This is a genomic window from Pseudomonas sp., from assembly GCF_030150285.1.
In the GTDB taxonomy this organism is placed as follows: Bacteria; Pseudomonadota; Gammaproteobacteria; order Pseudomonadales; family Pseudomonadaceae; genus Aquipseudomonas.
In genome coordinates, this window is sequence record NZ_JASLGE010000027.1 from 55,880 (window position 1) to 225,691 (window position 169,812).

Below are 169,812 nucleotides of genomic sequence, written 5' to 3' on the forward strand. Positions count from 1 at the left end.
GACGATGACTTCGCGTGTGAAATGGTCGCGATCTTTATTGAAGAAGCCGTGGATATTCTGGAAAGCGCAAGCCAGGCCCTGCAGCGCTGGTTGAGTGACCCTGACAATCAGGCCCCGCTATCGTCTTTACAGCGCGATTTGCACACCCTCAAGGGGGGGGCACGCATGGCCAATATTGGGCCGATCGGTGATCTGGCCCATGAGCTTGAACATGTGTATGAGGGGCTGCTGGACCGCCGGCTGAGTGAAACACCGGCGCTGGCCAGCTTGCTGGAACAAGGCCATGCGCAGTTGGCGATGCAGCTCGAACACCTGCAACATCAAGCGCCTCTGGTTGAACCGCTGGAACTGTTGGATGCCCTTCGGCGGTTTCGTCTTTACAGCAACCCGCCGGGCGATCAGAACGCTGTAGCCGCTGAAGTGACCCCAGGCAGTGACCCGGAGTTGCTGGACATCTTCCTTGACGAGGCTTTCGATATCCTGGAAAGCTCGGGCGCGGCGCTGGCGCGCTGGCAGGCGGATGCGCAAAACCTGCTTGAAGTCGAAAACCTGTTGCGTGACTTGCACACCCTCAAAGGGGGCGCGCGGATGGTCGAAGTGACGGCTATTGGCGACTTTGCCCACGAACTGGAGACCCTGTTCGAGGATATTTCGGCGGGCTTTCTGGTACCTGGTCCCGAGCTGTTCACGTTGCTGCAACGCTGCCAAGACCAATTGGCGCAGATGCTGGATGCCCTGCGCGGTGCACAACCGGTGCCGTCGCCGCACGTGTTGATCGAGCGTATTCGCCAGACTGAACGCAGCACCTTGCAAGCGGCTCCGGCCAAGGCGGAACAGGCGTTCGGCCCATTGCCCGAGGGGGAACGCACCGGGTTGGATACCCTCAAGGTTCCCGCCGAGTCGCTGGAAGACTGGGTCAACCTGGCGGGCGAAGCCTCAATGCTTCGCGGGCGCCTCGAACAGCAAGTCAACGAGGGCCAGGTTGCCCTGAATGAAATGCAAACGACGCTGGAGCGCATGCATGACCAGTTGCGCCGTCTGGACGGTGAAACACAGGGCCGACTTCACCGCCGCTCCCACAGTGAGGCCGACGGTGCGGCTTATGATGAGTTTGATCCGCTGGAAATGGATCGCCATTCCCTGTTGCAACAGTTATCTCGTGGGCTTTTTGAGTCGGCCTCGGACTTGCTCGACCTAAAAGCGACGCTGGCGGCCCGCAATCAGGATGCTTACAGCCTGTTGCTCAAGCAGGCACGGGTGAACACCCAGTTGCAAGAAGGCCTGATGGACTCGCGCATGGTGCCGTTCGAACGGGTGTTGCCGCGCCTCAAGCGGATTGTGCGGCAAGTGGCCAGTGAGCTGGGCAAGCAGGTTGAGTTCAGCGTGATCAATGCCGAAGCTGAAATTGACCGCAACGTCCTGGAGCGCATGGTCGCCCCTCTCGAACATATGTTGCGCAACGCCGTGGATCATGGTCTTGAGCCTGCCAGCGTGCGTCACGCCAGCGGCAAGCCGGAGCAGGGCCTGATTACGCTGGAGCTGTCCAATGAGGGCGGCGACGTGGTGTTCGACATGCGCGATGACGGTGCCGGCGTGCCGCTTGAAGCGGTGCGACGCAAGGCCATCCTGCGCGGGTTGCTCAACCCGCAAGTGTCCATCAGTGACCGCGACGTACTGCAGTTCATCTTGCAACCCGGCTTCTCCACCGCTGAAAAAATCACCCAGATTTCCGGGCGCGGTGTCGGCATGGACGTCGTGCACGAAGAAGTCCGCTTGCTGGGCGGCAGCATGACCATCGACTCGGTGGCGGGGCAGGGCGTGCATTTTCAGATCCGCTTGCCATTCAGCGTGTCGCTCAACCGGGCCTTGATGGTGCAGTGTGCCGACGAGCAATACGCAATTGCGCTGAACAGCATCGAAAGTATCGTGCGGGTCATGCCCAACGAACTGGAAGCCTTTTACCAGCTCAACCCGCCGGCCTATCACTATGGCGGGCAAACGTACGAACTGCGTTACTTGGGCGAACTGTTGCAGACGGTGGGCCGGCCCAACCGACTTAGCGAAAACCAATCGTTGCCCGTGCTGCTGGTGCATTGCCAAGACCAGCGGGTAGCGCTGCAAGTGGATGCACTGGCGGGGTCGCGGGAGATTGTGGTCAAAAACCTTGGCCCTCAATTTACCGGGGTGCAGGGTGTGTCGGGTGCGACCATTTTGGGCGACGGCCGGGTGGTATTGATTCTTGACCTGCTCGCATATATCCGCGCGCACCAGGCGCGCCTGCCGTTGCAGCAGGCCGGTCATGAAGCGGGCGGCGTGTTGGAGTTCAGCCCGTCAGTGCGCCCACCGTTGGTGCTGGTGGTCGATGACTCGGTCACGGTGCGCAAAGTCACCAGTCGCCTGCTGGAGCGCAATGGCATGAATGTCATCACCGCCAAGGACGGGCTGGATGCCATGAGTGTGCTTGAAGAACACCTGCCGGACCTGATGCTGCTGGACATCGAAATGCCGCGCATGGACGGGTTTGAAGTCGCGACCCAGGTGCGTAACGACCCGCGTCTCAAAGGCCTGCCGATTATCATGATCACCTCGCGCACGGGGCAAAAGCACCAGAGCCGGGCCATGGCCATTGGCGTCAACGACTACCTGGGTAAGCCGTATCAGGAGTCAGTGTTGCTGGAGCGCATCGCCTATTGGAGCACCTTCCATGCTTGATCACCGCGTCGGTAGCCTGACTGGCCTGTTATTGCCCTTGGCCGACCGTTACCTGCTGCTACCCAATGTGGCGATTGCTCAACTGATCGATTGGCAGGACGGTGAACCCAGCCATGACTCACCGCCTTGGCTCCTGCGCCAGATCACCTGGCGCGATCATGTGCTGCCCCTCATCAGCTTTGAAGCCGCTTGCGGCTGCCCGCGGGTGATTGGTGCACGGGCTCGCATCGTCATTTTGAACACCTTGGGCGGTGACCCTCGCCTTAAGTTTATTGCGATGGTCGTGCAAGGCATTCCGCGCTCTTACAAGGTCGACAGCCAGCTGAGTTTCGTCGACGTACCGCTCAGCCCGTTGGAGCGTGCTGCAGTGCAAGTGGGCGAGTATGTGGCCAAAATTCCGGACTTGCTGGCACTGGAGCGGTGGGTGCTGGGGGTGGTGGGCACCACAGCGGGTGAATGACTCAGCATGCGGCAAGCCCACGCATCAGCCCCGCCATCACGCCCGTCAGAATCAGCCAAATAGGGTTGAGCTTGCTGAACATCACCACTAGTGCGCTGCCTAGAATGAGCGCAAGGCTTAAATAGTCTGGCCGCAGGCTGCGAATCAGGATGTAACTGGCGGCTAGAATCAGTCCGATGGACACAGGCAGCAGCGCTCGCCGGGTGAGTTGCACCCACGGTGTAGCCGTGTGTTTTTCCAGCCAGCCGGCTGCGAACCAGGTCAACGCGGAGCACGGTAATAGCTTGGCGATGAGGGCTACGAACGCGCCTGGAACTCCCGCGACCTGTTGACCTATAAAGACCAAAAACATGCCGTTAGGCCCCGGTAGTGCTTGGGACAGCGCAAAAAAAGCCACGAACTGCGTGTCGCTGACCCAGCGCATCTCAGTAACGACGTAGCGATGGATATCGCCTAAGGCGACGGTATTGCCACCGATAGCCATCAACGACCATAGCGCGCATTGAAGCATCAGGTGAAACAGCACTGTTTGCATGCGTCCCCTTATGCTTTTTGTTCAACAAAACGAAGCATGACCGAAGCGCTGATACTGACCAGTAATACATACCCTAGCGGCAACGCCAGGAGACCCATGAGAACGAAGGTCAACACAAAAGCGCTGGCATTCACGACCGTGCGCGGCATTGCTGCCAGTAAGCGTAATGCCGCGCCCAACATCAGGCCGGTAGCAATGGGCATCACGATGCCAAAAACGTGTTGGACCATTGGGTGCTGCCACCCAGTGGCATAAGCAAACCCTGCTAAAACAGTGATGAGGGTAGGGAACAAGTACAACCCCGAGACAGCAAGGCATGCGCCTGCGAACCCTTGCTGTTTGCGCGCATAAATAATCGCCACGTTGCACACATTGGGCCCTGGAAAAAACTGTCCCACGGCGAGCAGTTCATTAAAGGCCTGCTCACTGACCCAGTGTCGACGATCCACCATCATGCTCCGAGCCCACGGCAATACCCCGCCAAAACCGAGCAACCCTACCCACGCGAAGTTGTAAAAAATAGCCCACCGGGTTGGCTGGCAGAAAGGAGGGTTGCTCATGGGTGATTACCAGCTGGTAGCGGCTGATGGTTAAGTCGATTAGCTCTTGCCAAACTTGCTTGGAATGACTCGATTTCCGGGATAACTGCCCACCCCTGATATCCTCCGCGCAAGGTACCAGCCTCTATAGATCCGTAAGCTGGCCCAAGGTCTACGGGCAAGGGCCGGCTACATGCGGTGGCAAACCATTGGCGCAATAAGTGTCTTTGCTGATCAGGGGTATCCCCATCTTGAAATTGAGTACGTGCGTGACAGACAACATGGTTGTTCAGGAACTGTAGATCGCCCGGCTTTAGATCAATTTCTATATAGGATTCAGGCATGCATGCTTTTTCGTGAAATTTTTCAAGAGCCTGCAACGCAGAGGGTGAAAGCCTTGGCGCGTCAATCAAATTCTGGCTCGCCAATATGCGTTTACGGTAGAAGCGGCAAGTAAAGGCTCCTTGTGAATGAGCGAACACAGGACACATGAAAAAACCGGATGATAATGGGGTGGCGCTAACATTCAGAAAAGGCAGAGATGTGCTGAGGATTTCAATCGCACTCGGGCAGTGAGTTGCGAGCCAGTGATAGATATTTAAGCTGCTTGCGACTTTAGAACACCCTCCTTTGGCTGCTTTAGATAGGCACAATAGTGTGACTAAATCGCAAGAATCGACATGGAATTCCATTTCGCAGTTATTTCTATGATCCCGCATTGGTTGTGATTGCTGTTGTTTCTTGTCTAGCACATCGACCAATAACTCTCCTTTCTGGTTCTGCGCAAGTGGTACACCTAAATGTAAGCCAATCCCCCATCCTAACCAGCGGGCTTGCCGTTTTGTCTTGTTGTGTACTGGAAGTCCCCGGAGCAGAAATACGCCACTGTGGAACTCGCACTCTGTAAGTGCTCGTTTCAGAATCTTGTCTAAATATGGCAAGGGGAAGTCATCTGGATGGCATTGCAGAGGTGGCTTGTGGAGGCTCATCAAGTAATTTAGTGCGTCTTCCACTTCATTGATTTCGATGGGGCCGAGTTCGTAGCACCAAGATGTTTTGGCCTGCATGAGGCTGTCACGTACCCAAGTAGAGTTTCTGTGTGAGGGGAATTCGCTCATGGGTAATCTCCGGGGTCGATCCTATGGGCTTTGGGTCCGTTGCAGATTTTGGGGGAACAGTCAGGTTTAATTTTTTGATTTGGGAGGCGCAATGCGAGCACTCCTATGCTCTCGGAGGACTTTTCTGATGATCGAGAGGGAGATTTCTTTATTGAGTCGACGATCGCCGCATTGCCCTTTAAGTTCGCAGCCCTGACCCTTATCTCGTAACAGAGTGAAACAGTCGCGCTATCGGTATTTGAGGGGCATATCCATGTATCACGGTGAAAAGCTCAATGCCTGGACCCACTTGGTGGGGGCAGTGGCAGCGGCGGTGGGCAGTGTGTGGCTGTTGGTGATGGCGTGCCTGGATGGCAGCCCGCAAAAGATCGTGAGTGTGGCGATTTATGGCGTCACGCTGGTGGTGCTGTACAGCGTGTCGACGGTGTACCACAGCGTGCGCGGGCGGGCGAAACCGATCATGCAGAAGGTCGATCATCTGTCGATTTATCTGTTGATTGCCGGCAGTTACACACCGTTTTGCCTGGTGACGCTGCACGGGCCGTGGGGTTGGTCGTTGTTCGGCATCGTGTGGGGCATGGCGGTGGTGGGCATGCTGCAAGAGATCAAACCGCGCTCCGAAGCCCGTATTTTGTCGATTGTGATTTACGCGGTGATGGGCTGGATTGTGCTGGTCGCGGTCAAGCCGTTACTGGCAGCGCTGGGCACCGCCGGGTTTATCTGGCTGGCAGCGGGCGGCGTGATGTACACCGTGGGGATTATCTTTTTTGCCCTTGACCATCGTCTGCGCCATGCCCACGGCATTTGGCATCTGTTTGTGATCGCCGGCAGCCTGCTGCATTTTGTGGCCATCGCGCATTATGTGATTTAAAGCGTCCGGCTCATGCGCCGCTACCGGCGGCGTTGAACCGGGTGCAATCAGGTGATTCGCCAGGCCTTGGCCATCTCTACGGTGGTGGCGTTGGTGAACGCCGTCCAGGGTTTCTGGCGCGCCACGTAGTGAGTGGCGATGTCATCCAGCGAGCGATTGAAGTCGTCGGCCGATTGAGCGTTGGCCAGGTCGCTTTCGGCGCGCCGTAACAGGGCCACATTGCTATCCGGTTGCCCTGGGCGGAATAACGAGGGGTAGATGACTTCGCGCGTGAAGTTCTCGGCAATCACCGCGATATCACGTTTTGTCATCTGTTCGACGGCGCTGGTCAAGACCTTCGAGACCGCGGTGGGTGCCTTGCTCATGGCTTGCAGCAGCTGTTGGTAATTGGGTTGATTGGGGTTATTGAGCTGTCGGCCCAGCCACTCGACCTCCTGAGGGCGCGTAGCGAGCGCGTCGAGATTGCGCAGCGCAGCGCCCAACTGAGGGGTCAACTTCAAGGCGGGGGCTGAATTGGCAGCGGTGATGGCGTTGTCCAGAGCCTGCAAGGCTTGCCGGGCCTCTTCGCGAAACCGCAGCGCGCCGGTGCTGGCTGAGTCCTTTTGCAGTGAGGGGGTCACACTGGCGATCATCTCGTCATCCATGGCCAGCACGGCGTCGTCTATCGAATCAAATTGATGGTGTTCACGCACCGCACTTCGGGTGCGCAGGTGCTCATTGACCACCTGCTGAGCTTGGGCTTGCAGGTGGTTCTTGATGTCCATGGGCATGGTGAAGTTGACTGTGCCGTTCATCTTGCTGCGAAAATCCCCCTGCTCTGTTTTCAAGGGTAGCGTGACGGTTTGTTCGCTCAATGCATTGAGTTTTGCGTGGGTGAGTTCGTGGCTAGCCGTGTGTGGCACACCAGTAAAACGGTCGACCAGCGCGCTGCCAAACGTTCCGCGATCAACGGGCTTTTTGGGCGGCTCGGATTCAAATTTGACAATCAGTTGTTCGGATGTGCCCAAGGCATGCGGATTGAATGGACGCTCGTACAGTGCCGAGACTGGGGTGTTGAGCAGCAAACCGCCATCCTGAAAGGCCGTTTTCTCGGCGTGCTGCTGATACGCCATGCCCTCTTCTACAGGTGGTTGAAACAGGAGCGGCAGTGCGCCAGAAATATGCGCTGCGCGTGCGATATCCATCTCAGGCGTCAGGCTGGCGTTGAAAACCACCAGCTGCGCACGGCCGTCGAACATGCCGGTGCCCGTGATATTGAGCTGCTTGATCGCCGGGAGCTGCTGGCTGAGCACGTCCAGGTCGCGAAAGGTGGCCGGGCGGCCATTGCTTAAATCGTCAGCAATGTTCATGACCTCGGCCGAACGTTTCTCTCTGGGCATGTCAGCGATATGCGCCAGGATCGATTGACGTGATTCCTTTCGCAGCAGCTCCTCCAGAGGCTCTGCCTTGGTTTGCAAACGTGGCAGCAGCGTCAGTAGCAGTTGTGAGACGTTACCGACTTTTCCCGGAATTTTACCGACGACTTCCCCCGCCGCGGTGCTGGCATTTTGTAACCATGCACCGATGGTGTTTTTGCTGTTCAGCAATTCGGGGAGCTTGATGCCATCAGACAGCGTGTCAAACTTTTTGGCGCTCATACCGCTGGCGATCAGCACGGCGGATATCCCGCCAGCGGAAGAGCCAGAGACGACCTCAAGCCCGTCTAGCAGCGTGTTCTGCTCCAGCGCGTGGACTAAACCAGGGAACGCAATGCCTTTGGCTCCGCCGCCACTCAACACCAGTTGGGTGACGGGCGGGCGCGACAATTCAACCTCTACCGTTCCATTGCTGTGACGGCTAAGGGTTAACTTGCGCGCACCGACACCTTCGACCAGCGGTGCTGTGGCGCATTGGGATGTTGACGTGCCAGCCTGTGCCGTGTGCACGGCCGGTGGCGTAACGGTGGTTAACGCAGGGGCAGATACTTTCATGGGGTGGGCTCTCTGTGCACGGGGGTATTCCCCGAAAGAGAGCGCAGCCTAGGGAAAGGGGGCGGCCCGTGTCTGCGGACGGAACGATGCTGAAAAACAAATCAGGGCCCGCTTTTTTACCGCCGATAAAAAACCTGAAAGGCCCTATTGATGAGCCTTTCAGGTGGTGTCTGACAGGATGGGAAGACCCACTGATTGAGAGTCTTACGCCGCTCGCTGTCATGGCTTACCGTGGCCTGTCAGTTTTCGATGCGGGTGTCATCCTGAAACTGATCTTTGACGTATTTGATCTCGCTACGTCCGTGCGCAGCGGGCAGGCCGTCTTCGCCCAGGTTGACGAAGACCATTTTGTCGACGGTCAGGATGCTCTTGCGGGTAATTTTGTTGCGCACTTCGCAGGTCAGGGTGATCGAGGTGCGGCCGAATTCAGTGGCGGTGATGCCCAACTCGATAATGTCGCCCTGGCGCGAGGCGCTGACAAAGTTGATTTCGGAGATGTACTTGGTCACGACGCGCTGGTTGCCCAGTTGAACGATCGCGTAAATCGCGGCTTCTTCGTCGATCCAGCGCAGCAGGCTGCCACCAAACAGGGTGCCGTTAGGGTTTAGGTCTTCGGGTTTTACCCATTTGCGGGTGTGAAAATTCATATTCTCTCCTGACCGTTTTGCCTTAGATGCCGGCCATGATGGCAGACCATGGCAGTCAGCTCTATTAAGCTTCGACTATGGTCGCGATTAAGCAAATGAAAAAGGCTTGGATAAACCCTTGGGAACCCAGGCGCGGATCGCTATAATCTCACCCGCTTCAAAACGGTCATTTTCACCCAGTACCGTTCCCGCCACCTGTCCGAGGGGCGCTGCAGCAGGTATTACCTGTCAGGCTCGGATGGGGCGTTGTTTGATCAGGGCTCCCTGTTCAGGCACTAAACGCACAACGGCGCCCATTCGCGATTAAACGAATGGAGGCTCTTGATGAGCGCTGTAAACACGCCTGCAGGTTTTACCGACTACAAAGTCGCTGATATGTCCCTCGCCCCATGGGGCCGTCGCGAAACCTTTATCGCTGAATCCGAAATGCCAGCGTTGATGGGGCTGCGCCGCCGTTATGCCGCAGAACAACCGCTCAAGGGCGCGAAGATTCTGGGTTGCATCCACATGACCATCCAGACTGCCGTATTGATCGAAACCCTGGTTGCCCTGGGTGCCGAAGTGCGTTGGTCGTCGTGCAACATCTTCTCGACTCAAGACCAGGCCGCTGCCGCTATCGCTGCTGCCGGTATCCCGGTATTTGCCTGGAAAGGCGAGACCGAAGAAGAGTACGAGTGGTGCCTGGAGCAAACCATCCTGAAGGACGGCGCGCCTTGGGATGCCAACATGATCCTGGACGACGGCGGCGACCTGACCGAGCTGCTGCACAAGAAATACCCGGACATGCTGAAAAAGATCCACGGCGTGACCGAAGAAACCACCACCGGCGTACACCGTCTGTTGGACATGCTGGCCAAAGGCGAGCTGATGATCCCGGCGATCAACGTGAACGACTCGGTGACCAAAAGCAAAAACGACAACAAGTACGGCTGCCGTCATAGCCTGAACGATGCGATCAAGCGCGGTACTGACCACCTGCTGTCCGGCAAGCAAGCGCTGGTGATCGGCTACGGTGACGTGGGCAAGGGCTCGGCTCAGTCCCTGCGTCAGGAAGGCATGATCGTTAAAGTGTCCGAAGTTGACCCGATCTGCGCCATGCAAGCGTGCATGGACGGCTTTGAAGTGGTTTCGCCGTTCATCAACGGTCAGAACGACGGCACTGCCGCCAGCATCGACGCTGCGCTGCTGGGCAAGATCGACCTGATCGTAACCACCACCGGCAACGTCAATGTGTGCGACAAACACATGCTGGCTGCGCTGAAAAAACGCGCAGTGGTGTGCAACATCGGTCACTTTGACAACGAAATCGACACGGCTTTCATGCGCAAAAACTGGGCATGGGAAGAAGTGAAGCCGCAAGTGCACAAAGTACACCGTACCGGTGCTGGCGAGTTCGACCCACAGAACGATGACTACCTGATCCTGCTGGCCGAAGGTCGTCTGGTTAACCTGGGCAACGCCACCGGTCACCCAAGCCGCATCATGGACGGCTCGTTCGCCAACCAGGTACTGGCCCAGATCTTCCTGTTCGCCCAGAAGTACGCTGACCTGCCTGCTGAACTGCAAGCTGAGCGTCTGACCGTAGAAGTGCTGCCCAAGAAGCTGGACGAAGAAGTGGCCCTGGAAATGGTCCGTGGTTTCGGCGGTGTGGTCACTCAACTGACCCAGCAACAGGCTGACTACATCGGCGTGACCGTTGAAGGTCCGTTCAAGCCTGAAGCGTATCGTTACTGACGGTAGCTGAAAGCTCTAAGCTTCAAGCGGCAAGTAAGAGCAATTTGTTTGCTTGCGGTTTGAGTCTTGGAGCTGGCTTCTTTTTTTTACTTTTGCAGCTTTGAGCTTCGAGCTTTGAGCGCGAGAATTTGGCGCACCGCCCTCTTGTCGCTTGATGCTTGCAGCTTGTAGCTGGGAGCATTCCCAATGCCTACCGACCGTCGTTTCAGCTTCGAGTTCTTCCCGACCAAGACCGATGCTGGGCATGAAAAACTGATGACCACGGCCCGCCAACTGGCGGCCTATAACCCCGATTTTTTCTCCTGCACCTACGGTGCCGGTGGCTCGACCCGTGACCGCACGATCAACACCGTGCTGCAACTGGAGAGCGAAGCCAAGATCCCCGCGGCACCCCACCTGTCGTGTGTAGGCGACAGCAAGGAAGACCTGCGTGGTCTGTTGACGCAATACAAAACGGCTGGCATCAAGCGCATTGTGGCGCTGCGGGGCGACTTGCCGTCCGGTATGGGCATGGCCAGCGGTGAACTTCGTTACGCCAATGATCTGGTGAGCTTCATTCGTGAAGAAACCGGTGACCACTTTCATATCGACGTGGCGGCTTACCCGGAGATGCATCCGCAAGCCCGTAACTTCGAAGACGATATCGCCAATTTCGTGCGCAAAGCTCAGGCCGGCGCGGACAGTGCCATCACCCAGTATTTCTTTAATGCCGACAGCTACTTCCGTTTTGTCGAGCGCGTAGAAGCTGCGGGTGTCACGACGCCCATCGTGCCGGGCATCATGCCCATCACCAACTACAGCAAGCTGGCGCGTTTCTCTGACGCCTGTGGTGCCGAAATCCCGCGCTGGATCCGCAAGCAGCTCGAAGCCTATGGCGACGACGTGCAGAGCATTCAAGCGTTTGGCGAGCAGGTGATTAGCGAGATGTGCGAACGCCTGCTGGAGGGTGGCGCACCGGGGCTGCACTTTTACACCTTGAACCAGTCTGAGCCGAGCCTGGCGATCTGGAACAACCTGAAGCTGTCGCAGTAAAACCGTGTAGCCGCTGTCGCAGCCTGCGCAGCGGCCCCGGTGTTGATGCACAGAGCGAAAGCCCTTCGGTTCTTATCGCCGCCAGCGCCGGCGGCGACAGGTTTTCGGCGTGTGTGCCGTACGGCGTTACAAAGCCGTTGAGCAGCATGAAATCGGCGCGCCGTGTTAGCTCTGTTATACTCCGGGTTTCCGCTAGGCTTACGCCCGGCCGCTCGTCCTTGTACACGTCATTCAACCTCCGTTACGGCGCAGCTTTGAGCCAGCGCGAGCGGCCTGAATGGGGCTTCAGGACTGGAGCAGGACCGGACGGGATTGCGTCACCTTAAACGCGATTCACGCCAGGCAAGACTATCCCTTTGGGCCAAGCCCTAACTAAAACAGGATTTCTCATGTCCTTTGCTTCCCTCGGTCTCTCCGAGGCTTTAGTCCGCGCTATTGAAGCGGCGGGCTACACCGAGCCTACTCCGGTGCAACAGCGGGCCATTCCCGCCGTGTTGCAAGGTCGCGATTTGATGGTTGCGGCTCAGACAGGTACTGGTAAAACCGGCGGCTTCGCGCTTCCGATCCTGGAAAAGCTGTTTCCCAATGGCCATCCGGACAAATCCCAGCGCCACGGCCCACGCCAACCTCGCGTGCTGGTGCTGACACCAACCCGCGAACTTGCTGCTCAGGTGCACGAGAGCTTCAAGCTCTATGCCCGTGACTTGAAGTTTGTCAGTGCCTGCATTTTCGGCGGCGTTGGCATGAACCCACAGGTTCAGGCCATGTCCCGTGGTGTCGACGTCTTGGTTGCGTGCCCGGGTCGTTTGCTCGACCTCGCCGGCCAGGGCAGCGTTGACCTGTCCCACGTTGAAATTCTGGTGCTGGATGAAGCGGACCGCATGCTCGACATGGGCTTTGTCCATGACGTGAAAAAAGTGTTGGCTCGCTTGCCTGCCAAGCGTCAGAACCTGCTGTTTTCGGCGACGTTCTCCAAGGACATCACCGACCTGGCCGGCAAGCTGCTGCGTAACCCGGAGCGCATCGAAGTCACGCCACCGAACACCACGGTCGAGCGTATCGAACAGCGTGTATTCCGCTTGCCCGCCAGCCACAAGCGCGCGTTGCTGGCTCACTTGATTACCGCAGGGGCCTGGGAGCAAGTGCTGGTGTTCACCCGCACCAAGCACGGTGCCAACCGGTTGGCCGAGTACCTGGACAAGCACGGCCTCAGCGCTGTGGCCATCCACGGTAACAAGAGCCAGAACGCGCGGACCAAAGCCCTGGCGGATTTCAAAGCCGGCACGGTGCGCATTCTGGTGGCTACCGACATCGCCGCACGCGGTCTGGACATCGACCAACTGCCGCACGTGGTCAACTTCGAGCTGCCAAACGTCGATGAAGATTACGTTCACCGTATCGGCCGTACTGGCCGTGCCGGTCGTTCGGGCGAAGCGATTTCGCTGGTCGCTCCCGACGAAGAAAAACTGCTGAAAAGCATCGAGCGCATGACTCGTCAGAAAATCGCTGATGGCGACCTGATGGGGTTTGACGCCAGCACCGTTGAAGCCGAGAAGCCGGAAGTGCGCGAGCGGCCCGATGTGCGCAACCCGCGCAACTCGCCGCGTGGCCCGCGTGGCGACGGCCCGGGCAATGGTGGTGGTGGCGGTCGTAAAGACAAAGGCAAGGACAAAGGCAAAGAAAAGCCGGCGTCAGCGCGTGGTGAGCGTCCGGCCCGCGAGCAAAAACCTCGCGAAGCCCAGCCTGCCCGTGAGCAGCGTCAGCCAACGCCGCGTTCGGATGCCAACCGTGCGCCGGATGAATTCCGCGATGACGATGTGGATAACTTTGGTAACCGCGCCGATTACGTCAGCCCGTACCAGAACAAAAACAACCAGAGCCGTGGCCGCCGTCCGGGTGCTCCGGCACAAGGTTCCAGCGTGAGTTCAGGGGCACCGGCCCGTAGCGGCGGGCGTCAAAATACCCCGCGCACAGGCGGTGCCAGCACGGGCACTCCGCCTGCCAAGCGCAATGGCCCTCGCAGCGGTTCGCCACGTGACGGCCAGGCCCGTCGCCGTGATGATCGCCAAGAGCCTGCGGTTGTCAGCCCGCGCGAGAATCAGCCGAAGATCATGCACAAAGAGTCCAAGACGGATCGCGTCCTGACTCCAGAGCAGTTGGATCAGTTGCCGAACCGCCCTCGGGGTGAGAAACCGGCCTTGCTGACCCGCAACCGCTGAGTTAAGCCCTGCCTGAAAACGCCCTGCCTCTTATGACGCAGGGCGTTTTTTATGGAAGATCAAAAGATCGCGAGCAAGCTCGCCTCTACGGATGGCAGCGTTTGTGGGAACGAGCTTGCTCGTGATCTTTTGATCTGGCTTTTGATCTAAAGGGCCCTCAGTTCTTTGCGCGACAGCGCGACACCGAAGACGGGGCGGCCCCTCCTACGGGCGTGATGGGCATGCGCGCATAAAAAAATGCCCAGGCTGGTGAGCCGGGGCATTTTTTATACGCCGCGTAAACGTGTGTTTACTTGGTTTTCACGCCTTCCAGCGAGATGTTCAGCACCAGGGTCTGAGAGCTAGGGCCCGGGCCTTTGATACCGAAGTCGTTCAGGTTCAGCGTGGTGGTGGCGTCGAAACCGGCACGCTCTTTACCCCACGGGTCATTGCCTTCGCCGTTGAACGTTGCTTTGAACGTCACTGGCTTGGTCACGCCGTGCAACGTCAGGTCGCCGGTGACATCAGCGGTGTCTTTGCCCGTAGGTTTAACGGAGGTAGAGACGAACTTCGCTTCCGGGTACTTGCTCACGTCCAGGAAGTCTTTGCTGGCAATGTGCTTGTCACGTTCTGCGTGGTTGGAGAACAGGCTGGCGGTTTTCAGCGTGACGTCGATTTTGCTGTCTTCAGGCTTGGCAGCGTCCCACGAGAACGTGCCGTCCCAGTCCCGGAACGTGCCGTGAATGAAGCTGTAGCCAAGGTGGCTGATTTTCCAGTCGATGAAGGCGTGTTGGCCTTCTTTGTCGATCTTGTAATCAGCGGCCATGGCTTGACCAGCGGTCAACAGTGCAGCACCGATAGCCAAAGCGGCGAGGGTCTTTTTCAACATGCGTTCTATTCCTTGTGAGTTGAGGTTGAGCATCACGCTTTGCGCCCCAGCATACGAGTCAGGGTGGCATCACGGTCGATAAAGTGGTGTTTAAAGGCAGCCAGACCATGCAACGTCGCGAAAATCACCACGGTCCAGGCCAGCCACAGGTGCACAACGCCAGCAACATCAGCCTGATCGGGCAAGCTGGATATCAGTGCTGGCACTTCAAACAGCCCAAAGACAGGAATACCAACGCCTTCGGCTGTAGAGATCAAATACCCCGCGATCATCAGGGCGAACAAGCTGAGGTACAAAAACGCGTGCCCAAATTTGGCACCGATTCGCGTGGCACGGCTATAACTGTCAAGCGCCGGCGGTGCCGGGCTGATCCAGCGCCACACAACCCGCACGATCATCACTGCCAACAGCGTAAGGCCAATGCTTTTGTGCAGGTCTGGGGCATCTTTGCGCCAAGGGTCGTAATAGTCGAGACCGACCATCCACAAGCCCAATGCGAACAACCCAAACACCGCCAGTGCCACCGACCAGTGCAGGAATATGCTCACGGCACCATAGCGAGAAGAAGAGTTACGTAGTTGCATTGCCGACATCCTGTGGGAACGTGGGACTAAGACTAGCGCTTTACCTATCGAATGAAAGCGCATTTTTTCGCTGCAAGGTATCGATAAATACGATCTGTAGCCTGAGATGACCTTATTAAGAAAACATTAACGCGTGTTAATGACAGGTTGCGCCTGACGCTCGTTCTCCACACACGGCCCGTAACCGCTTGTTACGCGCCCGCGCATTGCATAGGCTTGCGCCCTTGTTTACCCGCACACGCCGGGAGCCAGCGCCAGGAGAGTGGAAATGGGCCTGAATAATCAATGGATGCAGCGCGACCTTGCCGTGTTATGGCACCCCTGCACCCAAATGAAAGATCACGAGCAACTGCCGCTGATTCCCATCAAGCGCGGTGAAGGCGTGTGGTTGGAGGACTTCGAAGGTAAGCGCTACCTGGATGCGGTGAGCTCTTGGTGGGTGAATGTGTTTGGGCATGCCAACCCGCGTATTAACCAGCGCATCAAGGATCAGGTGGATCAACTGGAGCATGTGATCCTCGCCGGCTTCAGCCATCAGCCGGTGATCGAATTGTCCGAGCGCCTGGTGAACATGACGCCTGAAGGCCTGACGCGCTGTTTCTATGCCGACAACGGTTCGTCGTGCATCGAAGTGGCACTGAAAATGAGCTTTCACTATTGGCTCAATCGCGGCCAGGCCGCGAAAAAACGCTTTGTCACCCTGACCAACAGCTACCACGGCGAAACCATGGCCGCGATGTCGGTAGGGGATGTGCCGCTGTTCACCGAGACCTACAAAGCCTTGCTGCTCGACACGATCAAAGTGCCAAGCCCCGACTGCTACCTGCGCCCTGAAGGCGTGAGCTGGGAAGCGCATTCGCGCACGATGTTTGTGGCCATGGAGCAGACGCTGGCCGAACATCACGACAGCGTCGCGGCAGTCATCGTCGAACCGCTGATTCAGGGTGCCGGCGGCATGCGCATGTACCACCCGGTGTACCTCACGCTGCTGCGCGAAGCCTGCGACCGATACGGTGTGCATTTGATCCTCGATGAAATCGCGGTGGGTTTTGGTCGCACCGGGACGATGTTTGCCTGTGAGCAGGCCGGTATTACGCCGGACTTTCTGTGCCTGTCAAAGGCGCTGACCGGCGGTTACCTGCCGTTGGCGGCTTGCGTCACCACCGACGAGGTGTACAGCGCGTTCTACGACGACTACCCGACCTTGCGTGCCTTCTTGCATTCACACAGCTATACGGGCAACCCGTTGGCCTGTGCTGCCGCCTTGGCCACGCTGGATATTTTCGAAGAAGACAACGTCATCGAGCACAACAAGGCCCTGGCCCAACGCATGGCCAGCGCGACGGCGCATTTGGCCGATCACCCGCACGTGGCTGAAGTACGTCAGACGGGGATGGTGCTGGCGATAGAAATGGTTCAGGACAAAGCCAGCAAAACGGCTTACCCGTGGCAGGAACGACGCGGTCTGAAAGTATTCCAGCACGCGCTGGAGCGGGGTGCGTTGTTGCGCCCGCTGGGCAGTGTGGTGTATTTCTTGCCGCCTTACGTGATTACCCCCGAGCAGATCGACTTCCTGGCTGAAGTAGCCAGCGAAGGGATCGATATCGCGACGCGTACGGATGTCAGCGTGGCCGTGCCTGCGAGCTTTCATCCAGACTTTCGCGATCCGGGTTAATTTTAATCCTCTGTCGGTGCGAGCAAGCCCGCGGCGACAGGGGCTTTTTCAGAGAGTTTAAATGAGACTGTCCCGTTTCTTTATCGATGCGCCCTTGAGCCTTGGTGAGCATGAGCTGCCTGAAGCCCAGGCGCATTACATTGGCCGCGTGCTGCGCATGGCCGAGGGCGATGCCCTGCAAGTGTTCGACGGCTCGGGTCAGGAGTTTCTGGGGCGTTTGCTGGAAGTCGGTAAAAAGCGTGTGCGAGTGCTAATCGATGAAACGTTCGTCGGGCAAGTGGAGTCGCCATTAGCCATTCACTTGGGCCAGGGTTTGTCCCGGGGTGAGCGCATGGACTGGGCGATTCAAAAGGCCACCGAACTGGGTGTCACCGAAATCACGCCGCTCATGAGCGAGCGCTGCGAAGTGCGGCTCAAGGATGAGCGGGCCGACAAGCGCCTGGCGCATTGGCGGCAAGTGGCGATCAGCGCCTGTGAGCAGTGCGGCCGTTCGCGGGTACCGGTGATTCACCCGCCCGTGCTGCTGAGCGACTGGATCAAAGCCACCGAAGCCGATCTCAAGTTGGTACTGCACCCGGTGGCCGAGCCCCTGATTAGCCATGCCAAGCCGGCGCGTCTGGCCTTTTTGATCGGCCCCGAAGGCGGCCTGACTGACCGCGAAGTTGAACACGCCCAAGCGGCAGGCTTCCAACCGGCTCGGCTTGGCCCGCGTGTGCTGCGCACCGAAACGGCCCCAGTGGTCGCATTGGCCGTGGCTCAGCAACTGTGGGGCGATTTCTAACCCAGGTCCCTTTGGGACTTCTACACAGGCATGTAGGCCGCTACACCATCGCGGCAAAACGTGTGCGGAACTGCTGCGGCGACACGCCCAAGCGCCGCACAAACACGGTCCGCAGGTGGTGCGCATCGCGAAAACCGCATGCATACGCCACGGTCTTGAGCGCCAGCGCCGGGTTTTCCAGTAAGGCGCGGGCGGCGTCCACCCGTGCCCCTTCTACAAATTGCGCCGGTGTGATACCGGTGTCACGAGCAAACACTCGGGAGAAGTTACGTGGGCTCATGTTGGCCGCGTGCGCCAGTTCGCCGATGGTTAGGTCAGCGCGCAGGTTGGCCTGTACCAGCCGTTGCACCGCCGCCACCGGCGAATCGTCAGGGGTGACGGGTGTCAAAAACGGACTGAATTGAGACTGCCCGCCCGAGCGCTGGGTGACCACCACCAGCCGCTTGGCCACCTTCAGGGCGACCTGCGGGCCGTGGTCCTGGCTCAGCACATAGAGCGCCAGGTCGATCCCGGCCGTGACCCCCGCCGAGGTATACAGATTGCCGTCCTGCACATACAAACGGTCGGCCTCCAACTGTGCACTCGGGCACAGGCGGGCGAGGGCGGCGACATCACTCCAGTGCGTGGTGACGTGCCGACCTTCCAGCAACCCGGCCCGGGCGAGCAGAAGCGCGCCATTGCAGATCGACCCGAAGCGCCGGGACTGACGGCATACGGTACGCAACCAAGCCGTAAACGCCGGGCCAAAATCCTGCTCGGGCAACAGGGGCCCGCCCGCGCACAGCACCAGGTCGTAACCGTGCCGTGCCTCGGAAAAATGCCGGTGAGCCTGAATCGAGAGCCCGTTCGAACAACTCAGCAAACCCGCTTCAAGCCCAATCACCTCCAGCGTATAACGCTCATCCGGGGGCAGGAAGGCATTGGCCTCGGCAAACACGTCCAGTGGGCCGGTGACATCCAGCGCCTGTACGCCGGGGAAAACAATTAACGCAACATGGAGGGTCATCAGGGGCCACCGTCAGAGAAGTAAGCGATGAAATACCCCACTCATTGGAGGTCGGCAAGCAGACTCGGGCCATTGGCCGTGACTGTCACCTGATTGGCACGAATCGCACCTTTATGTCGATTGTTGCCATCGGTGACGCGGCCCACACTGGGCCTGACGGTGCTGCTGCGGCACCGAATCGAGGAGTTCGCCATGAGTCAGACCATTGCAGGCATCGCCATCCCGGACAGTGCCTTGGCCAACGCAACGACAGAGTACATCCGCGATGTTGAAACCGATCTGCTGTATCATCACTCGCGGCGGGTGTTCTTGTTTGGTGCCCTGAGCGGTCAGCGCAAGCAATTGGCCTATAACCCTGAATTGCTTTACGTGGGGGCGATGTTCCACGACCTGGGTCTGATGGAAGGCCATCGCACGGACCTTGAGCGTTTTGAAGTGGACAGCGCCAACAGCGCCAAGGCCTTTATGAAGCCGTTCGGCCTGAGCGACGACGACATCGAGCAGGTCTGGCTGGCCATTGCGCTGCATACCACGCCGGGGGTACCGCAGCATTTGCGGCCGAACGTGGCATTGGTGACAGCGGGTGTTGAGATGGACGTGCTGGGGATTGATTACGCCGCCTTTCCAGCGGATCAGCGCGAGGCCGTGGTGCATGCGCACCCGCGCGGCGAAGGCTTCAAGGCGTGCATCCTCTGCGCGTTCGCCAACGGTTTTAAACACCGGCCTGAAACCACGTTCGGCACTGTCAACGCCGATGTGCTGGTGGACATCGATCCCACCTTCAAGCCCATGAACTTTGTCGACATCATCCGCCAGTCGCCGTGGGCGTCCTGATCCGGTTGGCTCTGTAGCCGCCGTTCGCAGGCGGCTACAGAGAGACCGTCAGGTTTACTCCACCGGGTCGCTCGTCGGCTTGGCGATGATCTGTTTCAGTTCGGCGGTCATAGGGAACTCCAGGTTCAGGCCATTCGGTGGAATAGGCTGCTCAAACCAGCGCTGGTAAACGGTGTTGATCTCACCTGACTGATACAGGTCCGCCAGCGCCTGGTTGACCACTGCGAGCAACTGCGGGTCATCTTTGCGCACCATGCAACTGTAGATTTCGCGGGATTGCTCGTTGCCGACCACGACCCACTTGTGCGGATCGCGGGCTTTGGCGCGTTCGCCATACAGCAGTGCGTCATCCATGTAAAAGGCCACCGCGCGGCCGGTTTCGAGCATCTTGAACGCTTCGCCGTGATCTTTGGCGCTGATCACGTTCATGTTCATTTTGTGGTCAGCGTTGTAGCTTTTCAGGAAACGCTCGTTGGTGGTGCCCGCCGTGGTCACGACGTTTTTGTCGCGCAGGTCGTCAAAGCCGTTGATCCCGCTGTCTTTCGCCGTCAGCAATTGGCCTTTGACGTAGATAAACCCGTACGAAAACGCTACCTGCTTTTGCCGTTCGGCCGTCACCCCTGTTGACCCGCATTCCAGGTCCACCGTGCCGTTTTGCACCAGCGGGATGCGGGTTTGCGAGGTCACCAGGTTGTACTTGACCTTCAGCGGCGTGCCGCCGGTTTGTTGTTGGATGCGCTCGACAATTTTGTTGGCCAGGTCCACCGAGTAGCCCATCGGCTTGCCACTGTTATCGCCCACATACGAGAAAGGCACCGAGGCATCGCGATAACCCAGGGTTATGGTCCCCGAATCCGCGACTTTTTTGAGGGTGCCTTGCAGCGACGCTTCGCTGGCGTGCAGTGAGTGGCTGAGCAAAAGGCCCAACGTGCAACTGATCAAGGTAAGTTTTTTCATCTTCTTATTCTCCGGTTTCAAGCTGATTAACGACGTGCAGCAATCACGCTGATTTCCACCAGCACTTGCGGCCGTGCCAGTTGTGCTTGCAGCGTGGTGCGCGTAGGCGCTTTACCGGCTGACAGCCAGGCGGCCCATACCGCGTTCATGGGCGCAAAATCGCGCTCGATGTTTTGCAGGTAAATCGTGGCGTTGAGGATGTGGTCCTTGTCGCTGCCGGTTTCGGCCAGCAAGGCGTCGATCTTGTGCAGGACTTCCTGGGTCTGCGCGGTAATGTCTTCGCTCTGGGTCGGTACCTGCCCGGACAGAAACACCAACGCCTCAAAGGTCGCCGCGGCGCTCAAACGGTCATTGCTGTGAATGCGGTGAATCGTCATCGGGCATTTCCTTGTGATGTGGGTGGGTGTTCAGGCGGCCTGTAAGGCCAGGCCTTGAAGGTCAATGGAGGTTTTACGCTGCGCAATCAGTTCGCTCAGCAAGCGCCCGCTGCCGCAGGCCAGGGTAAAGCCCAGTGCGCCGTGGCCCAGGTTGAGCCACAGGTTGCGATAGCCGCTGGCCCCCAGAATCGGCACGCCACTGGGGGTGGCCGGGCGCATGCCCGCCCACTCAATGGCGTGTGCGTAGTCGCCAGCCTCCGGGAAGGTGCTTTGGGCCAACTGACGCATTTGTGCGAGCCGTTTGGGGTCGAGCGACGTATCGAAACCGACGATGTCGACCATCGCTGCAATACGCAATTGCTGGCCAATGCGGGCGTACACAATCTTGCGGTCGTAATCGGTAATGCTTACATCGGGGGCTTTGGCCGGGTCGGTCAGGGGCAAGGTAAGGCTGTAACCCTTGAGCGGGTACAGCGGCAGGTTAAGCCCCGGCAGGCTCAGCGCCGGGCTGTTGTGCCCCGCCGCGAGCACCAGTTGATCGACCGGCAGCACCTCGTCGCCCATGTGCACGGCCTTGACCTCACCGTGCTCGTGATGAAGGCGGGTGACGGTTCTACCCAATAAAAATGTGCAGCGCCCTGACGCCTGCAAACGGGCGAACAGGTGTTGGCAAAACGCGTGGCAATCGCCAACTTCTTCATCGGGGGTGTAAATGCCGCCGACAAACGCTGAGCCCTGCAAACCGGGTTCCAGAGCCGCACATTCGTGGGCTGAAAGCGCTTGCTGAAAGGAACTGTTGGCCACTTTTTGACGGGCCTTGGCGAAGTTCGACGCCTCGCGAAACGCCACCAGTTTGCCGTTGCGCCGCCAGGCAAACCCGTCCAGGTGATCTTCATCGCGCCATTGTTGCAAGGTGGCCTGGCTCAGCAGCGCCAGGCGCAACAGGTGTGCCCCGTTGCGCTGGTTGACCGACCCGCGGCACGCGGCCACAAAAGAGGCCAGCCAGCGCCATTGCGCCGGGTCCATGCGCGGGCGCAATTTCAGGGGCGAATCACCGCGCAGCATCCAGCCCAGCGCCTGCCACGGCACACCGGCATCGGCCAACGGTGCCACATAGCGGTACGACAACTGGCCGCCATTGGCAAAACTGGTCTGGCTGGCAAGCGTGGGGCGGGCTTCTATCACGCTGACTTCAAAGCCATCGCGCACCAGCGCATATGCTGTTGCCAGCCCGATAACCCCACCGCCGATGATGCAAACGCGCTGTCCCATGTTAATCCTTAGCCCACTGTTGTGCGGGTTTCAGATTAGGGGCAGGTGACACGCCGCGAACAATGATTAAAGATACTTGCCCCATAAACAAAGGTTATGGATGGCCGCCATGCGCTTGCGACATATTGAAATTTTCCAGGCGATTCGCCAGACCGGCTCCATCAGTGCTGCCGCGCAGTTGTTGCACGTGTCGCAACCGGCGGTGAGCAAAGTGCTGCAGCATGCCGAAATGCAACTGGGGTTCCCGTTGTTTTTGCGCGTGCGCGGCAAACTGCAACCCACGCCTGAAGCGTTGTTGCTGGAGCGTGAGGTCGAAAAAGTCAGCGAGAGTGTGCAAGGCGTGCAGCGTTTGGCTGAAAGCTTGCGGCGTACACCGGGGCATCGCTTGCGTGTTGGCAGCACACCGGCGCTGGCGCTGTCGTTACTGCCGCCGGTGATAGGCGAGTGGACGCGGCGTTACCCTGATATCCGTTGCGAACTGGCGAGCGCGCACAGCCGTGAATTGGTGCAAAACCTGCTGATGCGGGAACTGGACGTGGCGTTGACGTTTAAACGCCCTGACCACCCAGGGCTCAAAGCCCAGGCGCTGGCCCACGGTGTGCTGGTGGCGCTGGCCCCACGAGGTTTGTGGCCGGATGACCGCGAGGGCGTGCCGTTGGCGTTGCAGGACCTGGCGGACGCACCGCTGATTGGCCTGAGCAACACTGACCCATTGTTTGCGCAACTGGACAGTTACCTCAAAGCGATTGAGCCGCCACCGCGCATCAACATTGCGGTGCAGACCTATTCGCTGGCGCGGGCGATGGTGGAGTCTGGCGCGGGGTTGGCCGTGATCGACCCGTTCACGGCGTTGGGTGCTTCGCGGGCAAGCACCGTGATTCGTCCGTTGACCCCGGCGTTACCGATCACGCTGTATGCGCTGACCCGAGCCGACGAGGCCCCGGTGCATCAATTGGAGGGGTTGCTGCAACTGTTTGCCGAGCGCGCGAGTGAACAACTACAGCGCATAGAGGGGGGAGATAAGGGCCGTAGCCGTTGACGCGGTGCAACAGCCTACAGCGTTGCTCTCACAGGGCCTGGCAGGCCCTGTGAGATTTACACGGCTTACTTCGGCAGTGCGTACACCACCACTTGGTCGCCCACTTGATCCTTCATGATCGAGTTGCCGCCGGCCACAAACGCCACGTACTGCCGGCCTTTGTATTCGTACACGGCCGGGTTGGCCACAGCGGGTGCCATCACGATGTCAGACCACAACTCCTTGCCGTCCTCAAGGGAGTAGGCGCGGACTTTGGCGTCCATGGAGGCCCCGATAAACACGACCCCCCCTGCGGTGATGGCCGGGCCGCCAATGGTCGGTGAGCCCATGTCTTCAGGCATGTACCAGCCCCACTGTTGAACAGCGCCCATTGGGCGGCGCCATTTCACATCGCCGGTGTTCATGTCGATGGCAACGATCTCACCGAAAGGCGGTGCCCAGCACGGCATGCCTGCCCAGTTTTGAGCGTTAAGCAGCGACAGGCCAAACGGTGCGCCGATCTGTGGGTAGAAGCCGTTTTCGTTACCGGACTCCTTCGGTTGTTTGTCGTAAGACGCGCGGTCCCACAGTTTGATCATTTGCACGATATGCGAGGTGTTGACCACGGCCACCTGGCTGACCGGGTCGAACGCTACGCCCCCCCATTGCACGCCACCGGCGCTGTCCGGGTAGGCCAAAGCGCCTGCGCCCTTGGTGCTGGGCGGCGTGTACATGCCGTCGTACACCAGGTCATCCCACATTTTCGAGCACTGACCAAAGCCAACAATGTCTGCCGGTTTCCAGATGGCCGGTTTTTTGGACTGGTCCAGTAACGGCGCGGGTTTGGTCGGGAACGGTTGGGTGGGTGAGTAGACTTCACCGGCCACGTCGCCCTGCGGTACCGGGCGTTCCTCAATCGGCCAGATGTCTTCGCCCGTGCGCCGGTCAACGGTGAACAGGAAGCCCATTTTAGTCGCCTGAACCAGCGCCGCTACTGGCTTGCCATCGACGGTGATGTCCATCAGGGTCGGGGCCGAGTTGATGTCGTAGTCCCAGATATCGTGGTGAACCCACTGACGCGACCACACGACTTTGCCGGTGTTGATGTCCAGCGCCGTGGTTGAGGTGCCCAACGGAATGGCGTTGGTCCGGTTGCCGCCCCAGTAGTTGGGTGACGGCGATGAAACCGGGATGTACAGCAGGCCCAGGGACGGGTCATAGGACATCGCGGTCCAGATGTTGGCGGTACCCGTTTTGCCTGCTTCCTCTTCCGGAATAGGCTTGAATTCCCACTCCAGTTCGCCGGTGCGGGCGTTGAGTGCAAACAGCGAGCCTGGGGACTCGACTTCGTACTCCCAGTCTTTACCGGCCCAGCCAACGATGAGCTTGTCACCGATCACGGTAGGCGGCTGCAGCACCGACAACGGCCATTTGGGGTTCTGGGTGTTCCATTGGTTAACGTCAACCACACCGTTTTTGCCGAAGCCTTCGCACGGCTTGCCGGTGTCGGCATCAACGGCAAACAGTTGCGCGGTCATGGTGCCCAGGTAGACCACCTTTTGGCAGGCCTCGCCCGCCTTGGGGTTCTGCTCCTGCCAGTAGGCCACGCCCCGGGATTTCAGCGCAGGCTGGGTTTCGGCCACCAGCGGTGATTTGGTATCGAAGGTCCACTTCTCTTTGCCGGTCTCGGGTTCGAGGGCAATGATGCGGTAGAACGGGGTGCCGACGTACAAGGTGTCGTTGGCAAAGATCGGCGTGGCCGACCAGACCGATGGGGGAAGCTTGCCGGTGCCGGTGGACATGTCGCCCGTGAAGTATTGCCACACCTTGGTCAGGTTGCCGACGTTGTCTTTATTGATCTGGGTAAGCGGCGAGTATTTTTGCGCGCTCAACTGGCCGTGGAACGTGTCCCACTCCTTGCCGTTGGGCAGCGGCAGCTTGGCCTCTTCGGCTGACAGGGTGGCCGTGGCCAGTAACGGTGGTGGCACGGTATAGGTGTCGGCGTGTGCGCCAGACATACTGGCCAACATGCACAGCGCGGGGGTGGCCAACAGATGTTTTTTCATTCCATTCATCTCACAGGCTCCTGGTTGGCGTGTGGCTAAAGGTTTCGATGACGACACCCAGCGCGGCCACGGCAATCACGGCGGCGGTCCACCACCCGTGCAGGAAGAGTGCGGCAATGAATGTCCCGATAACACCCACCCACCCCAGGAACAGGATGAAACGTCTAAACCCGCCGGTGTGGGACTTGAGCAACAAAAGGCCGAGGATGATCAACACAACCTCGGCCAGCATCGCGACCATCGCCCCTCCGGAGTCTGTGACCCCGGACAGCGGCGTAAAGAAACGCCAGGCAGTGATGCACAGGGCGATCACGGCGGCGACGATCAGAATATTGGCACCGAGACGGTGCCCGCTTGACGCAGAGGGTGATGACATCCGTTTCTCCTTTTCCGCTTTAGGTTGTCTGGTCATGCCAAGGGAAAATCGATCCAGCGAACGCTGAGTGTAGTCAACGTGCCGGGAAGCGCAGGAGGTATGCAGCAATATGCTGAAATAACTGTGACAGTTGTCGGGGAATCCGGCGGCGACAGGGTCACAGCCGGTGTTCTGGCGGCTCAAGCGCCGCCAGAGAAGGGCTTAATGCGCGCGGTCTGCTTCGGCCGGCGCGGGGCTGTCCTTTGTGACGTGACTCACCAGTTTGCCGATGGTCAGGCCCTGGAACAGGATCGATGACAGCACGACGATATAGGTGATGCTCAGGATCAAGTCGCGCTCCGGGCCGAGCGGCAAGGCCAGCGCCAGGGCCACTGAAACACCGCCCCGCAGGCCGCCCCAGGTCAGGATACGGATAGTGCCGCGCGGCACGTTGCGCCAGCGGCGCAGCAACACAATGGCCGGTGCCACGGTCAGCAGGCGCGAGAGCAAGATCGCCACGGCCAATACGCTGGCGGCCAGCAGGTGCAGCCACGAGAACGGCAGCAGCAACAGTTCCATGCCGATCAGTGCAAACAGCAAGGCGTTGAGCATGTCGTCGAGCAGTTCCCAGAAACCGTCCATATAGCGGCGGGTCATGTCGTTCATGGCCTTGTTGCGGCCCAGGTTGCCGATGATCAACCCGGCCACCACCATCGCAATCGGCGCGGACACATGCAGCTCACTGGCCATGGCCGAGCCGCCAATCACCAGCGCAAGGGTCAGCATCACTTCGATCTGATACTGCTCGATGCTTTTGATCATTCGGTACACCAAATAACCAATCAACCCGCCGAACACCACACCGCCGATGGCTTCATGCGCGAACAGCATCGCCGTGGCCCCCAGGCTCGGGGTTTCGCCCAGTTGCACAATGCCCAGCAACACGGTGAACACCACAACCGCGGTGCCATCATTGAACAGTGACTCGCCCACGATTGTGGTTTTCAACGGTTTGGAGGCATTGGCGGTCCGCAGCACGCCCAGCACTGCAATCGGGTCTGTGGGGGAAATCAGCGCGCCAAACAGCAGGCAGTACAAAAAGCTGATGTGCCAGCCGAACAGGCCGAAAATCCAGTAGGCCAGGCTACCGATTACCGTTGTTGCGATCAGCACGCCGACGGTGGCGAGCAGGCCGATAGGCCAGCGGTAGCTGCGCACATCGTTGAAGTTAACGTGCAAGGCCCCGGCAAACAGCAGGAAGCCCAGCATCCAGTTCATCAATAGATCGCCGAAGTCGATCTGGCCGATCAGTTCTTGCACGCGGTCTTCGAGGCCCGGATAGCCGAGCACGCTCAGGCCCTGCAAAATCAGTGAGAACAGCAGGGCGGTGACCATGACGCCAATGGTGGGCGGCAGGCCGATAAATCGGAAATTCACATAAGTCAGTAAAGAGGTCAGGCAAATAAACGCAGCGACAAGCTCAAGCATCCGGGATCCTGTGGTGGCGTGAGTGAAGGAAGGCCCGAGCGATTCGGAGCCAAGTGAGGGGCGATGGTTGTAAAAGAACATCCCCGTATGGACCACGATACGACGCCGGTGTGTCAGCTGTGCGAAAGCCTCAATAATGAGCCTGGCGCTGACGGTTTTGGGTATGGGTGTGGGTGGAACCGGGTGCAGAGTGGTCGGCAGGTATTATAAACCGCTGCTGACATATGCAGAATTAATTCCTCCAACATTAAAGGCGTCTACAGTGCTGGCAACCCTGCGAGTGCTGAACATTTAGAAAAGGAAAATCTTATGACGGTAGCTTTCTGGTGTGTACTGGTAGCCTTCTGCCTGACCTATGTGTGTACCGCGTTTGCCAAGTTCAGCGACGGTAAGTTCGGGCCTAAACAGAACCATGACCCGCGTGCGTTTCTCGATGGGCTGCAGGGGTTTGCCAAGCGGGCGCACAGTGCCCAGCTCAACAGCTTTGAAGTGACCCCGGCGTTCGCGGCAGCGGTGATCATTGCCGATATCGTGGGCAATGCGCCGCAGGAGACAATCGACGTACTGGCGGTGCTGTTTATCACCAGCCGCATGCTGTACATCATTTTCTATCTGGCCGACTGGGCAATCCTTCGCTCAATCGTCTGGTTTATCGGTATGGGGATGGTGGTGAGCCTGTTTTGCGTATCGGCCTGATGCCACTCGCGGGAGGGGCCGCCCCGTCGCGCAGCAAACGCCGGCTTGCCCGCTGCGCAAAAACCGGCGTTCGTCCAGCGTGGTTTAAGGGGGCCCTTCGATCAAAAACCAGGCGGACTCATGGCCGTCGGTCCAACTGAGAACACGATTTCGGCGTTTTTTACTGCGGCAATGCCATACCCTTTGGCCACAGCAACCAGATATTGCCTTTTTGTTTCATGTCGCCGGCCAGTTGCCCTGCAGCCGGGCCAGTGCCGACGAAGAAGTCGGCGCGCACTTCACCGGCAATCGCACCGCCGGTGTCCTGGGCCGCCACCGGGCGCACGATCGGGTGGCCGTTGGGTTCGGTGGTGGACAGCCATAACAGGCTGCCCAGCGGAATCACTTTGCGATCCACCGCTACGCTGTAGCCGGGCGTGAGTGGCACGTTCAGCGAACCACGCGGGCCTTCGTTGCTGTCGGGGTTCTGGGTGAAAAATACGTAACTGGGGTTGCTGGCGAGCAATTCAGGCACGCGCTGCGGGTGTGCTGCCGCCCAGGCGTGAATCGTGGCCATGGTCACGTCTTCTTTCTTCAGCTCACCTTGCTCCACCAGCCAACGGCCAATGGGCTTGTACGGGTGGCCGTTCTGGTCCGCGTAACCGATGCGCAACTGGCGGCCATTATCGAGTTGCACCCGGCCGGAGCCCTGGATTTGCAAGAACTGCAGGTCCATGGGGTCGGTCAACCACGCGAGTACGGGCGCATCCAGGCCTTTGTTGTTAATGGTTTCAGCCGTGTCGTAGGGCTTGATCACGCGCCCTTCAAGGCGGCCACGCAGGCGTTTGCCCTTGAGTTCGGGGTAGACGCTGTCCAGGTTCACCACGATCAAATCCGGCGGCACACCGTAAATCGGTACGTTGGCCGTGGCGGTAGGTTTCAGGCTGCCGGGGTAGACCGGCTCGTAATAGCCTGTGATCAACCCGCCGTTGCTGCCTTCGGCCGAGCGCAGGCTGTACACGTCGAGGTGGGTCTGCAGGAAGCTGCTGATTTCAGCCACGCTGGGGCTGGCCGGCAGGCGGGCGGCTTCGCTGCACAGGTTGCCCCAGTTCGGGTCGGCCTTGAGCCGGGTACAGGCGCTGCGCCAGGACGTGAAACCGCCTTGCAGGTCGGCCCCGGTCACTTCCGGCAGGGCGCTCCAGTCAGCTTTGCTGTAGGTGGTGTGAGGCTCGGGTTTTGCGGTGTCCTTGTCGGTGCCATTGCAACCGGCCAACAACATGACAGCGGGGAAGGCCCAGGCCAGCGGCTTGAAAAAGCTATTCATCAACGATGTTCCTTCGTGGGTTGCCGAGGCTGGAAAGCCTTCAAGGCAACCCTCTATTCAATAAGGGTATTGGTCTTTGTGGATGACACGGGGATACTGGCGGCCGATTTGTGTGATGTGAAGCCACCCTGATGTTTAAACGACTGACAGTTGTATTCCTGGCCTGCCTGACACTGGCGGCGTGTGGCGGGGTCGATCCTGATTCGCCGCTGGGCCAGCGTAAAGCTATTTTCAAGCAAATGCTCAAGACCAGTGAAGACCTGGGCGGCATGCTGCGCGGGCGTATTGCGTTCGACGGCCCACGTTTTACCGAGGGGGCGGTCAAACTCGATGCGCTGTCTCATGAACCCTGGAAGCACTTCCCGCAGGTCAAAGAGTCTGATCAGACCAACGCCACCGATGAGGTGTGGCAAAAGCAGGCGCATTTTCAGGAACTGGCCCGTCAGCTTGAAGCGGCGACCGGCGAGCTGGTGAACGTCAGCCAGCTACAGCCCTACAAAGCCAGCAACCTCATGCCAGCGGTGCAGAAAGTCGAAGACACGTGCAGTGCGTGCCACAAAGCATTCAGAAATCACTGAGGCCGAGGGCTTTGCGGGAGCAATCGGGCATCGACCGGCCGCTCCTGCCGTTAATGCGTTATTGGTCTAACTGGTCCAGCGCTTCTTGCAGTTCTTTGCGCGACTCGGCCAGTTTTTCCTTACGTTTGTTGATTTTGTCGGGATCGCCTTTCTTCATGGCCTTGTCCAGGTCGGCCTGGCGTTTGCTGACATCGTGCTTGGCATCCAGCACCTTGTTTTCGCGCTCTTTCTTCAGGCCAGCGTCTGTGCAGTGCTCAGTCACTTCGCTCAGGGCTTTCTCCAGGCCCGCGACCTGGTTGCTGTTGCCGTGGGCGCGAGCTTGCTCAAGCTGCAGGCTGATGGCCTGCTTTTTGGCAGCGCAGCCTGTGAGTTCTGGCGTTTTGTCCGCTGCCATCAGCGGGGCGGCCAGCAGGCCGCAGACAGTGAAAAGGGCGAGCGGTGAAAAAAGTTTCATAAAAGGCTCCATGACAAAAGATGAAAATGATCACGCTTTAAAAAGGCAATGCTGCGGGCTTCGCGGCGTCTAGTCAAAGCCGTCTATGTTGGCCGCGCGTAATGAATCACTTAAAGCTTGTACGTTTGGATCATGCAAAAAAGCGGTTAATTGCGCCGCTCGCTGTGTGCCTATGCCTGGGTACGCTTGCCAGGCCAGGGTGTCACGGGCGACCAGCGCTTGCCATGACTGCCCCAATGGCGCGTCACCGGTGGGTGGCAGGCCGATGGCCTTGACCCAGCGTTCGAACGGTTGTTGCCGTACGCCTTGAAAACTCTTGAGCAAACGGCCGATGCTGCGTTCGCCCAAGCCGTTAATGTTAGCAAGCTGCGCGGCGTCCAGGGTTAACCAATCGACCAGGTTGTGAAGTCGTCCGCTCTGAACCAGCGTGCGCCAAGTGCCGGGGCCCACAAATGGCATAGCGAGGCCTTTCTTGGCGCTCAGCCAGTTCAAACGCGCCAGGAACTGGCTCTCGCACCCGGCCGTCGGTTGCCAGCAACTCAGGGCATGGAAGTTATCGGGGTTGGGCACCGTCACTTCAATGCGCGCTGAGGTGCGCTGCACCACGTGGTCGAGCCGGGGAATGGTCATGCCGGCCAGGCTGATGGCAACGTGATCGCCCGGGCGAATGTCCAAGGCTTGCCAGCGTCGCAGCGAGCCCACGCTGATATGTTTGATCTGACGGTCATCCAGGCGCACGGGTTTTAGCGTGAGCATAGGCGTGATGCGCCCGGTGCGCCCGATAGCGAACGTGACCTTGCGTACTTCACTCCGCGCCTGGGCGTGCGGGTATTTCCATGCGGCTGCCCAGTGGGGTGGCTTTGCCTGCCAGCGCCGCGCGTCAGGCCGCTGGCTTTGGCGCAGCACTACCCCGTCACTGGCGAACGGCAGCGGGTTGTTAAACCATTGTTCGCGCCAATGCCTGGCGTGGTCAAAGTGCTCGATAGGCTGGCTGTACAGCAGGCTGTCAGTGAACCCCAGCGCGGCCAACTGTTGCAGGCGCTCGGCCTGGGAGGGTGGCCCGTCGGGCCAGTCCCATACAAACAGGCCGATGCCGGTGCCCTGCTCGGGGTTCAACGCGTGGCGTGCCATCAATCCGGCGACGGTACTGCGTGCATTCAAGCTGCCCGCCGTGGCTTGTATATGGCCGGGCAGGCGTTCATACAATTCGCCCTGCAACACCGCATCGACAGGCTGCGCCAGTTGCCGGGGAATGGCACTGACGCTGCGCGCCGCATGGCTCCAGTCCTGCCCGGTTTGCCCGTCGCCCCGGCTGATGACCTGTTGCAACTGCCCTTGCCGGTAGACCAGCGTGACCGCCACGCCGTCCACTTTGGGCTGTACCCAGACACCCAGGCGACCTTTGAGCCAGGCGTTCACGGCGTGTTCATCAGGCAGCTTGTCCAGCCCGGTCTGGGCGATGGGGTGGGCGAGAGGGCCGCTTGCCGTGTGCAACGGGTTATCCACAGGCGCTTCGGGAAAGCAGCGGTGCCACTGTTCAAAGCGTGCGCGCGCTTGGTCGTAGGTGGCGTCGCTGACCAGTGAAAGGCCCTGCCGGTGATAGTGGTCGTCCCAGGTATTTAGCTGGTGTTGCAACGCCGAGTATTCCGCGAAAGGGGGGCAGGCGGCGTGACTGTGGAAGGTCAGCGAGACGAGCCATAGCCCGCACAGCATTCGTATTTTGGCCAGCATCGTGAGCGTCCTTGCTCGGGGTGGATGCTTAAGGCTAGCGGGGGATTTTTAGCGCGGGAGGGCAGAGGGTTGCCGGGTATTTCGGGTACACAGGCTTCGCGATGTTTTGATGTTTAAAAGATCGCGAGCAATCGAGCGTCGACCGGCTATTCCTACGGATGGCAGAGTTTGTGGGAACGAGCTTGCTCGTGATCTTTTGATCTGGCTTTTGATCCAAGGGCCCCTCCTACACAAAACGCAGCCACAAAAAAGCCCCGGACAGTCGCCTGTCCGGGGCTTGGGGCTTACTTACAAGCCGGCAGCAGCGCGCAGTTCTTCAGCGCGGTCGGTACGCTCCCACGTGAACGTGGTGAAGGTATCGTCGCCCACTGTCTTGGTCTGCGGCGTGCGGCCGAAGTGACCGTAAGCGGCGGTTTCCTGGTACATCGGGTGCAGCAGGTCAAGCATGGTGGTGATGGCGTACGGACGCAGGTCGAACACGTCACGTACCAGCTTGATGATTTTCTCGTCAGAGATTTTGCCAGTGCCAAAGGTGTTCAACGAAATCGAAGTCGGTTGAGCGACGCCGATAGCGTAGGAAACCTGGATCTCGCAACGCTCGGCCAAGCCGGCGGCGACGATGTTTTTGGCCACATAACGACCGGCATAAGCGGCCGAACGGTCCACTTTGGACGGGTCTTTACCCGAGAACGCGCCGCCGCCGTGACGGGCCATGCCGCCGTAGGTGTCGACGATGATCTTACGGCCGGTCAGGCCGCAGTCACCCACCGGGCCGCCAATGATGAATTGGCCGGTCGGGTTGATGTGGAACTGGGTGTCTTTGTGCAGCAGATCAGCCGGCAGCACGTGCTTGACGATCAGTTCCATCACGCCTTCGCGCAGGTCTTTGTAGGACACTTCTGGATTGTGCTGGGTCGACAGCACGATGGCGTCGATTGCGACCACTTTGCCGCCTTCGTAACGGCACGTCACCTGAGACTTGGCATCTGGACGCAGCCAAGGCAGCAGGCCGGATTTACGGGCTTCGGCCTGGCGCTGAACCAGTTGGTGGGAGAAGGTGATCGGTGCAGGCATCAGCACGTCGGTTTCGTTGCTGGCATAGCCGAACATCAGGCCCTGGTCGCCGGCACCCTGATCTTCTGGCTTGGCGCGGTCTACACCCTGGTTGATGTCCGGGGACTGCTTGCCGATGATGTTCATCACGCCGCAGGTTGCGCCATCGAAGCCTACGTCGGAGCTGGTGTAGCCGATGTCGGTGATCACGTCACGAACGATCTGCTCCAGGTCAACCCAGGCCGAAGTGGTCACTTCGCCTGCGATGATTGCTACGCCGGTTTTCACCAGAGTTTCGCACGCCACGCGGGCGAACTTGTCTTCAGCAATGATGGCGTCCAGCACCGCGTCAGAAATCTGGTCGGCGATTTTGTCCGGATGCCCTTCAGACACGGACTCGGAGGTGAAAAGGGAGTATTCGCTCATCTCGACGGTTTCCTAATATTTACCGATGGTGAGTGTCGCCAGCCGGCCGCTGAAAGTGGCGGACCTGAATCTGGAAACCATTACGTAAGCCTACATAGAGGCTTTCCCCGGGAACGAGTCCCGCAGCGGTGGCCCAACGGGCCAGATCATCTTGTTCAAAACCAAGCCACAGGTCGCCGCACGCTTCGCGTGCCCACGCCTGGTTATGGCTACACAACTCTGTTACCAGCAGGCTACCGCCAGGTTGCAGCAAGGTGGCCAGTTGCCTGAGTGCTTCAGCCGGCGCGGCGAAATGGTGCAACACCATGTTGACCACCACGCAATCGGCCTGGATCGGTGCATCCTGTAACGCGTCAGCCAGGATCAGGTTGACGTTGTCCAGTGACCCGCGTTCACACAGCTGGCGGGCCAGTTCAAGCATGACCGGGCTGTTGTCCAGCGCCGTGACATGATGAAAGCGACGGGCCAGCTCTGGCAGAAAGCTGCCGTCCCCGGGGCCGACTTCCACGGCCGTGGCCGTTGGCTCGAAACTCAGTTTGTCGAGCAGCGCCAAAACGCTGTCCCGGTATTGCGGCAAGCCTGCAATCAGGTCTTGCTGTGCTCGAAACTTCTCGGCAATGCGCAGGAAAAAGTCCTGGCTAGCCGCCGCGCGTTGTACATGTACGGTGCTGATGCGGTCTTGCACTTCGGCGGGCAAGGTCAGGTTATCCACCTCGTCCAGCATCGCGGCGTGCAATTTGCCGCCCCGTAGTTCGGTATGGGGCAGGGCCCGGCGATAAAAAATCGCATTGCCTTCGCGTCGCGTTGCCACCAGGCCGGCTTGCGACAACACCTTGAGGTGATGGCTCATGCCTGACTGGCCGGTGGCGAAAATCTGCGTCAGTTCCAGTACACCAAATGAATCGTTGGCTAACGCGCGCAGCACATTGAGTCGCAGCGGATCCCCCCCAGCCTTGCACAAGGCGGAGAGCTCATCGCAATCGTCATGGCGGATTGAAGGCACGCGTAAGTTCATGGGGGCGCAGTCTAGTTACCCGTTCCGCTGCTCGCAAGATCAATATCAAAACATTTTGATATTGATCGATAACCGGCACTGCTGTGGAAGCTGCCCTCTCTATAGACGGACTTGTGAGGTATTTCCTCAGCCGATTGAACGGTTAAGCACAGGAAAAACGGCTCAACTGACTATCTGTCATTGCCCCGAGGGGTTGCCTGAGGGAAAATGCTCGCCTTTTTTCCGTTTCGTTTTATTTATTCAATACCCAGGAGAACAGCGATGCCCAGCCGTCGTGAGCGTGCCAACGCCATTCGTGCACTCAGCATGGATGCCGTGCAAAAAGCCAACAGCGGCCATCCCGGTGCCCCTATGGGTATGGCGGATATCGCCGAAGTACTGTGGCGCGATTACCTGAAGCACAACCCGAGCAACCCTTCGTTTGCTGACCGTGACCGCTTCGTGCTGTCCAATGGTCATGGTTCGATGCTGATCTATTCGTTGCTGCACCTGACCGGCTATGACCTGTCGATCGACGACCTGAAAAACTTCCGTCAATTGCACAGCCGCACCCCGGGTCACCCTGAACTGGGTTACACGCCGGGCGTTGAAACCACCACGGGCCCGCTGGGTCAGGGGCTCGCCAACGCGGTCGGTTTTGCCTTGGCTGAAAAAGTCATGGGCGCGCAATTCAACCGCCCTGGCCACTCCATTGTTGATCACCACACCTACGTGTTCCTGGGTGATGGCTGCATGATGGAAGGCATTTCCCATGAAGTTGGCTCGTTGGCCGGCACATTGGGCTTGAACAAGCTGATCGCGCTCTACGACGACAACGGCATCTCGATTGATGGTGAAGTTGAAGGCTGGTTCACCGATGACACGCCGAAGCGTTTCGAAGCTTACAACTGGCAAGTGATCCGTAATGTTGACGGTCACGACCCGGAAGAAATCAAGATCGCCATCGAAACTGCGCGCAAAAGCGACAAACCAACGCTGATTTGCTGCAAAACCACGATCGGTTTCGGTTCGCCGAACAAGCAGGGCAAAGAAGATTGCCACGGTGCTCCGCTGGGCAACGACGAAATCGCTCTGACCCGCACGGCGCTGAACTGGACCCACGGCCCGTTTGAAATCCCGGCAGATATCTACGCCGAATGGGATGCCAAGCAAGCCGGTGCTGCGGTTGAGTCCGAGTGGGACAAGCGCTTCGCGGCCTACGCGGCCGAGTTCCCGGAACTGGCGGCTGAGCTGACCCGTCGCCTGAGCGGCAAACTGCCTGCTGACTTCGATGCCAAGGCCACCGCCTACATCAATGAAGTGGCGGCCAAAGGCGAAACCATCGCCAGCCGTAAAGCCAGCCAGAACACCCTGAACGCCTTTGGCCCGTTGCTGCCTGAGCTGTTGGGCGGTTCGGCCGACCTGGCCGGCTCCAACCTGACCCTGTGGAAAGGCTGCAAAGGCGTTTCAGCTGAAGATGCCAGCGGCAACTACGTGTACTACGGTGTGCGTGAGTTCGGCATGAGCGCCATCATGAACGGCGTTGCCCTGCACGGCGGTCTGGCTCCGTACGGCGCAACGTTCCTGATGTTCATGGAATACGCCCGCAACGCCATCCGCATGTCGGCCCTGATGAAGCAGCGTGTGATCTATGTGTTCACTCACGACTCCATCGGTCTGGGCGAAGACGGCCCGACGCACCAGCCGGTTGAGCAATTGACCAGCCTGCGCACCACGCCGAACCTGGACACCTGGCGCCCGGCTGACGCGGTGGAATCCGCAGCGGCCTGGAAATTCGCCCTGGAGCGCAATGACGGCCCGTCCGCGTTGATCTTCTCGCGTCAGAACCTGAACCACCAAACCCGTGATGCCGCGCAAATTGCCGACATCAACCGCGGTGGTTACGTGCTCAAGGACTGTGCAGGCGAGCCTGAACTGATCCTGATCTCGGCCGGTTCCGAAGTGGGCCTGACCGTTCAGGCTTGGGAAAAGCTGACCGAGCAAGGTCGCAAGGTGCGTGTTGTCTCCATGCCTTGCACCAGCGTTTATGAAGCTCAGGACGCCGGCTACAAGCAATCGGTTCTGCCGCTGCAAGTCAGCGCCCGTATTGCCATCGAAGCTTCCCATGCCGACTACTGGTACAAGTACGTGGGCCTGGAAGGCCGCGTTATCGGCATGACCACCTACGGCGAGTCGGCCCCTGCGCCGGCCTTGTTCGAAGAGTTCGGTTTCACCCTGGAAAACATCCTGGGTCAGGCTGAAGAACTGCTGGAAGACTAAGACCGCCAATTTGCGAGCAAGCGCGCCCCTACAGGCTCTGTAGGCGCGTGCTTGCTCGCGATGGTATTAGCGTCACCCAACAATAAGAGCACCCCATGCCTCAACCGCGTCCTTACAAAGTTGCACTCAACGGCTACGGCCGCATTGGTCGTTGCGTCTTGCGTGCGTTGTTTGAGCGAGGGGCGGCAGCCGGGTTTGAAATTGTTGCACTGAATGATTTGGCCGATATGGCCAGCCTCGAATATTTGACGCGCTTCGACTCCACTCACGGCCGGTTTCCGGGCGAGATTCGAATCGAAGGCGACTGCCTGCATATTAATGGCGACTGCGTGAAAGTGTTCCGCAGTGCCACCCCTGAAGGCATTGACTGGGCCGCGCTGGGCATTGACCTGGTGCTGGAATGCTCCGGGGCTTACAACACTCGCATTGATGGCCAGCGCTTTCTCAACGCCGGTGCCCCGGCCGTGCTGTTTTCGCAGCCGATGGCCAGCGAGGCCGATGTCGACGCCACCATCGTGTATGGCGTGAACCAGCACAGCCTGACCGGTGCCGAGCGCTTGGTGTCCAATGCCTCGTGCACCACCAACTGCGGCGTACCCTTGCTGCGTTTGCTGGATCAGGCCTTTGGCCTGGAGTATGTGTCGATCACCACGATCCACTCAGCGATGAACGATCAGCCGGTGATTGATGCCTACCATGACGAAGACCTTCGTCGTACACGCTCGGCGTTCCAGTCGGTTATCCCGGTGTCCACCGGGCTGGCGAAAGGCATTGAGCGTTTGCTGCCGGAACTGGCGGGCCGAATTCAGGCCAAAGCGGTACGGGTGCCGACGCTGAACGTGTCATGCCTGGACATCACCCTGGTGACTGCGCGCGACACCGACGCGGTGGAAGTCAACCGCGTGTTGCGCGAGGCCGCCACCCACGGCCCGCTCAAAGGCTTGCTGGCTTACACCGAGCTGCCCCATGCGAGCTGTGATTTCAACCATGACCCGCATTCGGCCATTGTCGATGCCAGCCAGACCCGCGTTTCCGGCCCACGGCTGGTGAACCTGCTGGCGTGGTTCGATAACGAATGGGGTTTTGCCAATCGAATGATCGATGTGGCAGAGCACTATTTGCACGTTACTCACCCTAAAACCGCTCTCTAACATTAGACACTCAGGAACTGCGACTCATGACCGTGTTGAAGATGACCGACCTCGATCTGCAAGGTAAGCGCGTGCTGATCCGCGAAGACCTCAACGTCCCCGTCAAGGACGGTGCAGTCACCAGCGATGCGCGCATCCTGGCTTCGCTGCCGACCATCAAGCTGGCCTTGGAAAAAGGCGCGGCGGTCATGGTCTGTTCGCACCTGGGCCGTCCGACTGAAGGCGAGTTCTCGGCTGAAAACAGCCTCAAGCCAGTGGCCGATTACCTGAGCAAGGCGCTGGGCCGTGAAGTGCCGTTGGTCAGCGACTACCTCAATGGCGTCGACGTGAAAGCCGGCGACATCGTGTTGTTTGAAAACGTGCGCTTCAACAAAGGCGAAAAGAAAAACGCCGACGAACTGGCCAAGCAGTACGCCGCCTTGTGCGACGTGTTTGTGATGGATGCGTTCGGCACAGCTCACCGCGCTGAAGGCTCGACCCACGGCGTAGCCAAGTTCGCCAAGGTCGCTGCGGCTGGCCCGTTGCTGGCGGCTGAACTCGACGCATTGGGCAAGGCCCTGGGTGCTCCGGCCAAGCCAATGGCAGCCATCGTGGCGGGCTCCAAGGTGTCGACCAAGCTCGACGTGTTGAACAGCCTGAGCCAGATCTGCGACCTGTTGATCGTGGGCGGCGGCATTGCCAACACGTTCCTGGCCGCTGCCGGTCACCCGGTGGGCAAGTCGCTGTACGAGCCGGACCTGCTGGACACTGCGCGTGCCATCGCCGCCAAGGTCAATGTGCCTTTGCCAACGGATGTAGTCGTGGCCAAGGCGTTCGCTGAAGACGCGGTGGCGACCGTCAAGCGGATTGCCGACGTGGCCGACGACGACATGATCCTGGACATCGGTCCAGACACGGCTGCCCATTTCGCCGAATTGTTGAAATCTTCCAAGACTATCCTGTGGAACGGCCCGGTGGGCGTGTTTGAGTTCGATCAGTTTGGTAACGGCACTCAAGTGTTGGCCCAGGCCATCGCGGACAGTGCTGCGTTCTCGATTGCCGGGGGTGGCGACACACTGGCAGCGATCGATAAATACGGTGTGGCAGACAAAATCTCCTACATCTCGACCGGTGGTGGTGCCTTCCTGGAATTCGTCGAAGGTAAGGTATTGCCTGCCGTTGAAGTACTGGAAAGCCGCGCCAAAGCCTGACTCTGATGCGGGCCCTGAAAGGAAGCATGGACATGGTCAAGTTGTTACCGCTGTTGATGATTGCGGGCTTTTTGGCCGGTTGCGCCGGTTCGAATACGCCAGTGCCTGAAGCCGCAACCCCTGAAGAGAGTGGTTGCTATCAGGCCGACTGGCAGGCGCAAAGCGTGCCGCTGGTCAATAAACGATCAGGGCCTGAAGCGTTGGAAAAGTACGAATCACCCGAGGCTTCCAAAGAGCGCGGGTGCCCATAGCGTTTGCAATACCTGTAGGAGCGAGCTTGCTCGCGAGCTTTTAAAAAATCGCGAGCAAGCTCGCTCCTACAGACAGCGGTAAAGCTAGAGCTGGAGCTGTAACGTTTCAGCTTTATCGAATTCCTAGCATCGGGGCAAACCCCCGATCTGCAAAAACTTGAATAGCAGCCGCCGCTCCGGCAGGCTTGCACGATTAACGACCCTCGTCCGGGAGAGACACATACAATGGCACTTATCAGCATGCGCCAGATGCTGGACCACGCCGCCGAATTCGGCTACGGCGTTCCAGCTTTCAACGTCAACAACCTTGAGCAGATGCGCGCCATCATGGAAGCCGCTGACAAGACTGACTCCCCGGTGATCGTTCAGGCGTCGGCCGGTGCGCGCAAGTACGCAGGGGCACCTTTCCTGCGTCACCTGATTCTGGCGGCCATCGAAGAGTTCCCGCATATCCCGGTGTGTATGCACCAGGACCACGGCACCAGCCCTGACGTCTGCCAGCGCTCCATCCAACTGGGTTTCAGCTCGGTGATGATGGACGGCTCCCTGGGCGAAGACGGCAAAACCCCTACCGACTACGACTACAACGTTCGTGTCACTCAGCAAACCGTTGCTTTGGCGCACGCTTGCGGTGTGTCGGTTGAAGGCGAGCTGGGCTGCCTGGGTTCCCTGGAAACCGGTATGGCTGGCGAAGAAGACGGCATCGGCGCTGAAGGCGTTCTGGATCACAGTCAAATGCTGACCGACCCGGAAGAAGCGGCTGACTTCGTCAAGCGCACTCAAGTGGATGCCCTGGCAATTGCCATCGGTACTTCCCACGGCGCGTACAAGTTCACCAAGCCGCCTACCGGCGACGTGTTGGCGATCGACCGTATCAAAGAGATCCACAAGCGCATCCCGAACACGCATTTGGTCATGCACGGTTCGTCGTCGGTGCCTCAAGAGTGGCTGGCGATCATCAACGAGTTCGGCGGTGACATCAAAGAAACCTACGGTGTGCCGGTTGAAGAAATTGTTGAAGGCATCAAGCACGGCGTGCGCAAGGTCAACATCGACACTGACCTGCGTCTGGCTTCCACCGGTGCCATGCGTCGCTTGATGGCCACCCACCCAAGCGAGTTTGATCCGCGCAAATTCTTCGGTGCCACCGTGACTGCCATGCGTGACGTGTGCATCGCGCGTTACGAAGCCTTTGGTACTGCCGGCAATGCTTCGAAGATCAAGCCGATCTCTCTGGAAGCCATGTACCAGCGTTACCTCAAAGGTGAGCTGAACGCCAAGGTCAACTAAGACTGGAAAATAGCGGCAAGCGGCAAGCTAAACGCGACTCTTCGGCTTGCCGCTAAGCCTGCGGTTCAATTCCGTTGCCCTCGAGCAGCGCATCCACCAGTGATCGGGCCATTTCGACCGAGTGCACCAGTGACCACACCAGCCCGCGTTCTATGCCGCTGGCCTGCTCTGTAATTTCGTCTGATACCTCTTCGGCACTCTTGAGCATCATCGAGATGTGTAGCAGCGCGTCCAGCGCACGAACATCGGGCTGCACGGCGAACGGCGAGTGTGGGCCAACGGCATGGCCGCAGGTTGGCTTGAGGGTGTTGAGGTCAGGTGGAGCCGAGGCGTGCAGTTCATCGAGCAGGCGTCGGGTGGTTTCATCGTATTGGTGGTCGTCACGTTGGGTTCGGGCTGGCCGAGGATCGTCGGGCGTCGTCTTTTTCATGTGTTTTCCACGCAGATCATCATGAGAGCCAGGCCTCGCGGCGACTGATGAAGATAGCCCCGTCACTTTAAACGTCGCAAGGTTTGCGGGGGGCTATCCCACTTTCTCGGAGGCGTCCTGCATTTACGAATGGAAAAATCTGACTTTTCCGCGGCTAATCATTGCTCGACCGGCCGTCCGCTGAATTCGCTACACTGACGCCTTTTGCGCGGTGCGTTAACGGCCCATGACTGCTCTCAAATACCTTCAGGCTTATCCCCAGACGTTGCAGGATCAGGTGCGTCACTTGATCGAGCGCGATCAGTTGGGGGCCTACCTGAGCGACCGTTACCCACAGCGTCACGCGGTGCAAAGTGACAAGGCCTTGTATGCCTACGCGTTGGAGCTCAAGCAGGAATACCTGCGCAATGCGCCGTCGTTCGACAAAGTGCTGTTTGATAACCGACTTGACCTGACCCACCGTGCGCTGGGCCTGCACACCACGATTTCGCGGGTGCAAGGCAGCAAACTCAAGGCCAAGAAAGAGCTGCGTGTGGCATCACTGTTCAAAGACGCGGCCCCTGAGTTTTTGCAGATGATCGTGGTACACGAGCTGGCGCATCTCAAAGAGTCCGACCACAACAAGGCATTTTATAAACTGTGCGAACACATGCTGCCGGGTTATCACCAGCTGGAGTTTGACCTGCGGGTATACCTGACCTGGCGTGATCTTAATGCCCGCACTTCATTGGCGCACGACGTAAAGGGAGTTCTGGATGGAAGTCAGTAAAACCAAAAGCAGTTTTTACCGGCGCTTGTATGTGGCCTGGTTGATCGACAGCCAGGTTGCCAGCAGCGTACCGGCGCTGACCGAAGTGACGGGTATGCCGCGCCGCACGGCCCAGGACACCCTCGCGGCGTTGGCGGACCTGGACATTGTGTGTGAGTTCGAGCAGCAGGAGGGTGCCCGCAACCACGCCGGGCACTACCGAATCCACAGTTGGGGCCCGGTGGATAAAACCTGGGTGGGCCAGCACCTGGCGCAGATCAAGCAGGTGCTGGGTTACCCTTGAGGGGGCGTGTTACGGCGTTTTGATCAAGTGCGCGGCCAAGGTGCGTAGCGGCCCCAGTTGGCGGCAAATCAGCGCCAGTTGGGTTTGCACCAGGCGCTGGCTCTCGTCGATTTCATCGGGCATGTGTTCAAGTTCGATCGCCAGCGCTTCTTCCTCGTCGCTTTGCACGGCGACGGGCTGTTTGCTGGCCAGCCCTTGGGCAATCTGATCGATGCTGTTGGCGATACGCTGCCCCGCCCCTTCGATCAACTGTTCGCGTACGTCGTTGGGTAATTGCGTGTCCCGATGCGCGCCCAGCCCGGATAAATAGTTGAGCAAGGTGTGCGACAGCACCAAAAAGCGGAAGCCCATGTCGGCATCCTTACGGAAGTGCCCCGGTTCCATCAGCATATTGGCCAAGGTGGTCGACAGGGCCGCGTCGGCGTTGTGGGCGTTGCGTCGGGCCAGCCGGTAAGCCAGGTCGTCGCTTTTGCCTTGTGCGTATTGCTGCATGATTTTGCGCAGGTATTGGCTGTTACAGCTCAGGGTGTTGGCCAGTACCTGGTTCAAACGGCGGCCTTGCCAGTCTGGCAAGAACAGGAATACGGCTGCCGCCGCAATCACACTGCCCACCAGCGTATCGAACAGCCGTGGCAGAAACAGCCCGTAACCATCGCCCACCTGATTGAAGCAGAACAGGATCATCAGCGTGATGGCCGCCGTGCTCAGGGTGTAGCGCGTGGTGCGGTTGATAAAGAACACCACGCCCGCCACGACCGCAAAAAGGGACTGCACCAACGCGTTGGGGAACAGGTCGAACAGCGCCCAGCCCACGGCCAGGCCAATGGCCGTGCCGATGATTCGCTGGCTGAACTTGCGTCGCGTGGCCCCGTAGCTCGGCTGGCAGACGAACAGGGTGGTGAGAATGATCCAGTAGCCCTGGCTGGGGTGAATCCAGTGCACCATGCCGAAACCGATGCTCAGGGCCAGCGGCAAGCGCAAGGCATGTCGGAAGATCAGCGACGTTGGCGTGAGATGCTGGCGCAAGCGCGACCATACATCTTTGAGGTTGCGCGGCGAGCGGTCCAATAGGCTGCTGTCGGTGGCATCAGCCAGGCTGTCGGGGTTGCTGGCATCGCTGAGCAAGCGGTCGAGCGTGCCGAGGTTGGCGGCCAATGCCCGCAGCGACCGCAGCAGCCCGCGCCAGGCCGGGTTGCTCTGGATGCGCAAGTGTTCGAGCGAGGCGTGCAGGTCGTTTAATGCTTCGGCAAAACCGTCGTCGTAGACGAACGGCTGGCGCAGTTTGATCGAGTCCGATAACCGCTGGCAGGCCACGCCCTGCTGACGCAGCAAGCGTTGGCAGCGAAACATCACATCGCTGTGGAAAAACGCCTCGGCCAGCGCGTTATAGGGGTAGTGCGAAGAACTGGCGCGCTCGTGGATGTCCTGCGCCAGAAAGTACAGTTTCAAGTAGCGGCTGAGCTTGGAGCCCGGTCGCGAGTTGCCGACCCGGTGCAGGATGATCTCTTTGGCACTGTTCAGGGCCGCTACCACCTTGCCGTTTTGCTGCGCCAGTTCGAGGCGGCCGGCTTCCACATCCAGTTTGCGGATGGGTTCAAACAGCGAGGATTTGATCTTGAGGTACAGGCCCAATTCCCAAAACAGGCGCGCCAGGCTTTGTTGCACCGGTTGATTGGAAAACAGGGCTTGCCACAACACCGACAACAGCCCATACCAGGCCGCGCCCGCGACCAATAACAGGGGTTCATGCCAGAAATCGAGGATCTCGCCCCCCCGTTGATCGACCCCGATCATGGTGTACACGGCCACAATCAGCGTGGCGGAAGCGATTGCCCCGTAACGTTCGCCCAGCGCCCCGAGCATGGTCAGGCCGAAGCTGGCCAGCGCTAGCGCGCACACCATTAACAGCGGGTAGGGGAAGAGCAATTCGACACTGAACGCCGAAGCGCTGAAGCACACCAGCGTCACCAGCAGCGCGTTGAGGCGGCCCTGCCAACTGTCATCGGTTTCAGCCAGGGCGCTGGCGATAATCCCCAGAAACAGCGGAATCAGCAGCGACATTTCGTCCTGGTACAAGCAAAAAGCCATGCTGCCGGTCAGTGCGATAAACACACGAACGCTGTAACTGAACTTGTCCCGTGCCCACAAACGGCGCAGTGATTGGCTGAAGCTTTTCGATGACATGAAGTGACGGTGCCTGGCTCGTGATTCGCTAAATTGAGCCAGATAAGACGCTAGTGCAATGGCACTGTTCACATCGAACAGAAAATATTTTTAGTGCAGGCTCTGTAGTCGCTGCCGCAGGCTGCGATAAGGGCCGAAGGCCCTTCGTTTTTGCAAAAGCGCGACCGCTGCGCGCTCGATCGCAGCCTGCGGCAGCGACTACAGGGGCGTGTCAAACAAACTGCGCTGCCGCATACCCCGACGCCCATGCCCACTGGAAGTTGAAACCGCCCAAATGGCCGCTGACATCCAGCACTTCGCCGATGAAGTACAGCCCAGGGCTTTTCAGTGATTCCAGGGTTTTGGACGACACTTCACGTGTGTCCACGCCGCCCAGGGTGACTTCGGCGGTGCGGTAGCCTTCCGTGCCGGCGGGCACCAGTGTCCAGCTGGCCAGTTTGTTGGCCACGTCGGTCAGTTCGCCCGGCGTGTACTGCTTCATGGGCTTGGACACAAACCAGTGTTCGGCCAGCAGGTTGGCCATTTTTTTGGTGAAAATTTCACCGAGCAAGGTTTTCAGCTCGCTGTTCGGGCGCTCGGCCTGTTGGGTCTGCAACCAGCTCAACGCATCGAGGTCGGGCAGCAGGTTGATTTCAACCGGATCGCCGGGGTGCCAGAACGACGAAATCTGCAAAATCGCCGGGCCGCTCAGGCCGCGGTGAGTGAACAGTATGTTTTCGCGAAAGCTCTGGTCGTTGCAGCTCACCAGGCAATCCACCGAGGTGCCCGACAGCTCGGTGCAGATCGCTTTAAGCTGGTCGGTGATGGTGAATGGCACCAGGCCCGCACGGGTTGGCAACACGGTATGGCCGAACTGTTTGGCGACTTGATAACCAAAACCTGTGGCTCCCAGCGTTGGAATCGACAGCCCGCCCGTGGCAATGACCAGCGACTGGCAGTTCAGTTGATCCAGGGTGGTATTGAGGCTGTAGCCGGTGTCCGTTTTCTCGATCTGCTCAATCGAGGTGTCCAGGTGCAGGCTCACGCCCGCCTGTTTGCACTCATCGAGGAGCATTTCCAGAATGTCGCTGGATTTGTTATCGCAAAACAATTGGCCGAGTTTCTTCTCGTGATACGGCACGCCATGCTTGGCGACCATCGCGATAAAGTCCCACTGGGTGTAGCGCGCCAGTGCCGATTTGCAGAAATGCGGGTTTTGCGACAGGAAATGATTGGGTTCGGTGTACATATTGGTGAAGTTGCAGCGGCCGCCGCCCGACATCAGGATTTTCTTGCCCGCCTTGTTGGCGTGGTCAATCAGCATCACCTTGCGCCCGCGAGCGGCGGCGGTCAGCGCGCACATTAAACCTGCGGCGCCAGCGCCAATAATCACAACGTCGGTGGTACGCAAAGCGGTGTCCTCAAAAACGGCGGGGAACTCTGTAGGAGCAGCCGGTCTATGCTCGATTGCTCGCGATCTTTTGATTGTTTAAAAGCAAAGATCGCGAGCAAGCTCGCTCCTACAGGGGGGGGAATTACAGCACTCGAACGCGCAGCGAACGGCCTTTGATTTTGCCTTCGCTCAAGCGCTGAGCGGCTTGTTTGGCGATGGTGCGGTCAACAGCCACGTAAGCCTGGAAGTCAAAGATTGCGATCTTGCCAACCTGTGCCCCCGGGATGCCCGCGTCGCCGGTCAGGGCACCCAGAATGTCGCCCGGGCGCACTTTGTCTTTGCGGCCTGCGCCGATGACCAGGGTGCTCATGGACGGCAGCAAAGGTGCGCCGCCCTGGGAGGTCAGGGTGTCGAGGTTTTCCCAGTTCAGCGGGGCCTTTTGCAACTGCTCGATGGCCTGGGCGCGGTGCGCTTCAGACGGAGCCACCAGGCTGATGGCGATGCCTTTTTCACCGGCACGGCCGGTACGGCCCACGCGGTGAATGTGAATTTCGGAGTCACGGGCCAACTCGACGTTGATCACCATGTCCAGCGCGTCGATGTCCAGGCCCCGAGCGGCGACGTCGGTGGCGACCAGCACGGAGGTCGAACGGTTGGCAAACATCGCCAGCACCTGATCACGGTCGCGCTGTTCCAGGTCGCCATGCAGGCCGACGGCCGAAATGCCTTTGGAGGTCAGGTGATCGACGGTTTCCTGAACTTGCTGCTTGGTGAAGCAGAACGCCACGCACGATTGTGGGCGGAAGTGGCCCAGCACCTTGGTCACGGCGCTCATGCGTTCTTCAGGCGAGATCTCGTAGAAGCGCTGCTCAATCTGGCTGTCCGTGTGCAGGGCTTCAGCCTTGACCTGCTGCGGGTCGCGCATGAACTTGGACGACAGCTGCTTGATGCCCGCCGGGTAAGTGGCCGAGAACAGCAGGGTTTGGCGGCGTGCCGGGGTTTGCACAATGATGTCTTCGATGGCGTCGTAAAAGCCCATGTCCAACATGCGGTCAGCTTCGTCCAGCACCAGGGTGTTCAGGCCGTCGAGTACCAGCGAGCCTTTGCGCAAGTGCTGTTGGATACGCCCCGGCGTGCCCACGATGATGTGCGCGCCGTGTTCCAGCGAACCGATTTGCGGGCCGAACGACACGCCGCCGCACAGGGTCAGCACTTTGATGTTGTCTTCGGCGCGGGCCAGGCGGCGAATTTCCTTGGCCACCTGGTCAGCCAGTTCACGGGTTGGGCAAATGACCAAGGCCTGGCAGCCGAAATAGCGCGGGTTGATCGGGTTCAGCAGGCCGATGCCGAAGGCGGCGGTTTTGCCGCTGCCGGTCTTGGCCTGAGCGATCAGGTCCATGCCTTTGAGGATCACCGGCAAGCTCTGCGCCTGAATCGGCGTCATCTGGGCATAACCGAGAGAGTCGAGGTTAGCCAGCATGGCGGCGGACAGGGGCAGAGTATTAAAAGCGGTGGCAATGGTGGTCACGGGACGGGCCTGCAAAACAAAATGTTGCGCAGTGTACCAGCCCCGTGCCACTTGCCTGAAGATTCTGGACGAGAAGTCACTTGAAGCCTCCACTTCACTGACCTGCAGGGGCGAGCTTGCTCGCGATCTTTTGATCTTTAAACGCTCGCTCCAACAAAGGCTGGTCAGTGATCCAGTTCATGCTCTGAGTTGGCTTTGGGTTTGCGGCCGTCCTGGGGCGACAGTTGCAGGAAAATCGCCGCCGCCAGCATGGCCAGAATGCCCACCGTCAAGAACGTCAACTGGAACGCCCCTAACACGGAGTCAACGCCCTCGCTGCCGCCGTCACCCGTAAAGCCGCCCAACAGGGCTCCGGCACAGGCCACGCCAAGGCTCAGTGACAACTGCGCCACCACTGACAACAGGCTGTTGCCGCTGCTGGCGCTGGCGTCGTCCAGGTCGATCAGGGTGACGGTGTTCATCGCCGTAAATTGCAGCGAGTTGATTGCGCCGAGTATGGCCAGCATCCCGAGCAGCAGCGGGTAAGGTGTGTGCTCGGTCACCAGCCCCATGCTGGCCAGCATCAGGCCCAGCGCGAAGGTGTTGGTCGTGAGGACGGTGCGATAGCCCAGGCGCTCGATCAGCGGCCGTGCGCCCCACTTGGCCAGCATGGCAGCGGCGGCCAGTGGCAGCATGCTCATCCCGGCCTGTGAGGGCGAATACCCCAGCGCTACTTGCAGCAGCAAGGGCACCAGAAACGGCAAGGCCCCGCTGCCGAGGCGGGCAAACAGGTTGCCCAGAATGCCCACGGCAAAGGTCTTGGTCTTGAACAATGTCGGTGAAAACAGCGGGTTGGCGATATTCCCCGCCCGTAACCAATACGCCGCCAGGCACGCCATGCCGGCAAACAGCAACAGCATCACGCGCAGGTGCGGCATGTGCATTTCACCCAGGCCTTCCATCGCAATGGTGATAAACACCATGGCCGCGCCAAACAGCACAAAACCCAGGCCGTCAAAGCGTGTGCGTTCGTTGCCCCGCAGGTCGGGAATAAAGTGCCACACCGCCCAGCAGCCGAGCATGCCCACCGGCAGGTTGATCAAAAAGATCCAGTGCCAACTCAGGTACTGCACCATCCAGCCGCCCATGGTGGGGCCGATCAGCGGGCCAAGCAGGCCGGGGATCGTGATGAAGCCCATGATGCGCACCAGTTCCGAGCGCGGGTAGGCCTTGAGCACCACCAACCGCCCGACCGGCAGCATCAGGGCACCGCCCAGGCCCTGAATGACGCGCGCACCGATCAACTGGTTCAAGGTGCCGGACAGCGCGCACAGCAGCGAGCCGAAGCTGAACAGCAAAATGGCGCTGAAAAAGATTTTCTTGGTGCCGAAGCGGTCCGCGATCCAGCCTGAGGCCGGTATCAGCAAGGCCACGGTGAGCATGTAGGCGACGATGACGCCCTGCATGCGCAGCGGGTTTTCATCCAGGTCGCGCGCCATGTCAGGCAAGGCCGTGTTGAGAATCGTGCCATCGAGTGACTGCATGAAAAACGCGATGGCCACGACCCAAGGCAACCACTTGAGGGTTTCAGGACTGAGAACCGGGCGTACGGGCATAAGACCTCTTTCTAATTGTTCATCCCACCCTGTAGGAGCGAGCTTGCTCGCGATCTTTTGATCTTTGGAAGCTCGCGCCTACAGCGTATTCACAAGGTGAGCGTAAGTTTATTGACCAGCGCTCCAGGTAACAGATTGGACGCGGTCTGGCGCTGGTCGTAGGTGCTGGCCGACAGCAACAGTTCGCGTTCTACCGTCAGGGCTTCCAGTTGCGAACCCAGCAAACTATAGACGCTGTCATCAAAGCGCATGGTGTTCACCGGTGCCTTGATTTCACCGTCTTCCACCCAGAACGTGGCGAAGCGGGTCATGCCGGTCAGGCGTGCGGCGGGCTGGTCCGAGTAGTTCAAGTACCACAGGTTGCTGATGTACAACCCGGTGCCTAGCTGTTTGAGAATATCGGCCTGCGCCAGCGTACCCGGAGCCATCGCCAATGCGCTGGGCGATTCGCCCCACGGCGCGCCGTTCACGAGCAGGCCGTATTCGGCGGCGCTACGCGAGCCGACCAATTGTTGGTCGGCCTGGCCGTGCTTCACCAGCGGCACGTCCTGACGCGGGTAGCCTTCCCCGGAAAACGCCGGGCTCAGGGACTGGCTGACCTGTTCCTCCAGCGACACCAACGGGCTCAGGTGGGCGTCTCCGGCATACAGTTTTTGCAGCGGACTGGATTTGCTGGCCAGCGCTTGCGCCGAGAAACCGCCCCAACACAGCATGCTCATGACTTCTTCCAGCGCGGCCGGGGCCAGGTAGGCGCGGTATTCGCCAGGTGCCAGGGCCTTTAACGGGCGGTCCAGAAAGGCCAATTGTTCGCGGGCCTGTTGCATGCGTTGGGCGAACCGCTCGCTGTCCCAGTGCGCGCCGGCAAAGCTGGCTTTAACGGCCTGCCCGTTGGGGTGGAACAGGCTCCAGTCGAAGTTGAAACTGTTGGCCTGGTGCCAGCCCGATGCGCCCGCTGAGCTGGCATAACCATAGCTGATCGGCCCGCTGGCGTAGAAGCCCACCAGATCCACGCCTTGGGCGGCGCGGTGGATCTCGTCCAGCACCTGAGCGGTGCCCGGCAGCGGCGACGCCTGCACGGTATGGTTGTGCCACGGCTCGGGGTTGAGCAGCAAATAGGGGTCGGCCGGTAGCAGCGGCAAGGTATCGCGCAGTTGTTGCAGGGCATTGGCCAAACGCTGTTGATCGACCGCCGGCTCGCCGGCCAGGGTCATGCGCACATCCCCATGGCGGCCGTTGTCGATCAGCTTCAGGCTCAGGCTGGCCTGCTGCACACCGCCCGCCTGGCGTACTTTGCCTTTATTGAAGCGAATAAATTCCGACGCTTCAGCGTTGTAGCCCAGCGTGAATTGCTCCGAAGCCGTGACCGCCTGGCGCAGCCATTGCACCAGTGCTTCAAACTGCTCGGCCTGACTCAATGCAGTCGCCATCAGGCATCGCCTCCAAACACGTCAATTTGACTGAATACGCACGCAGGCGACGCATGGCCTACGCGGATCACTTGATTGGGTTCGCCCTTGCCGCAGTTCGGCGTGCCCAGGACTTTGAACGTACTCGCATCGCCCACGGCGCTGAGGCTGCGCCAGAACTGCTCGGAGATGCCTCGGTAGTTGGGGTTTTTCACCACGCCCTTCAGCTCACCGTTTTCAATCAACTGGCCCCATTCGCAACCGAACTGGAACTTGTTGCGCGCATCGTCAATGGACCACGAACGGTTGGTGGCCATCAGCACGCCGTGCTCAATACCGCCAATCAGTTGCGCCATCGATTGGTCGCCCGGCTCAATATTGAGGTTGGCCATGCGGTCAATCGGCGGGCGGTTCCAGCTGCAGGCGCGGCTGTTGGCCACGCCTTCAAGGCCTGAGCGGAACTGCGACAACGCCCCGCCCAGCGGGCGCAACAGCAGGCCTTCGCGGATCAAAAAGGCCTTGTGCGCCGGGGTGCCGTCGTCGTCATGGCGGTAACTGGCCAATTGCTCGGGAATGCTGGGGTCGAAGGTCACGTTGAGCAGATTCGAGCCGTATTGCAAATGGCCGAAATCATGGGTTTTGACGAAGCTGGTGCCCGCGTAGTTGCGCTCGTCGCCCAGAATGCGGTCCAGCTCCAGCGGGTGGCCGATGGATTCGTGAATTTGCAAAATCATCTGGTCGGGCATCAGCAGCAGGTCGCGCTTGCCCTGCGGCGTGTTGGGGGCCAGCAGCAGTTGCAGCGCTTGGTCGGCAACGGTGGGGGCCGCGCCGATCAAGCCACAACGGCCGATCACATCGGCACCGCCCTGCTGGCCAAAATTCTCGCGGCCCAGGCTGCGGGTCTGGCTGTCCTGGCCGTCATAGGCGGTCACGCTCATGCCCGGGTAAACAAAGCGCTGGGCCTGACGCAACTCGGCCCCGGCACTGTTGAGGTAAATCTGCTCAACGTGCGTGAGGCCCAGCGACACGTCCCAGCTCACCAACCGCTCGTCTTTGGGGACGGCGGCGGATTCTGCACCCAGCTGTTCAAAACACGCGCTGAGCGAGGGGAAGGCCTGGTCGAGGTCGGGTGAGCAGTAATCGTCCCGGGCGCTGGACACCGGCTCATGGCTCAGGTCCAGCAGGGCATGGGCCGCGATGAGCCGGGCTTGGGCTTCGGCGCGTTCCAGCGCGGCCTGCAAACCGCTTTGCGACAGGTCGTTAGTGGCGGCGTAGGCTTCCACGCCCCTGACCCGCACGGTCAGCATGGCCCCCTGGTCGTGATTGAAATACGGAGGCTCTGCGACGTTCTTGCGCACCGACAGGTACTGGCCGGACTCGCGCACATAGCGCAGGGAAAAGAACTCAGCCTGTGTGCGCAACGCGGCAAAGCGCTGTTTGAGCTGAGGGTAAAAATCGAACATGCACAGACCTCCGAAAAATAGAGAGCCGGTAGGTGCAGTCGGTTGACGCTCTATGGCTCGCGATCTTTAAAAAAGATTAAAAGATCGCGAGCGAGCTTGCTCCTACAGGTCAGGCGGCGGGTTAAACCGGGCAGCCCTTGGCGCGCAGAATGGCGTCAAAACGGTCCGGGTCCAGCGTGCCTTCTTCGATAGCCTTGAGGGTCGCTTGTTCGCGGGCCAGCAGGTCGTGGCAGCGCTTGAGCAACTCGGGCAGTTCCGTGCGTGAAGCGGCCACGACGCCGTCGCCGTCGCCAATCATCAGGTCGCCGGGCATCACCAGCATGCCAGCGCACGAGATGGGGACGTTGATTTCACCGCCGCCGTCGGTGCTCGGCCCACGATGAACGCCACCGATGGCGTAGGCCGGCAGCTCACCGGTTTGCCATTCGTCCAGGTCGCGCAGGGCACCGTTGATGACGACACCGACAATCCCGGCCTTGAGGGCCATGGCACGCATGATGCCGCCGAACACGGCGCGGGTCAGGTCGGCGCTGCCGTCGATGACCAGCACATCGCCAGGGCGGGCCATTTGCATGGCTTTGAGGATCATCAGGTTGTCGCCCGGGCGTACCCGCACGGTCAAGGCGCTGCCCAGCATCGGGCGGTTGCCGTGGAAGGGTTTGAGGCCCAGGCCGCCGACGTTACGGCCCAGGCAGTCGCTGACGGCGGCAGCGGGGATCTTGCTGAACTCGGTCAGCCATTTTGGATCGAGAGGTTCGGCGTTTGGGTTTATCAGAAAGCCGGTAGGCCATTTGCTCGAAGAGACGACATCAAACATGAAAACCTCTTGGCCAGGCAGGTGCTGGCATGTCGGGTGGGGCGGGGGGGTGTGGCATAAAGCGAGGCACTAGAGTAGGCCTGCGTTGAGGCCGGGGCAAGCGGGAGCAGATGAAACCAGGAGCCGGCAGGCCTGGCCACTGCCACAGGCTGCGATTGAGCCCGAAGGAGGCGTCCTGTTGCAGAACGAGTTTCCTTGGGCCCTTATCGCAGCCTGCGTCAGCGACGACAGGTTATGGCTGCACCTCACGCATCGGCTTGCCACGCACCGGTGCATCACCGGCCACGTAGTAGTCAGCCGTGCTGCGCGGCAGCGGCTGACGGCCGCGAATCTTGTCGGCGATTTTCTCGGCAATCATGATGGTCGGCGCGTTCAGGTTGCCGGTGGTGATCAGCGGCATGATCGACGCATCCACCACGCGCAGCCCTTGCAGGCCATGCACCCGGCCTTCGCCGTCAACCACGGCCATGGCGTCGGTGCCCATCTTGCACGAGCAGGAGGGGTGGAACGCGGTCTCGGCGTGTTCACGAATGAAGGTGTCCAGCTCTGCATCGGTCTGCTTGTCGATGCCTGGGCTGATTTCGCGACCACGGTACGGGTCCAGCGCGGGTTGCTGCATGATTTCGCGGGTCAGGCGGATGCCGTCGCGAAACTCCTGCCAGTCCTGCTCGTCCGACATGTAGTTGAACAAAATGCTGGGGTACACGCGGGGGTCTCTGGACGTCACATTGACCCGGCCCCGGCTGTGGGAACGCATGGAGCCCATGTGCGCCTGGAAGCCATGCTCTTTGACGCCATTGCTGCCGTTGTAGTTAATCGCGACCGGCAGGAAGTGGTATTGAATGTTCGGCCATTCGAAGTGTTCGCGGGTACGGATAAAGCCCCCGGCTTCGAACTGGTTGCTGGCCCCGATGCCTTTGCCCAGGAACAGCCACTCGGCACCAATGGCCGGCTGGTTCCACCACAGCAGCGAGGGGTACAGCGACACGGGCTGGGTGCACGCGTATTGCAGGTACAGTTCCAGATGGTCCTGCAGGTTCTGGCCAACGCCCGGCAGGTCATGCACCACGGGAATTTCGAGGCTGTTCAGCAACTCGGCGGGACCTACGCCGGAGCGTTGCAGCACGCCAGGCGAGCCGATGGCACCGCTGCACAGCAACACTTCCTTACGCGCCTTGGCCTCAATGCGCACATGGTTGTCGCCGGTCATGTAATGCACGCCGACCGCACGTTTGCCTTCGAACACAATCTTGTCGGTCAGGGCGTGGGTGACGATGGTCAGGGTCGAGCGCTGCTTGGCCGTGTCCAGGTAACCGCGTGCGGTGCTGGCGCGACGGCCGTTCGGCGTCACGGTGCGGTCCATCGGGCCGAAGCCTTCCTGCTGGTAGCCGTTCAAGTCGTCGGTGCGCGGGTAACCCGCCTGTACACCGGCTTCAACCATGGCGTGGAACAGCACGTTATTGCCCGCTTTGGGCGTGGTCACACTGACCGGGCCATCGCCACCGTGGTAATCGTTGGGGCCGATGTCGCGGGTTTCGGCCTTGCGGAAATACGGCAGGCAATCCAGGTACGACCAGTCTTCCAGCCCCGGATTTTTCGCCCAGCCGTCATAGTCCATTGCGTTGCCGCGGATGTAGCACATGCCGTTGATCAGCGACGAACCGCCCAGGCCCTTGCCCCGGCCACATTCCATGCGACGGTTGTCCATGTGCGGCTCAGGGTCGGTCTCGAAGGCCCAGTTGTAACGGCGGCCTTGCAGCGGGAACGCCAGCGCCGCAGGCATCTGGGTACGGAAATCGAACCGATAATCCGGGCCGCCGGCTTCAAGCAGCAGCACGGTGACGCCTGGGTCTTCAGTCAGACGGGCCGCCAGGGTGTTACCGGCAGAACCGGCCCCTATGATGATGTAGTCGAATTCTTGGGACATAAAATGCACCCTCTTTATCAATGGGTCAGAGCACTTGAACCCTGTAGGAGCGAGCTGGCTCGCGATCTGTTGAGCTTTAAATAGCTCGCTCCTACAGGTCTTACGTATCGGATTTAGAACACCGAAACGTATTCGCCCAGCTCGACCTGCACGGATTTGATCCGGGTGTACTGCGCCAGGGAACTGATGCCGTTTTCACGGCCAATACCCGACTGCTTGTAGCCACCCACCGGCATTTTTGCGTCGGACTCGCCCCAGGCGTTGATCCAGCAGATACCCGCTTCCAGTTGATGAATCACGCGGTGGGCGCGGTTCAGGTCTTGGGTGACCACACCGGCGGCCAGGCCGAATTCGGTGTCGTTGGCGCGGCGGATCACTTCCTCTTCGCTGTCGTACGTCAGGATGCTCATCACCGGGCCAAAGATTTCTTCTTTGACGATGGTCATCTCGTCGGTGCAGTCAGTGAATACCGTGGGTGCCACGTAGGCCCCTTTGGCCAGCGCGCCTTCGGTCAGGCGTTTGCCGCCGCACAGCAGGCGGGCACCTTCTTCTTTGCCTTTGGCAATGTAGTTCAGCACGCTTTCCATGTGGTCAAAGCTGACCAACGGGCCGAAATTGGTGTTTTCGTCTTCGGGGTTACCGATGCGGATGCGCGCCACGCGCTCCAGGATCTTGGCTTCAAACGCCGCCTTGAGTGCGGTTGGCACGAACACGCGGGTGCCGTTGGTGCACACCTGGCCCGAACTGTAGAAGTTGGCCATCATCGCGGTGTCGGCGGCGCGGTCGAGGTCGGCATCGTCGAAAATGATCAGCGGCGACTTGCCGCCCAGCTCCATGGTCACTTCTTTGAGGGACGAGCTGGTGGCGCTGGCCGTGACTTTTTTACCGGTGTCGGTGCCGCCGGTGAACGAGATTTTCTCGATGCGCGGGTGTTCGGTCAGCCAGGTGCCGACCTCACGGCCGCTGCCGGTCAATACGTTGAACACGCCGTCGGGCAGGCCGGCTTCGGTGAAGATTTCAGCCAGCTTCAAGGTGGTCAGCGAGGTCACTTCGCTGGGCTTGAAGATCATCGCGTTGCCGGCGGCCAGGGCCGGTGCGCATTTCCACAGGGCGATCTGGATCGGGTAGTTCCACGCACCGATACCGGCCACAACGCCCAACGGTTCGCGACGGGTGTACACGAACGAGGTGGTGCGAAGCGGGATTTGCTCGCCTTCAATGGCAGGTGCCAGGCCCGCGTAGTACTCCAGCACGTCGGCACCGGTGACGATATCGACGTAGCGGGTTTCGGAGTACGACTTGCCGGTGTCCAGGGTTTCCAGGGCGGCCAGTTCATCGTTGCGCTCACGCAGGATGTCAACGGCACGGCGCAGGATGCGCGAACGCTCCATGGAGGTCATCGCGGCCCAGATTTTCTGGCCTTTTTCAGCGCTGACCACGGCGCGCTCAACGTCTTCTTGGGTGGCACGTTGCACTTGCGCCAGGATGTCCCCGTTAGCCGGGTTGATGGCATCGAAAGTAGCGGCGCTACCGGCGTCGGTGTAGCCACCGTCGATGTAGAGTTTTTGCAGTTCGAAACGGGCCATAAGTCCTCGCAAGTGCAGAGTGGGGTGGGCGTTGGTCGAGCGTCAGGTGCCTTTTAACTGGGGCAACTCAGACGCTGAACAGTTCAAGGGTTAAGCGCATTGGGGCTTAACACGCTTGTTTCTTCGCCAGTTGAAGGTCCATGTACTCGTAGCAGATCCGGTGCGCCTGTTGCGTGTCGAACGCATCGCCCGACAAGGCACCCCGCAACCATAGACCATCAATCAGCGCTGCCAGGCCGCGTGCGGCATGACGGGCATCTTTCAGCGGCAGAGACCGGCGGAATTGGCAGCACAGATTGGAATACAAACGGTGGTCGTTGATGCGCTGCAACCGGTGCAGCGACGGTTGATGCATGCTGGCAGACCAAAAGGCCAGCCAGGTTTTCATCGCCGGGCCATTCACCTGGCTGGCGTCGAAGTTGCCTTCGACAATCACCATCAGGTGGGCGCGTGGGCTGTCATCGGCCAGCGCTTTGCGGCGTTCGGCGACGTTTTCGATCAAGACGTTCATCAGGTACCGCATGGTGGCGGCAATCAGACCGTTTTTGTCCTGAAAGTAGTGGCTGATGATGCCGTTCGACACACCGGCCAAACGGGCAATCAGCGCAATGCTGGCATCCGCCATGCCCACCTGATCGACGGCCGTCAATGTGGCTTCGATCAACTGTTGGCGACGAATGGGTTGCATACCGACCTTAGGCATTGGGGGCTTTCTCCTGGGCCGGCGAACAGTGCAAGAAATGATCACGGAACGGCAGCCAGTCTATTTTAAATTGATTGAACGTTCAATCAATAAAAATAAGCACTGCGACAGGGCGTCGCGAAAAATGCCGCTTCCTCACACATAAATGGCGTAAAACGACACGGTTGATAGGCCGTAACCCGTATTTCCCTGGGGTGGGGCTGATATCCGGGTTTTCAGCGGTGCCTTTATATCACCCGACCGTTGCTCCCTGGCGGCTACCGCGCCTAAATGTGAAAGGCCAACACGTCCAGACGGCCTCAAAGCGACAGGGGAGGCTGGTCGGGATAGGGACATAACCTCTCCATGAAAGGGTGCCTGTAATATAGTGCGATACCTTCGGCAGGTTTATTCAATGAGATTGGATGATCGCCATTTACAGAAAAAATATACTTTTTGGATGTAGAGGGACTGTCACAAAAAGAAAAGTTTTCATTTCGCTTAAATAGTAAAAGCCAACCACTAACGCATCAGGTATTTAAATCCGTTAACCAGAATCTGTAGATGGCCGATTTCAGGGCGTGACATATGAATTGTTTATCACATCGTAACTTAAGAACATTAACCTGCGCGTCGAGCCCGCGCATGTCTTACCCTTCGCCACTCATTCAATTGCAAGGCTATTTGTCTGAGCATTACGATATTTACACAACACTGGAAAATAACACATTACTGTTGGAAACACGCGACGGAGACACCTGCTCCATTCAGTATAAAAATTATTTTGTGATCATTCGGCATTGTCAGAACCTTAAAAAACCACCACCGTCTACTTTAGATACTTTTGCGCTTTCTTTGTGTCTTCATTTTATAATAGTCGATACGAATGACCTGGAACTTAAAATCATGGGGTTTATGGCCTCTCATAAAAATCAAAAATGCACGCTTCAATACATTGAACATTTCCTGGATGTAACCTCCGCCTTCAAGAAGGCTCTGGACAATACCGCCTATGACGCGACTAGACACCCGCCGTCTTATACAGCAAGCGCAAAACGCTCTGCCTTCACAGATTTCACATGCGTTCGCACTTAACCTATCCAGTCATCCCGTGTTTACAATTGAGTACAGTAACAAGCAACTGCTGATATTGCTTCAGGATGTCTCCAGTGTTCAGTGTCACAGGGGCACCCAAGAGCATGATTTTTTCTTCGACAGCCCACTTTACTCATCCGCCATGGCGTTTAAATTACATCAGAATGATCAAGCATTCAGAGCCATGATATCGACGCTGAAGCACCCTACCAGAAATAATATTATTCTTTTGGTAGATGAGTTTTTAAGCGTTCACACTCGCTAATCAATGACCGAAAAACCTCTTATGCGCGTCGAAACCAAAACCAATACTCCCGCTCCCGTTGTCACTCCTTTATCGGCCATCGGCACGGTACCGATGCGTTCAGAAAACCAGCTGGTTAACGCTGCTGCCACGCTCAATATCGAGACCAAACCGTTAACCGAACATTTAAGGTTAACGAACGCCGGCGCATCGCAACCAAGTTTTACCACGCTGACCAGCACTCAACAGATTGCTGATACGCTTATGAGGGAAATCAAATCACACTCACCTGCTGGCGATACGCTCCAGCGATTTGAACGCCTTCATGAAAAAATCATGGCGGGGCAGCCTTCCGGAAAGCTGGACAAGGCAACGTTGATCAACGCTTATAATTTCACTCGGCAAGCGGAGCATTTTTTTGATAAAGACGAGGCGCTGAAGGGGCGAAGGTCCCCGGAGAGTCACGTATTGGCCCGTGCTTTGAAATGGCAGTTTCGCGCGGCAATAGGCCTCGATCTAAAAAACCATCTTGATGCAAAACTCCAGGGTATGCAGCGCTATATAGAGGACGGTGGGTCACTCTTAAAGGCCAGTAAAGTGGGCCTGAAAGTTCCTCTAGACCCGCTGAAAACTGTTTCGACGGATGTATATTACGCCACCGATACAACGCTCACCTCAACGCCTGCGAAATACATCATCAAAACGACAACCGACGGTATTGGTGTCAACCTGAAGGCCTCTCTCTCAGAGTTGTTGAAAGTGGAAGGCCATCTTGAGTTGAAAAAATTCGAGAGCCAGAAATATGAAACGCTGAGCGATTACGTCAATGCCAACAGCACACTGATATCCAGTTGGCTCGATCAGAGCAAGTCTGCCACCCTGCTTAATATGCGCGATCTCCTTGAGATAGCAACGCATTTTGAGAGTGATTTGTTTATGGCCAATATGAGTCAGCCGTTCATTCGTGATAAATTGGTATCGCTTGATACACCCGACATTACCCTTAACGCCTTCCAGGCCTTGGCCGTCCCGCTCGAAACCGAAACTGGAACTATTATAAATAAAGGGGCGTCCCTGTCGTTGAATGCTTTCGAAGCGATAAAGGCAAGTGCCAGCGTGGACGTCGAAATCAAGTCATCAAAAAAGTATAAAGTACTGGACGCTATAGAAGTGGCGGATGCTCATCCTGCTGCCGCCAAGTCCATTCTTGCACTGGGGCCTCAAACAATGGATGCCAAGGCATTAATCAGTGCCCTAAAGCAGCATGTTCAGAGCAGCAGCGACGCTTATACGCGTCAGGTTTGCGCAAATACTGCGCCGCCGGTTATGCGAGAAACACTGGCAAAAATTAAAATGACCTCCAAGGGCTTGCAAGCACAATACGCCGCACTAAAGTTAAATAATCAGATTGATGGGGCGTCGGATAAGGAGATTCGAAAGCTATTGGCAGAGCATGCATTTATATTGCGCCCCCACGAGCTTAAAACCTATAAAGTTAAAGCTGATAAACACATCACAACCGCTGCGCCACAAAAACGGCTCGAACTCAATCACATCGCGAAAGCGGATGCAGGGGTAACCGCGAAGTTTATTAAAGTCAAGGATGATGATCCACATCTCAGCGGTGATTATTTGGAGTTGACGACTCATGGGCAACTAAAAACGATGGAGACGCTGGAGTCTGCGATCCAAACAGCACTGAGCGGTTTGGCGACGCCGCTGGTCACGTTTTCTCTTGCCTCTGTGACATCGACATTGGGGGGGATTATGTTCCGTCAAGCTCACGGCCTCTCCAATACCTGCTTGATGAAGTTAAACGATCACGGCCCCACCGTGCTGTTGAATCAGCAGTTTGTTACCAAGGAAAATCGTTTAGAGGCGTCTTTACCTGTCAGTGTCGCAGGTCAAATCAGTCTTGAGGACACCTTGTCTGAACAAACACTGCTCAGTGAGCAATTGGGTACTGAGTCGCTTGAGTTTATTTTGCCGACGGCACGCAAGCGATTGAGTCTGGATGACAGCACGTGGTGGGATAGCTACGTAAAAGACCATGAAAAGGATTTCGGCTCGCTGATTAAAAACATTGCCTCGTCGCCGGAAAACTCACTGCTGATGCGAGAGCTCAACACAATGCGGGGGCTTAATGACACCCTCCAAGGCTCCGTTAATCGCCTGACAAGCCAAGCTAAAAATTATGAGAAAGAGCCGAGCCCGGAAAACTTCAACCATGCTAACGAGGCATTGAAAGTACTGCTCAATGATTACGTTACGACGCACTACAGCAAGGAAGTTGCCAAAGCCTGGTCATTCTCTTGATCACGTGGCGTTCAAGCATGACGGTGACACGCTGGGCATCGGCAAAGCTGCCGCCACTTTGATTAACCCCTCACGCCTGCTAGCCCTCTCTTGGGAGAGGGTCAGGGAGAGGCCGCGTTTACCCCAGATTCTTGCCCAGTAACGCGTGATACAGCTCGGTATCACCGAGGATGCCCACCACTTTTTGATTGTCGTGCAGCACCAGTTTATTGCCGGTCTGGTAGCGAATTTGCAGTGCGTCGCGCATGCCAATGCTGCTGTCCACCAGCGTGGGGCGACGGCCCAGGCTTTCGACGGCCTGCCCGCTGTGCCAATGCTGCAAGTCCAGTTCGCCTGTGCCCTGACGCACGCCTTTGATGGTGTTGCCTTCCGCCAGGTCAATCCAGGAGTCATCGCCCGGGTCAATGCACACTGACCCGTTGATGCGTTTGCAACTGTCCAGCGGGCGCATCAGGCTGCGCCCGCACAGTACGTTGAGGGGGTTGGTGTGGGCGACGAAGGTGCGCACATAGTCGTCAGCCGGGTTGAGCACGATTTCTTCAGGCTTGCTGTACTGAATGATCTTGCCGTCTTTCATGATGGCAATGCGGCTGCCCAGTTTCAGTGCTTCGTCCAGGTCATGGCTGACAAACACGATGGTCTTGCTGAGTTTGCGTTGCAGTTCCAGCAGTTCGTCCTGCAGGCCCTGGCGGATCAACGGGTCGAGGGCGGAGAACGGTTCGTCCATCAACAAAATATCGGCGTCCATCGCCAGCGCACGGGCCAGGCCTACGCGCTGCTGCATGCCGCCGCTGAGCTCATCCGGTTTTTTATTGCGCCATTGAGTCAGGCCCACCAGTTCCAGCTTTTCGTCCACCAGCTTACGCCGCTCCTTTTCGGGGCGGCCCTGCATTTCGAGGCCAAAGCTGATGTTTTCGCGCACCGTCAGCCACGGCATCAGGGCAAACTTTTGGAACACCATGGCGATGCGCTGGGTGCGCATCATTTTCAGTTCGGCCGGGGTGCACGAGGCGATATCGATCTGCCGGCCTTCATGCTCCACAAAGAGCTGGCCGCGGCTAACGGTATTGAGGCCGTTGATACAGCGCAGCAGGCTGGATTTGCCCGAACCGGACAAGCCCATCAGCACGCAGATTTCGCCTTTGTCGATGTCCAGGCTGGCTTTTTCGACACCGACGATTTGCCCGGTTTTCTTCAGGATCTGATCCCGCGACAGGCCTTGGTCCAACAGGCCCAGCGCCTCGCGCGGGTCTCTGGCAAAAATCACATCCACGTTATCGAAGCGAATAATACTCATGCGTCGGCTCCTTTTTTTGCGTCCGGCTGCTTGCAGATCCGGTCGAGCATGATGGCCAGCAATACAATCGCCAGCCCGGCTTCAAAGCCCAGGGCAATGTCGGCCGTGTTAAGTGCGTTGACCACCGGTTTGCCCAAACCATCAGCCCCTACCAGCGCGGCGATCACCACCATCGACAACGACAGCATGATGCATTGGGTGATGCCCGCGGCGATGCTCGGCATGGCGTGGGGCAGTTCAATACGGGTGAGTAATTGGCGTCGTGAACAGCCGAATGCTTTGCCGGCATCGAGCAGCTCGTGCGGTACGTCGCGGATGCCCAGGTAGGTCAGGCGGATCGGCGCGGCAATGGCGAACACCACGGTTGAGATCAGCCCCGGCACCACGCCCAGCCCGAACAGGGTGAGGGTCGGGATCAGGTACACGAACGTCGGCACGGTTTGCATCAGGTCGAGCACGGGTCGCATGCAGGTGTAAACCGCCGGTTTGTGTGCGGCGAGAATGCCCATTGGCACGCCGATGATCACGCACACAATCGTGGCGAACAGCACCTGCGCCAGGGTTTCCATCGTCTCTTGCCAATACCCCAGGTTGAAGATCAGCAGAAAGGACAGGGCGACAAAGACCGTCAGCCCCCATTTACGTTGAATCATGTGTGCAAACAGGGCGATGAGCCCGATAAACACAAACGGGTTGAACCAGGTCAGGGTAAACGTCAGACCGTGAATCATCGCTTCAAGCGTACTGGCGATGGCGTCGAAGGTGGATGCGCCGTTTTTGGTCAGCCAGTCCACGAAGCCTGCGATGTACTCGCCCAGTGGCAATTTTTGATCGATCAGCATGGTAGTGAACGTCCGCATGCAGGAGGAGTGAAAGGGCACCGGGAGGCTGTGCCGCCCGATACCGGCGATTACTGCGCGAGGCTGGCCTTGACGGCGGCAAGCCCGGGCTTGCCGTCAAGGGTGGTTACGCCCGCCAGCCAGGTGTCGAGCACCTGAGGGTTCTGTTTGAGCCAGGCCCTGGCGGCCACCTCTGGCTTGATCTTGTCATCCAGCACCTTGCCCATCAGGGTGCTTTCCATGTCCAGGGTGAACACCAGGTTGCTCAGCAACGCGCCGACGTTCGGGCATTCCTGGCTGTAGCCTTTGCGGGTGTTGGTGTAGATGGTGGCCTGGCCGTAATTGGGGCCAAAGAAGTCATCGCCGCCGGTCAGGTATTTCAGTTTGAAGCGGGTGTTCATCGGGTGCGGTTCCCAGCCCAGGAACACCACATCGGTGCCTCGGCGTTGCGCGCGATCCACCTGCGACAACATGCCGGCTTCGCTGGACTCCACCATTTTGAAACCCGCGTCCTTAAGGCCGAAGGCGTTCTTGTCGATCATGGTTTGAATCATGCGGTTGCCGTCATTGCCCGGCTCAATGCCATAAATCCGGGCACCCAGTTCCTTCTTGAACTTGGGCAGGTCGGCGAAGTCTTTCAGGCCCTTGTTGTACAGCGCTTCGGGCACGGCGAGGGTGTACTTGGCGTTCTCCAGGTTGGCGCGCACGGTTTCGACGGTGCCGGCATCGCGGTACTGCTTGATGTCGTTTTCCATGGTCGGCATCCAATTGCCGAGGAAGATGTCCATGTTCTTGCCGTCGGCCAGGGATTTGTAGGTGACGGGTACCGAAATCATGGTGGTTTTGGGGGTGTAGCCGAGTGCCTTGAGCACCTCGCTGGTCACTGCCGTCGTGACGGTGATGTCGGTCCAGCCGACATCGGAGAAGTGAACGGTGCTGCACTGCGCGGGTTCGGCGGCCTGGACAATCACGGGCAGACTCAATAGCGCAGCCAACAACAACGATGGGGACTGTTTCATGGAGCGACTCCTGTGTTCTGGGTAGCGGTTCTCGAATCGAAAACCACACGTATCAGTTGCGGTTGGGGCGATGCCCGGCTGGCGGTTTGCCAACACTTCTTGCAATCGAGTCGAGACGGATCATGTAACAGTGAAATTCAAACGCCTACTGGGGGCGTCGTATCCAGTACAGGGGAAGTCGTATCTGGTACTCGGGAGGTCGTATATGGATTTTCTTACACGCAAAATCGCTTTTTCAGCCCGTCTGATCCGTATAAAACGGCAAGGGCGCTGGCAGGTAATGGCGCGTCGTTGCTGGACGTTTTAGCCCGCCCGAAACAGCCCATGCTGCGCGTACCCACTTAAAAGGTTCGTGTTCATGGCTATCAGCGTGTTTGATCTTTTCAAGATTGGTATCGGCCCTTCCAGCTCGCACACCGTGGGCCCGATGCGGGCGGCAGCGCTGTTTGTGCAGGGCTTGCGTGAGCGCGACCAACTGCGGCAGGTTCAGCGCATTGAAGTGCAGTTGTATGGATCGCTGTCGGCCACCGGCATCGGGCATGGCAGCGACAATGCCGTGATCATGGGCCTGATGGGTGAATGGCCGGATGCTATCGACCCATCGCAAATCGCCCCGCGCATTTCAGACGTGCACGAACACCAGACGTTGCAGCTCGACGGCAACTGGGCGATTCCCTTCGTGTGGTCGCGCGACATGCGCCTGATCGACGAAAACCTGCCGTTTCACCCCAACGCCATGACGCTGGTGGCGGAATCCGCACAAGGCGAGTTGCATCGCGACACGTACTACTCGGTGGGCGGCGGGTTTGTGGTGGACGCCGCGCAAGCGGCCAGCGGTGTGCTGGACACGGACCTCACCGCGTTACCGTATGACTTCAGTAGCGCTGCGCAATTGTTGGAGTTGTGCCGCACGCACCACCTGAGCGTGGCCGACTTGATGATGGCCAATGAGCGCACGTGGCGCAGTGAAGATGACATTCGCACGGGCTTGATGACGCTCTGGCGCGCCATGCAAGATTGCGTGGAACAAGGGCTTCAGCACGAAGGCATCCTGCCTGGCGGCCTGCACGTACGGCGACGCGCGGCGCGCCTGCACCGCAGTTTGCTGGAGTTGGGCAAACCCAACGTGATCGGCTCAACACTGAGCGCAATGGAATGGGTCAACCTGTTTGCCTTGGCGGTCAACGAAGAAAACGCCGCGGGCGGGCGCATGGTCACGGCTCCGACCAACGGCGCGGCGGGCATCATCCCGGCGGTGCTGCATTACTTTGTGAAATTCAGCGATGAGGTCAATGAAGCCCATGTGGTCGACTACTTGCTGAGCGCAGCGGCCATTGGCATTTTGTGCAAAAAGAACGCCTCCATTTCGGGCGCTGAAGTGGGGTGCCAGGGGGAGGTCGGCTCGGCGTGTGCCATGGCGGCAGCGGGACTGGCGCAAATCCTTGGTGCCACGCCCGAGCAGTTGTGCAACGCGGCTGAAATTGGCCTGGAACACAACTTGGGCCTGACCTGCGACCCGGTGGGTGGGCTGGTGCAAGTGCCGTGTATCGAACGCAACGCCATTGCTGCGGTGAAAGCCATCAACGCTGCGCAGATGGCCCTGCGCGGTGACGGTCAGCACTTTATCTCGCTGGACCGGGTGATTCGCACCATGCGCGACACCGGGGCCGACATGCACGACAAATACAAAGAGACCTCGCGCGGCGGCCTGGCGGTCAGTGCGGTGGAGTGTTGAGGGCTCTTTTGCTCAAAGCAGGGCAACCCAGCCGTTGGAGCGTGCCAATGCGCGCCGGTTGTGTGCGTGAGTGGGGCGCGGCCCTCACGCCAAGCGATCAAGGGCCGTTCCGGTTTTTTGTTTAGAAAGGGTGTTCGGCTGTGCGGTGCTTAATGCGAGTGGCGGGGCACGGCGGCACCACGGCACCCCACCAGGAAGTCGAAGTCACAGCCTTCATCGGCCTGTAGCACGTGGTCGACATAGAGCCGCGCGTAGCCGCTATTGAAGATGCCTGCACTGGTGTCCGGTTGCAGGTTCTGCAGGCGTGTTTGCAACTCGGCGTCGCTTATCTCCAGGTGCAGGCTTCCTGCGGCACAGTCGAGGGTGATGAAATCACCGTTTTTGACGGCTGCCAGTGGCCCGCCTGCGGCCGCTTCGGGTGCGACGTGCAGCACCACGGTACCGTAGGCGGTGCCGCTCATTCTCGCATCGGAGATACGCACCATGTCGGTGATGCCTTTGGCCAACACTTTCGGTGGCAGGCCCATGTTGCCCACCTCGGCCATGCCTGGATAACCCTTGGGGCCGGCATTTTTCAGCACCAGCACACAGGTTTCGTCCACGTCCAGTGCCGGGTCAACGATGCGCAATTTGTAGTCGTCGAAATTCTCGAACACCACTGCGCGTCCTCGGTGCTGCATTAAAGCAGGCGTCGCCGCCGAAGGTTTGAGTACGGCCCCACGGGGCGCGAGGTTGCCGCGCAGAATGCAAAGCCCGCCGTTTTCCACCAACGGCGTGCTCAACGGGCGAATGACCTCATCGTTGTACTGCGGTGCCGCCTGGCAATTGGCCCAAAGACTCTGGCCATTGACGGTCAGCGCATCCGGGTTGGGTAGGCGCCCGGCTTCACCGAGGCGGCGGATGACGGCCGGCAGACCGCCGGCGTAATAAAAGTCTTCCATCAGAAAACGCCCGGAAGGTTGCAGATCGACCAGCGTGGGAACATTGCGGCCAATGCGGTCCCAGTCCTCCAGGTTCAGGTCAACACCGATGCGCCCTGCGATCGCTTTAAGGTGGATGACCGCATTGGTCGAGCCGCCGATTGCCGCATTGATGCAGATGGCATTTTCGAAAGCGGCTTTGGTCAGGACTTTCGACAAGCGCAGATCTTCGCGAACCATATCGACGATGCGCATACCCGAAAGATGCGCCAGCACATAGCGGCGCGAATCGACCGCCGGGATTGCCGCGTTATGCGGCAAGGAGGTTCCCAGCGATTCGGCCATGCACGCCATGGTGGATGCTGTGCCCATGGTGTTGCAGGTGCCTGCCGAGCGGGACATGCCGGCTTCTGCAGAAAGAAATTCATCCAGGTTGATCTGCCCGGCTTTATAGGCTTCGTGCATCTGCCACACGACGGTGCCCGAGCCGATGTCTTTGCCTTTGTGCTTGCCGTTGAGCATCGGTCCGCCCGTCACCACCAACGCCGGTACGTCACAACTGGCGGCTCCCATCAGCAGGGCCGGGGTGGTTTTGTCGCAGCCTGTCAGAAGCACGACGGCATCAATCGGGTTGCCGCGAATGGCTTCTTCGACGTCCATGCTGGCCAGGTTGCGCGTGAGCATCGCCGTGGGGCGCAGGTTGGATTCGCCGGTGGAAAACACCGGAAACTCGACCGGGAAGCCACCGGCTTCAAGGACACCTTTTTTAACGTGCTCGGCTATTTTGCGAAAATGCGCGTTACAGGGCGTCAGCTCCGACCAGGTGTTGCAGATACCAATGATTGGCTTGCCTTGGAACTCATGGTCGGGGATGCCCTGGCTCTTCATCCAACTGCGGTACATGAAGCCGTTTTTGTCGGCGGTGCCGAACCATTGCGCGGATCGCAGGGGGGTCTTTGGCGGATTCATCACGGGCCCTCTTAATTTATTGTTAGGCGTGGTCAAGGTGGTTGAGGTGTTCGAGCTGTAACCACAACCCGCTGTGGTCGACTTCACCCTCGCGCTCGATGAGGTCGGCAAACAGCGCGCGGACGTTTTGGGTCAACGGCGCGATAAATTGCGAATCAGCGGCAGCTTCCAGGGCGTTATCCAGGTCTTTGAGTTGCATGGTGGCCCGCCCCCGGGTGGTGAAATCGCGGTCGATCATGCGTTGGCCATGCAGGTCGAGCACGCGGCTCTGCGCAAAGCCGCCCTGAATGGCCTCGCGCACCAGCGCAGGGTCGGCGCCCCCGCGCTGGGCCAATTGCAGGGCTTCGCATACGGCACCGATGGTGATCCCGACAATGATTTGGTTGGCCAGTTTGGCCAACTGGCCCGCGCCTGCCGGGCCCACTCGTGTAGCACGGCCCATGGCCGCCAACACGGGCTGGACCTGCTCAAATGCGCCCACGTCCCCGCCCACCATGATGGCCAGCGTGCCTTGCTCGGCGGCGATGACCCCGCCCGACACCGGTGCGTCAAGGTGCTCAAAACCCAACGCATGCAAGCGCTGAGCGTGGTCGCGGGCTTGTTGCGGTTTGATCGAACTCATATCGATCAGAACCGCCCCCGGCGCTAAAACGTCGGTGACGCCGTTGTCGAACAGTACCTGGCTAACCACGGCACCGTTTTCCAGCATTGTGATGACCACTTGCGCGCCGGTGGCGGCTTCACCCGGTGTTGCGCACCAGTGGGCACCCTCCTTGACCAGGGCTTGCGCCTTGGCCGGGCTGCGGTTCCATACCGTGACGGCGAAGCCTGCCTGCAACAATCGGCGGACCTGCGGTGCGCCCATTAACCCCGTACCCAGAAAAGCAATGTTCATGGTCTCTACCTCCGAGAGTTCAAGCTGGAAATGTTCAGGCACCCTGGGGCGGGTATTGAGCGATGAATTGCTCTATCACGTCAGCGAAGTCATGGTCGGCGGTAAAGCCCAAGTGCTTGGCATAGGTGGCATTGAATGCGCCAGGCCAGGTTTGCACCAGCTTCTCGATGGCCGGGTCGCGCGCCAGTTGAATGCGCTGTGCCACGGCATCACCGGCAATACGCCGCAGGGCATCGATCATGTGTTCAACCGTAATCGACAGGCCCGGCAGGTTGATCACCCGCCCGGCGGTCAACTGAGTGCCCGGCAATTCATGGGCATGAATCAGGTTGCTGATGGCTTGTGCGAGTGACATCAGCCACAACGAGGTCTCCAGCGGAACCGGGCAAACACTGGGCAGGCCGTTCAGAGGTTCGCGGATGATCCCGCTGGCGAAGCTCGACGCCGCCTTGTTGGGTTTGCCGGGCCGTACCACGATGGTCGGCATTCGCAGGCTGCGGCCATCGATGTAACCCCGGCGGCTGTAATCCGCCAAAAGCAGGTCAGCCATTGCCTTCTGAGTGCCGTAGGAACTCTGAGGGGCCCACACGTGCTGGTCTTCAACCACGCTGGGCAAGTCACCACCGAACACGGCCACGGAACTGGTCATGACCCATTTAGGGCAAGTGCCCAAGCCCCGGAACATTTCAAGCAACTCGTACGCGGCAGCGAAGTTGACGCGCATGCCCAGTTCGAACTCTTGTTCGGCCTGGCTCGAAACGACAGCGGCCAGGTGGAACACGCTGTCGATCGTCGCGGTGCGCAGCGCTTGCTGCACCGAGGCCTCACTCAGGTCACCGCACAGCGCATGGACGCGCGGGTCGCCCAGGTCCGGCAACGCGACAACGTCCAGGGCAATGATGCGGTCGATGTTGCGCTGCACGCCATCTCGATCTGTGAGCGAGCCGCGCTCCAGCAGCGCATCGATCAGGCGGCGGCCAAGAAACCCCGCCGCGCCAGTCACCAAAATATTCATGGAATGCTCCTAACCTTTCAGCGGTTAACAAGTTTTGCAGGGATGAGAAATACCAGTGCAGCCCCTACGAACAGCGCGCTGGCCATGATGAACATGCCCATGCTGGTGCTCTGCGTGAGTTCTTTGAGCAGGCCCATCAGGTAGGGCGAAACGAAGCCGGCGAGGTTGCCGAAGGAGTTGATCAGTGCGATGCCCGCAGCGGCGGCAGTCCCGCTTAGAAAGGCGGTGGGCAGGGGCCAGAACAGGGGCAGCGTGCTCAACGCGCCCATGGCTCCGATGGTCAGCCCGATCATCGACATGACCAGGCTGTCGCTCCAGATGGCCGAGATAATCATGCCGACCCCGCCGACGATGCAGGTGAGCGCCAAGTGCCAGCGGCGCTCGCGCAGGCGGTCGGCATTGCGTGCAACCAGCAACATGGTGATCACGGCTGCGCCGTAGGGGATGGCCGTGAGCAGGCCGATGTCCATCATGTCGGTGACCCCGGCCTGAGCAACAAGCGTGGGTAACCAGAAGGCCACGGTGTAGTAGCCAGCGATCAGGCAGAAGTAGATCGCTGTGAGCAGCCACACACGCGGATGGAAGAACACGTCTCGCAAGCTGCGGTGTTCGTGGCCTTGGTTTTCGGCCTCGATGCGGGCTTGCAGAAGCTGTTTTTGTTCAGCGCTCAGCCAGTTGGCTTCGCTGATGCGGTTGCTCAGGCAAAAGAGCACCAGCACACCCAAGGCCACCGATGGCAAACCTTCGATAACAAAGAGCCACTGCCAGCCCGAGTAACCCTGGCTGCCGTGGAGGGCACTCATCAGATAGCCGGAGAGCGGGGCACCGATCAGACCCGAGATGGGGGCCGCACTGGCAAACAGCGCAAACATCTTGCCGCGCCGATGGCTGGGGAACCAATACGAGAGGTAAAGGATGACGCCCGGATAAAACCCGGCTTCGGCCAAACCCAGCAAAAAGCGCAGCACGTAAAACGACATGGGCGTTGTGACGAATGCCATGCACGCCGACAAAATACCCCAGGTAATCATGATGCGAGCGATCCACACCCGTGCGCCGACGCGATGCAGGATCAGGTTGCTGGGTATCTCTACAAGAAAGTAGGCGATGAAAAAAATACCCGCCCCAAGCCCATAGACCGCATCGGAAAACTGCAGGTCATCGACCATTTGCAGTTTGGCGTAGCCCACGTTGACGCGGTCAAGGTAGGCCATCAGGTAGCACGCCAAGAGCAGAGGCATGATGCGCCAGGCCACTTTGCGGTATGTCGCATCTTCTGACACGCCCGCAGGCACGCCTATGGCTCCCAGAGCCAGTGATTCACTCATCGTTCCCATCCTTTTTGTTTTTGTGGGCAGGTAATCGTGGTGCCTGAACGCGACACCAAGGACGCTGTGGAGTGCGAGCTTACATAATACGTCATACGTATTCAATATTATGTTTTGGGGAGGACGCTTCCTCAGAAATGCAGTAGTCTTTTGGGATTTACTGTCTGGAATTGTTATGAGCGGTACTGATTTCCCTACTAGCACCCGCCATGTGGCAGTGAAAGATCCTTTAAAGGGCACCTTGTCTGATCAAGTGACAGCCGCCTTGAAGGAATTGATCGCGAAGGGGGAGGCCCTACCCGGGTCGCGTTTGCCGACCGAGCCGGTGTTGTGCGAACGCTATGGCGTGAGCCGTACTGTCATTCGTGAAGCCATCTCCCGACTGAAGTCAGCGGGGCTGGTTGAGGTGCGTCAGGGGAGCGGCACGGTGGTAGCGGAGGGCGCGAACATCAAGGCCTTCACGTTAGATCTGGATGCCTATGGCTCCATCGAAGCGGTTGTGCGGGTGATCGAAATCCGCCGTGGCATCGAAGGCGAAGCGGCCGCACTGGCGGCGCAGCGTCGTAGCCCTGAACAACTGATGGCCATCAAGCAGGCGCTGGAGGCCATAAAAACAGCCGAAGCCGAAGGGCGGGACGGGGTTGAAGAAGACTTGGGTTTTCACCTGTCGATTTTCAAGGCCACCGGCAATCCGCTCTACCCGTCCATGCATGAATTTCTCGCCCAGTTCGTCAAGGAAGCCATTCGGCTGACCCGCTCAAACCAGAAGCGCCGAGGGGGCATGGTCAGAACGGTGCTAGACGAACATATCGCCATTTACGACGCTATTTCGGCGGGTGATCCCGATGCCGCGCGCCATGCATCCTTAACCCATATCAACAGTGCCGTGGGCCGGCTCAAGTCGGCAGACCCTGCATTCTGGCAGGGCGGGCAAGCCAAACAGAGTTGAGCCACGCCCAACCTGTTGCGTGTCAGCCACTCACCGGCAAAGCCACGCCCAGGCGTTCCCCACCGCCGCGGATTAAACACCGTCACCCCTGCAGAGGCTGACGGTCAACGTGCGTTTAATCGCGATGTTTAAACGCTCGCCCCCTCACGCGATTGCGAGCCGGTACGCCTGTGCACTGCCCCGCATCGCCCGGCGCTTTTTCGGGGCGCAGCGACCCGTTTTGGCGCACCTGTACTTTCGGTGACAGTGTGTCACCGCAGGCCTGCTACGGTGTGCCCGCAACTGCTACCGATGTGCTCACATCCCCCGTACTGAAGACGCCGGGCGCGGGCGTGGGATGTCGAGCGATCACCCGGCCAGAGGCATTACGACGTCGTTTTCAGGAGTTATTGAATAGCCATTCAAGTTTAGGCATGGCATTTGCCTTGTCATTACAAAGCCCCCGTTAAACGGAGGGTATAACAAGAGCCTGTGCCTGAGGCCATCACCTGCTTTACGTGAGGAGATACTGCGATGACGTCGTTCAACTCCGGGGCCCAACCCCAGAACCGTGCGCCTCAATCCATCGGTTTTCTGCTGCTGGATAATTTCACGCTCATTTCCTTGGCTTCTGCGATAGAACCTTTGCGCATGGCCAATCAATTGTCCGGGCGGGAGTTGTATCGCTGGAGCACCCTCAGCGCAGATGGCAGTCAGGTATGGGCCAGCGACGGCCTGCAAGTCACTCCCGACGCAAGCATGCACAAGGCACCGGCGCTGGACATGGTGATTGTGTGCGGCGGTATCGGCATTCAGCGCACGGTCACTCGCGAGCACGTGTCATGGCTGCAAAGTCAGGCGCGGCTGTCGCGTCGTCTGGGTGCGGTGTGTACCGGAAGCTGGGCGCTGGCCTACGCCGGCTTGCTCGACGGTTTTGATTGCAGCGTGCACTGGGAATGCCTGGCCTCGATGCAAGAAGCCTTCCCTCGCGTGTCCATGAGCACGCGCTTGTTTACCCTCGACCGCAGCCGCTCCACCAGCTCGGGCGGCACCGCGCCACTGGACATGATGCTGCACTTGATCAGCCGTGATCATGGCCGGGAACTGTCAGCGGCGATCTCCGAAATGTTCGTGTATGAGCGCATTCGCAACGAGCAGGATCACCAACGCGTCCCGCTCAAGCACATGCTCGGCACCAATCAGCCCAAGTTGCAGGAAATTGTCGCGCTGATGGAAGCCAACCTTGAAGAGCCCATCGACCTCGATGAACTGGCGGTTTACGTCTGCGTGTCGCGACGTCAGTTGGAGCGGTTGTTCCAGAAATACTTGCACTGCTCGCCGTCGCGCTACTACCTCAAGCTGCGGCTGGTGCGGGCGCGTCAACTGCTTAAACAAACGCCCATGTCGATCATTGAGGTGGCCGCGGTGTGCGGGTTTGTCTCCACGCCTCACTTCTCCAAGTGCTACCGCGAATACTTCGGCATACCGCCCCGGGACGAGCGCGTCAGTTCCAACACCACCCAGCAGACCACGCTGGTGCCGATCCCGCAGTCCCTGCTGCTGACGCCGCTGGCGGGCCCCATGTCGGCCCTCAACCAGGCCCGCAACGAGTCGACCTTTGCCAGTGTGAGGCTGTAGGTAAAGATTGTTGGGAGCGCTTGCGCGGTCTTTGGTTCTAGACGTCTGAAGATCGCAGTCACCTCCCGTTCTTGTGGTGCCATTGATGGTGGATCAATCACGCTTCGCGCGGATTGAATTTTTTGACGATATTGGCCGATCGCACATTAGCTGCAGTGGTTCTGATCGTAGTAATACGTGTAGGCGAAGCTTTGATTTCTTCAGTGACTGCAAGCAAGGTCGTCACCGTGCCAGTTTTTTTAGTGAGATAGGATCTGAAGTCGTAAAAACCATCGGCAAGTTGCTGCTGGTAAGAGCTATTCAACTCCGAAAGTTGGGAATAAGGATGAGCGATAACATCGTGGATAATGAGCGTGCCTTGATCCTGATGCCGCTCAGTAATAGCAAGGGCATGTACTCTCTTTGTGCTATCAACCAGTTTGAATAGGCCCAGAGAGATTTTTTCATTGTGTACGTCTTGTGCCTGGCGCAGTATTTCTTTGGCGTGGCCCGATATAATAGTGCCCATTCTGAGGTTCTTTATTTGCTCACTGTTGAAAGCTTCATGTTTTCGATTGGGTGCCATCGCAGTTTCGGCTTTGATGAAAGTTAACAGGTCGTTGTATTTCTCTTCGAAATCGTCAAGCAGAGCGCTGACTTCGGAGACATTCACGCGCTCTATGTTGAATCCCGTTGCAGGTTCATACTTTCCATTGTTGCGACGTATCGAAGGTTGAAAGGTGATCTTCTCGGTAAGCCATGATGTAAAGTAATTGAAGGCAGGATTGGTCAGTATCGATAAGGGGGCTAACCATGCCAGCCAGTACTGTGAATCCGTGAGTGTCACTTCAGATTGCCTACCGTCAGGGTCGTGCCGATTGATAGGGTTGTTTCTGACAAACTGGTATCGGTTAGGCCCTTCTATATCTTGCGCAGGGTCAGGGTTAATCCATCGTTGTAACCACGGTGCATAATAACGCAGGCCATAATAATAAAGCCCGGTCGCGTCGCGCTCTTTCCTGGCATAACGAATTGTTTTGCAGTTGGCTTGACTCTGATTTTTTGCTGCCCACCATGCCGTACCGCCAAAGGCGTAATAACCTTCCTGAAATAACACGCCAGCCGTATCGTCCAGCTCCAGCATGCTGGCGCTAAAGTGATTACTGAAACCATAGCGAATTGCGTTTTCAGGACATTCGTCCGGCACGCCTACAGGCCCGTGTGTGACACGTATGTTAATGTTATTTCCCGTGTTCACTTCTATGACGTGTAATTCCTCCAGCCCGTTCCTGTAATGGATTTCCAACCCTGGAAAGTAGCGAACTTCATGGGTGTTAACGCCAGATCCAGTCCAGCGTGTACGCACTTTTCGCAGGCGGCGGCCCGAGGCGTCATAGCGATAACGCTCTTCATCATATTGCCCGCCTTCCCTGAACACTTGAACCACCGCACTCAGTTGGTTTCGGGTATTCCATTGTAAGGGTTGGCCACCTGGGGTCAGCAGCAGGAGATTGCCGTTGGCGTCAAAGCTGGCGTTAAAGTCCGGTTCACTGTTGTCGGTTTTCAACAGGCTGCGGTTACTCGAAGGCGAGGTAGACATCCTGCGTGCAAAACCGTTATTGCCGGTGTGAGTGAGCGTCTGCAAGTTTCCGGCTGCGTCATAGGCAAAGGTTTGCCGGTAAGCCGCCATGCGTGTGGGGTCTGGCGCGGGGATGTGCAGTTCGGGTAATCCCGGTCCTTGATTTGAGGGGATGGATTCACGCCCCGTGGCTTCTACTAACTGGTACAGCGTGTCGTACTGATAGGTGTTGAGCGGCGCTGTACGCTGGTTTTTGAAGTGACGCACCGGCTGCGCGGCATCTTCCACGAGGAGCAAGTTACCGACTGGGTCGTAACCGTACTGCTCGTCTTGAAAGCATCGTGTTGCAGAGCGCGTGGTGAATTGCAGCAAACGTCCGTTTGACGCCTCATACCGGCGTAGTGTTTTGACGCCATTACCAGCGATTTCCAGTTCAACTTGGTTGCTGGCGTTGTAGATGATCTGGTGAAGTAGTGTCTTGTTTGGCCGTTCGTTGCGTTTCAACTGAACCTGGCGCAGCTGACCCGCACTGTTGTAGGCCATTAATATTTCATTGGTGCGTGCATCGCGCTGACTCAACACCTCACCTGTGGCGTTGAATTGCCAGTGGGTGGTCGCCGCTTCAACGCCCAGCCACTGCTCGCGTTCGGTGATCGCTTGAGGCCAATCAGGTACCCGCAGGTCCATGAGCAAGCGCCGAGACTCGCTCAACACCGAACCCCAAAGGTCGTAATCATTAATTAAAAGGCAGCCCGCCGGGTCATCGTGGCGAATCAGCTGAGCGCACTGGTTGTGCATCGCGTGCTCAGTGCTTGTATGGGCATAAGTCAGGCGCTCAATGACCTTGGGTGGGTCACTCGCGGCGTGCTCAGAAATGGCGATAGGGCGCAGTGAGGTGTCATATTCGATTTGCCGACAATTGAGCATGTCCCATTGATTGAGAGGTTCACCTGCCAGCCCGAGTAGGCTCAAGCGCCAACCGGCGTCGACGTTCTCGGTCAGTAAGGATTGATCTGTGAGCGAAAAGGTTGTCACTGAATTGGCGGTGCTGGAGAGGGCAGGCAAGCGTGCATCGCTCAGGGTCACACCTCGTCCTGCGGCATCGAAGGACTGCCGGGTAATGCGCGGTTGTGCAGGCAATCCGGCAACGGTCCGGCAATAGGCTACGCGGCGGATCGGTAAACCTCGCGGGTCGATAACTGTAAGGGCCGGCGTGGCGTTATGCAGGAAATGGTTGTCCAACATAATCATTCAATGAGCCTTGATTCAGTGAATGCTCACGCTGAACTTTTTAACAGTGGATGGCTACTGTCAGAAGTAACAGGCCTTCAGGCGCGAGGAATGGGCAGAGCCGCCCGCGCCTGTTACCGAACCAGGCGCACTTCTTTGGACGGGCGATAGCCAAAATAAGAGCTGTAGCACTTGCTGAAGTGGCTGGGCGAAACGAAACCGCAGGCCACCAGCACATCCACCTGAGAGAGTTCAGTGTGCTGCAGCAGGCGACGGGCTTCGGTGATACGCAACTCCAGGTAATAGCGCTGCGGTGTGGTGCCCAACTGCTCTTTGAACAGGCGCTCGAGCTGGCGACGTGAACGGCCGGCGTAGGCGGCAAGTTGCTCCATCTCCAGAGGCTCTTCGAGGTTGGCGTCCATCAGTTTGACGACTTCGCGCAAGGGCGCACTCAAACAGATGTTCTTACTGGGCTTGATGCGCCGGTAACGCGATTCTTCAAACGCCAGGATGTCTTCGATGCCTTCAACCAGCGCTTTGTCGTGAAGGCTTTTGACCCAGTCCAGTGCCATATGAAACGCCCCGGAAGGGCTCGAGGCGGTGAGCCTGTCCCGATCAATCACGTAAGGCTCACTGCTCACCTGGGTGGCTTTGCAGAATTCCGCCAGGGCGGGGCGGTGTTCAGGGTGAATGGCGCAGCGGTAACCGGCGAGCAAACCGGCGCGGCCCAAAAACCAGGCACCATTCCACAGGCCGGCGAGGCTGATGCCCAATGAGGCGGCGGTTTTTAACAGGTGGATAAACTCGTCGGTGGCCTTGAGTTCCGTTCGGTAGCCACCACAAATGACCAGCAGGTCCAGTTCCTTGAGTGCCGGGCCATTGAGCTGGGCATCGGGGCGTATGACCAGCCCCAGGTCACTGATGACTTCCCCGTCACTCAACCCGAACGTGTGCGTTGAGAACGCGTCTGGGCGCAGCAGGTTGGCGGTCACAATGGTGTCCAGCGCTTGGGTAAACGCGGGTAACGAGAAGTGCTCCAGCAACAGAAACCCCGTGCGAACCCTGTCTCTCGGTTGATTGGGGCTTTCACTCACGTAGCGAAGGTTTTTGCCCTTCATGCTGCCGCTGAATTGGCGTCGCTCGATCACTTTCAGACTCTCTCATCTACGTTCACGGACACGTCATCGGCAGTGTTCACACACCTGACTCAGATCGCCCAAAACCTTTGCCTTGAGTCCTCATTCTGGCGGCTCATGCGCGCAGGGGTGCACCGGGTTCCTGGACTTTAACACTGGCAAAGGTGGGTTCGTCGCGGGCTTGATCCAGCACACTCATCGGCCTGGGTATCGCCACCACTTGCGCCGACGGCCTGACCATCATGGGCTGGGGTGGCTGCGCCACCAACCGCTCATCACGGGGGGCGATCCCAAAGCTCTCGCGATAGCACTTTGAAAAGTGTTGGGTGGACACAAACCCGCAGACCGATGACAGCTCTATGATCGAGATGCGTGTCTGTTTGAGCAACTGCCGCGCGCGAATAAGCCGCAGTTTGAGGTAATAGCGTGAGGGGGAGCAGTTCAGGTACTTCTGGAACAGCCGTTCCAGTTGTCGCCGCGAAAACCCCATGTTCTTGGCCAGCACATCGAGTTCGATGGGCTCTTCGAGGTTGTCCTCCATCAACGTCACAATCTCCTGCAACTTGGGCTGCTGAGTGCCCAGCATGTGTTTGAGGGGGATGCGCTGATGGTCCTGCTCATTGCGAATGCGCTCGTGCAGGAACATTTCGCTGATGGCGGTTGAAAGCGTCTGGCCGTGCTGGCGGCTGATCAAGTGCAGCATCATGTCCAGCGGTGCGGTGCCGCCCGAGCTGGTCACGCGGTCGCGGTCGAGGGTAAATAAACGGGCGCTGACGGTCACGTGTGGAAAGGCTTCGCGCAAGGCGGCCAGGCATTCCCAGTGCACACTGCACTGGAAACCATCCAGCAAACCCGCCTGCGCCAGCACCCAACTGCCGGTGCACACGCCCCCGATCTGCCTGGAACGACGGGCCTGTGCCCGCAGCCAGGTGATGTGCTCGCGCAGCACCACGTGTTGAATGCCAATGCCGCCGCAGACAATGACGGTGTCCAGTGGCGGTGCGTCTTCGAGCGAGGCATCCGGTGTTATCGGCACACCGTCGCTGGCCCATACCTGCACCCCTTCAGCGCTGAGGGTGTACCACCGATACAGTTCCTGGCCCGCCAGTTGGTTGGCCATGCGCAGCGGTTCAACGGCCGATGCCAGTGACATCAGGGTGAACTGGTCTAACAGTAAAAAGCCCACGGTTTTAAGAGGCGCGGCCTTTAAGGTGTCGTATGGCATGGCGGTCTGTTCTCGCAGTGAGCAGTCATGGCCGTTGGCTCAAGCGGGCACAGGCCGGCTCAAGCGTCATTCATGGCTAGGTATTTCTGGCCGGTACTGCGCGTCCTGCCGGGCCATGTTGGCGGGTCGTGATCAGGCCGATGAAGGAAATAACCAGCGCCAGGCACACGGTCGATGACACTTCCACGCGGTGATCGGGCATGACCATCATCATGGTCAGCGCGGCACAGATGAACACGATCACCAACCAGGTCAGCCACGGGAATAACCACATCTGAAAAATCAGCTCGGTCTTGCGTTGTTTCAAGAGCTTGCGCATGCGCAGTTGCGACACCGCAATCACCAGGTACACCAGCAGCGCAATGGCCCCGGAACTGGCGAGCAGGAACTGGAACAGACCGGCGGGCATAAAGAAACTGAAGAGGGTTATGCCAGCTCCCAGCACGGTGCTGGCAATCACGGCGGCTCTGGGCACACCTTGGGCCGATGTCTTTTTCAGAAACGGCGGTGCATCGCCCCGGCGGCCCAGCGAAAACAGCATGCGAGAAGAGATATAAATCGATGAGTTCATGCAGCTGGCGACAGCGATCAATACCACCAGGTCCACGATGAACTTGGCATAAGGAATATTCATCAGCTCCAGCGCGCGCTGGTACGAGCCGACTGACACCAACAGAGGGTCATTCCACGGCACAACGGAGATGACCACAAAAATGGACAGCAGGTAAAACACCCCGATGCGCCAGATAACCGAACGTGTGGCTTTGGCGATGTTCTGCGCCGGGTTGCTGGATTCGGCGGCGGCAATGGTCACCGCTTCAGTGCCAATAAAGCTGAACATGATGGTGATAAACGCGCCCAGTACGGCCGACAGGCCATTGGGTGCAAACCCGCCGTGGTCTTCCATGATGCGAAGCAAACCGCTGCCTTCGCGCTCGGGAATCCAGCCCATCAACACCGCGAAACCCAGGCCGATAAAACCGATGATCGCAACCACCTTGGCCATCGCAAACCAAAATTCGAACTCGCCGTATTTGGACACACTGAACAGGTTGGTCGCGACCAGCAGGATGATCGACACCAAGGCAAACAACCAGGTGTCAATCGCCGGGAACCATTGGTTCAACACATACCCGGCCGCAAGGGCTTCGATGGGAATGACCAGCACCCAGAACCACCAGTAAAGCCAGCCGATGGTGAAGCCTGCCCAGCGCCCGATCGCCTGGTCGGCGTACGTTGAAAAAGAACCGGTGTCCGGCGTGGCCACGGCCATTTCACCGAGCATACGCATGACCAGTACCACCAACAGGCCGGAGCACAAATACGCCAGTAATACGGCGGGCCCAGCGGCGGCGATGGCGTGGCCCGACCCTACAAACAGGCCCGCGCCGATAATGCCGGCGATCGAAAGCATGGTGATGTGTCGCGGTTTGAAACCTTGCGCTAACTGACTGCTTGAGTCATCTGAATTCAGGCTATCCATATTTTTTTTGTTCTCTGGAGATCTACGTTAAAGCGTACTGACGAGGGGTCAGGTGATCTGCATTGCTTCCTGCTGCCGCTTCTCGAAAACAGCGGGCCCCCAACGCTCCTGAGCTTCTAAATCGGTCATCACGACCCGTCACTGCCATGAATTGACGCCTCACCTTACGCGCCTTGCCTTTCACATCAGTGGCCTGAGTGCGACAGTGACGCGCCTGATCTCGACAACCCGAGGGCGGGCGTAGAGCCCACGGGCTCAGCGTGAGCGGGGGAAATGTCGGTCGGATGGGGGGAGGTTTCAGGAGCGGACACGTGAACGTGGTCGGCCGCTCCCGGGGGTGAACGTGAGGTTTCAGGCGTTTTTACTTTTCAAGGAATGTGCCAGCGCCGGCAGCAATTGTTCTTCGATGGCCCGCCGCACGTTGGGCAGGATGGTTGCGCCACTGGTGTAGAGTTTTTCGACCATGGCCTTGAGCGCTCGGGCATTGGTTTCGCTCAGCCCGCACACCACGGATTTGCAGGCCTCATCAGCACTGCCCTTAACCTCGAAACCCAGCGAACGTAACTGGTTCAGCAGGTCCTGCTCATCTATCAAATCCGCGTGCATCATGGTTTTTATCCTTCTTAAAGGCGCGATTGAATAGAGATTCTGGTAGGGGGCGGGGCAGGGGGCAAGCGGGGTTTGACAGGATGTCTGGTTTGCCTATGAACAGGTCGTTTTCGGCTAAGTAGCGGTGTTGGGGCAGGGGCACACTGGGCTCAGCAACACCCTTGATGGTTTGGTCACCGTCCCGCTTCGCATTCCTTTAGCCCCGGCTGTGTCACGGCAGTTCGGGGCTTTTTTCGTTCAGCCTTTCAGCAACGCCGCGCAGGCCGCCTTGAACGCGTCGTGCTGGTATTTGTTCAGCGACGCGGGCAGGTCGAAGGCATGCTTTTTGAACTGCGCCGTCAGGGTTTGCGGGGACAGGAGCTGAACTTCGCAGCCGTCCAGCAACTGGAAGATGCCTTCAATTTTGAAGGTGGTGGGCCCGCCCGCAAATTCGCCCTTTTTGCTGCGTTTTTTGATCGCAATACGGGTGATGGCATTGGCCTTCACAAACGCGGCCAACTGTTGCGCAAATTGCTTGACGCTCCGGGCATCGTCATCGTCCTCAAGGGCGATTCTTTTAGTCGCATTGGCCACATGCTCAAGCCCGTTGGGGCCTTGGGTCGCCAAAGCGATAAGGGCTTCGCTGCCCTTGATTTCAATGCCGCAGATCATCATGAACATCCTTTAATCCTGGCCGATCGATTCCAGAAACTCCGAACGGTCGTCGCTGACGCCGCCGATGCAGTCGTTTTGGGCGATGGTGAACGCTTGGGTACCGGCCTTGTTCGGGAACACCGCAATGGCGCAATCGGCGTCGCGCTGGTGCAACCACAACGCCTGGGCCGACTTGATCTTGCTGGTGATGTTGTTGAGCTGCGTCGGGTTTGCGCCATATAAAGCCGTCATGCGCGCTTGCAAGGCCTCGTAGTTTTCGGTCAGCAACTGCTCGGCGGAATGTCGGCTGAACGCCGAACAGGCCAGTGTTTGCTGGTCGTTTTCCACGGCATTACACGGGTTGTAGTCGGCATCATCGGCCGCTTGTACGCCGGTTGTGATCAACGCCAAGGCCAGGAGAATCGATTTCATTGCGGCTTCCTAATCCATAGTTGGCGCCGATTCTGGCTTAAGCGTCGGCTAATGAACAGCCACGGTGCTTCGGACCGCCAGCACAACGCATGACGGCTTTGTCGTGGATTGACGCTTTCGGCAATTACGCTGTCGCTTTTACACCCGGCTGGTTTTAACCCCAGGCCTATGCTGGCTCCAACGCGCCGGCAGACGATTCGGCGTCGCAATTGCCTAATCCTAATAAGTAAGGGGACGCCTGATGAGCCCAGCCGAGTTGCACGCCGACAGCATCGTTATCGACGGGCTGATCATTGCCAAATGGAACCGCGAACTCTTTGAAGACATGCGCAAGGGTGGCCTGACCGCTGCCAATTGCACGGTGTCGGTGTGGGAGGGGTTTCAGGCCACGATGAACAATATCGTTGCCAGCCAGAAACTGATTCGCGAGAACAGCGACCTGGTGCTGGCGGTCAAAACCACCGCCGATATCCGTCGCGCCAAAGAACAGGGCAAGACCGGAATCATTTTCGGTTTCCAGAATGCCCATGCCTTTGAAGACCAGTTGGGCTACATCGAGATCTTCAAGCAGCTCGGCGTTGGCCTGGTGCAGATGTGCTACAACACCCAGAACCTGGTGGGTACCGGGTGCTACGAACGCGATGGCGGGCTCTCGGGCTTTGGTCGCGAAGTGGTCGCTGAAATGAACCGCGTGGGCATCATGTGTGACCTCTCGCACGTGGGCTCCAAGACCTCTGAGGAAGTGATCCTCGAATCGAAAAAACCGGTGTGTTACTCCCATTGCCTGCCGTCCGGGCTCAAGGAACACCCGCGTAACAAATCCGATGCCGAACTCAAGTTTATTGCCGACCACGGCGGCTTCGTCGGTGTGACCATGTTCGCGCCGTTCCTGGCCAAGGGCATTGATTCGACCGTCGAGGATTACGCCGAGGCGATCGAATACACCATGAATATCGTCGGGGAAGATTCCATCGGTATTGGCACTGACTTCACCCAGGGCCATGGCCAGGATTTCTTCGAAATGCTGACCCACGACAAGGGCTACGCCCGTCGTCTGACCAGCTTCGGCAAGATCATCAACCCGCTGGGCATTCGCACCGTGGGCGAGTTCCCCAACCTCACCGAAACCCTGCTCAAGCGCGGCCACAGCGAACGCGTGGTGCGCAAGATCATGGGCGAGAACTGGGTCAACGTCCTGAAAGACGTCTGGGGCGAGTGACTATCTCTGGAGCCTACTGCGCTCACCGATAGCTGCGTCAGGTCCTCGCGCCAAACTCGCCGTACGTTCCGTACTGTCTCGTTTGTCGCTCCGGTCCTTCCTTGCTCTCGCTGCGCTCGCTACGGCTCCAAAGGTATTCACACGGCTTTTTATTAGAGCAAGGTCAAAGCCAAACGGCCTGACGAATCAATTTTTGGAGTTATTTCTTCATGGCTAAAATCGCCCCGCAATTACCCATCGAAGTCGACAGTGAAACCGGTATCTGGACCTCGGATGCCCTGCCGATGCTTTATGTGCCACGGCACTTTTTTGTCAACAACCACAAGGGCATCGAAGACGTGCTGGGCGCTGAGGCCTATGCCGACATCCTCTACAAGGCGGGCTACAAATCCGCCTGGCACTGGTGTGAAAAAGAAGCCGAATGCCACGGCCTTGAAGGGGTGGCGGTGTTCGAACACTACATGAAGCGCCTGTCGCAACGCGGCTGGGGCCTGTTCAAGATCCAGGACATCGACCTCGACCAAGGCACCGCCAGCGTCAAGCTGGAGCACTCGGCGTTTGTCTACGTGTACGGTAAGGTCGGGCGCAAGGTCGACTACATGTTCACCGGCTGGTTTGCCGGGGCCATGGACCAGATTCTGCAGGCACGCGGCAGTCACATCCGCACCGTGGCCGAGCAAGTCTATGGCGGATCGGAAGAAGGCCACGACGACGGCCTGTTTATCGTCAAGCCGTTGTAAGTTGAGGATCGGGATATGGCGTTCGAAGCAATGTTTGAGCCGATTCAAATCGGCAAACTGACTATCCGCAACCGCGTACTCAGTACCGCGCACGCCGAGGTGTATGCCACCGACGGCGGCATGACCACCGCGCGGTATGTGCAGTACTACGAAGAAAAAGCCAAGGGCGGTATCGGCCTGGCGATTTGCGGTGGCTCCTCGGTGGTGGCCATCGACAGTCCGCAAGAGTGGTGGAGTTCGGTCAACCTGAGCACCGACCGCATTATCCCGCACTTTCAGAACCTGGCCGATGCGATGCACAAGCACGGCGCGAAGATCATGATCCAGATTACCCACATGGGTCGTCGCTCACGCTGGGACGGCTACAACTGGCCGACCCTGCTGTCGCCGTCTGGTGTGCGTGAGCCGGTGCACCGCGCCACCTGCAAAACCATTGAGCCCGAAGAAATCCAGCGGGTCATCGGCAACTACGCCAGCGCCGCCCGCCGCGCCAAGGCCGGTGGCCTGGACGGTGTGGAGTTGTCGGCTGTGCATCAGCACATGATCGACCAGTTCTGGAGCCCGCGAGTCAACAAACGCACCGATGAATGGGGCGGCAGCTTTGAAAACCGCATGCGCTTTGGCCTGGAAGTGCTCAAGGCCGTGCGCGCCGAAGTCGGCCCGGATTTCTGCGTGGGCATCCGCCTGTGCGGTGACGAGTTTCACCCCGATGGTTTGAGCCACGAGGACATGAAACAGATCGCCAAGTACTACGACGACACCGGCCTGCTCGATTTTATTGGCGTGGTGGGGTCGGGGTGCGACACCCACAACACCCTGGCCAACGTGATCCCCAACATGAGTTTCCCGCCAGAGCCGTTTTTGCATTTGGCGGCGGGTATCAAGGAAGTGGTCAAGGTGCCGGTGTTGCACGCACAAAACATCAAGGACCCGAACCAGGCCACGCGCATTCTGGAAGGCGGCTATGTCGACATGGTCGGCATGACCCGTGCGCACATCGCAGACCCGCACTTGATCGCCAAGATCAAGATGGGCCAAGTGGACCAAATCAAGCAATGCGTGGGTGCCAACTACTGCATCGACCGCCAGTACCAAGGGCTGGACGTGCTGTGCATTCAGAACGCCGCCACGTCCCGCGAGTACATGGGTGTGCCGCATATCCTTCAAAAAACCACCGGGCCCAAGCGCAAGGTCGTGGTGGTGGGCGCGGGGCCGGCTGGTATGGAAGCGGCGCGGGTTGCCGCCGAGCGCGGGCATGATGTGGTGCTCTTTGAGAAAAATGACGCCATCGGCGGGCAGATCAGTATTGCGGCCAAAGCCCCGCAACGTGATCAGATGGCCGGTATCACACGCTGGTTCCAACTGGAGCTGGCGCGCCTGAACGTTGACGTGCGCCTGAATACGGCCGCAGACGTGGCGACGATTCGCGACCAGCAACCCGACATCGTGGTGCTGGCCGTGGGCGGCCATTCCTTTGTGGAGCAGAACGAACACTGGGGGGCCGCCGAAGGGCTGTCGGTGAGCAGTTGGGACGTGCTGGACGGCAAGGTGGCACCGGGCAAAAACGTGCTGGTGTACGACACCATTTGCGAATTCACCGGCATGTCCGTGGCCGACTTCCTGGCGGACAAGGGCGCGCAAGTTGAAATCGTCACCGACGATACCAAGCCCGGCGTGGCCGTGGGGGGTACGTCATTCCCCACCTACTACCGCAGCCTGTACCCGAAAGAAGTGATCATGACCGGCGACATGATGCTGGAGAAAGTCTACCGCGAAGGTGAAAAGCTGATTGCGGTGCTGGAGAACGAATACACCGGGGCCAAGGAAGAGCGGGTGGTCGACCAGGTGGTGATCGAGAACGGTGTGCGGCCAGACGAAGAGCTGTATTACGCGCTCAAGCCGGATTCGCGCAACAAGGGCCAGATCGACATCGAAGCCCTGTACGCGATCCAGCCGCAACCGTGCCTGAGTGAAACGGGAAATGGCTTCTTGCTGTTTCGCATAGGTGACTGCGTGGCACAGCGTAACGTGCATGCTGCCATCTATGACGCCCTGCGGTTGTGCAAGGATTTTTGACTCCGTAGCGACAAGCTCAAAGCGGCAAGCTGCAAGGTAAAGCACACGCAACACCGCGCTTTTCTCTTGCCGCTTGCCGCTTGAAACTTGGCGCTCCCACCTACGGTGAGGCCCATGCTGAATATTCTTCTACCCATCCTGTTATTCGCCGCCCTTGCGCTCGCCGTTATAGGCGCAGTGCGGCGCATGGCGATGTGGCGTCGTGGCCGTGCGTCCAAGGTCGATCTGCTCGGCGGCCTGTTGGCCATGCCGCGTCGCTACATGGTCGATTTGCACCATGTGGTCGCCCGTGACAAATACATGGCCAACACCCACGTTGCCACGGCGGGCGGGTTTGTACTGGCCGCTGTGCTGGCGATTCTGGTGCATGGTTTTGGCGTGCAAAGCCGCGTCCTTGCCTACGCCTTGTTGTTTGCCACTGTGCTGATGTTTATCGGTGCAGTGTTTGTTTTTAAACGTCGCCTCAACCCGCCTTCACGCCTGTCAAAAGGCCCGTGGATGCGCCTGCCGAAAAGCCTCTTGGCCTTCGCGGTCAGTTTTTTTGTGTTGACGCTGCCAATGGCCGGCCTGTTACCGCAAGGGTTTGGTGGCTGGGTTCTGGCCGCCGTGCTGGCGGTAGGCGTGGCCTGGGGGGTGTGCGAACTGTTCTTGGGCATGACCTGGGGCGGGCCGATGAAACACGCCTTTGCCGGTGCCTTGCACCTGGCCTGGCACCGTCGTTCCGAGCGCTTTGGCGGCGGTCGTTCGACCGGCCTGAAAGCCTTGGATCTGACCGACCGTACGGCACCGCTGGGCGTCGAAAAGCCCGTGGATTTCACCTGGAACCAGTTGCTCGGGTTTGACGCCTGCGTGCAGTGCGGCAAGTGCGAAGCGGCGTGCCCGGCGTTCGCCGCCGGGCAACCGTTGAACCCGAAAAAGTTGATTCAGGACATGGTGGTTGGCCTGGCGGGCGGCACTGACGCTCACTTTGCGGGCAGCCCTTACCCGGGCAAACCGGTCGGTGAACACGGCGGCAACCCGCACCAGCCGATCGTTAACGGCCTGGTGGACGCCGACACCTTGTGGTCGTGCACCACTTGCCGGGCCTGTGTCGAAGAGTGCCCGATGATGATCGAGCACGTAGACGCCATCGTCGACATGCGGCGTTTTTTGACCCTCGAAAAAGGGGCCACACCGAACACCGGTGCGCAGGTACTCGACAACCTGATCGCCACCGACAACCCCGGCGGTTTCGCCCCCGGCGGGCGCATGAACTGGGCCGCCGATTTGAACCTGTCAGTGATGCGCGACACGCCGTCGGTGGATGTGTTGTTCTGGGTCGGTGACGGTGCTTTTGACATGCGTAACCAGCGCACCTTGCGGGCGTTTGTCAAAGTGCTCAAGGCTGCGCGGGTCAACTTTGCGGTGCTGGGCCTGGAAGAGCGCGACAGCGGTGATGTGGCCCGACGCCTGGGCGATGAAGCCACGTTCCAGGCACTGGCCCGGCGCAATATCGCAACCCTGGCCCAGTACCGGTTCAAGCGCATTGTGACGTGCGACCCACACAGCTTCCATGTGCTGAAAAACGAGTACGGGGCGCTGGGCGGTGACTACCACGTACAGCACCACAGCGGCTTTATGGCTGAGCTGCTGGAGCAGGGTTTGGTGCAGGTCAAGCCCGACACGGGCGGGGCCGTGACCTATCACGACCCGTGCTACCTGGGCCGTTATAACGGCGAATACGAAGCTCCGCGTGCCGTGCTGCGTGCGCTGGGGGTGGAGGTCAAAGAGATGCAACGCTCGGGCTTCCGTGCTCGCTGCTGCGGCGGCGGTGGTGGCGCGCCGATTACTGACATTCCTGGCAAGCAACGTATTCCGGATATGCGCATGCAAGACATTCGCGAAACCGGGGCCGAACGTGTTGCCGTGGGTTGCCCGCAATGCACCGCCATGCTGGAAGGCGTGGTGGAGCCGCGGCCACAGATCAAAGACATTGCCGAGCTGGTGGCCGAGGCCTTGATTGAAGAGGCAGCCCCCGCTCCGGCGACCAAGCGCCCTGTCGCAGAGGTGATCGCATGAGTGACTTGATTCGTCGTGACCCGCGCGCCGAGTGGATCGCCCGCAACCGCTTGCACCCTTTGCACGCGGCCATGCAACCGGCTCAAAAGAGCTGGATGGGCCCCAACGGTGTGTTGCGCAAAAATGTACATGGCGTGGGCTTTATAGGCCCCAACGGCGTCAAACGGATTGACCGCAGTGGGGCTCAGCAGGGCGGCACGACGAAACGTTCGGCCAGCGTTGAAGTGCAATTGCCACTGCACCAGGTGCCCGCCCCGGCGTTCTACATTGCCGTGGTACCGGACATGGTCGGTGGCCGCTTGAGCAGCCATGACCGCGACCTGTTGGGGTTGGCGCATCAATTGGCGGGCACCGACGGTGCGGTGCTGGCCGTGGTGTTTGGCGAACCCAAGGAACAGGGGTTTGCCGTGGCCGGGGTTGACCGCTTGCTGGTGCTCGACAGCGAAGGTTATGCGCCCGAGCAACGGGTGATGAACCTGCGGGCGGTGGATAACCAGTTTGCGCCGCGCCATTGGTTGCTGCCGGACAGCCGTGACGGCGGCGGTGAGTTGGGCCGCCGCTTTGCTGCCAGCCTGGGCGAACGGCCTGCCACGCGGGTGTGGCAAGTCAAGGATCAACGGTGCACGGGCCGCGCCGGTGCCGGAGTACAGGACGTTTCGCAGCCGCTGCCGCGCTTGCTGCTGGCGATGGCTGAATGTGCCGAGCCGGTGAGCGAAACCCGTCATGAAGCCTTGCCGGTGGAGTTATCCACAGCCGTGGCGCAGTCCTTGCCACGCCTGCAAGACCTTGGCGCGGTGAACGTGGACCCGGCCGCCATTCCCATGGCCGAAGCTGAATTTATCCTCAGCGGCGGCAACGGTGTGCAGGACTGGGAACTTTTCCACAGGGCGGCGGCGGCGCTGGGGGCCACTGAAGGGGCTTCGCGGGTGGCCGTGGACGATGGCTTTATGGACCGTGACCGTCAGGTCGGGGCCAGCGGCACTTGGGTGACTGCACGGGTGTATGTGGCCATTGGCATCAGCGGCGCAATCCAGCACCTGCAAGGTATTGGTGCGTGTGACAAGGTGGTCGCGGTCAACCTGGACCCGGTCTGCGACATGATCAAGCGCGCCGACCTGTCGGTGATTGGCGATGGCACGGCGATTCTTGAGGCACTGATTGTGGCTGTGGATAACTGGCGATCGGGCCATAAACAAATCGCGGCTTAACCCCCTCCCTGGGTAGGAGCGAGCAAGCTCGCGCCTACAGGTTTGTATTGTTTTGGAGACTGTTATGACCATCGCCACTGTTGCTCTGGTGTCTATTGGGACTCACCCGGCCTCGGGCCGCGCACGGCGGGCCGAGCAGGATGCGCGGGCGGTTGAAATGGGTTTGCAACTGGCTGGGGATAACTTGCAGGTGCTGCACGCCGGCAACCCCGACGAGCCGGCTTTGCGGGCGTACCTGGGCATGGGGCTGGAGGCCTTGCATGTGCTGGAACAACCCGGCGAGGCGGATGCGGTGCCGGTGTTGCGCGATTACTTGCGCCACACCAATGCGCAATTGGTGCTGACCGGCAGCCAGGCCGAAACCGGCGAAGGTTCGGGCATGTTGCCGTACCTGTTGGCCGAACAGTTGGGCTGGCCGCTGCTGGTGGGCATCGCCCAGGTCGAATCTATCCACAACGGGGTGGCACAGGTGCTGCAAGCGTTGCCCCGTGGCCAGCGGCGCAAGTTGAGCGTGCGCTTGCCGTTTTTGGCGACGGTGGATAACGCCGCCCCCAAGGCGCGGCAAAGCGCCTACGGCCCGGCCACGCGTGGCGCGCTGGACGCCGACCCGGTGGCGATGGTCAGCGATGACTTATCCACAACCGGCGAATGGCTCCCGGCCAAATCGCGGCCAAAGCGGCTAAAAGTCATCAAGGCCAAAAGCGGTGCCGACCGTATGAAAGCCGCCACCGCCAAAGCCAGCGGTGGCGGTGGGCAAGTGCTCAAGGACGTGAGCGCCGAGGCAGGCGCTCAGGCCATTCTGAAACTGCTGATTGAAGAGGGCGTGGTGCGTTAGTTGCCCGCACCACCGCCCGTTTCTTGAGGGCTAAGGCTGCGGTGATGGGGGCACGGGGGCCGGCACCACGGTGGTTGTCGTGGTGGTGGTGGTCATCGGCGGCGGTGTCGCCGGCGCCGGCGCGCCACCGGCTTGATCCATGGAGCTTTGTTGCACGGGCGGCGGCAAAGCCTGCCAATTCACATCGGACTGCTGCAACGGCGGCGGCAGGCCGGTAGACGGCGGGCCTTCGCTTTTCAGGCTCAGGTTGGCGCTGTTGCGCAACACCAGGCCTTCAGTCGAACTGCGGGCTTCGGTGCCACTGCTGAAGGTGCTCACTTGAGACATCGGCAAGTCCAGGTTGCGCTCAATCCGTGGGGTAATCAGCAGGATGATTTCGGTCCGTTCCTTGACCGCATCGGTGGAGCCAAACAGGTACTTGCCGATCCACGGGATCTTGCTCAGGCCCGGTATGCCCCCGACGTTTTCGGTGTCGGCGGTGCGGATCAGGCCCGAGACAATTTGCGTTTCGTTGTTGCGGGCGGTCAGCGTGGTTTTGGTTGAGCGTGAGCCCAGTTCGAAGGTGGCGGGCACGGTCTCGGTGCCGGGTATGCGTTTGGTGATGTGGGACATGTCGATCTGCATGTCCAGGCTGATTTCATCGTTCAGGCTGACGTTGGGCTTGAGGTCGATTTTCAAGCCCACATCCTGATACGACACCGACGAGGTGGTCACCAGGTTGGCCGTGGTGCTGGTGATGACCGGGATTTTATCGCCGATGCTCACTTGAGCGCTTTCACGGTTTTTGACCCGCACCCGAGGGTTGGCCAGGGTCACGGTGTTGCCACTGCGCAACAGCGCATTGACCCGCACCGAGGTGCTGCCCGAGTCCAGCAGGATGTTGCTGGAATTAAGCCCGCCCAATTGGCTGAGCGAAGTGCCCACCGCACCGCCCACCAGGTCACCAAAGTTACCCACCGACAAGCCGATGCCTTCGGGGTAGCTGATGCCCAGCGATTGTTCGTCGGCCAGGCTGACTTCCAGCACCTGAATATCGACGGTCACTTCCGATTGCGCGATGTCGATGGCTTGCACCAGTTTTTCCACCGCGCTCAGGGTGTCCAGGCCATCGCGCACGATCACCGCGCTCAGCCGTTCATCCACAAGCACTTCCTTGGGCTTGAGGATCTGTTTGATTTCGGCGGCGGCCACTTTGGGGTCGGCGTGGCTGAGGTAGAACGTGCGCACTGCCAGCTCCCGGTACAGACGGTCTTTATCGGGCCGCGACGGGTAGATCAGGATGGTGTTGGCGTTGAGGATTTTCTTTTGCAACTGGTTGGTCGAGAGCAACAGGTTGAGGGCGTCTTCAGCGGTGGTTCTGGGCGCAGAGATACTGGCCATTGCGTTGGGGTCGATGTCTTTGTCCACAATGAAATTGATCCCGGACATCTGCGAGATGGTCTCAAAAATCGTCGTCAGGCTTTGCGAGGTGAAGCTCAGGCTGACGGGTTTTTGCATGGCGGAGCTGAGTTTGGGGTTCAGGTTGTCGGCCTTCACCAGCTCACGGGTCAGCGCGTCGCGCAGTTCCACCGCTTCGGTGTAGTTGGGTTTTTGCGCAATGATCTGGCGCACCTGGCGCAAGGCTTCCTGGGGGTTGCTCTGCTTGATGGCATTGGCCTGCGCCAGCATCGGGCGCAGGTAGACCATGCTTTGCACACTCTGGATCTGCTGGCGTGCGCCGAGGTTGGCAGGGTCATACTTGAGCAGGGTTTGCAGGGCGCGAATGGCCCCCGCATCGTCACCGCGGATCAAGGCCGCATTGGCTTCACGGCTGTAATGACTGACCAGCAGTTCAGTTTTGCCGTACATCGCCGTGCGCAATTTTGCATCCTTGGGGTTCTTTTTGGCCTGGGCTTGCAGTACGTCCACCGAGCCGTTGATATCGCCGTTAAGGTGCAGTTGTTCGCTGTGATCCAGCGTGCTCTGGGTTTCGCACCCGCTCAAGGTCAGGAGGATCAGAGACAGGGGTAACACCGTGCGCTTGCTCATGACTGTTCGCTTCTCTAAAGGTGTGGCCCGTATCATTTTTTATTCAGGTACAGGGTGGTGGCGTGCTTCATGGGCACATAGGTCAGCACCACGGCGGTATCGCTCAGGGTGTCCAGCCGATAGTCGTTGTCCAACCGGGTACCGGGCTTGATGTGGCCGGGGACGTCGCATTGCTTGCACAGGGTGTAGCGCTTGCCATTACCCGTGAGCACCACAATGTTTTGCTGATTGTGGTAACGCCACTGCGCACTGACCTTGAACGGCATGGGCGGGGGTTGCGGGACCGGCGGCTTGGTAACCACAACGGGGGCCGGGGGCACCCAGCTGTGGGGCGTAAAAATATCCACCACCGCGGGTGCTGGCGCGGCCTCGGCTTTGGCGGGTACTTCCTGAGCCGCTTTAACTTCTTCCAGGGTCTGGGCCGTTCTGTCGTTGCGCGCCGGTGTGGGGAAGGTTTGCAGGGATGAGACCGGTTCAGGTGCCTGGCTGTCCTGCCAGAACACCCAGGCGCAGATCACCAGCGCCAGCCCCAGCAGCACGCGCAAATACAGGGGCAGCTTCATTTGCGCACCCCCAGCAGGCTGAGTTTCAGGCTGATCTCGACCACGGGGTCGCCAATGGTTTTGCGCGACAGGCTGATGCTCTCGACGCGCACGGCGGGCTGTTCCAACAGCGCTGGCAATGCCTCGCGCAGCATCAGGTACGTGCCCAGCATGGGCAACTCCACCTCCAGGCGTTGCAGCCTGTTTTCGTCCACCGGGCTGTATTGAAACTGGATGTCCTTGATCAGCAGACGATGGCTTTTCAGTGCTGAAATCAGTGCTTCGAGCCGCGCATCGAACGTGTCGGTGGAGGCGAGTTGATGCAGGCGGCTCGGTTCTCTTTTTTGCACCGCGTCAGGCTTGACCGAGATACCCGCCTGGGCCTCTTTCAGGCGCATGGCAATGCCCTCATGCCCCGGGTTGATCACGCCAAGCTGAGTGACCAGCGCGGCCGCAATGACCAGCAGCGCAAGTGTGCCCCGCGACCCGAGCGCCCGCTGCACGTTGGCAGCGAACCAGCGCAGCCGTTGCACGGCCTGGGCCTTGTCGGGCAAAAAACGAGCGAGCAGGGCGCTTAGCGAGGTGCTGTTCATCGGGCGCTGAGCCTCAGTTTGACGACCGTGGGGTTCATCGGGTCCTGGGAGTTGACCGCGCTGTGTTGCAGGTAGACGTCAACCGTTCCCTGGCGTTTCAGGCGTTCGATAAACCGGAACGTATCGGCCAGATCCTTGCTTTCAATGTCCATGTCCACCTCTTGGGTGACGGGTTCCAGTTCCAGGCGCAACAACGCCACCTGTGGGCTCCAGGCTTGTTCGAGGGTGGTGAGCAAGGCGTAAGGGGTGGCTTTCTGTTGGGTGAAGGCTTCGAGCTGTTTTTTCTGTTGGGGTGAGGTTTGAATCGAGGCCTGGATCAGCTTTTGCTGTTTCAGGGCCATGGCGGTGAATTGCGCTTCGACGCGTGCGGTGTCGGCGTCCTTGTCCTGTAGTTGCAGCCAGTTGTCCCAGACCGTCACACAGAGCGCGAGGGCCACCGCCCACAGCAGTGCCACCAGCCACCCCACGGTGGGTTTCTTCTGCAGGAAGTTAATCTCGGGCGCTGGGGTGACAGGCCCGCGTTTGAACCGCGCGCGCAGGGCCTCGGGCCACTGACGCGGGTTCATGGTTGTGCCCCCAGCCACGGGTGCAGCGGCCCCAGCCACCGCCAGGGTTGCGCCGTGGGCGGCTGCATAAACCCGTCGTGGGCGGCGACCACCAGGGTGTGCTGCCCCCGGTCGCCCGCCAGAATATCCACCGCGATCAGGCTGTCACCCAGCGGTGCCTCGGGTGCCACCTCCAGGGCGCAGACTTGGGTGAGCCGACCCTCATGCACAAACCCGCAACTGAGGCTGTGGCCGTGAGGCACGGCAACCACGGCGTCTGGCGGCACTTCATGCCAGTAACGTTGCAGGGCAAAGGTCAGCAGAGGCGTGCAGCGCTGCACGTGAAAACGCTTGGCCTTGAACAGCGCGCGCAAGTCATCCAGCAGGGTTTTGCTCAGGGCCACTGCCAGGCGTGGGGCGTTAAAAGGTGCGTGGTCGATTTCAAGCTGCCATTCCTCGGGGTCGAGGCTCAGTTGCTGGCTGAACAGGGCGGCGGCAAAGCCTTTCCAGTCGGCCGGGCTGTAGAGGTTTTCTTGCCAGGGCAGCATGAGGTACTGCACATGCGGGTAACCGAGGACCAGGGTGGCGCGGTCCAGATACGGCAGGGCGGCCCGTGGCACTTCGTCGAGCAGGGCCGCGCAGGCGGCCAGCGGTTCGCCCGTTTCGGTGCTGTGCCAGCGGGTGGCCAGGTGTTGCAGGTCGTTGCCGGTGGCCCAGGACACGCCCAGGTCGTCAATGACGACTAAGTGATCAGTAAAGGGAGATAACACGGTGCACCTCCTTGAGCGTGGTGTGGCCCGCCGCTGCGCTGGCCAGCGCAATGTCGCGGATAAACAGGTGCCCGGCCTGGCGAGCGAGCTCACGCAGGGCCGCTGCCGAGCTGCGTTGCAACAGCCCTTCCTTGATGCTGTCGGTCACCGTCAGCACTTCGGCAATGGCCAGCCGCCCGCGATACCCGGTGTGGCGGCAGGCCTCGCAGCCCGTGCCCACGCGGTAATGGCCTTGAGCGAGCGAGGCGGGTGACAGTTTGGCCAGGCGCACAATCTCGGGGTCGGGCTCGACCTCGCTGGCGCAAGCCTCACAGACCCGCCGCAGCAGGCGTTGGGCGACCACGCCATTGAGCGCTTCGACAAAACTGGCAGGCTCCACCTCCATGTAGATAAACCGCTCCAGCACACTGAACGCGCTGTTGGCGTGCACCGATGACATCACCAGGTGGCCGGTGAGGGCGGCCTGCACGGCAATGCCGGCGGTTTCGCCATCGCGAATCTCGCCCACCAAAATGGTGTCCGGGTCGTGGCGCAACACTGAGCGCAAACCTCGGGCGAAGGTCAGGCCCTTTTTATCGTTGACGGGGATTTGCAGGATGCCCGGTAGTTCGTATTCCACCGGGTCTTCGATGGTGATGATTTTTTTCTCGCCGGTGTTGGTCTCCGACAGGGCCGCGTACAGGGTGGTGGACTTGCCGCTGCCGGTGGGGCCGGTGACCAGCAGCATGCCGTAGGGTTCGCTGGCCAGTACGCGAATGCGGGCGATGGTGTCGGGGTTGAGCCCCAGAGTGTCGAGGCGCAGCGATTCGCCGCGTTGCGACTTATCGAGCACCCGCAGCACGGCGTCTTCACCGTGGATGCTGGGCATGATCGACACACGGAAATCCACGTCGCGCTGCTGGATTTTGGCTTTGAAGCGGCCGTCCTGGGGCACGCGGCGTTCACCGATGTCCAGCCCCGACAGCACCTTGAGCCGCGACAGTGCCTGCTCGGCCGTGTCCAGCCCGGCGGCCTGGCCCATTTGCTGCAGTACGCCGTCGATGCGGTATTTGATTACCAGCCCTTCCGGCGTGCTTTCGACATGAATGTCACTGGCGTGGCTTTGCAGGGCGTCGAACAGCATGGAGTTGACCAGCCGCACCACCGGGTTGTCATCGCGGGAAATACTGCTCAGGGAAATTTCCTGGGCACCCTCGGCCACCCGCGCGCCGTCATCGTCCATCTCAAAGGGTTCCAGCACCCGCTGGCTGACTTCGGCCTGCTTCAGCTGCTCTTGCACGGTACCGGGCAGGCTCATGGCCAGTGTCATGTGGTGCAGGGCGGGGTTGGACTGCACCCAGCGCCGGCTGATCATGGAGAACGGCTCGCCCAGCACCAGATAGACCTTGCCGGCGCACTCAACCGGCAACAGGTTGTGCTGCAACGACTGCGGCAGCGTCAGCACATCGAAACGCCAGTTGCGGGTCATGGCCTCGGCGGCCAGGTCCGTCAGGCCCACCAGGCGTGCCACCTCGGGCAAGTGTTCGGGGGTCGTGCCGAGCAGGGCCAGCAAGTAATCGGCTAACGGTACATTCTGTTGCCGGGCATCCTGTTGCCACTGCTCGGCCAGCGTGTTCGAGGCTGTGATCATCGCGTTATCCCTGGATGGAGCCGGCCAATTCAAAAATGGGCATGTACAACAGAAACACGATCAACCCGATCAGCCCGCCCACCACCAGCATCAGCACCGGCTCAAACACCTTGCTGAAGAATTCGATGGCCCGCTCCAGCGCCTCGTCGTGAAATTGCGCGATGCGCTCGCACATGGCGGCCAGCTCACCGCTTTGCTCACCGACGCGTAACAGGCGCTCGGCCACCGGCGTGGTCAAGTGGTGGCGGGCCAGAGTGGTGGACAAAGGCTGGCCGGATTTGATGTCGGTCATGGCACGTTTCAGGTCGCCCTGGCGCTCGGCCGGTAGCAGTGCCCCCGACATCTCCACCGCCAACACCACCGGCATACCGCCCATCAGCAGCATGCCCGCCGTGCGGTAAAACCGCGCCAGCACAAACAGCGAGCGCTGTGCGCCCAGGCTGGGGATTTTCCAGAACATCGCCATCAAGCGTTGTTTGAAGGCCGCCGTGCGCATCAACACAATCAGGCCCGCGATGCCGCCCACGGTGCCTAGGATCAGCGCCGTGCCGTGCTGCTCCACGTGTGCCCCCCACCACACCATAAAGCGCGCGGTGGCGGGCAGGTCGGCCACGGCATTGAACACAGAGGCAAACCGCGGGATCACAAAAAACAGCAGAAACAGCAGGATTACGCCGCCGACACTGAGCACCACCATCGGGTACATCAAGGCGCTGCTCACGCGTTTTTTGACGGTTTCCAGATGCGCTTCGAAGTGGTGGTAACGGCGCAGCGCCACCGACAATTGCCCGCTGTGTTCGGATGACGCCACCGTGGCCACCAGCAACGAGGGGAAAATCTGTGGGCGGGTTTCCATTGCCTTGGAAAACGAACTGCCTTCGTACATGCTGTTGAGCAGCTCGCTCAGCACTTGCCGGTTGATGCCGGGCTGAGCCTTGTCGCGCAGGGTTTCCACGGCCTCGACCAGCACCAGGCCCGCGTCCAGCAGCACCACCAGTTCCTGAATAAACAGCCCCAGGGCGAAGGTGCCGGTGCGTTTGCCGAGTTTGATCTGCGGGCGTTTTTGCAGCGACACAATATGGGTGCCGGGCGTCTCTAACTGCTGGCGCGCCTGAGCGAGGGTGGGGGCTTGGATCCGTACCGTGTGCAAGTGGCCCTGGCGCACGATGCGTGCATCGAACTCATTCATTGGGGGGCACCTGCGCGAGGTTCGCGTTGTTGCTGGCGCAGCAGCACCAGCTCGCCGTAATACGCCCAGACCCGCTGTGCATAACGTGAGCGCAAGGCTTCGCGCGAAGGCTTGGAGCCCGCATTGTAGGCACCCACCGCTTCCCAGCCGTAACCCATGTGCTGAATGAATTCGGCCAGAATCCAGGCCCCGGTCATCACGCTGGTGCAGGGTTCGTCCTGCAGTTTTTGAGCGTTGATGCCAAACGCCTCCAGCCGCTTCAAGTGGCGGCTATTGACCTGCATCAGGCCGATGTCATACGTACCGTCTCTGTTCACATTGCGTGCGGCCGGGTCCAGTCGCGACTCAACCTTGGCAATGGCGTACAGCAGCAGCGGGTCGATGTGATACCGCGTGCCGGCGGCTTGCCAGCAGGTCGCCCCCGCCGGGTTCGCCCAGTGCGCTGTGTACAGAAAGAGCGCGATCATCATCAGGCGTTTCATCATCACGCATTGCCTTATTGGGGGTGCATACCGCCTCAGAAGCCGTACACCACATCGGCGGCCGTACCTTCGCCACCGGCCTTGCCGTCGCGGCCCAACGAAATGATCTCCACTTCGTGGCTCGCGCCGGGTTGTTTGTACACATAGGGGTTATTCCACGGGTCCGGTGGCGCAGGTTTGGCCAGGTAAGGGCCATGCCACATCGACTCGTTGGCGGGGCGTTGGATCAAGGCCGCAAAGCCCTGTTCCTCGGAAGGGTAGTGGCCGTTGTCCAGGCGGTATTGGCCCAGCGCATCGGAGAGTGATTTCATCTGGCCCTTGGCGGTCTGGACTTTGGCCAGCTCCAGACGGTCGAACATTTTTGGCCCGACATAGCCTGCCAACAACGCAATGATCAGCAGCACTACCAGCAATTCAAGCAACGTAAAACCAGCGCTTGTGCGGCGTAACGCGTAGGGATAGTTCATGGGCAACACCCGGTAGTTCAACGACTGTGTGCAGCGCCTCAAGGCCGCTGATAGCGCGCGAGCACGGTGGCAGCGCACTATCAACGGCACGGTTGGGCGTGATGGGACTAGTTGGCTTTTATCCAGGCTTGATCCCAGTGCGTGGCCACGCCGGGTTCATACCCTGCTTCCTTACACCACGCGGTGAACGGCCAAGGTTTGCACTCAAAGTTAGCGCCTTTGTTGCTGACCTTATCGCCCGCTTTGTAATCCGTGCCTGCCTTGTACGCCGGGTAGCTATCACCACCGCCAGAGCCGAAGTCGACGTTAAGGGTCACTTGCGTGCCATTACCCTTTTTGTTCGCGTCCACAACACCGAGGTTCACGACATAGGGGTAGCCTTTGTCTTCGGTCGGAGCCGTGTAGGTGACGCTTGGGGTGGTGACGATTTCACCTTTGCCACCGCTTGTGGTGAAGTTGTTGAACCACTGATAGGTCAGTGGTGCCTTGCCCGTCGACCCGGTGGAAGTGAGGGTGAATTTCTCACCGGCCTTGACGGAGGTAGAGCCTGCGATTACGGCTTTGACCGGCTGGCCTGGGTCAGGGTTGCCACCGCTGGAGATCGACATGGCGGTGGAGTCTTTTTCGTTGGCCAGGTAAATCAGGTTGTCGTGGATTTTGCCAGCATCGAACGCAATGCTATCTCCGGAGCGCACGCCCACCTTGATGATATTGGCGCTGGAAGCGAGCTGATCCGCCAATTGCTTGCCCCATACCGAGGGTGCGACGTTACTGGCTGTAATTGGAACTTTAATGTCCACGACTTCGTTGGCCGAAGGGGCATGGCCCAGTACACGGAAACGCACGGTGTCGCCGTCCTTGGGTGTGATGTCAGCAGGCACAAAGGTGCCTTTGTCGAACCATGGGAACGGGTTGGTCTGGCCTTCAATGTTGATGTCGCTGCAGTTGTAGAAGCCTTCACCAGCCGGGTCTATACGTTGCCAATGGGTGTACAGCACCGCATTGCCTGTTTGGCCGTTGGGTACCGGAACGTCGAATTGGAAAAACCCCGAAGCGCCCGGAATGGTGGAAGGGGAGCTCCAGTCGGTTCGCGCGACGTTGAATTCCTCTTCATGAATCAACGTCAGATCGCTCCATTTCAGCGACTCGGCATTGGTGTACCCAGGCTTGGTGATGTACACCTTGACGAAACTGGGCACGTGAGGGGCCGTACCAATAAGGCGCATGGCGATTTTGCCGTTTTTAGGCACCACGGATGTTTTGTACCAAGACTGGCTGGCAACATCGAGGCCCGCCTTTTTCGGGTCACCTGCGGAGCACAAGCTACCATCGGGCACTGCGGCCTGAACTTGGTCCTGGTCGTTATAACCGGGTGCCGCGATCAACTTGGCCACTTCGTTCCACTGGTCCATTTGGTAGGCACGCTCGGCCGGCGTATTAAACTTCAGCGCCGCCGCTCGACAACCAGCATCGGCAATGCCCGAGCCATCTTCTGCGCTCCAGTATCCCCCCACCACTTTGCACTTCACTTGCCGTGCAATGGGTATATCCACCGCGCCATGGGACCATGCAAACGTGGGTGCCAAAAACATGGCTGCCAAGGCACACCCGATAAGCGGCCGCGCGTTAACCTGTAATGTCTTCATTGTTTAGTCCGTTTCAAGTTGGATAAAACATTTCAGATCGCGAAATACGATCGAAATACTAACCGCTCACGTAGTCCTTGAACTTAATCACCTGTGTTTGATGTGTTGCACTTTAGAGAGGGCTACTCTGCCCGGGCGAGTACAGAAAAAGCCACCCTTGATAACTGCTTTGCCCGATAAACGTTTCATTGTATTTTCGAAAGTTCCCCTGTTTTAACGGTTGGCCTTTGGCTTGGCTGAAAACACCCATAATGGTTTCACCGGGCCCTTCAATAACACCCCATTCCCGTGTGGGGTCCATTGGGTCTTTATATAATCGCCTTAAATACCGTTTCGTCACCGGCTGGCGTTTATCCAATAACAGCTCTTCCAATGTTTTTGGATAAGTATTTTGCACGTCGTAATACAGGCCAATCGCACGACGTATTTCATTACCCTGGGCCAACAGTTGTGCTTCACGCTCGCGGCGCATCACACTGGACCACACCAGCCCGGTTTCCATCAGCACAATGGCCACAATCGCCACTGAGACCAGCATGCCCATAAAGATCGAGCCTTGCTGGCGCGCCTTGCCGGACCCAGGCGGCCTACCACGCACTGTAATCCGTTCCGTCGGCCGCCTTGCCGGCTGCACCACTGCTGACATCGCCAATCCCGTCGTCTTCGTCGCTGTGAAACTTCCAGGTGTCGCGCTTACCGGTAATCGGGTCCATGGGCACGTCGCGCAAATACCGGCCCGACACCAACTCATCGAGCGAGGCAGGGTTGGCACCCTTGTCTTCGCGGTAGTGGTCCAGTGCCTGGCGAATAGACACCAGGTTGTGGCGCAAGACGGTTTCTTGCGCCTTGCTGTGCTGGCGAAAGTACTGCGGCACCACCAACGTCATGAGCGTGGCAATAATCGCCATGACGACCAGCAATTCAATCAAGGTAAACCCCCGCGCCGCCGCGGCTTTACCACTGGTTGTAAGCCGTTCCATTTAAACCTTCTTGCGTGCTGCGTGATGACACATCAAAGACGTCCTCGCCTTCAGACGGGTTGTCGGCCGTGCTGCTGTAACTGCGAAGTTGCCAGGTATGCGCGGCCGATTGATCGGCGCAGTCGCACATCGGGTCACGCGGAATACGGCGCATAAAAAAAAGACGTTTACCCTTAAGGTCAGTTTTATCAACGGCTCCGTCGACCAGTGCCTCCAATGACGGTGGATACCCGCTACCGGTCAGGCTTTTTTCTATCTTTCCGTCATCCGAAGCCTGCTTGTAAGTGTCAATGGCAAAGCGTATATCGCGTAATGAGCGCTGCAGTTCCACTTCCTTTTCGCGTTTACCCATCAATACAGTGAGGGGGTAGGCCACCGTTGCCAAAGTTGCCAATAAGGCTAGCGCCAATAACAGTTCAATCAGCGTAAAGCCAGGTGCGGCATAACGATTGAACGGTTCACGCATTACAGGGTGCTCTCAGTGTTGTAAACGGTCGCAGTCAAGTTGCCCTTTACTAGAATATAGAGCGTTTTCGGCGTCTGTGAATAACCACGGTGTTTATTTTAAAATGCACGGCAGTGGCATGAAACTGCACTCAGTCATTTGAAGTTGCGCAGTCCGTTGATTAAATTCGCGCGAATATAAATGTTCTTTTTTGAATAAGTTTAATAGGGGCTCATCCGGTTTTTTGGTTTTAGAAGTGTTTAGGGTCATTCCAAAATGATTTAAGCCAGCAGCGGAACCTTGGCGCGTGTGTTCAATCTCACGCGCCAGCGTCAACAGACCTGAAGGATGGGTTGTTAACAGTTACCCCCAATCGCTGTGTGTGCAGCTGTGGATAAGCTGTCGACCACCCGCTACAGGGCACGTTCTACGTGGCTTTGAGTGATGCGATCAAAAAACGATCAGTCTTGTTGGGCCCCTGTCTGGAAACGTCTGAGGGGGCTCGGGTGTTTATTACCCACAATGGCTGTGAGTGAAGGTGTGGATAAGATGTTCGCGATTGCCTGTAGAGCCCATCGTCAAAGGCGTGTAGAGAACCGATCATAAAACGATCAATTCATCTGAATACCTGCCAAGAGCAGCGCCAAAGCCTTGTGGTATTTGGCTTTTGCCGTTTTTCCACAGGCGTGTAAACGTTTCGCACAATTGCTGTTGGTGGTTATGTGGATAAGGTGTTCGTGATCGTCTGCAGGCCACGGTTTATATAGCTTGCAAGGGTTTGTACAAATAATGATCAGGTGAGGTCAGCAGGAGCAATCGCACAGTTCCCCACAATTACTGTGTGTGTGCCTGTGGACAAGTTGTTCGTGAAGGTCTGAGGGGCTTTAAGCACGGGGGGTGTAGCGCTGTGGTCAAAAAATGATCAAGGGTGTTTCATCCACAGGCCAACGGCTGCTCGCTACATGTCGGCGCATCACAGCCAAACGTGGGCAGCATAAGCACCCACACCCCCTCTCTCATTGAGAGAGGGGGCCTCTGGCGTTATTGCGCAACAATGCCCTTGAGGTACGCCGCAGGTGCGGCCCCAAGGTTGTTCAGCAGCCGTTCGCTGTACCAGTCCACGAAATTGACCACGCCAAACTCGTAAGTTTTGGAGTACGGGCCCGGTTGGTACGCGATGGAGTTAATGCCGCGCTGGTTTTCTTCCGCCAGGCGACGGTCTTGGTTGTTGGTGGCGTCCCACACTTGGCGCATACGCTCCACGTCATAGTCCACCCCTTCAACCGCGTCCTTGTGCACCAGCCATTTGGTGGTGACGATGGTTTCCTGCGGGCCGATGGGCCACACGGTAAACACGATGATGTGGTCACCCATGCAGTGGTTCCAGGAATGCGGCAGGTGCAGGATACGCATAGAGCCCAAGTCCGGGTTTTTAATGCGCCCCATGAGTTTTGCACAGCCTTGCTTGCCGTCCAGGGTCATCGACACGGTGCCCTTGAGCAGGGGCATGCGCACGATACGGTTGCGCAGGCCGAAGCTGGCGTGGGCATAAGGGATTTTTTCTTCGTCCCAGGCCGCCGCCGACGCGGCCACATGGTCCTTGAACGCCTGGTCGGCGCGCGGGTCGGTGACGTCATCCCATTCCAGCAGGGTTTTCAACAATTCCGGGTGTGAACCGCCGCAGTGGTAGCACTCACGGTTGTTCTCAAGGACCAGTTTCCAGTTGGCCTTTTCCACCAGGGTGGTTTGAATCGCCACCTTGGTGTTTTCCATGTCGTAGGGTTCCATGTAGTGGTTGAGCGTGGACAGGAACTCGTCGATGGCCGGCGGGTTCTCGGCCAGGCTGATAAAGATGTAGCCCCCGGCCGTTTTCACGTTCACCGGCTTGAGGCCGTATTGCTTCATGTCAAAGTCCGCGCCCATCTCCGTGCCAGCAAACAGCAGGCGCCCGTCCAGCTCATAGGTCCACTGGTGGTAATGGCAGACCAGCTTGGCGACCTTGCCCTTTTCCGTGGTGCACAGCCGCGAACCCCGGTGGCGGCACACGTTATGGAAGGCATGCACCTGACCTTCTGCACCGCGAATCACGATGATCGGGTTTTTGCCGATTTGCAGGGTGATGAAGTTGCCTTTGGTGGGAATTTCGCAGGTCATGCCCGCGATCAACCATTCCTTCTGGAAGATCTCTTGCATGTCGATTTCAAACAGGCGCTCGTCGTTATAAAACGGCTGGGGCAGCGAAAACGTGCGTTCGCGGTTTTGCAGCATTTCAGCGGTGGCCTTGCGTGCGGGTTCCAGTGGATCGCCCAGGCTCAGAGTAGAAGTGATGTCCATTATCGGTGTCCTCATGGCCATCGTGTGTGGCCTAAAAGTGGCTAACAAGGGTATTGCGCAAGGCCATTCAACAGTGTGTTGAGTGGTGTGGAGTGTGCGTTCGAAGTGCAGACATGCCATATCTGCGGGCGACATGGCCCAATCTGTTCCCGACTCCCTAGCCCGTGTTTTAAGCGGCTGGTCGCGATAAGTATGTGAATGTCGCGAATAGATAAATGGCCGCCTCGGCGCATGCGCAGAATCGCCACCATGAGGCCGGCAGTCGGCCGTGGAGAAGCGCATGTCCAATACCTTTCTGAATCCGGTAACCACCCAGACCTGGGCCAATGGCCGACATACCGTGCGATGCGTCAAAGTGATTCAGGAAACCTGGGACGTGCGTACTTTCTGCTTTATGGCAGACCAGCCCATTCTGTTCTTTTTCAAGCCGGGCCAATTTGTGACCCTGGAGCTGGAAATCGACGGCGACCCAGTGATGCGTTCGTACACCATTTCCAGTTCACCGTCGGTGCCGTACAGCTTTTCGGTCACCATTAAACGGGTACCGGGTGGGCGGGTGTCCAATTGGTTGCACGACACCTTGCACGAAGGCCAGGAGTTGGCCGTGCACGGGCCGGTGGGCTTGTTCAATGCCATCGACGCGCCGAGCCCCAAAGTGTTGTACCTCAGCGGCGGGGTGGGCATTACCCCGGTGATGTCGATGGCGCGCTGGTTTTACGACACCAACGCGAATGTCGACATGGTGTTTATCCACAGCGCGCGCTCCCCCAAAGACATCATTTATCACCGCGAGCTGGAGCACATGGCTTCGCGCATTGATAACTTCAACTTGCACCTGATTTGCGAGAAGCACGGGTTGGGCGAGCCGTGGGCGGGGTATCGCGGGTACTTGAACCACAAGATGCTCGAATTGATGGCCCCTGACTTTATGGAGCGCGAAGTGTTCTGCTGCGGGCCCACCCCGTATATGAATGCGGTCAAGCGCCTGCTGGAAAGCAATGGCTTTGATATGAGCCGTTATCACGAAGAGTCGTTTGGTGCGACGCCGCCCGAAGCGCGCGCCGATGCGGTGGAACAGGCCGAACAGGCGGCGGATGCGCCGGAACTCGAACTGGCGGACCTCAACCAGGTGGAGTTCATCTCTTCGGGCAAGAGCATTCGCGTGGGGCCGAGCGAAACCGTGCATGCGGCGGCCGCGAAATTGGGATTGATGATCCCCAAAGCCTGCGGCATGGGCATTTGCGGGACCTGCAAAGTGCTGAAACTGGGGGGCGAAGTCGAGATGGAACACAACGGCGGCATCACCGACGACGATGTTGCCGAGGGCTACATCCTGTCGTGCTGCAGCGTGCCGAAGGGCGATGTGAGAATAGAATTCTAAACACCGTAGGAACGAGCTTGCTGGTGATTTTTGATCTTTAAAAGATCGCGAGCAAGCTCGCTCCTACAAAATTGTTCCAACACTTCGAAGCGCCTGTAGGAACGAGCTTGCTCGTGATCTTTTGATCTTTTAAAAACGCGCTCCTGCACGGTGAGCAGGGTTGAGGGAACAAAGGTTGCAAACCGCAGTCTTTAGGGTTCCTAAAGTCAGGTCGCCGCTAGCTTAGCGGCCGACTTTTCTTTATCGTACGCGCCCTCTGAAACTGCTTGAGACCACCCCCATGATTGAGTCATCCCTTAGCAAGCTGGAACAACTGGTCAGCGACCTGGTTCAGCAAAAGCAAGAACTGCTGGACACCAACGGTCAACTGAGCGCTGAGCTGGCCCAGGCCAAAGACGAAAACGAAAGCCTGCAACTGTCCCTGATGGAACAGGAAGAGAAGCAAGGTGCAACCGCTGCGCGTATTCAGGCGCTGGTTGAACGCGCGAGCCCTGTCGGCGCATGAGTATGGGCAGAGACGGTGTAAACGTCGTCTCGATTCTGGGCAACGACTACACGATCAAGGCACCGGAAGGGGAGCAACAAACCCTGATGGCCGCTACGGTCATGCTGAAGGCAGCCCTGGCCGAAACGAAAAGAAAGTACCCGAGCTTGATCGGTGACAAGTTGTTGGTGCTGGCCGCGTTGAATCTGTGTTCGCAGCAGGTTGAACTGCAACTGGCCCACAAACAGGAACTCGACCGTTATCAAGAGCAAGTCAGCGCCACGGTCGATGTGATTGAGCGAACCCTCGGGCAAAGCTGAGCAATCACACCACGCGGAGCGAGCGTGCTCGCGATCTTTTAAACGTTCAAAAGATCGCGAGCAAGCTCGCTCCTACGGCTGATTGGGTTTTACGCCGCCATCACTTCCCGTATGTCCGCGGCCAATTCGCGCACGCGGTCTTCTTCGGTGTCCCACGAGCACATGAACCGTGCCCCGCCCTTGCCGATAAAGGTGTAGAACCGCCAGCCCCGGGCCGTCAGTGCCTCTACGGCGGGCTCCGAGAGTTGCAGGAATACGCCGTTGGCTTCCACCGGGAACATCAGCTCAACGCCCGGAATATCGCTGACCAACTGGCTCAGCAATTGAGCACAATGGTTGGCATGGCGCGAGTGTTTGAGCCACGCGTCGTTTTCCAGCAGGCCTACCCACGGGGCTGACAAAAAGCGCATCTTCGACGCCAGTTGCCCGGCCTGTTTGCAGCGGTAGTCAAAGTCCACGGCCAGGTCGTGGTCGAAGAACAGAATTGCTTCGCCGACCGCCATGCCATTTTTGGTTCCGCCAAAGCACAGCACATCCACCCCGGCTTTCCAGCTCAGTTCGGCCGGCGAGCAGCCCAGGAAGGCGCAGGCATTGGAAAACCGCGCGCCGTCCATGTGCAGCAGCAAGCCGAGTTCTTTGCAGGTGGCGCTGATGGCACGGATTTCTTCAGGCGTGTACACGGTGCCCACTTCGGTGGCCTGGGTGATGGTGACCACGCGGGGTTTGGGGTAGTGAATGTCTTTACGCTTGAGGGCGATTTCCCGGATGGACTCAGGGGTGATCTTGCCGTTTTCAGTGCGAGCCAGCAGCAGCTTGGAGCCGTTGGAGAAAAATTCCGGCGCACCGCATTCGTCGGTCTCGACGTGGGCCGTTTCGGAGCAGATCACGCTGTGGAAGCTTTGGCACAGCGATGACAGGGCCAGGGAGTTGGCGGCGGTGCCGTTGAAGGCGAAGTACACCTCGCAGTCGGTTTCGAACAGATGGCGGAAGTCGTTTGACGCACGCAGCGTCCACTCGTCATCGCCGTAAGAGCGTTGATGGCCGTGGTTGGCTTTTTCCATGGCAGACCAGACTTCGGGGCAGATACCGGAGTAGTTGTCGCTGGCGAATTGTTGGCTCTTATCAGTCATTTCCCGGTTCCGTGATCGAAGGGTGAGGTGCACTTTATCCAAGAAATTGGCGGGTGCACAGGTATCGGTTTGTACCCATGATTAACCCGGCTTCGATTGGACATGCTGAAGGCTGTTTTCAACTGCGAGTAGTCGTCTGTCAAGTTATCTAAACTCCAGAAAAACGCCTTCAACTACTATCCAAGTGAAGGAGATGAAAAACATCATTATATTGATGAACAGAAGGCGTTTTAGCCGAGGAGGGAAATTTTTAAGATCGGTAGGGTCTAGCTCGCCGATGCGCAGTGATGCCCATGGCATCAGCACCATGCTAGCGATTTTTGATATCTCCAAGAGGGACCAAAACACCCCTCGTTTCCCTAGGTACGTGCCCCAAATATAAATATAACGGCTGTTCTTCAAGGCCTCTTTTATAGCGTCCATGTAACGGTGGCTCAGGTACAGACTGAATGCAATCCCCACATATGCAAGCAGAATTGGGGCCCCCGTATAGATGATCGCAATCCAGGGAGACCAAGTGTCGATACCGGTCATGGCTGTGTAATTTCGTAAACGATATAACCACTCATCTTCATATACTTGGTAGCACGACGGGTTGCTTCCACATGGGTGGCATAACCCGAGGGCTGGCCCGGTGCATCAGCCTTGCGCCAGTGGTGCGCCAAGCTACGGCTGGAAATGCCGAGGGCTGTTTTCAATGCGCAGGAGATGTCTGTCAAGTTATCTAAACTCCAGAACCACTGCTACAACTGCCATCCAAGTGAAGGAGATGTACAACATCGTTATATTGATGACCAGAAGTCGTTTTAGACGAGGAGGGAAATTTTTAAGATCGTTAGGGTCTAGCTCGCCGATGCGCAGTGATGCCCATGGCCACGTCACCATGCCTGTGATTTTTGCTATCTCCAAGAGGGACCAAATCACCCCCCGTTTCCCTAAGTACGGGCCCCAAATATAAATATAACGGCTGTTCTTCAAGGCCTCTTTTATAGCGTCCATGTAACGGTGGCTTAGGTACAGACTGAATACAATCCCCACAAATCCAATCAGAATTGGGGTGCCCGTAAAGATGATCGCAATCCAGGGAGACCAAGTGTCGATACTGGTCATGGCTGTGTAGTTTCGTAAACGATATAACCACTCATCTTCATATAATTGGTAGCACGACGGGTTGCTTCCACATGGGTGGCATAACCCGAGGGCTGGCCCGGTGCATCAGCCTTGCGCCAGTGGTGCGCCAAGCTACGGCTGGAAATGCCGAGGGCTGTTTTCAATGCGAAGGAGTTGTCTGTCAAGTTATCTAAACTCCAGAGCCAATGCTACAACTGCCATCCAAGTGAAGGAGATGTACAACATCGTTATATTGATGACCAGAAGTCGTTTTAGACGAGGAGGGAAATTTTTAAGATCGTTAGGGTCTAGCATCGCCGATGCGCAATGATGCCCATGGCCACGTCAACATGCCTGTGATTTTTGCTATCTCCAAGAGGGACCAAATCATCCCCCGTTTCCCTAAGAACGGGCCCCAAATATAAATATAACGGCTGTTCTTCAAGGCCTCTTTTATAGCTTCCATGTAACGGTGGCTCAGGTACAGGCTGAATACAATCCCCACAAATCCAATCAGAATTGGGGTGGTGACAATCCCAAAAGCCAGCCAAGACTTCCAGAACTCTTCTGTTGTCATGGCAAAGTTCTCTCGTACAAAATATTTCCACCTATTTCACCCCCCATACCTCCGATAGTCGTACCCGCCCATGCGCCGGTACCTACCAAGGCTGCGACACAGACAACACCGCCGATACCTGTAGAGACCCCGAGCGCCACGCAGATAAAACCGCCGGCATTACTGGCTAACAATCCGCTTGCGATACCACCAACAGTGGACCCGGCGAACTTGCCTCCCTCTGTAAATTTGACCTTCTCACAAGCCGCCCCGGAGTCGCCGTTACACACCTGCTCAATAGCCAGCAATGAGGACACGCCGCCAATACCAATGCCGATATACCCACCTGCCTTCATGTACTTGGTAGCACGACTGGTTGCCTCCACATGGGTGGCATAACCCGGGATCTGGCCCGGCGCTCCGGCCTTGCCCCAGTGGTGCACCAAGCTACGGCTGGAAATGCCGAGGGCTGCTTTCAACTTGGGGTGATCGCCCAAGGTTGTGAGGCCACGCAGGCGGGTGGAGTTCAACAGGTGCGCATCCAGCTGCCCGAGCAGGCGCTTGCGACCGTCGAAGAACTGCGGCGATTTAAGGTGGCCGTGTTGGCGATAGCTCTCCTGATGCAGGCGCTCCATGGCTTGAAGGGTGTCGCGTAATCCACTCAAGTGCGTTTCCATCACCACTGAGCTGACGCCAAGCCAGGTTGAGGTATGGCCGGTAAAACTGGCGATTTCACCCGCGTGGCGCTGTACAAAATCAGCCTCCTGCGGCGTGAGGGGATCAAGGGACTTCTTGACGTGTTGAGCGGCCGCCATCAGTTGTGCTTCTTCACGGGTGCATTGCGTGTTATTCGGGTCGCTCAGTACGATCATCGTACCGGCTTTAACCTCCGCCAGATGAGGGTTGAGCGCTCGAAACTTGCTCATGACGGCCGAATCACGCAGGGGGAAAAGTGTGGCCTCCAGCGCTTCACGGGTCATGCTCTTGGGGACCACATAAAAGCCAGGTTCCTGGCCCTCCAGGCGGTTGAATGCCGCTGGAGCTGGATGGCTCGAAGGCGCGAAACTCGATTGACGCGGCGCTACCGAGGGGGTGGTTACCGTTGAGGTGGCCGTTTGAGCCGTTCTTGAGGCCGCTGGCGGTGCCGACTTTTCGTTCTGATAGGTGGCGGTAAACACCGAGGGGATCAATTGGGCCTTGCAGGGGCAACCGCTGAAGCTGTCCAGCGTGCCGGCCATAAGCCTGCCATGGCTTTCCATGTGCGAAATGCCGCCGACGATCCGATAAGTTTTTCCGTCCTTGCCACAAGACACCAGATCCCCTGCGCAAGCATGCAGAAGGCCAAAGATGTTGATTCTTGGATCACCCTCCAACACTTTGCCGCCGCAGGTGGTTTTGTCACCCAAGCCAATGAAATAACCCTCAGGCATTGATTTTTACTCCCCCTCATTGGGTCGAAGCCAGGCTGTTTGCGACGGTAAATTGGCCGTCAGTTTCGACTTCCCCCGCCGTAATGGGGCTGGCTGCCGTCGGCGGCCACTCGGTAAATAGCGATTAGCCAAGTGCGTCTGCCGATGGCAATACGCGAAAGGGTGTAATCCGCAGGCACTACCTTGGAACGGCGGATATCTGCAGTAAATAGGAAATTTCCTAAAGATTTGATGAATCAGCTGTGGGCTATCACCGTGTGATTGGAGTGCAGCCCACGGCAGCGGCGATAGGGAATTGCTTTTGCGTGATGTCGTAAACGCACCTTTGCGTGGCGTCCATAGGCATCTGAGGTGCCATCGCCGGCTCTACCATCTGGCTCAAAGGGCAATCGCCCCATCAAGAACAAAAGGCGCGCCAGCGCTGGGAGAACCGCAATGTTCAGCAAACAGGATCAGCTCAAGGGTTACGACGACGCCTTGTTGGCCGCCATGAACGCCGAAGACCAGCGTCAGGAGGATCATATCGAGCTGATCGCCTCCGAGAACTACACCAGCCAGCGTGTGATGGAAGCTCAGGGCAGCGGCCTGACCAACAAGTATGCGGAAGGTTACCCCGGCAAGCGGTACTACGGCGGCTGTGAACATGTCGATAAAGTTGAGCAACTGGCGATTGACCGCGCCAAGCAACTGTTCGGTGCCGATTACGCCAACGTGCAGCCGCACTCCGGTTCTTCGGCCAACAGTGCGGTCTACCTGGCCCTGCTGAACCCGGGTGACACGATTCTCGGCATGAGCCTGGCCCACGGCGGCCACCTGACCCACGGCGCGAAAGTGTCGTCTTCGGGCAAGCTGTATAACGCGGTGCAGTACGGTATCAACACCGACACCGGCTTGATCGACTACGACGAAGTGGAGCGTTTGGCGGTCGAGTGCCAGCCGAAAATGATCGTGGCCGGTTTCTCCGCCTACTCCAAGACCCTCGATTTCCCGCGCTTCCGGCAGATCGCTGACAAGGTCGGTGCCCTGCTGTTCGTGGACATGGCCCACGTGGCCGGCCTGGTCGCCGCCGGTTTGTACCCCAACCCGCTGCCCTATGCCGACGTGGTCACCACCACCACCCACAAAACCCTGCGCGGCCCCCGTGGCGGCCTGATCCTGGCCAAGGCCAACGATGACATCGAGAAAAAGCTCAACTCGGCTGTTTTCCCGGGTGCTCAGGGCGGCCCGTTGATGCATGTGATTGCAGGCAAGGCGGTGTGCTTCAAGGAAGCGCTGGAGCCGGGCTTCAAGGCTTATCAGCAACAAGTGATCGATAACGCCCAAGCCATGGCCGGGGTGTTTATCGAGCGCGGGTATGACGTGATTTCTGGCGGCACCGATAACCACCTGTTCCTGGTCAGCCTGATTCGTCAGGGCCTCACCGGCAAAGACGCCGACGCGGCACTGGGCCGTGCCCACATCACGGTGAATAAAAACGCGGTGCCCAACGACCCGCAATCGCCGTTCGTGACCTCGGGCCTGCGTATCGGCACCCCGGCGGTGACCACGCGCGGGTTCAAAGTGGCGCAATGCACCCAATTGGCAGGCTGGATCTGCGACATCCTCGACCACCTCGGCGACCCCGATATCGAAGCGGATGTGGCCAAGCAAGTGACCTCGCTGTGCAAAGACTTCCCGGTTTATCGCTGAGCGCGTTTTTGGAGTAGATCCTATGCAACGGTACTCAGGCTTCGGCCTCTTCAAGCACTCCCTCAGCCACCACGAAAACTGGCAGAAGATGTGGCGCACGCCCACCCCGAAAAAAGTCTACGACGTGGTGATCGTCGGCGGCGGCGGGCATGGCCTGGCGACGGCGTACTACCTGGCCAAGGAACACGGCATCACCAATGTGGCGGTGATCGAAAAGGGCTGGCTGGGCGGCGGCAACACGGCGCGTAACACCACCATCGTGCGCTCGAACTACCTGTGGGATGAGTCGGCGCACCTGTATGAACACGCCATGAAACTGTGGGAGGGCCTGTCCCAAGACCTCAACTACAACGTCATGTTCTCGCAGCGCGGCGTCTACAACCTGTGCCACACCTTGCAGGACATGCGTGATTCGGAGCGTCGGGTCAGCGCCAACCGCCTCAATGGCGTGGACGGCGAACTGCTCAATGGCAAACAAGTGGCCGAGGAGATCCCGTACCTGGACTGCTCCGCGAACACCCGTTACCCGATCATTGGTGCCACCGTTCAACGGCGCGGCGGCGTGGCCCGTCACGATGCCGTGGCGTGGGGCTTTGCCCGCGCCGCCGATGCCTTGGGCGTGGACTTGATCCAGCAGACCGAAGTGCTGGGTTTCCGTAAGGAAAACGGCGTGTGCATCGGCGTTGAAACCAGCAAGGGCTTTATCGGTGCCAAGCGCGTCGGTGTGGTCACCGCCGGTAACTCCGGGCACATGGCGCGTCAGGCGGGGTTCCGTTTGCCCGTCGAATCGCACCCGCTGCAAGCACTGGTGTCGGAGCCGATCAAACCGATCATCGACAGCGTGATCATGTCCAACGCCGTGCACGGTTATATCAGCCAGTCCGACAAGGGCGACCTGGTGATCGGTGCCGGGATCGACGGCTGGGTCGGCTATGGCCAACGCGGCTCGTACCCGGTGATCGAACACACCATTCAGGCCATTGTGGAAATGTTCCCGGTGCTGTCGCGTGTGCGCATGAACCGCCAATGGGGCGGCATCGTCGACACCACGCCCGACGCTTGCCCGATCATTTCCAAAACGCCGGTGCCCAATCTGTTCTTCAACTGCGGCTGGGGCACGGGCGGGTTCAAGGCCACGCCGGGCTCGGGCAACGTGTTTGCGGCCAGCTTGGCCAAAGGCGAAATGCACCCGCTGGCGGCACCGTTTTCCATTGACCGGTTCTATAACGGTGCCCTGATCGACGAACACGGCGCTGCCGCTGTCGCTCACTAACAGGAGAGTCCTCCATGTTGCATATCTTCTGTCCTCATTGCGGCGAGTTGCGCTCCGAAGAAGAATTCCACGCCAGCGGCCAGGCCCATATCCCGCGCCCGCTCGACCCCAACACGTGCACGGATGCCGAGTGGGGCGATTACATGTTCTTTCGCGACAACCCCCGTGGCCTGCACCACGAGTTGTGGAACCACGTCGCCGGGTGCCGCCAGTTCTTCAACGCCACGCGCAACACCGTGACTTACGAGATTCTTGAAACTTACCTCATCGGCACCCAGCCACAGTTTACTGAACAGGCTGCGCCCCTGACCGCCACCCCCCCCCGCAAGCAGGGAGAAAAGGTATGAGCCAGTCCCATCGCTTGCCGAACGGCGGCCGTGTCAATCGCAGCAAAGTGCTGACCTTTACGTTCAACGGCCAGCAGTACAAAGGCTACGAAGGCGACAGCCTGGCAGCAGCCTTGCTGGCCAACGGTGTCGACGTGATTGGCCGCAGCTTTAAGTACTCCCGGCCGCGGGGCATTTATGCCGCCGGTGCCGAAGAGCCCAACGCGGTGCTGCAGATCGGGGCTACCGAAGCCACGCAAATCCCCAACGTGCGCGCCACGCAACAAGCGCTGTACCAAGGCCTGGTCGCCACCAGCACCAACGGCTGGCCCAACGTGAACAATGACGTGATGGGCATTCTGGGCAAGGTTGGCGGTAAGTTGATGCCGCCGGGGTTCTACTACAAAACCTTTATGTACCCGCAGTCGTTCTGGATGACGTACGAGAAGTACATCCGCAAGGCCGCTGGGCTTGGCCGTTCACCCACGCAGAACGACCCCGATACGTACGACTACATGAATCACCACTGCGACGTGCTGATCGTTGGCGCAGGCCCGGCGGGCCTGGCGGCAGCATTGGCGGCGGCGCGCAGCGGTGCGCGGGTGATCGTGGCCGATGAGCAGGAAGAGTTCGGTGGCAGCCTGCTGGACAGTCGCGAAAACCTCGATGACAAGCCGGCGATGGAGTGGGTGGCCAAGGTGGTCGCGGAACTCAAGGCGTTACCCAACGTGCTGTTGCTGCCACGGGCGACGGTGAACGGTTATCACGATCACAATTTCCTGACCATTCACGAGCGGCTCACCGATCACCTGGGCGACCGCGCGCCGATAGGCCACGTTCGCCAGCGTCTGCACCGGGTACGCGCCAAGCGCGTGGTGCTGGCCACCGGGGCCTGTGAACGGCCGCTGGTGTACGGCAACAACGACGTGCCGGGCAATATGCTGGCGGGTGCGGTGTCGACCTACGTGCGTCGCTATGGCGTGGCACCGGGTAAAAAACTGCTGCTGAGCACCAACAACGATCACGCCTACCGCGTGGCGCTGGATTGGCTCGACGCCGGCCAGCAGGTAGTGGCTGTGGCCGATGCCCGTCATAACCCACGCGGTGCGCTGGTGGAGGCCGCGCGGGCCAAAGGTATTCGCATCCTCACCGGCAGCGCGGTCGTTGAGGCGCGTGGCAGCAAACACGTCACCGGTGCCCGCGTAGCGGCCATTGATATCAAGCAGCACGCCGTCACCAGCCCTGGTGAATGGCTGGACTGTGACCTGGTGGCCACCTCGGGCGGTTACAGCCCGGTGGTTCACCTGGCCTCGCACTTGGGCGGCAAGCCGACCTGGCGCGAAGATATTCTGGGCTTCGTGCCCGGCGAGGCCCCGCAAAAACGCGTGTGTGTCGGTGGCATCAACGGTGTTTATCCACTGGGTGACAGCCTGGCCGATGGCTTTGAAGGCGGCGTGCGCGCGGCCAGTGAAGCGGGTTTCAAACCGGTGGAAGGCGTACTGCCGAAAACCGCGCATTACGTCGAAGAGCCGACCCTGGCGCTGTTCCACGTGCCCCACGAAAAAGGCACGGCGCGGGCCCCCAAGCAATTTGTCGACCTGCAAAACGACGTCACCGCCGCCGCCATCGAACTGGCCACCCGCGAGGGCTTTGAGTCGGTCGAACACGTCAAGCGTTACACCGCGCTGGGGTTTGGTACCGATCAGGGCAAGCTGGGCAACGTCAACGGGCTGGCCATTGCGGCGCGCTCGCTGAACGTGACCATCCCGCAAATGGGCACCACCATGTTCCGCCCCAACTACACGCCGGTGACATTTGGCGCGATTGCGGGCCGTCATTGCGGGCATATTTTCGAGCCGGTGCGTTACACCGCGCTGCAAGCCTGGCATGTGAAACAGGGTGCCGAGTTTGAAGACGTCGGCCAATGGAAACGCCCGTGGTACTTCCCGCGCAACGGTGAAGACCTGCACGCGGCGGTGAAGCGTGAGTGCAAGGCGGTGCGTGACAGCGTGGGTATTCTGGATGCGTCCACCTTGGGCAAAATTGACATTCAAGGCCCGGATGCCCGTGAGTTCCTCAACCGCGTGTACACCAACGCCTGGACCAAGCTCGACGTGGGCAAGGCTCGCTACGGCCTGATGTGCAAGGAAGACGGCATGGTCTTCGACGACGGTGTGACGGCGTGCCTGGCCGACAACCATTTCGTAATGACCACCACCACTGGCGGCGCCGCCCGTGTGCTGCAATGGCTGGAGCTGTACCAACAGACCGAGTGGCCTGAGTTGAAGGTGTACTTCACGTCCGTCACTGACCACTACGCCACGCTGACCTTGAGTGGCCCCAACAGCCGCAAGCTGCTGAGCGAAGTGACCGACATTGACCTGGACCGCGATGCGTTCCCGTTCATGACTTGGAAAGAAGGCCTGGTGGCCGGCGTGCCGGCACGGGTGTTCCGTATTTCGTTTACCGGCGAGCTGTCGTATGAGGTGAACATCCAGGCCGACTACGCCATGGGCGTACTGGAAAAAATCGTCGAGGCGGGCAAGGCTTACAACCTGACCCCGTATGGCACCGAGACCATGCACGTGTTGCGGGCCGAGAAGGGCTTCATCATCGTCGGTCAGGACACCGACGGCTCCATGACCCCCGACGACCTGAACATGGGCTGGTGCGTGGGCCGCACCAAACCATTCTCCTGGATCGGCTGGCGTGGCATGAACCGTGAAGACTGCGTGCGTGATCAGCGCAAGCAACTGGTGGGCCTCAAGCCGGTCGACCCGACGAAATGGCTGCCGGAAGGCGCGCAACTGGTGTTCGATGCCAAACAGGCCATTCCGATGACGATGGTCGGCCATGTGACGTCCAGCTATGCCCATAACTCCCTCGGCTATTCGTTTGCGATGGGTGTGGTCAAGGGCGGGCTGAAACGCATGGGCGAGCGGGTCTTTTCACCCCAGGCGGATGGCAGCGTGATCGAGGCTGAAATCGTGTCTTCGGTGTTCTTCGACCCCAAAGGCGACCGGCAAAATATTTGATGGTTACGCTGTAGGTGTGAGCGTGCTCGCGATCGTTTAAACATCAACAGATCGCGAGCAAGCTCGCTCCTACAGGTTTGCGGCCCATCACACTAATACGAACGGGTGAACCCATGACCACAGCCAACGTTTACCAACAACGCCCCGATTCGGGCGCGAAAGCCGAATCATCGCTGCACCAGGCCAACCTGGCGGGGCTGGTCGGCAAAGGCCGAAAAAGCCCTGGCGTGACCGTGCGCGAGAAAAAACTGCTGGGCCATTTAACCCTGCGCGGTGACGCCAAGGACCCCGCCTTCACCGAAGGCGTGCACAAGGCGCTGGGCCTGGAATTGCCCGTGGCCTTGAGCCTGGTGGCCAAGGGCGATTCCTCGCTGCAATGGATGGGGCCAGACGAATGGCTGCTGATCGTTCCTGGCGGCCAGGAGTATGCCGTGGAACAAGCCCTGCGGGCGGCATTGGCGGGGCTGCATATTGCCGTGGTGAATGTCAGTGGTGGCCAGCAATTGCTGGAGTTGAGCGGCCCCAAGGTGCGTGATGTGCTGATGAAGTCCACCAGCTACGACGTGCACCCCGATAACTTCCCGGTGGGTAAAGCGGTGGGCACGGTGTTCGCCAAATCCCAACTGGTTATCCGCCACACCGGCGAAGACACCTGGGAACTGCTGATTCGCCGCAGCTTCTCGGACTATTGGTGGCTATGGTTGCAGGATGCGGCGGCAGAATATGGGCTGAATGTTGAGGCCTAACGTCAACCCTGTGTAGGCGCGAGCACGCTCGCTCCTACAGGCGGTATATAACAAGGAATTTCACCATGAGCCGCGCCCCTGACACCTGGATCCTCACCGCCGATTGCCCGAGCATGCTGGGCACGGTGGACGCGGTGACGCGCTATCTGTTCGAGCACCGTTGCTATGTCACCGAACACCATTCGTTCGATGACCAGCGCTCCGGGCGCTTTTTTATTCGTGTCGAGTTCCGTCAATCCGAAGGTTTCGATGAGCGCCAGTTCCGCGAAGGCCTCGCTGAGCGTGGCCAGGCCTTTGGCATGACCTTCGAGCTGACGCCGCCGCACCATCGGCCCAAAGTGCTGATCATGGTGTCCAAGGCCGACCACTGCCTCAATGATTTGCTGTATCGCCAGCGCATCGGCCAATTGGCCATGGATGTGGTGGCCGTGGTGTCCAACCACCCGGACCTGGAGCCGCTGGCGCAATGGCACGGCATCCCCTACCACTACTTCGCCCTGGACCCGGCCAATAAGGCCGCGCAAGAAGCCAAGGTGTGGCAGGTGATTGAAGACACCGGTGCCGAGTTGGTGATTCTCGCGCGCTACATGCAAGTGCTGTCGCCTGAACTGTGCCGCAAGCTCGACGGCAAGGCGATCAATATTCACCACTCGCTGTTGCCCGGTTTCAAGGGGGCCAAGCCCTATCACCAGGCCTACGAAAAGGGCGTGAAGTTGGTCGGTGCCACCGCGCACTACATCAATAACGACCTGGACGAAGGCCCGATCATCGCCCAAGGCGTTGAGGTGGTGGACCACAGCCATTACCCCGAAGACTTGATTGCCAAGGGCCGCGACATCGAAGCCCAGACGTTGGCCCGTGGCGTGGGCTATCACATCGAGCGGCGCGTTTTCCTAAATGGAGGTCGTACGGTGGTGCTGTGAGCGCAGCGGCAAGCTCTAAGCTGCAAGCAGTAAGTTCTAAGCGGCAAGCGGCAAGTAAAAGCAGATCGGCTTGAGGCTTCAAGCTTGTCGCTGCCCCACTCCAACAACAAGAAAGGTGAATACGATGGCTGACAATCGCGGTGTGGTGTACCTGGGCAATGGCCAGGTTGAAGTGCAGAGCATTCCTTTCCCGAAAATGCAAAACCCCCAGGGCAAGCCGATTCATCACGGCGTGATTCTGCGGGTGGTGTCGACCAACATCTGCGGTTCCGACCAGCACATGGTGCGCGGTCGTACCACGGCGCAAACCGGGCTGGTGCTGGGCCACGAAATCACCGGCGAGGTGATTGAGGCCGGGCGCGATGTGGAACACCTGAAAGTCGGTGATCTGGTATCCGTGCCGTTCAACGTGGCGTGCGGGCGTTGCCGCAGCTGTAAGGAACAAAACACCGGCGTGTGCCTGACCGTCAACCCGGCCCGTCCCGGCGGCGCGTATGGCTATGTGGACATGGGCGACTGGATTGGCGGCCAGGCAGAATATGTGTTGGTGCCGTATGCCGATTTCAACCTGCTCAAACTGCCAAACCGTGACGCGGCCATGGAGAAAATCCGCGACCTGACCTGCCTCTCCGACATCCTGCCGACCGGTTATCACGGCGCTGTGACGGCTGGCGTTGGCCCCGGCAGTTCGGTGTACATCGCCGGCGCGGGCCCGGTGGGCCTGGCGGCTGCCGCGTCAGCGCGTTTGTTGGGTGCCGCGGTGGTGATTGTCGGTGACGTGAACCCGGTTCGCTTGGCCCATGCCAAGGCCCAAGGGTTTGAAATTGCCGACCTGTCCAAAGACACGCCCCTGCACGAACAAATTGCTGAACTGCTGGGCGAGCCCGAGGTGGATTGCGCGGTCGATGCGGTAGGCTTCGAAGCCCGTGGCCACGGCCATGACGGCGTCAAGCACGAAGCGCCGGCGACGGTGCTCAACTCGCTGATGGGCGTGGTGCGCGTGGCCGGCAAAATCGGTATTCCGGGCCTGTACGTGACCGAAGACCCGGGTGCAGTGGACGCTGCTGCGAAACAGGGCAGCCTGAGCATTCGCTTTGGCTTGGGTTGGGCCAAGTCCCACAGCTTCCACACCGGCCAGACGCCGGTGATGAAGTACAACCGCCAATTGATGCAAGCGATCATGTGGGACCGCATCAAAATCGCCGACATCGTGGGGGTTGAAGTCATCAGCCTGGATGACGCCCCGCGCGGTTACGGTGAATTCGATGCCGGTGTGCCGAAGAAATTCGTGATCGACCCGCACCGCCTGTTCAGCAAGGCCTGACACGCAACGTTTCAGGACAGACGCAGGGCCTGTGGTGCACAGGCTTCTGCGTCGCCCGCATGGGCTCCCCCTCTCAATTCCATTAAGCTGCCCAGCGGTATGATCCGATAGTGGCATTTGGGAACATCTGCCTGGAATATCGGTCAAATCCACAGTTTTGCTGCTCCGTTGGCGAGCAGTTTTTTGGTTTTCAGAGGTTGATAGCATGAAGAAGTTAAGCGGCGTGGCACTGGCAACATTGATGACCGTGGCCGCCAGCCCGGTGTTTGCAGGGTTCAGCCTGAGCGACGTGGCTAACGTGGCGGCGCAAGTGCAGGGTGGCAATGGCAATGGCGCGACCACCGACAAGTCCATGCAAGCGGTGCAAATGCTGAGCAAGGTCAACGAGCTGGGCGTCAAACCTGAACAGGCCGCTGGCGGCGTGGGGGCGATGTTGAGCCTGGCGAAAAACCAGCTTACCTCCAGCGACTACTCCGAACTCACCCAGCAAGTGCCGGGCATCAACAAACTGGCCGGTGCCGGTGCGCTGGGCCAACTGAGCCAGTTGGGCGGCTTGCTGGGCAAGTCCAGCGGCGTTTCTGAAACCGCCACCAGCGCAGTCAGCAACGTGGCCAACACCAGCCAGTTGAACGCCGCGTTCACCGCCCTGGGCATGCAGGACGGCATGATTGCCCAGTTCGCGCCGCTGCTGCTGGACTACTTCAAGGACCAGAACGTCAGCACGTCGCTGCTGAGCAAACTGAGCAGCGCCTGGGGCGTTTAAAGGTTAACCGCGCTCGGCACGCAAGGTGCTGATGCGCTGATCTTTCGTGATCCAGAGCTGGTTGATCCAGCTCTGGACATGTTCACGGAACACCGGGTCGTTTTCGTAATCGCCCTGCCACAACGCCGGATTCAGTTCGCGGGTCTGTATATCGACAATCACCTTGGGCACTTGCCCGCTGATCAACTGCCAGAACCCCGGAAGGGTGGCCTGCGGGTACACCACCGTGACGTCCAGCACGGCATCCAGTTGTTCGCCCATCGCCGCCAATACAAACGCCACGCCGCCTGCTTTGGGCTTGAGCAAATCAGTGTAGGGCGAGCGCTGCTGGGCATGCTTGGCCGGTGTGAAGCGTGTGCCTTCAAGGTAATTGACCACGGTGACGGGCTGGCGCTTGAACAGTTCGCAGGCGGCCCGGGTGATTTTCAGGTCTTCGCCCTTGAGGTGCGGGTGCTTGGCCAGAAAGGCTTTGGAGTAGCGTTTCATAAAGGGGTAATCGAGCGCCCACCAGGCCAGGCCCAGAAAGGGCACCCAAATCAGCTCTTTCTTCAGGAAGAATTTGAAAAACGGTGTTCGCCGGTTCAACCCCTGCATCAGCGCCGGAATATCGACCCACGACTGATGGTTGCTGATCACCAGGTACGACGTAGTGCGGCTCAGGCCTTCGGCCCCGCGAATATCCCATTGCGTGGGCAGGCACAGCGCAAAAATACGTTTGTCGATCTCGGACCAGGTTTCAGCGATCCACCTCACGGCGGCCGAACTCACATCGCGCAAACGCCCCGGTGACAGTAATTTGAGCACGGCGAACAGCATCAGCGGGCCAAACAGGACCAGGGTGTTACACAGCAACAGGACGGTAACCAAACAGCCGGTGAGCAGGCGGCGCATAAGCAACTCTTGAACGGTAAAGGGCTGGCTATGATAAGCAGAGCGCCGTGTAACGCCAAATATGCGGCCATGACGCGGGTTTCACATGCGCTGTGTCAGGCTGCGCTCACGCTTAATGAACCCCACGCGATTACCGAGTCTAACGCTCACTCTTTAAGGAAATTTTCGCCATGAAGTCTGTTCTCGCCTTGTTAGCCGTATTGGCGCTGCCCGTGATGGCCGCCGAGCCGACCCTGTACGGGCGTTACGAGTACATCAAGTTGCCGGAAATCGGTGAAACGCTCAAAGCCAAGATGGACACGGGGGCTTTGACGGCCTCGTTGTCGGCCAAAAACATCGAGACCTTCACCCGTGATGGCGATGAGTGGGTGCGTTTCCAGCTTGCCACGCCGGACGCGAGCAGCAAGGTGTACGAACACAAAGTGTCGCGCATCAGCAAAATCAAAAGCCGCGCCGATGAAGACGATGAAAAGGACGCGCCTGAAAGCGCCCGCCGCCCGGTGGTCGACCTGGAAATGTGCCTGGGGGGGATCAAACGCACGGTAGAGGTCAACCTCACCGACCGCAGCAGCTTCAACTACCCGCTGCTGATCGGTGCCACGGCTTTGCGCGAGTTCGGCGCGGCGGTGAACCCGGCACGTCGCTACACGGCAGACAAGCCGGGCTGCTGACCCTCTGCGCGCTGTCGTGCAGCAATCCTGTCCATTGCTGCGGGCACGGCCATTGAAGGTTCCGGCCTTACGCCGTGCCACTCGGTGCCTCGGCATGCCCTGTAGGAGCGAGCTTGCTCGCGATCTTTTGATCTTTAAAAGCTCAATGACGCCGCGCTGTCGCGCAGCAATCCTATCCATTGCTGCGGTCACGGCCACTGAAGGTTGCGGCGTCCTGCCGGGTTACCCACTGCGCAAAACCGGTGTGAGGCCAGCGTGGTTTAAGGGGGCCCTTGGATCAAAAGCCAGATCAAAAGATCACGAGCAAGCTCGTTCCTACAGGTCTTGCTTCGTGGTCCCGCTGCGTAAAACCGGCGCGAGACCCGCGTGGCTCAAGGGGGTAGCCTCTCACGCGTAGGAGCAGCCGGTCGACGCTCGATTGCTCGCGATCTTTTGATTGTTTTAAAAGATCGCGAGCAGTTGGCTCCGACCGTCGCCAGGGTCGTTTTAGCGGCGTAGCAGCCCGCGCAGGCTGAGCCACACGGGTATGCCCAGGCCCACCCAGCTCAGGCTGTCCCAGGCTCCATCGCCCAGTAACGCGGCGAACAACCCCGCCGCGCTGAGCAGCCCGATGGCCAGCGGCAGGGTGAATACTTTCCAGAAACTCGACTGTCGCGGCTTCATTGTGCGCGCTCCCGGGCCGTGCGTCGGCGTACCCACCACAGGTACAGGCCGCTGCCGAGTACCACGAGGGTCAGCACGTCCAGCGCCGCCCACAGTATTTTCATCGGCATGCCGCCATAGTCGCCAAAGTGCAGCGGCTGCGACATGCCCATCGCGTCCATGTACCAGGGGCGCGACCCCACGGCCGTGACGTCGAGGGTGCTGGCGTCAATCAGTACGGGCGTGAGCAGGTGCGAGGTCAGGTGAGTGCCGCCTTTCATAAACACGGCGTAATGGTGTTCACTGGAAAACCGTGTGCCGGGGAACGCGATAAAGTCGGGCTGCATGCCCGGCGCGGCCTTGGCGGCGATCAACAGCAAGTCACTGGCCGGAGCCAGTCGGGTCAGGGGCGGCGCGTCACGGTAGGGCTCGATCATGGCCCCGAGGGTTTCGGTGCGCCATGCCGCGATGATCAGGTCGGCACAGGCGCTGATAACCCCTGTGACCCCCACCACCAGCGCCCACGTTAACGTGACCACCCCGATCAGGTTGTGCAGATCGAGCCAGCGCACGCGGGTGGCCTTGTCGGTGCGCACGGTTGCGAACCTGTGGCGGCGCATAAACGGCAGGTACAGCACCGTGCCGGAGATGATCGCCAGCACAAACAGCAACCCCATAAAGGCCAGCAGCAACTTGCCAGGCAACCCGGCGAACATGTCCACGTGCAGGCGTAGCAGCACCATCATCACCCCGCCATTGGCGGACGGCATTTCAATGGCTTCGCCGGTGCGCGCATCGAGCATAAAGGTGTGGGAAGAATTGGGCTCCGTGCCGGCGGTCGCCGCCATGATCGCGACCACGGCATTGGGCTCATCGTCTTCCCAGCCAAAGTACTGCATGACCTCGCCCGGGCGATGCGCCTCGGCGGCCTGAACCAGTTGTTGAAGGTCCAGGGTCGGCGTATTGGCAGGCATCGTCTTGACCTGGGGGGCATCCCCCAGCAAGTGATCGATCTCATGGTGAAAGATCAGCGGCAGCCCGGTCAGCGCCAACATCAGTAAAAAGGCCGTGCAAATCAGGCTGGTCCACGTATGGATCAAGGACCAGGCCCGTATGGTTTTGCTTTTCATGAACATCCCACATCAAAACGCTGTTCATCGGTAGACGCGAGCAAGCTCGCGCCTACGGCGGTGGTATTTAGCGATTTACCATTTGTAGTTGACGCTGGCCATGACGTTGCGACGGTCGCCGTAGTAGCAGTAGAAGCCGTCGCAGGTGGAGATGTACTGCTTGTCGAACACGTTGTTGGCGTTCAATGCCACGCTGGCACCTTTGAGGGATTTGCTCACGCTGGCCAGGTCGTAATGCACGGCGGCGTCGTACACGGTGTAAGCGCTGGTATGGCCATATGAGGCGTCCGGCACGTAGGCCATGCTGCCAATCGCAATGTTGTCGGTCTCACCTACATAACGTGCGCCAAACCCCACACCGAAACCTTCAAGCGCGCCTTTGTGCCACGTGTAGTCAGCCCAGATCGACGCTTGATGCTCAGGCGTGAGCGGCAATGGACGGTTTTTATCCAGCGGGTCGGAGACCTTGGTCATTTTGGTGTTGGCGTAGGTGTAGGCCGCCGTCAACTTGAGGTTGTCGTTGACGTTGCCCACCGCTTCCAGTTCCACACCGCGCACGTTGGCTTCACCCAGCGGGCGGCTCACGCCAAGGGTATCGCTGAGCACGATATTTTTGCGGGTCAGGTCATAAACGGCCGCGGTGAACAGCATGTCGCTGCCCGGTGGCTGGTATTTGACGCCCACTTCATATTGCTTGCCGGTGCCCGGTTTGAAAGCCTTGCCGCCAAAACCACCCGGTTCAGCCTGGAACGACTCGGCATACGACATATAAGGTGTAAAGCCGGAATCGAACACGTAGCTCAGTGCGGCATTGCCGGTGAAGGCGCTGTCATCACGGCTGTCGTGCGCATCGTTGAGGTTGTAGAAGGTGGTGTCGGTGTTCAGCCAGTCCTGACGACCGCCCAGGGTCAGGCGCCAGTTATCCAGCGCTATCTGGTCTTGCAGGTACACCCCCGTGTCGCGGGTTTTCTGGTTGTAGTCGTTATAAGCGGTGTAGTTGACGTTGCTGAAATCCTGCCCGTAAATCGGGTTGATGATGTTGCTGGCCGGGGCTACGCCGTACTGCCATTTGTAGTGGGTGTTGATTCGTTGGTAGTCCAGCCCGATCAGCACGGTGTGCTTGAGCGCACCTGTCGTGAAGTCGGCCTGCACGTTGTTATCCACGGCGAACTGGCTGATGTCTTCATCCACGATATTGGCACCGCGCTGGAGAGTGCCGTCGTCCGCCACCGAGCCGTAATAGCCACCCGCGGTGATACCTTGGAACGCCAGATCGCTTTTGGTATAGCGCAGGTTCTGACGGAACTGCCACACGTCATTGAAGCGATGCTCAAACGCATAACCCAGTGCGTAATAGGTTTTGTCGTAGAACTCCCACTTCGGGTCGCCCAGGTTCTTGTGGTATTTCACCTCGCCCGCTGGCGAGGACACCTTGGTGCCCTGTATGGGCAGGAATTGGCTGGTGATGCCTGTATCGTCACGGTTGAACTGGCTGAGGAAGGTCAGGCTGGTGTCTGGATCGATGTTCCAGGTCAGGCTGGGGGCGAGGTTGTAGCGCTTGTCTTCGTTGTGGTCGATGGCGGTGTTGCTGTCGCGCACGACCCCGCTGACGCGGTACAGGAAACGACCTTCATCATCGACAGGCCCGGTGCTGTCAAAGCTGATCTGTTTGCGTTGATAGCTGCCGATTTGTACTTGCACTTCGTGGCTGGCGGTGTCTTCCGGGCGACGGCTGACCATGTCCAGCAAACCGCCGGCCGGTGTTTGGCCATAGACCGAGGAGGCCGGGCCGCGCAGCAGCGCCACGCGCTCCAGGTCCCAGGTTTCCAGTTTCGGCATGACGTAGTTGCCCTTGGGCAGCGCCAGCCCATCGAGGAACTGGACCGGTTCAAAGCCGCGCACTTTCATCCATTCGGCGCGGCTGTCGCTGCCGTAACTGCTGGCGGTGACGCCGGGCATATAACGAACAGCGTCATCCAGGTTTTGCACCGCACGGTCCTGCATCTGGCTGCGGGCGGTGACCGAGATCGAGCGCGGGGCTTCGGCCAGCAACGTATCGGTTTTGGTGCCTGAGGCGGAGCGTTTGGCCAGGTAGCCGTCGACCGGGCTCCAGGCACTTTCATAGCGGCCTTGGCCGGAGATGGTGGTGGCCTCAAGGGCGACGACACCGTCAGGAATCTCGATCAGCGTAAAACTGCCGCCGTTTCCGGGCACCAACTGCAAACCGCTCCCCCGCAACGCTTCACGCAGGGCGGTGGTGGGTTCGAGTTGGCCGTTGACCGGGGCCGAGGTTTTACCCGCCAGCAGCGAGGCATCAATGGCCAGGGTAATCCCGGCCTGGCTGGCGATCTGGTTCAGGGTGGTCGCCAACGGGCCCGCGGGCAGGTTGTAGCTGCGGGCGGTGGTGCTCTGTTCGCTAGCCATCAGCGAAGGGCTGATCAGCGGGGCACTGAGGGCGATGGCAACGGCGAGCAGGCTAGGGCGCAAAAACGTATCGAGGGTGCGGGACATTCGGCGGATTCCTGAATGGAAATGTTTCTCAATGCCTGTATGCCGCACGAGTTTTGAAAAGTGATAGGGCCGCAGTGAATTATTTTTTATTAGGGTGCAGGCGCCGCTTTGGGCCCCACCGTGACCCACCACGGCGTGCGTTGCTGGATCTGCACCGGCAAGGTGGGCAGCAGGGCATTGAGTGCCCGCTCAACATTGTTCAGTGGGAAGCTGCCAGTAATGCGCAGGTCGGCTACTTCAGGGGCGACGCCCAAGTGGCCGCGCTGGTAGCGGTTGAGTTCGCTGATCATGTCGGCCAGGCGCACGTTGTCGAGCACCAGCATGCCCCGTGTCCAGGCGTCGGCACTGGCGTTGACGGCGACGCTTTGGCCCAGGCTGCCACGGTACATCAGCACCTGCTGGCCTTCGTTGAAGACGGTTTCGTCAGCGCTGCCCTGCGGGTGGGCGGCCACGCGGGATTGCAGGACGCTCAAGCGCGTACCGTCGTCTTCGCGCTTGACCAGGAAGCGGGTGCCCAGCGCGCGCAGGCTGCCGTCGCGGGTTTGCACGATAAACGGTCGCGGGTCGCCGTGGCCGGTCTGCACCAGAATCTCGCCTGCTTGCAGGATGATGCGCCGCGTGGTGTCGTCGAACCGTACATCCACGGCACTGTGGGTGTTGAGGTTGAGCACGGTACCGTCGGCCAGGCGCAGTTCGCGTTGTTCGCCAGTGGCGGTGCGCTGATCGGCCATCCAGTAATCCATCGGCCCGTACTGTTTGCCCGCAAACACGGCCAGCCCGCACAACAGCGCCACACTGGCCAACCCGCCGCCCATTTTGCGCAGTGGCCGACCCGCGCCATGGCGGGCCTTGCGCAAGGCGTTGCGCGCCGGAACGCTGGTGTTGCTGAAACGCTGGTCGAGCATGCCCAGTTGCAGCCAGGCACGGGCATGTTCGTCGCTGGCGGCATACCATTTGGCGAATTCGGCCTGTTCCACGGCGCTGCCATTGCCGCAATCCAGGCACAGTTGCCAGGCGATTGCAGCGTCCAGCACCTGCGCAGACACAGGCCCGGTCTTGGCCTGACTCATGTGGGCTCGCCGTACAGGGCGATGTAACACTGGCGAATGCCCTGGGCCAGGTATTGGCGCACGCGGGGCACGGATACGCCAAGGCGTTCAGCGATGTCGGCGTGGGTCAAGCCATCAAGGCGGCTGTACAGGAAGGCCGCGCGGGCCTTGCTGGACAACTTGCCCAGCAGGCGGTCGATGGCCCGCAGGTCTTCGAGGATCAAATGCTGCTCTTCCGGGGAGGGTTGCTCGGCGGCGGGCAACTGCATCAACTCGTTCAGGTAAGCCTGTTCCAGGGCGGCGCGGCGGAAATAATCGAACAGCAGGCCTTTGGCAATGGCGGCCAGAAAGGCGCGGGGTTCGCGGGGGGCTTGCAGTTCGGCACGGCCCAGCAGGCGCACAAAGGTGTCCTGGCTCAGGTCTTCTGCCCGTTGCGGGCAGGCCACATTGCGCCGCAGCCATGTCAGCAGCCAGCCGCGATGGTCGCGATAAAGCGCACCGACCAGCTCACTGTGAGGGGTTTGGACTGACGACAAGGGCATCACCGAATACACGTTTTATCTAACGATAATTATTCGCGATTGTGTCAGAGGCGATAAGCCTGCGCAATTGGCGCTCATCGGATGCAGGAAGACAGTTAAAGCAGGGGCGCGGCTTAAAAGCTGTGTACCTGCTTGCGCCGCTGCCATTGGTTGAGCCGTTGTTGCAAGGCCAAGGGGCTGTTGATGCCTTGAGCATTGGCCCGGCTAAACAGGATAAGCGCCAGTTCAGCGGTGGCCAGGGCGTCGGCGCTGGCGTTGTGGCGGTCTTCGACCTGGAGGTTGAAGTGGCGGATCCAGTGGTCTAGCCCGGCGTCGCGCGCAGTGACGTGAGGGCATAACAGAGGAGCCAGCGCCGCTACGTCCATAAAAGGGTGTTGCAGGCGGTAGCCCAGGCTGTCCTTGAGCGCGCGCCCCAGCATGTGCTGATCGAATGGAGCATGGAATGCCAGCAACGGGCTGTCGCCAACAAATGCCATAAAATCGAGCAGGGCATCTGCCGGGTCGCAGCCTGCCGCAATCGCGCTGGGCCCTAGCCCGTGCAGCAGGACGCTGGGGTTAAGCGGGGCGTGGGTGCGCAGCAAGGTGCGCTCGAACGCCTGGCCCAGATCAATGGCCCCGTCTTCGATCACCATCGCGCCAATCGACAACACTTGGTCGCGATTGAGGTTCAGCCCGCTGGTTTCCAGGTCGACGACCACCCAGCGCTGGCCGCGCAACGGCTGCTCGCCCAGAACCGGGGAGGCGGTGGGCAATTGCTTTAGGCGCTGTTGTTGCTCAAGGCTCAGCAGCGGTTTTTTGCGGGGCAATAACCAGGCCCCCAGAGAAGACAGGACACTCATAGCTGATACCGCAAGGTCAGGCTGCTTTGCAGACGCTGCGCTTGGCGCAACGCTTCACGCAGGATGCGCCGGTCGAGCTGGTTGAGGCTGTCCGGGTCGACCCGGTTGGAGTACGGGCGGTTTTCGCGGGTTTGCACCTGGTGCTGTTGCATCCGGGTTTGCTGGATAAAGTGATAGGCCTCTTCATAGGCGGCACCGTCCAGCGCTTCGATCACCTCCAGGCTGACCAGTTGGCGCAGGCGCTCCAGGGTATTGTTGGCCTCCACGCCGTGGGCCAGCGCCAACAGGCGAGCACCATCGACAAAGGGCGTGAGGCCCTGGATTTTGAGGTCCAGCGTGGCTTTGTCGTTGCCTTTGCGCTCCAGCACAAACTCGCGGAAACGCCCCACGGGCGGGCGATGGCGCAAGGCATTGGCGGCCATCATGCGCTGGAACAGCCGGTTGTCGGCCACCTGCGTGAGGATTCCCTGGCGCAGTTGCTGGCAACCCTGTTCATCGCCCCAGACCACCCGCAGGTCGAAGTAGATGCTCGAAGCCAGCAGGTTTTCCGGCGTGGCTTCGCGAATAAAGGCGGCGAACCGGCGGGCCCATTCCGCGCGTGACAGGCACAGGTCCGGGTTGCCGGCCATGATGTTGCCCTTGCACAACGTAAAGCCGCAGGCCGCCAGGTGGGTGTTGATCTGCTGCGCAATCGGCAGCAGGCGCTGACGGTAGTCGGCGGCTTGGGCGGCGTCTTTGGCTTCGAACAGAATGCCGTTGTCCTGATCGGTGTGCAGGGTTTGTTCGCGTCGCCCTTCGCTGCCAAAACACAGCCAGGTGAACGGCACACCGGGGTCGCCTTTTTCCGCCAGCACCAACTCGATCACGCGGCACACGGTGTGGTCGTTGAGTTGGGTGATGATATGGGTGATCTGAGTGGACGATGCGCCGTGGGCGAGCATGCGCTCCACCAGTTGGCCAATTTCGCCGCGCAGGTTGATCAGGTTTTCTAGGCGCGGGGCATGGCGGATGGTGCGCGCCAGGTGCACCAGGTCGACCCGTTGCAGTGAGAACAGGTCACGTTCGGAGACCACGCCGCACAGGCGTTGATCCTTGACCAGGCACACGTGGGCAATATGACGCTCGGTCATGGCGATCGCGGCGTCGAATGCGCTGTGGTCCGGGGACAGGTAAAACGGCCCTGGCGTCATGTGCAGGGCGATCGCCTGTGCAAAATCGTGCAGGCCGTTGGCAACCACTTGGCGCAGATCGCGCAGGGTAAAAATCCCCAACGGTGCTTTGTTCGCGTCGACGACCACGATGCTGCCCACTTGCTGCTCGTGCATCAGGCGCACCGCTTCACGCAGCGCGGTATCAGGCAGGCAGGTCACGGGGTGGCGCATGGCCAGTTCACCCAGTCGTGTGTTGAGCGAATACTGATGGCCCAGGGTTTCAACGGCTTTTTGCTGCACCTGCTGGTTGACCTTGTCGAGCAGGCTGCTGACGCCGCGCAGGGCAAAGTCGCGGAACTCGTCGGACAGGGCGAACAACTTGATAAACGCCGGTTTGTTCAGTTGCAGGCAAAAGGTGTCTTCGGCGGCCCGGTGCTCGGTGCGGGTGGCCCGCTCGCCCAGCAGCGCGGCCAGCGGGAAGCATTCGCCAGCGGTGATTTCGAAGGTGGTCTGGGCCTCTTCGCGGCCTTGGTGAGTGCGTTCGCCCACGACGCGGCCCTGTTTCACAATATAAAAGTGCTCTACCGGGCCATCGGCCGGCCGGATGATGGTCTCGCCCGGGCCATAGAAGCGCAGTTGGCACTGCTCGACCAGGAACGCCAGGTGCGCGTTTTCCATGTGATTAAAGGGCGGGAAGCGCTGCAAAAACTGCATGGTGCCGTGAATATTTTGCAAAACCGCCGTTTTCCCTGCCTGGAGAAACGCATCCGATTGACTCATGACCGTTACCGCGTTGTGAGCTGTTGTAGGGGCGGGGCAGCGCGCGCCCCAGGGAGTGTTTAGACCCTCATGCTCGGTTGTCTGAGCGTGGGTGCCCATTGGACGTAAGTCTATGGCGGTAATGGCCTATTGGTATTGTTGAACTTGCCTACATCAATATTGCCTATTTCTCTTGATGTAAGGCTTGGAAATACCTCTGTGCTGGCGCACATTGGGACACGGTTGCGGAATAACTGACTACGCTGCTGGGGTGTTTGATCGATAAGACTGCCGTCGAGAGCTGAATGACAGAACATGACATCTTGACTGATGCTGAGCGCGAGGCCTTGAGCGAAGTGATGCAGGCTCCGGTGCTGGTTCAGTCCCATGAGCGCGTGCTGGTGGTTGACGACGACCGCGAGTCGCGTTTCTTGCTGGCCGAGCTGCTCACCCTGCACGGTATTGAATGCCTGACCGCCCAGGGTGAGCCCGAGGCGTGGGCGCTGTTGCAGGCTGACATGTCGATTGGCTTGCTGCTGACCGACCTGCGCATGCACCCCCATAGCGGCCTGGAACTGATTGGCAAGGTGCGCAAGTCTCATTTGGCGGATTTGCCGGTGATCATCATCTCGGGGCATGCCGACGCGCGCGATGCCATTGAAGCCATGCACTTGCACGTAGTGGACTTTTTGCTCAAGCCGATTGATACGCAAAAACTGCTGCAATTGATCCGCCAGGAACTGCAACTGGAACCCCCTGACGCGCTGCAGGTGCAGGCCTAAACCGTGCTCTTGATCAGACGTAAAAACCCCGGCACGTGGCCGGGGTTTTTGTTGTTGCCGGGGGCAGTTACAGGCCGTGCTTGGCCTTGAACTCGCGACGACGACGGTGCAGCACCGGCTCGGTGTAGCCATTGGGCTGCCGGGTGCCTTCAATGACCAATTCGACCGCCGCCTGGAAGGCGATGTTGCTGTCGAAGTGGGGGGCCAGCGGGCGGTACAGCGGGTCATTGGCGTTTTGGCGGTCGACCACTGGTGCCATGCGCTTGAGGCTGGCCAGCACCTGCGCTTCAGTGACGATGCCGTGACGCAGCCAGTTGGCGATGTGCTGGCTGGAAATACGCAGCGTCGCACGGTCTTCCATCAGGCCGATGTCGTGAATGTCCGGCACCTTGGAACAGCCCACGCCCTGGTCGATCCAGCGCACGACGTAGCCCAGGATGCCTTGCGCGTTGTTGTCCAGTTCGTTCTGGATCTGCTCGGGCGTCCATTGCGGGTTCACGGCCAGCGGGATCGTCAGAATATCGTCCACCGAGGCATGAGCGCGCTTGGCCAGTTCGGCCTGACGGGCGAACACGTCGACCTTATGGTAATGCAGCGCGTGCAAGGCAGCGGCAGTCGGTGAGGGCACCCAGGCGGTGTTGGCCCCGGCCAGCGGGTGCGCAATTTTCTGCTCCAGCATGGTGGCCATCAGATCAGGCATGGCCCACATGCCTTTGCCAATTTGAGCGCGGCCTTGCAAACCCGTGCTCAACCCCACATCGACGTTGTTGTTCTCGTAGGCCGTAATCCACTTCTCGGCCTTCATGTCGGCCTTGCGCACCATGGGGCCGGCTTCCATTGAGGTATGGATTTCATCGCCGGTACGGTCCAGGAAGCCGGTGTTGATAAATACCACGCGCTCGCTGGCGGCCTTGATGCAGGCTTTGAGGTTGACGGTGGTGCGGCGCTCTTCGTCCATGATCCCGACTTTGAGCGTGTTGCGCGGCAGTGCGAGCACATCTTCGATACGGCCAAATAGCTCATTGGTGAACGCCGCTTCTTCCGGGCCGTGCATTTTCGGTTTAACGATGTACACAGAACCGGTGCGGCTGTTGCTGCGCGTGGTCTGGCCGTTGAGGCTGTGGATGGCCGCCAGGCTGGTCAGCAAGCCGTCGAGAATACCTTCGGGCACTTCGTTGCCGTCTTTGTCGAGAATCGCGTCGATGGTCATCAAGTGACCGACGTTGCGCACGAACAACAAAGAACGGCCATGCAGGGTGACGGTGCCACCGTGGGGTGCGGTGTAGGCGCGGTCCGGGTTCATGGTGCGGGTAAAGGTTTCGCCGCCCTTGGACACCTGCTCGCTCAGGTCGCCTTTCATCAGGCCCAGCCAGTTGCGGTAAATCACCACTTTATCGTCGGCGTCGACCGCCGCCACGGAGTCTTCGCAGTCCATGATGGTGGTCAGCGCGGCTTCCATCAGCACGTCTTTGACCCCGGCAGCATCGGTCTGGCCGATGGGGCTGGTGGCATCGATCTGAATTTCGAAGTGCAGGCCGTTGTGCTTGAGCAAAAGGGCGATGGGGGCGGCCGCTTCACCCTGGAAGCCGATCAATTGCGCACTGTCACGCAGGCCCGTGGAGGCACCGCCCTTGAGGGCGACCTGCAAGGCACCGTCAACCAGGGCATAACCGGTGGCGTCAACATGGGAGCCGCTGGCCAGCGGCGCGGCTTCGTCCAGAAAAGCGCGGGCGAAGGCAATGACCTTGTCGCCCCGTACCTTGTTGTAACCGCGGCCTTTCTCGGCACCGTCGGCTTCGCTGATGGCGTCGGTGCCATACAGCGCGTCGTACAGCGAGCCCCAGCGGGCGTTCGAAGCGTTCAGGGCAAAGCGCGCATTCATCACCGGCACCACCAATTGTGGGCCAGCCATGCGGGCGATTTCGTCATCGACGTTTTGCGTCGTTGCCTGGAAATCTGCGACTTCTGGCAGCAGGTACCCGATATCTTGCAGGAAGGCTTTGTAAGCCACGGCGTCATGGGCCTTGCCGGCCTGAGCCTGGTGCCAGGCGTCAATGCGCGCCTGTAAATCGTCGCGTTTGGCGAGCAGTGCTTGGTTCTTGGGTGCCAGGTCATGGATGACCTTGTCGGCCCCGGCCCAGAACTGATCGGCGGTGAGGCCGGTACCGGGAATAGCTTCGTCGTTGACGAAGTCGAACAGGACTTTGGCGACCTGCAGGCCACCGACGTGAACGTGTTCAGTCATTGCTTGCCTCACTCATTTTTATTTAAAGCCTGGGCACCGCATGGCTCGTGCTGGCGGGGCGGTACGGGTATGACAGACGCCTTGGCAGACCGTATTGCGAAATATGTAGTGGTCGCTGCGGCATACTACATGATCAATTGCCGATGTGAAAATCAGACTAATCACGTCGTTCTGCGACCGATTTAGAGCGATCGGTCACATACAAGTACCGGATGTTCTCAAGAAATGCATGAGTTGTTCCAGATAATTATAAAAACAGTACACAATTCATATCTTGAGCCCATCTGCAGGCGCGAGCTGGCTCGCGACCCTTGCTCTTGAAAATCGGCTGGCTGCACCCCCAAGAGCAGTGCCTATACTTGATCGACCCCCAATAAGAGTGAACGGCCATGAACCATCTCGTGATTACGGTGTTTGCCCCCGACAAGGCCGGCCAGGTCGAGCGCATTGCTCAGTGCATAGCCGATGAAGGGGGGAATTGGCTGGAGAGCCGGTTATCGCGCATGGCCGGGCAATTTGCCGGCATCGTGCGGGTCGGGGTTTCAGCCGAAGCGTATGACGACTTGATCAATGCCTTGAAACGGCTGGAGCCGGAAGGCATTCGGGTGCTGGTGGCGCAGAGCGGGATTGAAGAATCTTGCACCTGGAAACCGATTGCGATGGCGCTGGTGGGCAATGATCGGCCCGGCATTGTGCGCGATATCACGCGGGTGTTGACGGAGTTGGGCGTCAACCTGGAGCGGCTGGTCACCGACGTGCGGCCCGCGCCCATGAGCAACGAGCCGTTGTTTCACGCCGATGCGATTCTGGCGGTGCCGCTGACGCTGTCGCTGGCGACCTTACAGGCGAGCCTGGAAGGTCTGGCCGACGAGCTGATGATTGAGCTGGCCCTGCGTGTCGAGGAATAAGCAGCCTGCGGGCGGGGTCAATGGTTGCGCCGCAGGCGCAGCCAGGCATCAACGCTGTACACCGCCAGCCCGGCCCAAATAAACATGAAGGCGATCAGCGTGCTTTGGGTCAAGTGCTCGCCAAAGACGGTCACCGCCAGAATCAGCACCAGTGTGGGGGCCAGGTACTGCATGAACCCCAACGTGGTGTAGGGCAAATGCCGAGCAGCAGCGTTGAAACACACCAGCGGCACCAGCGTGGCGGGGCCGGCCGCCACCAGCAGCCAGGCTTCGGAGCTGCTCCAGAACGCAACGTGAGCGCTGTTGGCTTCGGGGTGCAGCAGCAACCAGGCGATGGACACCGGCACCAGAATCCACGTTTCAACGACCAGGCCCGGTAAGGCCTGCACCGGAGCCTGTTTGCGGATCAACCCGTAAAACCCGAAGCTCAGCGCCAATACCAGCGAGACCCACGGCAGGCTGCCGACCAGCCACACCTGCTGAGCGACGCCAACGATGGCGAGCCCCACCGCCACCCATTGCAAGCGGCGCAGGCGTTCACCCAGCAGCAACATGCCCAGCAAGACATTCACCAGCGGGTTGATGTAGTAACCCAGGCTGGCTTCGAGCATGCGGTCGTTGTTCACGGCCCATACATACGTCAGCCAATTGGTCGCGATCAGCAAGCCGCTGAGGGTCAGCACACCCAGGCGTTTGGGGTGCTCGCGCAATTCCTGCCACCAACCGGGGTGCTTCCACACCAGCAACAGCAAAGAGCCGAACAGCGCCGACCACAGCACTCGGTTCACGATGACTTCGGCGGCCGGTACGCTGGCCAGTAGCTTGAAATAGAGCGGGAACAAGCCCCAGATGATGTAGGCGCTGAGGCCCAGGATATACCCGCGACGCGGGTTGGCGGCTTGCATGCAAAATCCTTGCGTGGGCAACAGACGGGTGTGATACGGGGAGCTTAAGTGTAAGGAGGTTTTACAGAGGTGTCTTGGGTGATATCTGTCGGATATTGGTATTTATCCTGTAGGAGCAGCCGCCCCGGCTGCTCCTACAGGCTTTCCCACCCGCGCGGGGTCAGAACAGTTTGAGTGGTTCTTCATTCAGCGCCGACAATTGCTCCCGCAGCGCCAGTACCTGGTCGCCCCAATAACGCTCGGTGCCAAACCATGGAAAGCTATGTGGGAAGGCCGGGTCGTCCCAGCGCCGTGCCAGCCACGCGCTGTAATGCATCAGGCGCAAGGCGCGCAGCGGCTCGATCAGCGCCAGTTCACGGGGGTTGAAATCATGGAATTCGCTGTAGCCGTCCATCAACTCTGACAACTGACCCAGGCATTCCTGGCGATCCCCTGCGAGCATCATCCACAGGTCCTGCACCGCCGGGCCCATGCGGCAGTCGTCGAGGTCGACGATGTGGAACACTTCGTCGCGGCACATCATGTTGCCGGGGTGGCAATCGCCGTGCATGCGGATGTTGCTGTGCGGGGTGGCGGCGTAGACATCTTCGACACGCTTGAGCAGGTCGCGGGCTACAGATTCGTAGGCCGGCAGCAGGCTGCGTGGAATGAAGTTGCCTTCCAGCAGGGTGGTCAGCGAGTCGTGGCCGAAGTTCTTCACGCCCAGCGCTTCGCGGTGTTCGAAGGGCTTGGTCGCGCCAACGGCATGCAGGCGACCGAGCAATTGCCCAAGGCGGTAAAGCTGGTCGAGGTTGCCAGGTTCCGGAGCGCGCCCGCCACGGCGCGGGAACAGAGTGAAGCGAAAGCCCTCGTGCTCGAACAGGCTCGCGCCGTTGTGAACCAGCGGGGCGACCACCGGCACTTCGCACTCGGCCAGTTCGAAGGTGAAACGGTGTTCTTCGAGGATGGCTTCGTTGGTCCAGCGCTGCGGGCGGTAGAACTTGGCGATCAGTGGCTGTTCGCCTTCGATGCCGACCTGGTACACGCGGTTTTCGTAGCTATTGAGCGCGAGCACACGGGCATCGCTCAGAAACCCGATGCTTTCGACAGCATCGAGCACCAGATCAGGGGTGAGTGTTGCAAACGGATGAGACATGCTGACTCCTGCGCGCAGCAGGCTGCCGCGTCCGGCCATGCATGTTAACGCAGACCGGACGGCAGAGGGTGTCAACTTCCGACGATGCCGCCGTCTTCGCGGCTAATGGCCATGACCGATGACCGAGGCTTGCCATTGGGGATGTGCTCGGGGAAGGTCGAACCGCCATTTTCACCGGGGTGCTGGATGCCCACGAACAGGGTTTTCTGGTCGGGCGAGAAGCTGATGCCCGTCACTTCGCAGCCGACCGGCCCCACCATAAACCGGCGTATTTCGCCGCTGCCCGGGTCGGCGCACAGCATCTGGTTATTGCCCATGCCGGCAAAATCACCGCTGTTGCTGAAGTCGCCATCGGTCAGGATCCACAAGCGCCCGGCATCGTCAAAGCCCAACCCGTCGGGGCTGTTGAACATGTTCTGCGGGGTGATGTTGGCCGAGCCGCCCTTGGGTTGGTGGGCGTGCACCACCGGGTTGCCTGCTACGACAAACAGGTCCCAGTCGAACGTGTCGGCCCCGTGGTCACCGTTGTCGGCTTTCCAGCGCAGGATCTGCCCGTACACGTTTTTCTCGCGCGGGTTGGGGCCGCCGGTGGGTTGCCCGTCTTCGCCGCGTTTGACGTTGTTGGTCAGGGTGCAATACACCTGGCCATCCGTGGGGCTAACAACGATCCATTCCGGGCGGTCCATGCGTGTGGCGTTCACCACACTGCCGGCCAGGCGAGCGTGAATCAGCACTTCGGCCTGGTTGGCAAAACCGCTGCTGGTATCGACACCATTTTTACCGTGGCTCAACTCAACCCACTGGCCTTTGCCTTTGGGGCGATCAGGGTTGTTGTCGCCGTTGTCAAAACGGGCGACGAAGAGCGTGCCGTGATCCAGCAGGTCGCGGTTGGCCCTGGGGTTCTGATGGTCGATGGTGTCGCGGCTGATGAACTTGTAGATGAATTCGCCGCGTTCATCGTCACCCATGTAGACCACGGCGCGGCCGTCCCGGGTTTCGGCCAGGGCGGCGTTTTCGTGTTTGAAGCGGCCCAGCGCGGTGCGTTTGACCGGTATGGACTGCGGGTCGAACGGGTCGATCTCGACGACCCAGCCGTGGCGGTTGAGCTCGTTGGGGTTGGCCGCGAGATCGAAGCGCGGGTCATGGAGGTGCCAATTGATCTCTTTGCTGGCCACCACGGCACCGTAGCGTTTTTGCGCGGCGTCGAAGGTCTGTTTGGGGTCACTGCTGCCAAAGCAATCGGTGAAGTTCTCTTCACAGGTCAGGTAGGTGCCCCAGGGGGTTTTGCCGTTGGCGCAGTTCTGGAACGTGCCCAGTGCACGGGTGCCCGTATTATCGGCTTCGGTGCGCAACAAGGCATGACCCGCTGCCGGGCCGCTCAGGCGGATGGGGGTGTTGCCATGAATACGGCGGTTGAACGGCGAGCCCTGCACAAAGTGCCAGCCGTCGCCCTTGCGGCGGATTTCAATGACCGACACCCCTTCACTGGCCTGAGCCTTGCGAACCTCCTCAAGGGAGGTGGGCGTGCCGCCGTGGGGGTAAAGGTAGCGGTAGTTGGTGTATTCGTTGTTGATGGCCATCAGGGCGCGATGGGGGTCATCGGGAAACGCAAACAGGCTCATGCCGTCATTGTTGTCACCGAACTGCACTTCCTGAGCCGCGGCGGTGCCGTTGCCCGAAGGATCAAACGCCGGGCCGCCGGCTTGCAGCGGCTGGCCCCAGCTGATCAGCACGGATGAACGATAGCCGGGCGGCAAACTGAGGGTGTCGGTGGTGGCGGCGCCAATGCTTTCAAACCCCAGCAGAGGGCTGGAGGCGGTGCTAATGCGGGTCGCCAATGCGCTGCGGCTTAACAGGTTGCCGCCCAAAAAAAGGGCGGCCCCGGCGAGGGCTCCGGCGCTGATAAATCCACGACGACTGAGGCCGACGATCTGCTCAAGGTCGGTGGCTTGATCTTCTTTTAATAGGCTCATGGCAGGCTCTGTTAAGACGGTTTCAGCGGCTACCTTAAGCAGCGGGTATGACAGGAATGTTTCAACTGGCAGGCAAGCCCGGGCGTTCTTACAGCGGCCCGTCAGGCTTGGGCGTTCTGGCCAGGCAGTAGACGTCGACGCGTCGTGCCCCGGCGTTGAGCAGCAGGCGAGCCAGGTGATGCGCGGTAGCACCGGTGGTCAGCACGTCGTCAACCAGGGCCAGGTGCAGCCCGCGAACCGCTATGCCCGGCGCAAGGCTGAACGCGTGTTTCAGGTTGCGCTTGCGCTCCTTGGCGTCCAGGGCCTGTTGCGTGGGCGTGTTCTGGGTGCGCAGTAACCAGTGGGCGCGGCTTGGAATGTTCAGCGGCTTGCTCAGCCAGTCACTGATCATGGCGGCCTGGTTATAGCCGCGTTGGCGCAGGCGCTGGGTGGCCAACGGCACAGGCAGCAGAAAGTCGGGTCGCTCATTGCCTGAGTTGAAGTGATCGAGCAGTGATTGGCTGAGAAGTTCGGCCAAAAGACGACCTTTGGGCCAGTGACTGTTGTGCTTGAAACCAATGATCATGCTGTCGATGGGAAAGCCGTACACCCACGCCGCGTGCACAGACGTGAAGGCCGGTGGTTGTTTGAGGCATTGCCCGCAGGTGAGGCCCGCCATCGGCAACGGCAGGGCGCAACGCTCACAGCGATCGCCCAGCCACGGCAGTTCCAGCTCACAGGCATCGCACAGGGCAATCGCTGTGGCGGTGTGTTCATCGCAGAGCAAACAGGTTTGGTTGTTATTTAACCAGATGTAAACCTTGCGAATCCATTGTGGTTGACAGCTCATGAAGCATCCTTAACCATGTGCGGCATCCGTGCCGTGCCTGAGGCGGTTGCTTCAGGTTCAAGTCAAAGCATAACCATGAGAAACGCCGATGAGCGCCAGCACCCTTGCCAACTTGCGACATGATTGGTCTTTAACCGAGGTTCGGGCGCTGTTCGTCCAACCCTTCAATGATCTGTTATTTCAGGCGCAGACCGTTCACCGCGCGCATTTTGACGCGAACCGGGTGCAAGTCTCGACGCTGCTTTCGATCAAAACCGGTGCATGCCCGGAAGATTGCAAATATTGTCCGCAATCGGGCCACTACAACACGGGCCTGGCCAAAGAGAAGCTGATGCAGGTGCAGGCGGTGCTGGAAGAAGCCGCGCGGGCCAAGGCCATCGGCTCGACCCGTTTCTGCATGGGGGCTGCGTGGAAACACCCCTCCGCCAAAGACATGCCTTATGTGTTGCAAATGGTGCAGGGCGTCAAAGCGCTGGGCCTGGAAACCTGCATGACCCTGGGCAAGCTCGATCAGGAGCAAACCGCAGCCCTGGCCCATGCCGGGCTGGATTACTACAACCACAACCTCGACACCTCGCCGGACTTCTACACCCGTATCATCACCACCCGTACCTACAGCGAGCGCCTGGAAACGCTGAGCTATGTGCGCGATGCCGGCATGAAGATCTGCTCTGGCGGCATCCTGGGCATGGGCGAATCGCTCGATGACCGCGCCAACCTGCTGATTCAACTGGCCAACCTGCCTGAACACCCGGAGTCGGTGCCGATCAACATGCTGGTGAAAGTGGCCGGCACACCGCTGGAAAACGCTGACGATGTCGACCCTTTCGACTTCATTCGCATGCTGGCGGTGGCGCGCATCCTGATGCCGAAAAGCCATGTGCGTTTGTCCGCCGGGCGCGAGGCGATGAACGAGCAAATGCAGGCGCTGGCTTTTATGGCCGGAGCCAATTCGATTTTCTACGGTGACAAGTTGCTGACCACGGCCAACCCCCAGGCTGACAAAGACATGCAGTTGTTCGCACGCCTGGGCATCCTGCCCGAGGCCCGTGAAGAGCATGCCGATGAAGTGCATCAGGCGGCCATCGAGCACGCCTTGATGGACCAGCAGTCCAGCGAGCAGTTTTATAACGCTGCGGTGTAAGGCTGGTCACAATCCTCCCTGTAGGAGCGAGCTTGCTCGCGATCTTTTAAAAGCGCGCTCCTACAAAGTCTTCTGCGCTTTCTGAGGCCAGCATGTCTTTTGATTTAAACGCTCGTCTGGCCGCGCGTCGTGCCGACCATTTGTATCGCCGTCGCCCGTTACTGGAAAGCCCGCAAGGGCCGCAGGTGGTGGTCGATGGCCAGCCGCTGTTGGCCTTTTGCAACAACGATTACCTGGGCCTGGCCAACCACCCACAGGTGATTGAAGCCTGGCGTGCCGGTGCGCAGCGCTGGGGCGTGGGCGGCGGCGCGTCGCACCTGGTGATCGGCCACAGCACCCCGCACCATGCGCTGGAGGAAGCGTTGGCCGAGTTCACCGGGCGACCCCGTGCGCTGCTGTTCAGCAACGGCTATATGGCCAATATGGGCGCGGTCACCGCGTTGGTCGGGCAGGGCGATACGGTGCTGGAAGACCGCCTCAACCATGCGTCGTTGCTTGACGCCGGGTTGTTGAGCGGTGCGCGCTTCAATCGTTATTTGCATAACGATGCCGCCAGCCTGGCCAAACGTCTGGAAAAAGCGTGCGGCAATACACTGGTCGTGACCGATGGCGTGTTCAGCATGGACGGTAATCTGGCCGATTTGCCCGCCTTGGCCCGCGAAGCCAAGGCCAAAGGCGCGTGGCTGATGGTCGACGATGCCCACGGTTTTGGCCCGTTGGGGGCCAATGGCGGCGGAATTGTCGAGCACTTGGGCATGAGCCTTGAAGACGTACCGGTGCTGGTGGGCACCCTGGGCAAGGCGTTTGGCACCAGCGGCGCGTTTGTGGCGGGCAGTGAAGACCTGATCGAAAGCCTGATCCAGTTCGCTCGGCCTTACATCTACACCACCAGCCAGCCGCCTGCGCTGGCCTGCGCGACGCTCAAAAGCCTTGAACTGTTGCGCACCGAGCATTGGCGGCGCGAGCACCTCAATTCGTTGATCCGTCAGTTCCGTCAGGGGGCCGAGCAGATCGGCCTGCAACTGATGGACAGCTTCACTCCGATTCAACCGATTAAGGTCGGCGACAGCGCGCAGGCGGTGCGCTTGTCGGAGCAATTGCGCGCGCGCGGTGTGCTGGTGACCGCCATTCGCCCTCCCACCGTGCCGGTGGGCAGTGCGCGCTTGCGGGTAACGCTGTCGGCGGCTCACACGTCAGCGCAGGTGCAGCTATTGTTAAGCGCACTGGATGACTGTTGGCGTGCGCGGGAGTCTGACCATGCGTGACCGTTTGATTTTGCTACCGGGCTGGGGCTTGGGCGTTTCGCCGCTTGAACCGCTGGCTTCAGCGTTGCGCGGGCTGGATGAACACGTGCGGGTCGACATCGAACCGCTGCCGCTGCTGCCGTCAACCGCGCTGGATGACTGGCTCGACGAGCTGGACGCCACCTTGCCCGACAACGCCTGGCTGGGCGGCTGGTCACTGGGCGGGATGCTCGCCGCTGAACTGGCGGCGCGCCGGGGTGATCGCTGCTGCGGGCTGGTGACACTGGCCAGCAACCCCAGTTTTATCGTGCGCGACGCCTGGCCAGCCGCCATGGCGACGGCCACGTTTGAAGCCTTTGTGAGTGGGTTTCGCGAGGCCCCCAACACTACGCTCAAGCGTTTTGCGTTGCTGTGCAGCCCAGGCAAAGGCATGGCCAACCTGCTATTGAACGGTGCACCCAAAGTGTCGCCCGATTTGCTGCTGGCTGGGCTTGAATTGCTCGGCAGGCTGGACACGCGCTTGGCCTTGCAACGCTTCCACGGCCCGCAGTTGCACCTGTTTGCCGGGGACGATGCGCTGGTGCCCATAGAGGCGGCTCACCAAGTGCTGAGGCTGGTGCCCGATGTCGAAGTGGGCCTGATTGAACAGGCCTGTCACGCTTTTTTGCTGGAGGCTCCCCACGAATTGGCGGCGGCCATTCAGGCGTTCTTACATGAGTCGGGTGATGACTGATTTGAGTGTTACAACCCTCGGGCATGCCTTGCCCGACAAGCGTCAGGTAGCGGTTTCATTTTCCCGGGCGGCGGCCAGCTACGACAGTGTGGCCGAGCTGCAACGGGCAGTGGGTCATGAGTTGTTGGCGCAACTGCCCGCCCGCTTGGCCCCGGAGCGCTGGCTGGACCTGGGCAGTGGTACGGGGTATTTCAGCCGGGCGCTGGGCCAGCGTTTTGCTGGCAGCGAAGGGCTGGCGCTGGACATCGCCCAAGGCATGCTGGCCTTCGCTCGCCCCCAAGGCGGGGCGCAGCACTTTATTGCGGGTGATGCCGAACACTTGCCCTTGCAGGCGGGCCGTTGCGAGGTGATTTTTTCCAGCCTGGCGCTGCAGTGGTGCGCCGATTTCAAGGCCGTGCTGAACGAGGCGCATCGAGTCCTCAAGCCCGGTGGGGTAATGGCGTTCAGTAGCTTGTGTGTCGGCACATTGAGCGAGTTGCGCGACAGTTGGCGGGCAGTGGACGGCCAGGTTCATGTCAATCGCTTTCGCCCGTTCGAGGTGTACCAACAGGCGTGTGCGGCCAGCGATTTTCAGGTCATCAGCTTGCGTAATCAGGCGCATGTGCTGCACTACCCTCACGTGCGTCAACTGACCCATGAGCTCAAGGCGTTAGGGGCGCACAACCTCAACCCCGGCCGTCCCGAAGGGTTGACCGGCCGCGCGCGGCTTCAGGGGTTGATCAGTGCCTACGAGCATTTCCGTCAACCGCAAGGCCTGCCTGCGACCTATCAAGTGGTCTACGGCCTGCTGGAGAAAGCGCGATGAGCCCTGCCTATTTTATAACCGGCACCGACACGGACGTGGGCAAAACCACCATTGCAGCGGGCTTGTTGCATGCCGCGCGCGAGGCGGGCATGAGCACCGTTGCAGGCAAGCCGGTGGCCTCCGGGTGCGAGATCACCCCACAGGGGCTGCGCAATGCCGATGCGCTGGCGCTGATGGCCGAGAGTTCGTTGAAACTGGCCTATGAGGAGGTCAACCCAGTGGCCTTTGAACCGCCGATAGCCCCGCATATAGCGGCGCGTGAAGCGGGCGTGGTGTTAAGCGTGCAGTCGTTATTGACCCCCATGCAGCAGATTCTCGACCGCCAGGCCGATTTCACCCTGATAGAAGGGGCGGGCGGTTGGCGCGTGCCGTTGTCGGGCCAGGACAGCCTGTCGGACCTGGCGCTGGCACTGGATTTACCGGTAATCCTGGTGGTGGGGGTGCGCTTGGGGTGCATCAGCCACGCCTTGCTGACCGCCGAAGCCATTGAACGTGATGGCCTGCAGTTGGCCGGGTGGGTGGCCAATATCATTGGCCCCAAAACTTCGCGCCTGGAAGAAAACCTCGCCACGCTGGCGGAGCGGCTCCCCGCCCCTTGCCTGGGCCGTGTGCCCAAGCTCAAAACGGCCTCGGCACAAAAGGTGGCGGAGCACCTGCAACTGGATTTGCTGGACTAAGCTCTCCGCCAACGGTAGGCGCGAGCGTGTTTGCGATCTTTTAAAAAGATCAAAAGATCGCGAGCACGCTCGCTCCTACAAGAATTGATGACACCCTCTCTCTCTTTTGTTTATGCGTGCCAAGACGAACGGCGGCTTTACGCTGCTTGACAATAAATAGGCGTAAACGTATGTTTCAAACACCTGTTTGACCGCCAATAACAAATCCACGCGGTTGTTCATCCCCGGATTCATCAGCAGAGGTTTATCGCTATGCCTGATTACAAGGCCCCCTTGCGTGATATTCGTTTCGTTCGTGACGAACTGCTCGGTTACGAAGCGCATTATCAAAGCCTGCCGGCTTGCCAGGACGCTACTCCAGATATGGTCAGTGCCATTCTCGAAGAAGGCGCCAAGTTCTGTGAGCAGGTGCTGGCACCGCTGAACCGCGTGGGTGACATCGAAGGCTGCACCTGGAGTGAATCCGGGGTCAAAACCCCTACCGGCTTTAAAGAAGCCTACAAACAATTCGTTGAAGGCGGCTGGCCAAGCCTGGCGCATGACGTTGAGCACGGTGGTCAGGGCTTGCCTGAGTCGCTGGGCCTGGCAATCAGTGAAATGGTTGGCGCGGCCAACTGGTCGTGGGGCATGTACCCGGGCCTGTCGCATGGCGCGATGAACACCATCTCCGAGCACGGTACGCCGGAGCAGCAAGAAACCTACCTGACCAAACTGGTCACGGGCGAGTGGACCGGCACCATGTGCCTGACCGAGCCGCATTGTGGTACCGACCTGGGCCTGTTGCGCACCAAGGCTGAGCCTCAGGCGGATGGCTCGTACAAGGTATCGGGCACCAAGATCTTTATCTCGGCCGGTGAACACGACATGGCCGACAACATCGTCCATATCGTGTTGGCACGCCTGCCGGATGCGCCTGCGGGCACCAAAGGCATCTCGCTGTTTATCGTGCCCAAGTTCAACGCCAATGCCGACGGCAGCCTCGGTGAGCGCAACGCGGTGTCCTGTGGCTCCCTCGAACACAAAATGGGCATCCACGGTAACGCCACGTGCGTGATGAACTTTGATGGCGCTACCGGTTACCTGATCGGCCCAGCCAATAAAGGCCTGAACTGCATGTTCACCTTTATGAACACCGCCCGTCTGGGCACTGCGCTGCAAGGCTTGTCCCACGCTGAAATCGCCTTTCAGGGTGGCTTGAAATACGCACGCGACCGCCTGCAAATGCGCTCGTTGACCGGCCCTAAAGCCCCGGACAAACCGGCTGACCCGATCATCGTTCACCCTGATGTGCGCCGTATGCTGTTGACCACCAAGGCGTTCGCCGAAGGCAACCGGGCGATGGTGTATTTCACTGCCAAGCAGGTCGACATCGTGAAATACGGTGTGGATGAAGACGAGAAGAAGAAAGCCGATGCCCTGCTGGCTTTCATGACGCCCATTGCCAAGGCCTTCATGACCGAAGTGGGCTTTGAGTCGGCCAACCACGGTGTTCAAATTTACGGTGGTCACGGTTATATCGCCGAGTGGGGCATGGAGCAGAACGTTCGCGACAGCCGCATTTCGATGCTGTACGAAGGCACCACCGGCATCCAGGCACTCGACCTGCTGGGTCGCAAAGTGTTGATGACCCAAGGCGAGGCCCTCAAGGGTTTCACCAAGATCGTGCACAAGTTCTGCCAGGCCAACGAATCCAACGACGCGGTCAAAGAATTCGTCGCGCCACTGGCTGCGCTGAACAAAGAGTGGGGCGAGTTGACCCTGAAGGTTGGTATGGCGGCCATGAAAGACCGTGAAGAAGTGGGGGCGGCCTCGGTCGACTACCTGATGTATTCCGGTTATGCCTGCCTAGCGTACTTCTGGGCCGACATGGCTCGCCTGGCTGCCGAAAAACTGGCAGAAGGCACATCGGAGGCCGCGTTCTATAACGCCAAGCTGCAAACGGCGCGCTTCTACTTCCAGCGCATCCTGCCGCGTACCCGCGCGCACGTTGCCACCATGCTCTCGGGCGCTGCCAACCTGATGGACATGAAAGAAGAAGATTTCGACCTGGGCTACTAAGCCCCGGCGCTTGAACTGAAAGCCGCGTTTCCCTTAGGGGGGCGCGGCTTTTTGCTGTTGGCATCGCGTAGGAGCGAGCTTGCTCGCGATCTTTTAAATGATCAAAAGATCGCGAGCAAACTGGCCCCTACCGAGAGTTGTGTGACCCTTTCAGTATCTTGGGTCACTTATAGACCCTATGTATTGCTTCCGTCATTAAGCTAGACTCCAATCCCCATTAATCATCGTTTACAGATCACGAGGTTTGCCATGGCCGATTACAAAGCGCCCCTGCGCGATATGCGCTTCGTCCTCAATGAAGTGTTTGACGTCGCCACGCTCTGGGCGCAGTTGCCTGCATTGGCCGAAACCGTCGACGCGCAAACGGTTGAAGCCATTCTTGAAGAGGCTGGCAAGGTCACCGCTAAAAGCATCGCCCCGTTAAGCCGCAGCGCTGACGAAGAAGGCTGCCATTGGCACGACACCGTGGTTACCACCCCGGCCGGTTTTGTCGACGCTTACAATACCTACGCCGAGGGCGGCTGGGTCGGTGTGGGCGGCGCGCCGGAATTCGGCGGTATGGGCATGCCCAAGTCGGTGTCGGCCCAAGTTGAAGAAATGATCAACTCGTCGAGCCTGGCCTTCGGTTTGTACCCGATGCTCACGGCCGGGGCTTGTGTGTCGATCAATGCCCATGCCAGCGAAGAATTGAAGGCCACTTACCTGCCGAATATGTACTCGGGTGTGTGGTCCGGTTCTATGTGCCTGACCGAAGCCCATGCCGGGACGGACCTGGGCATCATTCGCACCAAAGCCGAGCCGCAAGCAGATGGCAGCTACACCCTCAGCGGCACCAAGATTTTTATCACCGGTGGTGAGCACGACCTGACTGAAAACATCATCCATTTGGTGCTGGCCAAGCTGCCGGATGCCCCGGCGGGTCCGAAAGGCATTTCGCTGTTTTTGGTGCCCAAGTTCCTGGTCAATGCCGACGGCAGCCTGGGCGAGCGCAACCTGGTCTCGTGCGGTTCTATTGAACACAAAATGGGCATTCAGGCGTCGGCCACCTGTGTGATGAACTTTGATGGGGCGGTCGGTTATCTGGTGGGTGAGCCAAACCGTGGTCTGGCGGCGATGTTCACCATGATGAACTACGAGCGGTTGGGGGTTGGCATTCAGGGCTTGGCGTCGGGCGAGCGTTCTTACCAGAATGCGGTGGAATACGCCCGCGACCGCCTGCAAGGGCGCGCGGCGACAGGTGCTCAGGCGAAGGACAAACCGGCCGACCCGATCATCGTTCATGCGGACGTGCGTCGCATGCTGCTGACCATGAAGGCCTTTAACGAAGGCGGGCGTGCATTTTCGACGTACGTGGCCAACCAGTTGGACATTGCCAAGTTCAGTGAAGACCCTCAGGCGCGTGAGCGTGCCGACGGGTTGGTGGCGCTGTTGACGCCGGTAGCCAAGGCCTTTTTGACGGACCTGGGGTTAGAAACCACGGTGCATGGCCAACAAGTGTTCGGTGGCCACGGCTACATTCGCGAATGGGGCCAAGAGCAATTGGTGCGTGATGTGCGCATTACCCAAATCTACGAAGGCACCAACGGTATTCAGGCGTTGGACCTGATGGGTCGCAAGATCGTGGCCAATGGGGGGGCTTACTACCGGCTGTACGCAGACGAAATTCGCCAGTTCATCCATTCGGCCAATGCCGACCTGAGTGAGTTTACCCAGCCGTTGGCAAAAGCTTTGGACACACTTGATGAATTGACAGGCTGGGTGCTGAACCAGTCTAAAGACAACCCGAACGAAATCGGTGCGGCCTCCGTCGAGTACCTGCAAGTTTTTGGTTACACAACGTATGCGTACATGTGGGCATTGATGGCGAAGGCGGCATTGGGCAAAGAGGCACAAGAGCCGTTCTATGTCAGCAAATTGGGCACTGCACGCTTCTATTTCGCGCGTTTGCTGCCCCGTATCCACTCGTTGAGCGCGTCTGTGAGGGCGGGCAGCGAGTCGCTTTATTCGCTGGATGAAGCACATTTTTAAAGCGTTGAGTGCAATGTAAGCATTTGCTTACATTACATGCTGACAATCTCCCATATCGTTTACTGGGTTCCATGGGTAATCTAATTTCCATGGACGTAGGGCAGGAAGCCCAAAGAAACAACACGGACACGTAGGATTCTGCCAGGACGGCGGAGTGAAAAGGATGTCAGGGAAACAGTATGCAAAACCCCGCCTAGGCGGGGTTTTCTTTTTTGTGCGTATGAATTTTCACACTTCCTACAGAATCATAGGGGGTGTATGACGTCTTCAAGCAAGGCACGCAGCATGCCCAAAGTGGCTTGCTGGCGCTGCACATCGCGGTACACCAACCCCACCTTCAGCGGCACTCTAGGTTCACTCAGCGGTTTCCAGAGCAGCGCCTGGTCGTCATGCACGTGGCGTGAGCGCCCCGGTAGCACCGTGGCCAGTTTGGTGTGGGGCAAACTCTCCAGAATGCCAGCCATGGTGTTCAGCTCGGCCTGTACCTGTGGGCGGCGTCCCAGGCTGGCCAGTTGGCTTTTCCAGATTTGCCGCACCTGAAACTCTTCGCCCAGCAGCAGCATGGGCAATTCAGCGGCCTGGGTCAGCGAGACTTTTTTGAACTCGCGCAATGGGTGATCGGCGGGGATGACCAGTTGCAGCTCATCTTCGTAGAGCAGTAAGCCGTGCAGCCCGGGCTGGCGAGGCGGCAAGTAGCTGATGCCGATGTCGAGCGAACCATTCAGCAAGCGCCGTTCAATTTCAATGCCGGTTAATTCGTAAATCTGCACCACCAGGTGCGGTTGAGCCTGACGCACCCGTTCCAGCATGTGCGGCACCAGGCTGGTGTGCACGGTTTGCAGCACGCCAATGGCAATGGTGCGCAGCGCCTGGCCCTGAAAGTTGCTCAACGCCTCTTTGGCCCGCTGCAAACCGTCGAGCAGCGGCAAGGCGTGGTTGTACAGCGTGTGCGCGGCGAGTGTGGGCAACAGACGCTTGCTGCTGCGCTCAAACAGGCTGACGTCGAGGTTGTGTTCGAGGTGGCGTATTTGCTGCGACAACGCAGGCTGGGAAATGGACAACCGTTCGGCCGCACGGCCCACATGGCCTTCTTCGTAGACCGCGACGAAATAGCGCAGTTGCTTGAAATCCATAAGTAATACTTATCGAAAATGCTTAAAAAACGAAATGGCTCAAAAGGCCGCAGACGCCTAGTCTACGCCCATTCAACGAGGCCTATCGAGCCCGAGAGTCCAATTTACACAGCCTCTGTGAAGTGTTTTTACATAGGCAAGGCTAAAAACCCGGTAGAGGTTTTAACGCCGCGAGCTGTACCAGGCCGGTTGCAAACCGAATCTGATTGTGGTCACAAGGTCACCGTGCATGAACCTGTTTAACCTGCGTCGCCCAGCGCCGAGCCTCGATGACTTGGCGGCTGAATATGCCCCTGCCGTGTTTGATAACCGCCAGAACCGTGAATGCCTGATGCCCACTGTCGAACGCGCCACCCCAGTGTTTGTGCGCGGCCAGGGTTCGTGGATGTGGGACAGCGACAACCGGGCGTATCTGGATTTCACGCAAGGGGCCGGTGGCAACAGCCTGGGTCATAGCCCGTCGGTGTTGGTCAAGGCGATGACGGATCAGGCGCAATCGTTGATCAACCCGGGTGCGGGCTTTTATAACCGTGCACTGTTGAGTCTGGCTCAGCGGTTGTGCGAAAGCACTGGCAGCGACCAGGTGCATTTTCTTAACACCGGGGCGGAAGCCAACGAAGGTGCGATCAAACTGGCGCGTAAATGGGGCCAACTGCATCGCGGCGGCGCGCATCGGATTATTACGGCAACCGGCAGTTGCCATGGCGGCAGCTTTGGCGCGATGTCCGCGTCGGGCAGTGGCGGGCTCTCAAACCGTTTTGAACCGCAACTGCCGGGTTTCATCCATGTGCCGTTTAACGATCTGCCCGCGTTGCATGCGGCGGTCGATGCGCAAACCGTGGCCATCTTGCTGGAGCCGGTGCAGAGCGAGGCGGGCGTTATCCCGGCCACCGAGCATTACCTCAAGGGCGTGGAGCGGTTGTGCCGGGAGCTGGGTATTTTGCTGATTCTGGATGAAGTCCAGGCCGGTATGGGACGCTGCGGCACGTTGTTGGCCGAACAGAATTACGGCGTGCGCGCCGACATTCTTACGCTGGGCAAAGGCTTGGGCGGGGGTGTGCCACTGGCTGCGCTGCTGGCGCGCGGCAAGGCTTGCTGTTTTGAGCCGGGTGAGTTGCAGGGCACCCATCATGGCAACGCGTTGATGACGGCTGCAGGCGGTGCGGTACTCGAAACGTTGCTGGAAAAAAACTTTCTGCCGCACGTTCGTGAGACCGGGCTCTATTTGCGTGAAGGGCTTGCCGGGCTGGCCAATCGTTATGCCCAAGGTGAGTTACGCGGCCAGGGTTTGTTGTGGGGCCTGACCTTATTGGATGACTCGGCAGAAGCCGTGGTCAAGGCGGCCTTGTGTGAAGGTTTGTTGATCAGCGCGCCGCAACCCGATTGCATACGCTTTACGCCGGCGCTGTGTGTCAGCAAAGGCAATATTGATGAAATGTTACTGCGTCTGGCCCGGGCTTTTGCTCGGGTGCGGACCGCACAATTGCAGTGCCGCCGTGGGGTTGCCGTTTGAGCCTGGCCCCGCCACTGCTGTAAAGAACCGTCTCGCGGTGTACCGCGCGCCCTGTGCCTGTTTCGTTCGGCACGGGGCGTTTTTTTGCCTGTGGATAACTGGGCGTCGAGCCTTCAGGGCGCGTGTTCTACCCAGTGGCCCGCATCACCTCGCATTAAAACCGCCATTCCTGACGCCGCTACCGCTTGGGTGCGGGCCGTGTTGTGCTGACGGTTATCGCTGACTCATCGCGGCGGGCGCGCAAACGGTCCTGGGCAAACGTACGCAGGCCACGGTGGGCGCTGGTTTGCCCGCGAATCAGACCTGCGCTGACCGGCTCTTTTACTGAGCCGAGCGCAACGTCGGATACCGGCAGTGGGGGGGTGCAACGTTGCCCCAGCGCCAGCAATTCATCCAGAGGCAGTGGCCCCGCCAGGTTCAGGGTCATCTTTGCGGCCTGGTAGAACTGTTGGTAAAAGGCATTCAGCGCGGGCTGAAAGGCATTGCAGTTGCCCACCAGCGGCTCCCGTTGCAGCCCGGGTTCACGGGCCTGGACGAAAGATTCGACCTGCAGAACGTCACGTTCACGCAGTGGGTCGTTCAGGTTCATGCGCGGGTGTCCAAGCATGTCGCACAGACGCTCAAGGGCCCCGTCCAGCGCGTCGGGACCCACTTCAAAAGCGAAATCGGTATGCCGTTCATGGGTTTGCACGTTGACCTGGCCGCCGTGACGCTGGACGTAAGCCATCAGGTTGTCTTGCGCAGGAAAACGCTCGGTGCCGAGAAACAGCCAGTGTTCCAGAACATACACCAGCTCGGGCCATGCCGCAGGCTGATCCTGGCGGCCGGCAGCGACCCGTAAAACGGCCGTGCAATGTTCGAGGTGCGGCTCATGGCGCGCGGAAAGGGTCAGACCGCTTGGCAGGGTCAATGATTGGGGCTGGGGGTGGTTCAGCGCAGGCATGGGCAGTTCCGGAACAGAGAAGCCCCCATGCTAGCGGATTGCGGGGGCTTAGCGCTCGCTCAGCGCAGCGTAAAGCGCCGGGCGGCGGTCGGCCAGGTAGTCGTTGCCCTGTTTCGCGACGATCAGGTGTGAGCGCTCAAGCGTGGCGACCACCAAGGCCTCGTCCTGGCCGCCCAGCGCCATTTGCTGACCGTCGGGTGCCGCGATACTGCTTTGGCCGCAATAATGGATCGGCCCTTCATGCCCGCAATAGTTGGCGTAAGCCACATAGCACTGGTTTTCCAGCGCGCGGCTGCGCACGGTGACTTCGCAGACCGTGGTGTAGGGCAGCATATTGGCGGTGGGCACAACGATCAGCTCGGCCCCGGCCAACGCCAGGCGTCGGGCGTTTTCCGGGAATTCCAGGTCGTAGCAGATCAGCATTCCGAGCTTCCAGCCATTGAGTTCAACCACGGCGTAGGCGTCTGGGCCGGGGCTGAACATGGCCTTGTCCAGGTCACCGAACAGGTGAGTCTTGCGGTAGTTGAGCAGGCGTTGGCCGTGGGCGTCGATCAGTTGCACGCTGTTGTAGATCTGCCCGTCTGCGGCACGCTCGGGGTAGCCGTAGGCGATTGCCATGCGGCTGGACCTGGCCAGTTCGGCAACCTGCCGGGCGGCGTCGCCGTCATGGGCTTGCGCCAGTGTTGCGACCGCTTCGCCACCGATGTTGTAACCCGTGAGAAACATCTCGGGCAGGACCAGCAAGTCGATGCCCTGAGACTTCGCGGCGATGTTTTTCAAGCGTTGCAGGTTACCCGCGACATCCAGTTGCAACGGCGGGCATTGGTAAAGGGCGACGCGCATGGGGTTCTCCTTGAGAGGAACGCGGCAGGTGCGCGCTGGCGGGATCTTTTTAATCGATCGCGAGCAAGCGCGCCTACAGGGGAAGATGGATCAGTCTGACAGGGCGATCGGGCCGATGTCATTGAATACGTCGCCCGGCCCCGGGTTATCGGCAGGGGTGCTGCCGCCAAAGTGATTCATGATGCCCCACACCGCATTGAGTGAGGTTTGCACGGCCCCTTCTACCCAGGCGGGTGTCCAGGACACATCGTCGCCGGCGATGAAAATTCCGCGTTGTTCGCGGGGGAAATCCTGCTGCATAAAGTGTGCGTACATGCGCTGGTTATAGCGGTAGTGGCCCGGCAAAGCCCCTTTGAAAGCACCCAGGAAATGCGGGTCGGCTTCCCATGACACGGTGATCGGATCGCCAATGATGCGGCTGGCGATATCGACCTTCGGGTAAATTTTCTTAAGCGAGTCGAGCGCCAGTTTTACGCGTTTTTCCACCGGGTGCGGGAGCATTTTCAGCGCATCGCTCATCCAGGAATACGACAGGCAAATCACACCGGGCTTGTCGTCACCATTGTCGAACAGGTACGTGCCGCGCGTCAGGCGGTCGGTGAGGGTCATGCTCATCAGGTCGCGACCGGTTTCAGGGTCTTTGTCTTTCCAGAACGGGCGGTCGACCATGACGAAGGTTTTCGACGATTGCATATAGCGGGTGCGGTCCAGCGCCATCCAGACCTTTTGTGAGAACAGCGATTCTTCGCATTCGATTTGCGTGGTCAGCAGCCAGCTTTGGCAGGTAACCAGCACGGCCTCGTAAGGGCGGGTCACACCGAGGTTATCAGTGACCGAAAACAACCCGTCTGGTGTACGAGAAATGGCTTTTACCCCCGTGCGCGGCGCGCCATGGTGCAGCGAACTCAAGCTGGTCCCGGCAGGCCAGTGCGCGCAACGCTCCGGCGCGTGGCGCCAGATGCCCAGCGGCACCTGCTCAACCCCGCCCACCACAAGGTGCTGGTGATCGTCGCAGTTGGTCATCACCACGCGGAAGATTTCCAGCATGGAGTTGGGGAAGTCCGAATCCCAGCCGCCGGTGCCGAAGCCCACTTGGCCAAACACTTCGCGGTGTTGGAATGAGAGCTTGGCGAAGGCCTTGGACGTGGCCACAAAGTCATAGAAAGTGCGGTCGTCCCACAGCGGCACCAGCGTATTCCAGAGTGCCTTCAGGCGCGGCACGTCGCGATCACGGATCGCCTGTTGAATATCGCCAAACTGCGAGCCGGCTTCCAGCGCGTCGGCCCAGGCGTCAGCGACTTCCTGAAACAGCGCAGGCAAGTCCGCCAGTTTTTGCGCGTAGAAGGTTTGGCCTTCAAGGTCGATCACCGTGCTGCCAGACGCGGGTGTCAGGGGGTTGGGGAAGGGCTTGGTTTCAAGCCCGAGCTTATCGACATAGTGATAAAACGCGGTAGATGACACCGGAAAACGCATGCCGCCCAACTCGGCGATAACCCCTTCGCTGCCCTCGAACGCTTGGGAACGCAGGCGCCCGCCCATCTTCGATGCTTCATAGACCACCGGTTTGAGGCCCAGCTTCATCAGTTCATAAGCCGCCACCATGCCCGCCATGCCGGCCCCGACAATCGCAACCTCTGCCCCCAGTTTGTCAGCCGGGATACTGCCGAGCCCTGCGGGGTGTTCGATCCAGTCATCAAAGGCAAACGGAAAATCCGGGCCGAAGATGGTGATGGGCTTTTTACCGTCGGCGGGGTGGCGATTATGCGTGTTCATGGCTGACCTTGATGGCGACTCGCTTTACACGAGTATAGGAAAAGACAACGCCATCATAGGGTGCGCGCCATACGGTATTAAGACGCAAAGTGTCGTCGTTATGACCTATTTTAAGTCAATGTGACGAACTTGGTAGACATATTGACCTGCAGGCCTGTCGAAACGACTTAGCCGCGGTCAACCTTGCTGCTCAGAATGATAGAGGTGGTGGTCTTCTCGACACCCTCCACACTGCCGATTTGGTCCAGCAACTGGTCGAGTTGCTCGGGCGAGTCACTGCGCAGCCAGGCCACATAATCGAACTCGCCACTCACGGCGCACAACTGCTGCACCTGCGCCATTGCACTCAAACGTTTGACCACCTCTTTGCCAGAGCGTGGCTGCACGGTGATTCCGACATAGGCCTGCAGCCCGCCATCCACCAAGCGTTGCCCCAGACGCACGCCGTAACCGGTGATGACCTTGGCTTTTTCCAGCCGGGCCAGGCGTGAAGTGACCGTCGTGCGCGCAATCCCCAACTGCCGAGCCAGCATCGCCACACTCTCGCGGGCATTGAGTTGCAGTGCCGCAATCAATTGACGGTCGATTTCATCCAGCGTGGGGGGGCGGGAATCAGGCAAGGAAAACTCCAGAGGCAGTAGAGATAAGCCGCCATGGTACAAAACTTGAGCGTCGCACACACAGACGCTGTGCGGTAACCGCTTGGCCGCTGATCAGAGCCTTTCGATGCAACCCGCCTCAGTCGACGCTAACGCTACCCGCGCATTCGCGGCAGGACTGTCGGCATAAATAGAGTGGACAGGGGGGTAAAACTTTTTTACTCTAGCAGCAATTCAGAACGTAGTTCTATCAGGTAGAACGTTCCGGGATTGATCGTAACTGCCCTTTTCCTATAAAAACAAAAGAGGACCCCCCCATGTTGTGTGTGACTAAGCGCTGTGCGCTTGGCCTCGTCGCCCTGCTGGTTGCCGGCAGCCTGCACGCTGAGCCACGTCGTCCGGAATGCATTGCGCCGTCCAGCCCGGGCGGTGCGTTCGATTTGACCTGCAAGCTGGCGCAAAGCGGTTTGAAGGACATTGAACTGCTCAAGGCCCCCATGCGTGTGACGTACATGCCGGGCGGTATTGGTGCCGTTGCTTACAACACCCTCGTTGCCCAACGGCCTACTGACCCCGGTGCGATTGTTGCGTTCTCCAGCGGCTCGCTGCTGAACCTGGCGCAAGGCAAGTTCGGCCGTTACAACGAAACCGACGTGCGCTGGCTGGCGGCTGTGGGCGCGAGCTATGGCGTGATTGCAGTGCGTAAGGATTCTCCCTATCAGAACCTTGATGACCTGATTGGGGCACTGCGCGAAAACCCTGCGGTTACGCCGCTCGGCGCGGCGGGCACGGTGGGCAGCCAGCACTGGATGCAGGCGGCGCTGCTGAGCCGCGAAGGTGGCGTCGACCCGCGCAAGTTGCGCTATGTGGGTTTTGACACCAACGGTGATGTGTTCACCGCGTTGCTCGGTGGCCACGTGGGCGTGATCAGCGGTGATATCGCGGTTGCCGCGCCGTATGTCGAAGCCGGTGATGTGCGGGTTCTGGCGCTGCTGGCGGACGAGCGCCTGGAAGGCAAGCTGTCGTCATTTCCAACGGCCAAAGAACAGGGCTACAACGTTTCCTGGCCCGTCATCCGTGGCTTCTTTATGGGGCCGAAGGTCAAGGAGGCGGACTTTGAGTGGTGGCGCAATTCGTTTGAAACACTGATGAACACGGACGAATTTGTGAAGCTGCGCGATCAGCGGGAAATGTACGCCTTTTCCATGACGGGTGATGAGCTGACCCAGTACGTCAACAACCAGGTCAAGGAATACAAGCAACTGGCGGATGAGTTCGGCCTTATCCAGTGAGTTGACAGATGGCGTGCGCCGATGGAGCCGGCTGCCCCTGGCGCGGGGCGCACGCTCCCCTCTTGTCCACAGTGCTTGCCGCTACCTGAAAAGGTCATGGCGGCCAGGTTGCGCCACTTATAAAAATAATGGAGGCGGGTTATGCCCATCCTTAAATGCCTGTCGCTGCGTGTTGCGGCTTGTTCGACGCTGCCGCTGGTGGCGTTTACTGCCAGTTCAGTGAGCGCCGAAGGCTTCTTCGAAGACAGTTCGGCCAAGCTTGATATGCGCAATTTCTACCTGAACCGCGATTTCCGTGATGGCAGTGGGCAAAACAAGCGTGAAGAGTGGGCTCAAGGGTTCATTCTCAACCTGCGCTCCGGTTACACAGCCGGCACGGTGGGGTTTGGGGTGGACGCTTTGGCGATGCTCGGGGTAAGGCTTGATTCCAGCCCGGACCGTACCGGCACCGGCTTGTTGCCAACGCACAAGGACAGCGGTCGTGCGGCGGGCGAGTACTCCAAACTGGGCCTGACCGCCAAGGCCAGGGTTTCCAACAGCGAGCTGAAGGTCGGCACGTTGATCCCCAAGTTGCCAACCGTACAACCCAACGATGGGCGGATTTTGCCTCAGGTTTTCCGGGGTGGGCAGTTGACGTCCAAAGAGTGGGACGGCCTGACGGTCAATGCCGGTCGCCTGAACCGGGTGACGGCTCGTGAAGAGACTCACACGCAAAAGTTGGCGCTCAACAACAAGAACCGTCGTTTTAGCGGTGCTGTTGAATCCGATTACTTCGACTTCGCTGGCGTTGATTACGCGTTCACGCCAGGCCTGACCGGGAGCTACCAACTGGCACGGCTGGACGACGTGTACCGGCAACAGTTCTTCGGCCTGCAGCACGCGATCAAAGTAGGCGAGGGCACCTTCAAAAGCGATGTGCGCCTGTCGGTCAGCGATGATCAGGGGCGCTCGCTCGGGGGGGACGTGGATAACCGTGCGCTCAATGGCATGTTCACTTACAGCCAGAATGGCCACAGCCTTGGCGGCGGGTACCAGCGCATGTTTGGCGACACCGGCTTTGCCTATATCAATGGCACCAATCCTTACCTGGTCAACTTCCTTCAGCTCAATGATTTCGCCCAGGCTAAAGAGCGTTCCTGGCAAGCGCGCTATGACTTTAATTTCGCCACTCTGGGCGTACCGGGCCTGACCTTCATGACCCGTTACGTCAACGGTTCTCATGCTGAGTACGCCACCGCTGGCAAGGATGGACGCGAATGGGAGCGCAACATCGATGTGCAATACCAAGTACAGAGCGGGCCGTTGAAGAACGTCGGCCTGCGCTGGCGGCATGCCAGCTACCGCTCGACCTTCGCCCGTGGCATGGATGAGCACCGTGTGATCGTCAGCTACAGCGTCCCTATCTGGTAAGCACCTTATTCACTTAAATCCTGGCTACTGGCTGTGTCTTGTCTGTGTCGCCGCTGGCTGAATGAGCGGCGGCGACCGGGCCGAACACCTAGAGGTTTCCTTATGTCTCAACGCATTCTCGGTGCGGTTCTGCTGGCAATCTGCATCGCTCTGACCTTTGTTGCCTGGGGTTATCGGGCACCGTTTTCTTACGAGCCGGTAGGGCCGCGGGCCTATCCGCTGCTGTTACTGGGGTTGCTTATTTGCGGCACGTTGTACCTGTTGTTCAAGCCGGTGAGCACGGTGACCGAGGAGAAAATCGGGCATGACGAAGACGTGCCGATGGACCGGCAGATGCTGACCAAAGTGACGATCTGCGTCTTTTTGCTGGTGGCTTACGCCGCGATGTTTGAGACGCTCGGCTTTGTTCTCAGCACCTTGCCCTTCGGTTTTTTCATCGCCTGTTTGTACGGTGCCCGCTGGTGGCAGGGCGCAATCACCGGAATTCTGGCCTCGATAAGCCTCTACTTGCTCTTCGATTACGCGCTCGACGTACCCTTGCCGTTGGGTGTACTGCAACTTCTGGAGAACTGATGCATGGAAACGCTAAGCTATCTTGGCCAAGGGTTCGGCGTCGCGCTGACACCCTATAACTTGTTCACTGCCTTGTGCGGCACCCTTATCGGTACGGTCGTTGGCCTGTTGCCGGGGTTGGGGCCTATCAACGGCGTGGCGCTGCTGATCCCCATTGCGTTTGCCCTTGGCCTGCCCCCGGAAAGCGCCTTGATCCTGCTGGCGGCGGTCTACCTGGGATGTGAGTACGGCGGGCGTATTTCGTCGATCCTGCTGAACATTCCGGGTGAAGCGTCGGCCGTGATGACCACACTCGACGGTTACCCGCTGGCCCGTCAGGGCAAGGCTGGCATTGCGTTGTCCATCTCTGCCTGGAGCTCTTTCGTGGGTGGCCTGATGGCGACCTGCGGTGTGGTGTTGTTCGCGCCGTTGCTGGCCAAATGGGCGGTGGCGTTCGGGCCCGCCGAGTATTTTGTGCTGATGGTGTTTGCCATCACCTGTTTGGCCGGCATGGCAGGCAACAAGCCGATGAAAACCGCCATCGCGGCGTTGATCGGCCTGCTGCTGTCGTGTATTGGCATTGATTCCAACAGCGGCGTTTACCGGTTCACGTTCGGCAGCATCGGCCTGGCGGATGGCATTCAGTTCGTGGTGCTGGTACTGGGCCTGTTCTCGATCAGTGAGCTGCTGGTTTTGCTCGAGCGTACCCGTCACGGTCAGAAAGCCATCCAGGCCAGCGGCCGGATGCTGTTTAACCTCAAGGAAGGCCGATCGGTATTGGCCACTAACGCGCGCAGCGGCGCGCTGGGCTTTTTCCTGGGCATCCTGCCAGGAGCCGGTGCAACCCTGGCGAGCGCTGTGGCGTACATGTCGGAAAAACGTCTGGCGGTCAAAGACAACCAGTTCGGCAACGGTGACCTTCGCGGTCTGGCGGCCCCTGAAACGGCCAACAGTGCTTCGGCCTGCGGTTCATTGGTGCCCATGCTGACGCTGGGCGTGCCAGGGTCGGGTACCACGGCGGTGATGCTCGGTGCGCTGACGCTTTACAACATCACGCCCGGCCCGTTGTTGTTCCAGAACCAGCCGGACATTGTGTGGGGCCTTATCGCTTCCCTGTTCATTGCCAACTTGATGTTGATTGTGATCAACGTGCCGATGATCAAACTGTTCACCAAAGTGTTGGCCGTGCCTTATTGGGCGCTGGTGCCGGTGATTGCGATCATTACGTCTATCGGCGTTTATGCCGTGCATGCCACCACGTTTGACCTTTACCTGATGATTGGTATCGGAGTGGCCGGTTACATCTTGCGCAAGATGGATTTCCCGCTGTCCGCCATCTTGCTGGGCTTCATCCTGGGCGGGTTGATGGAGCAGAACCTGCGCCGGGCGTTGTCGATCTCGGACGGTAGCATGAGCATTCTGTTCTCCAGCCCGATCACCTGGGTGGTGTGGACGCTGATCGCCGGGATGATCCTTTTCCCGATCTGGCGCGCCCTGCGTCGTCGTCGCGCTGCGGCTGGCGCAGCAGCGGCTTAACCCCATGCGCCTGCCACGCGGGTTGGCCACCCCCTTAGTCGGCTTGTCGGGCGGCTGGCTGGCGAGCCTGGTGGGGTGGCCGCTGCCGTGGTTGGTGGGCGCGATGTTGGCGGTCATTCTGGTGCGCTGCAGTGGTTGGCGCATTGAGGACATCCCCAATGGCCGGCGTTGCGGGCAGTGGATCATTTCCTCTGCCATTGGCCTGCACTTCACCCGTGAAGTGGTGGGCCAGGTCAGCGAACACGCATTGATCATCCTGGTCTGCGCCCTGGGCACTTTGTTCATGTCGATCATTGGCGTCGTGATTTTTCGCCGTGGTGGCGACGACCCGGTCACGGCTTTCTTTTCCAGCATGCCTGGCGGTGCCAGCGAAATGATCAACCTCGCTTCGCGCCACCGTGCCGGGCGGCTTGACCGAGTGGCGGCTGCGCAAAGCCTGCGCATGGTCTTGCTGGTGCTGACCATTCCAGCGATTTTCACCTTGGGCATCGATGCACCAGGCCAGCCAGCAGGCCTGCCGGTGGAGTGGGTTTGGCTGGCTTTGCTGTTGCCGCTGGGGGCGTTGGTGGCGCTGGGTTGGCAGCGTCTGCAGCAACCCAACCCGTGGATGCTGGGGCCCTTGTTTGTCTGCGCAACGTTTGCGGTTGCACTGGATAGGCAGGTTGGGCTGCCGCCAGGCCTGGGCGAAGCGGGGCAATGGTTGATGGGCTGTTCGTTGGGCTGCCATTTTGATCGACCGTTTTTCCGTTCGGCACCGGCCTTCCTGATACGGGTAGTGGCTTTTACGGCGCTGATGGTACTGGGCACCAGCGCCATGGCCTGGGGGCTGGCGGTGCTGGGTGGCCTGCCCGTGCCGGCGGTCATGCTGGGCATGATGCCGGGCGGTATCAGCGAACTGAGCCTTACCGCTGAAGCCCTGAACCTGTCCGTGGCGTTGGTCACGGCGATTCAGGTGCTGCGTTTTGTGTTGGTGTTGTTTTTGGCCGAGCGTGTGTTTCGCTTCTGGCAGCGGTGCCGCCTGCGCGATGACGGCGTTTGAGGCCGCTCATTATTGAACCTCACAAGGAGTCCTGTTCCATGAGTCAAAACAATCCGCCGTGGCCTTTTGGTTTTACGGTCAACCCGCGCCCGGCGATGCCCGACGCGGCATGGGTCGAAGCCTTTCGCCAGGTTCCGGTGGCCCATGCCAGCGATTGCATGGGGCGCCATGTTGGCGGCCTGGGGCTGAAGGCGTACCACGGCTCCTTGACCTTGGGCCTGTGCGGCCCGGCCATCACGGTCAGAATCCGCCCGGGCGATAACCTGATGATCCACCAGGCGATGCTGCTGGCCGAACCTGGGGATGTCATTGTCATTGATGGCGCTGGCGACCTGACCCAGGCCGTTATTGGCGGCCTGATGCGTACCACGGCGCTGACCAAGCGCTTGGGCGGGTTTGTCGTGAATGGTGCCTTGCGCGATGTGGCCGAATGGGCCGAGGGAGAGATGCCGGTTTATGCCTTGGGCCATGTGCACCGTGGCCCGAGCAAGGACGGCCCGGGTGAGGTCAATGTACCGGTGGCGTGTGCCGGGCTCAGTGTGTCACCGGGCGATTTGATTCTGGGCGATGCGGACGGTGTGGTGGCGATCCCGGCTGCGCAACTGGCGTCTCTGCTGCCACGGGTGCAGGCCCATGCCAAAAAGGAAGCTCGCATCCGCGAAGCCAATCAGGCGGGCAACCCTGACCTCGAGCGCTTCAATGCATTGCTGCGCAGCAAGGGCTGCCCGGTGTGAAGATGTCGCGGGCGCGTACCTGTTTCGCGCCACAGACGGTTCAATGGCTGTCGATCAAGACCGCAAGGCGCGCCGCTTCACGTTTCAGCCGCTCCACCGCACGGGCTTGAAACGCCTCGGTAAAGCGGCTTTTGAGCCCGGACACTGACAACGCGCCACGCAACACGCCATTGGGCAGGCTGAGGGGCACGGCCACCGCTGCCACATCGGGCGCTCTTTCGCCCAGAGAGGTGTGGTAGCCGCGCTCGCGAATGCTGTCGAAGAGTTCGCCTTCTTCCCCGCAGAACGCCAATAACACTTTGCCTGCGGCACCGTGCTGCAAGGGCAGGCGTACGCCCTCTTCCAGGTGATGACGAATTTCCTGAGTGGAGTTCTGCCGGAACAGGCAAACCCGAACCTCGCCTTCGCGCACATAGAAAGAAGCGGTTTCGTTAAGGTCTTCAGCCAGTTGCTGCAGCGAAGGGCGGAGCAGGTCGCCCAGTTCCCGACGATACAGCGAGCCGAGCTGGCCAATGGTGGGCCCCAGGCGAAACACGCCATGTTCGTCCCGCACCAGATAGCCGAAGTGCTCCAGCGAGCCGCACAAACGCAGGATGGTGCTTTTGTACATGCCGGTTTTTTCCGCCAGATCCCGCAGGCTCAAGCGACCGGGGCCGCTGGCGAAGGCACCGACGATGGACAGGGCGCGATCCACGGCTTCGACGCGGTTCTTGGTCATGAGACGTTCCTTGTGGGTGAGGCTGAGCATTCTAACCCAGCTACCTGAGCGGATCGCACAGATGGATTGAAAGCGAGAACATATTCTATATAATAGAAGGATGTTCTATCTAGCAGAATAATAATTCAATCCCTTAGGAGAATGCCCGTCATGCTCGTTCCGCTGAAAGGCATCCGTGTGCTGGACCTGACCAACGTCTTGGCCGGCCCGTTTTGCTGTCACCAACTGGCCCATATGGGTGCCGATGTCATCAAAGTCGAAGTGCCCGGTAGCGGTGACCTGGCGCGGCAGTTGGGTGCCGATGCAGACCTCAACCAGAAGCTGATGGGTGTCTCATTCCTGGCCCAGAACCCCGGTAAACGGTCCATGACCCTGAACCTGAAAAACACGGCGGCCCGTGAAGCGTTTCTCAAACTGGTGAGCAGCGCCGATGTGCTGGTGGAAAATTTTCGCCCGGGTGTCATGAAGCGCCTGGGGCTGGGCTACGAGACCCTCAAGGGCGTGAATCCCCGGCTCATTTATTGCGCCATTTCCGGCTTTGGTCAGGACGGCCCGCTTCATGACTTGCCGGCATACGACCAGATCATCCAAGGCATGTCCGGGGTGATGAGCATTACCGGTGCGCCGGAAAACGCGCCGTATCGGGTCGGCTATCCTATTTCCGACACAGTCGGCGGCATTACGGCCGCGTTCGCGATTACCAGCGTGCTGGCCGATCACCAGCGCAGCGAAGGTTGCTTCATTGACATCTCGATGCTTGAAGCGTCACTGGCCACCATGGGGTGGGCGGTGTCCAACTATCTGGTGGCCGGGCACGTGCCGCAACCCATGGGCAACAGCAACGTGACCGCGAGCCCTTCAGGGACATTTCGCACGGCCAGCGGGCCATTAAATATTGCGGCCAACAAACAGGAGCAGTTCGAGGCGGTGTGCCAGGTCATTGGCCGCGAAGACTTGATCAGCGACCCGCGTTTCTCCAAACGTCAGGCCCGTTTGCAGCACCGTGCCGAGTTGACGGAGCAATTGGAAGGCGCGCTGCTGACGCGCTCGGCAGACGAGTGGTGGGCGCTGCTGGTGAAGGCGGGCGTCCCTTCCGGCCCGGTCTATAAAGTGCCGCAGGCACTGGACCATCCGCAGATCCGGGATCGTGGCATGGTGGCTCATTTTGACCAGGTGCCGGGTGTAGGCCGGCCCCTGAAACTGCTGCGCACCGGCATCAAAATCGACCATCAAGCGCCGAGTGTGGCGACCCCGCCGCCGATGTTGGGCGAACACACCGACAGCATTCTCGGTGAACTGGGTTACAGCCCCGAGCAGATTGTGACCCTGCGCAAGGAGAATGCACTATGAACCCGACCCTGGACGGCCGTCAGATGAGCGAAGACTGGTGGACGACGTCCATCATCCAGATGCAGCCTGGCGAGATCCGCTACCGAGGCTACGCCGTCGAAGACTTGATCGGTCAAGTCAGCTTCACCCAGATGATTTGGTTGATGCTGCGTGGCGACCTGCCCAGCCCGGCGCAGGCCCGTTTGCTGGAGACCGCGCTGATGGCGGGCGTCGATCACGGCCCCCAAGCCCCCAGCATTGCCATTGCACGCATGGCCACCACCTGCGGCGTAGGCCTCAACAGTGCCATGGCGTCAGCCTTGAACGTGCTGGGCGATGTTCATGGCGGGGCAGGCGAGCAGGCCGTCGGTATCTACCAAGACATCGACACACGCTTGACGGCGGGTGCGTCCTTGGCCGACGCCACCGACCAGGCGTTGGATGCCTTTATCGAAACCAACGGCAAATTTATTCCAGGCTTCGGCCATCGCTTCCACCCCGTGGACCCGCGTTCCGCGCCGCTGCTACGTGCCGTGGACAAAGCGGCCGAGGCGGGAGTGGTGTGTGGGCGTTTTGCGCTGATTGCGCGCAGTGTTGAAGAGCGACTGATGGCGCGCAAAGGGCGTCGCATCCCCATGAATATCGATGGTGCAACGGCAGTGATCTATGCCGAACTGGGGTTCGCTGCCCCCTTGGCCCGTGGATTATTCTGCCTGTCGCGATCGGTGGGCATTCTGGCTCACGCCTGGGAACAGACCCAGCAGGGTGGTCGCAACAAAGGGCCGATTCCGCGTCAGTTCATCTGGAGCTACGACGGCGTACCGCCCCGCCCGCTCAGCGATTGAACGAGCCGAATACGCGACACTGACGATAGCCCCCCAGCCCTGAACGTAGAGGCGAGGAGATAAACCTGAATGCCCTGCGCCATCCGTGCTTTGGCGTCTCTGGATGAAAAACGCTTCAAGACCCAATGGCAGAAACACAAAAGCCGCGCAGTGCGCGGCTTTGAGTCTGCTCCTTTCTTGATGTGAAAATTGCGGTTCACACCATAGCTCTGCAGAGCTGCAGGCTTGGCCGATAGGTTTCACTCACCTCGTTGTTGCACAAGACAATCACCCGAAGCCCGTCGGCGGGAGGGGAAAGTGCATTTTATTCAGAGGCTTGTGCGCTGCCTTTTTTTATTTGTCGCTTGGTCTGATTGCAGGGTATTGGCACGATCATGCTAAGTTGCCATCATCTGTTGGTGAGCCCTAAGGGCGTGATGTCTTCAATGGAACCAAGAGTAAATAGTCTAATAAGTGATAAATTTCTGTGTGATAAACACATCCTAAAAAACGCACAGTCTGGCTTCAGGGCGATTAATAGTTCACGATGGGAAGTTACTAGTAAGTTTGTGCTGGGTCTTATAGGGAAGTGGAGAGGGATGAGTGGCGCTGTATTATTAAGTGAGTATTTTTAACTGTTTACTATGAATGTTTTTCGGATATTAAGCTGAGGTAGGAGTTGTACTAAAACTTCTAGTAAAAGAAATATTTACTGGGTGCATTTTTAGTCAGTCGATTTAAACGAGGAAGTGGCGCTTAAGGCGTTGGCTGAAACGATTTATGCCCTTGCGGCACGGGTAAAAGGTATAAAAAATGTTGTGGATGAGCGTAGAAATAACCCGCTATCGCAAGAGCTATAACGGGTCGGGTGTTACATCGTCAGCGGCTAACGAAGCGGCAGCATTAGCGTAATGGGCGAAAGTCCCGGGCACGGTAAAAATCCTGCGTATTTAGTATAGAAACTCGACAAGCGTTCATTCAGCGGGTGAACAATGATTGCGCTGGACCCAATGGTGTTGGAAGCGCTAATGGCACGTTCTACGGCATCTTGCAGCAGGTCGATGGCAAAACCTTGACCTTGAGCAAGTTGGGTGATGCCCATTCGCCCCAACAGTGTCACTGGATGCACATGTGGCGAGTTACGTTGATGGCTTTTCGGAACGACGTTCTCGCGTGCGATGGAACCACTCGACAGGGTGTAGTAACCCATGACGATTGGTGTGTCCTTACGGCATACAACGTAAACAACGGCTTGCTTGGCCGTTTGAGCCTTACGCGCCTGCCTGTGCAGATAATCGTTGATCGAGGGTTCACCAGAATCAAATTGATCCAGTATGTGCTCGTCGTTCAGCCTTTCTGGAGCCCTCAGCTCCACCGTTTGGGTCTTTCTAGAAGTTGTTGTAGGCACTTGTTACCTCGTATCGGATTGGCCTCCATCGCCTGTTCAAATGCATCAAATGCAACGTCGTCGAGAAGGAACAAACGTTTATCCAGAATGACCTCTTCTGCCTTTTGACAAGCAGCTTCCAGAATAAAGCTGGTTCGATCGCGACCGGACATGGCCGCTGCCAGATCGATCAGGTTTCGTTTTCTTTCGTCCGCTCTCATGTTGATTGCAACGGGTTTAGGTCTTTCAACACTTTCAATACTTACAGTCATGATTCTTTCCCACCTATGGGTTGGTTGGTTATTCCAAATTTCGGCTTCCTTATGGGGTCAGCTCTTCGAGCGTATATGTGTTTTTCATGGGTCAACTCCTTTTAAGTGGTTTTGGACTATTGCTTAATTGAGATATTCGTTTGAGATTCGAGGCGTTTGAATGGGCCCCGATGTAAATCGTACGGCGCCTGTGTAGCTGATGTCTACATGCGTGTAGCTTTTTGATATACGTTCGTCTGATTGCCCTTAATCAACCCCCCGCCCAATCCACTCCGCCACTTGCGCAACAACGGCATTTTCGGTGCCAAAAGCCTGTTCAAGGTTGTCCGCATCCAGTCCGAGGCAGGCCCATAGTGGTCTGTGATTCGGCCTTGTTTGCCAATCAAGTATTGGCAGCCCAGGTATCCGCAGGCCTTGGCCAGCGCTGCGATTGAGACGCTGGGGATATTGCATCCACTGGCGCGGCGTCAACCAGGAACTGGAAGGAGGGTATTTGTCGATATCCCACATACCCGCAGTCCGCAAGGCCCGGATGACTGTTTCAAAGTCTTGGCTATCGTTGATAGCGAGCAGGTTAACGACGTTCTCTGGCGGGGGGCTTCAAGTGGTTCAGTGCCCAGCGATGTGGACGGGGAGGCATGTGTTAGGCCGTGAAAAAGCCCGCGCTGGCGGGTACTTGCGTCTCTGGATGGAAAAAACGCTTCAAACCCCCATGCCAGAAACACAAAAGCCGCGCAGTGCGCGGCTTTGAGTATGGTGGGCCCAGTAGGACTCGAACCTACGACCAAGGGATTATGAGTCCCCTGCTCTAACCAACTGAGCTATAGGCCCTCAGTAGGTCGCGGATTATAACGATGGTTGGCGTGGAGTGCTATCCGTAAAGTCTTAAATAGCCGTGCGAAGAAAGGTTGAGGCGAACTCTTCAGCCGATAATGGCACGCTGATGATGTAGCCCTGGATCTGTGCGCAGCCTTCTTCAGCCAGGAAGTCTTGTTGGGCCTGGGTTTCGACGCCTTCAGCAATGACGGTGAGTTGCATGCTGCGACCCAGTGCAATGATGGCGCGTACGATTGCGGCATCGTGCGCGTCGTGGGGCAGGCCGCGGATGAAGGATTGGTCGATCTTTAAGGTGTCCAGTGGCAGGCGCTTGAGGTAGCTCAGGGAGGAGTAGCCGGTGCCAAAGTCATCGATGGCCAGTTGTACGCCCAAGAGTTTGAGCTGGTGCAGGACTTTCAGCGCTTCTTCGGTCTGGCTCATGATGAAGTTTTCGGTGATTTCTAGCTGTACGCAGCCAGGCTTGAGTGTGTGGTGTTGGAGCAGTTGGTGGATGCGCTCCAGTAGTTTGGGTTGGTGCAGTTGAGCGCCGGCCAGGTTGATGGAGAGCACGCCGAAGGGCGCGTAGGTTTTGTTCCACTCGTGCAGTTGTTGGCAGGCACGCTCCAGTACCCAGTCACCGATTTGTATGATCATGCCGTTTTCTTCAGCCAGAACAATGAACCGGTCGGGCGGGATCTGCCCGAGTGTGGGGTGGTTCCAGCGAATCAAGGCTTCCGCACCTATCAAGGTCAGGCCATTGAGGCTGATTTTTGGCTGGTAAAACAGCGACAGTTGCCCGCGCTCCAGGGCACGGCGTAGCTCTTGCTCGAGCACCACGCGGGCGCTGGCTTGGGCTGTCAGGTCGTGGGTGTAACGCTCTACGCGATTTCGACCTTTGAGTTTGGAGCGGTACATGGCGGCATCGGCATTTTTGATCAAGGTGGCCACGTCGGTACCGTCTTCCGGGTAAACACTGGTGCCGATGCTGGCACTGATAAACAGTTCATGCTCGCCCGCGGTAAAAGGGGCGCTGAAACAGGCCAGCAGTTTGTCGGCAATCAGTTCCGCATCCTGCAGTTTTTTGAGCCCAGGCAGCAGGATAATGAACTCATCGCCGCCCAGGCGAGCGACGGTGTCGATGTCGCGCAGCTGTTTCTTCAGGCGCGCCGCGATACCGATGAGCAGCAGGTCACCAATAGGGTGGCCAAGGCTGTCATTGATGTTCTTGAAGCGATCCAGGTCCAGAAACAGGACCGCGCCATGTTCTCCCTCGCGGTTTGGGTCATCGAGCACTTTATGCAGCCGGTTCTCGAAAAACAGCCGATTGGGAAGACCGGTCAGGGGGTCGTGGTGGGCCTGATGGTCGAGGCGTTCCTGCGCGTGTTTAAGGCTGGAGATGTCCGCGAACACCGCGACAAAATGGGTGGTTACGTGTTCGCTGTTGCGTACGGCACTGATGGTCATCCAGCAGGGGTAAAACTCGCCGTTCTTGCGCTTGTTTGAGATCTCGCCCTGCCAGTGGCCTTCGCGTGCGAGTTGATGCCACATGGCAGCATAAAAGGCGCTGTCGTGTTGGCCGGAAGCCAGAATGCGCGGTGTCTGGCCCAGTACATCGTGTTCGTTGTACCCCGTTATTTGGGTAAACGCCCGGTTCACAGCGGTAACGGTTTGCTGAAGGTCGGTAAACATGATGCCTTCGGCTGTGCTCTCAAAAACCGTTGCCGTTTGCAGGAGCTTCTCTTGCAGGTGGTGGCGCTCGGTGATGTCACGGGCGATCGTCAGCATGCAGCGTTCGTGACCGATCATCAGCGGGCGGCTGGAAATTTCGCACAGCAGCGCGCGCCCGTCCTTGTGCCGGATGTTGCATTTGAAATCGCGGACAAAGCCGTTCCGGTCCAGCAGTTCCAACATGTCGAGGCGTTGCTGCCGGTCGATCCAGAGTTGCAGGTCCAGCGTCGAACGATACAGGCAGTGGGTGCTGGCATAGCCGCTGATGTGGCTGAAGCCTTCGTTGACTTCGATGAGTAAACCATCGCTTTGTCGGGAGAGAAGGAGGCCGTCGGGTGAAGCATGAAAGGCTTTTGCGAACTTCTCTTCGGAGAGGCGCAGCGCTTCTTCGGTTTCTTTGGTTTCACTGATGTTGATCATTAATCCGCGCAGCACGGGCTGCTGATTGTGGTGGGTAATGCTGACAATATTGCGCAGCCATAGGGTTCTGCCGTCTGCAGTGATCACGCGGTAGTCCACGCTGTGATCGCGGCGTGCGAAGGTTTCCTTGGTGCTGAAGGCTTTGGTTATGGGGAGGTCGTCCGGGTGCACGATCCGCTTCCAGAAACCCTGTTTAAACCAGTCGGCGATGGGGTAGCCCAGCAGCGCTTCGGCCTGAGGAGAGACATAGGTGTAGGTGTCGTCTTCGGGGCGTGCTTCCCACGCAACGGCTGACAGGCTTTCAACCAAGCCTCTGTAGTGATGCTCGCTGTTGCGCAGCTTTTGCTCGAGTGATATTCGGCGGGAAATTTCAGAGCTGAGGCGGCGGTTAATCAGTATGACGATGGCCAGGATGATCACCAGCAACACAAGGGCGGGCAGTACATACAGTAGCAAGGTGCGCCATAACGCCCGGTAGTCTGTTATGTCGCCAACCCAGCGCGCTTGAATGGCCTGGGTTTCGGCGGTGCTCATGTCGGCCAGCACTTTATCGAGGATGCGCAGCAGGATGTCCTGGCCTTTGGGGACGGCCATCGCCAGTTGATAGCGATAGGGTGTCTCGCCGCTCACATAAAGGCCGTCCAGCTTGAGCTCACGCATGCTCCAGACGCTGGAGGCCAGGTCGCCGACCATCGCATCCACTTGCCCGGTAGCCAGCGCCTGAAGTGCTGAACTCACATTGGGTAGCGCAACCAGGTTGAGATCCGGGTGCAAGGTTTGAAGCAGTTCGTGGGGCGCATAGTTTTTTACGACCGAAATTTTCAGGCCGTAGAGGTCTTTCAGGTTTTGTGGGGAGGCTCCGCCTCTGTGGGCAAGTATGACAATCGGGAAATCGAGGTAAGGGCGGGTAAACGCAAGGCTGTTCAGACGTTCCGGCGTAGACATGATGCCGGGTAGCCAATCAATCTGGTTTGTTTTGGCCTGCTCCAGCAGGTTGGTCCACGTGCCCGGCTCGACCTGTTTGACGTCTACCCCCAGCTGTTTTTTGATCAGATTGACATAGTCGCCCGCCAGCCCGGTATAGAGGCCTTCCGGGTCGCGGAACTCAAAAGGTGCCCATGTGGCATCCACACCAAGGCGAAGCTCGGGATGGTCGTTAAGCCATTGTTTTTCTTCATCTGTGAGCGTCAGGGCCGAGACCGTGGTGGTCCAGGCAAGAAACGACAGCAACAGGAAGGCCGGCAGAGGAGGCATGCGTTTCTCGTTTACGCTCGAATATATCGAGTGTAGACGGGCTATAGCGCAGGGCGGGGAGGTGTGAGGCGATAAAACAAAACCCCCGGCAGGGCCGGGGGTTTTGGTGTTACTCGTCGAGGAAGGAGCGCAGGTGCTCGCTTCTCGTCGGGTGGCGCAGCTTACGCAGCGCTTTGGCTTCGATTTGACGGATCCGCTCACGGGTCACGTCGAACTGTTTACCAACCTCTTCAAGGGTGTGGTCGGTATTCATGTCGATGCCGAAGCGCATGCGCAGTACTTTGGCTTCACGTGCCGTGAGGCCGCCCAGTACGTCGCGCGTCGCTTCTTTAAGGCTCTCAACGGTGGCGACATCGATTGGCGACTGCATGGTCGAGTCTTCGATGAAGTCGCCCAGATGGGAGTCTTCGTCATCACCGATCGGGGTTTCCATGGAGATCGGCTCTTTAGCGATCTTCAATACCTTGCGGATTTTGTCCTCAGGCATTTCCATGCGTTCGCCCAGCTCTTCCGGGGTCGGTTCGCGACCCATTTCCTGCAACATCTGACGGGAAATACGGTTGAGCTTGTTGATCGTCTCGATCATGTGCACCGGAATACGAATGGTGCGAGCCTGGTCGGCGATCGAGCGAGTGATCGCCTGACGGATCCACCAGGTGGCATAAGTC

General features: G+C 59.2%; 146 protein-coding genes, 1 tRNA gene, 2 pseudogenes and 1 riboswitch (1 of these 150 running past the window's edge). Of the genes and pseudogenes, 61 read left to right on the forward strand and 88 right to left on the reverse strand.

From position 1 onward, the window contains the following. Positions 1-2,712: the end of an Hpt domain-containing protein gene (locus Q1W15_RS05185; protein ID WP_300724722.1), read on the forward strand. 3,204 nt of this gene lie to the left of the window's left edge; 2,712 of the gene's 5,916 nt are visible here — the last part of the coding sequence; the start codon falls outside the window, past its left edge; its stop codon occupies positions 2,710-2,712. Next, positions 2,705-3,172, forward strand: a complete 468-nt coding sequence (locus tag Q1W15_RS05190; protein WP_300724724.1) for a chemotaxis protein CheW — start codon at positions 2,705-2,707, stop codon at positions 3,170-3,172. Before Q1W15_RS05185 ends, Q1W15_RS05190 begins: the two co-directional genes overlap by 8 nt. Position 3,173: 1 nt before the next feature. Here the strand turns inward: Q1W15_RS05190 and Q1W15_RS05195 are convergent, their stop codons facing one another. The 3 genes from Q1W15_RS05195 to Q1W15_RS05205 are packed head-to-tail and all read right to left on the reverse strand — an operon-like array spanning position 3,174 to position 5,364. After that, positions 3,174-3,707, reverse strand: coding sequence for a chromate transporter (locus Q1W15_RS05195; RefSeq protein WP_300724726.1), 534 nt, complete (start codon positions 3,705-3,707; stop codon positions 3,174-3,176). Between the two features lie 8 nt (positions 3,708-3,715). Continuing rightward, complete coding sequence (locus Q1W15_RS05200; RefSeq protein WP_300724728.1) at positions 3,716-4,267, reverse strand: chromate transporter; 552 nt, start codon at positions 4,265-4,267, stop codon at positions 3,716-3,718. Continuing rightward, on the reverse strand, positions 4,264-5,364 hold the full coding sequence (locus Q1W15_RS05205) for a TauD/TfdA family dioxygenase (RefSeq protein WP_300724730.1): 1,101 nt from the start codon (positions 5,362-5,364) through the stop codon (positions 4,264-4,266). Before Q1W15_RS05205 ends, Q1W15_RS05200 begins: the two co-directional genes overlap by 4 nt. A gap of 253 nt (positions 5,365-5,617) precedes the next feature. On the opposite strand from Q1W15_RS05205, the gene Q1W15_RS05210 reads away from it, so the two are divergent. Next, on the forward strand, positions 5,618-6,235 hold the full coding sequence (locus Q1W15_RS05210) for a hemolysin III family protein (protein WP_300724731.1): 618 nt from the start codon (positions 5,618-5,620) through the stop codon (positions 6,233-6,235). Positions 6,236-6,282: 47 nt separating this feature from the next. Here the strand turns inward: Q1W15_RS05210 and Q1W15_RS05215 are convergent, their stop codons facing one another. Together Q1W15_RS05215 and Q1W15_RS05220 are read right to left on the reverse strand one after the other, a co-directional pair. After that, on the reverse strand, positions 6,283-8,205 hold the full coding sequence (locus Q1W15_RS05215) for a patatin-like phospholipase family protein (protein WP_300724732.1): 1,923 nt from the start codon (positions 8,203-8,205) through the stop codon (positions 6,283-6,285). 239 nt (positions 8,206-8,444) lie between these two features. Then, on the reverse strand, positions 8,445-8,852 hold the full coding sequence (locus Q1W15_RS05220; protein ID WP_300724734.1) for a hotdog domain-containing protein: 408 nt from the start codon (positions 8,850-8,852) through the stop codon (positions 8,445-8,447). A 195-nt stretch (positions 8,853-9,047) separates the two neighbouring features. Beyond that, positions 9,048-9,154: riboswitch (S-adenosyl-L-homocysteine riboswitch) on the forward strand. 22 nt (positions 9,155-9,176) lie between these two features. On the opposite strand from Q1W15_RS05220, the gene ahcY reads away from it, so the two are divergent. The 3 genes from ahcY to Q1W15_RS05235 all read left to right on the forward strand — a co-directional run bounded on the left by ahcY (position 9,177) and on the right by Q1W15_RS05235 (position 13,837). After that, positions 9,177-10,586, forward strand: a complete 1,410-nt coding sequence (ahcY, locus tag Q1W15_RS05225) for an adenosylhomocysteinase (protein ID WP_300724736.1) — start codon at positions 9,177-9,179, stop codon at positions 10,584-10,586. A gap of 186 nt (positions 10,587-10,772) precedes the next feature. Continuing rightward, the gene (gene metF / locus Q1W15_RS05230; RefSeq protein ID WP_300724739.1) at positions 10,773-11,618 is read left to right on the forward strand and encodes a methylenetetrahydrofolate reductase [NAD(P)H]; all 846 of its coding nucleotides are present in this window, start codon (positions 10,773-10,775) and stop codon (positions 11,616-11,618) included. Between the two features lie 389 nt (positions 11,619-12,007). Beyond that, positions 12,008-13,837, forward strand: a complete 1,830-nt coding sequence (locus Q1W15_RS05235; protein WP_300724741.1) for a DEAD/DEAH box helicase — start codon at positions 12,008-12,010, stop codon at positions 13,835-13,837. 289 nt (positions 13,838-14,126) lie between these two features. Here Q1W15_RS05235 and Q1W15_RS05240 read toward each other — a convergent pair whose 3' ends face one another. Both Q1W15_RS05240 and Q1W15_RS05245 read right to left on the reverse strand, forming a co-directional pair. Further along, complete coding sequence (locus Q1W15_RS05240) at positions 14,127-14,705, reverse strand: YceI family protein (protein WP_300724743.1); 579 nt, start codon at positions 14,703-14,705, stop codon at positions 14,127-14,129. A gap of 32 nt (positions 14,706-14,737) precedes the next feature. Next, positions 14,738-15,289 (reverse strand): cytochrome b, encoded by a 552-nt coding sequence (locus Q1W15_RS05245; RefSeq protein WP_300724745.1) that lies wholly within the window; start codon positions 15,287-15,289, stop codon positions 14,738-14,740. Positions 15,290-15,557: 268 nt separating this feature from the next. On the opposite strand from Q1W15_RS05245, the gene Q1W15_RS05250 reads away from it, so the two are divergent. Next, a complete protein-coding gene (locus Q1W15_RS05250; protein ID WP_300724747.1) occupies positions 15,558-16,964 on the forward strand; it encodes an adenosylmethionine--8-amino-7-oxononanoate transaminase in 1,407 nt (468 codons plus the stop codon). 61 nt (positions 16,965-17,025) lie between these two features. Next, complete coding sequence (locus tag Q1W15_RS05255; protein WP_300724749.1) at positions 17,026-17,745, forward strand: 16S rRNA (uracil(1498)-N(3))-methyltransferase; 720 nt, start codon at positions 17,026-17,028, stop codon at positions 17,743-17,745. A gap of 40 nt (positions 17,746-17,785) precedes the next feature. Here Q1W15_RS05255 and Q1W15_RS05260 read toward each other — a convergent pair whose 3' ends face one another. Beyond that, positions 17,786-18,751, reverse strand: coding sequence for a DJ-1/PfpI family protein (locus Q1W15_RS05260; protein WP_300724751.1), 966 nt, complete (start codon positions 18,749-18,751; stop codon positions 17,786-17,788). A 192-nt stretch (positions 18,752-18,943) separates the two neighbouring features. Between Q1W15_RS05260 and Q1W15_RS05265 the strand changes: the two genes are divergently transcribed. Further along, the gene (locus Q1W15_RS05265; RefSeq protein ID WP_300724753.1) at positions 18,944-19,585 is read left to right on the forward strand and encodes an HD domain-containing protein; all 642 of its coding nucleotides are present in this window, start codon (positions 18,944-18,946) and stop codon (positions 19,583-19,585) included. Between the two features lie 54 nt (positions 19,586-19,639). Here Q1W15_RS05265 and Q1W15_RS05270 read toward each other — a convergent pair whose 3' ends face one another. Genes Q1W15_RS05270 through Q1W15_RS05280 form a run of 3 tightly spaced genes read right to left on the reverse strand, consistent with a single transcriptional unit; the run spans position 19,640 to position 22,191 of the window. Then, a complete protein-coding gene (locus Q1W15_RS05270; RefSeq protein WP_300724755.1) occupies positions 19,640-20,542 on the reverse strand; it encodes a transporter substrate-binding domain-containing protein in 903 nt (300 codons plus the stop codon). Between the two features lie 26 nt (positions 20,543-20,568). Continuing rightward, positions 20,569-20,919, reverse strand: coding sequence for a RidA family protein (locus Q1W15_RS05275; protein WP_300724757.1), 351 nt, complete (start codon positions 20,917-20,919; stop codon positions 20,569-20,571). Positions 20,920-20,949: 30 nt separating this feature from the next. Further along, a complete protein-coding gene (locus Q1W15_RS05280; protein WP_300724759.1) occupies positions 20,950-22,191 on the reverse strand; it encodes a D-amino acid dehydrogenase in 1,242 nt (413 codons plus the stop codon). A gap of 109 nt (positions 22,192-22,300) precedes the next feature. Here Q1W15_RS05280 and Q1W15_RS05285 point away from each other — a divergent pair, with 109 nt between their 5' ends. Then, complete coding sequence (locus tag Q1W15_RS05285) at positions 22,301-23,230, forward strand: LysR substrate-binding domain-containing protein (protein ID WP_300724761.1); 930 nt, start codon at positions 22,301-22,303, stop codon at positions 23,228-23,230. Positions 23,231-23,295: 65 nt separating this feature from the next. On the opposite strand, the gene Q1W15_RS05290 is transcribed toward Q1W15_RS05285, so the two are convergent. The 3 genes from Q1W15_RS05290 to Q1W15_RS05300 form a co-directional block, all read right to left on the reverse strand. Further along, entirely contained in the window at positions 23,296-25,284 is a 1,989-nt protein-coding gene (locus Q1W15_RS05290) for a pyrroloquinoline quinone-dependent dehydrogenase (protein WP_300724763.1), read from the reverse strand. 1 nt (position 25,285) lies between these two features. Beyond that, positions 25,286-25,651 carry a hypothetical protein gene (locus tag Q1W15_RS05295; protein WP_300724765.1) on the reverse strand — a complete coding sequence of 122 codons (366 nt, stop codon included), beginning with the start codon at positions 25,649-25,651 and terminating at the stop codon, positions 25,286-25,288. 201 nt (positions 25,652-25,852) lie between these two features. Then, positions 25,853-27,118, reverse strand: coding sequence for a sodium:proton antiporter (locus Q1W15_RS05300; RefSeq protein ID WP_300724767.1), 1,266 nt, complete (start codon positions 27,116-27,118; stop codon positions 25,853-25,855). A gap of 309 nt (positions 27,119-27,427) precedes the next feature. On the opposite strand from Q1W15_RS05300, the gene Q1W15_RS05305 reads away from it, so the two are divergent. Continuing rightward, positions 27,428-27,814 (forward strand): MAPEG family protein, encoded by a 387-nt coding sequence (locus Q1W15_RS05305; RefSeq protein WP_300724769.1) that lies wholly within the window; start codon positions 27,428-27,430, stop codon positions 27,812-27,814. Between the two features lie 160 nt (positions 27,815-27,974). Here the strand turns inward: Q1W15_RS05305 and Q1W15_RS05310 are convergent, their stop codons facing one another. Further along, a complete protein-coding gene (locus Q1W15_RS05310) occupies positions 27,975-29,117 on the reverse strand; it encodes an MltA domain-containing protein (RefSeq protein ID WP_300724771.1) in 1,143 nt (380 codons plus the stop codon). A gap of 128 nt (positions 29,118-29,245) precedes the next feature. Here Q1W15_RS05310 and Q1W15_RS05315 point away from each other — a divergent pair, with 128 nt between their 5' ends. After that, positions 29,246-29,695 (forward strand): cytochrome c, encoded by a 450-nt coding sequence (locus Q1W15_RS05315; protein WP_300725008.1) that lies wholly within the window; start codon positions 29,246-29,248, stop codon positions 29,693-29,695. Positions 29,696-29,753: 58 nt separating this feature from the next. Here the strand turns inward: Q1W15_RS05315 and Q1W15_RS05320 are convergent, their stop codons facing one another. The 4 genes from Q1W15_RS05320 to Q1W15_RS05335 form a co-directional block, all read right to left on the reverse strand. Further along, entirely contained in the window at positions 29,754-30,149 is a 396-nt protein-coding gene (locus tag Q1W15_RS05320) for a DUF1090 domain-containing protein (protein WP_300724773.1), read from the reverse strand. A gap of 69 nt (positions 30,150-30,218) precedes the next feature. Beyond that, positions 30,219-31,880, reverse strand: a complete 1,662-nt coding sequence (gene ligB / locus Q1W15_RS05325) for an NAD-dependent DNA ligase LigB (protein ID WP_300724775.1) — start codon at positions 31,878-31,880, stop codon at positions 30,219-30,221. A 288-nt stretch (positions 31,881-32,168) separates the two neighbouring features. Next, positions 32,169-33,359, reverse strand: a complete 1,191-nt coding sequence (gene metK / locus Q1W15_RS05330) for a methionine adenosyltransferase (protein ID WP_300724777.1) — start codon at positions 33,357-33,359, stop codon at positions 32,169-32,171. Between the two features lie 19 nt (positions 33,360-33,378). Beyond that, positions 33,379-34,374, reverse strand: coding sequence for a metalloregulator ArsR/SmtB family transcription factor (locus Q1W15_RS05335; protein WP_300724779.1), 996 nt, complete (start codon positions 34,372-34,374; stop codon positions 33,379-33,381). Between the two features lie 261 nt (positions 34,375-34,635). Here Q1W15_RS05335 and tkt point away from each other — a divergent pair, with 261 nt between their 5' ends. The 5 genes from tkt to fba all read left to right on the forward strand — a co-directional run bounded on the left by tkt (position 34,636) and on the right by fba (position 40,515). Continuing rightward, positions 34,636-36,633 carry a transketolase gene (gene tkt, locus Q1W15_RS05340; RefSeq protein WP_300724781.1) on the forward strand — a complete coding sequence of 666 codons (1,998 nt, stop codon included), beginning with the start codon at positions 34,636-34,638 and terminating at the stop codon, positions 36,631-36,633. Between the two features lie 95 nt (positions 36,634-36,728). Further along, positions 36,729-37,784 (forward strand): erythrose-4-phosphate dehydrogenase, encoded by a 1,056-nt coding sequence (gene epd, locus Q1W15_RS05345; RefSeq protein WP_300724783.1) that lies wholly within the window; start codon positions 36,729-36,731, stop codon positions 37,782-37,784. A gap of 26 nt (positions 37,785-37,810) precedes the next feature. Next, on the forward strand, positions 37,811-38,974 hold the full coding sequence (locus Q1W15_RS05350) for a phosphoglycerate kinase (RefSeq protein ID WP_300724786.1): 1,164 nt from the start codon (positions 37,811-37,813) through the stop codon (positions 38,972-38,974). Positions 38,975-39,006: 32 nt separating this feature from the next. Beyond that, the gene (locus tag Q1W15_RS05355) at positions 39,007-39,225 is read left to right on the forward strand and encodes a hypothetical protein (RefSeq protein WP_300724788.1); all 219 of its coding nucleotides are present in this window, start codon (positions 39,007-39,009) and stop codon (positions 39,223-39,225) included. A 225-nt stretch (positions 39,226-39,450) separates the two neighbouring features. Beyond that, positions 39,451-40,515 carry a class II fructose-bisphosphate aldolase gene (fba, locus tag Q1W15_RS05360; protein ID WP_300724790.1) on the forward strand — a complete coding sequence of 355 codons (1,065 nt, stop codon included), beginning with the start codon at positions 39,451-39,453 and terminating at the stop codon, positions 40,513-40,515. A 52-nt stretch (positions 40,516-40,567) separates the two neighbouring features. Here fba and Q1W15_RS05365 read toward each other — a convergent pair whose 3' ends face one another. Continuing rightward, positions 40,568-40,945 (reverse strand): hypothetical protein, encoded by a 378-nt coding sequence (locus Q1W15_RS05365; RefSeq protein WP_300724792.1) that lies wholly within the window; start codon positions 40,943-40,945, stop codon positions 40,568-40,570. Positions 40,946-41,171: 226 nt separating this feature from the next. On the opposite strand from Q1W15_RS05365, the gene Q1W15_RS05370 reads away from it, so the two are divergent. Together Q1W15_RS05370 and Q1W15_RS05375 are read left to right on the forward strand one after the other, a co-directional pair. Continuing rightward, on the forward strand, positions 41,172-41,714 hold the full coding sequence (locus Q1W15_RS05370) for a YgjP-like metallopeptidase domain-containing protein (RefSeq protein ID WP_300724794.1): 543 nt from the start codon (positions 41,172-41,174) through the stop codon (positions 41,712-41,714). Next, a complete protein-coding gene (locus tag Q1W15_RS05375; protein ID WP_300724796.1) occupies positions 41,701-41,997 on the forward strand; it encodes a winged helix-turn-helix domain-containing protein in 297 nt (98 codons plus the stop codon). The genes Q1W15_RS05370 and Q1W15_RS05375 overlap by 14 nt, the downstream gene beginning before the upstream one ends. 9 nt (positions 41,998-42,006) lie before the next feature. On the opposite strand, the gene yccS is transcribed toward Q1W15_RS05375, so the two are convergent. The 10 genes from yccS to betI form a co-directional block, all read right to left on the reverse strand. Next, positions 42,007-44,181 (reverse strand): YccS family putative transporter, encoded by a 2,175-nt coding sequence (gene yccS, locus Q1W15_RS05380; RefSeq protein WP_300724797.1) that lies wholly within the window; start codon positions 44,179-44,181, stop codon positions 42,007-42,009. Between the two features lie 211 nt (positions 44,182-44,392). Next, positions 44,393-45,571 carry an NAD(P)/FAD-dependent oxidoreductase gene (locus Q1W15_RS05385; RefSeq protein ID WP_300724799.1) on the reverse strand — a complete coding sequence of 393 codons (1,179 nt, stop codon included), beginning with the start codon at positions 45,569-45,571 and terminating at the stop codon, positions 44,393-44,395. 124 nt (positions 45,572-45,695) lie between these two features. Beyond that, positions 45,696-47,081, reverse strand: a complete 1,386-nt coding sequence (dbpA, locus tag Q1W15_RS05390) for an ATP-dependent RNA helicase DbpA (RefSeq protein ID WP_300724801.1) — start codon at positions 47,079-47,081, stop codon at positions 45,696-45,698. Between the two features lie 164 nt (positions 47,082-47,245). Beyond that, positions 47,246-48,676 carry a multidrug transporter subunit MdtD gene (gene mdtD / locus Q1W15_RS05395; protein ID WP_300724803.1) on the reverse strand — a complete coding sequence of 477 codons (1,431 nt, stop codon included), beginning with the start codon at positions 48,674-48,676 and terminating at the stop codon, positions 47,246-47,248. A gap of 89 nt (positions 48,677-48,765) precedes the next feature. Continuing rightward, on the reverse strand, positions 48,766-50,103 hold the full coding sequence (locus tag Q1W15_RS05400) for a TldD/PmbA family protein (protein ID WP_300724805.1): 1,338 nt from the start codon (positions 50,101-50,103) through the stop codon (positions 48,766-48,768). Further along, positions 50,103-51,545 (reverse strand): TldD/PmbA family protein, encoded by a 1,443-nt coding sequence (locus tag Q1W15_RS05405; protein ID WP_300724807.1) that lies wholly within the window; start codon positions 51,543-51,545, stop codon positions 50,103-50,105. Before Q1W15_RS05405 ends, Q1W15_RS05400 begins: the two co-directional genes overlap by 1 nt. Positions 51,546-51,666: 121 nt before the next feature. Beyond that, complete coding sequence (locus Q1W15_RS05410) at positions 51,667-52,362, reverse strand: RraA family protein (RefSeq protein ID WP_300724809.1); 696 nt, start codon at positions 52,360-52,362, stop codon at positions 51,667-51,669. A 232-nt stretch (positions 52,363-52,594) separates the two neighbouring features. Continuing rightward, the gene (betA, locus tag Q1W15_RS05415; RefSeq protein WP_300724811.1) at positions 52,595-54,289 is read right to left on the reverse strand and encodes a choline dehydrogenase; all 1,695 of its coding nucleotides are present in this window, start codon (positions 54,287-54,289) and stop codon (positions 52,595-52,597) included. A 113-nt stretch (positions 54,290-54,402) separates the two neighbouring features. Then, positions 54,403-55,875 carry a betaine-aldehyde dehydrogenase gene (betB, locus tag Q1W15_RS05420; protein ID WP_300724814.1) on the reverse strand — a complete coding sequence of 491 codons (1,473 nt, stop codon included), beginning with the start codon at positions 55,873-55,875 and terminating at the stop codon, positions 54,403-54,405. Positions 55,876-55,981: 106 nt separating this feature from the next. Further along, complete coding sequence (gene betI / locus Q1W15_RS05425) at positions 55,982-56,578, reverse strand: transcriptional regulator BetI (RefSeq protein ID WP_300724816.1); 597 nt, start codon at positions 56,576-56,578, stop codon at positions 55,982-55,984. A gap of 624 nt (positions 56,579-57,202) precedes the next feature. Between betI and Q1W15_RS05430 the strand changes: the two genes are divergently transcribed. Further along, complete coding sequence (locus Q1W15_RS05430; protein WP_300724818.1) at positions 57,203-57,652, forward strand: hypothetical protein; 450 nt, start codon at positions 57,203-57,205, stop codon at positions 57,650-57,652. A 286-nt stretch (positions 57,653-57,938) separates the two neighbouring features. Further along, on the forward strand, positions 57,939-60,212 hold the full coding sequence (locus Q1W15_RS05435; RefSeq protein ID WP_300724820.1) for a hypothetical protein: 2,274 nt from the start codon (positions 57,939-57,941) through the stop codon (positions 60,210-60,212). Positions 60,213-60,330: 118 nt separating this feature from the next. Here Q1W15_RS05435 and choV read toward each other — a convergent pair whose 3' ends face one another. The 3 genes from choV to Q1W15_RS05450 all read right to left on the reverse strand — a co-directional run bounded on the left by choV (position 60,331) and on the right by Q1W15_RS05450 (position 63,367). Continuing rightward, positions 60,331-61,509: a choline ABC transporter ATP-binding protein gene (choV, locus tag Q1W15_RS05440; protein WP_300724821.1), complete on the reverse strand. Its 1,179-nt coding sequence runs from the start codon at positions 61,507-61,509 to the stop codon at positions 60,331-60,333. Next, the gene (gene choW, locus Q1W15_RS05445; protein WP_300724823.1) at positions 61,506-62,351 is read right to left on the reverse strand and encodes a choline ABC transporter permease subunit; all 846 of its coding nucleotides are present in this window, start codon (positions 62,349-62,351) and stop codon (positions 61,506-61,508) included. The genes choV and choW overlap by 4 nt, the downstream gene beginning before the upstream one ends. Positions 62,352-62,419: 68 nt before the next feature. Beyond that, complete coding sequence (locus Q1W15_RS05450) at positions 62,420-63,367, reverse strand: choline ABC transporter substrate-binding protein (RefSeq protein WP_300724825.1); 948 nt, start codon at positions 63,365-63,367, stop codon at positions 62,420-62,422. Between the two features lie 358 nt (positions 63,368-63,725). Between Q1W15_RS05450 and Q1W15_RS05455 the strand changes: the two genes are divergently transcribed. After that, positions 63,726-65,102, forward strand: a complete 1,377-nt coding sequence (locus Q1W15_RS05455) for an L-serine ammonia-lyase (RefSeq protein ID WP_300724827.1) — start codon at positions 63,726-63,728, stop codon at positions 65,100-65,102. A 149-nt stretch (positions 65,103-65,251) separates the two neighbouring features. Here the strand turns inward: Q1W15_RS05455 and Q1W15_RS05460 are convergent, their stop codons facing one another. From Q1W15_RS05460 to Q1W15_RS05475, 4 genes are read right to left on the reverse strand one after another with little or no spacing between them, the layout of a single operon-like run. Further along, positions 65,252-66,991, reverse strand: a complete 1,740-nt coding sequence (locus tag Q1W15_RS05460) for an IlvD/Edd family dehydratase (protein WP_300724829.1) — start codon at positions 66,989-66,991, stop codon at positions 65,252-65,254. A 22-nt stretch (positions 66,992-67,013) separates the two neighbouring features. After that, the gene (locus tag Q1W15_RS05465; RefSeq protein WP_300724831.1) at positions 67,014-67,886 is read right to left on the reverse strand and encodes an NAD(P)-dependent oxidoreductase; all 873 of its coding nucleotides are present in this window, start codon (positions 67,884-67,886) and stop codon (positions 67,014-67,016) included. A gap of 34 nt (positions 67,887-67,920) precedes the next feature. Further along, entirely contained in the window at positions 67,921-68,901 is a 981-nt protein-coding gene (denD, locus tag Q1W15_RS05470; protein ID WP_300724833.1) for a D-erythronate dehydrogenase, read from the reverse strand. A 17-nt stretch (positions 68,902-68,918) separates the two neighbouring features. Further along, the gene (locus Q1W15_RS05475) at positions 68,919-70,229 is read right to left on the reverse strand and encodes an MFS transporter (protein WP_300724835.1); all 1,311 of its coding nucleotides are present in this window, start codon (positions 70,227-70,229) and stop codon (positions 68,919-68,921) included. A 175-nt stretch (positions 70,230-70,404) separates the two neighbouring features. Here Q1W15_RS05475 and Q1W15_RS05480 point away from each other — a divergent pair, with 175 nt between their 5' ends. Next, entirely contained in the window at positions 70,405-71,178 is a 774-nt protein-coding gene (locus Q1W15_RS05480; RefSeq protein ID WP_300724837.1) for a FadR/GntR family transcriptional regulator, read from the forward strand. Between the two features lie 513 nt (positions 71,179-71,691). Further along, positions 71,692-72,795, forward strand: a complete 1,104-nt coding sequence (locus Q1W15_RS05485; protein WP_300724839.1) for a GlxA family transcriptional regulator — start codon at positions 71,692-71,694, stop codon at positions 72,793-72,795. Positions 72,796-72,892: 97 nt separating this feature from the next. Here the strand turns inward: Q1W15_RS05485 and Q1W15_RS05490 are convergent, their stop codons facing one another. The 7 genes from Q1W15_RS05490 to Q1W15_RS05520 all read right to left on the reverse strand — a co-directional run bounded on the left by Q1W15_RS05490 (position 72,893) and on the right by Q1W15_RS05520 (position 81,101). Further along, positions 72,893-75,604: an RHS repeat-associated core domain-containing protein gene (locus Q1W15_RS05490; protein ID WP_300724841.1), complete on the reverse strand. Its 2,712-nt coding sequence runs from the start codon at positions 75,602-75,604 to the stop codon at positions 72,893-72,895. A 113-nt stretch (positions 75,605-75,717) separates the two neighbouring features. Beyond that, positions 75,718-76,701 (reverse strand): GlxA family transcriptional regulator, encoded by a 984-nt coding sequence (locus tag Q1W15_RS05495; protein WP_300725010.1) that lies wholly within the window; start codon positions 76,699-76,701, stop codon positions 75,718-75,720. 133 nt (positions 76,702-76,834) lie between these two features. After that, positions 76,835-77,944, reverse strand: coding sequence for a GlxA family transcriptional regulator (locus Q1W15_RS05500; protein WP_300724843.1), 1,110 nt, complete (start codon positions 77,942-77,944; stop codon positions 76,835-76,837). A gap of 76 nt (positions 77,945-78,020) precedes the next feature. Beyond that, on the reverse strand, positions 78,021-79,427 hold the full coding sequence (gene gabP, locus Q1W15_RS05505; protein ID WP_300724845.1) for a GABA permease: 1,407 nt from the start codon (positions 79,425-79,427) through the stop codon (positions 78,021-78,023). A 351-nt stretch (positions 79,428-79,778) separates the two neighbouring features. Next, a complete protein-coding gene (locus tag Q1W15_RS05510) occupies positions 79,779-80,036 on the reverse strand; it encodes a hypothetical protein (protein ID WP_300724848.1) in 258 nt (85 codons plus the stop codon). Positions 80,037-80,273: 237 nt separating this feature from the next. Continuing rightward, entirely contained in the window at positions 80,274-80,690 is a 417-nt protein-coding gene (locus tag Q1W15_RS05515) for a DUF3010 family protein (RefSeq protein WP_300725012.1), read from the reverse strand. Positions 80,691-80,699: 9 nt separating this feature from the next. Further along, positions 80,700-81,101 (reverse strand): lysozyme inhibitor LprI family protein, encoded by a 402-nt coding sequence (locus tag Q1W15_RS05520; protein ID WP_300724850.1) that lies wholly within the window; start codon positions 81,099-81,101, stop codon positions 80,700-80,702. 241 nt (positions 81,102-81,342) lie between these two features. Here Q1W15_RS05520 and Q1W15_RS05525 point away from each other — a divergent pair, with 241 nt between their 5' ends. The 6 genes from Q1W15_RS05525 (at position 81,343) to Q1W15_RS05550 (ending at position 89,237) form a co-directional block, all read left to right on the forward strand. Next, positions 81,343-82,320 (forward strand): dipeptidase, encoded by a 978-nt coding sequence (locus Q1W15_RS05525; protein WP_300724852.1) that lies wholly within the window; start codon positions 81,343-81,345, stop codon positions 82,318-82,320. A 209-nt stretch (positions 82,321-82,529) separates the two neighbouring features. Continuing rightward, positions 82,530-83,060: a 4-vinyl reductase gene (locus Q1W15_RS05530; RefSeq protein ID WP_300724854.1), complete on the forward strand. Its 531-nt coding sequence runs from the start codon at positions 82,530-82,532 to the stop codon at positions 83,058-83,060. A 15-nt stretch (positions 83,061-83,075) separates the two neighbouring features. After that, entirely contained in the window at positions 83,076-85,136 is a 2,061-nt protein-coding gene (dgcA, locus tag Q1W15_RS05535; protein WP_300724856.1) for a dimethylglycine demethylation protein DgcA, read from the forward strand. A gap of 114 nt (positions 85,137-85,250) precedes the next feature. Then, entirely contained in the window at positions 85,251-87,194 is a 1,944-nt protein-coding gene (gene dgcB / locus Q1W15_RS05540) for a dimethylglycine demethylation protein DgcB (protein WP_300724858.1), read from the forward strand. After that, a complete protein-coding gene (locus Q1W15_RS05545) occupies positions 87,191-88,402 on the forward strand; it encodes an electron transfer flavoprotein subunit alpha/FixB family protein (protein WP_300724860.1) in 1,212 nt (403 codons plus the stop codon). The genes dgcB and Q1W15_RS05545 overlap by 4 nt, the downstream gene beginning before the upstream one ends. Positions 88,403-88,466: 64 nt before the next feature. Next, a complete protein-coding gene (locus tag Q1W15_RS05550) occupies positions 88,467-89,237 on the forward strand; it encodes an electron transfer flavoprotein subunit beta (RefSeq protein WP_300724862.1) in 771 nt (256 codons plus the stop codon). 30 nt (positions 89,238-89,267) lie between these two features. On the opposite strand, the gene Q1W15_RS05555 is transcribed toward Q1W15_RS05550, so the two are convergent. The 14 genes from Q1W15_RS05555 to gbcA all read right to left on the reverse strand — a co-directional run bounded on the left by Q1W15_RS05555 (position 89,268) and on the right by gbcA (position 102,888). Beyond that, positions 89,268-91,265 carry a secretin and TonB N-terminal domain-containing protein gene (locus Q1W15_RS05555; RefSeq protein ID WP_300724864.1) on the reverse strand — a complete coding sequence of 666 codons (1,998 nt, stop codon included), beginning with the start codon at positions 91,263-91,265 and terminating at the stop codon, positions 89,268-89,270. A 32-nt stretch (positions 91,266-91,297) separates the two neighbouring features. Next, a complete protein-coding gene (locus Q1W15_RS05560; protein ID WP_300724866.1) occupies positions 91,298-91,828 on the reverse strand; it encodes a hypothetical protein in 531 nt (176 codons plus the stop codon). Then, positions 91,825-92,400: a hypothetical protein gene (locus tag Q1W15_RS05565; protein WP_300724868.1), complete on the reverse strand. Its 576-nt coding sequence runs from the start codon at positions 92,398-92,400 to the stop codon at positions 91,825-91,827. Before Q1W15_RS05565 ends, Q1W15_RS05560 begins: the two co-directional genes overlap by 4 nt. After that, positions 92,397-92,966 carry a hypothetical protein gene (locus tag Q1W15_RS05570; protein WP_300724870.1) on the reverse strand — a complete coding sequence of 190 codons (570 nt, stop codon included), beginning with the start codon at positions 92,964-92,966 and terminating at the stop codon, positions 92,397-92,399. The genes Q1W15_RS05565 and Q1W15_RS05570 overlap by 4 nt, the downstream gene beginning before the upstream one ends. Further along, the gene (locus Q1W15_RS05575; RefSeq protein ID WP_300724872.1) at positions 92,963-93,715 is read right to left on the reverse strand and encodes a hypothetical protein; all 753 of its coding nucleotides are present in this window, start codon (positions 93,713-93,715) and stop codon (positions 92,963-92,965) included. The genes Q1W15_RS05570 and Q1W15_RS05575 overlap by 4 nt, the downstream gene beginning before the upstream one ends. Continuing rightward, complete coding sequence (locus tag Q1W15_RS05580) at positions 93,696-95,345, reverse strand: GspE/PulE family protein (protein WP_300724874.1); 1,650 nt, start codon at positions 95,343-95,345, stop codon at positions 93,696-93,698. The genes Q1W15_RS05575 and Q1W15_RS05580 overlap by 20 nt, the downstream gene beginning before the upstream one ends. 4 nt (positions 95,346-95,349) lie before the next feature. Then, positions 95,350-96,534 carry a type II secretion system F family protein gene (locus tag Q1W15_RS05585; RefSeq protein WP_300724876.1) on the reverse strand — a complete coding sequence of 395 codons (1,185 nt, stop codon included), beginning with the start codon at positions 96,532-96,534 and terminating at the stop codon, positions 95,350-95,352. Then, on the reverse strand, positions 96,531-97,016 hold the full coding sequence (locus Q1W15_RS05590; RefSeq protein WP_300725014.1) for a transglycosylase SLT domain-containing protein: 486 nt from the start codon (positions 97,014-97,016) through the stop codon (positions 96,531-96,533). Before Q1W15_RS05590 ends, Q1W15_RS05585 begins: the two co-directional genes overlap by 4 nt. 35 nt (positions 97,017-97,051) lie before the next feature. Further along, a complete protein-coding gene (gene gspG, locus Q1W15_RS05595) occupies positions 97,052-97,483 on the reverse strand; it encodes a type II secretion system major pseudopilin GspG (protein WP_300724878.1) in 432 nt (143 codons plus the stop codon). A gap of 107 nt (positions 97,484-97,590) precedes the next feature. Beyond that, a complete protein-coding gene (locus tag Q1W15_RS05600; RefSeq protein WP_300724880.1) occupies positions 97,591-99,129 on the reverse strand; it encodes a lytic polysaccharide monooxygenase in 1,539 nt (512 codons plus the stop codon). A 112-nt stretch (positions 99,130-99,241) separates the two neighbouring features. Further along, on the reverse strand, positions 99,242-99,673 hold the full coding sequence (locus tag Q1W15_RS05605; protein WP_300724882.1) for a type II secretion system protein: 432 nt from the start codon (positions 99,671-99,673) through the stop codon (positions 99,242-99,244). A 43-nt stretch (positions 99,674-99,716) separates the two neighbouring features. Next, positions 99,717-100,109, reverse strand: a complete 393-nt coding sequence (locus Q1W15_RS05610; protein WP_300724884.1) for a type II secretion system protein — start codon at positions 100,107-100,109, stop codon at positions 99,717-99,719. Then, positions 100,084-100,575, reverse strand: coding sequence for a prepilin-type N-terminal cleavage/methylation domain-containing protein (locus Q1W15_RS05615; protein ID WP_300724886.1), 492 nt, complete (start codon positions 100,573-100,575; stop codon positions 100,084-100,086). Before Q1W15_RS05615 ends, Q1W15_RS05610 begins: the two co-directional genes overlap by 26 nt. A gap of 1,020 nt (positions 100,576-101,595) precedes the next feature. Then, a complete protein-coding gene (gene gbcA / locus Q1W15_RS05620) occupies positions 101,596-102,888 on the reverse strand; it encodes a glycine-betaine demethylase subunit GbcA (RefSeq protein ID WP_300724889.1) in 1,293 nt (430 codons plus the stop codon). 280 nt (positions 102,889-103,168) lie between these two features. On the opposite strand from gbcA, the gene gbcB reads away from it, so the two are divergent. The 3 genes from gbcB to Q1W15_RS05635 all read left to right on the forward strand — a co-directional run bounded on the left by gbcB (position 103,169) and on the right by Q1W15_RS05635 (position 105,073). Continuing rightward, positions 103,169-104,269, forward strand: coding sequence for a glycine-betaine demethylase subunit GbcB (gbcB, locus tag Q1W15_RS05625; protein ID WP_300724890.1), 1,101 nt, complete (start codon positions 103,169-103,171; stop codon positions 104,267-104,269). A gap of 280 nt (positions 104,270-104,549) precedes the next feature. Next, the gene (locus tag Q1W15_RS05630; RefSeq protein ID WP_300724891.1) at positions 104,550-104,774 is read left to right on the forward strand and encodes a hypothetical protein; all 225 of its coding nucleotides are present in this window, start codon (positions 104,550-104,552) and stop codon (positions 104,772-104,774) included. Next, on the forward strand, positions 104,771-105,073 hold the full coding sequence (locus Q1W15_RS05635) for a cell division protein ZapA (protein ID WP_300724893.1): 303 nt from the start codon (positions 104,771-104,773) through the stop codon (positions 105,071-105,073). Before Q1W15_RS05630 ends, Q1W15_RS05635 begins: the two co-directional genes overlap by 4 nt. A gap of 89 nt (positions 105,074-105,162) precedes the next feature. Here Q1W15_RS05635 and Q1W15_RS05640 read toward each other — a convergent pair whose 3' ends face one another. The 6 genes and pseudogenes from Q1W15_RS05640 to Q1W15_RS05670 all read right to left on the reverse strand — a co-directional run bounded on the left by Q1W15_RS05640 (position 105,163) and on the right by Q1W15_RS05670 (position 109,299). Continuing rightward, positions 105,163-106,203: a low specificity L-threonine aldolase gene (locus Q1W15_RS05640; RefSeq protein WP_300724895.1), complete on the reverse strand. Its 1,041-nt coding sequence runs from the start codon at positions 106,201-106,203 to the stop codon at positions 105,163-105,165. A 144-nt stretch (positions 106,204-106,347) separates the two neighbouring features. Then, positions 106,348-106,737 (reverse strand): hypothetical protein, encoded by a 390-nt coding sequence (locus tag Q1W15_RS05645; protein WP_300724897.1) that lies wholly within the window; start codon positions 106,735-106,737, stop codon positions 106,348-106,350. A 20-nt stretch (positions 106,738-106,757) separates the two neighbouring features. After that, positions 106,758-106,901: pseudogene (locus Q1W15_RS05650) on the reverse strand (PAAR domain-containing protein); the annotation flags it as partial. Between the two features lie 22 nt (positions 106,902-106,923). After that, positions 106,924-107,313: a hypothetical protein gene (locus Q1W15_RS05655; protein WP_300724899.1), complete on the reverse strand. Its 390-nt coding sequence runs from the start codon at positions 107,311-107,313 to the stop codon at positions 106,924-106,926. A 301-nt stretch (positions 107,314-107,614) separates the two neighbouring features. Then, the gene (locus tag Q1W15_RS05665; protein WP_300724901.1) at positions 107,615-107,890 is read right to left on the reverse strand and encodes a hypothetical protein; all 276 of its coding nucleotides are present in this window, start codon (positions 107,888-107,890) and stop codon (positions 107,615-107,617) included. Then, positions 107,887-109,299 carry a PAAR domain-containing protein gene (locus Q1W15_RS05670; RefSeq protein ID WP_300724903.1) on the reverse strand — a complete coding sequence of 471 codons (1,413 nt, stop codon included), beginning with the start codon at positions 109,297-109,299 and terminating at the stop codon, positions 107,887-107,889. The genes Q1W15_RS05665 and Q1W15_RS05670 overlap by 4 nt, the downstream gene beginning before the upstream one ends. A 435-nt stretch (positions 109,300-109,734) precedes the next feature. Between Q1W15_RS05670 and glyA the strand changes: the two genes are divergently transcribed. The 8 genes from glyA to Q1W15_RS05710 all read left to right on the forward strand — a co-directional run bounded on the left by glyA (position 109,735) and on the right by Q1W15_RS05710 (position 119,378). Continuing rightward, positions 109,735-110,988, forward strand: a complete 1,254-nt coding sequence (gene glyA / locus Q1W15_RS05675) for a serine hydroxymethyltransferase (RefSeq protein ID WP_300724905.1) — start codon at positions 109,735-109,737, stop codon at positions 110,986-110,988. A 22-nt stretch (positions 110,989-111,010) separates the two neighbouring features. After that, the gene (locus tag Q1W15_RS05680; RefSeq protein WP_300724907.1) at positions 111,011-112,261 is read left to right on the forward strand and encodes a sarcosine oxidase subunit beta family protein; all 1,251 of its coding nucleotides are present in this window, start codon (positions 111,011-111,013) and stop codon (positions 112,259-112,261) included. 14 nt (positions 112,262-112,275) lie between these two features. Then, a complete protein-coding gene (locus Q1W15_RS05685; protein WP_300724909.1) occupies positions 112,276-112,608 on the forward strand; it encodes a sarcosine oxidase subunit delta in 333 nt (110 codons plus the stop codon). Further along, positions 112,605-115,622: a sarcosine oxidase subunit alpha gene (locus Q1W15_RS05690; protein ID WP_300724911.1), complete on the forward strand. Its 3,018-nt coding sequence runs from the start codon at positions 112,605-112,607 to the stop codon at positions 115,620-115,622. The genes Q1W15_RS05685 and Q1W15_RS05690 overlap by 4 nt, the downstream gene beginning before the upstream one ends. 113 nt (positions 115,623-115,735) lie before the next feature. Further along, positions 115,736-116,368: a sarcosine oxidase subunit gamma gene (locus Q1W15_RS05695; protein ID WP_300724913.1), complete on the forward strand. Its 633-nt coding sequence runs from the start codon at positions 115,736-115,738 to the stop codon at positions 116,366-116,368. 65 nt (positions 116,369-116,433) lie between these two features. Continuing rightward, complete coding sequence (purU, locus tag Q1W15_RS05700) at positions 116,434-117,291, forward strand: formyltetrahydrofolate deformylase (RefSeq protein WP_300724915.1); 858 nt, start codon at positions 116,434-116,436, stop codon at positions 117,289-117,291. Positions 117,292-117,415: 124 nt separating this feature from the next. Continuing rightward, entirely contained in the window at positions 117,416-118,615 is a 1,200-nt protein-coding gene (gene fdhA, locus Q1W15_RS05705; RefSeq protein ID WP_300724917.1) for a formaldehyde dehydrogenase, glutathione-independent, read from the forward strand. A 205-nt stretch (positions 118,616-118,820) separates the two neighbouring features. Beyond that, positions 118,821-119,378 carry a DUF2780 domain-containing protein gene (locus Q1W15_RS05710; protein ID WP_300724919.1) on the forward strand — a complete coding sequence of 186 codons (558 nt, stop codon included), beginning with the start codon at positions 118,821-118,823 and terminating at the stop codon, positions 119,376-119,378. Between the two features lie 3 nt (positions 119,379-119,381). Here Q1W15_RS05710 and Q1W15_RS05715 read toward each other — a convergent pair whose 3' ends face one another. Further along, positions 119,382-120,269 carry an acyltransferase gene (locus Q1W15_RS05715; RefSeq protein ID WP_300724921.1) on the reverse strand — a complete coding sequence of 296 codons (888 nt, stop codon included), beginning with the start codon at positions 120,267-120,269 and terminating at the stop codon, positions 119,382-119,384. 170 nt (positions 120,270-120,439) lie between these two features. Here Q1W15_RS05715 and Q1W15_RS05720 point away from each other — a divergent pair, with 170 nt between their 5' ends. Then, positions 120,440-120,940, forward strand: coding sequence for an ATP-dependent zinc protease (locus tag Q1W15_RS05720; RefSeq protein WP_300724923.1), 501 nt, complete (start codon positions 120,440-120,442; stop codon positions 120,938-120,940). 486 nt (positions 120,941-121,426) lie between these two features. Here Q1W15_RS05720 and Q1W15_RS05725 read toward each other — a convergent pair whose 3' ends face one another. The 7 genes from Q1W15_RS05725 to Q1W15_RS05755 all read right to left on the reverse strand — a co-directional run bounded on the left by Q1W15_RS05725 (position 121,427) and on the right by Q1W15_RS05755 (position 129,584). Beyond that, positions 121,427-121,603, reverse strand: a complete 177-nt coding sequence (locus Q1W15_RS05725) for a hypothetical protein (RefSeq protein ID WP_300724925.1) — start codon at positions 121,601-121,603, stop codon at positions 121,427-121,429. Further along, a complete protein-coding gene (locus tag Q1W15_RS05730; RefSeq protein WP_300724927.1) occupies positions 121,600-122,712 on the reverse strand; it encodes a PepSY domain-containing protein in 1,113 nt (370 codons plus the stop codon). The genes Q1W15_RS05725 and Q1W15_RS05730 overlap by 4 nt, the downstream gene beginning before the upstream one ends. 75 nt (positions 122,713-122,787) lie before the next feature. Beyond that, positions 122,788-125,223: a TonB-dependent siderophore receptor gene (locus Q1W15_RS05735; RefSeq protein WP_300724929.1), complete on the reverse strand. Its 2,436-nt coding sequence runs from the start codon at positions 125,221-125,223 to the stop codon at positions 122,788-122,790. A gap of 89 nt (positions 125,224-125,312) precedes the next feature. After that, complete coding sequence (locus tag Q1W15_RS05740; protein WP_300724931.1) at positions 125,313-126,293, reverse strand: FecR domain-containing protein; 981 nt, start codon at positions 126,291-126,293, stop codon at positions 125,313-125,315. After that, the gene (locus Q1W15_RS05745) at positions 126,290-126,814 is read right to left on the reverse strand and encodes an RNA polymerase sigma factor (RefSeq protein ID WP_300724933.1); all 525 of its coding nucleotides are present in this window, start codon (positions 126,812-126,814) and stop codon (positions 126,290-126,292) included. The genes Q1W15_RS05740 and Q1W15_RS05745 overlap by 4 nt, the downstream gene beginning before the upstream one ends. Positions 126,815-126,927: 113 nt before the next feature. Then, the gene (locus Q1W15_RS05750; protein ID WP_300724935.1) at positions 126,928-127,653 is read right to left on the reverse strand and encodes a PolC-type DNA polymerase III; all 726 of its coding nucleotides are present in this window, start codon (positions 127,651-127,653) and stop codon (positions 126,928-126,930) included. Continuing rightward, positions 127,650-129,584, reverse strand: coding sequence for a putative nucleotidyltransferase substrate binding domain-containing protein (locus Q1W15_RS05755; protein WP_300724937.1), 1,935 nt, complete (start codon positions 129,582-129,584; stop codon positions 127,650-127,652). The genes Q1W15_RS05750 and Q1W15_RS05755 overlap by 4 nt, the downstream gene beginning before the upstream one ends. A gap of 284 nt (positions 129,585-129,868) precedes the next feature. On the opposite strand from Q1W15_RS05755, the gene Q1W15_RS05760 reads away from it, so the two are divergent. Beyond that, positions 129,869-130,345: a response regulator gene (locus Q1W15_RS05760; protein WP_300724939.1), complete on the forward strand. Its 477-nt coding sequence runs from the start codon at positions 129,869-129,871 to the stop codon at positions 130,343-130,345. A gap of 67 nt (positions 130,346-130,412) precedes the next feature. On the opposite strand, the gene Q1W15_RS05765 is transcribed toward Q1W15_RS05760, so the two are convergent. Further along, entirely contained in the window at positions 130,413-132,590 is a 2,178-nt protein-coding gene (locus Q1W15_RS05765; protein WP_300724941.1) for a malate synthase G, read from the reverse strand. Between the two features lie 389 nt (positions 132,591-132,979). On the opposite strand from Q1W15_RS05765, the gene Q1W15_RS05770 reads away from it, so the two are divergent. After that, on the forward strand, positions 132,980-133,498 hold the full coding sequence (locus Q1W15_RS05770; RefSeq protein ID WP_300724943.1) for an ACT domain-containing protein: 519 nt from the start codon (positions 132,980-132,982) through the stop codon (positions 133,496-133,498). Positions 133,499-133,515: 17 nt separating this feature from the next. Here the strand turns inward: Q1W15_RS05770 and rarD are convergent, their stop codons facing one another. From rarD to Q1W15_RS05790, 4 genes are all read right to left on the reverse strand, one after another. After that, the gene (rarD, locus tag Q1W15_RS05775; RefSeq protein WP_300724945.1) at positions 133,516-134,403 is read right to left on the reverse strand and encodes an EamA family transporter RarD; all 888 of its coding nucleotides are present in this window, start codon (positions 134,401-134,403) and stop codon (positions 133,516-133,518) included. Between the two features lie 160 nt (positions 134,404-134,563). Continuing rightward, the gene (locus tag Q1W15_RS05780) at positions 134,564-135,538 is read right to left on the reverse strand and encodes a serine/threonine protein kinase (RefSeq protein WP_300724947.1); all 975 of its coding nucleotides are present in this window, start codon (positions 135,536-135,538) and stop codon (positions 134,564-134,566) included. 71 nt (positions 135,539-135,609) lie between these two features. Continuing rightward, complete coding sequence (locus Q1W15_RS05785; protein WP_300724949.1) at positions 135,610-137,511, reverse strand: PhoX family phosphatase; 1,902 nt, start codon at positions 137,509-137,511, stop codon at positions 135,610-135,612. Positions 137,512-137,599: 88 nt separating this feature from the next. After that, positions 137,600-138,340, reverse strand: a complete 741-nt coding sequence (locus Q1W15_RS05790; protein ID WP_300724951.1) for a ComF family protein — start codon at positions 138,338-138,340, stop codon at positions 137,600-137,602. 88 nt (positions 138,341-138,428) lie between these two features. Between Q1W15_RS05790 and bioB the strand changes: the two genes are divergently transcribed. The 7 genes from bioB to Q1W15_RS05825 all read left to right on the forward strand — a co-directional run bounded on the left by bioB (position 138,429) and on the right by Q1W15_RS05825 (position 147,029). Further along, positions 138,429-139,484 carry a biotin synthase BioB gene (gene bioB / locus Q1W15_RS05795; protein ID WP_300724953.1) on the forward strand — a complete coding sequence of 352 codons (1,056 nt, stop codon included), beginning with the start codon at positions 138,429-138,431 and terminating at the stop codon, positions 139,482-139,484. A gap of 92 nt (positions 139,485-139,576) precedes the next feature. Further along, positions 139,577-140,749 (forward strand): 8-amino-7-oxononanoate synthase, encoded by a 1,173-nt coding sequence (gene bioF, locus Q1W15_RS05800; protein ID WP_300724955.1) that lies wholly within the window; start codon positions 139,577-139,579, stop codon positions 140,747-140,749. Beyond that, positions 140,742-141,461, forward strand: coding sequence for an alpha/beta fold hydrolase (locus tag Q1W15_RS05805; protein ID WP_300724957.1), 720 nt, complete (start codon positions 140,742-140,744; stop codon positions 141,459-141,461). The genes bioF and Q1W15_RS05805 overlap by 8 nt, the downstream gene beginning before the upstream one ends. After that, positions 141,454-142,266 (forward strand): malonyl-ACP O-methyltransferase BioC, encoded by an 813-nt coding sequence (bioC, locus tag Q1W15_RS05810; RefSeq protein WP_300724959.1) that lies wholly within the window; start codon positions 141,454-141,456, stop codon positions 142,264-142,266. Before Q1W15_RS05805 ends, bioC begins: the two co-directional genes overlap by 8 nt. Next, the gene (bioD, locus tag Q1W15_RS05815; RefSeq protein WP_300724961.1) at positions 142,263-142,943 is read left to right on the forward strand and encodes a dethiobiotin synthase; all 681 of its coding nucleotides are present in this window, start codon (positions 142,263-142,265) and stop codon (positions 142,941-142,943) included. Before bioC ends, bioD begins: the two co-directional genes overlap by 4 nt. Before the next feature lie 252 nt (positions 142,944-143,195). Continuing rightward, entirely contained in the window at positions 143,196-145,001 is a 1,806-nt protein-coding gene (locus Q1W15_RS05820; RefSeq protein WP_300724962.1) for a phenylacyl-CoA dehydrogenase, read from the forward strand. A gap of 249 nt (positions 145,002-145,250) precedes the next feature. Continuing rightward, positions 145,251-147,029, forward strand: a complete 1,779-nt coding sequence (locus Q1W15_RS05825; RefSeq protein ID WP_300724964.1) for an acyl-CoA dehydrogenase C-terminal domain-containing protein — start codon at positions 145,251-145,253, stop codon at positions 147,027-147,029. A 245-nt stretch (positions 147,030-147,274) separates the two neighbouring features. On the opposite strand, the gene Q1W15_RS05830 is transcribed toward Q1W15_RS05825, so the two are convergent. After that, positions 147,275-148,162 carry a LysR substrate-binding domain-containing protein gene (locus Q1W15_RS05830; protein ID WP_300724966.1) on the reverse strand — a complete coding sequence of 296 codons (888 nt, stop codon included), beginning with the start codon at positions 148,160-148,162 and terminating at the stop codon, positions 147,275-147,277. Between the two features lie 229 nt (positions 148,163-148,391). On the opposite strand from Q1W15_RS05830, the gene Q1W15_RS05835 reads away from it, so the two are divergent. Beyond that, positions 148,392-149,675, forward strand: coding sequence for an aminotransferase class III-fold pyridoxal phosphate-dependent enzyme (locus Q1W15_RS05835; protein WP_300724968.1), 1,284 nt, complete (start codon positions 148,392-148,394; stop codon positions 149,673-149,675). Positions 149,676-149,853: 178 nt separating this feature from the next. Here Q1W15_RS05835 and Q1W15_RS05840 read toward each other — a convergent pair whose 3' ends face one another. The 4 genes from Q1W15_RS05840 to Q1W15_RS05855 form a co-directional block, all read right to left on the reverse strand. Beyond that, positions 149,854-150,618, reverse strand: coding sequence for an insulinase family protein (locus tag Q1W15_RS05840; RefSeq protein ID WP_300724970.1), 765 nt, complete (start codon positions 150,616-150,618; stop codon positions 149,854-149,856). A gap of 48 nt (positions 150,619-150,666) precedes the next feature. After that, entirely contained in the window at positions 150,667-151,461 is a 795-nt protein-coding gene (locus Q1W15_RS05845; protein ID WP_300724972.1) for a carbon-nitrogen hydrolase family protein, read from the reverse strand. Between the two features lie 90 nt (positions 151,462-151,551). Continuing rightward, the gene (locus tag Q1W15_RS05850) at positions 151,552-153,234 is read right to left on the reverse strand and encodes an NAD(P)/FAD-dependent oxidoreductase (RefSeq protein WP_300724974.1); all 1,683 of its coding nucleotides are present in this window, start codon (positions 153,232-153,234) and stop codon (positions 151,552-151,554) included. Positions 153,235-153,401: 167 nt separating this feature from the next. Beyond that, positions 153,402-153,854: an Lrp/AsnC family transcriptional regulator gene (locus Q1W15_RS05855; RefSeq protein WP_300724976.1), complete on the reverse strand. Its 453-nt coding sequence runs from the start codon at positions 153,852-153,854 to the stop codon at positions 153,402-153,404. A gap of 296 nt (positions 153,855-154,150) precedes the next feature. Between Q1W15_RS05855 and Q1W15_RS05860 the strand changes: the two genes are divergently transcribed. From Q1W15_RS05860 to Q1W15_RS05885, 6 genes are all read left to right on the forward strand, one after another. After that, positions 154,151-155,125 (forward strand): tripartite tricarboxylate transporter substrate binding protein, encoded by a 975-nt coding sequence (locus tag Q1W15_RS05860; protein WP_300724978.1) that lies wholly within the window; start codon positions 154,151-154,153, stop codon positions 155,123-155,125. 141 nt (positions 155,126-155,266) lie between these two features. After that, positions 155,267-156,535, forward strand: coding sequence for an OprD family porin (locus Q1W15_RS05865; RefSeq protein ID WP_300724980.1), 1,269 nt, complete (start codon positions 155,267-155,269; stop codon positions 156,533-156,535). A 102-nt stretch (positions 156,536-156,637) separates the two neighbouring features. Next, positions 156,638-157,108, forward strand: a complete 471-nt coding sequence (locus Q1W15_RS05870; protein ID WP_300724982.1) for a tripartite tricarboxylate transporter TctB family protein — start codon at positions 156,638-156,640, stop codon at positions 157,106-157,108. A 3-nt stretch (positions 157,109-157,111) separates the two neighbouring features. Further along, positions 157,112-158,623, forward strand: coding sequence for a tripartite tricarboxylate transporter permease (locus Q1W15_RS05875; RefSeq protein WP_300724984.1), 1,512 nt, complete (start codon positions 157,112-157,114; stop codon positions 158,621-158,623). A 4-nt stretch (positions 158,624-158,627) separates the two neighbouring features. Beyond that, positions 158,628-159,662, forward strand: coding sequence for an AbrB family transcriptional regulator (locus Q1W15_RS05880; protein ID WP_300724986.1), 1,035 nt, complete (start codon positions 158,628-158,630; stop codon positions 159,660-159,662). 38 nt (positions 159,663-159,700) lie between these two features. Next, positions 159,701-160,396: an RraA family protein gene (locus Q1W15_RS05885; protein ID WP_300724988.1), complete on the forward strand. Its 696-nt coding sequence runs from the start codon at positions 159,701-159,703 to the stop codon at positions 160,394-160,396. A gap of 40 nt (positions 160,397-160,436) precedes the next feature. On the opposite strand, the gene Q1W15_RS05890 is transcribed toward Q1W15_RS05885, so the two are convergent. Beyond that, complete coding sequence (locus Q1W15_RS05890; RefSeq protein WP_300724990.1) at positions 160,437-161,114, reverse strand: IclR family transcriptional regulator; 678 nt, start codon at positions 161,112-161,114, stop codon at positions 160,437-160,439. Positions 161,115-161,264: 150 nt separating this feature from the next. Here Q1W15_RS05890 and Q1W15_RS05895 point away from each other — a divergent pair, with 150 nt between their 5' ends. From Q1W15_RS05895 to Q1W15_RS24525, 3 genes and pseudogenes are all read left to right on the forward strand, one after another. Next, positions 161,265-162,464, forward strand: coding sequence for a CaiB/BaiF CoA-transferase family protein (locus tag Q1W15_RS05895; protein WP_300724992.1), 1,200 nt, complete (start codon positions 161,265-161,267; stop codon positions 162,462-162,464). Beyond that, positions 162,461-163,288 (forward strand): citryl-CoA lyase, encoded by an 828-nt coding sequence (locus Q1W15_RS05900; RefSeq protein WP_300724994.1) that lies wholly within the window; start codon positions 162,461-162,463, stop codon positions 163,286-163,288. Before Q1W15_RS05895 ends, Q1W15_RS05900 begins: the two co-directional genes overlap by 4 nt. Positions 163,289-164,039: 751 nt before the next feature. Continuing rightward, positions 164,040-164,093 (forward strand): annotated as a pseudogene (locus tag Q1W15_RS24525) (SEC-C metal-binding domain-containing protein); the annotation flags it as partial. 60 nt (positions 164,094-164,153) lie between these two features. Here Q1W15_RS24525 and Q1W15_RS05905 read toward each other — a convergent pair. The 5 genes from Q1W15_RS05905 to Q1W15_RS05925 form a co-directional block, all read right to left on the reverse strand. After that, positions 164,154-164,642, reverse strand: coding sequence for a hypothetical protein (locus Q1W15_RS05905; protein ID WP_300724996.1), 489 nt, complete (start codon positions 164,640-164,642; stop codon positions 164,154-164,156). Then, a complete protein-coding gene (locus Q1W15_RS05910; protein WP_300724998.1) occupies positions 164,633-164,926 on the reverse strand; it encodes a DUF1778 domain-containing protein in 294 nt (97 codons plus the stop codon). The genes Q1W15_RS05905 and Q1W15_RS05910 overlap by 10 nt, the downstream gene beginning before the upstream one ends. A gap of 754 nt (positions 164,927-165,680) precedes the next feature. Then, a tRNA-Ile gene (locus Q1W15_RS05915) sits at positions 165,681-165,757 on the reverse strand. Between the two features lie 54 nt (positions 165,758-165,811). After that, on the reverse strand, positions 165,812-169,144 hold the full coding sequence (locus tag Q1W15_RS05920) for an EAL domain-containing protein (protein WP_300725000.1): 3,333 nt from the start codon (positions 169,142-169,144) through the stop codon (positions 165,812-165,814). Between the two features lie 109 nt (positions 169,145-169,253). Next, a partial coding sequence (locus Q1W15_RS05925) for a sigma-70 family RNA polymerase sigma factor (protein ID WP_300725002.1) occupies positions 169,254-169,812 on the reverse strand: 559 nt, incomplete at its 5' end.

Excerpts from the sequence above, each read along its gene's own strand:
- Q1W15_RS05240 (WP_300724743.1), bottom strand. The coding sequence starts at position 14,705 with ATGTTGAAAAAGACCCTCGCCGCTTTGGCTATCGGTGCTGCACTGTTG.
- Q1W15_RS05410 (WP_300724809.1), bottom strand. The coding sequence starts at position 52,362 with ATGTTTGATGTCGTCTCTTCGAGCAAATGGCCTACCGGCTTTCTGATA.
- Q1W15_RS05610 (WP_300724884.1), bottom strand. The coding sequence starts at position 100,109 with ATGGAACGGCTTACAACCAGTGGTAAAGCCGCGGCGGCGCGGGGGTTT.
- Q1W15_RS05570 (WP_300724870.1), bottom strand. The coding sequence starts at position 92,966 with ATGAACCCGCGTCAGTGGCCCGAGGCCCTGCGCGCGCGGTTCAAACGC.
- Q1W15_RS05630 (WP_300724891.1), top strand. The coding sequence starts at position 104,550 with ATGATTGAGTCATCCCTTAGCAAGCTGGAACAACTGGTCAGCGACCTG.
- Q1W15_RS05355 (WP_300724788.1), top strand. The coding sequence starts at position 39,007 with ATGGTCAAGTTGTTACCGCTGTTGATGATTGCGGGCTTTTTGGCCGGT.
- Q1W15_RS05920 (WP_300725000.1), bottom strand. The coding sequence starts at position 169,144 with ATGCCTCCTCTGCCGGCCTTCCTGTTGCTGTCGTTTCTTGCCTGGACC.
- Q1W15_RS05260 (WP_300724751.1), bottom strand. The coding sequence starts at position 18,751 with ATGACCCTCCATGTTGCGTTAATTGTTTTCCCCGGCGTACAGGCGCTG.
- bioF (WP_300724955.1), top strand. The coding sequence starts at position 139,577 with ATGTCTTTTGATTTAAACGCTCGTCTGGCCGCGCGTCGTGCCGACCAT.
- gbcB (WP_300724890.1), top strand. The coding sequence starts at position 103,169 with ATGTCCAATACCTTTCTGAATCCGGTAACCACCCAGACCTGGGCCAAT.
- Q1W15_RS05760 (WP_300724939.1), top strand. The coding sequence starts at position 129,869 with ATGACAGAACATGACATCTTGACTGATGCTGAGCGCGAGGCCTTGAGC.
- Q1W15_RS05495 (WP_300725010.1), bottom strand. The coding sequence starts at position 76,701 with ATGAAGGGCAAAAACCTTCGCTACGTGAGTGAAAGCCCCAATCAACCG.
- Q1W15_RS05850 (WP_300724974.1), bottom strand. The coding sequence starts at position 153,234 with ATGAACACGCATAATCGCCACCCCGCCGACGGTAAAAAGCCCATCACC.
- Q1W15_RS05590 (WP_300725014.1), bottom strand. The coding sequence starts at position 97,016 with ATGAAACGCCTGATGATGATCGCGCTCTTTCTGTACACAGCGCACTGG.
- bioD (WP_300724961.1), top strand. The coding sequence starts at position 142,263 with ATGAGCCCTGCCTATTTTATAACCGGCACCGACACGGACGTGGGCAAA.
- Q1W15_RS05580 (WP_300724874.1), bottom strand. The coding sequence starts at position 95,345 with ATGATCACAGCCTCGAACACGCTGGCCGAGCAGTGGCAACAGGATGCC.
- Q1W15_RS05310 (WP_300724771.1), bottom strand. The coding sequence starts at position 29,117 with ATGAATAGCTTTTTCAAGCCGCTGGCCTGGGCCTTCCCCGCTGTCATG.
- Q1W15_RS05565 (WP_300724868.1), bottom strand. The coding sequence starts at position 92,400 with ATGAACAGCACCTCGCTAAGCGCCCTGCTCGCTCGTTTTTTGCCCGAC.
- choW (WP_300724823.1), bottom strand. The coding sequence starts at position 62,351 with ATGCTGATCGATCAAAAATTGCCACTGGGCGAGTACATCGCAGGCTTC.
- Q1W15_RS05725 (WP_300724925.1), bottom strand. The coding sequence starts at position 121,603 with ATGAAGCCGCGACAGTCGAGTTTCTGGAAAGTATTCACCCTGCCGCTG.
- Q1W15_RS05455 (WP_300724827.1), top strand. The coding sequence starts at position 63,726 with ATGGCTATCAGCGTGTTTGATCTTTTCAAGATTGGTATCGGCCCTTCC.
- ahcY (WP_300724736.1), top strand. The coding sequence starts at position 9,177 with ATGAGCGCTGTAAACACGCCTGCAGGTTTTACCGACTACAAAGTCGCT.
- Q1W15_RS05520 (WP_300724850.1), bottom strand. The coding sequence starts at position 81,101 with ATGAAATCGATTCTCCTGGCCTTGGCGTTGATCACAACCGGCGTACAA.
- Q1W15_RS05780 (WP_300724947.1), bottom strand. The coding sequence starts at position 135,538 with ATGTCTCATCCGTTTGCAACACTCACCCCTGATCTGGTGCTCGATGCT.
- bioB (WP_300724953.1), top strand. The coding sequence starts at position 138,429 with ATGAGCGCCAGCACCCTTGCCAACTTGCGACATGATTGGTCTTTAACC.
- rarD (WP_300724945.1), bottom strand. The coding sequence starts at position 134,403 with ATGCAAGCCGCCAACCCGCGTCGCGGGTATATCCTGGGCCTCAGCGCC.
- Q1W15_RS05300 (WP_300724767.1), bottom strand. The coding sequence starts at position 27,118 with ATGCTTGAGCTTGTCGCTGCGTTTATTTGCCTGACCTCTTTACTGACT.
- Q1W15_RS05895 (WP_300724992.1), top strand. The coding sequence starts at position 161,265 with ATGCTCGTTCCGCTGAAAGGCATCCGTGTGCTGGACCTGACCAACGTC.
- Q1W15_RS05530 (WP_300724854.1), top strand. The coding sequence starts at position 82,530 with ATGGCTAAAATCGCCCCGCAATTACCCATCGAAGTCGACAGTGAAACC.
- Q1W15_RS05190 (WP_300724724.1), top strand. The coding sequence starts at position 2,705 with ATGCTTGATCACCGCGTCGGTAGCCTGACTGGCCTGTTATTGCCCTTG.
- Q1W15_RS05635 (WP_300724893.1), top strand. The coding sequence starts at position 104,771 with ATGAGTATGGGCAGAGACGGTGTAAACGTCGTCTCGATTCTGGGCAAC.
- Q1W15_RS05215 (WP_300724732.1), bottom strand. The coding sequence starts at position 8,205 with ATGAAAGTATCTGCCCCTGCGTTAACCACCGTTACGCCACCGGCCGTG.
- Q1W15_RS05290 (WP_300724763.1), bottom strand. The coding sequence starts at position 25,284 with ATGAATGGAATGAAAAAACATCTGTTGGCCACCCCCGCGCTGTGCATG.
- Q1W15_RS05235 (WP_300724741.1), top strand. The coding sequence starts at position 12,008 with ATGTCCTTTGCTTCCCTCGGTCTCTCCGAGGCTTTAGTCCGCGCTATT.
- Q1W15_RS05875 (WP_300724984.1), top strand. The coding sequence starts at position 157,112 with ATGGAAACGCTAAGCTATCTTGGCCAAGGGTTCGGCGTCGCGCTGACA.
- Q1W15_RS05365 (WP_300724792.1), bottom strand. The coding sequence starts at position 40,945 with ATGAAAAAGACGACGCCCGACGATCCTCGGCCAGCCCGAACCCAACGT.
- Q1W15_RS05865 (WP_300724980.1), top strand. The coding sequence starts at position 155,267 with ATGCCCATCCTTAAATGCCTGTCGCTGCGTGTTGCGGCTTGTTCGACG.
- Q1W15_RS05790 (WP_300724951.1), bottom strand. The coding sequence starts at position 138,340 with ATGAGCTGTCAACCACAATGGATTCGCAAGGTTTACATCTGGTTAAAT.
- dgcB (WP_300724858.1), top strand. The coding sequence starts at position 85,251 with ATGCTGAATATTCTTCTACCCATCCTGTTATTCGCCGCCCTTGCGCTC.
- Q1W15_RS05755 (WP_300724937.1), bottom strand. The coding sequence starts at position 129,584 with ATGAGTCAATCGGATGCGTTTCTCCAGGCAGGGAAAACGGCGGTTTTG.
- bioC (WP_300724959.1), top strand. The coding sequence starts at position 141,454 with ATGACTGATTTGAGTGTTACAACCCTCGGGCATGCCTTGCCCGACAAG.
- Q1W15_RS05335 (WP_300724779.1), bottom strand. The coding sequence starts at position 34,374 with ATGAACTTACGCGTGCCTTCAATCCGCCATGACGATTGCGATGAGCTC.
- Q1W15_RS05460 (WP_300724829.1), bottom strand. The coding sequence starts at position 66,991 with ATGAATCCGCCAAAGACCCCCCTGCGATCCGCGCAATGGTTCGGCACC.
- Q1W15_RS05890 (WP_300724990.1), bottom strand. The coding sequence starts at position 161,114 with ATGACCAAGAACCGCGTCGAAGCCGTGGATCGCGCCCTGTCCATCGTC.
- Q1W15_RS05750 (WP_300724935.1), bottom strand. The coding sequence starts at position 127,653 with ATGAGTGTCCTGTCTTCTCTGGGGGCCTGGTTATTGCCCCGCAAAAAA.
- Q1W15_RS05200 (WP_300724728.1), bottom strand. The coding sequence starts at position 4,267 with ATGAGCAACCCTCCTTTCTGCCAGCCAACCCGGTGGGCTATTTTTTAC.
- Q1W15_RS05250 (WP_300724747.1), top strand. The coding sequence starts at position 15,558 with ATGGGCCTGAATAATCAATGGATGCAGCGCGACCTTGCCGTGTTATGG.
- gabP (WP_300724845.1), bottom strand. The coding sequence starts at position 79,427 with ATGGATAGCCTGAATTCAGATGACTCAAGCAGTCAGTTAGCGCAAGGT.
- tkt (WP_300724781.1), top strand. The coding sequence starts at position 34,636 with ATGCCCAGCCGTCGTGAGCGTGCCAACGCCATTCGTGCACTCAGCATG.
- purU (WP_300724915.1), top strand. The coding sequence starts at position 116,434 with ATGAGCCGCGCCCCTGACACCTGGATCCTCACCGCCGATTGCCCGAGC.
- Q1W15_RS05375 (WP_300724796.1), top strand. The coding sequence starts at position 41,701 with ATGGAAGTCAGTAAAACCAAAAGCAGTTTTTACCGGCGCTTGTATGTG.
- Q1W15_RS05730 (WP_300724927.1), bottom strand. The coding sequence starts at position 122,712 with ATGAAAAGCAAAACCATACGGGCCTGGTCCTTGATCCATACGTGGACC.
- Q1W15_RS05885 (WP_300724988.1), top strand. The coding sequence starts at position 159,701 with ATGAGTCAAAACAATCCGCCGTGGCCTTTTGGTTTTACGGTCAACCCG.
- Q1W15_RS05210 (WP_300724731.1), top strand. The coding sequence starts at position 5,618 with ATGTATCACGGTGAAAAGCTCAATGCCTGGACCCACTTGGTGGGGGCA.
- Q1W15_RS05370 (WP_300724794.1), top strand. The coding sequence starts at position 41,172 with ATGACTGCTCTCAAATACCTTCAGGCTTATCCCCAGACGTTGCAGGAT.
- Q1W15_RS05275 (WP_300724757.1), bottom strand. The coding sequence starts at position 20,919 with ATGACGATTCACCGCATTCACAGCAATGACCGTTTGAGCGCCGCGGCG.
- Q1W15_RS05830 (WP_300724966.1), bottom strand. The coding sequence starts at position 148,162 with ATGGATTTCAAGCAACTGCGCTATTTCGTCGCGGTCTACGAAGAAGGC.
- metF (WP_300724739.1), top strand. The coding sequence starts at position 10,773 with ATGCCTACCGACCGTCGTTTCAGCTTCGAGTTCTTCCCGACCAAGACC.
- Q1W15_RS05745 (WP_300724933.1), bottom strand. The coding sequence starts at position 126,814 with ATGCCCTTGTCGTCAGTCCAAACCCCTCACAGTGAGCTGGTCGGTGCG.
- Q1W15_RS05600 (WP_300724880.1), bottom strand. The coding sequence starts at position 99,129 with ATGAAGACATTACAGGTTAACGCGCGGCCGCTTATCGGGTGTGCCTTG.
- Q1W15_RS05550 (WP_300724862.1), top strand. The coding sequence starts at position 88,467 with ATGACCATCGCCACTGTTGCTCTGGTGTCTATTGGGACTCACCCGGCC.
- Q1W15_RS05510 (WP_300724848.1), bottom strand. The coding sequence starts at position 80,036 with ATGATGCACGCGGATTTGATAGATGAGCAGGACCTGCTGAACCAGTTA.
- choV (WP_300724821.1), bottom strand. The coding sequence starts at position 61,509 with ATGAGTATTATTCGCTTCGATAACGTGGATGTGATTTTTGCCAGAGAC.
- Q1W15_RS05195 (WP_300724726.1), bottom strand. The coding sequence starts at position 3,707 with ATGCAAACAGTGCTGTTTCACCTGATGCTTCAATGCGCGCTATGGTCG.
- ligB (WP_300724775.1), bottom strand. The coding sequence starts at position 31,880 with ATGCTGGCCAAAATACGAATGCTGTGCGGGCTATGGCTCGTCTCGCTG.
- Q1W15_RS05400 (WP_300724805.1), bottom strand. The coding sequence starts at position 50,103 with ATGGCGACTGCATTGAGTCAGGCCGAGCAGTTTGAAGCACTGGTGCAA.
- Q1W15_RS05680 (WP_300724907.1), top strand. The coding sequence starts at position 111,011 with ATGCAACGGTACTCAGGCTTCGGCCTCTTCAAGCACTCCCTCAGCCAC.
- Q1W15_RS05710 (WP_300724919.1), top strand. The coding sequence starts at position 118,821 with ATGAAGAAGTTAAGCGGCGTGGCACTGGCAACATTGATGACCGTGGCC.
- Q1W15_RS05640 (WP_300724895.1), bottom strand. The coding sequence starts at position 106,203 with ATGACTGATAAGAGCCAACAATTCGCCAGCGACAACTACTCCGGTATC.
- Q1W15_RS05435 (WP_300724820.1), top strand. The coding sequence starts at position 57,939 with ATGCGCGTCGAAACCAAAACCAATACTCCCGCTCCCGTTGTCACTCCT.
- yccS (WP_300724797.1), bottom strand. The coding sequence starts at position 44,181 with ATGTCATCGAAAAGCTTCAGCCAATCACTGCGCCGTTTGTGGGCACGG.
- Q1W15_RS05770 (WP_300724943.1), top strand. The coding sequence starts at position 132,980 with ATGAACCATCTCGTGATTACGGTGTTTGCCCCCGACAAGGCCGGCCAG.
- Q1W15_RS05485 (WP_300724839.1), top strand. The coding sequence starts at position 71,692 with ATGACGTCGTTCAACTCCGGGGCCCAACCCCAGAACCGTGCGCCTCAA.
- Q1W15_RS05545 (WP_300724860.1), top strand. The coding sequence starts at position 87,191 with ATGAGTGACTTGATTCGTCGTGACCCGCGCGCCGAGTGGATCGCCCGC.
- Q1W15_RS05475 (WP_300724835.1), bottom strand. The coding sequence starts at position 70,229 with ATGAGTGAATCACTGGCTCTGGGAGCCATAGGCGTGCCTGCGGGCGTG.
- Q1W15_RS05320 (WP_300724773.1), bottom strand. The coding sequence starts at position 30,149 with ATGAAACTTTTTTCACCGCTCGCCCTTTTCACTGTCTGCGGCCTGCTG.
- Q1W15_RS05645 (WP_300724897.1), bottom strand. The coding sequence starts at position 106,737 with ATGACCGGTATCGACACTTGGTCTCCCTGGATTGCGATCATCTATACG.
- Q1W15_RS05665 (WP_300724901.1), bottom strand. The coding sequence starts at position 107,890 with ATGACAACAGAAGAGTTCTGGAAGTCTTGGCTGGCTTTTGGGATTGTC.
- Q1W15_RS05490 (WP_300724841.1), bottom strand. The coding sequence starts at position 75,604 with ATGATTATGTTGGACAACCATTTCCTGCATAACGCCACGCCGGCCCTT.
- Q1W15_RS05880 (WP_300724986.1), top strand. The coding sequence starts at position 158,628 with ATGCGCCTGCCACGCGGGTTGGCCACCCCCTTAGTCGGCTTGTCGGGC.
- Q1W15_RS05695 (WP_300724913.1), top strand. The coding sequence starts at position 115,736 with ATGACCACAGCCAACGTTTACCAACAACGCCCCGATTCGGGCGCGAAA.
- Q1W15_RS05860 (WP_300724978.1), top strand. The coding sequence starts at position 154,151 with ATGTTGTGTGTGACTAAGCGCTGTGCGCTTGGCCTCGTCGCCCTGCTG.
- Q1W15_RS05280 (WP_300724759.1), bottom strand. The coding sequence starts at position 22,191 with ATGGGACAGCGCGTTTGCATCATCGGCGGTGGGGTTATCGGGCTGGCA.
- betA (WP_300724811.1), bottom strand. The coding sequence starts at position 54,289 with ATGTCCCAAGAATTCGACTACATCATCATAGGGGCCGGTTCTGCCGGT.
- Q1W15_RS05715 (WP_300724921.1), bottom strand. The coding sequence starts at position 120,269 with ATGCGCCGCCTGCTCACCGGCTGTTTGGTTACCGTCCTGTTGCTGTGT.
- Q1W15_RS05220 (WP_300724734.1), bottom strand. The coding sequence starts at position 8,852 with ATGAATTTTCACACCCGCAAATGGGTAAAACCCGAAGACCTAAACCCT.
- Q1W15_RS05910 (WP_300724998.1), bottom strand. The coding sequence starts at position 164,926 with ATGACTGTAAGTATTGAAAGTGTTGAAAGACCTAAACCCGTTGCAATC.
- Q1W15_RS05245 (WP_300724745.1), bottom strand. The coding sequence starts at position 15,289 with ATGCAACTACGTAACTCTTCTTCTCGCTATGGTGCCGTGAGCATATTC.
- Q1W15_RS05805 (WP_300724957.1), top strand. The coding sequence starts at position 140,742 with ATGCGTGACCGTTTGATTTTGCTACCGGGCTGGGGCTTGGGCGTTTCG.
- Q1W15_RS05525 (WP_300724852.1), top strand. The coding sequence starts at position 81,343 with ATGAGCCCAGCCGAGTTGCACGCCGACAGCATCGTTATCGACGGGCTG.
- Q1W15_RS05305 (WP_300724769.1), top strand. The coding sequence starts at position 27,428 with ATGACGGTAGCTTTCTGGTGTGTACTGGTAGCCTTCTGCCTGACCTAT.
- Q1W15_RS05265 (WP_300724753.1), top strand. The coding sequence starts at position 18,944 with ATGAGTCAGACCATTGCAGGCATCGCCATCCCGGACAGTGCCTTGGCC.
- gbcA (WP_300724889.1), bottom strand. The coding sequence starts at position 102,888 with ATGGACATCACTTCTACTCTGAGCCTGGGCGATCCACTGGAACCCGCA.
- fdhA (WP_300724917.1), top strand. The coding sequence starts at position 117,416 with ATGGCTGACAATCGCGGTGTGGTGTACCTGGGCAATGGCCAGGTTGAA.
- Q1W15_RS05430 (WP_300724818.1), top strand. The coding sequence starts at position 57,203 with ATGTCTTACCCTTCGCCACTCATTCAATTGCAAGGCTATTTGTCTGAG.
- Q1W15_RS05740 (WP_300724931.1), bottom strand. The coding sequence starts at position 126,293 with ATGAGTCAGGCCAAGACCGGGCCTGTGTCTGCGCAGGTGCTGGACGCT.
- denD (WP_300724833.1), bottom strand. The coding sequence starts at position 68,901 with ATGAATATTTTGGTGACTGGCGCGGCGGGGTTTCTTGGCCGCCGCCTG.
- Q1W15_RS05825 (WP_300724964.1), top strand. The coding sequence starts at position 145,251 with ATGGCCGATTACAAAGCGCCCCTGCGCGATATGCGCTTCGTCCTCAAT.
- fba (WP_300724790.1), top strand. The coding sequence starts at position 39,451 with ATGGCACTTATCAGCATGCGCCAGATGCTGGACCACGCCGCCGAATTC.
- Q1W15_RS05405 (WP_300724807.1), bottom strand. The coding sequence starts at position 51,545 with ATGTTCGATTTTTACCCTCAGCTCAAACAGCGCTTTGCCGCGTTGCGC.
- Q1W15_RS05480 (WP_300724837.1), top strand. The coding sequence starts at position 70,405 with ATGAGCGGTACTGATTTCCCTACTAGCACCCGCCATGTGGCAGTGAAA.
- Q1W15_RS05615 (WP_300724886.1), bottom strand. The coding sequence starts at position 100,575 with ATGCGTGAACCGTTCAATCGTTATGCCGCACCTGGCTTTACGCTGATT.
- Q1W15_RS05840 (WP_300724970.1), bottom strand. The coding sequence starts at position 150,618 with ATGCCTGCGCTGAACCACCCCCAGCCCCAATCATTGACCCTGCCAAGC.
- epd (WP_300724783.1), top strand. The coding sequence starts at position 36,729 with ATGCCTCAACCGCGTCCTTACAAAGTTGCACTCAACGGCTACGGCCGC.
- Q1W15_RS05900 (WP_300724994.1), top strand. The coding sequence starts at position 162,461 with ATGAACCCGACCCTGGACGGCCGTCAGATGAGCGAAGACTGGTGGACG.
- Q1W15_RS05765 (WP_300724941.1), bottom strand. The coding sequence starts at position 132,590 with ATGACTGAACACGTTCACGTCGGTGGCCTGCAGGTCGCCAAAGTCCTG.
- glyA (WP_300724905.1), top strand. The coding sequence starts at position 109,735 with ATGTTCAGCAAACAGGATCAGCTCAAGGGTTACGACGACGCCTTGTTG.
- metK (WP_300724777.1), bottom strand. The coding sequence starts at position 33,359 with ATGAGCGAATACTCCCTTTTCACCTCCGAGTCCGTGTCTGAAGGGCAT.
- Q1W15_RS05820 (WP_300724962.1), top strand. The coding sequence starts at position 143,196 with ATGCCTGATTACAAGGCCCCCTTGCGTGATATTCGTTTCGTTCGTGAC.
- Q1W15_RS05655 (WP_300724899.1), bottom strand. The coding sequence starts at position 107,313 with ATGACCAGTATCGACACTTGGTCTCCCTGGATTGCGATCATCTTTACG.
- Q1W15_RS05515 (WP_300725012.1), bottom strand. The coding sequence starts at position 80,690 with ATGATGATCTGCGGCATTGAAATCAAGGGCAGCGAAGCCCTTATCGCT.
- Q1W15_RS05835 (WP_300724968.1), top strand. The coding sequence starts at position 148,392 with ATGAACCTGTTTAACCTGCGTCGCCCAGCGCCGAGCCTCGATGACTTG.
- Q1W15_RS05670 (WP_300724903.1), bottom strand. The coding sequence starts at position 109,299 with ATGCCTGAGGGTTATTTCATTGGCTTGGGTGACAAAACCACCTGCGGC.
- Q1W15_RS05845 (WP_300724972.1), bottom strand. The coding sequence starts at position 151,461 with ATGCGCGTCGCCCTTTACCAATGCCCGCCGTTGCAACTGGATGTCGCG.
- Q1W15_RS05560 (WP_300724866.1), bottom strand. The coding sequence starts at position 91,828 with ATGAAGCTGCCCCTGTATTTGCGCGTGCTGCTGGGGCTGGCGCTGGTG.
- Q1W15_RS05690 (WP_300724911.1), top strand. The coding sequence starts at position 112,605 with ATGAGCCAGTCCCATCGCTTGCCGAACGGCGGCCGTGTCAATCGCAGC.
- Q1W15_RS05500 (WP_300724843.1), bottom strand. The coding sequence starts at position 77,944 with ATGCCATACGACACCTTAAAGGCCGCGCCTCTTAAAACCGTGGGCTTT.
- betB (WP_300724814.1), bottom strand. The coding sequence starts at position 55,875 with ATGGCCCGTTTCGAACTGCAAAAACTCTACATCGACGGTGGCTACACC.
- Q1W15_RS05870 (WP_300724982.1), top strand. The coding sequence starts at position 156,638 with ATGTCTCAACGCATTCTCGGTGCGGTTCTGCTGGCAATCTGCATCGCT.
- Q1W15_RS05555 (WP_300724864.1), bottom strand. The coding sequence starts at position 91,265 with ATGAGCAAGCGCACGGTGTTACCCCTGTCTCTGATCCTCCTGACCTTG.
- dgcA (WP_300724856.1), top strand. The coding sequence starts at position 83,076 with ATGGCGTTCGAAGCAATGTTTGAGCCGATTCAAATCGGCAAACTGACT.
- Q1W15_RS05295 (WP_300724765.1), bottom strand. The coding sequence starts at position 25,651 with ATGTCATCACCCTCTGCGTCAAGCGGGCACCGTCTCGGTGCCAATATT.
- Q1W15_RS05735 (WP_300724929.1), bottom strand. The coding sequence starts at position 125,223 with ATGTCCCGCACCCTCGATACGTTTTTGCGCCCTAGCCTGCTCGCCGTT.
- Q1W15_RS05685 (WP_300724909.1), top strand. The coding sequence starts at position 112,276 with ATGTTGCATATCTTCTGTCCTCATTGCGGCGAGTTGCGCTCCGAAGAA.
- gspG (WP_300724878.1), bottom strand. The coding sequence starts at position 97,483 with ATGAACTATCCCTACGCGTTACGCCGCACAAGCGCTGGTTTTACGTTG.
- Q1W15_RS05350 (WP_300724786.1), top strand. The coding sequence starts at position 37,811 with ATGACCGTGTTGAAGATGACCGACCTCGATCTGCAAGGTAAGCGCGTG.
- Q1W15_RS05255 (WP_300724749.1), top strand. The coding sequence starts at position 17,026 with ATGAGACTGTCCCGTTTCTTTATCGATGCGCCCTTGAGCCTTGGTGAG.
- Q1W15_RS05720 (WP_300724923.1), top strand. The coding sequence starts at position 120,440 with ATGAAGTCTGTTCTCGCCTTGTTAGCCGTATTGGCGCTGCCCGTGATG.
- Q1W15_RS05450 (WP_300724825.1), bottom strand. The coding sequence starts at position 63,367 with ATGAAACAGTCCCCATCGTTGTTGTTGGCTGCGCTATTGAGTCTGCCC.
- Q1W15_RS05270 (WP_300724755.1), bottom strand. The coding sequence starts at position 20,542 with ATGAAAAAACTTACCTTGATCAGTTGCACGTTGGGCCTTTTGCTCAGC.
- Q1W15_RS05585 (WP_300724876.1), bottom strand. The coding sequence starts at position 96,534 with ATGAATGAGTTCGATGCACGCATCGTGCGCCAGGGCCACTTGCACACG.
- Q1W15_RS05785 (WP_300724949.1), bottom strand. The coding sequence starts at position 137,511 with ATGAGCCTATTAAAAGAAGATCAAGCCACCGACCTTGAGCAGATCGTC.
- mdtD (WP_300724803.1), bottom strand. The coding sequence starts at position 48,676 with ATGCCCGTACGCCCGGTTCTCAGTCCTGAAACCCTCAAGTGGTTGCCT.
- Q1W15_RS05465 (WP_300724831.1), bottom strand. The coding sequence starts at position 67,886 with ATGAACATTGCTTTTCTGGGTACGGGGTTAATGGGCGCACCGCAGGTC.
- betI (WP_300724816.1), bottom strand. The coding sequence starts at position 56,578 with ATGCCTAAGGTCGGTATGCAACCCATTCGTCGCCAACAGTTGATCGAA.
- Q1W15_RS05205 (WP_300724730.1), bottom strand. The coding sequence starts at position 5,364 with ATGAGCGAATTCCCCTCACACAGAAACTCTACTTGGGTACGTGACAGC.
- Q1W15_RS05605 (WP_300724882.1), bottom strand. The coding sequence starts at position 99,673 with ATGGGCATGCTGGTCTCAGTGGCGATTGTGGCCATTGTGCTGATGGAA.
- Q1W15_RS05285 (WP_300724761.1), top strand. The coding sequence starts at position 22,301 with ATGCGCTTGCGACATATTGAAATTTTCCAGGCGATTCGCCAGACCGGC.